This window comes from Streptomyces sp. NPDC001492, assembly GCF_053597275.1.
Genome location: NZ_JBSFHW010000007.1, coordinates 55,829 through 283,974, shown reverse-complemented (window position 1 = coordinate 283,974; position 228,146 = coordinate 55,829). Strand labels below are relative to the sequence as shown.

199 protein-coding genes, 2 tRNA genes and 2 pseudogenes (2 of these 203 running past the window's edge) are annotated in these 228,146 nt (G+C 71.0%); 102 read left to right on the top strand and 101 right to left on the bottom strand.

What is annotated here, in order from left to right; translation table 11 throughout:
• Window positions 1–157, top strand: partial view of a TetR/AcrR family transcriptional regulator gene (locus ACWC1K_RS12475; RefSeq protein WP_450830737.1) — the final stretch only. It extends 380 nt beyond the left edge of the window; only the last 157 of its 537 coding nucleotides appear in the window; its start codon lies off the left edge, out of view; its stop codon occupies window positions 155–157.
• Between the two features lie 9 nt (window positions 158–166).
• Here ACWC1K_RS12475 and ACWC1K_RS12470 read toward each other — a convergent pair whose 3' ends face one another.
• On the bottom strand, window positions 167–421 hold the full coding sequence (locus ACWC1K_RS12470) for a hypothetical protein (protein WP_450830736.1): 255 nt from the start codon (window positions 419–421) through the stop codon (window positions 167–169).
• A gap of 124 nt (window positions 422–545) precedes the next feature.
• On the opposite strand from ACWC1K_RS12470, the gene ACWC1K_RS12465 reads away from it, so the two are divergent.
• The 5 genes from ACWC1K_RS12465 (at window position 546) to ACWC1K_RS12445 (ending at window position 6,179) form a co-directional block, all read left to right on the top strand.
• A complete protein-coding gene (locus ACWC1K_RS12465; protein ID WP_450830734.1) occupies window positions 546–1,445 on the top strand; it encodes a DNA primase family protein in 900 nt (299 codons plus the stop codon).
• A 16-nt stretch (window positions 1,446–1,461) separates the two neighbouring features.
• A complete protein-coding gene (locus ACWC1K_RS12460; protein ID WP_450830733.1) occupies window positions 1,462–1,734 on the top strand; it encodes a helix-turn-helix domain-containing protein in 273 nt (90 codons plus the stop codon).
• A 56-nt stretch (window positions 1,735–1,790) separates the two neighbouring features.
• Window positions 1,791–2,639, top strand: a complete 849-nt coding sequence (locus ACWC1K_RS12455; protein ID WP_450830731.1) for a phage integrase central domain-containing protein — start codon at window positions 1,791–1,793, stop codon at window positions 2,637–2,639.
• A 141-nt stretch (window positions 2,640–2,780) separates the two neighbouring features.
• The gene (locus ACWC1K_RS12450) at window positions 2,781–4,406 is read left to right on the top strand and encodes a penicillin-binding transpeptidase domain-containing protein (protein ID WP_450830730.1); all 1,626 of its coding nucleotides are present in this window, start codon (window positions 2,781–2,783) and stop codon (window positions 4,404–4,406) included.
• Between the two features lie 99 nt (window positions 4,407–4,505).
• Window positions 4,506–6,179, top strand: coding sequence for a penicillin-binding transpeptidase domain-containing protein (locus ACWC1K_RS12445; RefSeq protein WP_450830728.1), 1,674 nt, complete (start codon window positions 4,506–4,508; stop codon window positions 6,177–6,179).
• Between the two features lie 104 nt (window positions 6,180–6,283).
• Here the strand turns inward: ACWC1K_RS12445 and ACWC1K_RS12440 are convergent, their stop codons facing one another.
• On the bottom strand, window positions 6,284–6,631 hold the full coding sequence (locus tag ACWC1K_RS12440; protein WP_450830726.1) for an SsgA family sporulation/cell division regulator: 348 nt from the start codon (window positions 6,629–6,631) through the stop codon (window positions 6,284–6,286).
• Window positions 6,632–6,792: 161 nt separating this feature from the next.
• Here ACWC1K_RS12440 and ACWC1K_RS12435 point away from each other — a divergent pair, with 161 nt between their 5' ends.
• The 6 genes from ACWC1K_RS12435 to ACWC1K_RS12410 all read left to right on the top strand — a co-directional run bounded on the left by ACWC1K_RS12435 (window position 6,793) and on the right by ACWC1K_RS12410 (window position 11,591).
• On the top strand, window positions 6,793–7,839 hold the full coding sequence (locus tag ACWC1K_RS12435) for an energy-coupling factor ABC transporter permease (protein ID WP_450830725.1): 1,047 nt from the start codon (window positions 6,793–6,795) through the stop codon (window positions 7,837–7,839).
• A 1-nt stretch (window position 7,840) separates the two neighbouring features.
• Entirely contained in the window at window positions 7,841–8,602 is a 762-nt protein-coding gene (cbiQ, locus tag ACWC1K_RS12430; RefSeq protein ID WP_450748721.1) for a cobalt ECF transporter T component CbiQ, read from the top strand.
• Window positions 8,590–9,351, top strand: coding sequence for an energy-coupling factor ABC transporter ATP-binding protein (locus ACWC1K_RS12425; protein WP_450830723.1), 762 nt, complete (start codon window positions 8,590–8,592; stop codon window positions 9,349–9,351). The genes cbiQ and ACWC1K_RS12425 overlap by 13 nt, the downstream gene beginning before the upstream one ends.
• Entirely contained in the window at window positions 9,348–9,824 is a 477-nt protein-coding gene (locus tag ACWC1K_RS12420) for a MarR family winged helix-turn-helix transcriptional regulator (RefSeq protein ID WP_450830722.1), read from the top strand. Before ACWC1K_RS12425 ends, ACWC1K_RS12420 begins: the two co-directional genes overlap by 4 nt.
• A 104-nt stretch (window positions 9,825–9,928) precedes the next feature.
• Window positions 9,929–10,393, top strand: coding sequence for an organic hydroperoxide resistance protein (locus tag ACWC1K_RS12415; RefSeq protein WP_450830720.1), 465 nt, complete (start codon window positions 9,929–9,931; stop codon window positions 10,391–10,393).
• Between the two features lie 34 nt (window positions 10,394–10,427).
• Window positions 10,428–11,591, top strand: a complete 1,164-nt coding sequence (locus tag ACWC1K_RS12410) for a serine hydrolase domain-containing protein (RefSeq protein WP_450830718.1) — start codon at window positions 10,428–10,430, stop codon at window positions 11,589–11,591.
• Between the two features lie 134 nt (window positions 11,592–11,725).
• On the opposite strand, the gene ACWC1K_RS12405 is transcribed toward ACWC1K_RS12410, so the two are convergent.
• The 6 genes from ACWC1K_RS12405 to ACWC1K_RS12380 all read right to left on the bottom strand — a co-directional run bounded on the left by ACWC1K_RS12405 (window position 11,726) and on the right by ACWC1K_RS12380 (window position 19,218).
• The gene (locus tag ACWC1K_RS12405; protein WP_099934194.1) at window positions 11,726–12,001 is read right to left on the bottom strand and encodes a dsRBD fold-containing protein; all 276 of its coding nucleotides are present in this window, start codon (window positions 11,999–12,001) and stop codon (window positions 11,726–11,728) included.
• Between the two features lie 110 nt (window positions 12,002–12,111).
• Entirely contained in the window at window positions 12,112–14,868 is a 2,757-nt protein-coding gene (locus ACWC1K_RS12400; RefSeq protein ID WP_450830716.1) for a phosphoesterase, read from the bottom strand.
• A 35-nt stretch (window positions 14,869–14,903) separates the two neighbouring features.
• Entirely contained in the window at window positions 14,904–16,259 is a 1,356-nt protein-coding gene (locus tag ACWC1K_RS12395) for an ABC transporter permease (RefSeq protein WP_450830714.1), read from the bottom strand.
• A complete protein-coding gene (locus ACWC1K_RS12390) occupies window positions 16,256–17,200 on the bottom strand; it encodes an ABC transporter ATP-binding protein (protein ID WP_450830713.1) in 945 nt (314 codons plus the stop codon). Before ACWC1K_RS12390 ends, ACWC1K_RS12395 begins: the two co-directional genes overlap by 4 nt.
• A gap of 666 nt (window positions 17,201–17,866) precedes the next feature.
• The gene (locus ACWC1K_RS12385; RefSeq protein WP_450830712.1) at window positions 17,867–18,712 is read right to left on the bottom strand and encodes an EamA family transporter; all 846 of its coding nucleotides are present in this window, start codon (window positions 18,710–18,712) and stop codon (window positions 17,867–17,869) included.
• Window positions 18,709–19,218 carry a YbaK/EbsC family protein gene (locus ACWC1K_RS12380; protein WP_450830711.1) on the bottom strand — a complete coding sequence of 170 codons (510 nt, stop codon included), beginning with the start codon at window positions 19,216–19,218 and terminating at the stop codon, window positions 18,709–18,711. Before ACWC1K_RS12380 ends, ACWC1K_RS12385 begins: the two co-directional genes overlap by 4 nt.
• 327 nt (window positions 19,219–19,545) lie before the next feature.
• On the opposite strand from ACWC1K_RS12380, the gene ACWC1K_RS12375 reads away from it, so the two are divergent.
• Window positions 19,546–21,324, top strand: coding sequence for an RICIN domain-containing protein (locus tag ACWC1K_RS12375; protein WP_450830710.1), 1,779 nt, complete (start codon window positions 19,546–19,548; stop codon window positions 21,322–21,324).
• Between the two features lie 91 nt (window positions 21,325–21,415).
• Here the strand turns inward: ACWC1K_RS12375 and ACWC1K_RS12370 are convergent.
• Window positions 21,416–22,447 (bottom strand): annotated as a pseudogene (locus ACWC1K_RS12370) (aldo/keto reductase).
• Between the two features lie 60 nt (window positions 22,448–22,507).
• Between ACWC1K_RS12370 and ACWC1K_RS12365 the strand changes: the two are divergent.
• Both ACWC1K_RS12365 and ACWC1K_RS12360 read left to right on the top strand, forming a co-directional pair.
• Window positions 22,508–22,999 (top strand): effector-associated constant component EACC1, encoded by a 492-nt coding sequence (locus tag ACWC1K_RS12365; RefSeq protein ID WP_450830764.1) that lies wholly within the window; start codon window positions 22,508–22,510, stop codon window positions 22,997–22,999.
• The gene (locus ACWC1K_RS12360; protein WP_450830708.1) at window positions 22,996–25,380 is read left to right on the top strand and encodes a caspase, EACC1-associated type; all 2,385 of its coding nucleotides are present in this window, start codon (window positions 22,996–22,998) and stop codon (window positions 25,378–25,380) included. The genes ACWC1K_RS12365 and ACWC1K_RS12360 overlap by 4 nt, the downstream gene beginning before the upstream one ends.
• Before the next feature lie 258 nt (window positions 25,381–25,638).
• On the opposite strand, the gene ACWC1K_RS12355 is transcribed toward ACWC1K_RS12360, so the two are convergent.
• The 3 genes from ACWC1K_RS12355 to ACWC1K_RS12345 form a co-directional block, all read right to left on the bottom strand.
• Window positions 25,639–26,193 carry a cysteine hydrolase family protein gene (locus ACWC1K_RS12355; RefSeq protein WP_450830707.1) on the bottom strand — a complete coding sequence of 185 codons (555 nt, stop codon included), beginning with the start codon at window positions 26,191–26,193 and terminating at the stop codon, window positions 25,639–25,641.
• 216 nt (window positions 26,194–26,409) lie between these two features.
• Window positions 26,410–28,620: an MMPL family transporter gene (locus ACWC1K_RS12350; protein ID WP_450830706.1), complete on the bottom strand. Its 2,211-nt coding sequence runs from the start codon at window positions 28,618–28,620 to the stop codon at window positions 26,410–26,412.
• Between the two features lie 129 nt (window positions 28,621–28,749).
• Entirely contained in the window at window positions 28,750–29,343 is a 594-nt protein-coding gene (locus tag ACWC1K_RS12345) for a TetR/AcrR family transcriptional regulator (protein ID WP_450830704.1), read from the bottom strand.
• A gap of 176 nt (window positions 29,344–29,519) precedes the next feature.
• On the opposite strand from ACWC1K_RS12345, the gene ACWC1K_RS12340 reads away from it, so the two are divergent.
• On the top strand, window positions 29,520–32,849 hold the full coding sequence (locus tag ACWC1K_RS12340) for a S41 family peptidase (RefSeq protein ID WP_450830702.1): 3,330 nt from the start codon (window positions 29,520–29,522) through the stop codon (window positions 32,847–32,849).
• Between the two features lie 54 nt (window positions 32,850–32,903).
• Here the strand turns inward: ACWC1K_RS12340 and ACWC1K_RS12335 are convergent, their stop codons facing one another.
• The 4 genes from ACWC1K_RS12335 to ACWC1K_RS12320 all read right to left on the bottom strand — a co-directional run bounded on the left by ACWC1K_RS12335 (window position 32,904) and on the right by ACWC1K_RS12320 (window position 36,489).
• Window positions 32,904–33,107, bottom strand: coding sequence for a hypothetical protein (locus ACWC1K_RS12335; RefSeq protein WP_099929434.1), 204 nt, complete (start codon window positions 33,105–33,107; stop codon window positions 32,904–32,906).
• An 87-nt stretch (window positions 33,108–33,194) separates the two neighbouring features.
• The gene (locus ACWC1K_RS12330) at window positions 33,195–34,079 is read right to left on the bottom strand and encodes an SDR family oxidoreductase (protein WP_450830701.1); all 885 of its coding nucleotides are present in this window, start codon (window positions 34,077–34,079) and stop codon (window positions 33,195–33,197) included.
• Complete coding sequence (locus ACWC1K_RS12325; protein WP_450830700.1) at window positions 34,076–34,993, bottom strand: alpha/beta fold hydrolase; 918 nt, start codon at window positions 34,991–34,993, stop codon at window positions 34,076–34,078. The genes ACWC1K_RS12330 and ACWC1K_RS12325 overlap by 4 nt, the downstream gene beginning before the upstream one ends.
• Window positions 34,990–36,489 (bottom strand): flavin-containing monooxygenase, encoded by a 1,500-nt coding sequence (locus ACWC1K_RS12320; protein ID WP_450830698.1) that lies wholly within the window; start codon window positions 36,487–36,489, stop codon window positions 34,990–34,992. Before ACWC1K_RS12320 ends, ACWC1K_RS12325 begins: the two co-directional genes overlap by 4 nt.
• A 128-nt stretch (window positions 36,490–36,617) precedes the next feature.
• On the opposite strand from ACWC1K_RS12320, the gene ACWC1K_RS12315 reads away from it, so the two are divergent.
• Both ACWC1K_RS12315 and ACWC1K_RS12310 read left to right on the top strand, forming a co-directional pair.
• Entirely contained in the window at window positions 36,618–37,259 is a 642-nt protein-coding gene (locus ACWC1K_RS12315; RefSeq protein WP_450830696.1) for a MerR family transcriptional regulator, read from the top strand.
• Between the two features lie 76 nt (window positions 37,260–37,335).
• Complete coding sequence (locus ACWC1K_RS12310) at window positions 37,336–37,971, top strand: DUF6518 family protein (protein WP_450830695.1); 636 nt, start codon at window positions 37,336–37,338, stop codon at window positions 37,969–37,971.
• 13 nt (window positions 37,972–37,984) lie between these two features.
• On the opposite strand, the gene ACWC1K_RS12305 is transcribed toward ACWC1K_RS12310, so the two are convergent.
• Window positions 37,985–38,809 carry an exodeoxyribonuclease III gene (locus ACWC1K_RS12305; protein WP_450830693.1) on the bottom strand — a complete coding sequence of 275 codons (825 nt, stop codon included), beginning with the start codon at window positions 38,807–38,809 and terminating at the stop codon, window positions 37,985–37,987.
• A 47-nt stretch (window positions 38,810–38,856) separates the two neighbouring features.
• On the opposite strand from ACWC1K_RS12305, the gene ACWC1K_RS12300 reads away from it, so the two are divergent.
• Window positions 38,857–39,333, top strand: a complete 477-nt coding sequence (locus ACWC1K_RS12300) for a GNAT family N-acetyltransferase (protein WP_450830691.1) — start codon at window positions 38,857–38,859, stop codon at window positions 39,331–39,333.
• 117 nt (window positions 39,334–39,450) lie between these two features.
• Here ACWC1K_RS12300 and ACWC1K_RS12295 read toward each other — a convergent pair.
• From ACWC1K_RS12295 to galU, 7 genes are all read right to left on the bottom strand, one after another.
• A tRNA-Ala gene (locus ACWC1K_RS12295) sits at window positions 39,451–39,524 on the bottom strand.
• An 89-nt stretch (window positions 39,525–39,613) separates the two neighbouring features.
• Window positions 39,614–40,807, bottom strand: a complete 1,194-nt coding sequence (gene sepX / locus ACWC1K_RS12290; protein ID WP_450830689.1) for a divisome protein SepX/GlpR — start codon at window positions 40,805–40,807, stop codon at window positions 39,614–39,616.
• Window positions 40,808–41,023: 216 nt separating this feature from the next.
• Window positions 41,024–41,626, bottom strand: a complete 603-nt coding sequence (locus ACWC1K_RS12285; RefSeq protein ID WP_351473787.1) for a GNAT family N-acetyltransferase — start codon at window positions 41,624–41,626, stop codon at window positions 41,024–41,026.
• 20 nt (window positions 41,627–41,646) lie between these two features.
• Window positions 41,647–42,153 carry a MogA/MoaB family molybdenum cofactor biosynthesis protein gene (locus ACWC1K_RS12280; protein WP_450830687.1) on the bottom strand — a complete coding sequence of 169 codons (507 nt, stop codon included), beginning with the start codon at window positions 42,151–42,153 and terminating at the stop codon, window positions 41,647–41,649.
• A complete protein-coding gene (gene moaC / locus ACWC1K_RS12275) occupies window positions 42,150–42,629 on the bottom strand; it encodes a cyclic pyranopterin monophosphate synthase MoaC (protein WP_030941990.1) in 480 nt (159 codons plus the stop codon). The genes ACWC1K_RS12280 and moaC overlap by 4 nt, the downstream gene beginning before the upstream one ends.
• 85 nt (window positions 42,630–42,714) lie before the next feature.
• Window positions 42,715–44,037: a molybdotransferase-like divisome protein Glp gene (glp, locus tag ACWC1K_RS12270; RefSeq protein WP_450830685.1), complete on the bottom strand. Its 1,323-nt coding sequence runs from the start codon at window positions 44,035–44,037 to the stop codon at window positions 42,715–42,717.
• Between the two features lie 5 nt (window positions 44,038–44,042).
• Entirely contained in the window at window positions 44,043–44,945 is a 903-nt protein-coding gene (gene galU / locus ACWC1K_RS12265; protein ID WP_450830684.1) for a UTP--glucose-1-phosphate uridylyltransferase GalU, read from the bottom strand.
• Window positions 44,946–45,039: 94 nt separating this feature from the next.
• Between galU and ACWC1K_RS12260 the strand changes: the two genes are divergently transcribed.
• A complete protein-coding gene (locus tag ACWC1K_RS12260; RefSeq protein ID WP_450830683.1) occupies window positions 45,040–45,654 on the top strand; it encodes a 5-formyltetrahydrofolate cyclo-ligase in 615 nt (204 codons plus the stop codon).
• Between the two features lie 69 nt (window positions 45,655–45,723).
• Here ACWC1K_RS12260 and ACWC1K_RS12255 read toward each other — a convergent pair whose 3' ends face one another.
• Window positions 45,724–48,507, bottom strand: a complete 2,784-nt coding sequence (locus ACWC1K_RS12255; RefSeq protein ID WP_450830681.1) for a penicillin acylase family protein — start codon at window positions 48,505–48,507, stop codon at window positions 45,724–45,726.
• 240 nt (window positions 48,508–48,747) lie between these two features.
• On the opposite strand from ACWC1K_RS12255, the gene ACWC1K_RS12250 reads away from it, so the two are divergent.
• The 6 genes from ACWC1K_RS12250 to mscL all read left to right on the top strand — a co-directional run bounded on the left by ACWC1K_RS12250 (window position 48,748) and on the right by mscL (window position 54,405).
• Window positions 48,748–50,289, top strand: coding sequence for a potassium/proton antiporter (locus ACWC1K_RS12250; RefSeq protein WP_450830763.1), 1,542 nt, complete (start codon window positions 48,748–48,750; stop codon window positions 50,287–50,289).
• A gap of 278 nt (window positions 50,290–50,567) precedes the next feature.
• On the top strand, window positions 50,568–51,830 hold the full coding sequence (locus ACWC1K_RS12245) for an MFS transporter (protein ID WP_450830679.1): 1,263 nt from the start codon (window positions 50,568–50,570) through the stop codon (window positions 51,828–51,830).
• Between the two features lie 67 nt (window positions 51,831–51,897).
• Window positions 51,898–52,200, top strand: a complete 303-nt coding sequence (locus tag ACWC1K_RS12240; RefSeq protein WP_450830677.1) for an FmdB family zinc ribbon protein — start codon at window positions 51,898–51,900, stop codon at window positions 52,198–52,200.
• 99 nt (window positions 52,201–52,299) lie between these two features.
• Complete coding sequence (locus tag ACWC1K_RS12235) at window positions 52,300–53,133, top strand: S-methyl-5'-thioadenosine phosphorylase (protein ID WP_450830676.1); 834 nt, start codon at window positions 52,300–52,302, stop codon at window positions 53,131–53,133.
• A gap of 174 nt (window positions 53,134–53,307) precedes the next feature.
• Window positions 53,308–53,853, top strand: coding sequence for a hypothetical protein (locus ACWC1K_RS12230; RefSeq protein ID WP_450830674.1), 546 nt, complete (start codon window positions 53,308–53,310; stop codon window positions 53,851–53,853).
• A 93-nt stretch (window positions 53,854–53,946) separates the two neighbouring features.
• Window positions 53,947–54,405 carry a large conductance mechanosensitive channel protein MscL gene (gene mscL, locus ACWC1K_RS12225; RefSeq protein ID WP_450830672.1) on the top strand — a complete coding sequence of 153 codons (459 nt, stop codon included), beginning with the start codon at window positions 53,947–53,949 and terminating at the stop codon, window positions 54,403–54,405.
• 19 nt (window positions 54,406–54,424) lie between these two features.
• On the opposite strand, the gene ACWC1K_RS12220 is transcribed toward mscL, so the two are convergent.
• On the bottom strand, window positions 54,425–54,607 hold the full coding sequence (locus tag ACWC1K_RS12220; protein WP_450830670.1) for a hypothetical protein: 183 nt from the start codon (window positions 54,605–54,607) through the stop codon (window positions 54,425–54,427).
• Between the two features lie 140 nt (window positions 54,608–54,747).
• Between ACWC1K_RS12220 and ACWC1K_RS12215 the strand changes: the two genes are divergently transcribed.
• From ACWC1K_RS12215 to ACWC1K_RS12200, 4 genes are all read left to right on the top strand, one after another.
• Complete coding sequence (locus ACWC1K_RS12215) at window positions 54,748–56,019, top strand: low temperature requirement protein A (RefSeq protein WP_450830669.1); 1,272 nt, start codon at window positions 54,748–54,750, stop codon at window positions 56,017–56,019.
• A 38-nt stretch (window positions 56,020–56,057) separates the two neighbouring features.
• The gene (locus ACWC1K_RS12210) at window positions 56,058–57,086 is read left to right on the top strand and encodes a P1 family peptidase (RefSeq protein WP_450830668.1); all 1,029 of its coding nucleotides are present in this window, start codon (window positions 56,058–56,060) and stop codon (window positions 57,084–57,086) included.
• Between the two features lie 147 nt (window positions 57,087–57,233).
• Complete coding sequence (locus ACWC1K_RS12205; RefSeq protein ID WP_450830666.1) at window positions 57,234–58,472, top strand: Ig-like domain-containing protein; 1,239 nt, start codon at window positions 57,234–57,236, stop codon at window positions 58,470–58,472.
• A gap of 168 nt (window positions 58,473–58,640) precedes the next feature.
• A complete protein-coding gene (locus tag ACWC1K_RS12200) occupies window positions 58,641–59,387 on the top strand; it encodes a DUF6227 family protein (RefSeq protein ID WP_450830665.1) in 747 nt (248 codons plus the stop codon).
• Window positions 59,388–59,402: 15 nt separating this feature from the next.
• On the opposite strand, the gene ACWC1K_RS12195 is transcribed toward ACWC1K_RS12200, so the two are convergent.
• From ACWC1K_RS12195 to ACWC1K_RS12180, 4 genes are all read right to left on the bottom strand, one after another.
• Window positions 59,403–59,687 carry a hypothetical protein gene (locus tag ACWC1K_RS12195; RefSeq protein WP_450830663.1) on the bottom strand — a complete coding sequence of 95 codons (285 nt, stop codon included), beginning with the start codon at window positions 59,685–59,687 and terminating at the stop codon, window positions 59,403–59,405.
• A 137-nt stretch (window positions 59,688–59,824) separates the two neighbouring features.
• Complete coding sequence (locus ACWC1K_RS12190) at window positions 59,825–61,912, bottom strand: PTS fructose transporter subunit IIABC (RefSeq protein WP_450830661.1); 2,088 nt, start codon at window positions 61,910–61,912, stop codon at window positions 59,825–59,827.
• Window positions 61,913–62,144: 232 nt separating this feature from the next.
• Window positions 62,145–63,092, bottom strand: a complete 948-nt coding sequence (gene pfkB, locus ACWC1K_RS12185; RefSeq protein ID WP_450830659.1) for a 1-phosphofructokinase — start codon at window positions 63,090–63,092, stop codon at window positions 62,145–62,147.
• A gap of 13 nt (window positions 63,093–63,105) precedes the next feature.
• Entirely contained in the window at window positions 63,106–63,867 is a 762-nt protein-coding gene (locus ACWC1K_RS12180) for a DeoR/GlpR family DNA-binding transcription regulator (RefSeq protein ID WP_450830657.1), read from the bottom strand.
• Window positions 63,868–64,104: 237 nt separating this feature from the next.
• On the opposite strand from ACWC1K_RS12180, the gene ACWC1K_RS12175 reads away from it, so the two are divergent.
• The 4 genes from ACWC1K_RS12175 (at window position 64,105) to fxsT (ending at window position 71,567) form a co-directional block, all read left to right on the top strand.
• The gene (locus ACWC1K_RS12175; RefSeq protein ID WP_450830654.1) at window positions 64,105–64,950 is read left to right on the top strand and encodes a TIR domain-containing protein; all 846 of its coding nucleotides are present in this window, start codon (window positions 64,105–64,107) and stop codon (window positions 64,948–64,950) included.
• Window positions 64,947–66,491, top strand: a complete 1,545-nt coding sequence (locus ACWC1K_RS12170) for a VMAP-C domain-containing protein (RefSeq protein ID WP_450830653.1) — start codon at window positions 64,947–64,949, stop codon at window positions 66,489–66,491. Before ACWC1K_RS12175 ends, ACWC1K_RS12170 begins: the two co-directional genes overlap by 4 nt.
• A gap of 83 nt (window positions 66,492–66,574) precedes the next feature.
• Window positions 66,575–67,495 carry a MoxR family ATPase gene (locus ACWC1K_RS12165; RefSeq protein ID WP_450830651.1) on the top strand — a complete coding sequence of 307 codons (921 nt, stop codon included), beginning with the start codon at window positions 66,575–66,577 and terminating at the stop codon, window positions 67,493–67,495.
• A 223-nt stretch (window positions 67,496–67,718) separates the two neighbouring features.
• Window positions 67,719–71,567 carry an FxSxx-COOH system tetratricopeptide repeat protein gene (gene fxsT / locus ACWC1K_RS12160; RefSeq protein WP_450830650.1) on the top strand — a complete coding sequence of 1,283 codons (3,849 nt, stop codon included), beginning with the start codon at window positions 67,719–67,721 and terminating at the stop codon, window positions 71,565–71,567.
• Window positions 71,568–71,655: 88 nt separating this feature from the next.
• Here fxsT and ACWC1K_RS12155 read toward each other — a convergent pair whose 3' ends face one another.
• Together ACWC1K_RS12155 and ACWC1K_RS12150 are read right to left on the bottom strand one after the other, a co-directional pair.
• Window positions 71,656–73,470, bottom strand: a complete 1,815-nt coding sequence (locus ACWC1K_RS12155) for an HEXXH motif domain-containing protein (RefSeq protein WP_450830649.1) — start codon at window positions 73,468–73,470, stop codon at window positions 71,656–71,658.
• Between the two features lie 416 nt (window positions 73,471–73,886).
• Window positions 73,887–75,452 (bottom strand): MFS transporter, encoded by a 1,566-nt coding sequence (locus ACWC1K_RS12150; protein ID WP_450830647.1) that lies wholly within the window; start codon window positions 75,450–75,452, stop codon window positions 73,887–73,889.
• 61 nt (window positions 75,453–75,513) lie between these two features.
• Here ACWC1K_RS12150 and ACWC1K_RS12145 point away from each other — a divergent pair, with 61 nt between their 5' ends.
• Complete coding sequence (locus ACWC1K_RS12145) at window positions 75,514–76,479, top strand: helix-turn-helix transcriptional regulator (RefSeq protein WP_450830646.1); 966 nt, start codon at window positions 75,514–75,516, stop codon at window positions 76,477–76,479.
• Window positions 76,480–76,962: 483 nt separating this feature from the next.
• Here the strand turns inward: ACWC1K_RS12145 and ACWC1K_RS12140 are convergent, their stop codons facing one another.
• On the bottom strand, window positions 76,963–77,961 hold the full coding sequence (locus tag ACWC1K_RS12140) for a sigma-70 family RNA polymerase sigma factor (RefSeq protein WP_450830644.1): 999 nt from the start codon (window positions 77,959–77,961) through the stop codon (window positions 76,963–76,965).
• Between the two features lie 195 nt (window positions 77,962–78,156).
• On the opposite strand from ACWC1K_RS12140, the gene ACWC1K_RS12135 reads away from it, so the two are divergent.
• Window positions 78,157–78,675, top strand: a complete 519-nt coding sequence (locus ACWC1K_RS12135) for an N-acetyltransferase family protein (RefSeq protein WP_450830642.1) — start codon at window positions 78,157–78,159, stop codon at window positions 78,673–78,675.
• 21 nt (window positions 78,676–78,696) lie between these two features.
• Here the strand turns inward: ACWC1K_RS12135 and ACWC1K_RS12130 are convergent, their stop codons facing one another.
• Window positions 78,697–79,488 (bottom strand): dioxygenase family protein, encoded by a 792-nt coding sequence (locus ACWC1K_RS12130; RefSeq protein WP_450830641.1) that lies wholly within the window; start codon window positions 79,486–79,488, stop codon window positions 78,697–78,699.
• Window positions 79,489–79,585: 97 nt separating this feature from the next.
• Between ACWC1K_RS12130 and ACWC1K_RS12125 the strand changes: the two genes are divergently transcribed.
• The gene (locus tag ACWC1K_RS12125; protein WP_450830639.1) at window positions 79,586–80,125 is read left to right on the top strand and encodes a MarR family winged helix-turn-helix transcriptional regulator; all 540 of its coding nucleotides are present in this window, start codon (window positions 79,586–79,588) and stop codon (window positions 80,123–80,125) included.
• Window positions 80,126–80,232: 107 nt separating this feature from the next.
• Here the strand turns inward: ACWC1K_RS12125 and ACWC1K_RS12120 are convergent, their stop codons facing one another.
• Entirely contained in the window at window positions 80,233–81,774 is a 1,542-nt protein-coding gene (locus ACWC1K_RS12120) for an MFS transporter (RefSeq protein ID WP_450830638.1), read from the bottom strand.
• Between the two features lie 146 nt (window positions 81,775–81,920).
• On the bottom strand, window positions 81,921–82,580 hold the full coding sequence (locus ACWC1K_RS12115; RefSeq protein ID WP_450830636.1) for a TetR/AcrR family transcriptional regulator: 660 nt from the start codon (window positions 82,578–82,580) through the stop codon (window positions 81,921–81,923).
• Between the two features lie 293 nt (window positions 82,581–82,873).
• Between ACWC1K_RS12115 and ACWC1K_RS12110 the strand changes: the two genes are divergently transcribed.
• The 3 genes from ACWC1K_RS12110 to ACWC1K_RS12100 all read left to right on the top strand — a co-directional run bounded on the left by ACWC1K_RS12110 (window position 82,874) and on the right by ACWC1K_RS12100 (window position 86,139).
• A complete protein-coding gene (locus ACWC1K_RS12110) occupies window positions 82,874–84,160 on the top strand; it encodes a M6 family metalloprotease domain-containing protein (RefSeq protein ID WP_450830634.1) in 1,287 nt (428 codons plus the stop codon).
• 105 nt (window positions 84,161–84,265) lie between these two features.
• The gene (locus ACWC1K_RS12105; RefSeq protein WP_450830632.1) at window positions 84,266–85,999 is read left to right on the top strand and encodes an IclR family transcriptional regulator domain-containing protein; all 1,734 of its coding nucleotides are present in this window, start codon (window positions 84,266–84,268) and stop codon (window positions 85,997–85,999) included.
• Between the two features lie 64 nt (window positions 86,000–86,063).
• Window positions 86,064–86,139, top strand: a tRNA-Arg gene (locus tag ACWC1K_RS12100).
• 225 nt (window positions 86,140–86,364) lie between these two features.
• Here the strand turns inward: ACWC1K_RS12100 and ACWC1K_RS12095 are convergent.
• The 5 genes from ACWC1K_RS12095 to ACWC1K_RS12075 form a co-directional block, all read right to left on the bottom strand.
• Window positions 86,365–87,051 (bottom strand): DsbA family oxidoreductase, encoded by a 687-nt coding sequence (locus ACWC1K_RS12095; protein ID WP_450830630.1) that lies wholly within the window; start codon window positions 87,049–87,051, stop codon window positions 86,365–86,367.
• Between the two features lie 116 nt (window positions 87,052–87,167).
• Window positions 87,168–87,962, bottom strand: a complete 795-nt coding sequence (locus tag ACWC1K_RS12090; RefSeq protein ID WP_450830629.1) for a cupin domain-containing protein — start codon at window positions 87,960–87,962, stop codon at window positions 87,168–87,170.
• Entirely contained in the window at window positions 87,898–88,845 is a 948-nt protein-coding gene (locus tag ACWC1K_RS12085) for an EamA family transporter (RefSeq protein ID WP_450830627.1), read from the bottom strand. Before ACWC1K_RS12085 ends, ACWC1K_RS12090 begins: the two co-directional genes overlap by 65 nt.
• Window positions 88,842–89,579, bottom strand: coding sequence for an HAD family hydrolase (locus tag ACWC1K_RS12080; protein WP_450830625.1), 738 nt, complete (start codon window positions 89,577–89,579; stop codon window positions 88,842–88,844). Before ACWC1K_RS12080 ends, ACWC1K_RS12085 begins: the two co-directional genes overlap by 4 nt.
• Complete coding sequence (locus ACWC1K_RS12075) at window positions 89,576–90,547, bottom strand: pseudouridine-5'-phosphate glycosidase (protein ID WP_450830761.1); 972 nt, start codon at window positions 90,545–90,547, stop codon at window positions 89,576–89,578. The genes ACWC1K_RS12080 and ACWC1K_RS12075 overlap by 4 nt, the downstream gene beginning before the upstream one ends.
• 212 nt (window positions 90,548–90,759) lie before the next feature.
• On the opposite strand from ACWC1K_RS12075, the gene ACWC1K_RS12070 reads away from it, so the two are divergent.
• Both ACWC1K_RS12070 and ACWC1K_RS12065 read left to right on the top strand, forming a co-directional pair.
• Window positions 90,760–91,332 carry an NADPH-dependent FMN reductase gene (locus ACWC1K_RS12070; protein ID WP_450830624.1) on the top strand — a complete coding sequence of 191 codons (573 nt, stop codon included), beginning with the start codon at window positions 90,760–90,762 and terminating at the stop codon, window positions 91,330–91,332.
• A 250-nt stretch (window positions 91,333–91,582) separates the two neighbouring features.
• Window positions 91,583–92,437 (top strand): hypothetical protein, encoded by an 855-nt coding sequence (locus tag ACWC1K_RS12065; RefSeq protein WP_450830622.1) that lies wholly within the window; start codon window positions 91,583–91,585, stop codon window positions 92,435–92,437.
• A gap of 71 nt (window positions 92,438–92,508) precedes the next feature.
• Here ACWC1K_RS12065 and ACWC1K_RS12060 read toward each other — a convergent pair whose 3' ends face one another.
• The 5 genes from ACWC1K_RS12060 to asnB are packed head-to-tail and all read right to left on the bottom strand — an operon-like array spanning window position 92,509 to window position 98,408.
• Window positions 92,509–93,018 (bottom strand): flavin reductase family protein, encoded by a 510-nt coding sequence (locus tag ACWC1K_RS12060; protein WP_450830620.1) that lies wholly within the window; start codon window positions 93,016–93,018, stop codon window positions 92,509–92,511.
• The gene (locus tag ACWC1K_RS12055; RefSeq protein ID WP_450830619.1) at window positions 93,015–94,382 is read right to left on the bottom strand and encodes a dihydroorotase; all 1,368 of its coding nucleotides are present in this window, start codon (window positions 94,380–94,382) and stop codon (window positions 93,015–93,017) included. The genes ACWC1K_RS12060 and ACWC1K_RS12055 overlap by 4 nt, the downstream gene beginning before the upstream one ends.
• Window positions 94,370–95,521: an acyl-CoA dehydrogenase family protein gene (locus tag ACWC1K_RS12050; protein WP_450830618.1), complete on the bottom strand. Its 1,152-nt coding sequence runs from the start codon at window positions 95,519–95,521 to the stop codon at window positions 94,370–94,372. The genes ACWC1K_RS12055 and ACWC1K_RS12050 overlap by 13 nt, the downstream gene beginning before the upstream one ends.
• On the bottom strand, window positions 95,500–96,582 hold the full coding sequence (locus tag ACWC1K_RS12045; protein ID WP_450830617.1) for a PrpF domain-containing protein: 1,083 nt from the start codon (window positions 96,580–96,582) through the stop codon (window positions 95,500–95,502). The genes ACWC1K_RS12050 and ACWC1K_RS12045 overlap by 22 nt, the downstream gene beginning before the upstream one ends.
• Window positions 96,579–98,408 (bottom strand): asparagine synthase (glutamine-hydrolyzing), encoded by a 1,830-nt coding sequence (gene asnB / locus ACWC1K_RS12040; protein ID WP_450830615.1) that lies wholly within the window; start codon window positions 98,406–98,408, stop codon window positions 96,579–96,581. The genes ACWC1K_RS12045 and asnB overlap by 4 nt, the downstream gene beginning before the upstream one ends.
• 74 nt (window positions 98,409–98,482) lie before the next feature.
• Here asnB and ACWC1K_RS12035 point away from each other — a divergent pair, with 74 nt between their 5' ends.
• Window positions 98,483–98,698, top strand: a complete 216-nt coding sequence (locus ACWC1K_RS12035) for a hypothetical protein (protein WP_450830613.1) — start codon at window positions 98,483–98,485, stop codon at window positions 98,696–98,698.
• A gap of 22 nt (window positions 98,699–98,720) precedes the next feature.
• Here ACWC1K_RS12035 and ACWC1K_RS12030 read toward each other — a convergent pair whose 3' ends face one another.
• Window positions 98,721–98,981, bottom strand: a complete 261-nt coding sequence (locus ACWC1K_RS12030) for a hypothetical protein (protein ID WP_450830612.1) — start codon at window positions 98,979–98,981, stop codon at window positions 98,721–98,723.
• A 573-nt stretch (window positions 98,982–99,554) separates the two neighbouring features.
• Here ACWC1K_RS12030 and ACWC1K_RS12025 point away from each other — a divergent pair.
• The 6 genes from ACWC1K_RS12025 (at window position 99,555) to ACWC1K_RS12000 (ending at window position 109,256) form a co-directional block, all read left to right on the top strand.
• The gene (locus ACWC1K_RS12025) at window positions 99,555–101,441 is read left to right on the top strand and encodes a WD40 repeat domain-containing protein (RefSeq protein ID WP_450830611.1); all 1,887 of its coding nucleotides are present in this window, start codon (window positions 99,555–99,557) and stop codon (window positions 101,439–101,441) included.
• Window positions 101,438–102,694 (top strand): MFS transporter, encoded by a 1,257-nt coding sequence (locus ACWC1K_RS12020; protein ID WP_450830609.1) that lies wholly within the window; start codon window positions 101,438–101,440, stop codon window positions 102,692–102,694. Before ACWC1K_RS12025 ends, ACWC1K_RS12020 begins: the two co-directional genes overlap by 4 nt.
• Window positions 102,691–103,377: a GTP cyclohydrolase II gene (locus ACWC1K_RS12015; RefSeq protein WP_450830608.1), complete on the top strand. Its 687-nt coding sequence runs from the start codon at window positions 102,691–102,693 to the stop codon at window positions 103,375–103,377. Before ACWC1K_RS12020 ends, ACWC1K_RS12015 begins: the two co-directional genes overlap by 4 nt.
• A complete protein-coding gene (locus ACWC1K_RS12010) occupies window positions 103,374–105,062 on the top strand; it encodes a WD40 repeat domain-containing protein (protein ID WP_450830607.1) in 1,689 nt (562 codons plus the stop codon). Before ACWC1K_RS12015 ends, ACWC1K_RS12010 begins: the two co-directional genes overlap by 4 nt.
• Window positions 105,059–106,021 carry a formylglycine-generating enzyme family protein gene (locus ACWC1K_RS12005; protein WP_450830605.1) on the top strand — a complete coding sequence of 321 codons (963 nt, stop codon included), beginning with the start codon at window positions 105,059–105,061 and terminating at the stop codon, window positions 106,019–106,021. The genes ACWC1K_RS12010 and ACWC1K_RS12005 overlap by 4 nt, the downstream gene beginning before the upstream one ends.
• 187 nt (window positions 106,022–106,208) lie before the next feature.
• Window positions 106,209–109,256, top strand: a complete 3,048-nt coding sequence (locus ACWC1K_RS12000) for a BTAD domain-containing putative transcriptional regulator (protein ID WP_450830603.1) — start codon at window positions 106,209–106,211, stop codon at window positions 109,254–109,256.
• A gap of 44 nt (window positions 109,257–109,300) precedes the next feature.
• On the opposite strand, the gene ACWC1K_RS11995 is transcribed toward ACWC1K_RS12000, so the two are convergent.
• The 3 genes from ACWC1K_RS11995 to ACWC1K_RS11985 all read right to left on the bottom strand — a co-directional run bounded on the left by ACWC1K_RS11995 (window position 109,301) and on the right by ACWC1K_RS11985 (window position 111,173).
• The gene (locus tag ACWC1K_RS11995) at window positions 109,301–109,561 is read right to left on the bottom strand and encodes a hypothetical protein (protein ID WP_450830602.1); all 261 of its coding nucleotides are present in this window, start codon (window positions 109,559–109,561) and stop codon (window positions 109,301–109,303) included.
• A gap of 233 nt (window positions 109,562–109,794) precedes the next feature.
• The gene (gene chvE, locus ACWC1K_RS11990) at window positions 109,795–110,880 is read right to left on the bottom strand and encodes a multiple monosaccharide ABC transporter substrate-binding protein (RefSeq protein WP_450830600.1); all 1,086 of its coding nucleotides are present in this window, start codon (window positions 110,878–110,880) and stop codon (window positions 109,795–109,797) included.
• 47 nt (window positions 110,881–110,927) lie between these two features.
• Window positions 110,928–111,173, bottom strand: a complete 246-nt coding sequence (locus tag ACWC1K_RS11985; protein ID WP_450830599.1) for a hypothetical protein — start codon at window positions 111,171–111,173, stop codon at window positions 110,928–110,930.
• A 670-nt stretch (window positions 111,174–111,843) separates the two neighbouring features.
• Between ACWC1K_RS11985 and ACWC1K_RS11980 the strand changes: the two genes are divergently transcribed.
• Window positions 111,844–112,410: a Uma2 family endonuclease gene (locus tag ACWC1K_RS11980; RefSeq protein WP_450830598.1), complete on the top strand. Its 567-nt coding sequence runs from the start codon at window positions 111,844–111,846 to the stop codon at window positions 112,408–112,410.
• Between the two features lie 461 nt (window positions 112,411–112,871).
• Here the strand turns inward: ACWC1K_RS11980 and ACWC1K_RS11975 are convergent, their stop codons facing one another.
• Window positions 112,872–113,714: a serine hydrolase domain-containing protein gene (locus ACWC1K_RS11975; RefSeq protein ID WP_450830597.1), complete on the bottom strand. Its 843-nt coding sequence runs from the start codon at window positions 113,712–113,714 to the stop codon at window positions 112,872–112,874.
• A gap of 248 nt (window positions 113,715–113,962) precedes the next feature.
• Between ACWC1K_RS11975 and ACWC1K_RS11970 the strand changes: the two genes are divergently transcribed.
• Window positions 113,963–114,184, top strand: a complete 222-nt coding sequence (locus ACWC1K_RS11970) for a hypothetical protein (RefSeq protein ID WP_450830596.1) — start codon at window positions 113,963–113,965, stop codon at window positions 114,182–114,184.
• A 339-nt stretch (window positions 114,185–114,523) separates the two neighbouring features.
• Here ACWC1K_RS11970 and ACWC1K_RS11965 read toward each other — a convergent pair whose 3' ends face one another.
• The 3 genes from ACWC1K_RS11965 to ACWC1K_RS11955 form a co-directional block, all read right to left on the bottom strand.
• The gene (locus ACWC1K_RS11965; protein WP_351474078.1) at window positions 114,524–114,835 is read right to left on the bottom strand and encodes a hypothetical protein; all 312 of its coding nucleotides are present in this window, start codon (window positions 114,833–114,835) and stop codon (window positions 114,524–114,526) included.
• 261 nt (window positions 114,836–115,096) lie between these two features.
• Window positions 115,097–115,786, bottom strand: a complete 690-nt coding sequence (locus ACWC1K_RS11960; protein ID WP_450830594.1) for an NAD(P)-dependent oxidoreductase — start codon at window positions 115,784–115,786, stop codon at window positions 115,097–115,099.
• Window positions 115,783–116,766 carry an EamA family transporter gene (locus ACWC1K_RS11955; protein WP_450830592.1) on the bottom strand — a complete coding sequence of 328 codons (984 nt, stop codon included), beginning with the start codon at window positions 116,764–116,766 and terminating at the stop codon, window positions 115,783–115,785. The genes ACWC1K_RS11960 and ACWC1K_RS11955 overlap by 4 nt, the downstream gene beginning before the upstream one ends.
• Before the next feature lie 79 nt (window positions 116,767–116,845).
• On the opposite strand from ACWC1K_RS11955, the gene ACWC1K_RS11950 reads away from it, so the two are divergent.
• Both ACWC1K_RS11950 and ACWC1K_RS11945 read left to right on the top strand, forming a co-directional pair.
• Entirely contained in the window at window positions 116,846–117,739 is an 894-nt protein-coding gene (locus ACWC1K_RS11950) for a LysR family transcriptional regulator (RefSeq protein ID WP_450830759.1), read from the top strand.
• A gap of 135 nt (window positions 117,740–117,874) precedes the next feature.
• Window positions 117,875–120,832 (top strand): SpoIIE family protein phosphatase, encoded by a 2,958-nt coding sequence (locus ACWC1K_RS11945; RefSeq protein ID WP_450830591.1) that lies wholly within the window; start codon window positions 117,875–117,877, stop codon window positions 120,830–120,832.
• A gap of 18 nt (window positions 120,833–120,850) precedes the next feature.
• Here ACWC1K_RS11945 and ACWC1K_RS11940 read toward each other — a convergent pair whose 3' ends face one another.
• Together ACWC1K_RS11940 and ACWC1K_RS11935 are read right to left on the bottom strand one after the other, a co-directional pair.
• Window positions 120,851–121,144: a putative quinol monooxygenase gene (locus tag ACWC1K_RS11940; RefSeq protein ID WP_450830589.1), complete on the bottom strand. Its 294-nt coding sequence runs from the start codon at window positions 121,142–121,144 to the stop codon at window positions 120,851–120,853.
• Window positions 121,145–121,188: 44 nt separating this feature from the next.
• Window positions 121,189–122,133: a carbohydrate kinase family protein gene (locus tag ACWC1K_RS11935; protein ID WP_450830587.1), complete on the bottom strand. Its 945-nt coding sequence runs from the start codon at window positions 122,131–122,133 to the stop codon at window positions 121,189–121,191.
• Window positions 122,134–122,384: 251 nt separating this feature from the next.
• Between ACWC1K_RS11935 and ACWC1K_RS11930 the strand changes: the two genes are divergently transcribed.
• The 4 genes from ACWC1K_RS11930 (at window position 122,385) to ACWC1K_RS11915 (ending at window position 126,610) form a co-directional block, all read left to right on the top strand.
• Window positions 122,385–123,401 carry a substrate-binding domain-containing protein gene (locus ACWC1K_RS11930; protein WP_450830585.1) on the top strand — a complete coding sequence of 339 codons (1,017 nt, stop codon included), beginning with the start codon at window positions 122,385–122,387 and terminating at the stop codon, window positions 123,399–123,401.
• 255 nt (window positions 123,402–123,656) lie between these two features.
• Window positions 123,657–124,670, top strand: coding sequence for an ABC transporter permease (locus ACWC1K_RS11925; protein ID WP_450830584.1), 1,014 nt, complete (start codon window positions 123,657–123,659; stop codon window positions 124,668–124,670).
• Entirely contained in the window at window positions 124,667–125,503 is an 837-nt protein-coding gene (locus ACWC1K_RS11920) for an ATP-binding cassette domain-containing protein (RefSeq protein WP_450830582.1), read from the top strand. The genes ACWC1K_RS11925 and ACWC1K_RS11920 overlap by 4 nt, the downstream gene beginning before the upstream one ends.
• Window positions 125,504–125,578: 75 nt before the next feature.
• Window positions 125,579–126,610: a LacI family DNA-binding transcriptional regulator gene (locus ACWC1K_RS11915; protein ID WP_450830580.1), complete on the top strand. Its 1,032-nt coding sequence runs from the start codon at window positions 125,579–125,581 to the stop codon at window positions 126,608–126,610.
• Window positions 126,611–126,635: 25 nt separating this feature from the next.
• On the opposite strand, the gene ACWC1K_RS11910 is transcribed toward ACWC1K_RS11915, so the two are convergent.
• Together ACWC1K_RS11910 and ACWC1K_RS11905 are read right to left on the bottom strand one after the other, a co-directional pair.
• Window positions 126,636–127,325 carry a response regulator gene (locus tag ACWC1K_RS11910; RefSeq protein ID WP_450830579.1) on the bottom strand — a complete coding sequence of 230 codons (690 nt, stop codon included), beginning with the start codon at window positions 127,323–127,325 and terminating at the stop codon, window positions 126,636–126,638.
• Window positions 127,322–128,650 carry a sensor histidine kinase gene (locus ACWC1K_RS11905; protein ID WP_450830577.1) on the bottom strand — a complete coding sequence of 443 codons (1,329 nt, stop codon included), beginning with the start codon at window positions 128,648–128,650 and terminating at the stop codon, window positions 127,322–127,324. Before ACWC1K_RS11905 ends, ACWC1K_RS11910 begins: the two co-directional genes overlap by 4 nt.
• A gap of 205 nt (window positions 128,651–128,855) precedes the next feature.
• Between ACWC1K_RS11905 and ACWC1K_RS11900 the strand changes: the two genes are divergently transcribed.
• Together ACWC1K_RS11900 and ACWC1K_RS11895 are read left to right on the top strand one after the other, a co-directional pair.
• Complete coding sequence (locus ACWC1K_RS11900) at window positions 128,856–129,560, top strand: ABC transporter ATP-binding protein (RefSeq protein ID WP_450830575.1); 705 nt, start codon at window positions 128,856–128,858, stop codon at window positions 129,558–129,560.
• The gene (locus ACWC1K_RS11895) at window positions 129,557–131,959 is read left to right on the top strand and encodes an FtsX-like permease family protein (RefSeq protein ID WP_450830573.1); all 2,403 of its coding nucleotides are present in this window, start codon (window positions 129,557–129,559) and stop codon (window positions 131,957–131,959) included. Before ACWC1K_RS11900 ends, ACWC1K_RS11895 begins: the two co-directional genes overlap by 4 nt.
• Before the next feature lie 89 nt (window positions 131,960–132,048).
• On the opposite strand, the gene ACWC1K_RS11890 is transcribed toward ACWC1K_RS11895, so the two are convergent.
• Window positions 132,049–135,234 carry an amidohydrolase family protein gene (locus ACWC1K_RS11890; RefSeq protein ID WP_450830572.1) on the bottom strand — a complete coding sequence of 1,062 codons (3,186 nt, stop codon included), beginning with the start codon at window positions 135,232–135,234 and terminating at the stop codon, window positions 132,049–132,051.
• Window positions 135,235–135,449: 215 nt separating this feature from the next.
• Here ACWC1K_RS11890 and ACWC1K_RS11885 point away from each other — a divergent pair, with 215 nt between their 5' ends.
• The 5 genes and pseudogenes from ACWC1K_RS11885 to ACWC1K_RS11865 all read left to right on the top strand — a co-directional run bounded on the left by ACWC1K_RS11885 (window position 135,450) and on the right by ACWC1K_RS11865 (window position 141,350).
• Window positions 135,450–138,371 (top strand): M36 family metallopeptidase, encoded by a 2,922-nt coding sequence (locus tag ACWC1K_RS11885; protein ID WP_450830571.1) that lies wholly within the window; start codon window positions 135,450–135,452, stop codon window positions 138,369–138,371.
• A gap of 187 nt (window positions 138,372–138,558) precedes the next feature.
• The gene (locus ACWC1K_RS11880; protein WP_450830569.1) at window positions 138,559–139,395 is read left to right on the top strand and encodes a slipin family protein; all 837 of its coding nucleotides are present in this window, start codon (window positions 138,559–138,561) and stop codon (window positions 139,393–139,395) included.
• Between the two features lie 87 nt (window positions 139,396–139,482).
• Window positions 139,483–139,897 (top strand): annotated as a pseudogene (locus tag ACWC1K_RS11875) (ArsR/SmtB family transcription factor); the annotation flags it as partial.
• 9 nt (window positions 139,898–139,906) lie between these two features.
• Window positions 139,907–140,416: a glutathione peroxidase gene (locus tag ACWC1K_RS11870; RefSeq protein WP_450830568.1), complete on the top strand. Its 510-nt coding sequence runs from the start codon at window positions 139,907–139,909 to the stop codon at window positions 140,414–140,416.
• Window positions 140,417–140,483: 67 nt separating this feature from the next.
• The gene (locus ACWC1K_RS11865) at window positions 140,484–141,350 is read left to right on the top strand and encodes a MerR family transcriptional regulator (RefSeq protein ID WP_450830566.1); all 867 of its coding nucleotides are present in this window, start codon (window positions 140,484–140,486) and stop codon (window positions 141,348–141,350) included.
• 122 nt (window positions 141,351–141,472) lie between these two features.
• On the opposite strand, the gene ACWC1K_RS11860 is transcribed toward ACWC1K_RS11865, so the two are convergent.
• Both ACWC1K_RS11860 and ACWC1K_RS11855 read right to left on the bottom strand, forming a co-directional pair.
• Window positions 141,473–143,386: an MFS transporter gene (locus ACWC1K_RS11860; RefSeq protein WP_450830564.1), complete on the bottom strand. Its 1,914-nt coding sequence runs from the start codon at window positions 143,384–143,386 to the stop codon at window positions 141,473–141,475.
• Between the two features lie 201 nt (window positions 143,387–143,587).
• Window positions 143,588–146,584: a D-alanyl-D-alanine carboxypeptidase gene (locus tag ACWC1K_RS11855; protein WP_450830563.1), complete on the bottom strand. Its 2,997-nt coding sequence runs from the start codon at window positions 146,582–146,584 to the stop codon at window positions 143,588–143,590.
• A 236-nt stretch (window positions 146,585–146,820) separates the two neighbouring features.
• On the opposite strand from ACWC1K_RS11855, the gene ACWC1K_RS11850 reads away from it, so the two are divergent.
• From ACWC1K_RS11850 to ACWC1K_RS11840, 3 genes are all read left to right on the top strand, one after another.
• Complete coding sequence (locus ACWC1K_RS11850) at window positions 146,821–147,579, top strand: GOLPH3/VPS74 family protein (protein ID WP_450830561.1); 759 nt, start codon at window positions 146,821–146,823, stop codon at window positions 147,577–147,579.
• A gap of 368 nt (window positions 147,580–147,947) precedes the next feature.
• Window positions 147,948–148,805 (top strand): helix-turn-helix domain-containing protein, encoded by an 858-nt coding sequence (locus tag ACWC1K_RS11845; protein WP_030940853.1) that lies wholly within the window; start codon window positions 147,948–147,950, stop codon window positions 148,803–148,805.
• A 214-nt stretch (window positions 148,806–149,019) separates the two neighbouring features.
• On the top strand, window positions 149,020–149,211 hold the full coding sequence (locus ACWC1K_RS11840; protein ID WP_450830560.1) for a DUF397 domain-containing protein: 192 nt from the start codon (window positions 149,020–149,022) through the stop codon (window positions 149,209–149,211).
• Window positions 149,212–149,361: 150 nt separating this feature from the next.
• Here ACWC1K_RS11840 and ACWC1K_RS11835 read toward each other — a convergent pair whose 3' ends face one another.
• Window positions 149,362–150,201 carry a hypothetical protein gene (locus tag ACWC1K_RS11835; RefSeq protein ID WP_450830558.1) on the bottom strand — a complete coding sequence of 280 codons (840 nt, stop codon included), beginning with the start codon at window positions 150,199–150,201 and terminating at the stop codon, window positions 149,362–149,364.
• A gap of 79 nt (window positions 150,202–150,280) precedes the next feature.
• On the opposite strand from ACWC1K_RS11835, the gene ACWC1K_RS11830 reads away from it, so the two are divergent.
• Entirely contained in the window at window positions 150,281–151,066 is a 786-nt protein-coding gene (locus ACWC1K_RS11830; protein WP_450830557.1) for an SDR family oxidoreductase, read from the top strand.
• 149 nt (window positions 151,067–151,215) lie between these two features.
• The gene (locus ACWC1K_RS11825) at window positions 151,216–152,790 is read left to right on the top strand and encodes a sodium:solute symporter family protein (RefSeq protein WP_450830556.1); all 1,575 of its coding nucleotides are present in this window, start codon (window positions 151,216–151,218) and stop codon (window positions 152,788–152,790) included.
• 67 nt (window positions 152,791–152,857) lie between these two features.
• Here the strand turns inward: ACWC1K_RS11825 and ACWC1K_RS11820 are convergent, their stop codons facing one another.
• Window positions 152,858–153,973 carry an ADP-ribosylglycohydrolase family protein gene (locus ACWC1K_RS11820; RefSeq protein ID WP_450830554.1) on the bottom strand — a complete coding sequence of 372 codons (1,116 nt, stop codon included), beginning with the start codon at window positions 153,971–153,973 and terminating at the stop codon, window positions 152,858–152,860.
• 490 nt (window positions 153,974–154,463) lie between these two features.
• Between ACWC1K_RS11820 and ACWC1K_RS11815 the strand changes: the two genes are divergently transcribed.
• On the top strand, window positions 154,464–154,970 hold the full coding sequence (locus ACWC1K_RS11815; protein WP_450830552.1) for a DUF2165 domain-containing protein: 507 nt from the start codon (window positions 154,464–154,466) through the stop codon (window positions 154,968–154,970).
• Between the two features lie 15 nt (window positions 154,971–154,985).
• On the opposite strand, the gene ACWC1K_RS11810 is transcribed toward ACWC1K_RS11815, so the two are convergent.
• The 3 genes from ACWC1K_RS11810 to ACWC1K_RS11800 are packed head-to-tail and all read right to left on the bottom strand — an operon-like array spanning window position 154,986 to window position 159,076.
• Complete coding sequence (locus ACWC1K_RS11810; protein ID WP_450830550.1) at window positions 154,986–155,552, bottom strand: hypothetical protein; 567 nt, start codon at window positions 155,550–155,552, stop codon at window positions 154,986–154,988.
• A gap of 54 nt (window positions 155,553–155,606) precedes the next feature.
• Window positions 155,607–158,189 carry a bifunctional FO biosynthesis protein CofGH gene (locus ACWC1K_RS11805; RefSeq protein ID WP_450830548.1) on the bottom strand — a complete coding sequence of 861 codons (2,583 nt, stop codon included), beginning with the start codon at window positions 158,187–158,189 and terminating at the stop codon, window positions 155,607–155,609.
• A gap of 38 nt (window positions 158,190–158,227) precedes the next feature.
• On the bottom strand, window positions 158,228–159,076 hold the full coding sequence (locus ACWC1K_RS11800) for an LLM class F420-dependent oxidoreductase (RefSeq protein ID WP_450830546.1): 849 nt from the start codon (window positions 159,074–159,076) through the stop codon (window positions 158,228–158,230).
• 164 nt (window positions 159,077–159,240) lie between these two features.
• On the opposite strand from ACWC1K_RS11800, the gene ACWC1K_RS11795 reads away from it, so the two are divergent.
• From ACWC1K_RS11795 to ACWC1K_RS11785, 3 genes are all read left to right on the top strand, one after another.
• On the top strand, window positions 159,241–160,620 hold the full coding sequence (locus ACWC1K_RS11795) for a CehA/McbA family metallohydrolase (RefSeq protein WP_450830757.1): 1,380 nt from the start codon (window positions 159,241–159,243) through the stop codon (window positions 160,618–160,620).
• Window positions 160,621–160,874: 254 nt separating this feature from the next.
• Window positions 160,875–161,120: a DUF5302 domain-containing protein gene (locus tag ACWC1K_RS11790; protein ID WP_450830545.1), complete on the top strand. Its 246-nt coding sequence runs from the start codon at window positions 160,875–160,877 to the stop codon at window positions 161,118–161,120.
• Between the two features lie 67 nt (window positions 161,121–161,187).
• Entirely contained in the window at window positions 161,188–161,580 is a 393-nt protein-coding gene (locus tag ACWC1K_RS11785; protein ID WP_450830544.1) for a nitroreductase/quinone reductase family protein, read from the top strand.
• 21 nt (window positions 161,581–161,601) lie between these two features.
• On the opposite strand, the gene ACWC1K_RS11780 is transcribed toward ACWC1K_RS11785, so the two are convergent.
• The 6 genes from ACWC1K_RS11780 to ACWC1K_RS11755 form a co-directional block, all read right to left on the bottom strand.
• Window positions 161,602–163,062, bottom strand: coding sequence for an aldehyde dehydrogenase family protein (locus ACWC1K_RS11780; protein ID WP_450830543.1), 1,461 nt, complete (start codon window positions 163,060–163,062; stop codon window positions 161,602–161,604).
• The gene (locus ACWC1K_RS11775) at window positions 163,059–164,789 is read right to left on the bottom strand and encodes an N-acyl-D-amino-acid deacylase family protein (RefSeq protein WP_450830542.1); all 1,731 of its coding nucleotides are present in this window, start codon (window positions 164,787–164,789) and stop codon (window positions 163,059–163,061) included. Before ACWC1K_RS11775 ends, ACWC1K_RS11780 begins: the two co-directional genes overlap by 4 nt.
• A gap of 108 nt (window positions 164,790–164,897) precedes the next feature.
• Entirely contained in the window at window positions 164,898–166,016 is a 1,119-nt protein-coding gene (locus ACWC1K_RS11770) for an LLM class flavin-dependent oxidoreductase (protein ID WP_450830540.1), read from the bottom strand.
• 99 nt (window positions 166,017–166,115) lie between these two features.
• On the bottom strand, window positions 166,116–166,886 hold the full coding sequence (locus ACWC1K_RS11765; RefSeq protein WP_450830538.1) for an SDR family NAD(P)-dependent oxidoreductase: 771 nt from the start codon (window positions 166,884–166,886) through the stop codon (window positions 166,116–166,118).
• 11 nt (window positions 166,887–166,897) lie between these two features.
• The gene (locus ACWC1K_RS11760) at window positions 166,898–167,800 is read right to left on the bottom strand and encodes an LLM class F420-dependent oxidoreductase (RefSeq protein WP_450830756.1); all 903 of its coding nucleotides are present in this window, start codon (window positions 167,798–167,800) and stop codon (window positions 166,898–166,900) included.
• Between the two features lie 17 nt (window positions 167,801–167,817).
• Entirely contained in the window at window positions 167,818–169,050 is a 1,233-nt protein-coding gene (locus ACWC1K_RS11755) for an amidohydrolase family protein (RefSeq protein ID WP_450830536.1), read from the bottom strand.
• A 196-nt stretch (window positions 169,051–169,246) separates the two neighbouring features.
• Between ACWC1K_RS11755 and ACWC1K_RS11750 the strand changes: the two genes are divergently transcribed.
• Entirely contained in the window at window positions 169,247–172,231 is a 2,985-nt protein-coding gene (locus ACWC1K_RS11750; RefSeq protein WP_450830534.1) for a BTAD domain-containing putative transcriptional regulator, read from the top strand.
• A gap of 205 nt (window positions 172,232–172,436) precedes the next feature.
• Window positions 172,437–172,598: a hypothetical protein gene (locus ACWC1K_RS11745; protein WP_450759388.1), complete on the top strand. Its 162-nt coding sequence runs from the start codon at window positions 172,437–172,439 to the stop codon at window positions 172,596–172,598.
• 70 nt (window positions 172,599–172,668) lie between these two features.
• Here the strand turns inward: ACWC1K_RS11745 and ACWC1K_RS11740 are convergent, their stop codons facing one another.
• Window positions 172,669–174,231, bottom strand: coding sequence for a FadD3 family acyl-CoA ligase (locus ACWC1K_RS11740; RefSeq protein ID WP_450830533.1), 1,563 nt, complete (start codon window positions 174,229–174,231; stop codon window positions 172,669–172,671).
• Between the two features lie 92 nt (window positions 174,232–174,323).
• On the opposite strand from ACWC1K_RS11740, the gene ACWC1K_RS11735 reads away from it, so the two are divergent.
• Genes ACWC1K_RS11735 through ACWC1K_RS11725 form a run of 3 tightly spaced genes read left to right on the top strand, consistent with a single transcriptional unit; the run spans window position 174,324 to window position 176,658 of the window.
• Window positions 174,324–175,472, top strand: a complete 1,149-nt coding sequence (locus ACWC1K_RS11735) for a lipid-transfer protein (RefSeq protein ID WP_450830531.1) — start codon at window positions 174,324–174,326, stop codon at window positions 175,470–175,472.
• Between the two features lie 2 nt (window positions 175,473–175,474).
• Window positions 175,475–175,891 carry a Zn-ribbon domain-containing OB-fold protein gene (locus tag ACWC1K_RS11730; protein WP_450830529.1) on the top strand — a complete coding sequence of 139 codons (417 nt, stop codon included), beginning with the start codon at window positions 175,475–175,477 and terminating at the stop codon, window positions 175,889–175,891.
• Complete coding sequence (locus ACWC1K_RS11725) at window positions 175,888–176,658, top strand: enoyl-CoA hydratase/isomerase family protein (RefSeq protein ID WP_450830527.1); 771 nt, start codon at window positions 175,888–175,890, stop codon at window positions 176,656–176,658. Before ACWC1K_RS11730 ends, ACWC1K_RS11725 begins: the two co-directional genes overlap by 4 nt.
• 133 nt (window positions 176,659–176,791) lie before the next feature.
• On the opposite strand, the gene ACWC1K_RS11720 is transcribed toward ACWC1K_RS11725, so the two are convergent.
• The 3 genes from ACWC1K_RS11720 to ACWC1K_RS11710 form a co-directional block, all read right to left on the bottom strand.
• Window positions 176,792–177,283 (bottom strand): hypothetical protein, encoded by a 492-nt coding sequence (locus ACWC1K_RS11720; protein ID WP_450830525.1) that lies wholly within the window; start codon window positions 177,281–177,283, stop codon window positions 176,792–176,794.
• A 134-nt stretch (window positions 177,284–177,417) separates the two neighbouring features.
• Complete coding sequence (locus tag ACWC1K_RS11715) at window positions 177,418–179,778, bottom strand: outer membrane protein assembly factor BamB family protein (protein ID WP_450830523.1); 2,361 nt, start codon at window positions 179,776–179,778, stop codon at window positions 177,418–177,420.
• Window positions 179,779–179,988: 210 nt separating this feature from the next.
• A complete protein-coding gene (locus ACWC1K_RS11710; RefSeq protein WP_450830521.1) occupies window positions 179,989–180,735 on the bottom strand; it encodes a VOC family protein in 747 nt (248 codons plus the stop codon).
• Window positions 180,736–180,870: 135 nt separating this feature from the next.
• Between ACWC1K_RS11710 and ACWC1K_RS11705 the strand changes: the two genes are divergently transcribed.
• Window positions 180,871–181,506: a TetR family transcriptional regulator gene (locus ACWC1K_RS11705; protein ID WP_123970478.1), complete on the top strand. Its 636-nt coding sequence runs from the start codon at window positions 180,871–180,873 to the stop codon at window positions 181,504–181,506.
• A gap of 96 nt (window positions 181,507–181,602) precedes the next feature.
• On the opposite strand, the gene ACWC1K_RS11700 is transcribed toward ACWC1K_RS11705, so the two are convergent.
• Entirely contained in the window at window positions 181,603–182,055 is a 453-nt protein-coding gene (locus ACWC1K_RS11700; RefSeq protein WP_450830519.1) for an Lrp/AsnC family transcriptional regulator, read from the bottom strand.
• A gap of 82 nt (window positions 182,056–182,137) precedes the next feature.
• Here ACWC1K_RS11700 and ACWC1K_RS11695 point away from each other — a divergent pair, with 82 nt between their 5' ends.
• A complete protein-coding gene (locus ACWC1K_RS11695) occupies window positions 182,138–182,758 on the top strand; it encodes a LysE family translocator (protein ID WP_450830517.1) in 621 nt (206 codons plus the stop codon).
• A gap of 72 nt (window positions 182,759–182,830) precedes the next feature.
• Window positions 182,831–183,109, top strand: coding sequence for a hypothetical protein (locus ACWC1K_RS11690; RefSeq protein WP_450830515.1), 279 nt, complete (start codon window positions 182,831–182,833; stop codon window positions 183,107–183,109).
• A 6-nt stretch (window positions 183,110–183,115) separates the two neighbouring features.
• Here ACWC1K_RS11690 and ACWC1K_RS11685 read toward each other — a convergent pair whose 3' ends face one another.
• A complete protein-coding gene (locus ACWC1K_RS11685; protein WP_450760165.1) occupies window positions 183,116–183,580 on the bottom strand; it encodes a nitroreductase family deazaflavin-dependent oxidoreductase in 465 nt (154 codons plus the stop codon).
• On the bottom strand, window positions 183,577–184,767 hold the full coding sequence (locus ACWC1K_RS11680) for an acyl-CoA dehydrogenase family protein (RefSeq protein WP_450830512.1): 1,191 nt from the start codon (window positions 184,765–184,767) through the stop codon (window positions 183,577–183,579). The genes ACWC1K_RS11685 and ACWC1K_RS11680 overlap by 4 nt, the downstream gene beginning before the upstream one ends.
• A gap of 88 nt (window positions 184,768–184,855) precedes the next feature.
• Here ACWC1K_RS11680 and ACWC1K_RS11675 point away from each other — a divergent pair, with 88 nt between their 5' ends.
• Window positions 184,856–186,049, top strand: coding sequence for a thiolase C-terminal domain-containing protein (locus ACWC1K_RS11675; protein ID WP_450830510.1), 1,194 nt, complete (start codon window positions 184,856–184,858; stop codon window positions 186,047–186,049).
• A 28-nt stretch (window positions 186,050–186,077) separates the two neighbouring features.
• Here the strand turns inward: ACWC1K_RS11675 and ACWC1K_RS11670 are convergent, their stop codons facing one another.
• Complete coding sequence (locus tag ACWC1K_RS11670) at window positions 186,078–186,425, bottom strand: DUF1330 domain-containing protein (RefSeq protein ID WP_450830508.1); 348 nt, start codon at window positions 186,423–186,425, stop codon at window positions 186,078–186,080.
• A 252-nt stretch (window positions 186,426–186,677) separates the two neighbouring features.
• On the opposite strand from ACWC1K_RS11670, the gene ACWC1K_RS11665 reads away from it, so the two are divergent.
• From ACWC1K_RS11665 to ACWC1K_RS11655, 3 genes are read left to right on the top strand one after another with little or no spacing between them, the layout of a single operon-like run.
• The gene (locus ACWC1K_RS11665; RefSeq protein WP_450830506.1) at window positions 186,678–187,010 is read left to right on the top strand and encodes a WXG100 family type VII secretion target; all 333 of its coding nucleotides are present in this window, start codon (window positions 186,678–186,680) and stop codon (window positions 187,008–187,010) included.
• Window positions 187,007–188,143: a WXG100-like domain-containing protein gene (locus ACWC1K_RS11660; RefSeq protein ID WP_450830504.1), complete on the top strand. Its 1,137-nt coding sequence runs from the start codon at window positions 187,007–187,009 to the stop codon at window positions 188,141–188,143. The genes ACWC1K_RS11665 and ACWC1K_RS11660 overlap by 4 nt, the downstream gene beginning before the upstream one ends.
• Before the next feature lie 3 nt (window positions 188,144–188,146).
• Window positions 188,147–188,398 (top strand): hypothetical protein, encoded by a 252-nt coding sequence (locus tag ACWC1K_RS11655; protein ID WP_450830502.1) that lies wholly within the window; start codon window positions 188,147–188,149, stop codon window positions 188,396–188,398.
• Between the two features lie 195 nt (window positions 188,399–188,593).
• Here the strand turns inward: ACWC1K_RS11655 and ACWC1K_RS11650 are convergent, their stop codons facing one another.
• Window positions 188,594–191,872, bottom strand: a complete 3,279-nt coding sequence (locus ACWC1K_RS11650) for a S8 family peptidase (protein ID WP_450830500.1) — start codon at window positions 191,870–191,872, stop codon at window positions 188,594–188,596.
• Between the two features lie 646 nt (window positions 191,873–192,518).
• On the opposite strand from ACWC1K_RS11650, the gene ACWC1K_RS11645 reads away from it, so the two are divergent.
• Window positions 192,519–194,384: a polymorphic toxin-type HINT domain-containing protein gene (locus ACWC1K_RS11645; protein WP_450830498.1), complete on the top strand. Its 1,866-nt coding sequence runs from the start codon at window positions 192,519–192,521 to the stop codon at window positions 194,382–194,384.
• Window positions 194,381–194,713: a hypothetical protein gene (locus ACWC1K_RS11640; protein WP_450830496.1), complete on the top strand. Its 333-nt coding sequence runs from the start codon at window positions 194,381–194,383 to the stop codon at window positions 194,711–194,713. Before ACWC1K_RS11645 ends, ACWC1K_RS11640 begins: the two co-directional genes overlap by 4 nt.
• A gap of 345 nt (window positions 194,714–195,058) precedes the next feature.
• On the opposite strand, the gene ACWC1K_RS11635 is transcribed toward ACWC1K_RS11640, so the two are convergent.
• The gene (locus ACWC1K_RS11635; protein ID WP_450830494.1) at window positions 195,059–195,487 is read right to left on the bottom strand and encodes an ATP-binding protein; all 429 of its coding nucleotides are present in this window, start codon (window positions 195,485–195,487) and stop codon (window positions 195,059–195,061) included.
• Window positions 195,488–195,699: 212 nt separating this feature from the next.
• On the opposite strand from ACWC1K_RS11635, the gene ACWC1K_RS11630 reads away from it, so the two are divergent.
• The 3 genes from ACWC1K_RS11630 to ACWC1K_RS11620 are packed head-to-tail and all read left to right on the top strand — an operon-like array spanning window position 195,700 to window position 197,422.
• The gene (locus tag ACWC1K_RS11630; RefSeq protein WP_450830492.1) at window positions 195,700–196,545 is read left to right on the top strand and encodes a helix-turn-helix domain-containing protein; all 846 of its coding nucleotides are present in this window, start codon (window positions 195,700–195,702) and stop codon (window positions 196,543–196,545) included.
• On the top strand, window positions 196,542–196,721 hold the full coding sequence (locus tag ACWC1K_RS11625; protein WP_450830490.1) for a DUF397 domain-containing protein: 180 nt from the start codon (window positions 196,542–196,544) through the stop codon (window positions 196,719–196,721). The genes ACWC1K_RS11630 and ACWC1K_RS11625 overlap by 4 nt, the downstream gene beginning before the upstream one ends.
• A 35-nt stretch (window positions 196,722–196,756) precedes the next feature.
• Complete coding sequence (locus ACWC1K_RS11620; RefSeq protein WP_450830488.1) at window positions 196,757–197,422, top strand: pyridoxine/pyridoxamine 5'-phosphate oxidase; 666 nt, start codon at window positions 196,757–196,759, stop codon at window positions 197,420–197,422.
• A gap of 21 nt (window positions 197,423–197,443) precedes the next feature.
• On the opposite strand, the gene ACWC1K_RS11615 is transcribed toward ACWC1K_RS11620, so the two are convergent.
• The 6 genes from ACWC1K_RS11615 to ACWC1K_RS11590 all read right to left on the bottom strand — a co-directional run bounded on the left by ACWC1K_RS11615 (window position 197,444) and on the right by ACWC1K_RS11590 (window position 200,611).
• Window positions 197,444–197,764, bottom strand: coding sequence for a type II toxin-antitoxin system VapC family toxin (locus tag ACWC1K_RS11615; protein WP_450830486.1), 321 nt, complete (start codon window positions 197,762–197,764; stop codon window positions 197,444–197,446).
• Between the two features lie 76 nt (window positions 197,765–197,840).
• Window positions 197,841–198,116, bottom strand: coding sequence for a type II toxin-antitoxin system Phd/YefM family antitoxin (locus ACWC1K_RS11610; RefSeq protein ID WP_450830484.1), 276 nt, complete (start codon window positions 198,114–198,116; stop codon window positions 197,841–197,843).
• 51 nt (window positions 198,117–198,167) lie between these two features.
• Window positions 198,168–199,028: a GNAT family N-acetyltransferase gene (locus ACWC1K_RS11605; protein ID WP_450830482.1), complete on the bottom strand. Its 861-nt coding sequence runs from the start codon at window positions 199,026–199,028 to the stop codon at window positions 198,168–198,170.
• A 40-nt stretch (window positions 199,029–199,068) separates the two neighbouring features.
• Window positions 199,069–199,698, bottom strand: coding sequence for a GNAT family N-acetyltransferase (locus ACWC1K_RS11600; RefSeq protein WP_450830480.1), 630 nt, complete (start codon window positions 199,696–199,698; stop codon window positions 199,069–199,071).
• A gap of 23 nt (window positions 199,699–199,721) precedes the next feature.
• Entirely contained in the window at window positions 199,722–200,162 is a 441-nt protein-coding gene (locus tag ACWC1K_RS11595) for a Zn-ribbon domain-containing OB-fold protein (protein WP_450830478.1), read from the bottom strand.
• Entirely contained in the window at window positions 200,162–200,611 is a 450-nt protein-coding gene (locus ACWC1K_RS11590) for a DoxX family protein (RefSeq protein WP_450830476.1), read from the bottom strand. Before ACWC1K_RS11590 ends, ACWC1K_RS11595 begins: the two co-directional genes overlap by 1 nt.
• A 222-nt stretch (window positions 200,612–200,833) precedes the next feature.
• Between ACWC1K_RS11590 and ACWC1K_RS11585 the strand changes: the two genes are divergently transcribed.
• From ACWC1K_RS11585 to ACWC1K_RS11560, 6 genes are all read left to right on the top strand, one after another.
• Window positions 200,834–202,027: a flavin-containing monooxygenase gene (locus tag ACWC1K_RS11585; RefSeq protein WP_450830474.1), complete on the top strand. Its 1,194-nt coding sequence runs from the start codon at window positions 200,834–200,836 to the stop codon at window positions 202,025–202,027.
• Window positions 202,028–202,193: 166 nt separating this feature from the next.
• Entirely contained in the window at window positions 202,194–203,699 is a 1,506-nt protein-coding gene (locus ACWC1K_RS11580) for a flavin monoamine oxidase family protein (protein WP_450830472.1), read from the top strand.
• A gap of 156 nt (window positions 203,700–203,855) precedes the next feature.
• Window positions 203,856–206,081, top strand: coding sequence for an acetate--CoA ligase family protein (locus ACWC1K_RS11575; RefSeq protein ID WP_450830470.1), 2,226 nt, complete (start codon window positions 203,856–203,858; stop codon window positions 206,079–206,081).
• Window positions 206,072–206,863 (top strand): enoyl-CoA hydratase/isomerase family protein, encoded by a 792-nt coding sequence (locus ACWC1K_RS11570; protein WP_450830468.1) that lies wholly within the window; start codon window positions 206,072–206,074, stop codon window positions 206,861–206,863. The genes ACWC1K_RS11575 and ACWC1K_RS11570 overlap by 10 nt, the downstream gene beginning before the upstream one ends.
• A 62-nt stretch (window positions 206,864–206,925) precedes the next feature.
• Window positions 206,926–207,537: a flavin reductase family protein gene (locus ACWC1K_RS11565; protein WP_450830466.1), complete on the top strand. Its 612-nt coding sequence runs from the start codon at window positions 206,926–206,928 to the stop codon at window positions 207,535–207,537.
• Window positions 207,538–207,671: 134 nt separating this feature from the next.
• Window positions 207,672–208,319, top strand: a complete 648-nt coding sequence (locus tag ACWC1K_RS11560; protein WP_450830464.1) for a helix-turn-helix domain-containing protein — start codon at window positions 207,672–207,674, stop codon at window positions 208,317–208,319.
• A 10-nt stretch (window positions 208,320–208,329) separates the two neighbouring features.
• Here ACWC1K_RS11560 and ACWC1K_RS11555 read toward each other — a convergent pair whose 3' ends face one another.
• A complete protein-coding gene (locus ACWC1K_RS11555; protein ID WP_450830463.1) occupies window positions 208,330–209,655 on the bottom strand; it encodes an MFS transporter in 1,326 nt (441 codons plus the stop codon).
• A 59-nt stretch (window positions 209,656–209,714) separates the two neighbouring features.
• Here ACWC1K_RS11555 and ACWC1K_RS11550 point away from each other — a divergent pair, with 59 nt between their 5' ends.
• The gene (locus tag ACWC1K_RS11550) at window positions 209,715–210,779 is read left to right on the top strand and encodes a GlxA family transcriptional regulator (protein WP_450830461.1); all 1,065 of its coding nucleotides are present in this window, start codon (window positions 209,715–209,717) and stop codon (window positions 210,777–210,779) included.
• On the opposite strand, the gene ACWC1K_RS11545 is transcribed toward ACWC1K_RS11550, so the two are convergent.
• From ACWC1K_RS11545 to ACWC1K_RS11535, 3 genes are all read right to left on the bottom strand, one after another.
• Window positions 210,776–211,825, bottom strand: a complete 1,050-nt coding sequence (locus ACWC1K_RS11545; RefSeq protein WP_450830460.1) for a Zn-dependent alcohol dehydrogenase — start codon at window positions 211,823–211,825, stop codon at window positions 210,776–210,778. The two genes, ACWC1K_RS11550 and ACWC1K_RS11545, sit on opposite strands and share 4 nt — an antisense overlap.
• Entirely contained in the window at window positions 211,825–212,973 is a 1,149-nt protein-coding gene (locus tag ACWC1K_RS11540) for an acyl-CoA dehydrogenase family protein (RefSeq protein ID WP_450830458.1), read from the bottom strand. Before ACWC1K_RS11540 ends, ACWC1K_RS11545 begins: the two co-directional genes overlap by 1 nt.
• Before the next feature lie 109 nt (window positions 212,974–213,082).
• Window positions 213,083–213,994: an SDR family NAD(P)-dependent oxidoreductase gene (locus ACWC1K_RS11535; protein WP_450830457.1), complete on the bottom strand. Its 912-nt coding sequence runs from the start codon at window positions 213,992–213,994 to the stop codon at window positions 213,083–213,085.
• An 84-nt stretch (window positions 213,995–214,078) separates the two neighbouring features.
• On the opposite strand from ACWC1K_RS11535, the gene ACWC1K_RS11530 reads away from it, so the two are divergent.
• Window positions 214,079–215,005, top strand: coding sequence for a cyclase family protein (locus tag ACWC1K_RS11530; RefSeq protein ID WP_450830455.1), 927 nt, complete (start codon window positions 214,079–214,081; stop codon window positions 215,003–215,005).
• A 366-nt stretch (window positions 215,006–215,371) separates the two neighbouring features.
• Here the strand turns inward: ACWC1K_RS11530 and ACWC1K_RS11525 are convergent, their stop codons facing one another.
• From ACWC1K_RS11525 to ACWC1K_RS11510, 4 genes are all read right to left on the bottom strand, one after another.
• A complete protein-coding gene (locus tag ACWC1K_RS11525) occupies window positions 215,372–215,833 on the bottom strand; it encodes an ATP-binding protein (protein ID WP_450830755.1) in 462 nt (153 codons plus the stop codon).
• A gap of 486 nt (window positions 215,834–216,319) precedes the next feature.
• Window positions 216,320–217,213, bottom strand: coding sequence for an acyl-CoA dehydrogenase family protein (locus ACWC1K_RS11520; protein WP_450830454.1), 894 nt, complete (start codon window positions 217,211–217,213; stop codon window positions 216,320–216,322).
• A gap of 3 nt (window positions 217,214–217,216) precedes the next feature.
• Window positions 217,217–218,350, bottom strand: a complete 1,134-nt coding sequence (locus ACWC1K_RS11515) for an acyl-CoA dehydrogenase family protein (protein ID WP_450830453.1) — start codon at window positions 218,348–218,350, stop codon at window positions 217,217–217,219.
• Window positions 218,350–219,543, bottom strand: a complete 1,194-nt coding sequence (locus tag ACWC1K_RS11510; RefSeq protein WP_450830451.1) for an amidohydrolase family protein — start codon at window positions 219,541–219,543, stop codon at window positions 218,350–218,352. The genes ACWC1K_RS11515 and ACWC1K_RS11510 overlap by 1 nt, the downstream gene beginning before the upstream one ends.
• 170 nt (window positions 219,544–219,713) lie before the next feature.
• Between ACWC1K_RS11510 and ACWC1K_RS11505 the strand changes: the two genes are divergently transcribed.
• Window positions 219,714–221,231, top strand: a complete 1,518-nt coding sequence (locus ACWC1K_RS11505; protein WP_450830450.1) for a class I adenylate-forming enzyme family protein — start codon at window positions 219,714–219,716, stop codon at window positions 221,229–221,231.
• On the opposite strand, the gene ACWC1K_RS11500 is transcribed toward ACWC1K_RS11505, so the two are convergent.
• The gene (locus ACWC1K_RS11500) at window positions 221,210–221,722 is read right to left on the bottom strand and encodes an EF-hand domain-containing protein (RefSeq protein ID WP_450830449.1); all 513 of its coding nucleotides are present in this window, start codon (window positions 221,720–221,722) and stop codon (window positions 221,210–221,212) included. The two genes, ACWC1K_RS11505 and ACWC1K_RS11500, sit on opposite strands and share 22 nt — an antisense overlap.
• A gap of 169 nt (window positions 221,723–221,891) precedes the next feature.
• Window positions 221,892–222,272, bottom strand: a complete 381-nt coding sequence (locus ACWC1K_RS11495; RefSeq protein WP_450830754.1) for an STAS domain-containing protein — start codon at window positions 222,270–222,272, stop codon at window positions 221,892–221,894.
• 305 nt (window positions 222,273–222,577) lie between these two features.
• Between ACWC1K_RS11495 and ACWC1K_RS11490 the strand changes: the two genes are divergently transcribed.
• Both ACWC1K_RS11490 and ACWC1K_RS11485 read left to right on the top strand, forming a co-directional pair.
• Complete coding sequence (locus tag ACWC1K_RS11490) at window positions 222,578–223,150, top strand: sigma-70 family RNA polymerase sigma factor (RefSeq protein ID WP_450830447.1); 573 nt, start codon at window positions 222,578–222,580, stop codon at window positions 223,148–223,150.
• Window positions 223,147–224,595: a maleylpyruvate isomerase N-terminal domain-containing protein gene (locus tag ACWC1K_RS11485; protein ID WP_450830446.1), complete on the top strand. Its 1,449-nt coding sequence runs from the start codon at window positions 223,147–223,149 to the stop codon at window positions 224,593–224,595. The genes ACWC1K_RS11490 and ACWC1K_RS11485 overlap by 4 nt, the downstream gene beginning before the upstream one ends.
• Before the next feature lie 128 nt (window positions 224,596–224,723).
• On the opposite strand, the gene purU is transcribed toward ACWC1K_RS11485, so the two are convergent.
• Together purU and ACWC1K_RS11475 are read right to left on the bottom strand one after the other, a co-directional pair.
• Window positions 224,724–225,605, bottom strand: a complete 882-nt coding sequence (gene purU / locus ACWC1K_RS11480) for a formyltetrahydrofolate deformylase (RefSeq protein ID WP_450830445.1) — start codon at window positions 225,603–225,605, stop codon at window positions 224,724–224,726.
• Between the two features lie 46 nt (window positions 225,606–225,651).
• The gene (locus ACWC1K_RS11475; RefSeq protein ID WP_115907499.1) at window positions 225,652–226,152 is read right to left on the bottom strand and encodes an SCO4402 family protein; all 501 of its coding nucleotides are present in this window, start codon (window positions 226,150–226,152) and stop codon (window positions 225,652–225,654) included.
• Window positions 226,153–226,269: 117 nt separating this feature from the next.
• Here ACWC1K_RS11475 and ACWC1K_RS11470 point away from each other — a divergent pair, with 117 nt between their 5' ends.
• A complete protein-coding gene (locus ACWC1K_RS11470) occupies window positions 226,270–227,577 on the top strand; it encodes an ABC transporter substrate-binding protein (RefSeq protein ID WP_450830443.1) in 1,308 nt (435 codons plus the stop codon).
• Window positions 227,578–227,600: 23 nt separating this feature from the next.
• On the opposite strand, the gene ACWC1K_RS11465 is transcribed toward ACWC1K_RS11470, so the two are convergent.
• Window positions 227,601–228,146: the final stretch of a hypothetical protein gene (locus ACWC1K_RS11465; RefSeq protein WP_450830442.1), read on the bottom strand. 1,080 nt of this gene lie beyond the right edge of the window; the window shows 546 of its 1,626 coding nt (coding positions 1,081–1,626); its start codon lies off the right edge, out of view; the stop codon is at window positions 227,601–227,603.

Here is a 228,146-nt window from a genome sequence, read left to right as displayed (position 1 = left end):
CGACGCCGGCAAGAAGGACGGAAGCATCCGTGAGGACGCCGCACCTGGGGACTTCCTCCAGCTGACCGGCGCGTTGTGGCGTGCCGCATCCAGCCCCGTGGACCGGGCCCCCCACATGCTCGCGCTCATCCTCGACGGACTCCGTACGCACCGGTAGTGGAGGGCCTCACGGCTGCAGGGGTGCGCTGCCGTGCCGGCAGGCGATATCGCGGAAGGTCGGGATGCCCAGGTCCACGGCGGTGCTGCGGCGGGCTTGTTCGGCATCCAACTGGGCGAGCTTGTCCTGGGCTCCCGCAAGGCTGACTTCAAGTCCTTCCAGCTCGCCAAGCCAGCCCTCGCGTTCGGCCTCGATGATGCGGGCGAGGAGGTTGTCGCGGATCTCGACCAGGCGGCCGCGCTGGTCGGGGTCGGGGCGGAGCATCGAGCAGCGGACGCAGGCGTGTTCGTGGATGCACGCGGTGCCGAACGCGCGGGCGCAAATGCCGATGGAGAGCTTGCGGCGCTCAAAGTGGCCAAGGAAGGCATCCCACTCCTCCGTGGTGGGGGTGCGGGCGCTTCAGCAGTGGTTCGGCTACGTCCTTTCCGGCCGTACCGACCAGCAGAAGATCCTGCTCATGGTCGGCCCGTCCCGTTCCGGCAAGGGCACCATCGCCCGCGTCCTCAAAGAGCTGGTCGGCAAGGAGAACCTCGCTGGTCCGACCCTGGCCGGACTCGGCACGAACTTCGGGCTGTCCACCCTGATCGGCAAGCCGCTCGCGGTCATCTCCGACGCTCGCCTGTCCGGCAACGAAAACAGCCAAGTCGTCGAACGGCTGCTGACCATCTCGGGTGAGGACACCATCGACATCGACCGCAAGTACCGCGAGGTGTGGACCGGCAAGCTACCCACCCGGTTGGTGATTCTGTCCAACGAGCTGCCGCACTTCGGCGACTCCTCCGGCGTCATCGCCAAACGGTTCGTGCTGCTCAACATGCGGGTGTCATGGCTGGGCAAGGACGACCCCACCCTCTTCGACCGGCTCGTGGCAGAGATGCCGGGCATCCTCAACTGGGCCCTGGACGGCCTCGCCCGCCTCCAGCAGACGGGGCGGATCACCGAACCGGCATCCAGCCGCGAAGCGGTCACCACCATGCAGGACACCGCCTCACCCACGTCCGCGTTCGTCCGCGAGCGCTGCACCACCGGACCCACGTGCAGCGTGCCCGTGGATGCGCTGTGGACGGTCTGGCGGGAGTGGGCCGAGGACAACGGCGTGCGCCCCGGCACGAAGCAGGTGTTCGGTCGGAACCTGCTCTCCGTGGTCCCCCAGCTCAGCCGCTCCCGTCCCCGCGACGCGTACGGCCGGCAGGTGGTCACCTACACCGGGGTCACGCTGAACCTGTCCGAACCACATTTGTCTGAGTCGCGACTCATCGCGTCTCAAGGCCCCTCTGAGCGCCGCTGAGTCGCGACTCAGAGCAATGTATTTCCAACTCGCGGAGGACTCAGTGAGCGCGCCCGCCCCCGCCAAGTCCGACCCTCGCGCCGCTCTCCGAGGTGGCCTCCCGGACCGGTACCTCACCCCCGACGACATCGCCGCGATGTTCGAGGTGCCCCTCGAAACCGTCTACCAGTGGCGCACGAAGCGGACCGGCCCGCCCGGCTTCCGCATCGGCAAACACCTTCGCTACGACCCCGCCGACGTGCACGCCTACGTCACGGGCCGCAAGGACGCCGACCGCAACGCGGCCTAGCCGAACACCCAACAAAGACAGCAGGGAGAGCCGCTATCAGCGGCTCTCCCTGCTGCATGTCGAGAGGACCGCCGCCACATGGCAGGCCACATCCAAGACCGCTGGTACAAGACCGAAACGACCGCCGACGGAAAGACCACGCGCACCACATCGACCCACGCACAGCACGGACCACCTTCCGGCAGTACGCGGAACGTTGGGTCAACTCCCACACGGGCGAGATCAACAGTCGTGAGGCTGCTGAGCGTCGGCTTCGGCTGCACGCCTATCCGCCGCACATCGGGACTCGCCCGCTCGACTCGTTCAAGCCCGAGCACATCCGCGCCTGGATCGCGGCCCTCGAAGACACCGTGCCGGCCGAGTCGCACCGCCGCATCATCGTCGGCACCGTCTCAGCCGCGCTGAGTGCGGCTGTCGACGACGGGCTACTCAGCAAGAACCCGTGCCAGGCCCGCACCATGCAGCTCCCGAAACCCGGTAAGCCTCGTGTGGTCCCGTGGACGGCCGCGCATGTCTTCGACGTACGGTCCGCCCTCCAACCGCGCTTTCGCGCCACCGTGGACCCCGGAGCGGGATGCGGCCTGCGACAGGGCGAGATCTTCGGCCTGTCGGTCGACGAACTCAACTGTCGAGTCGTGACGCATTCATGGATGCGTCACGTGATTCACTCACGACGCATGCGTGATGGCCGGCTCAGCATCCACTCTGGACGGCACACGTCCATGATCACGGCCCCTGGACGGCCCGGGCGGTCTGCCGCCCCCACGGCCAGCAGCAAACGCCCTGGTCACTCCCCTGCTGAGCCAGATCACGCAGACTTCATCTACTTCTGGCCGCTGTACACCGGGACCGCCATCCCGATCGACGACTGGCGTTCACGTATGTGGCTGGATACCTGGGTATAGCGGACCTTCTGGGCCCTTTGAGCCCTTTCTGAGTACCTCTGAGTATCCGAACGGACACAACATAGGGAAACTCCCCTCACAGCTCCCCCTTGAGCCACATACAGTGCGAGGGACCAACGGGGAACGGGGAGGGAGCCCTTCATGGGCAAGGGGGTCAAGATCACCGTCATCAGCAGCGTCTTCGCTGTGATGGTGGGCGGCGCCGGATACGGGGCGTACAACATCGTGTCCGCGCTGAACGGAGACGGAGGCTCGGACGGAGCGTCCGTGCAGACCGGTCCGCCGAGCCGCGACGAGATCAAGGAGACCTCGGCGAAGTTCTTCGCGGCCTGGGAGAAGGGCCAGGCGGCCCAGGCGGCGACGTACACCAACAACGACGCCGCGGCCGAACCGCTGCTGACCTCCTACCGCAACGCCGCGCACATCACCGGCGTGAAGATCACGCCGGGTACGGCGCACGGCGCGACGGTCCCTTACACGGTCAGGGCGACGGTGTCCTACGGGGGCAGGTCCAAGCCGCTGGCGTACAAGAGCGAGCTGACCGTCGTGCGCGGGAGGACCACCGGGCGCGCGCTGGTCGACTGGCGGCCGTCCGTGGTCCATCCGCAGCTGCACAAGGGCGACACCCTGTTCACCGGCGAGGCGGCGAACCCGCCGATCGAGGCCGTGGACCGGAACGGGGCCGTACTGACGAAGGAGAAGTACCCCTCGCTCGGCCCGGTCCTGGACACCCTGCGCGAGCGGTACGGCGACAAGGCGGGCGGCACCCCCGGCATCGAGCTGGCGATCAAGCACGAGTCCCCGGACGCGGGCGACACCTCGCTGCTCACCCTCGCCAAGGGCCGGGCGGGCCGGCTGCAGACCACGATCAGCGCGAGCGCGCAGGCCGCGGCCGAAACGGCGGTGAAGAGGTTCGCGCAGTCGTCGGTGGTGGCCGTCAAGCCCAGCACCGGCGAGGTGCTCGCGGTCGCCAACCACCGCAGGGACCAGTTCAACGCGGCCTTCCAGGGCGAGGTGGCACCCGGCTCCACCATGAAGATCATCACCGCGGCGATGCTCATCGACAACGGCGTGACCTCGATGAACGGCCCGGCGCCCTGCCCTCCTGACGCCATCTGGCAGGGCCAGACCTTCAAGAACCTCAAGAACATGAAGCCCAACGAGAACGCCACGCTCGCCAACAGCTTCCTGCGCTCCTGCAACACGGCCTTCATCAAGCTCATCGACGAGAAGCCGCTCGACGACTCCTCCCTCACGACCGAGGCCCAGGACCGGTTCGGGCTCGGCCGGGACAACTGGAAGACCGGCATCGTCTCCTTCGACGGCAAGGTCCCCGCCGTCAGCGGCCCGGACCGGGCGGCGAACGCCATCGGCCAGGGCCAGGTCCAGATGAGCCCGCTGAACATGGCGTCGGTCACCGCGACCGCCATCACCGGCACGTTCCGGCAGCCGTATCTGGTCTCGCCGAAGCTGGACGACCGTCAACTGGCCACCGCGAAGGGCCTGCGCGCGAGCACCGCCGCGCAGCTGAAGCAGATGATGCGGCTCACCGCGACGCAGGGCACCGCGATGCAGGCGATGGCCGGGCTGAGCGGGGACTTCGGCGCGAAGACCGGTTCCGCGGAGGTCGACGGACAGACCGTGTCCAACAGCTGGTTCACGGGCTTCAGGGGCGACCTTGCGGCGGCGGCCATGACCGAGGAGGGCGGCCACGGCGGCACGGCGGCCGGGCCGATTGTCGCAGCTGTGCTACGGACCGGCTCCTGAAGTCACCCGTTGAGGACGGGACTCTAGGCTGTTGCCGTCGTTGGTTGGGATGGATGTGGGCAACGGGGACCCTGGGGATCTCTCGGAGGAACGGGAACAGTGGGTAACAGAAGGCGCGTCGCCGAGCGACGGAAGACCAAACCCGCCGTGGTCGGCGGGATGATCGCCGTGGTGGTCGTCGGCGCCGGCGTCGGCGTCTACGCGCTGACGGGCGGCTCGGCTGCCGACGACCGGACGTCGGCGACTTCCTCGTCCACCGACGACAAGCCCAAGGTCAAGACCGGTCCGCTGTCGGCGACCGAGGTACAGACGACGGCCGAGAAGTTCCTCACGTCCTGGCAGCAGGGCAAGGCGACGCAGGCCGCCGCCGCCACCAACGACCCGGCGGCGGCCACCGCCCTGCTGACCGGCTTCACCAAGGACGCCCACATCACGGGCGCCACCCTCACCGAGGGCACCCGCACCGGCGACAAGGTCCCCTTCACCGTCAAGGGCACGGTCTCCTACAAGGGCACCAAGCTGCCCCTCTCGTACCGGAGTGCGCTGACGGTCGTCCGCAAGAAGGAGGACGGCAAGCCGTACGTCGACTGGCACTCCTCCGTCGTCCACCCCGACCTCAGGGACGGCGACACCCTGGTCACCGGCGAGGCCGGGACGCCGCCGGTCAAGGCGTACGACCGCCACGGCGGTGAGCTGACGACCGCGAAATACCCCTCGCTCGGCCCGGTCCTGGACGGTTTGCGGGAGAAGTACGGCAAGACCGCCGGCGGCAAGGCGGGCGTCGAGCTGGACGTGGTGCGGGGCAAGGCCTCGCAGAAGGCCAAGCTGTCCGACAAGACGCTGCTGACGCTGACCAAGGGCACGCCGGGCAAGGTGAACACGACGCTGAGCCCGGTCTTCCAGGCCGCGGCCGAGAAGCAGGTCGCCGCGAAGGACCGGTCCTCGGTCGTCGTCATGCGCCCGTCGACCGGCGAGATCCTCGCCGTCGCGAACCACAGCCCCAGCTTCAACGTGGCGTTCCAGGGCTCCCTGGCCCCCGGCTCCACGATGAAGATCGTGACCTCGACGATGCTGTTCGAGAAGAACCTCGTCCACCCCGACCAGGCGCACCCCTGCCCCAAGACGTACAAGCTGGCGGGCTGGACCTTCCACAACGACGGCGACTCGGAGATCAAGCAGGGCTCGTTCAAGCTGGCTTTCGGGGCCTCCTGCAACAACGCCTTCATCAACTTCGCGCCGAAGCTGTCCAACAGCGACCTGACGCAGGAGGCCCAGCAGGTCTACGGCCTCGGAATGAACAACTGGTCCATCGGCGTCCCCACCTTCGACGGCTCCGTCCCCGTGATGAGCGGCGCCCAGATGGGCGCCTCGCTGATCGGGCAGGGCGGGGTCCGGATGAACCCGCTGAACATGGCGTCGGTCTCGTCGACGGTGGCGGACGGCACCTTCCACCAGCCGTACCTGGTCGCCCCGTCGGTGGACCACCGCACACTGGCGAAGGCCTCGCGCACGATGTCGTCGAAGACCCAGGCCGAGCTCAAGGAGGTCATGTCCTACACGGCCTCGTACGGTACGGCGGCCAAGGCGATGGCGGGCATGTCCGGCTGCGGCGCCAAGACGGGCTCGGCCGAGGTCGACGGCCAGAAGAAGCCCAACGGCTGGTTCACCGCCTACTGCGGCGACCTCGCGGCCTCAGGCGTGGTCCAGGCGGGCGGCCACGGCGGCGACACGGCGGGCCCGATCGTGGCGGCACTTCTCAAGATGGGCGGCTGAGCTGAGGGGGCGCCCCTCGGGGGCGCCCCGAAGGGGCGCGGGGCTGTGTCGATTTGCGGCTCCGCCGCGTGGGCGCGACGAGCCACAACGGCGCCGCAGACGACTCAGCGGGAAACGGGCGCCGCAGCCATATAGGTGCGGCGCAGAAACCGCAGAAGGGTCTTCGACTCGAACTGCACCACCGAGACACCCTCCGCCGAGTGGAACTCGACGACGGCCTGAACCCGCCCGCAGGGCCACACCCGCACCTCACCGCTGCCGGCAGGCGCCCGCAGCCCCTGTTCCAGCAGGGACCGCGAAAAACTCCACTCATCTGCCCCCGGCAGTCCCATCCGCACCTCACGCGGGTCGACCTCGGGGTCGTAGCGCAGGACCACCGGCACCGTCTCGTCCTCCGGTACCGCCGCATCCGTGACCAGGTGGGCTCGTGCGTACTGCTCGACTACAGACATCGTGACGGCCCTCTCACGCTGCGTGTCCTGTGCGGAAGGTGTGCGTCCACCCCCTCCTAATGTCCCATATTTTCCCGAGGACGCCCCTTGGCGTGCGACGACTCACGCCACGAGCCTCTCGCTCTTGCAAGTTGTTCGCAACAAGGCACTATCATCGAACGGTGCATGTGCCTGACGGATTCATCAACGCCCCCGTCTCCGCCGCGACCGGAGTCGTCGCCGCGGGCGCCATCGCGGTGAGCCTGCGCGGCGCCCGCCGTGAGCTGGACGAGCGGACGGCGCCGCTGGCCGGGCTGGTCGCGGCGTTCATCTTCGCGGTGCAGATGCTGAACTTCCCCGTCGCGGCGGGGACCAGCGGCCATCTGCTCGGCGGTGCGCTCGCCGCGATCCTCGTCGGCCCCTTCACCGGCGTGCTGTGCGTGTCCGTCGTCCTGCTGATGCAGGGCATCCTCTTCGCGGACGGCGGTCTGACCGCGCTCGGCGTGAACATCACGGACATGGCGATCGTCACGACGGTCGTCGGGTACGCCGTCTTCCGCGGCCTGGTGAAGGTGCTCCCGCGGGGACGCCGCTCGGTCACCGTGGCCTCCTTCGCCGCGGCGCTCCTCTCGGTCCCGGCCGCGGCGGTCGCCTTCACGCTGATCTACGCCGTCGGCGGCACCACCGACGTCTCCATCGGCAAGGTCGCCACCGCGATGATCGGCGTACACGTGCTGATCGGGATCGGCGAGGCGGCGATCACGGGGCTGACCGTGGGCGCGGTGATCGCCGTACGCCCGGACCTCGTGTACGGCGCGCGCGGCCTGGAGCAGAAGCTCAAGCTGCGGGTGAACGGCGAACTCGTGGACGCTCCCGCCGCCCGCCCGGCGCCCGTGGCGGCGCGCGCCTCCCGCCGCGCGCTGTGGGCCACCGGCCTGGTCACCTCCCTCGTCCTGGCGGGCTTCGTCAGCTTCTACGCCAACGCGAACCCCGACGGTCTGATGAAGGTCGCCCAGGACCAGGGCATCGACAAGAAGACCCAGAAGCACGCCTCCGCCGACTCCCCGCTCGCCGGCTACGGCGTCAAGGACATCACCGACGGCCGCGTCTCCAAGGGCGTGGCGGGCCTGATCGGCGTCGGTGTCACGGTCGTCGCGGGCAGCACGGTCTTCTGGGCGGTCCGCAGGCGCCGTACGACCGACGCCTCTCCCGTCAGCACGGGCGTCTGACATGGGCGCCGGACACGCACACAGGCTCTACCGGCACGGGCACTCCCCCGTGCACGCCCTGCCGCCGCACACCAAGCTGGCCGCCGCGTTCGCCTTCGTGGTCGTCGTGGTGTCGACGCCGCGGGAGGCGGTGTGGGCCTTCGGTCTGTACGCCGTGCTGCTCGCGGTCGTCGCGCGGCTCGCGCGTGTGCCCGCCGGGTTTCTGCTCAAGCGGCTGCTGATCGAGGTGCCGTTCGTCGCGTTCGCGGTGCTGATGCCGTTCGTGGCCGAGGGCGAGCGGGTGGACGTCCTCGGGCTGTCGCTGAGCGTGAACGGCCTGTGGGGCGCCTGGAACGTCCTCGCCAAGGGCACGCTGGGCGTCGCCGCCTCCGTCCTCCTGGCCTCCACCACCGAACTGCGTGAACTGCTCCTCGGCCTCCAGCGGTTGAAGCTCCCGCCGCTGCTCGTGCAGATCGCGTCCTTCATGATCCGCTACGGCGACGTCATCACGGACGAGATGCGCCGGATGCGGATCGCGCGCGAGTCCCGGGGCTTCGAGGCGCGGGGCGTGCGGCACTGGGGCGTGCTCGCCAAGTCGGCGGGCGCCCTGTTCATCCGCTCCTACGAGCGCGGGGAGCGCGTCCACCTGGCCATGGTCAGCCGCGGATACGCCGGTTCGATGCCGGTGATCGACGAGGTGACCGCGTCCCGGGCGCAGTGGTCGTACGCCCTCACGCTCCCCTTCGCCGCCCTCGTCGTCTGCCTGCTGGGATGGACCCTGTGAGTACTGCTTCCCTGGAGGTCTCCGGCCTCGCCTTCGCCTACCCCGACGGCCACCAGGCCCTGTTCGGCGTGGACTTCTCCCTCGCGCGCGGCGAGCGGGTCGCGCTGCTCGGGCCGAACGGCGCCGGCAAGACGACGCTCGTGCTGCACCTCAACGGCATCCTGACCGGCGGTGCGGGCACCGTCACGGTCGCCGGACTGCCCGTCGGCAAGCAGCACATGGCGGAAATCCGCCGCCGCGTCGGCATCGTCTTCCAGGACCCGGACGACCAGCTGTTCATGCCGACGGTGCGCGAGGACGTGGCGTTCGGTCCCGCGGCGGCCGGACTGAAGGGGCCGGAGCTGGAGGAGCGCGTCGACCGAGCGCTCGCGCGGGTCGGCATGGCGGAGTTCAAGGACCGGCCCCCGCACCACCTCTCCTTCGGGCAGCGGCGCCGGGTGGCCGTGGCGACCGTACTCGCCATGGAGCCGGAGATCCTCGTCCTGGACGAGCCGTCCTCCAACCTCGACCCGGCCTCCCGGCGCGAACTGGCCGACATCCTGCGCTCGTTGGACGTCACCGTCCTCATGGTCACCCACGACCTGCCGTACGCCCTGGAGCTGTGCCCCCGCTCGCTGATCCTCAGCGAGGGCGTGATCGCGGCGGACGGCAAGACGGCCGAGCTGCTGTCGGACGAGGAGCTCATGCGCGCCCACCGCCTGGAGCTGCCCTTCGGTTTCGATCCGCGGTCCGTGACAATGGGCGCGTGACGAACGCGGACGATACGGCGGCCAGGACCGGCTCTGAGGGCTCGCTGCTCCTCGACGACCAGTTGTGCTTCGCGCTGTACGCGGCCCAGCGCGCGGTGACGTCCTCCTACCGCCCGCTCCTGGACGAACTCGGCCTCACCTACCCGCAGTACCTCGTGCTGCTCGTCCTGTGGGAGCGCGGCGAGATCCCGGTCAAGGAACTGGCGACCGCGCTACGGCTCGACTACGGCACGGTCTCGCCGCTGCTGAAGCGGCTGGAGGCGGCAGGGCTGGTGCGCCGGGAGCGCGCGCCGCACGACGAGCGCTCGGTGCTGGTCGCGTGCACCGGGCGCGGGGAGGAACTGCGGGAGCGCGCGGCCTGCGTACCGGGCGCGCTGCTCGCGGCGACGGGGCTCGACGCGCCGGAGGTCGCGCGGCTGCGCGAGGAGCTCTGGCGGCTGGCGGCGCGGGCCGAAGCGGCCGCGCACCCCTGATCTCGGGTTACCCCCGGTTGCCGCCCCCAGGTACCGGCTGCTGACCTACCAGCCAGTATCTTGTGCACGATGTACTTGCGCGCACTTGTTATGGGGGGCCAGCCATGAGCGCCATGAGTGACGATCTCGACCTCAACGACATCGACACCCGACCGACGAAAATCATGTACGTCGCCGAGGCGACCGCGCACGGCGGCCGGGACGGCTACGTCACCAGCCAGGACGGGCAGATCGACGTCAGGGTCGCGATGCCGCCGGAGCTGGGCGGGGACGGCAACGGCACCAATCCCGAGCAGCTGTTCGCGGCCGGCTACAGCTCGTGCTTCCACAACGCGCTGGTGCTGGTGGGCCGCCGGTCCGGCTTCGATCTCACCGGTTCCACGGTCGCCGCGAAGGTCGGCATCGGCCCCAACAAGCAGCGCGGTTACGGTCTCGCGGTCGCCCTCAGCGTTTCGCTGCCGGTCCTTGACCAGGACGTCGCGGCGAAGCTGGTGGACGCGGCGCACGAGGTGTGCCCGTACTCGAACGCGACCCGCGGGAACATCGACGTGACGATTCTGCTTGGGTGAGTGGGGAGTACTCACCGGCAGGAGGAACACGGGCGTGGACGTGAACGGCACAGTGGCGGAGGGCTTCGAGCCGGTCAGGGAAGCGTTCGTACGGAACTTCGAGATGCTCGGCGACCGGGGCGCGGCCGTCGCCGTCTACCGGGACGGGCGCAAGGTCGTCGACCTGTGGGGCGGCACGAAGGACGTCGACGGCACCGAACCGTGGCAGCAGGGCACCGCCCAGGTCGTGCGCTCGGCGACCAAGGGGGTCGCCGCCGCCGTACTCCTGCTGCTGTGGCAGCGCGGGGAACTGGACCTGGACGCGCCGGTCGGCGAGTACTGGCCGGAGTTCAAGGCGCACGGCAAGGAGCGGCTGCTGGTGCAGCACGTGCTGAGCCACCGGGCCGGGCTGCCGGTGCTCGACCACCCGCTCACGCCGTCCGACGCGCTGGACCCGCACCGCGGCCCCGAGGCGGTCGCCGCGCAGGCGCCCGCGTGGGAGCCGGGCACCGACCACGGGTATCACGCGCTGACGTACGGCTGGATGCTCGACGAACTGGTACGGCGCGTCACGGGCCGGTGGGCCGGGGAGTGGCTCGCGGCGGAGGTCACCGGGCCGCGGGGGCTCGACCTGTGGCTGGGCCTGCCGGAGTCGGAGGCGGGCCGGGTGGGCCGCGTCGGCCGCGTGGAGGGGCCCGAGCCAGTCGGCGGTCTGCATCTGCGCCCGAAGCGCTCGGTCACCGAGGCCTACGAGAACCCGGACTCCCTCACCCGCCGGGCCTTCGCCGCAATCAGCCCCTTCCCGGACCAGAACGACCCCTCCTACCGCGCCGCCGCGCTCCCGGCCACCAACGGCATCGCCACGGCGGAGGGCCTCGCCCGTTTCTACGCATCCCTGATCGGCGAAGTCGACGGCGGCACAAGGCTGTTCGCGCCTGAGACCGTGGAGCTGGCCCGCACCGAACGCAGCGCGGGACCGGACCGCGTGCTGGTGGTGGGCACACGGTTCGGCCTCGGCTACATGCTGCACGGAGCGGCCTCCCCGCTCCTGACCCCCACCTCCTTCGGCCACCCGGGCCGCGGCGGCGCCCTGGGCTTCGCCGACCCGGACTCGGGCATAGCTTTCGGCTACGTGACGAACGGCTTCCGCAAGTCAGTGACGGCGGATCCAAGGGCGCAGGCCTTGGTGAGGGCGGTACAGAGCGCCATATCGGCATAACGCGACGGTTCGACAGCGCCCCATAAGGGGCGCGGGGAACTGCGCGACCAGCCCCAACGACCCCGCAGACGACGAACGACCCATCGCAGCCCCCGCGGCGGAGCCGCAAATCGGCACGGCCCGCGGAGGTCCACTCAAACGTTGATCGAGTGCGACGTCCGCCCCGACGCCGAGTCGATCTCCCCATGCGCCTTGGTCAGCAACTGCATGGCAAGCTCGTTCAGCGCCCGCGCCCCGGCGATCTCCTCCCCCACCCTTGGCTGATTCGCGTCGGTGTGGTGGCGGCTCGCGTGACCATGGGCCTTGACCTCGGTCCCGTCGGACAGCCGTACCAGCGCGACCGCCCGCGTGTGCGTCTCGTCCTCCTGGAACTCCAGCTCGACGTGCCATCCCACTGCGGTGTGCATCATGACGATCACCTCCGGAAGACCTGCTTCCAGAGTGCTCCTACCGGCCCGTGGATGCACGCAGACCCCGGGCCGGTGTGACGGCCCGGGGTCCGCGGCGCGCTGGGCGTGTGTCAGCCGTCGTTCTCGGCGGACGGCAGGTAGGCGCCCGGCACGTCGGCGGGCGCGTACACCTTCTTGTCGCCGGGGTACGGCTTGGTCCAGTTGTGGGTCTGGTACCAGGTGTAGCGGTTCATCTGCTCGTTGTTGGCGTAGTCGGGCACGGCGTGCGGGCCGGTCAGCCGCTGGTGCGAGGCCCAGGTCTTCCACTGCGCGGCGAGCTTCCGCTGGGCCTGCGGCACCGCGGCGGAGGTCGGCGCGAGTGCCGCCCCGGTGTCCTGCGGGGCCGGGGTGTCCGAGCCACAGGAGGGCTGCGGGCTCACACCCAGGGTCAGCGAGGTCCGGTTGGGCTCGGCCGTGAACGGGGTGTTGTCCGGCTTCAGGGAGAACGCCCCGTACATCGGGGTGGCCGCGCTGTCGAGCTGGTTCATCGGGTGGATCCCGAGGATCTGCTCGATGGTGCGGACCATCGTGATCTGCGAGTAGTAGTGGCTGTCGACGGTGTCGCGCTTGGCCCAGGGGCTGATGATCTGGACCGGGGCGCGGTGACCGTCGACGTGGTCGAGGCCGTTCTGGGAGTCGTCCTCGACGACGAAGATCGCCGAGTCCTTCCAGTACCTGCTGTGGGAGATCTCGTCGACCATCCGGCCGACCGCGAGGTCGTTGTCGGCGACCTCGGCCGCCGCGTTGGCCGGGCCGCCGGTGTGGTCGTTGGAGAACCAGAACATGTTCAGGTTCGCCGGGCCGTTCTTCTCGAAGTCCTGCTTCCAGATCTGTTCCTTGTAGATGTCCGGGACGTCGAGGTCGAACATCGGGAAGCCCTGCACGGACACCTTGTTGAGCGAGGGGATCGCCGAACCCGTCTGGATCGGGTACTGGGTCTGCGCCCCGGTCGCTTCCATGTTCTTGCTGTCGCAGTACAGGTTCTGCCAGGTCGCCCCGGCCGGCTTGGTCTCCAGCGACTGGAACTCGCCGAAGTCCTTGACCGACCTGCCGGCCGCCTGCGCGCCGCTCCAGATGAAGCCGGTCTTCTGGTGGCCGAGGGCGTCGTTCTCGGTGTCGTAGCTGCGCTGGTACTCGCCGGCGGAGGACTCGGTGTACTCCGGGTTGTCCGACTGCATCAGCCAGTTGTGGCCCTCGGCGGAGTTCGTGCCGACGTCGTAGAAGTTGTCGTAGAGGCCGAACTGCTCGGCCAGGGCGTGCTGGTTGGGCGTCACGTTCTCGCCGAACGTGGTGAGCGACGGGTTTCCGTCGCCCTGCGGCAGGTCGCCGTAGACCTGGTCGTAGGTCCGGTTCTCCTTGACGAGCAGGAAGACGTGCTTGATCGTCGAGGGGTCGCCGAGCCGCAGCGGGACCGGCAGCGCCTTGCCGGAGGTCTTGCGCCCGGCCGTCAGGACCGAACCGGGCGTCCAGCCGTTCTGCCTGAAGACCCTGGCGGTCTCGGCCTTGACCGTCTTGTCGTCCGGCAGCGTGAACTGGGTCAGGCTCGACGTCGTGTCGTGGGTGCCGTGCCCGGAGGCGGCGGTGGGGCGGCGGGCGTCGATGCCGCGGGTGTGGGAGACGACCACGTTCTTGCCGACGGTGGCGATCCCCGAGGGGAAGTAGTCGGTCGGGAGCAGGCCGACGTAGCGGGCCGGTTCCTGCGGGGACTTGTACCGGTAGACGGCGACCGCGTTGGCGCGGCCGAGCGTCACCAGCAGACGGCCGTCGTCGGTGAGCGTCACGGCGTTCGGCTCGTAGCCGACCTTCGCCTCCGGCCAGGGCTGGGTGGCGATGGTCTGTACGACCTTGTCCTTGGCCGTGTCGATGACCGAGACGCTGTTGTCGGCGGTGTTGGTGACGAACACCGCGCCCTTGCTCGCGTACACCGCGGTCGGGTGCAGTCCTACGTCGATGCCGGCGACGGCGGCGGACGGGTCCGCCGTGTCGATGACGCTGACGGTGCCGGTGGTGGCGGCGCCGGTGTCCGGGTCGGCGGGCACCTGGGTGCCGTAGGAGTTGATGGTGGTGTCGCCGTCCTTGGCCGGGCGGCCGCCCTCGTTGCTGACGTACAGCTTGCCGCCGACCAGGGCGATGCCCCGGGGGGCGTTGCCGACGGCCCAGCTCTGCTTGACGGTTCCGGTGGCCGCGTCGAGGGCGACGACCCGGTTCTGGCCGTTGACCGCCGAGTACACGGTGGAGCCGTCGGGCGAGAACACCGCGGCACCCACGAGCGCGCGCTTGGTGCCGTCGGCCGGGATCGGGACGGCCACCGGGCTGGAGAGGGTGCCGTCGGCGCCCACGGTGAACCTGGTGTAGCCGTCGGCCTGGCCCAGCCACAGCTGCGTGCCGTCGGGCGAGTACGTCGGGCCCTCCTGGCCGACGGAGCCGCTCTTGATGCGCAGGTCGTCCGCCACGTTGGTGCCGACCTTCTGGATCACCTGACCGCTCGCGAGGTCCAGGACGACCAGCGAGGCGTCGCCGTCGGCGACCGAGGCCGCGAGCCGGCTGCCGTCCGGGCTGACCGTCGACGACATGATCTTGCCGTCGTTGACGACGGAGCGGGTGCCGTACGGCTTGATGTACTGGTCGCTGGAGATGACCTGGCCGTTCGCGGTCTCCTCGGCGACCTGCTGGGTGCCGAACTGCCACGTCGACGCGACCGCGGTGCCGGTGACGCCGAGGGCGACCGCGATGCCCGCCGTGACCAGCACGGCACGGCGGCCGACGCGTCTGCCGAAGAGGTTGACCTGATTCTTCTCGTTGATCCGGCGCTGGCGTGTTACCTGCACGGGGTGTCCCTTCAGTGGACCCTTCGCTGGAACCTTCAGTGGGGGGTGAGCAGCTCGACGTTGCCGTCGAACTGCCACAGCGGATTCGGGGCGTCTCCGGTCGAAGTCCGCAGCAGGAAGTAGCCGTTGACTTCCTTGGGACCGTCGCCGTCGGCCACGAACCGCCCGTCCGAGGTGATGTCGAGCTGATAGATCGCCGTCCCCGGGACCGGGACCCCGGGCAGATGCCAGGTCACGACGCACCGCCAGTCGTTGCCCGCCCCCTCCTGGGCCGCCTGGCCGTCGCTCTTGGTGCATGCCGCCGAGGCCCGCAGCTGCGCCTCGGTGACGGCGGGACGGTGCAACTCCTGCGTCTGCATGCGGTAGAGGTGGGCGAACGCCGTGGCCACCGACCGCTGGACCTTGTCCTGATCGATGCCGGATCCCATGAAGGGGGCGGGGGTCGCCACGGCGACCACGCCGACGGTGAGAGCGGTCAGCCCGGCCAGCGGCAGCGCGCCGACGGTGAGCGCCCGGCGCCCGGAACCGTCGTAGGCGAGGTCGGTGAAGTCGCGCCGCAGGAACAGGAGATACGCCAGCGCGGTCGCGAGCACGGCCCACAGCAGGCCGACCGCGAGGCCGATCAGGAGCGGGCCGAGCTGGGTGGGGCTGGTGAACAGGCCGTTCCAGGAGATGAAGGCGTAGCCGGGCAGGGCGAGGCGCACGGCGACGGGCAGCGGCAGCATCTGGGCGACCGACATCGCGAGCGCCACGAGCGGGGGCAGCAGCAGCCCCGTCGGGGACCGCCCCAGCGCGACCGACCCGAGCAGTCCGATCGCGGCGAGGGCCAGGGTCGGCGCCAGCGCCGCGGTCCAGGCGAGCAGGACCCGCAGAGCGGCATCCCCCGGTGCCAGCAGATGACCGTCGAGGCCGACCAGCGGCCGATTGCCGACCGACACCAGCCCGCCGGCCGCACTGGACACGGCAAGACCGGCCACCAGCAGCAGGATGACGGTGAGACTGGCGAACGCCTTCGCCACGAAGATCCGCCGCGGCGACCGTACGGCGACCAGCAGATGCCGCCAGGTGCCGAGCCGGTCCTCGGCGGCGAACACGTCACCGGCGACCACCGAGGTCAGCAGCGGAAGCGCCCAGGTCCCCGCGAAACCGAGCATCACCAGAGGTCCGGCCCAGCCCGTGGCGTGCATCCAGCGCCCGAAGAGGGTGTCGGAGGGCAGCGTGCTCTGCCGGCTCACACCGGCGACGAAGAGGGCGGGAGCGATCCAGCAGGCAAGCACCAGCAGCCGGATCCGCCACTGCGAGACCAACTTGACCAGTTCGAAGCGGTAGCCGCGCGAGACGGGGACCCGGCGGGCCCTGACAACCTTGTCGGCGGAGACGGTCGCGGTCATCGGCCGGCCTCCTGCTGCTGCTCGGTGAGGGCGAGGAACGCGGCCTCCAGCGGCGATACGACGGGCGCGAGTTCGCGCACCGCGACGCCCGCCCGCACGAGGCCCGCCACCAGTTCGTCGAGGGCGGGCACCAGGGCGCGCACGACGAGCAGTTCGTCGTCCTGCCGTATCCCGGCGTCGTCGACGATCCGGATCCCGTCCGAGGCGTCGGCCAGCCGGCGCGCGGCCCGCGGGTCGGAGGTCCTTATCCGGTAGTCGAGTTCACGGTTCTCGGCGGTCAGTTTGCCGAGCGGGCCGCAGAACACGACCCGTCCGGTGGCGAGGATGGTGACCTCCGAGCACAGGGCTTCGAGGTCGTCCATACGGTGGCTCGACAGCACCACGCTGGTGCCGTCCGCGGCGAGCCGGGTGAGGACGCGGTGCACGTGCCGTTTCCCGGCCGGGTCGAGGCCGTTGGAGGGTTCGTCGAGCACGAGCAGCCGGGGCCTGGTGAGCAGGGCGGCGGCGAGCCCGAGCCGCTGCCGCATGCCGAGCGAGAAGCCGCGGGCCTTGTCGTCGGCGACGGCGGTGAGGCCGACCTGGTCGAGCACCTCGTCGATGCCCGCGGAGCCGGCGTCGAGCCCACGGAGCCGGGCCAGCGCGGCGAGGTTCTGCCGGGCGGTGAGCGAGGGATAGAGACCGGGGCCGTCGACGAACCCGGCGACACCCTCGGGAGCGTCGAACGCCCGCCCCACCGGCGCCCCCAGGATCTCCAGCCGCCCGCTGTCGGCGACGGCCAGACCCAGCAGCAGACCGAGCAGCGTCGTCTTGCCGGCGCCGTTCGGACCGACCAGACCATGGATCTGACCCTGCGTCACATCCAGGTCGACACCGTCGAGTGCGACGACGTCGCCGAAGCACTTGGTGATCCCGCGAGCCGCAACTGCGTGGAGTGTCCCCATGGGCCCCCCTTCTCCCGATGTCCGCAGGGACCATAGGGACAACACACAACCCAGGCACAGACGCCGAGTTGAACTCCGGGGGAACGTGTCGTCAAGGCGTAGGCAAGTGGCGCGCGTGAACACCGACGCGAATCGGACATGGGCAGCGCCCGGTGCGCGAATGACGCCGCGGCGCGGGCAGCGCCCTGAAGGGGCGCGGGGCTGCGTCGGCATGCGCCTCGCCCACGCCGACGCGACAACACCGCAGACGACCGCCCCACAGTGCAGCACCCGCCCTATGGGGGCGCGGGGAACTGCGCGACCAGCCGCAACGCAGCCGCAGACCACCGCGGCGCGGGCAGCGCCCCAAAAGAGCGCGCGGCTGCGTCGGCATGCGCCTCGCCCACGCCGACGCGACAACACCGCAGACGACCGCCCCACGGTGCAGCACCCGCCCTATGGGAGCGCGGGGAACTACGCGACCAGCCACAACGCAGCCGCAGACCACCGCGGCGCGGCACCGCCCCAAAAGAGCGCAGGGCTGCGTCGGCATGCGCCTCGCCCACGCCGACGCGACAACACCGCAGACGACCGCCCCACGGTGCAGCACCCGCCCTATGGGGACGCGGGGAACTGCGCGACCAGCCACGACGCAGCCGCAGACGATCGACCGCCGAGCCCGGGCGCTCAGCCCGCCCGCAGCATCAGCCCGATCCCCGCCACCAGCAACACCGCCGCCGCGATCCGCGGCGCCCCGAACCGTTCCTTGAAGAACACCGCCCCGATGGCCGCCCCCACGATGATCGACGACTCGCGCAGCGCGGCGATCGGGGCCAGTTCCGCCTTGGTCTGGGCCCACAGGACCAGGCCGTACGCAGCGACGGACATCGCGCCGCCCAGCAGGCCCACGCCCGCGAACGGGCGGAGAACGGCGAGGAATTCACCCCGCCAGCGGGTCAGCGCGTACACCGGGATGGCGAACCCCTCCACCGCCATCAGCCAGGCGATGTACCCGAGGGACGAGCCGGACGCCCGCACCCCCAGCCCGTCCACGACCGTGTAAGCGGCGATGGTCAGCCCGGTGGCGAGGGCCGCGCCGATGGCCGCCCAGTTGGGCCGGCTGCCGCGCAGTCCCCACAGGGCGACACCGGTCAGACCCGCGCAGGACAGGGCGATGCCGGCGGCCGCCCAGCCGTTCGGCACCTCGTGCGCGAAGAGGGCGGCAAGCACCGTGACGACCAGCGGCGCGGTGCCGCGGGCGATCGGGTACGCCTGACCGAAGTCGCCGAGCCGGAAGGACCGCATGAGCAGCACGTAGTACGCGAGGTGGATGACCGCGGAGGCGGCGAGGTACGGCCACGCCCCCGACGCCGGGAGGGGGACGAACGGCACCATCGCCAGCCCGATCAGCATCCCGCCGCCCGCGATCAGCGTGAACCCGACCAGCTTGTCCGTGATGCGGTGGGCGATCGCGTTCCAGCCGGCGTGGGTGACCGCGGCGCACAGGACGGCCGTGGCGACCAGCGGCGTCACGAGCTGTGCTCGCGCACGTCCACCAGGGTGGCTCCGGCGCGGGTGACGAGTTCCTTGGGCTCCATGGGGAACACGGCGTGCGGATTCCCGGCGGCGGCCCACACGACCTCGTGCTCCAGCAGCGAACGGTCGGCCAGCACCCGGGTCTTCGTACGGTGCCCGAAGGGCGGCACACCGCCGATCGCGTACCCGGTGGTCTCCCTTACGACATCCGCCTTGGCCCGCGTCACCTGCTCGGCGCCGAGTTCCTGCCGGACCAGCTCGACGTCGACCCGTGAGGCCCCGTCCATCAGCACCAGCACCGGGACCCCGTCCGCCGCGAAGATCAGCGACTTGCAGATCTCGCTCAGCTCGCACCCGATCGCGGCGGCCGCCTCGGCGGCGGTGCGGGTCGCGTCCGGGAAGCGGCGGATACGGGTGTGCAGGTCGTCGAGCCCCAGTTCGGCGAGGGCGGCGGCGAAACGGGGGTTGGCTCCGGAGCTGTCGGTGGCATCGGGGGTCGTCATGCACGGCACGCTAGCGGCGTGTGTACCGGGCACGCGACCGAGTTGTGCAGCCCCGGCGCGGCGCTGGTGCTCCGCCGTGTGTACGAGCGGGACGGTGAGTGGCGGCTCCCTGCCGGGTCGACCATCGATCGCCTCGTACGCCGCCCTGGTCCGCAGCTGAGCTCCCGGCCGTGCGGCCGGTGCCGCGCCGGGCGACGGGCCGAACGACTCCCGATCCCTGCCCGAAAAACCTCGCGGTCCGGAGCAACCTTTCCGGGGGCGGTGACGACTGCGTAGCGTCCGGACAGGGGGTCTGGTCAGCGGCAACACCCGAAAGAGAGCACCAACATGTTCCCTCACTCATCCTCTTCGCCGGAGGAATCGCCCGGCGGCGGCCGCGGCCGCCGCCGCGTGTCCTTCCGCTCGGCCGTTCTGGGGCGGCGGCACACGCACCGCGGCCGTCGGCTGCACCAGCGCCGGAGTTTCTGGGCGGCCCTCAGCCTGGCGGTCGTGGGCGGCTCCGTGGTCGTGGTCAACACGGCCTCGGCGCAGACCGTGGACACGAACGCCTGGTACACGCTGGTCAACCGCAACACCGGCAAGGCGCTGGAAGACCTCGGCTACGCCACCAGCGACGGTGCTCCGGTGGTGCAGTGGAGCCGTACCGGCGGGGCCAACCAGCAGTGGAAGTTCATCGACTCGGGTGACGGGAACTACCGGTTGCAGAACCGGGCCTCCGGCAAGGTGCTGGACGACTACGGGTGGTCGAAGACCGAGGGCTCCGAGCTGGTGCAGTGGAGCGACAGGAACGGCGCCAACCAGCAGTTCCACATTCAGGAGTCGTCGGACGGCTACGTGCGTCTGATCAACCGTTTCAGCGGCATGGCCGCCGAGGTTCCGCTCAGCGCCAAGGGTGACGGGGGCCACATCGCCCAGTACCACGACTGGAACGGCGCCAACCAGCAGTGGCAGCTCGTCCCGGCCGACAGCGCCGGCGGCACCCAGAACGCGGGGGGCTCCGGCAGCAGCACCACGCTCGGCAGCAACTCGACGAACGGTTTCCTGGGCAGTGACACGGTGCTCGTCGGCGGCTCGATGTCCGACGCCTCGGCGGCCGCCGCGCCGTTCGACGTGCGGTACGCCTATGTGCACAGCCAGCCCGCGCCCTCCTCGGACTACTACACGGCAGCGAAGTGCCACGACGACTGGTCGGGCTGGTGGGGCTGCTGGACGGGCAGCACCACGTCGCCCGGCACGTACGTGACCTATCGGGACACCGTGGCGACCCAGGCGACGTACAAGGGCAGCCCGCGCCCGCAGAAGATGCTCTGGACCTGGTACTCGCTGCGCGACCTCGGGGACGCGGCGGGCGAGGGCGACGGTCCGGGCGAGGTCAAGGCCATCAACAGGACCGACCTGCTCACCCGGTACCTCAACGACTACCGGTTCTTCCTCCAGAAGATCGGAACGTCGCACGACGCGATCGACCTCGAGCCCGACTTCTGGGGCTACGTCCGGTCGCTCGGCAATCCGCACCAGGTTCCCGCACAGGTCACGGCCTCGAATCCGACGGACTGCGGATCGCAGGAGAACAGCGCCACCGGCCTGGCCCAGTGCCTCATAGCGATGGCGCACAAGTACGCGCCGAACACCGCCGTGGGGCTGCACCTTTCCTGCTTCGACTGGCAGACCAACACGCAGGCCTGCGTCAAGGACTACGCGGACCTCGGGGCGAAGAACGCCGACTTCCTCGTCACCGATGTCTCGGACCGCGACGCGGGCTGGTACGCCCAGCCGGCCCACGGCGGCAGTGACCACTTCTGGAACGACCAGAAGGCCGCTGCCGCGCTCGGGTTCTACAAGACGATGTCCGAGTCGGTGGGCAAGCCGGTCGTCCTGTGGCAGATCCCCGTGGGCAACATGGCGCAGAACAACACCTTCCAGCACTACCAGGACGACAAGGTCGACTGGTTCTTCTCGCACATGGACCAGGTGGCGAACGCGCATGTCGACGCTCTCCTGTTCGGCTCGGGGCAGCAGGAACAGACGACGCCCGAGACCGACGGCGGAAACCTGATCAACAAGACGATCGCGTACCACAACTCGGGCGGCACGCCGCTCAAGTAGCCACCGCGGCTCGGGCGCACGAAAAGCAAGCCCCAGGCCTCTGGCCGGGGGCTTGCTTCCCTCTCTGGGCCTTCGGGCCGAAAACGGCCGCTCAGACCGCGGCCACCCGCTCCCCGGCCGGGCGCCTGCGCAGCGCACTCTCGCTGATCGACGGCGGCTGCCAGATCCCGTCGGCGCGGTAGAGGTCGGTGCCGGGCGGCACGATCTCGTCGATACGTCGAGTACCGCGTCGTTGAGCAGCAGGTCCGCCCGCGCGAGCAGCGAGGTGAGCTGGTCCATGGTCCGCGGACCGATGATCACCGACGTGACGGCCGGATGCACCAGCGGGAAGGCCACGGCCAGTTCCGGCAGGGTGCAGCCCAACTCCTCGGCGAGCACGACGAGTTGCTCGACGGCCGCGAACTTCGCCGGGTTGCCCGGGGCCTCGGGGTCGAAGCGGTGCGGGGTGAGCTTGGCGCGGCCGGTGGTCAGATCGACGGCTCGGCCCTCCCGATAGGCGCCAGACAGGAATCCCGACGCCAGGGGCGACCAGGTCAGCACACCCATGCCCAGGCGCTGCGCGGTGGGCAGCACGGCCCGTTCGACACCGCGCGCGACCAGCGAGTACGGCGGCTGCTCCGTACGCGCATCCGCATCAGCCCGCGCCGCTCCGCCACATGATCGGCCTCGACGAGGTCCTCCGCGGGAAGGTGGAGCAACCGAACGCCCGGATCTTGCCCGCCCTCACCAGGTCACTGAGGACGGACAGCGTCTCCTCGATGTCCGTGGTGTGATCCGGCCGGTGCACCTGGTAGAGGCCGATCCAGTCCGTGTCCAGGCGCCGCACGCTGTCCTCGACCGCCTTGAGGATCCAGCGGCGCGAATTGCCGCTGCGGTTGCGCCCCTCCCCCAGCGGAAAGTGCACCTTCGTGGCGAGTACGACGTCGTCACGCCGGCCCTTGAGTGGCTTGCCGACGATCTCCTCGCATTCACCGGCCGAGTACATGTCGGCGGTGTCCACGAAGTTGCGATACCGGTCTTGCCCAGGGGGCGATAGCGCATACCAGTACTCCGTCGCAGGGGGGCCGGATCGGGAGCGCCAGCCCAGGACTTGGAGCGCACTGACGGCAAGCCGTTGGCGCAGCCGCGATCGCGCCCGTCACTCGGCCAGGGCCGAGGCCAAGTCCACTCGAGCGGTGCAACTGTGCGCCTCTTGCCTCCACACCCGCCAGGAGTGACCATCACTTACCGTGCGTACGGACCGTCGGAGAACGGGCCGACCACATGGAGGGGGGAGATCGTGCAGATAACATTCAGGGTCATCGCCTCGGACACATCGGTGGAAGCCGAAACCCGTTCCCTGTGCGATTGGTTACGGCTGGAACCCGGAATCAGGCGTTACGCGAACATTTCCATGGGGTCGTCCACGGCACCTGTTCCCGGAGCGCAGGGCCCCGTCCTCGACCTGGTGTCGCTCCTCGTCAGCAGCGGGTTCAGCGCGGCCTCCCTCGGGGTCTCGATCGACACCTGGCGCAGACAACGCCAGGCACACCCCACGGTGTCCGTCGAGCGCGACGGCACCACGGTGATGATCGAAGGATCCGTACTGGAGGCGCGACGCCTGCTGGAGGATCTGTTGCGTGACCCGGACGAAGATCCCGACGCGGGCGGTGCCGGGGGCGGCGACAGCGAGTGAGCGGTCTTCCGGATCCGCGCAGCACCAGGGTCCTGCTGATCGGCTCGGACACCTTCGAACACCTGGAGAACCTGCCGGCCGCCGGGGCGAACCTGGAGGCGCTCCACGAACTGTTCACCGGCTCAGTGTGGAATCTCTCCCCGGAACACTGCACCGTACTGTCCAATCCCGCCTCCCCGTACGCGGTGGACCGGTCGGTCGAGAAGCTGCTGCAAGAGGCGGACACGGCGCTGCTGTACTACGTGGGCCACGGCGTGCTCGACGAGGAGAACGGCAGCCTGTGCCTGGCCCTTCCGCAGAGTGCGCCGGGTTTCCACCATGCCACGGCAGTGCCGTATCAATGGATTCGGCGCCGAGTTGCCCGCGCGCCCCGCGCCTCTCGTGTCGTCGTCGTTCTGGACTGCTGTTTCAGCGGACGAGCCATGCAAGCGGGCGACACCGCATCGTCGACCGTGGCAGCCCTCGCAGACGGCGACGGAATCGAGGGGGTCTACCTGATGGCGGCCGCTTCGGAGAACGCGGCTGCCGTCGCTCCGCCCGGCGCCCACCACACCGCGTTCACCGGTGCTTGGATCGACGTCATCACCAAAGGGGTGGTGCACGGCCCGAAGTACCTGACCCTTGACATGATCTTCGAAGAGCTGAAGGACTCCCTGACCCGGCGCGATCTACCCGCTCCTGTGTCACTGGACCGCAATCAGCTCGGCAGACTGAGCTTCTGCCTCAACCCCGTCCATGAGCCTGTACGCGCCGACCTGTCCGTTCTGCAGAAGGACCGGGAGAACAGCCCGGTGCGGTCCGAAATCGACCGTCTGACCCGGCAGTTGGGACTCCTGCGTCGGGCTCGGCGCTGGGAGGAGTACCGGCAACTCGTCGACGAACTGGCCGCCGACCGCGTCGATGCCAGGAAACAGGCCGTGCTGCTGCGCACTCTGGAGGAGATCGACCCGGACATCGCTGACGACCTGGCGACGACGATCGGCGAGATGAAGCACTACAAGCTCGTGCCGGATGTTGTGCTGGCACTCGACCGGGAGGGCGCCGTGGCCAGTTGGTCGACGGTGCTGCAGGCGGCCGGACACGCCTGCTACCCCGAGTCCAGGGAGTGGCTCACCAACCATCTGCCCGTCGACATGTACGCCGGTGCGGTCTCCCACCTGTATCGCGGGATGGCACGGAAACGGAGCGGGTGGGTGGGGACCCTCATCTTCCTGCTGACCCGGGATCCCTTGACAGCACGCTTCAGCTTCATGGAGTACACGGCCGCCCAGCAGTCGGTGGACGATCTCGTCCGAACGGTGGTCATACTGCACAACGCCTCGCACAAGGAGGCCCCACACGTGTCCGACCTGCTGGAACCCATCGCGACGACACGCACGGCCGAGGATGTGGTCGCTGTCATGGACGCCCTGCGGCGGAGGGGCGAACCCAGCCTCCGGTACTCGAACAAGCTGCTTCGCCTTGCCGCCACGCTGCGTGGCGCGCGCGAGGCCCAGAAGCTCCTGGCCGTCCTGCGTGCCGCCGGCCGGGACTGGGAGGCGGACCAGGCCCTGCGGTGGATGGCAGTCGACAATCCGACCGAGCTCGACACTGTTCTCGGCAGACGCCGCGAAATGCCCACGGTCGCCAAACGGATCATCGCCTTCCGGGAAACGGGTGGGGACGCCGATGCCGAAGCGATCATGAGCATCTTGGCGCGCAAGGGCTCACCCGACGTCTTCGTCCAGACGCTCCAGCAGCTCGACGACGCCGGGCGCCAGCAGGACCGCAAGGCGCTACTGGGCTCTGTCCGCGCCGGGATTCGACGGGCCCGTCTGGCCTCGGCGATGCGCCACGCCGGTTTCACCGAGTTCCGGGTCAGCGCCTTCATCGCCACAGCTGCGAGGGTCGCGCTCCGGGGCTTCATCGGAGTCGTCGCAGCGCTCTTCGTCTTCACGCTTCTGGCCACGCAATGGCTCGACGACGCAACGAAAGTCGACGACCTGCGCTCCGGGACACGGCCTACACGATGTCTGAGTTCGGACTGCGGCTGGTCCTGGGGACACAGCTACTCACTCGCCGACGGTTCCACCGTCCATTCGACGTTCGCGCTACCCGGCGGGCCCCGGAACTTCACCACGACCCTCAAGGTGCGCCTCCCCGACCACTGCTCGGCCCACGCGTCAGCCGTCTCATACGTCTTCGTCGCAGGCGAGTCCCGGGTGTCGGGGCAGGTGACTGCGAACGACGACAAGGGGATCGCCTTCTCCACCCACGGGGCACACGACCTCGTCGTCGAACTGGCCGCTCCCGGAACACCGTCAGGCTGCGCACCCTGGGTCGGACTCACCAACCCGACCCTGCACCGCTTCAGCTGGCAGTTTTTTCAGGACCGGTCATGAAGGGCCGGGGCCTCGTCCTGCTGGACGCCCTCGCGGACCGGTGGGGCGTGGCGGCGGGACCGTGTCCGCGGAACACGGTGTGGGCGGAGTGCACCTTGTGAGCGCCTGTTCGTCATCCAGCGCCGCCTCCGTCAGGAGTTCGCGGACGCGGTCAAGAGCGGCGAGCTCGACCTGAGTGAGATCGCCGAGAACACCGGCCCCCGCAACGCCGAGGGAACCCTCCAGCGCCCTGCGCAGGACCCCAAGTGACCGGCTGCCTCAGCCGCCGAACACCACGTCCTTGGTCTCCGCGACCGCCGCGGTCCGCCCGGGCGCCGAGTGGTACTGCCAGTACAGGTTCGTGTGGGCGATGACCTGGTCCGGTGGCGGCGCACCCCACTTGCTGTTGTCGTTCGTGGTGTGCGCGTCGGCGACCAGCGTGACGTCGTAGCCCCGTACGAACGCGCCGTGGATCGTGGAGCGTATGCACGCGTCCGTCTCCGCACCCGTCACGACGAGACGGCCGACTCCGGCCGCGGCGAGGACCTGCTCCAGGTCGGTGCCCTCGAAGGAGTCGCCGTAGTTCTTGTGCACCAGTGGTTCGGCCTCGCGGCGGGGCAGTTCGGGGACGTACTGCCAGTCGTCGCTGCCCTTCTTGAGTTCCTCGTCGGAGTGCTGCACCCAGACGACCGGCACGTCCGCGGCGCGAGCCTGCTCGACGAGGGAGGCGATGTTGGCGACGACTGCGTCCCGCTCGTGCGCGGACTCCACGACGCCCCGCTGGACGTCGATCACCAGCAGGGCGGTGTTGGGTCGTGCAGACAGTGTGGTCATGTCCCGCAGGCTAGACCCGGCCACTGACAACCGCCTCCGCCTCCGCCCTCGGCCGGCGCCCGGCGACCAGCCCGCCCGCCGGCCCCCGGGGACACCACGCCCATCATCGCGGCGGCGAGGATGCCTCGCCTCCCGCAACGAGGGAGCGGCCTCCCGAACCCATGGCGTAGCGCACTCCACCATGCAGCTCGGAAGGCCGCCCACCGGCCAGAACCCTCAGACCCGCACCAGCTCCCGGTCCTCGTCCGGGTCGCTGTCCCTCGCGTCGCCGAGGGTCTTCAGGCCCTCGCCCTCGACGTCCACGTTCGGCACCGCCCGGTCCAGCCACTTCGGCAGCCACCAGGCCTTCTTGCCGAGCAGGCCGAGGACCGCCGGGACGATCGCCATCCGCACGACGAACGCGTCGAAGAAGACGGCGATCGCGAGGCCGAAACCGATCATCTTGATCATGGACTCGCTGGAGGTGATGAAGCCTCCGAAGACCGCGATCATGATGGCCGCGGCGGCCGCCACGACCCGCGCGCTGTGCCGGAAGCCGGTCACCACGGCCTGGCCCGGCGTCTCGCCGTGGACGTACGCCTCGCGCATGCGGGTCACGAGGAACACCTCGTAGTCCATGGCGAGACCGAAGACCACGCCCACCATGAAGATCGGCATCATCGACATGATCGGGCCGGTCTGCTCGACGCCCAGCAGGCCGCCGAGCCAACCCCACTGGAAGACCGCGACCACGGCACCGAGCGCGGCGAGCACGCTCAGCAGGAAGCCGAGTGCCGCCTTCAGCGGGACCAGGATGGAGCGGAAGACCGCGATCAGGAGCAGGAACGCGAGGCCGACCACCAGGGCCAGATACGGGATCAGGGCGTCGTTGAGCTTCTGCGAGAAGTCGATGTTCATCGCCGTGGTGCCGGTGACCAGCACCTTCGCACCCGTGTCGGCCTTGATCTCGCTGCCCTGGTCACGGATGGCGTGCACCAGGTCCTCGGTCTGCACCGAGGACGGCTTGGAGCCGGGGATGACGGTGATCGTCGCGGTGTCGCCGGCCTTGTTGAACGCCGCCGGGGTCACCGTGGCGACGTCCCCCAGGCCCTTGATCCCGTCGGCCACCTTGTCGGCCGCCGCCTTCGGCGCGTCGCTGTCCTTGGCGTCGACCACGATCATCAACGGGCCGTTGAAGCCCGGGCCGAAACCCTCCGACAACACGTCGTACGCCCGGCGCTGCGTCGTGGAGGTCGGCTGCGAACCGTCGTCCGGCAGGCCCAGTTCCAGCTGGGTGGCCGGGACGGCGATCGTCCCCAGACCGACCACGCCGAGCAGCAGTACGGCGGCCGGACGGCGGATGACGAAGCTGGCCCAGCGGGCGCCCAGACCGGGCTTTTCGGGGGTGCCGGCCGCGCTCCCCCGGCGCTTCTCGCCCGCGGCCCTGACCTTCCCGCCCGCATATCCGAGCAGTGCCGGGATCATGGTCAGCGCGATGAGGACGGCCACGACGACCGTGCCCGCCGCCGCGAGGCCCATCTTCGTCAGCATCGGGACGTTGACGACCGAGAGGCCCGCCAGTGCGATCACGACCGTGAGGCCCGCGAAGACCACCGCCGAGCCCGCGGTCCCGGCGGCCCGTCCGACGGCCTCCTCGCGGTCGCGGCCCTCGGCCAGTTCGCCGCGGTAGCGGGAGACGATGAACAGCGCGTAGTCGATGCCGACCGCGAGACCGATCATCAGGGCGAGGGTGGAGGTGGTGTCGCCCAGGTCGAGCGCCTTGGCCAGGACGGTGATGGTGGAGACGCCGATGCCGACGCCGATGATCGCCGTCAGCAGCGGCAGTCCTGCCGCGACCAGTGAGCCCAGGGTGATGACGAGGACGACCGCGGCGATGGCGAGGCCCACGACCTCACCGGCCGCTCCCGGCTCGGCTCCGGCCTGCAGTGCGTCACCGCCGATCTCGACGGTCAGCCCGGCGTGGCGCGCGTCCTGCGCGGCCTCCTTCAGGGCGTCCCGGGAGGCGTCCTTGAGCTCCATGCCGGAGACCTTGTACTTCACGGACGCGTAGGCGACCGTGCCGTTCTTGCTGACGGCGTGCGCCTGGTAGGGGTCGGCGACGGAGACCACCTCGGAGCCGTCGGCCAGCTCCTTCACCGTCTTCTCGACGGTCGCCTTGTTGGCGGCGTCGGTCATCTTCTCGCCCGCGGGCGCCTTGAAGACGACGCGTCCGGTCGCGCCGTCGGCACTCATCCCGGGGAAGCGCTGTTCCAGCAGGTCGAAGGCCTTCTGCGCCTCGGTGCCGGGTATCGAGAAGGAGGTGGAGCCCGCGGCGGGGGCGTTGGCGGCGCCGACCCCCGCGAGGGTCAGCAGCGCCACCCAGAACAGCGCGACGAAGTGCCGTCGCCTGAAGGCGAACCGGCCGAGTTTGTAGAGGAACGTGGCCACGGAGGCGTACTCCCGGTCAGGTCGTGGGGTGTTTCGGGGCAGGGGTGATCAGCCCGGCGGGGAGGCAGGGGTGACCGTCCCGACGACTTGAGCGGTGACGTCAGGCAGTGGGGAGGGGGTGGGGAGGTGTCAGGCGCGGAGGGCGGGGAGGACCACCGCGTCGATGTACGAGAGAAGGAAGGCCTGGCTCGGCGGCTGCTCGTCGATGATGCTGCGGGCGGCGAACCCGCCGATCATCATGTGCATCATGTAGTCGAGCGCGGGGTTGTCCGCACGGACCTCACCGCGGTCGATCGCCCGCTGCAGCACTCGGCGGAACCCGGCCATCTCCGGTTCGATCAGGTGCTCCCGGAACGCCTTGAGGAGGTCCGGGTTGCCGTGGATCGCCATGGCCAGACCGCGCATCAGCGCGGAGTTGGCCTCCATCTCGCAGTCGTCCGACCGCAGGGTGAGGGCATGCAGATCCCCCCGGAGCGAGCCCGTGTCGATGTCATCGACCGAGGGTCCCGGCTTGTTGTGCCGCACCGCCTTCGCGACCAGCTCGGCCTTGCCGCCCCACTGGCGGTAGAGCGTCGCCTTGCTGGACTTGGTGCGGGCTGCCACGGCGTCCATGGTGACGGCGTCGTAGCCCACCTCCCGGAGCAGGTCGAGCACGGCCTCGTACAACTCGGCCTCACGCTCGGGCGTGATCCGACTGCGACGCGCCGTTGCGACCTCAGTCATGCCACTCACCTTCCCGCTCGGGATGCGCCGCCTCGGCGCCTGCTTCGTACGGTAACGAAGATACCCTGCCCGCCTTCGAAACGAAACCGTTTCGTACGTGTGTTGGCTCACGCAGGTGAAGGATGCGTAAGTTCCCACGAGTTGCCCGGCCCCATCCGGCGGAAAAGCATGGGGAGGTGAGCTATCTGCGCCTGCCCCATCTCAGCGGTGACCTGTTGTGCTTCGTGGCCGAGGACGACCTCTGGCTCTCCCCCCTGGACGGCCCGGGCCGCGCCTGGCGCCTCACCGTCGACCGCACGAAGCTGGGCCACCCCCGCTTCTCGCCGGACGGGAGCACCATCGCGTACACGAGCTGGCGCAGTCTGGTCCCCGAGATCCACACCGTCCCGGTGGACGGCGGCCCGGGCCGGCAGCTCACCTACTGGGGCTCCGCGGACACCCAGGTCTGCGGATGGACCCCCTCCCAGGGGGACAGCGGGGGCACGATTCTCGCCGTCGCCTCCCATGGGGAGCCCTTCTCGTACTTCACCTGGGCCTACAAGGTCTCCCCCGACGGCGACCCCGGCCGCAAGCTCCCCTGGGGCCCGGTCTCCGACATCCAGGTCGCCGACATCGAAGGGGAGCGCAAGACCCTTCTCCTGACCGGGACCCCGCCCCATGAACCCGCCGCATGGAAGCGCTACCGCGGCGGCGCCATGGGCCGCCTCTGGCTGCACGGCGAACGCCTCCTTGCCGACCTGGAGGGCCATCTGCACTCCCCGATGTTCGTCGGCGGCCGGATCGCCTTCCTCTCCGACCACGAAGGCATCGGCAACCTCTACTCCTGCGCCTACGACGGCTCCGACCTGCGCCGCCACACCGACCACGACGCCTTCTACGCCCGGCACGCGTCGAGCGACGGCACCCGTGTGGTGTACCAGTGCGCCGGCGACCTGTGGATCGTCGACGACCTGGCCGCCGACTCCGGGCCGCGCCGCCTGGACGTACGGCTGAGCGGTCCGCGCGCGGGCCGGCGCACGTACCAGGTCCCGGCCGCCCAGCACCTCGACGGCATCTCGGTCGACGAGACGGGCCGCGCGAGCGCGGTCGTCGTACGCGGCAGCCTGTACTGGCTCACCCACCGGGACGGTCCGGCCCGCACGATCACCGACACCCCGGGCGTGCGGGTCCGCCTCCCGGAGATGCTCGGCTCGACCGGCCGGGTCGCCTATGTGACGGACGCGGAGGGCGAGGACGCGGTCGAGATCGCCCACCTGCCGCGCGCGACCGGCGACCGCGAGCCGCGCCGACTGGCCTCCGGCGCACTGGGGCGCGTACTGGAATTCGTCTCCGACCCGCAGGGCGAGCGCCTGGCCCTCGCCTCGCACGACGGACGGCTGCTGCTCCTTGACGTGACCGAGGACTCCGGGGGCACCTCCCGGACGGAGTCTGAGGGAGGCGAGGTCACCGAACTGATCCACTCGGTCAACGGCCCGGTGCGCGACCTCGCGTTCTCCCCGGACGGCGCCTGGCTGACCTGGTCCCACCCGGGGATCGGCCGCTCCCTGCGGCAGATCAAGATGGCACGTATAAAGGACCATTTGATCGTCGACGTCACCAACGGCCGCTTCGAGGACGAGAACCCGGTGTTCACCAGGGACGGCCGCTATCTCGCCTTCCTGTCCTGGCGCGGTTTCGACCCGGTGTACGACGTCCACACCGGGGACCTGTCCTTCCCGCTCGGCTGCCGCCCCTACCTGGTCCCGCTGTCCTCCGCGACCCCCTCCCCCTTCGCCCTGACCCCGGAGGGCCGGCCGGCCGCCGGAGGCCTGGACCCGGTGGAGGACGAGGAGGAGGGCGGCGACGGCGCGGTCACCGTCGAGATCGAGGGGCTGGAGAACCGGGTCACCCCCTTCCCGGTCACCGCCTCCAAGTACTCGGCGCTGTACCCCGTGGCGGGCGGCGGCCTGGTCTGGCTGCGCTGGCCGATCTCGGGGGCGCTCGGCGAGACCTTCGCCAACCCGGACGACACCACCGGCCGCCCGACCCTCGAACACTTCAACATCAGCAAGGCGAAGAAGTCCGAACTCCTGGAGCACCTGGACTGGTTCGCGCTCAGCGGCGACGGCACCCGTCTGGTCGTGGTCGACGAGGGCGACCTGCGGGCCGTCCCCTCCTCCGAGTCCGGAGACGGCGACACGACGGTCTGGATCGACCTGCGCCGCATCCTGCACGAGGTCGACCCGGCCGCCGAGTGGCGCCAGTCGTACGAGGAGGCCGGGCGCCTCATCCGCGCGTACTTCTGGGACCCGGGGATGTGCGGCATCGACTGGGACGCGGTGCTCGACCAGTACCGTCCGCTGGTCGAACGGGTCGCGTCCCCCGACGAGTTCGCGGACCTCCTGCGCGAGGTGCTCGGCGAACTGGGCACCTCCCACGCCTACGTCACCGCCGCCCGCCGCAACGAGGGCCCGCCCCACTACCAGCGCCTCCAGGGCCTGCTCGGCGCCAACCTCGTCCGCAGACAGGAGGGGTGGGTGGTCAAGCGGATCCTGCCGGGCGAGTCGTCCGACTCCAAGGCCCGCTCACCGCTGGCGGGCACGGGCATCAGGGAGGGCGCCGTACTGACCCATGTCGACGGCCGCCCGGTGGACGCGCTGACCGGGCCGTACCCGCTGCTGGCCGGTGCGGGCGGCACCACGGTCGAGCTCACCTTCGCCCGACCCGTCGCCCACCACCCTTCCAAGGAAGGCCCTTCGGGCCCCTCTGATTCTGCGGAGGGCGAGGCGGGCCGCTCGCGCCGGGTGGCCGTGGTCCCCCTGATCGACGAACGCCCCCTGCGCTACCAGGACTGGGTGGCCAAACGCCGCGCCGTCGTACGGGAGTTGAGCGGCGGCCGCTGCGGCTATCTGCACATCCCGGACATGGGCGGCTCGGGCTGGGCCCAGTTCAACAGGGACCTGCGGATGGAGGTGTCGAGGCCCGCCCTGATCGTCGACGTACGCGGCAACGCGGGCGGCCACATCAGCGAACTGGTCGTCGAGAAGCTGTCCCGCACGATCCTGGGCTGGGACCTCACCCGCAACGCCCAGCCGGTCTCGTACGCCTCCAACGCACCCCGCGGCCCGGTGGTGGCCCTGGCCGACGAGGCGACCTCCTCCGACGGCGACATGATCACGGCCGCCATCAAGCTCCTCAAACTGGGCCCCGTCATCGGCCAGCGCACCTGGGGTGGAGTGGTCGGCATGACCGGCCGCCACCGCCTCGGCGACGGCACGATCATCACCGTCCCGATGAACGCGGCCTGGTTCGACGCCTACGGCTGGACCGTGGAGAACAAGGGTGTCACCCCGGACCTCGAAATCCTCCGCACCCCCCTGGACTGGGCGGAGGGGAGACATGCACAGCTGGACGACGCGGTCCAGTTGGCGGTGGAGTTGCTGGAGACGAACCCTCCGGCCACACCGCCGGATTACTCGAACGTCCCCGACCGGTCACGCCCAAAGCTGCCGCCAAGGACGAAGTGAGAAAGGGTGCCCCTCGTCAGGGGCACCCTTTCCAGTCAGCGCAGGACGTCGGCGTCAGACGTCATAGTCCTGGTCGAAGCGGTCCTGCTCCTCGCGCTGCAACCGCTCCGTCTCCTCGTCACGCATGCGCTCGCCCGGCTTGCCGCGCTGCGGCTGCTGGCCGCGCTGCTGACCGTGCTCGCGGGCCTGCTGGGCCTTCTGCTTGGCCTGCTCCTGCCACTGCTGCGACTGGTCCTGGAACTTGTCCTTCATACCCATGTGGGTTCACTCCCGTAGTGGGTGGGGGGAAGGCCCTTGACCGGGCCTCGACCAGATTCACACGGCCCACCACGGAACGCATTTCGATCAACTACGGTGCGTAGCGCGGGCTTCCTCGTCGGCCGCCCCACCTGCACCGACGAGCCCCGACCGCATGCCATCCAACCGTGACCCGAACCGTCGCATCTCCCGCTGCCCCACCGTCCCGATGAGGCCCGGCAGATACCCCCGCACGCCCTGCATCCCGCGCAGCCACCACTGCCCGTACACATGGCTCGAACGCCGCTCGATCCCGGCGACGATCCGGTCGACGGCCGGCCCCAGCGGATAGGTCTTGTTGGACGGCCACGGCAGCCGCTGCCGCAGCTCCCGCATCACCTCGTCCTGGTCGGCGCCCCGCACCATGTCGGTGTCGGTCCACGACAGATACCCGACCCCGACGCGGACACCCTTGTGGCCGACCTCGGCCCGCAGACTGTGCGCGTACGCCTCCACACCGGACTTGGAGGCGCAGTACGCGGTCATCATCGGTGCCGGAGTGATCGCCGCGAGGGACGCGATCTGCAGCAGATAGCCGCGGCTCTCCATCAGAACCGGCAGGAAGGCACGGGCAGTCACCGCGGACCCGATGAGGTTCACCTCGATCACCCGCCGCCAGGCCTCGGGGTCGGAGTCGACGAAGGGACCGCCGGTGGCGACACCGGCGTTCGCCACGACGATGTCGACCTTCCCGAACCGCTCCTTGACCTCCCCCGCGACCCGCGCCATCGCCTCATGGTCCGTCACATCGGCGTACCAGTGGTCGCTGTCGCTGTGCAGCCGCTCGGAGACCTGCTTGAGGGCGTCCGGCTCAAGGCCGACGAGCGCCACCTTGGCGCCCCGGGCCGACACCTTCCGCGCGAGCAGCTCGCCGACACCGCGCGCGGCGCCCGTGACGACGGCGACCTGTCCTTCGAGGCTGACCTTGCTCATGCGCCCTCCTTGATCGTTGCGTACGTCGTCACAAGCTCCCGGATACGGCCGCTGACCAGCTCCGGTGCCTCCACCGGGGTCATATGGCCGAGCCCCGGCAGCTCGGTGCTGCCCACGCAGTGCGGCAGCGCGGCCACCAGCGCCCGCGCCTGCACGGGCGGGGTGAGCCGGTCCGCGGTCCCGACGACGACGGCGGTCGGCACCTTCAACTCCCGTACGCCGTGGTCGAGATCGAGCAGGGCGAGCACCTGCGACCAGGCGTGACGCACCTTGCGCGGGCACGCGTGCACGATCCGCGCGCACGCCTCCACCATGTGCGGTGCCGAAGCGGGGCCCATCGTCCCGTACTTGAGGATCCGGCGCGCGAGAGGCGTGACCGGTCCGAGCGGTGCCCGCGCACCGAGGATGTGCCTGGTGAGCCAGGTCCGCAGCCGCCCGGGCCCGAGGGGTACGACGGTCGACTCGGCGACCAGCCGCGAGGAGCCGGTGCTGCACAGCAGTACGGCCGCCGCATGCTCGCGGAAGCTCTTCCTCGTGGCCGCCGCCATCACCGTCATACCGCCCATGGAGTGCCCGGCGATCACGGCCTTTTCGCCCGGCGCGAGGGTTGCCTCCAGTACGGCTTCGAGGTCGTCGGCGAGGGCGTCCGGACTGCACGCCGGGCTCGCCGGACTGCGTCCGTGGCCGCGCTGGTCGTAGGCGATGACGCGGTGGTCGGCGGCGAGGTCCCGTATCTGCGCGGCCCAGAAGGCGGTGGAGCAGGTCCAGCCGTGCGCGAGGACGACGGCGGGCGCGTTCTTGGGCCCGTGCACCTCCACGTGCAGCCGGGCGCCGTCGGCGGAGACGGCGACGAGTTCGCGCACGGGGGTGGGCGGGGCGTACGGCCCCGACGTGACGTGCATCAGCCGGCTCACGCGTCCACCTCCGTCTTCTGCAGGGCGGGCGCCCGGAGCAGTTCGTACTCGGCGAGATCCACCTGTCGCGTGGCCCGCCGGAACTCGGTCGTCGTACCCGGCCAGATGGTGGTGTTGCGGCCGCTCGGGTCGAGGTACCAGCTGGTGCAGCCGCCGGTGTTCCACACCGTCCGCTTCATGCGTTCCTGCACCCGGTGGTTCCAGGCGGCGACGGCGCCCGGCCGGGCGTCGAGGGCGGCACGGCCGCCGAGAACGTCCAACTGCCGCAGGAAATCGGCCATGTAGTTGAGCTGCGACTCGATCATGAGGATCATCGACGAGTTCCCGAGGCCGGTGTTGGGCCCGATGATCGTCATCCAGTTGGGGAATCCGGCGGCACAGGCGCCCCGCAGCGACTCCATTCCGCCCTTCCAGGCCTCGGCGAGGGTCTTGCCCTCCGCCCCGACGACCCGCTCGGCGATCGGCATGTCGGTGACGTGGAAGCCCGTGCCGAAGATGATCGCGTCGACCTCGGCCTCGCTGCCGTCGGCGGCGACGACGGTGGAGCCGCGGATCTCGCTCAGCCCACTCGCCACGACGTCGACATTGGGCCGGGTGAGCGCCGGATAGTAGGTGCTGCTCAGCAGGATCCGCTTGCAGCCGATGCGGTAGTCGGGGGTGAGCTTGGCGCGCAGGGCCGGGTCCTTGACGGCCCGCATCATGTTCCGCTTGGCCAACTGCTCCACGAACCCGAGCTCATTGGGGTGCTTGGTGAACGCCTGGACCTGGAGCTCCCGGATCCCCCACAGCAGTCCGCGGCGGGCCTGCGTGGTGAAGGGCAGCGCGCGGTGCAGGGCCCGCTCGGCGCCGCTGATGGCGCGGTCGACACGCGGCATGACCCAGGGCGGGGTGCGCTGGAAGAGGGTGAGCCGGCCGACCTCGGGCTGGATGGCGGGCACGATCTGGATCGCGGAGGCGCCCGTCCCCACCATCGCGACACGCTTGCCGCGCAGGTCGTAGTCGTGGTCCCAGCGGGCGGAGTGGAAGACCTTGCCGGGGAAGGAGTCGAGGCCCGGGATGTCGGGCACCTTCGGGTCGGACAGCGGCCCGGTCGCGGACACGACCACGTCCGCGGACAGCGACCCGCTTGTGGTCTCGATCTCCCACCGCAGCTTCTCGCCGTCCCAGGTCATCATCTTCACTTCGGAGTCGAAGCGGATGTGGGGCCTGAGGTGGAAGACATCCGTGACGTGCTCCAGGTAGGCACGGATGTGCTCCTGCCCGGAGAAGGTGCGCGGCCAGTCGGGGTTGGGCGCGAAGGAGAAGGAGTAGAGGTGGGAGGGCACGTCGCAGGCGCACCCCGGGTAACTGTTGTCGCGCCAGGTGCCGCCCACGCTGCCGGCCCGTTCCAGGACGACGAAGTCGGTGACGCCCTCGCGCCGCAGCCGCACGGCGGCTCCGAGCCCGCCGAACCCGGACCCGATCACCGCCACCCGCACATGCTCCCGCTCAGCCATGCCGACGCCCTTCCTCCCGCGACTCCGCCAGTGAACACTGGCGCAATGGGACTGTAGAGCAGCTCCGTACCGATGGGTAGGGGTGGGAGGACAGGAATGTTACTGGCGGTACACCATAGGCTGCGCTCGTGACCGAGAAGCGCGAGTACCGCATGGAGGAACTGGCCCGCCTGGCCGGCATCACCGTACGCACCCTGCGCTTCTACCGAGAACGCAAGCTGATACCGCCACCCCGCCGCGAGGGCCGTATCGCCTGGTACGACGACCACCACCTGGCCCGTCTGCACACGATCGCGGCGCTGCTGGAGCGCGGCCACACCCTGACCGGCATCGCGGAACTGGCGGAGGCCCTCGACCACGGCCGGGACGTCGCCGACCTCCTGGGCGTCGAGCCGACCGAGGAGGAACCGGTCCGCCTCACGCCCGAGGAACTCGCCGCCCGCTTCGAGGGTCAGGTCACCCCCGAGAACCTCGCCGCCGCCCTCGACCTCGGCTACCTCGGCACCGACGGCGACGAGATCGTCCACATCAGCCGCCGCCTCCTGGACGTCTCCTCCGCCCTGGTCGGCGAGGGCATCCCGCTCGCAGAGGTCCTGGCGGCGGGCAAACAGGTCCGCGAACACGTGGACGACCTGGCGGAGATGTTCGCCGAACTGGTCCTGCGCCACGTCGGCGAGGAGAACCTGCAACGCCTGCGCCCCCTGGCCCGGAGCGTGGTGGAGGCGGAACTCTCGCTGGCGCTGGACCGGCGGCTGCGCAAGCGGGGATAACACCCCCCGGCATCTCTCCCGGCGTTCGACCGCCAGCTATACACATCGCGTATAGATGCCGTGTATAGTCGCGCTCATGACGCTCAGCACAGCCATACGTCCGATCCTCGGGCCGGACCGGTGGTGGATGTCCGCGCCGCTGGCAGGAGTCGGCCTCGGCATGCTCACCAACCTCGCCCAGGGTGTGCTGCCGGGCGCCTCGAACCAGATCGCGAACTCCGGCGCGGTGTGGTGCGTCCCGGCATTCGCCGTCGGCGCGCTGGTGGCGGGCGGGCACCCGGCGCTGCGCAGGCCGGTGCTCGCCGGCCTGTACACGACGATCGGCCTGGTCGTCGGCTACTACGGCTACGCCGAATTCGGCCGCGGCGGCATGGGCAGTCCGTTCTGGCCGCTGGTGTGGCTGGCGATGGCGCTCCTCAGCGGCCCGTTGTTCGGTGCCGCCGGGGCATGGTGGCGGCGCGGGCACACGGCACCCCGTCGTGTCGCCGGACTGGCCTCACTGGCGGCCGTGTTCGGGATGGAGGCCATCCTGTACGTGCGGGTGCTCCATTACGCCGAACAGGCCTGGGCCTGCGCGGCGCTCCTCGTCCTCACCCCGCTGCTGATGGGACGCGGGCCCAAGGAACGCGCACTGGCACTGCTGGTGGCACTGCCGCTGTCGGTGATCGCCTACGCCGTCGTCGAACTGCCGTTGCAGCACCTGTCGGCCTGAGGCCGCCGCGGCCTCACCTCTCGAAGGTCACCGTCACGGGAGCGTGGTCCGACCACCGCTCCTCATGCGAAGCCGCCCGCTCCACCACCGCCTTGACGGCCCGGGCGGCCAGCCCGGGGGTCGTGACGGCGAGGTCGATGCGCCAACCCGAATCGTTATCGAAAGCCCGCCCCCGGTACGACCACCAGGTGTACGGCCCCTCCACATCGGGATGCAGGGCGCGCACGACATCGACGTAACCGCCGTCCTCGGCGTCGAAGACCCGCCCGAGCCACTCCCGCTCCTCCGGCAGGAACCCGGAGTTCTTCTGGTTCCCGCGCCAGTTCTTCAGGTCGGCCGGCCGGTGGGCGATGTTCCAGTCGCCGCAGACGACGACCTCGCGTCCGCCGGCGGCGGCGCGCTCCCGCAGGGCCTTCAGATAGGCGAGGAACTCGCCCATGAAGCGGATCTTCTCGTCCTGGCGCTCGGTGCCGACCTCGCCGGAGGGGAGGTAGAGGGAGGCGACCGTGACACCCGGCAGGTCCACCTCGACATAGCGGCCGCTGGTCTCGAACTCCGCCGCCCCGAAGCCGACCTGGATACGGTCGGGCTCGCGGCGGGTATAGAGGGAGACGCCGGCGCGGCCCTTGGCGGCGGCCGGCGCATGGACGACATGCCAGCCGTCCGGCGTGCGCACGTGCTCCGGCAGCTGCTGCGGCTCGGCGCGCACCTCCTGCAGGCAGAGCACATCGGCACTGGTGCCGGCGAGCCACTCCACGAAGCCCTTCTTCGCGGCGGCGCGCAGTCCATTGACATTGACGGAGGTCACAGTGAGCACGCGGGAACGATACCGGCACACTGGATCGCGACCGGACCCCCTCGATGCATAGGTGTACGATCCCCAACATGATTATTCGTCGCGTCTCCTTCGACCACCCGGACGCCGTCAAGCTGAACGACGAGGTCCAGGCGGAGTACCACGCGCGCTACGGCGACGGCGGCGACGCCACGGCCCTTGACCCGGCGGACTTCGAGCCCCCGTACGGCGTGTACTTCATCGCGTACGACGAGAACGACACCCCCGTGGCCACGGGCGGCTGGCGCGCCCAGGACACCAACGGCGAGGGCAACCTCGACGGGGACGCCGAGGTCAAGCGGATGTACGTGGTGGAGTCGGCGCGCGGCCTCGGACTCGCCCGGCGCATCCTGGCCGCCCTGGAGGAGGACGCCCGCGCGGCCGGCCGGATGCGGATGGTCCTGGAGACGGGCACGAAGCAGCCGGAGGCCATCGCCCTGTACACGTCCAGCGGGTACGAGCCGTGCGAGAAGTTCGGCTACTACCGGCACTACGAGAGCAGCCGGTGCTTCGCGAAGGAGCTGTGACAGGCCTGCCTGACAGGACGTCAGGCACAACGTCGGGCATAACAAAGATCCCGCCCGATCTTCCGATCGGACGGGATCTCATCAACTGCCTCAGGTTTCCCTGACCAGTTGTTGCGGTGGACCTGAGGGGATTTGAACCCCTGGCCCCCTCGATGCGAACGAGGTGCGCTACCGGACTGCGCCACAGGCCCTTGCAACGAGTGAAACTCTAGCACCCCGATCCGCGTGCTTGGAAATCCGTTCCCGCGCCGCCGCCGGGGCAGCGGCACAGGTCGGGGGGCTACTCGTTGGCGGCCCGCGGCCGCTCGCCGTCCTCGTACTGGTCGAACAGCGGCGTACGCCCCCGCTCGCGGGCCCGCCGCGCGGAAGCCGCCCGGCGGGCGTCACTACGCCCGTCGTCGTCCGCCTTGTCCTCCGCGGGGGCGGCCGTGGCCGGCTCCACGGCGTCGGCGGCCGGCGCCTCCTGGCCCCGGGCCACGGAACCCGACCGCGCGGAGCTCCAGGTGTCCGGCGCCCCGAGGTCGACGTCCGCGGTGGCCCGCGGAGCGACCGGCGCGGTCACATACGTCGGCAACGGCACCGGCACCGGGTCCCAGCTGTCCCCGTGGCCGGGCCGCCGCTGCCGCTCGCGCTGCTGGTCCACCCACTCGGCGTGGTCGGTCTGCTCGACGAGGGCGCGCCGGTCGGCGGCGAGCGCGGACAGTCCGGGGTCGGTGCCCTGGGCCGGTCCCTCGTCCGATTCGTCGGCGTCCGCCTCGGTGGCGGCGGCGCGACGGCGCGGCTGGCGGGCGCGCTCACGCAGCCGCTCGGCGGCATCCTCGGCGCGGCGCCGGTCCATCTGGTAGGCGAAACGGCGTCTCTCCTGGGAGCGGAGATACGCGATGTACGCGCTGAGCAGCACGGCGGGCACGCCGGGCGCCCAGAGGAACGCGAGCCCCCCGACCGCGGCGACGATCGCGCCGAGCGTGAACGCGATGAAGAGCATCACGGTGGTGCGCCGGCGCCGCGCGAGTGCCTTCATACGCCGGGCGCGCGCCAGGGCCGCTTCCTCCGACGGGGAGCGCCGCGCCGCGGGCACCCGCTTTCGCACGGGGGCCGGGGCCGGTGCGGGCGCCGGGGCTTCCGCCTGTTCCCGCGCCGGTTGTGCCCGCCCGGGCGCCTGTGCCTGTGCCGGTACCTCCGCGCGCGCCTGGGGGCGGGTCGGAGGCATGGCGAAGGCCCGGACGTCCACCGAGTCGGTGACGACGTCCGGACGACCGGCGCTGGACTCCCCCTCTTCGGTGGAGCGCGCCTGCAGGTCCTTGGCGTACCGGCGCTCCATTCCCGCCCGTCCGGACAGCAGCCGGATGGCGGTGCTGAAGCGTTCCGTCGGACGGGCCTCGTTCAGCTCGTCCTGCCTACGGAGCCACATCGGCACCAAGTAGGCGGCCCAGGCCCCGACAATGACTGCGTAGATGAGGCCGCTGCTGCTCACGCCTCACACGGTAGAGGGGTTTGCGTGAGGCCATCTGCCAATTGAGCCGGTGTGTCGCACGATCTGGCTGATATTTCGAACTTTTTTTGTGACCGATGCGATCAGCACCCCACCGAGGGCGTGAATTTAGCGCCTTGAGGCGGTCACTGCTCGATCAATTTCGAACATATATTCAATTTCGGGCTTCCCGGCTTCCCGGCTTCCTGGGCTTCCGCGCTATGCGGGATTCCCCCGAGTACGTGCCCGCTGCCAGCGCCGCAGCAACCCGTCGGGGACCTCTTCCGCGGTGAGCGCAAAGACGAGGTGGTCGCGCCAGGCTCCGTCGATGTGGAGATAACGCGGTCTGAGGCCCTCCTCGCGGAATCCGAGTTTCTCCACGACCCGGCGGCTCGGCCCGTTCTCCGGGCGAATGCAGACCTCGATGCGGTGCAGTCCGACGGTGCGGAAACAGTGGTCCACGACAAGCGCCACGGCGGTCGGCATCACTCCGCGTCCCGCCACCGACTCGTCCACCCAGTAACCGATGTGGCCCGAGCACATGGAGCCCCAGGTGATTCCGGCGACCGTCAACTGCCCGACCAGACGCCCCTGGTACTCGATGACGAACGGCAGCATCCGGCCGGAGTTCGCCTCGGACCGCAGATGCCGGACCATCTGGCGGTAGGTCGGCCGGTGCGCGATCGGCCCGCTCGGAGTGGGCGGCGGAATGGTCGCCTCCCAGGGGCGCAGCCAGTCCCGGTTGCGCCGGTTGACCTCGCGCCAGGCCCGCTGGTCGCGCAGCTTTATCGGCCTCAGGACGATGTCGCCGTCCGTCAGCACGACGGGCCAGGATGGGCTGTTCAGCTCGCACCCCCACTGGTGGAGCCGGGTCTGGGGTGGTCTCCGCCGCGGATCTGGTCGACGGCGTGGACCAGGACGGGTTCCAGGACGGCGAGGCCGTCCTTCACCCCGCCGGTGGAGCCCGGCAGATTGACGATCAGTGTGCTTCCCGCCACTCCGGCCAGGCCCCGGGAGAGCGCGGCGGTGGGCACCTTGTCCCGCCCGTACGCCCTGATGGCCTCCGCGATGCCCGGCACCTCGTGGTCGATGACCGCGCGCGTGGCCTCGGGCGTGCGGTCGGTGGGCGAAAGGCCCGTGCCGCCAGTGGTGACGATCACGTCGTACCCGGCGTCGACGGCGGCGCGCAGGGCGGCCTGCACCGGATCGCCGTCGGGGACGACCTGCGGCCCGTCGACGGCGAAGCCGAAGCCCTTGAGGCCGTCGGCGATCAGCGGGCCGCCCTTGTCCTCGTAGATCCCGGCGGCGGCCCTGTTGGAGGCCGTGACGACCAGAGCGCGATACGTCATGTCCGGCTCCAGTCGCCCGACTTGCCGCCCGTCTTCTCCTCGACCCGTACGTCCGTGATGACCGCTCCCTTGTCGACCGCCTTGACCATGTCGATCACGGTGAGCGCGGCGACGGAGACGGCGGTGAGGGCCTCCATCTCGACGCCCGTGCGGTCCGTGGTCTTGACGGTGGCCAGGATCTCGACGGCGTCGTCCGCGACCGACAGGTCCAGTTTCACACCGGACACCGACAACGGGTGACAGAGCGGGATCAGGTCCGGGGTGCGCTTGGCGCCCATGATGCCCGCGATGCGCGCGGTGGCGAGGGCGTCGCCCTTGGGGACCCCCTCGCCGCGCAGCAGCTCGACCACTCGGGGCGAGACAAGGACGCGTCCGCTGGCGCGGGCGGTGCGCGCGGTCACGTCCTTGCCGGACACGTCGACCATGCGGGCGGCGCCCGCGTCGTCGATGTGGGTCAGTCGATCGTCCGTACTCATTGGCTGTGTGGCGCTCCCGTCCGGGCCCTCGCGGTGCGGCGCGTGGGTCTGTTGTGCGCGACACGGTATCGCGGGCCGGGAGCACTCAGCCGAGCAGGACGACCTCGACCTCGGAGCCGGGCTCGACGGACTCCACGTCCTCGGGGACGACGATCAGCGCGTCCGCGTGCGCGAGGGCCGCGACCAGGTGGGATCCGGCCCCGCCGACCGGCGTCACCGAGCCCTCGGCGTAGGTCCCGCGCAGGAACTGTCTGCGGCCCTTCGGCGAGGTCAGCGCCTTGGGGGCGGTGAGGGTCGCGCGGGTGCGCGGCCGGTGCACGTCGTCGAGTCCCATCAGGGTGCGGATGGCGGGGCGGACGAAGAGCTCGAAGGAGACGTACGACGACACCGGGTTGCCGGGGAGGGCCAGCAGCGGGGTGTGGTCGGGGCCGATGGAGCCGAAGCCCTGGGGCTTGCCCGGCTGCATGGCCAGCTTGCGGAAGTCGATGCCGCTGCCCGGCTCGTCCTCGTCGCCGACGTACGACAGGGCCTCCTTGACCACGTCGTACGCCCCGACGCTCACGCCCCCCGTGGTGACCATGAGGTCGGCGCGGACGAGCTGGTCCTCGATGGTGGAGCGGAGGGTCTCCGCGTCGTCGGCGACGGCGCCCACGCGGTAGGCGATGGCGCCGGCGTCGCGGGCGGCGGCGGTGAGGGCGAAGCTGTTGGAGTCGTAGATCTGGCCGCTGCCCAGTTTCTCGTCGGGCTGGACGAGTTCGCTGCCGGTGGACATGACGACCACGCGCGGGCGGGGGCGCACGCGCACCGTGCCCCGGCCGATCGCGGCGAGCAGGGCGATCTGCGGCGGCCCGAGGACCGTGCCGGCCTCGAGGGCGCGGTCGCCGGACTTCACGTCGCTGCCCTTCGCGCGGACGTGCGCGCGTGCCTCGGCCGGCCGGTACACGTGCACGTGCCCCTCGGCGCCCTCGGGGGCCAGGGACCGGGCGCGCATACCGGTCGCCGGACCCTCACCGAGGCCGCCGTCGGTCCACTCGACGGGGACGACGGTCTCCGCGCCGGGCGGCAGCGGAGCGCCGGTCATGATGCGGGCGGCCTGGCCGGGGCCCACATGGAGCAGGTCGGCCTGGCCCGCCGCGACGTCCCCGACGACGGTCAGGACGGCGGGGAACTCCGCGCTCGCGCCCGCGACATCCGAGACCCGCACCGCGTACCCGTCCATGGAGCTGTTGTCGAACGGTGGCAGCGAGACGGGCACCGTGACGTCCTCGACCAGCACACAGCCCTGGGCGTCGAGGAGTTGCAGCTCGATGGGTTCCAGGGGGCGGACGGTCGTGAGGATGTCCTCCAGGTGTTCGTCCACCGACCAGAGGTGGTCCTGGCCGGTGGTGCGGGGCGCGGCGCTGCTCAACGTTGCTACATCTCCTCGGCTACGTAACTGCGAAGCCAGGTCCGGAAGTCCGGGCCCAGGTCTTCACGTTCGCATGCGAGTCTGACAATGGCACGCAGGTAGTCGCCGCGGTCGCCGGTGTCATAGCGGCGGCCCTTGAAGACGACGCCGTGCACCGGGCCGCCGACCTTCTCGTCCGCGGCGAGCTGCTGGAGGGCGTCGGTGAGCTGGATCTCGCCGCCGCGGCCGGGCTCGGTCTTGCGCAGTATGTCGAAGATGTGCGGGTCGAGGACGTAGCGGCCGATGATCGCGTAGTTGGACGGGGCGTCGGCGGCGGCCGGCTTCTCGACCAGGTCGTGGACCTTGACCACGTCGGAGTCGTCGGTGGGGTCGACGGCCGCGCAGCCGTAGAGGTGGATCTGCTCGGGTGCGACCTCCATGAGCGCGATGACGCTGCCGCCGCGCTGCTCCTGGACCTCGACCATGCGTGCGAGGAGCGGGTCGCGCGGGTCGATCAGGTCGTCGCCGAGGAGAACGGCGAAGGGCTCGTGGCCGACGTGCGGGGCGGCGCACAGCACCGCGTGGCCGAGGCCCCTGGGGTCGCCCTGCCGCACGTAGTGCATGGTCGCCAGGTCGCTGGACTCCTGGACCTTGGCGAGCCGGCCCGCGTCGCCCTTCTTCTGGAGGGCGGACTCGAGCTCGTAGTTGCGGTCGAAGTGGTCCTCCAGGGGGCGCTTGTTGCGGCCCGTGATCATGAGGACGTCGTCGAGGCCGGCGGACACGGCCTCCTCGACCACGTACTGGATCGCCGGCTTGTCGACGACCGGCAGCATCTCCTTGGGAGTGGCCTTGGTGGCCGGCAGGAACCTGGTACCGAGGCCTGCTGCGGGGATGACAGCCTTGCTGATCCTGGGGTGCGACTGGGTCATGGCGGCAACCTTATCCGGTGCCTTTGCAGGGAATCTGAGGCTCCGGTTAATTGGCTCTCATATGAGCACATATGGAAGGGTACGGGTGCGACCTATGAGTCACATCGGACGTGCGACCGAGGCTGACAAGCGAATGTTGCGGCGAGAGCTCCTCGCGGTGAGAAACAGATTGACGGCCGATGACGTGCGGGAATCCGCGGACGCTCTGGCCGGCCGCGCTCTGGAGCTGCCGGAGCTGGCGCATGCGCGCACGGTGGCGGCGTACGTCTCCGTAGGGAGCGAGCCGGGGACGCTCGCGCTGCTGGACGCGCTGCGCGAGCGGGGCGTGCGCGTCCTGCTTCCCGCCCTCCTGGCGGACAACGATCTCGACTGGGGCGCCTACACCGGGGAGGGCTCCCTCGCGCGCGTCCAACACGGCGGAAAAATGGCCCTTTTCGAGCCCGCCGGCGAACGTCTGGGACCGGACGCCGTGACCGGCGCCGACGTCGTGCTGCTGCCCGGTCTCGCCGTCGACGCCCGCGGGATGCGGCTGGGACGCGGCGGAGGGTCGTACGACCGCGTCCTCACGCGTCTGGAGCGCGCGGACGCCCACCCCGCGCTGGTGGTGCTGCTGTACGACTCGGAGGTCGTCGGGCACGTCCCGGAGGAGGCGCACGACCGGCCGGTGCATGCGGTGGTGACGCCGTCGGGGGTGCGGCGGTTCACATGAGAAGTGCCCTCCACGCGCGCGTGGAGGGCACTGCCCGTGGCCCGTGATCCGTGGCCTGGGGCCGGTGGCTCAGGGCTTCAGGACCAGGGTGTCGCTCGTGTCGTCGTCGACGGCCTTTTCCGAGAAGTTCCAGTCGAGCAGTTCGCCCTTGACCCACTTGCTCGTCTGGTCGGTGTAGTGGGCGCTGTAGGCGTGTCCCGAGGCGCCGGTGAGGTTGATCCACTTCGACTTGTCGAGGTCGTCGAGGTTGACCACCATGCGCATCGACGGCACCCAGACGACGCCGTAGCCGCCCGCCGCGTTCCAGCCGGTGGCGTTGACCGTCGCCTCGCCGCCGCTGAGCTTCCAGGGGCCGCGGTTGAGGATGTACTTCACGAAGGCGGGGCCGTCGGTGCCGAGGGTCTGGTTCTTCAGGAACAGGCGGTGCAGCCGGCCCCAGCTCCAGGTGTCGATGTCCTTGCCCAGCTTGGCCGTCAGCTCCCAACGGGCGTCGATCATGGCGCGCTTGAACAGGTCGTCGCGGTTGTCGCTCGCCCCGGGCCGGGTGAGCGACTTGGGCGTGGACCACCAGTCGCTCTTCTGGTCGTCCAGGAGGTTGCGGACGACCTCGAACCAGCGGTCACCGCCGTCCGGCTGCGCCTGGTCGGCGGCGCGCTCGCCGCACTCGCGCACCTTGTTCGTCTCGTCCGCGGGCCCGGTGCTGTTGACGGGATCGACCCACAGGCACTGGCCCTCGACCCGCAGTTCCTTGGGCAGCTTGTTGCCGAAGGCCAGCTTGAGGATGTTGCGCCAGACCGAGTTGAAGTAGGCGGCCGCCGCCGAGTCGGCGTCCTGGGTGTAGTCCCAGCCCTCCAGGAGGTCCTGCGCCTCACGGACGGCCTTCGCCCCGCGGACGTCCTTGTCCGTGATGTCGATCTTCAGCAGCTTGGGCACGAGCAGCTTGGCGATCTCGCTGCTGTTGTCCAGCTGCATCTGGCGCATGTCGTCGGTGGAGATCTTGCCGCCGCCCCTGATCTTCGACTCGATCAGGTCGGTGATGCGCTGGCTGCGGGTGCCGTAGCCCCAGTCGGTGGTGAGCGTGTAGGGATACTTGTCCGGGTCGATCACGGCCTGGTTGGCGGTGACGATGTAGCCGCGCTTCGGGTTGAACTCGTAGGGCAGTGCGGCCTTGGGGATGTACCCGGTCCACTTGTAGCCGGAGTCCCAGCCCGGCGCCGGGATCGAGCCGTCGTCCTTCTTCGCCCGCGTCGGGATCTTTCCGGGCAGTGTGTAGCCGATGTTGTTCTTGTCCGCGTAGACGAGGTTCTGCGAGGGCACGTCGAACAGGGCGGCCGCGGAGCGGAAGTCGCTCCAGCTCGCCGCCCTGTCCAAGGCGAAGACGGCGTCCATGGAGGTGCCGGGGTCGAGCGCGGTCCAGCGCAGCGCGATGCCGTAGCCGTCGCCGCGGTCGGGTGCGGCGGTGTTGACGCCGGCCTTCTTGCCGACCGTCACGAGCTCGTCGTCGCGGTCGGAGAGCAGGGGCATCCCGTCGGCGGTCTGGCGCACGACGATCGTCTTGGACTTGCCACCGGCGACCTTGATGGTCTCCTCGCGGGTCTTGAACGGCCGCACCGTGCCGTCGTAGAGGTAGCCGTCGCCGGAGACCTTCTCCAGGTACAGGTCGGTGACGTCGACACCGGAGTTGGTCATGCCCCAGGCGATGTTCTGGTTGTGGCCGATGACCACACCGGGCATGCCGGCGAAGGTGTAACCGGTCACGTCGTACTGGCACTTGCTGGAGACGGTGCGGCAGTGCAGGCCCATCTGGTACCAGACGGACGGCAGCGAGGCCGACAGATGCGGGTCGTTGGCCAGCAGCGGCTTGCCGGTGATGGTGTGATCCCCGGCGACCACCCAGGAGTTGGAGCCGATGCCCTGGCCGTTCACGCCGACGGCCGTGGGCACGTTGTCCAGGACCTTGTAGAGACCCGACAGCTGGCTCGTCAGGGCCGAGCCGGTCGCGCTGCTCGTGGAGCTACCGGACGTACCAGAGGTACCGGACGCACCGCTCGTGGAGGAGCTGCCGTTCTGCTGGAACGTCTTGGTGAGCGCGTTGTACTGGCCCTCCTGGACGATCGCCTTGTTGCGGCTGTACGGGTAGTCCGGGTACAGGTCGGCGATCTGCTTGGGGCCGAGGCGGCTGGTCATCAGGGCGCGGTCGATCTCGTCCTGCATGTTGCCGCGCAGGTCCCAGGCCATCGCCTTCAGCCAGGAGATCGAGTCGACCGGGGTCCACTGCGCCGGCTTGTAGTCGTTGACGAAGCCCAGGGCCGCGTACTCCAGGGAGATGTCCTTGCCGTCCTTGCCCTTCAGGTAGGCGTTGACTCCCTTGGCGTACGCCTGGAGGTACTTCTTGGTGGAGTCCGACAGCTTGGTGTCGTACTCCTTCTTCGCCACCCGGTCCCAGCCCAGGGTGCGCAGGAATTCGTCGTCCTTGACCTGGTCCTTGCCGAACATCTCCGACAGCCGGCCGGAGGTCATGTGACGGCGCACGTCCATCTCGTAGAACCGGTCCTGCGCCTGGACGTAGCCCTGCGCCATGAACAGGTCCTCGTCGGAGGAGGCGTAGATCTGCGGGATGCCGTTGCCGTCGCGCTTCACGTCGACGGGTCCTGACAGGCCGTCGAGCGTGATCGATCCCTTGGTCTGCGGGAACGACGCGCGGACGGTGCTGATGGACCAGTACGCCCCGTAGGCGACGCCTCCGATGATGGCCAGGACCAGTACCAGCACGACCAATCGGGCTTTGCGCCCCTTCTTCCTGCCGGACTTGCCGGGCTTGTCACCCGTTGTGGCGGTGATGTTGGGGGGCATCGCTGTCCTTGCTGTCCTAACGCGAGCGGCAGGCGGGGCTGTGACTTTGAATGAGCGCTGGAGCAACCATAGGCGCAGGGCCCCGCACCCCTTGACGCGGAGTCGGGAACGAGACCGGGCGCGCGTTCGATCCTGCCTCGGCGAGCGTCAAGAAATCGTCAAGAGTTAGGTAAGGTAACGAAGTACTTGGGTGCGGAGTTTCTCGGCTTCGTGTCCTATGTACGTGAGCTCCCGCGCGGGATGCGCGTGAGCCAGGGAAGGGAACGGCCGCTGACTGTCCACCACCTCAACCAGCTTCTGCTCGTCTGCTCGCTCGTCCTGCTCGTCGCCGTGGCAGCGGTCCGGATCTCCTCGCGCAGCGGGCTCCCCAGCCTGCTCGTGTACCTGGGGATCGGGGTCCTCATGGGCCAGGACGGGATCGGCAACATCCACTTCAACAATGCCGAACTGACCCAGGTCATCGGATACGCGGCCCTGGTCGTGATCCTGGCCGAGGGCGGTCTGGGCACGAAGTGGAAGGAGATCAAGCCGGCCCTGCCGGCCGCCTCCGCGCTGGCACTGGGCGGGGTCGCGGTGAGCGTCGGGGTCACGGCATCGGCCGCGCACTTCCTGATCGGGCTGGAGTGGCGGCAGGCGCTCATCGTCGGGGCGGTGGTCTCCTCCACGGACGCGGCGGCGGTCTTCTCGGTGCTGCGCAAGATCCCCCTGCCCGCCCGCGTGACGGGCACGCTGGAGGCCGAGTCCGGCTTCAACGACGCCCCGGTGGTCATCCTGGTGGTCGCCTTCTCGACGGCCGGCCCCGTCGACCACTGGTATGTGCTGCTGGGCGAGATAGCCCTGGAACTCGCCATCGGCGCGGCCATCGGTCTCGCGGTGGGCTGGCTCGGCTCCTGGGGTCTTCGGCACGTGGCGCTGCCCGCCTCTGGCCTCTACCCGATCGCGGTGATGGCGATCGCCGTCACCGCGTACGCGGGCGGCGCGCTCGCGCACGGCAGCGGTTTCCTCGGCGTCTATCTCGCCTCGATGATGATGGGCAACGCGAAACTGCCCCACTGGCCCGCCACCCGCGGTTTCGCCGACGGACTCGGCTGGATCGCCCAGATCGGCATGTTCGTGCTGCTCGGCCTGCTGGTCACCCCGCACGAGCTCGGCGACGACGTGGTGCCCGCGCTCGTCATCGGTCTGGTGCTGACCATGGTGGCGCGCCCGCTGAGCGTGGTGCTGTGCCTGACGCCGTTCCGGGTGCCGTGGCAGGAGCAGACCCTGATGTCCTGGGCCGGACTGCGCGGCGCGGTCCCCATCATCCTGGCGACGATCCCGATGGTGCAGGGCGTGGACGCCAGCCGTCGCATCTTCAACATCGTCTTCGTGCTGGTCGTCGTGTACACCCTGGTCCAGGGGCCGACGCTGCCCTGGCTCGCCGGCAAGCTGCGGCTGGGCGAGGACGCCGAGGCCGCCGACCTCGGCATCGAGTCCGCCCCGCTGGAGCGGCTGCGCGGGCATCTGCTGTCCGTCGCGATCCCCGAGGGCTCGAAGATGCACGGCGTCGAGGTGGCCGAGCTGCGCCTGCCGGCCGGGGCCGCCGTCACCCTGGTCGTCCGCGAAGGAAAATCGTTTGTCCCCCTGCCCACGACGGTGCTGCGGCGCGGCGACGAACTGCTCGTCGTCACCACGGACCCGGTGCGGGACGCCACCGAGCGGCGACTGCGCTCGGTCGGCCACGGCGGCAAGCTGGCCGGATGGCTCGGGACGAACGGGACGGGAGCGGGAGCCGGGCGTTAACGGCGTGTTTCGTACGATTCACACCGCGAGTAATCGCAGGTGAACGTCCCCCATGGTGCTCGTATTCACAGGCACAGCGCCCGATGATCCCTGTACGATGAAGGCGCACCCAGATCGAACCAACTCTGCCTGACGCAGTGCTGGCGCGACCGTATGGCGGCCGGAACGTCCCTAGGCAGTGGACCGCCGGTATCTACCGCAGTTCCGCGCAAGAGGACAGCTCTCGGCGCCGCCCGAAAAAAGGGGCCGCGCTACCAGGCGGCAGAAAGGCACGGGCCGTGGCATCCACGGTCACCTCCCGCCCGGGCTACGGCCAGCTGCTGCGCACCCGCGGCGCCTGGACGTTCCTGCTCCCCGGCTTCGCGGCACGCCAGCCGTTCGCGATGCTCACCATCTCCATCGTGCTGCTCGTGCAGCACACCACCGGCTCCTACGGCGCGGCGGGCGCCGCCGCGGCCGTCACCGGGGTCTCCATGGCCCTGTTCGCGCCCTACAGCGGCCGTCTCGCGGACCGCTACGGGCAGCGCGCCGTACTGATCCCCGGCGTACTGCTGCACTCCCTGTCGGGCCTGACCCTCACCGCGCTCGCGCTGGCCCACGCGCCCCTGTGGGCACTGTTCGCGGCGGCCGTGCCGACCGGCGCCTCGGTCCCGCAGGTCGGCCCCATGGTCCGCGCCCGTTGGGGCGTGAAGCTCCAGGGCTCGCCCCTGATGACCACCGCGGCCGCCTTCGAGTCCGTCACGGACGAGCTGACCTTCGTCTTCGGGCCGCTGCTCGCCACCGCCCTGTGCACCGCCGTCACCCCGGCCGCCGGCCTGGTGACCGAGGCCTCGCTGACGCTCGTCGGCGGTCTGCTGTTCGCCGCGCAGAAGAGCACACAGCCCGAGGTCGGCGCGACCGGGCACGCGCGCGTGGAGCACGCCTCCGCGCTGCGCGTTCCCGGTGTGCGCGTTCTGATCGTGGCGTTCCTGGGCATCGGTTCCGTCTTCGGCGGCATACAGGTCTCGCTGGCCGCGTTCACCGAGTCGATCGGCGAGCCAGGCCTGAACGGCGTCCTCTACGGCGTCTTCGCGGCGGGCAACATGCTCTCCGGCATCGTCTGCGGCGCGGTCGCCTGGAAGGTGGCCCCGCAGCGGCGGCTCGTCCTCGGGTACGGCGCCCTCGCCCTGGCGGCCTCCGGCCTGTGGGCCGCCCACTCGGTGCTCCTGCTGGCCGGCCTCGGCCTGCTCGTCGGCATGTGCATCGCGCCCGCGCTGATCACCGGCTACACGCTGGTCGAGGGCCTGGTCCCGGCGGGCGCCCGCACCGAGGCCTTCACCTGGCTGACCGGCGCGGTGGCACTCGGCCAGGCGGCGGCCGTCACGGTCGCCGGACAGCTGGAGGACCGCTTCTGGGGCGGGGCCGGATTCCTGGTGCCGATGGCCGGTACCGTACTGGCGCTGACGACCCTCCTGGCCCTTCGGTCACGGCTCGTGACACGCCCCCGCAGCCTGACCGTCGCACGTGGCGTCGGTCACCGAGTGCCGGTGACAGTGGACTGATCCTCAGGAATACGTCACTATAGACGCTCGTTAGCACTCATTGAGTGAGAGTGCCAGGAGGAAGACAGTGCCCACCTACCAGTACCAGTGCACCGAGTGCGGCGAGGGCCTCGAGGCGGTGCAGAAGTTCACCGACGACGCTCTGACCGAGTGCCCCAACTGCGGTGGCCGCCTGAAGAAGGTGTTCTCCGCGGTCGGCATTGTCTTCAAGGGCTCCGGTTTCTACCGGAACGACAGCCGCGGCTCCTCTTCGAGCAGCTCGCCGGCGTCGAAGTCGTCGACGTCCACCTCGTCGTCGGCTCCGTCCTCGTCGTCCTCGGACTCGAAGCCGTCGAGCACCGGCACCACCTCCAGCAGTTCCGCCGCCTAGGACCCGCTCACGGGACCCTGTCGTCGTCCGACGGCAGGGTTCTCGCCGTCTCCGGATCCCCCTTCTCCGCACGCCGTCCGGGCCCGATACTGTGCGCCCATGGCGAACGCAGAGATCGGTGTAATCGGCGGCTCGGGCTTCTACTCGTTCCTCGACGACGTGACCGAGGTCCAGGTGGACACCCCTTACGGGCCGCCCAGCGACTCCCTCTTCCTCGGCGAGATCGCCGGCCGGCAGGTCGCCTTCCTGCCCCGCCACGGACGCGGCCACCATCTGCCGCCGCACCGGATCAACTACCGGGCCAACCTGTGGGCGCTGCGGTCGCTCGGCGTGCGCCAGGTGCTCGGCCCGTGCGCGGTGGGCGGGCTGCGCCCCGAGTACGGGCCGGGCACGCTGCTCGTGCCGGACCAGCTGGTCGACCGTACGAAGTCCCGGGTGGGGACGTACTTCGACGGTCTGCCGCTGCCCGGCGGCACCATCCCGAACGTGGTGCACGTGTCCCTGGCCGACCCCTACTGCCCCGTCGGACGGGCTGCCGCCCTGAAGGCCGCGCGCGGCCGGGACTGGGAGCCGGTGGACGGCGGCACCCTGGTCGTGGTCGAGGGGCCGCGCTTCTCGACCCGCGCAGAATCGTTGTGGCACCAGGCGCAGGGCTGGTCGGTGGTCGGTATGACGGGCCATCCCGAGGCGGCGCTCGCCCGTGAACTGGAGCTGTGCTACTCGACGATGACGCTGGTCACCGACCTCGACGCGGGCGCCGAGACCGGCGAGGGCGTCTCGCACGACGAGGTGCTGCGGGTGTTCGCGGCCAATGTGGACCGGCTGCGGGGCGTGCTGTTCGACGCGGTGGCCGCGCTGCCCTCGAACGAGGACCGGGACTGCCTGTGCACGAGCGCGCTGGGCGGGATGGATCCGGGGTTCGAGCTGCCGTAACGGGGGCCGGGGGGAGCCTCGGACGGTTCGACATTCCGGAACTTCCCGTTCCGGTGAGGGAGTTGTCCACAACCCGTCGGTAGTCCACCGGCGTCGGCAGAGATCGCCGCGAGGCCTCATCGTGGGCCTGCAAGGCGATCCCTCGATGACTCCTCGATGCAGGTGGTGATTGGCATGTCCCTCCCTCCTCCGCCCTTCTTCCCCTCCCCTTCCGCCCCGCGCCCGCCCGGCGCCGACGCCCCCGCCACCTGCGAGGTCCCGCACTTCGCTCCCGTGCGGGTGCGCGGCGGGCGGTATCGGCTGCAACGGCTCGTACGGCACCGGAGGCGGGCCGTGGCCGCGGGCCTCGCGGTGACCGCGGCCGCGCTGGTGGCGGCGGGGCCACGCACCGCCGGCCCGGCGCGTGGGCATCCGGTGGCGGATCCCGTACGGAAGCACCGCGCCGTCGAGATGGTGGCCGCGCCGGTGCGGATCGCCGACGGGGCCACGGTCCGGCTGCTCAGGCCCGGCGACCGGGTGGACGTCGTCGCCGCGCAGGAGACGGCGACGGGGGGTGCTGCCCGTGTGGTCGCGCGCGGGGCACGGGTGACCAAGGTGCCGGAGCCCGTGGACGACGGGGCTGAGCGCGGGGCGCTGGTCGTGCTCTCGGTTCCCCGTTCCACCGCGGCACACCTCGCCGGCGCGAGCGCGACGGCCCGGCTGGCGGTGACGGTGTGCTGATCCCCCCACCCGGACGGGCAGGGCGATCCCGCCGTGCCGTAGGTTGCGGAACTGTTTGTTCCTCAACCTACGCGTGCGAGAAGAGGACCCGAGGTGAGCGAGAAGAAGGAACCGAGCATCTGGCATGGCTTCAAGGCCTTCCTGATGCGCGGGAACGTCGTCGATCTGGCGGTGGCGGTGGTGATCGGGGCCGCGTTCACCAACATCGTGAACTCGGTGGTGAAGGGGCTCATCAACCCGCTGGTCGGGGCGATCGGCACCACGAACCTCGACAACTACAAGTCGTGCCTGAGCGAGTCGTGCCCGGGCAACCACGGGATCCAGCTCATGTGGGGCTCCGTCCTCGGCGCCACCCTCAGCTTCGTGATCACGGCGGCCGTCGTCTACTTCCTGATGGTGCTGCCCATGGCGAAGTACCTCGCCCGCGTGGAGGCCCGCCGCAAGGCGCGGGAGGGCACCCACGAGGTGATCGAGGTGACCGAGCTGGAAGTGCTGAAGGAGATCCGCGACGAGCTGGTCGCACAGCGCGGGGCCGGGCGCAACGGGCAGTAGCGGCAGCGGCCCGCGCGGTTCAGAGGTGGTGGGGCGGCTTCTCGTCGAGGAAGCGCTTCAGGTCGGCCGCGGAGTCCCCTTCGGAGCGCGGCCGCTCGCCCCAGCCTCGGTCGGTGTCGTCCGAGGACTGCTGGTCCAGCGGATCGTCGAAGATCAGCGCGGGCTTCGGGGCGCGCGGCTCGGGGGCGGGGGCGGAGGTCATGCGTCCAGGGTACGGCCCCGGGGGCGCGCGCCGGCCGGGTCGCGCCGGTGGCCCGGCCGGCCCGCGGGCTGTGCGCGGTGAGGACGGGGCCGTGGCTGCTGCCGAGGAATTCCCGCCGGTTATCTGCTGTGCTTGGTCCCATGACGACCAGCTCGACTCCGCCGCCCGCGTCCTCCGGCACGCCGGCGGACCGCCGACCACTGCGCAGGCTCGCGGCCCGGGGCCGCGGGGAGGCGCACCGCGTCGCCTCACCGCTGGAGCTCTTCTTCGACCTGTGTTTCGTCGTGGCCGTCGCCCAGGCGGGCGTCGAGCTGGTGCACTCCATCGCCGAGGGGCACGCGGGCGAGGGGATCCTCAACTACGCGATGGTCTTCTTCGCCATCTGGTGGGCGTGGATGAACTTCACCTGGTTCGCCTCGGCCTACGACAACGACGACGTGCTCTACCGGGTGGTCACCCTGGTCCAGATCGCCGGGGTGCTGGTGCTGGCGGCCGGGATCTCCCGGGCGTTCGAGAAGCACGAGTTCCTGGTGGTCTGGCTGGGCTATGTGATCATGCGGGCCGCCATGACGGCACAGTGGCTGCGTGCGGCACGGTCGGCCGAGGGCGCCGAGCGGACCATGGGGCTGCGCTATGCCGCGGGTGTGTCGCTGTGCATGGTCGGCTGGCTCGGGCTGGTGGTGCTGCCGGTGGGCGCCCGGGGGTGGGTCTTCGTGGTGATGGCGGTCCTGGAGATGTGCGTGCCTCCGTACGCGGAGAAGGACCACCCCACGTCCTGGCATCCGCACCACATCTCCGAGCGGTACGGGCTCTTCACGATCATCGTGCTCGGCGAGACCATCGCGGCGGCCACCGTCGCGGTGAAGTCGGGCATCGACGAGAACGACGCCCTGGGCGATCTGCTGCCCATCGCGGCGGGCGGGCTGCTGATCATCTTCGCCGCCTGGTGGATCTACTTCGCGGTGCCGATCCACGGTCATCTGCGCACCAACGGGCAGGCGTTCCTGTGGGGGTACGGCCACTACCTGATCTTCGCCTCGGCGGCCGCGGTCGGGGCGGGCCTGGAGGTGGCGGTGGAGCAGGCGGTCGGCAAGGCGCACATCTCCACGCTGGAGGCGTCGGCGGCGGTGACCCTGCCGACGGCGCTGTATCTGCTCACCGTGTGGGCGCTGCACTCCCGTTACTACAAGGTGGGCATCGCCCAGCAACTGGTCCTGCCGAGCACGGCGTTGCTCGTGATCGTCTGCACCTTCCTGGGGCACTGGGCGGTGCTCGCGGCGGGCCTGGTGTCGGCGCTGGCGGTGGCGTGCGGGGTGGCGCTGGCGGTGCGCAGGGACCGGGGCCCAGGAGAGGCCGGGGCGAGCGGATCGAGCGGATCGGGCGGGGAGCACGCGACGAGTCCGGTCGGCTGACGGGGCGCTGTCGTGCCGGGCCGGGCGAGACTGGCTCCATGACAGTTGACGCATTGACGGACGTCACCGGAGTGCGGGTGGGACACGCGACGCGCACCGGCGGCGGCTGGCTCACCGGCACGACGGTCGTCCTCGCCCCGGAAGGCGGCGCCGTCGCCGCCGTGGACGTGCGCGGCGGCGGTCCCGGCACCAAGGAGACCGACGCGCTCGACCCGCGCAATCTCGTGCAGAAGGTCGAGGCGATCGTGCTGACCGGGGGCAGCGCGTACGGGCTCGACGCGGCGTCAGGGGTGATGGCCTGGCTGGAGGAGCAGGGGCGCGGGGTGCGTGTGGGGGTGGATCCCGCGCACGTGGTGCCGGTGGTCCCCGCCGCCTGCGTCTTCGACCTCGGGCGGGGCGGCGACTTCCGCGCCAGGCCCGATGCCGCCACCGGCCGGGCGGCGGTCGAGGCGGCCGCGGCGAGCGAGGCCGGGGCACGGGTGCGGGAAGGGTGCGTGGGCGCCGGCACCGGGGCGGCCGTGGGGCCGCTGAAGGGCGGGGTCGGCACCGCGAGCACGGTGCTCGGCTCGGGGATCACGGTGGCCGCCCTGGTGGTGGCCAACGCGGCCGGATCGGCGATGGATCCGGAGACGGGGGTTCTGTACGGGGAGTTGTTCCAGGGGCGCGTGAGCTGTCCCGAGCCGCATGTCCACGAGGCCGCGCGCGGCCGTCTCGCCGAGAGCACCGCGAAGAACGCCCTCCCTCCGCTGAACACCACGCTCGCCGTGGTCGCCACCGACGCGGACCTGTCGAAGGCGCAGGCGCAGAAGCTCGCCGGTACGGCGCACGACGGCATCGCGCGCGCCGTGCGGCCGGTGCACCTGCTCAACGACGGCGACACGGTGTTCGCCCTGGCGACCGGAGCGCGCCCGCTCGACGCCGGGCACCCCCTCGCGCTGAACGAGATCCTCGCGGCGGGCGCGGATGTGGTGACCCGGGCGATCGTGCGGGCCGTGCGCTGCGCCGAGCCGGTGGACGGGCCCGGCGGGACGTGGCCCTCGTACGAGGAGTTGTACGGGAGTCGGTAACAACAGGGCTGCGTTCGCACGCGATTGTCCCGGTTCTGTCACGTGATCGCGTTCATCGCGGACGGAGGGAACCCCACCGTCCGCCGATTCCCTCCTTTCCCACGCACTGGAACGGACAACGCACATCACACGAAACTGGAGCAGCCCGTGAGAACGCCGGACATTGCAGCGCGGCGCGTACGCGTACTGGGAGCCTGTGCCGCCCTGATGGTCGGCGCCCTCACCCTGACCGCCTGCGGTGGCGACGCCAACGCCAACTCCTCGGGCTCCTCGGGCGACGCCAAGGGCGGCGAGAGCACGTCCAGGACGTCGACGGCGAAGATCGTCATCTCGGCGAAGGACGGCTCGACCGACGCGTCGATCAACACGACCGGCGTGAAGGTCAGCGGCGGCAGGCTGACCGACGTGAAGATGACGGTGGCCGGGTCGGGGCAGGCGGTTGCGGGGTCGATATCCGCGGACGGCGGGGTCTGGAAGCCCAAGGAGCAGCTGGAGCGCGGGACGAAGTACCAGATCTCGGCGACCGCGAAGGACGGCAGCGGCCGTACGGCGGCCGCCAACTCGATCTTCACCACCGTCACTTCGGCCAACAGCTTCATCGGGACGTACACCCCGGACAACGGGACGACGGTCGGCGTGGGCATGCCGGTGTCCTTCACCTTCGACAAGGTGATCAGTGACAAGAAGGCCGTGCAGTCGCACATCACGGTCACGTCGACGAGCGGGCAGAAGGTGGTCGGGCACTGGTTCGGGGCGCAGCGGCTCGACTTCCGGCCCGAGGAGTACTGGAAGGCCGGCTCCAAGGTCACGATGAAGATCGACCTCGACGGCGTCCAGGGCGCGAACGGCGTCTACGGGGTGCAGAAGAAGACCGTCACCTTCACGATCGGGCGCTCCCAGGTCTCCACGGTGGACGTGAACACGCAGACCATGACGGTCGTGCGGGACGGCACGACCCTCAAGTCGGTGCCGATCTCGTCCGGCAGCCCGGAGCACACGACGTACAACGGGCAGATGGTCATCTCCGAGAAGTTCGTGCAGACGCGCATGAACAGCGAGTCGGTGGACCTGGGCAGCGAGTACGACATCCCGGATGTGCCGCACGCGATGCGCCTGACCCGGTCCGGCACCTTCATCCACGGCAACTACTGGTACAACAGGGGCAATCCGCCCTTCGGCCGCCAGGGCACCAGCCATGGCTGCGTCGGGCTCGCGGACGTGCAAGGTGCTCAGGGCGCCACGAACGCCAAGTGGTTCTACGACAACTCGCTGATCGGGGACGTCGTGATCGTCAAGAACTCCCCCGACAAGACGGTCGCCCCCGACAACGGGCTCAACGGCTGGAACATGCCGTGGAGCGAGTGGGTGGCGGGGAGCGCTGGCTAACCGCCGCCTGAGCAGCACTTTCTGACAGATCGTCGGGCCGTGTGGGAACTTCTCACACGGCCCGCGCGTTTTCTGTGCGTACGTTTTCTCGGTTCCCGGACATGATGTCCGACCGAGGGGCTACGGTATGCACCCACAAGGTGACATGCAGCAACGCCGGGAGAAACCTTGAGCGTTCCGTACGAGACGACAGCGTACGAACCCGCCGAGTCGCCCGAGTCTCCGGAGGAGCATCTCGAGCGACTCCTCGGCCGTGCCCTGAACTCCTTCGAGCTGCCGGACGAGACGATACGGCAGCTGGACTGCGCGCTGGCGCACGACAGTTCACTGCACTCCGCGCACCACAGCTCGGGGCTGCACCGCGAGACGTACCGGCACACCTGGCTGCTGGTCGACGGCTCGGCGCTCACGCTGTGGGAGCTCGTGCACAACACCGCGCCGGGCAGCCTCGCGCAGCACGAGGTGTATGTCGACGAGGAGGAGCTGCGTGCGGCCACCGCGCGGCTGCCGCTGCCTGCGGACGCACCGGACTTCGAGCTGCCGGTGACGGTACAGCTGTCGCCGGTCCCGGCCTCGCGGCACGCGTATGTGCCGGACGATTCCGCGGACCATGCGCGCCGGCTGCTGCGCCGCGCGGAGAACCCGGACCGGCCGGGCACGGAGACGGCCGCGCTGCTCGCGACGGCGTTCGCGCACCAGATCACGCAGGCCTTCGGACGCCCGTGCCGCGCGGGGCGGGCCGGGCTGTGCTTCTCGCTCTACGAGCACGCGTTCCTGCTGCGTGACGGCGTGGAGGTCTCCCTCTGGGAGGTCGAGCACACGGCGACGCCCGACGGACGGCACATGTGCGAGGTGTACGTCAGCGAGGACGCGGCCCGGGATGCGATGGAGCGGCGGGCGGCGCAGCTCTCCTGACCCGCCGGCCGCGGGTCAGCGGCCGTCGCTGAGCTGCCGTACCAGGCCCGCGAAGGCGGCCCGCTCCGTCGGCGTCAGTTCGACGTACTCCAGATGCGGAGGGAACTGCCGCTGGTGCGGGAGGGAGCGCAGGGGGGTGCGGCCGGTGTACCAGAGGGTGCGCAAGGTGAGCCGTAGGCTGCCGGCACCGGAGCGGCCGCGGCGCACCAGGCCGATCAGGCCGAGCGTCCAGACGACGGCCGCGAAGGCGAGGACGGCCACGCCCAGCGACTGGAGGATCGAGACGTGCTCATCGGGCATGCGCCCCAGTAGACACCACGGTCCGGGGCTTTGACCCCGGACCGTGACGTATCTCGCAGTCTTCGCAGGTAAGGCACATGCCCCTCAGCTGTACTGATCGACTCACAGTGCACCAAAGGGGCATGCGGGCCTCGATGTCAGGCGGCCACCGGCTGCTTCGCCTGGGCCGTCGCCGTCGACGTGTCGTCCGCCGTGCCGGGGCTCACGGCCCCCGGGGCCGGCTTGCGCATGCCCTTCAGGAAGACCACCAGACCGGTGGTGACGCACACGCCGACCGCGATGGCGATCAGGTAGAGGAAGGCGTTGCCGATCAGCGGGACCACGAAGATGCCGCCGTGCGGGGCGCGCAGGGTGGCGCCGAAGGCCATCGACAGAGCTCCGGTGATCGCGCCGCCCACCATCGAGGAGGGGATGACGCGCAGCGGGTCGGCCGCGGCGAACGGGATCGCGCCCTCGGAGATGAAGGAGGCGCCCAGCACCCAGGCGGCCTTGCCGTTCTCACGCTCGGTCTCGGTGAAGAGCTTCCCGCGGACCGTGGTGGCCAGCGCCATCGCGAGCGGCGGGACCATGCCGGCGGCCATGACCGCGGCCATGATCTTCATCGCGGAGTCGCTCGGGTTGGAGACCGCGATGCCGGCGGTGGCGAAGGTGTACGCGACCTTGTTGACGGGGCCGCCGAGGTCGAAGCACATCATCAGGCCGAGCAGGGCGCCGAGCAGGATGGCGTTGGAGCCGGAGAGGCCGTTCAGCCAGTCGGTCATGCCCTTCTGGGCGGAGGCGATGGGCTTGCCGACCACGACGAACATCAGGAACCCGACGATCGCCGAGGAGATCAGCGGGATCACCACCACCGGCATGATGCCGCGCAGCACCGCCGGGATGTTGATCTTCTGGATCGCCATCACCACACCACCGGCGAGCAGACCGGCGACCAGACCGCCGAGGAAGCCCGCGTTGATCGTGGAGGCGATCATGCCGCCGACGAAGCCGGGGACCAGGCCCGGCCGGTCCGCCATGCCGTACGCGATGTAGCCGGCCAGGACCGGGACCAGGAAGCCGAAGGCCACGGCGCCGATCTGGAACATCAGCGCGGCCCAGCTGTCGGTCTGCGTCCACACGAAGTGGTCCATCACCGACGGCGCCGACTTGATCTCGTAGCCGCCGATCGCGAAGCCGAGGGCGATCAGCAGACCGCCGGCCGCGACGAACGGGACCATGTAGCTCACGCCGGACATCAGCCACTTGCGCAGCTTGGTGCCATAGCCCTCGCCGGACTCGCCGGCGCGCTCGACCGGGGTGCCGGGCGCGGCCCCCGCGGTCACCTCACCGCGCTCGGCCTTGCCGCGCACCTCGGTGATCAGCTCCCCGGGGCGGTTGATGCCGGCCTTCACGCCGACGTCGACGGTGGGCTTGCCGGCGAAGCGTTCCTTCTCCCGTACGGGGACGTCGTGGGCGAAGATCACGGCGTCCGCCGCGGCGATGACGGCCGGGTCGAGCCGGGTGAAGCCCGCCGAGCCCTGGGGCTCGACGGTGACCTCGACGCCCGCCTCGCGGCCCGCGTTCTCCAGCGACTCGGCCGCCATGTACGTGTGCGCGATGCCGGTCGGACAGGACGTGACGGCGACGATACGGAAGGGACGCTCGTCCGCCGAGGGGGCGCCCGGTGCCGGGGCGGACGCGTCCTCGACGCTCGCACCCGGCGCCGGGGCCGTGCTGCCCGCTGCGGCGTCGGCGGAGGCCGCCCCCGACGCCGCAGCGGAGTCTTCGGAGCCGGCCGCTGCCGGCTCGTCCCCGCGGATCAGTGCGGCCGCGGCCGCCGCGTCGCCCGCCGACCGCAGTGCGTCGGTGAACTCGGCGTTCATCAGCTGCCGGGCCAGCGACGAGAGGATCGTCAGGTGGGCGTCGTCGGCGCCGGCGGGGGCCGCGATCAGGAAGATCAGGTCGGCGGGCCCGTCCGCCGCGCCGAAGTCGATGCCGGCGGCGCTGCGTCCGAAGGCCAGCGTCGGCTCGGTGACGTGTTCGCTGCGGCAGTGCGGGATGCCGATGCCGCCGTCGAGGCCGGTGGGCATCTGCGCTTCGCGCGCGGCCACGTCGGCGAGGAAGCCGTCCAGGTCGGTCACCCGGCCCAGGGCCACCATGCGCTCGGCGAGGGCACGCGCCGCCGCTTCCTTCGTATCGGCGGACAGGTCGAGGTCGACCAGATCCGCGGTGATCATCTCGCTCATCGCGGGCTCCTTCGCACGCGTATCGCCCGGGGGGTGGGGTGGGCGGGGGTGGGGACGGGGGTGCTGCGGGGGGTGGGATCGGTGGGGGTGGAGGCGGGGCCGGGGAAACCCCGCCTCCACGGGGCGGCAGAGCGGCTCAGGTGGCTCTGCCGCCCGTGGGCCGCGGCGAGTAAGGGGGAGCCTCGCCGCTTCGGAGCCGGTCCGCAGGGCCTGGGTCCGTACAGGGGACACGTCATGACACCGGCTCCTTGAGGACACGATCCACCGGTACGTCGGCCGTCACCGTCACCGCCGCCGGATCCAGGTCACGCGGGGTCGGCATCACGCTGCCCGGCAGCTGGACGGCCGCCGCGCCGTGTGCGACCGCCGAGGCGAGGGCCTCCGGGCCGCTGCCGCCTGCGATCAGGAAACCTGCCAGCGAGGCATCACCGGCTCCCACATTGCTGCGTACGGCGCGCGCGTGGGCGCTGCCGAACCAGGCGCCCGAGACGTCCACGAGCAGTTGTCCGTCGGCGCCCAGGCTGGCGAGGACGGCGCGCGCGCCCATCTCGCGCAGCTCCTCGGCCGCCTTCACCGCGTCGCCCACGGTGAACAGGGGGCGCCCGACGGCCTCCGCGAGCTCCTCGGCGTTCGGCTTCACCACGTCGGGCCGCTCGGGCAGCGCCTGGAGCAGGGCGGGCCCGGAGGTGTCCAGGGCGATCCGCGCGCCCCCGGCGTGCGCCCGGGCGACGACATCGGCGTACCACGCGGGTGCGAGCCCCCGCGGCAGGCTCCCGCAGCAGGCGATCCAGTCCGCGTCGGGCGACTGCCGGTGCACGGTGTTCAGCAGCAGCTCCTGCTCCTGGGCCGAGAGCTCGGGACCGGGCGCGTTGATCTTCGTGAGCACCCCGTCCGCCTCGGCGAGCGCGATGTTCGAGCGGGTGGCCCCGGCGACCGGGACCGGCGCGACCTCGATGCCCTGCGCGTCGAGCAGCTCGGCGACGAGCGCGCCCGGCGCACCGCCGAGGGGCAGCACCGCGACCGTGCGCCGCCCGGCGGCCGCGACCGCACGTGAGACGTTCACACCCTTGCCGCCCGGGTCCATGCGCTCACCGGTGGCGCGGATGACCTCGCCACGGTCGAGCGAGGGGACCTCGTACGTACGGTCCAGGGACGGGTTCGGGGTGACGGTGAGGATCATGCGCACTCGTTTTCTAGACACACAGCACTTCCGTGCCGCCGCGCTCGATGGCGGTGGCGTCTTCCGGGCTCAGCCCGCTGTCGGTGATCAGCAGGTCCACGTCGCTCAGGTCGCCGAAGCGGGCGAAGTGCTCCTGGCCGTGCTTGGACGAGTCGGCGAGCAGCACCACCCGGCGGGCCGCGGCCACCGCCGCGCGCTTGACCGCGGCCTCGGCGAGGTCGGGGGTGGTCAGACCGTGGTCGGCGGAAAAGCCGTTCGCCGCCACAAAAAGTACATCAGCCCGGATTTCGCTGTAGGCCCGCAGCGCCCAGGCGTCCACGGCGGCGCGCGTACGGTTCCGCACCCGCCCCCCGACGAGGTGGAGCTGGATGCCGGGGTGGTCCGCGAGGCGGGCCGCGATCGGCAGGCTGTGCGTGACGACGGTGAGCGACGACTCCAGGGGCAGCGCGGCGGCGAGCCTCGCCACCGTCGTACCGGCGTCGAGGATCATCGTGCCCTCGCCGGGCAGCTCCGTGAGGGCCGCCTTGGCGATGCGGTCCTTCTCGTCGGTGGAGGTGCCCTCGCGCTCGGCGAGGTCGGGCTCGAAGTCGAGCCGCCCGGCCGGTATGGCACCGCCGTGCACCCGCCGGACGAGCCCCGCGCGGTCGAGGGCCTTCAGGTCCCGGCGGATCGTCTCCGCCGTCACCTTGAACTCCTCGGCCAGCGACACCACGTCCACCCGCCCGCCGTCCCGGGCAAGCCGGAGGATCTCCTGCTGCCGCTCCGGTGCGTACATGTCCGTTCACCTCCGACCCATGCCCGAACTTGTGGTTTCACTCGGAGGCTACGCCCGGATTTCTGGAAAGTAAACAGGTTCGGGCGCCACTCGGACACAAACGGGCATCGATGGCGGATACACGAGATCGACGCCGGGATCCGTGCCGAGAAGTGAGCAGACGGCTGCGGAAGCCCTGACGGGCAGTCACCCCGTCCGTATCCTGGACTCCTGGACGCAACTTCTTCGGGGGGTGTTGTGGACACGGACGACCCCAACCCGCGCGCCCGGGCGGACGGCGGTCGCAACTGGCCCATCAATGTGGTCCAGGCGCTGCTCGCCTCGCCCAAGCTGGCGGACGGTCTGACCCGGGCACTGCTGTTCGAGCTGGTCGGGGCGGAGCTGGCGCAGCCGCTGGAGGCTGCGGACCAGCCGAGCCTGATGCGCGAGTTCCTGGACCTGGTGCGGTACTGCGAGGAGCAGCAGGGTGGTCTGATGGCGTTGGCGCACGCGGTGGAGCGGATCGAGGGCCCGAGCTGGACCTCCCATGTGGTGGGCGAGCTGGTGCGGCAGCGGCTGGCCCGGGCGCCGTCGGCCGGGGTCAACGGGGCCGCGGTCGCGGCGTACCGGCGGATCGACGACCGCCGGGACTTCTTCGTCTCGTACACCGCCGCGGACCGCAGATGGGCCGTGTGGATCTCGTGGCAGCTGGAGAAGGCGGGCTACAGCGTCCTGGTGCAGGAATGGGACTTCGTTCCGGGCAGCAACTGGCTGTTCGGCATGGACGGGGGCGTGACACAGTGCGAACGCACCATCGCGGTCCTCTCCCCGGCGTATCTGGACTCCGTCTACGGCCGGCTGGAGTGGCAGGCGGTCCAGCACGGCGACCCGACCGGCCTGCTGCGCAATCTCGTGCCGGTGATGGTGGACCGGTGCGCCCCGCAGGGCCTGCTGGGCTCGGTCGTGTACATCGATCTGTCCTCTCCGGAACTGGACGTCGAGGCAGCCCAGGAAGCTCTGCTGGCGGGCGTCGGCGGCGCGCGCACCGGCCGCTCCAAACCCACCGTGGCTCCCCCCTTCCCCCGCTCGGAGGGGCCGCGTTGACGGAGGCGGGCGGCGAGGACCGCAACGCCTCCCGGATACGCGCCCGGATCGGTGCGCGCACGGCGCGCACGCTGCTCGACATGCGGGCGCTGGACACGGCCGAGGGGCGCGCCGAACTGGTCGCCGCGGTGGGCCGGGAGACCGGGCGTCCGCTCGCCACACGGGACGAGGACACCGCGGCCGGGCAGTTCCTGGACGTCTTCCGGCACTGCTGCGTGGACCCGGGCGGGCTGTCGGTGCTGGCGGACGTGGTGCACGGCCTGGATCCGTACTGTCCGCAGGTGTTCGCCGTGCGGCGGCTGGCCGACGAGTGGACCGCGGTGGGCTCGCTGGAGGGGTTGGCGGTCCTCGGGTCCTGGCGGTTTCTCGCCGAGGCGCTGCGCCCGCTGCAGCCGCTGCCGTACCCGTACAAGATGCGGTCCGCCCTGATGTGGCTCGCCACCGGGAAGCGGCTGACCGAACCGCCGCCGCACGCCGAGAACCCGTGGCACGACTTCCTCTATCTCGCCGGGCAGAACACGGCACCCGGTGAGCTGCCCCCGTGGATGCTCCACCTGGATGTGTGCGCCCCGTACATGAGCGGAGAGCTCAGCGAGGAGGTGATGGCCCGCAACCGGCACTGGTCGCTGGGCCTCGGCCTGTCCGAGCTGCTGGACGAGGAGCGGAACAGGGCGCGCGGGTCGTCGGTGTCCGGGGTCGCCCGGCAGCTGAGACGGTATCTGGCGATCCGTATCGAGACGGACCCCCTGAACAACACCCAGTACAACGTGTTCCCTTCGCACATGTCGGACGGGCCGGGCCGCGGCTGGGTGCAGGGGCAGCCGCGGCACCAGGTGCCGGTGGAGCAGCTGGAGGACGTGGTCGGCTCGATCGTCCGGCAGAACGAGCGGCACCGTCCCGCGGGGCCGGCCGGTACGGCCGAACCGGCCCCGCTCTTCCTGGAGTTCGTGCTGCCGTTCGAGCTGCTGAACCTGCCCGTGGAGTGGTGGCCGCACGACTGGGACTGGGCCGCGCAGGTGACGTCGGCGAGCGAGTTCTCGGTGGTCATCCGCAGCCTGGACCGCCTGCAGACCCGGGAGTGGCACGAGTTCTGGAACACCCGCTGGCGGCAGCTCGGCGCGGACGAACCGCCGTCGCGCTCGGTCTGCTACGCGGCCGACACCCGGGTACGTTCCGGTGCGCACGCCCTGGAGCAGCGCCTCGACGAGGACGAGCACCTGGTGGCCCTGGTGCTGAGCGAACCGCCGCTGACCGGCACCGGGCAGGGCAGCCAGGAGCTGCAGACCGCCTTGCGCATGGGGTTGCCCGTGGTGATCTGGAACCGGGCGGACCGGGCCACATCGGGGTTGCGGGAGGTCCTGGACGAGTTGCTCCGCGGCGGCCTGAAGCGGTTCCCGGCCAGGGTCGACGCGTATCGCCGGGAGGCCGCCGGCCAGAACGGCGAAGCCGCCACCGCCGGCCGCACCGGCCACATCGGCCGCCATCTGACGGTCCTGTGGGACGACGCCGAACGCAACCCGATGGATCCGGACCCGGCCTGACGGGTCTTCGGGGGGTCGGGGCACGTGCACAGCCGTACGACCGGACCGCGCAGTGCGGCCGGCAACCGGAGAGGACACCGCTGATGTCGCCGACCGCCGAGCCCTGGGGCGTCTACCGAGGAACCGGCCTGCCCGGCTCAGCGGCCGCCGGCCCCTGGCCGGAGCCGCCGCCCTGGCGCCGGTACCCCGCCGTCCCCTGCCTGCCCCCGCCGCCCGACGACCCGTACGCGTCGTCCGTGCTCGGCGAGCCGGCGAAGCCGCTGCCGGCCGCCCCCGGCGAGGTCGAGCGGGTCAACGCGGCGCTGGCGCTGTGCCGTCCCCTGCTGGTGACCGGCGAGCCCGGCACCGGCAGGTCGGCGCTCGCGTACCGGATCAGCCGCGAGCTGGGCCTCGGCCGGGTGCTGCGCTGGCGCCTCACCAGCGTGTCCACCCTCCAGGAGGGCCTCTACGACGGGGCCGGCCGGCTCGGCCCGCTGGGCACCGCCTTCCTGCCGTACCGCAGACCGCGGGTCCTGCTCCTCGACCGGCTGGACCGGGCGGAGATCGCGCTGCCGGAGGACCTGTGCACGGTGCTGGAGGCGGGCGGGTTCACGGTGCCGGGGGCTCCCGCGCACATGGCGACCGACGACGACGCGGAGGCCGCGGTGGCGCTGCGCGGCGGCGCCGTACGGTGTCACGCCTTCCCTCTCGTGGTGATCACCACCGGCGGCGACCGCGACGTGTCGCCTGCGCTGGCCGAGCAGTGCGTGCCGTTGCCGCTGGCGCCGCCGACCCGGGCGGTGCTGGAGGCCATCGCGACGGCGCACTTCCCGCAGGGCCTGGCGGAGGACGTCCTGACCGCGTTCCTGGACCGCGCCGAGGCGGCCCAGGGGTCGGTGGTGCGCAGGCTCCTCGATGCACTGCACCTGACGGCCCAGGGCGCACTGACCTCCCTGGCCGAAGGGCGCAGCTGGCAGGAGGCACTGGACACGGTGTGGGCGTGGACGGAGGCGGAGCAGCCATGAGCAGCGCTCCGCCGGAGACAGCGCGATATGCCGTCTGTCATCTGCGGTGCCGTTGTGGCTGGTCGCTCCCCCGCTCTCGGCTTCGCTCGAGCGGGGGGACCCCCATCGCGGCGCAGCCGCACATCGATACAGCCCCGCGCCCCTTCAGGGCGCGGCCTGCGTCACCCCACGCACTACGACCCGTCGGCCCCGCCCCCACCACCGGAACGGAGGCCGACACCCCATGACCCCACCCTCCACCTGGCCCCCGCTGCCTCCCGAACTACCCGAAGCGTTACGCCGCACCGGCACCGCCCTGCGGCGGCCCGCCGGGCACCCCGCAGGCACCCGCTGGGACGTCGCCGTGGTCACCGACTCCGGGCCCACCATGGGGATCTGGGAGCCGACGGTGCGGGCGTTCGCGCGCGAACTGCACCGCACCGGCTGCTTCGGCAGGATCACCACGCACCGGCTCCCGTACGGGCGCGGAAGGGCCCCGGCGACCCTGCCGCGGCATGGTGCGGCGGGCAGGCTGACCCTGCTGCTCACCGACGGTGCCGGGCCGCACTGGCGTGACCACGGGGTGGAGCCCTTGCTGCGGCGCTGGGCGCAGGCCGGGCCGGTCTGTCTGGTCCATCTCCTGCCGCACCCGGTGTGGCCGGTGACGGGTCTGCGCGGCTGGCAGGTGCAGCTGCGCTCCCCCGCTCCGGGAGCGCCCAACAACCGGCTGCGCCGGCGGGCCCGGGGGCTGGGCCCCGACCCGTACGACCTGGCGTCGGCGCCCGGGCGGCCGGACGTACCGGTCCCCGTCCTCGAGCTGTCCGCCCGCTGGCTGGACGCCTGGGCGAGCCTGCTGGGCGGGGCGCCCCCGCGCTGGCTGCCGCTCACGGTGACCTTCCCCCGCGCCCATGTGCCCGCCCCTCCCGAACCGGACCCGCTGCCGCAGGACGCCCCCGCGCTGGTGGCCCGGCTGCGGTCGGCCGCGCCCCAGCAGGTGTTCACGCTGGCCACCATGCTCGCCGCGATCCCCCTCACCGACCCGCTGGTCCGGCAGGTGCAGGACACGCTGCTGCCGGGCAGCTCGCTCACGGACTTCGCGCTGCTGCTCGCCCAGGGGATCGTCCGCCCGGCCGACCGCGCGTTTCCCGCCTACGAGTTCGCGCCCGGCGTGCGCGAGGAGCTGCTGGCCGCCGGACGCCGTACCGACCTGGTCCGGGTTGTCGAACTGGTGGGGGATCGCCGGGGACCCGGCGGGGAACACTTGTGGCGACTGCCCCGGCTGCTGCGCGGCGAGTCCGTGTCCCAGGTCCCTTCCGTGGACGCGGAGTCCGGTCCGTGGCTGCTGGCGGAAAGCGCCGTGCTCCACGCCCTGTCCGGGCCGTTCCTGAAACCGGCCGGAGAGGTGGACGAGGCGGTCGCGGGCCTCCGTGAGGAGCCTGCGCACCGGCACTCGTCCCGCACCAGCACCACCGCACCGTTCACACTCAGCGACCCCGTCGCCCGCACCCCGGGCGACTCCGACCACCCGACGCATCAGGGGAACAGGAGGCCGGTGATGCCAGAGCAGGTCCCGGCGCACACGGCGGGTACCGAGCGCACCAGGAACACCCCCACGGTCTGGGGGAACATCCCGCCGCGCAACCCGAACTTCACGGGCCGCAAGGATCTCCTGGAGGCCCTCCACCAGCGGCTGCTGCAGGAGAAGACGACAGCCGTCCTGCCCCACGCCCTGCACGGCATGGGCGGTGTCGGCAAGAGCCTGCTGGCGGTGGAGTACCTGTATCGCCGGATGTCCGAGTACGACGTGGTGTGGTGGATCTCCGCCGAGCGCACCGCGCAGATCTCCCTGTCCCTGGTGGAGCTCGCCCCGCGCCTCGGCATCACCGCCGGCAGCGACGCCTCCTCGACGGTCGCGGCCGTCCTGGAGGCGCTGCGCATCGGACGGCCGTACGCCAACTGGCTGTTGGTGTTCGACAACGCCGAGAGCCCGGAGGCGGTAAGGGCGTTCTTCCCGGCGGGCGGCCCCGGCAACATCCTCATCACCTCCCGCAACCCCCAATGGGCGTCCATCGCCCGCCCGTTGGAGGTCGACGTCTTCCTCCGCGAGGAGAGCAAGCAGCTGCTGCGGCTGCGCGGTCCTGAGATCAGCGACGAGGACGCCGACCGGCTGGCCCAGGCGCTGGGCGACCTGCCGCTGGCCATCGAGCAGGCGGCCGCCTGGCACGCGGAGACCGGCATGCTGGTCGACGAATACCTGCGCCTGCTCACCGAGAAACGCGTGGACCTGCTGCGCGGCACCGCACCGCTGGACAACCAGCACCCGGTCATCGCCGCCTGGAACATCTCCCTGGACCAGCTGGAGACCAAGAACCCGGCCGCCTACCAGCTCCTCCAGGTCTGCTCCTTCTACGCCCCCGAGCCCATCGCCCGCTCCCTCTTCGCCCGTATGCCGCGCGGCTCGATCGCACCGGAACTGGACCTGGCCCTGGAGGACCCGATCCGCCTCGGCCAGGTCATCCGGGAGATCGGCCGCTACTCACTGGCCCGCTTCAACCACCGCAACAACTCCCTCCAGATGCACCGCCTGGTCCAGGCCGCCCTGTTGTACCGGATGACGGAGGAGGACCGGTCGACGATGCGGCGGGGAGCGCATCTGCTGCTGGCCGCGAGCGATCCCAACGACCCGGACAACGTGCTGCGCTGGGACCGGTACGGCGCGCTCTACCCGCATGTGCTGGTCTCCGAGGCGGCCCAGTCCGACGAGGGCTGGGTGCGCAACCTCGTCGTCAACGAGGTCATCTACCTGCTGCGGTTCGGCGACTACCAGCCCTGTCTGGAACTCGCCCGCACCGCGCACGAGACGTGGTCCGGAAAACTCGGCCAGGACCACCCCCAGACCCTCCAGGTGGCCCGATGGCTGGGCTTCCTGCTCTTCAGCCTGGGCCGCTACCGGGAGGCCGCCGAGCTCAACTCCGCCACCCTGGAGGCCTATCGGCGCACCGTCGGCCCCGACGCCCAGGACACCGCCGACGCGCTGGGCAACGTCGCCATCGACCACCGGGTACGCGGCGCCTTCAGCGAGGCCCTCGCCCTCTCGGAATCCGTCCACCAGCAGTACTTACGGCTGCTGGGCCCCGACGACCCCGAAACCCTGCGCGCCGCCCACAACCTCGGCGTCAGCCTCCGCCTCGTCGGCGACTTCGCCCGTGCCCGCGACCTCGACCAGCAGACCTGGAACGGCTACACCGAGATCTACGGCCAGGACCATGTGCTCTCGCTGCTGAGCTGGCTCGGCTTCATCCTCGACACCCGGGAACTGGGCGAGTACGCCGTCGCGCTGACGTACCACCGAGAGCTGGTCGACCGGTCCAGTTCCCTGCTGGGCAGCACCAATCCCCTCAGCCTCTCCTGCTACCGGCACCTCGCGGTGGCCCTGCGCAAGGCGGGCGAGCACCGGGAGGCGATGGAGACGGCCGAGCAGGCCCGCACCGACCTCATCCACCGGTACGGCACCGACAACCCCGAATCCATGGCCGCCACCCTGGAGTTGTCGGTGCATCTGCGGCACAGCGGCGACCTTCCGGAAGCGCTGCGGCTGGGCACCGACATCTGCGAGCAGTACGAGAAGACGTACGGCAAACACCATCCGCACGCCCTGTCGGCCGCGCTGAACCTGGCGATCACCTACCGGCTGCTGGGCAACGCGTCGGCCTCCCAGTACATCAACTCACTGGTGCTGGAGGAGTTCACGGCGACCCTGGGCGAGATGCACCCGTCGACCCTGGTGTGCCGCACCAACCTCGCCAGCGACCACTACGCCCTGGGCGATCCGGCCACCGCCCACGAACTGGACACCGAGACCCTGCGCCGCTCCCGCGAGGTCTTCGACGACGATCACCCCTCCACCCTCGCCTGCGCCGCCAACCTCGCCATGGACCTGCGCGCCCTCGGCCACACCGAGGAGGCGGCCACGCTCCACACCGACACCCATGAACGTCTCAGCCGCAAGCTGGGCAGCAGCCACCCCGCGGTGCGGATGTCTGCCGACTGGGAACACCGGGCCGATTGCGACATCGACCCCATGCCGTTGTAACAGGGGTTTGGCCGTCGGTTGTCTGCGGCTGCGTGGGGGCTGGTCGCGCCCACGCGGCGGAGCCGCACATCGATACAGCCCCGCGCCCCTAAAGGGGCGCCAGCCACTGCGCCAGTGCTACCGGATCCGGTGGTTCCGGCAACAAACGGCTTACTGCTACGGCCAGTTCGGGGCTGTTGGTCAGGGCGGCACCGGCAGCCTGCTCGCCCGTCTCGGTGAGCGCCAGGCCCAGGCCTGCCCAGGCCGCTGGTCTGGCTCCGGGGACCGCCAGTTCCTCGGCGTAGAGCTCCACCGCGGTCTTCGCGTCGCCTGCCACCAGGGCCAGGTCGGCCGCGGCGGCGCCGGGGACCTGGGCGGCGGGATCGTCGTCGGCGAGCAGTCTCGCGTACTCCGCGGGGTCGACGAGGCTGAGGCGGGACAGCAGCGCCAGGGTGTCCAGCCGGCAGGCGCCGGGGTCCGTGTGCAGTTCGGGCTGCGGCGCCGGCCCCAGCGGGGTGCCCGCGACGTCGACGGCCTCCCGGTGGCCGTGCTGCCATGCCTGCGCCAGCGCCTGCGCATAGGCCTTGGGGGTGTGCAGGTGGTGGGCCCGCCAGGTCGCGTGGTGGTGGGCGGACGCCAGCCGGGCAAGGTTCCGCTCGTGCTCACCCACCGGCTCCGCGCGCCAGGGCTCGGTCTGCTCCGTGAGCGCCTCGCAGAGCCGGCGCCCGAGCGGGGTCAGCAAGGGGTGGTCCCGCAGGGTGGCGAGCACCTGGTCCAGGGCGTCCCGCAACAGCGCGAACTCGAAGCCCGCGAGGCCCTCCTCCCCGCGCGCACGCCAGTACCGCGCCACCCCCGAAAAGGCGTACGCCCCGTGCACCAGCCCGCCCAGTGGACGCGGATCGTCCCGCCAGGGGGCGTAGAACAGGTCGCCGCAGTCCTCGAAGAGCGGGGCGAGGAAGATGAGGCCGTTGAGCAGGGTGTGCCGGAACTCATGGATGAGGGCCACACCGAGCTGGGCCGGCAGCACCGCCGTGTCCTCGTCGGGTTCCGTCAGCAGTACGCAGCCGAAGGCGTCGCTGGACGAGGCCGTGCGCCCGCGCAGGCGTTCCCGGTGGGGCAGCGGGACGAGGGACAGCAGCCCGGCGGAGAGCGCGCGGGCGTCGGCCCGGTGGTCGGCCACGAGAAGGGGCCACATGGCGGAGATCCAGCGCTGCCAGTCGGCGAACTGCTCGGGTGCCAGCCGCCGGGAGGCGGCCAGCCCGGTGACCGCCGGGTACGGGCCGAGGTCGTCGATGGCGAGCGTGAGGGTCAGGCCCTCGGCCGTGGCGCGCAGCCGGCGCAGCCCCTGCCAGCCGGGGACCTCGCGTTCGGGATCCTCCGGCAGCGTCACCGCCGTACCGTCCCCGGCGATGCTGACCACGCCGTCCCGCGCCCGGACCTCGGCCGTCCCCCAGCGCTCGGCGGTGTCCAGGCGCGCACGCCCCAGGCACGGCAGGAAGACAGTTCCCTCCCGCACCGGGACCCGCATCCGGAAGGGGGCGCCCGCCATGATCGACACGGTGGCCGCGAACTGGGCGAGGAAACCCAGCTCCACCCAGAGCGGCACGTCCTGCGCGCTCTCGTCCCGGTCGGTCCGTGACAGCCGCCGGAACAGGGCGGCCGCCCACAGGCCGACCTGCGGATCGAGCAGTACGGCGCGAACGGCCTCGGGGGCCCGCTTCTCGACGCTCTCCAGCAGCCGCCAGGCCTCCCCGACCCCGGCGGCCTCGGCCTCGGGGGTACCGGCGCAGGAGTCCAGGATTCCCCGCATGAGGAGCAGCCGGCGGCTGTACTCCACGTCCAGGAGCACGGCGACCGCGGTGTCGTCCTCGGTGGTGGCCAGCAGGGACCGCAGGACGGACACGGAGAGCTGGTGATGGTGCATGGGCACGACTTCCTCGTTCCCGGCCGGGGGTGACGTGCCGTGAAATTTAACCGGTCGGGTCCTGCACGGAGACCGTGTTGCCCATTATTTCGGGGACTCCTGCAGGACGGGGCGGCAACTAGCTACCGCTGCTGCCACCGATGGTGGAAAGCGGTTGGTTGACGCAGCGCCTCAGATGCCTGACGGAGGATTCCAGAACCATGCTGTCCAGGCTGCTGAGCTCTCCCAGAGAAAGCCCCGAGAGGTCGGGAAGCCAGCTGGACATGGCCGTCTCCGACGCTGCCGCCTCGGATGGAGTGGCCTGATTCCTCGATGCCATGACGTCCCGTCGCTTCCCGGATGAACACGTGTCGAGGACACCCTCCTACACAACACCCTGCCCCTGCAAAGACTCTAGGGACAGGGTGTCAGGTGCGCTACCTGACAGGAGCGAGATTCTCCTGCGGGGCGGCCTCCGGTGCGCTCCCGACGTGCGGTTCGGCCGTCTCGGCCTGCTCCGCCGGCTCCCCCGCCTCCCCGGCCCGCTTCGGCAGGGCGAACATCAATACGAAGATGGCCCCCATCACCGCGGCGACCCACCCCAGCGCATGCTGGAAGGCGTTCACGAACGCCGGGCCCACCTCGGACCGCGTCAGCCGGTCGCCGATCTCCCCGAAGAACACCACCGAGACCAGCCCGAGCCCCAGCGCGTTCCCCATCTGCTGCACGGTGTTGATGAGCCCCGACGCCGAGCCGGCGTGCTCGCGCGGCACGTCCGAGAGCACCGCGTCGGTCAGCGGGGCGACGATCAGGCCCATGCCGACGCCCATCACGATCAGGGGCAGCGCCATCTGCCAGGAGGCGATGGCGAGGCCGTAGCGGCCGGACTCCCAGATGTAGAGCAGGACGCCCGCGGCCATGAGCAGCGCGCCCGCTTGGAGCACCTTGCGGCCGAAGCGCGGCACCAGCTTCTGCACGGACAGGCCGGCCGCGGTGGAGACGGAGATCGAGAACGGCACCCCGGTCAGCCCCGCCCGCAGCGGGCTCCAGCCCAGGCCGGTCTGCATGTACAGCGTCCACACCAGGAAGAACACCCCGAGCGCGATCCCGAAGACGGTCTGCACGGCGATACCGGCTGCGAAGCTCTTCACCCGGAACAGCGACAGCTCCACCAGCGGAGACCCGTCCCGTACGGCCTTGCGCCTCTCGTACGCCACCAGCACCGCGAAGACCACCAGCGCACCGGCCATGGAGGCGTACCCCCACAGCGGCCAGTGCAGCTCACGGCCGCGGGTCAGCGGGTAGAGCAGCATCGTCAGACCGAGGGTGACGAGCGCTACTCCGACCAGGTCCAGCTTCAGCGCCCGCGGTGCCTTCGACTCGGTGATGAAGCGGCTGCCGAGGAGCAGGCCCGCGATGCCGACCGGGAGGTTGATGAGGAAGATCGGCCGCCATTCCAGACCCCACAGGTTCCACTCGGTCAGCAGCGCGCCGAGCAGCGGGCCCGAGACGGCCCCGAGCCCCACGATCGCGCCGAACAGACCGAACACCTTGCCCCGCTCGTGCGCCGGGAAGGTGGCGTGCACGATCGACAGGACCTGCGGCACCATCATCGCCGCCATGGCGCCCTGGAGGATCCGGGAGGCGACCAGCATCTCCGGGTTCGCGGCGAAGCCGCACAGCGCGGAGGCGAGGGTGAACCCGCCGATGCCGACGAGGAACAGCCGCTTGCGGCCGTGGATGTCGCCGAGCCGTCCGCCGGTGATCAGCCCCGCGGCGAAGGCGAGGGCGTAGCCCGCGGTGATCCACTGGATCTGGCTGACGGAGGCGCCGGCGTCCCGCTGGATCGACGGGATGGCGATGTTGACGATCGTGACGTCGACGAGGTCCATGAAGGCCGCGGTCATCACGATGGCGAGGGCGAGCCAGCGCCTGCGGTCGCCCGCGGCGGGCGGGGCACCCAGGGTGCCCGTGGAGACGGGAGGGATCTCGGTGGAGGTCATACCCCGAAGCTAGACCCCCATTAGGTCAGATCGTGTCCTACTTCTGCGGCATGCTCTCACCATGACGACGGACACCCCGGCCCGACTCCTCCAACTCCTCTCCCTCCTCCAGACTCCCCGGGAATGGCCCGGCGGCGAGCTCGCCGAGCGGCTGGGCGTGTCGCGGCGCACGGTGCGGCGGGACATCGACCGGCTGCGCGAGCTCGGCTATCCGGTGCAGGCGACCCTGGGTGCCGAGGGCGGCTACCGCCTGGTCGCGGGGAAGGCGATGCCGCCGCTGGTGCTCGACGACGAGGAGGCCGTGGCGATCGCGGTCGGGCTGCGGGCGGGCGCCGGGCACGCCCTGGAGGGCGTGGACGAGGCCTCCGTACGGGCCCTCGCGAAGCTGGAACAGGTGCTGCCCTCCCGCCTGCGCCACCGTGTCTCCACGCTCCAGGCCGCCACCACGCCGCTGACCAGCGGGGACGGGGCGAGCATCGCACCCGAGACGCTGACCGTCATGGCGTCCACGGTGGCCGGGCACGAGCGCCTGCGCTTCGCCTACCGCGCCGGCGACGGCACCGAGTCACGACGCCTGACGGAGCCGTACCGCCTCGTCTCGACCGGCCGCCGCTGGTACCTCGTCGCCTACGACCTCGACCGCGCCGACTGGCGGACGTTCCGCGTCGACCGCGTGAGCGACCCCTTCGCAACCGGCGCCCGGTTCGCCCCGCGGGAGCTGCCGACGGGAAACGCGGCGGAATACCTGCGCCGCTCGATGCAACGACACCAGGAGTCGTACGACTTCGAGGTCACCTTCGCGGCCCCCGCGGAAACCGTCGCGACCCGCATCCCGTCCTGGCTGGGCACACCGGAACCGATCGACGCCCACACCTGCCGTCTGCGGGCCCGGACCGGCGACGCGGCGGACTGGCTCGCGGTCCGACTGGCCCTGGTGGGCTACGAGTTCACGGTCCGGGAACCGACCGAACTGGTGGAGAGCGTACGGGAGTTGGGCGGACGGCTGGTGCGGGCCGGGGGTGGGTGACGCAGGGGCACGTTAGCGAAACGTGACGATCCTATGGCAGAGTGTCACGCGCAATCGGGTCGCACGGCCCGTTTGACCAGCGTCCGGAGGACGTTGGGCACACGTGACGGCGGGCCACCCCAGTGTTCAGGTCTGGGGTGACCCGCCGTCATGTGTGTTCCGGCGAGATCCCGGCCCGCCCGAAAGAGAGCCGGGCCCCGGCGCCCGGGGGGAGGGGCGCCGAAGCCCGGCTCAGGAAAGTCCCGCCGCCGGGGGGGATGTGCGTCGGGACGTGGTCCGGTGGTTGCCGTGGTCCGGTCGTTCAGGGGGCGGGATGATGCCGCCGAACTCCTGTGCCCTGAAGTCTTGTTCCCTGCGTTCTGACGGTTGAAGCGGCGTTGAACCGCCATGTTTGCGCGGTCTTTCGCCACCCGGCGTGCGCGGCCACCGGCGCGTACGCCACCCGGCGCTCACCGGGTGCCGTACGCGCCCTGTGACCGAGCCTCAGGCCGCCGCCTCGAAGCCCGTGTCGCGTGCCAGCTTCTTCAGCTCCAGCAGGGCGTGCTTCTCGATCTGCCGGATCCGCTCGCGGGTCAGACCGTGCTCCTTGCCGACCTCCGTCAGCGTGCGCTCGCGGCCGTCCTCGATGCCGTAGCGCATCTTGATGATGGACGCCGTGCGCGGGTCGAGGCGGCCGATGAGGTGGTCGAGTTCCTCGCTGCGCAGCAGGGTGAGGACGGACTGCTCGGGGGAGACCGCGGAGGTGTCCTCGAGCAGGTCGCCGAACTGCGTGTCGCCGTCGTCGTCCACCGACATGTTCAGCGAGACCGGGTCGCGGGCCCAGTCCAGGACGTCGATCACACGGTCCGCGTTCGAGCCGAGCTCGGCGGCGATCTCCGCGGGCTCCGGGTCGCGGCCGTGCTCGCGGTTGAACTCGCGCTGCACACGGCGGATCCGGCCCAGCTCCTCCACCAGGTGGACGGGCAGGCGGATGGTGCGCGACTGGTCCGCTATCGAGCGGGTGATCGCCTGGCGGATCCACCAGGTCGCATACGTCGAGAACTTGAAGCCCTTGCGGTAGTCGAACTTCTCGACCGCGCGCACCAGACCGGCGTTGCCCTCCTGGATCAGGTCGAGCAGGGGCAGGCCGCTACGGGGGTAACGGCGCGCCACGGCCACGACCAGGCGGAGGTTGGAGCGGATGAAGATGTCCTTGGCGCGCTCGGCCTCGGCCACCAGGGCCTCGAGCTCCTCGCGCGTGGCCTCGGCCTTGGACTCCTCGTACCCGTCGAGAACCTGTCGCGCGAACACACCCGCCTCGATGATCTGGGACAGCTCGACCTCCTTGGCGGCGTCGAGCAGCGGTGTGCGCGCGATCTCGTCGAGGTACATGCCGACCAGGTCACGGTCGGCGATCTCGCCGGCGTGGGCGCGAACACTGCTTGCCCTGTCGGCCGTCTCGCCAGAGGCGGACTTACGACGGGCGACGGCACGGGTTGCCATGCGTGCTCCCTTGCGATGGTGGGCTGGCGGGTGGTCTCTCAGACGCCGGGCACTCGCCTTCGAGTGCCGCTGAGCACTTTGGTCGGGTGCCCTGCATCCGATGGAAACAACGACTGGAATCCGGACAGAATTCCCAACCCGCCCCCCGATTTTTCTGATCATGCAGTACCCTGTCCGGCCACAGAGGGAGGCCAGATGGCGTCGGAGCGTACAGAGGTGCAGGTCAGGCCGGGAGCCGAGGAGGACCTCGACGCTCTCACCGACATCTACAACCACTATGTACGTGAGACGCCCATCACATTCGATACCACCGTCTTCACTCCGGAGGAGCGGCGTCCTTGGCTGCTCTCCCACCCTGTAGACGGGCCGCACCGGCTGATGGTTGCCATGGATGCGGACACACAGGAAATTCTGGGCTACGCCACATCCAGCCCTTACCGCATGAAACCAGCCTACGAGACGTCGGTCGAGGTCACGGTGTACGTGGCCCCGCACGCGGGCCGCCGCGGCATCGGCACGCTCCTGTACAAGGCGCTCTTCGAGGCCCTCGCGGACGAGGACCTGCACCGCGCCTACGCGGGCATCGCACAGCCCAACGAAGCGTCCACGCGACTGCATGAACGCTTCGGGTTCCGCTACGTCGGCACCTACCGGGAGGTGGGCCGGAAGTTCGGCAGGTACTGGGACGTCGCCTGGTACGAGAAGGAGCTGTAGGCCCGCAGGGGCCCTGAGGCCTCAGCCGAACTGCACCGACCGCTTCGCCATCCCCATCCAGAAGCCGTCGATCACGGACTTCTGCGCGTCCAGCTCGCCGGTGACGTCCGCCGCGCCCATGGTCACGAACAGCGGGGCGAAGTGCTCGGTGCGCGGGTGCGCGTAGCGGCCGGCCGGGGCCTTGTGGAGGAAGTCCAGCAGGCCGTCCCAGTCCCGCGCTTCCAGCGCCTTGCGGCCCCAGTCGTCGAACTCCGAGGACCAGGTCGGCACTCCCCCGCCCGTGTGGCGCAGCGCGGCCAGGTTGTGGGTGAAGAAGCCGGAGCCGACGATCAGGACGCCCTCGTCGCGCAGCGGCGCCAGTTTGCGGCCGATCTCCATCAGCTTCACCGGGTCGAGCGTGGGCATCGAGATCTGCAGGACCGGGATGTCGGCGGCCGGGAACATCTCGACGAGCGGGACATAGGCACCGTGGTCGAGGCCGCGGTCGGGGATGTCCTGCACGGGTATGCCGGGGGCGCGCAGCAACTTCCGTACGGACTCGGCGAGTTCGGGAGCGCCGGGGGCCTCGTACGTCACCTGGTAGTAGTGCTCGGGGAAGCCCCAGAAGTCGTAGACGAGCGGGATCGTCCGCACCGCGCCCAGCGCGAGCGGGGCCTCCTCCCAGTGGGCGGAGACCATGAGGATCGCCTTGGGGCGCGGCAGGTCGGCGGACCAGGCGGCGAGTTCGCCGGGCCAGATCGGGTCGTCCGCGAGCGGCGGCGCACCGTGGCTGAGATAGAGGGCGGGCATGCGCTCCTGCGTGGCGGCGGACATGGCGGCGACTCCCAATGCTTGAACTCTCAAACTCCCTGCTTCCGAGCATACGCCCCAATTGTTTAAGATTCAAGGAGCGCTCTCGTACGATGGATACATGAATACGGCACCCACATCCGCTGACGAAGCATCCGCAGCGGCGAAACCCGCCGAGCAGACTCGCTGGCTCACCGCCGACGAGCAGCGCATCTGGCGCTCCTACCTGCATGCCACCATGCTTCTCGAGGATCACCTCGACCGCCAGTTGCAGCGGGACGCGGGTATGCCGCACATCTATTACGGGCTGCTGGTCGGCCTCGCCGAGGCCCCGCTCCGGCGGCTGCGGATGACCGAACTGGCCATGAAGTCGAAGATCACCCGCTCCCGTCTCTCGCACGCGATCGCGCGGCTGGAGAAGAACGGCTGGGTGCGGCGCGAGGACTGCCCCTCCGACAAGCGCGGGCAGTTCGCGGTGCTGACGGACGCGGGCGCCGAGGTACTGGAGCGGACCGCGCCGGGCCATGTGACGGCCGTACGGCAGGCCGTGTTCGAGCGGCTCACCCCGCAGCAGCAGGAGGCCCTCGGCGAGATCATGGAGATCGTCGCCGAGGGCCTCCAGCCCGGCGATGCGGGCGCGGACCTGCCCTGGCTCCGCTGAGCCGCTCACTCAGCAGACCAGGGCAGGTGCCGGGGTCGTACGCGAGAGGCGTCCCCTTCCTCTCGCGTACGGATGGTTCCGAAGGGGGTACCGCCGGACGGCCGCCGTCAGTGGGCGACCACCGGGACGGTCAGCTCGTCCTCGACGCCGTCCTCGGAGGACGACACCGTCGTCGAACCCGGGCGGCCGGCGTTCACGAAGGTCACGACGATCGCGGCGGCGAGCACCAGCATGCCGACGGCGAACCAGATCGCGTTGGTGTAGCCGTGCACCGCACCCTGCATCTGGACCAGCTGCGCCTGCGACTTGGAGGTCGCACCGGCGATGTGGTCCTTGATGTACGAGGTCGTCGCGGAGGCGGCGATCGTGTTCAGCAGGGCCGTACCGATCGCGCCGCCCACCTGCTGCGAGGTGTTGACCATCGCGGAGGCGACACCGGCGTCACGGGGCTCGACGCCCAGGGTGGCCAGGGACATGGCGGGCATGAACGCCGTACCCATGCCGAGACCGAGCAGCAGCATCGACGGCAGCACCACCGAGGCGTACGACGAGCCGATCTCCAGCTGGGTCAGGAAGAGCATGCCGCCGGCCGCGACCAGGAAGCCGGGGCCCATCAGCGCCCGGGCCGGGACCCGGGTCATCAGACGGGTGCCGATCTGGGTCGAGCCGACCATCATGCCCGCGATCATCGGCAGGAAGGCGAAGCCCGTCTTGATGGGCGAGTAGCCCTTGATGACCTGCAGGTAGTAGGTCAGGAACAGGAACGTGCCGAACATCGCGATGATGGCGATGCCGAGCGAGAGGTAGATGCCGCCGCGGTTGCGGTCGGTGACCACGCGCAGGGGCAGCAGCGGGGCCTTGACCCTGGCCTCGGTGACGACGAACGCGATCAGCAGGACGGCCGACGCGACGAACAGGGAGACGGTCGTGGTGTCGCCCCAGCCGTCGGACTCGGCGCGGGTGAAGCCGTAGACCAGCGACACCAGGCCGGCGGTGGAGAGCAGCACGCCCGGGATGTCGAGCGGGTTGCGGTTGCGGCCGCCCTCCGGCTCACGGATGACGAAGTACGCGCCCAGCGCGGCCACGATGGCGAACGGGATGTTCACGAAGAACGTCCAGCGCCAGTCCATGTACTCGGTGAGCACGCCACCGAGGATGAAGCCGACGGCGCCACCACCACCGGCGATCGCACCGTAGATGCCGAACGCCTTGGCGCGCTCCTTGGCGTCCGTGAACATCACGGCGAGCAGGGAGAGCGCGGCGGGCGCGAGCAGGGCGCCGAAGACTCCCTGGAGGGCGCGGGCGCCGAACATCATGGCGCCGGTGGTCGCCGCACCGCCGAGCGCGGAGGCGGCGGCGAAGCCGACCAGACCGACGACGAAGGCGCGCTTGCGGCCCCACAGGTCGGCGATCCGGCCGCCGAACAGGAGCAGACCGCCGAAGGCGAGGGCGTAGGCCGTGACGACCCACTGCCGGTTGCCGTCCGAGATGCCCAGGTCGGTCTGGGCGGAGGGCAGGGCGATGTTCACGATGGTCGCGTCGAGCACGACCATCAGCTGGGCGAGCGCTATGAAGACGAGCGCTTTCCAGCGGTTGGCGTCGCCGGTGTTCTCGACGGCGCCTGGAGCCTTTGAGGCTGTTGCAGACATGGGGGTACCCACTTCGGGACTTCGTGACGGAAAAAGGCGTCTTACGGGGACGGCTCGTCTACGGGCTTCCGGCGACGGCCGGTGATTCGGTAAGTCGGTAACTCGGTGTCGGATGTTCGGTGTAGTGACTGGCTTGCGGTGCGGAACTAATCGCAGGGCCGGCGCAGATCCTCCACGGTCACGGGTGTGCCCGGCAGGACCGAGCGGGCCGGGGCCCGCAGTCCGTCCAGGAACAGCCGCAGATGGCGGTGTACGAAGCGGTCGTTGACGAAGCAGTCGGTGCCGGCCGGGGGCCGGCTGAGCTGCGCCACCACGATCATGAGGTCCCCGACGGCAACGTCGGGGCGGAGCTGGCCGGCCTCCTTGGCGCGGTCCATCAGCTCGTTGACGGTCTGCTCGACCCGCCGACGGGCCGCTTCGAGATCGGGATGGTTCTGGTCGAAGGTGCTCTGGACCATCGGGCACAGCGCGCTGATCCGCTCGTCGGCGGCGGTGTGCACAAAGCGCTCGAGTGCCTCGAAGGCGTCCCCGGTCTCGGCGAGCGCGAGCTCGGCCGCTTCCGACGTCCGGTCCATGACGGAGCAGACGACCTCGCGGACGAGTGCGTCGCGGTCGGGGAAGTTGCGGTACACCGTGGCATTGCCCACGCCGGCCCGGCGGGCGATCTCGTCGAGCGGCACCTCGGGGCCGAACTCGGTGAACATCTCGCGGGCGGCGGCGACGATCCGCTCCCGGTTGCGCAGGGCGTCGGCGCGCGGCCGGGTCACCTTGCGCTGCGGGGCCTTCGCGGTCGTCGTGGCGGTCACGGTGTGCTCCTCGGTGAGTGGTGCTGCGAGCAGTAGGTGCTACTGCGGGCGGCCGGTGGCGCTGCGATCCGGGGAAGCACTCCCCGTTTCGCTCGGACACCTGACTAAACGGGGAGACGCTCCCCGCTTATTTCAGGTTGACGGAGAGATTTAATGTGACCTGAGTCACACCACTCTCTCGGTGAAACCCCACGTTCGGGCTCCTCCAGCGCGCGCCCGCGCAGCCCCCCGATCAGGGTGATCGAAAGGGCGCAGTCCGATGCCGCCGGCTGCCATGGACGAAGGACGCGTGCATGCAGCTCTGCCGTCGGATACGTCCACGCCGTGCGGCCGCCCTCGCCTGTGTGACCGCCCTGACCTTCGCGGTCAGCACCTCGGCCGGCACCGGACATCCGACGGCGCCCTCCACGACGGCCGGGGCGGGCCCGATCGCGCCTGCCCGCAGCGCCGTACTGAGCCCCTGCATGATCAGAGGCGGTCACGCCATCCAGCTGTCGGAGGGCGTCCCCACCGGCACCGGCTACTCCCGCTCCACGGGCACCGTCCACGCCCTGACCCTGATGGTCGACTTCTCCGACGCACCCGGCACCGGAAACGCCCTCGACCGCTTCCGCGAGTTCTTCCCGAAGACCCGCCAGTGGTTCCGCACCGCCTCCTACGGCCGGCTGGACTACCGCCCCGAGACCCCGATCCCGCACTGGCTGCGCATGCCGAAGCCGTTCAAGGCCTACGGCATAGAGCGCGGCGCCCCCTTCGACTCCGGCTACCGCGAGCTCGTCCAGGACATCGTCAGCGCCGCCGACCCCAAGGTGAACTTCCAGGAGTACGACTTCCTGAACGTGCTGGTGACGCCGAACGCCGGCCCGTCCGCCCTGGACACGGTCCTGTCCGTGACCTTCGCCGGCAACACCGAGGCCCCGGTCGCCGACGGCGTCCCCGTCGCCAACGCCTCCTTCGTCTACTCCCGCCAGGACGACGGCTCCGGCTCCTACGGCAGGACCGGCTACCGGGTGCTGCCGCACGAGAACGGCCATGTCTTCGGCCTGCCCGACCTGTACACCCAGGCGGGCGGCGGCGCCGTCGGCCACTGGGACATCATGAGCGAGGACTGGGGGGCCAACAACGACCTGCTCGGCTGGCACAAGTGGAAGCTGGGCTGGCTGGACCCGTCCCAGGTCAGCTGCGCCTCCCGGCACGGCACCACGGAGCACACGCTGACGCCGCTGGAGCGCGCGGGCGGCCCGAAGCTGGTCTTCGTGCCGCTCAGCAGTCGCACCGGGTACGCCTTGGAGGTACGCGTCCGCGCGGGCAACGACGAGGCCGTGTGCCGCCCGGGCGTATTGATCTACAAGGTCGACGCGGACGTCGACACCGGCATGGGACCGGTGAAGGTCTACGACGCCCGGCGCGACAGCGGCGGCTGCACGCGCAGCCCCAACGTCCACGCGGAACTCTCGGACGCGCCCTTCACCCCCGGCGAGGTCTTCAAGGACCCGAAGCGCGGGATCCGGATCACGGTGGCGGGAGCGGACGGCTCCGCAAGCGCGCGCAGCTACCGGGTGCTGGTGACCCGGCGGTGAGCGGCCCGCACCGGACCGGTGGGACGCCGGGGGGGACGGCCGCCGTCAAGGTGCCGGGTCTCCGCATTACGGTAGGCATGCCCCGACCGCCGTACCGGAGACCCGATGCCCGCGAAGCCCACGATGGACGCCGACGCCGCTTCTCCCGCCGTACGGGCCGCGTCGTCCGCCGTACCGGCCGCTGCTGCCGCCGTGTCGGACGGCTCGTCCGGCGTACCGGCCGAGGCGGTCGCGCCGCTCGTCCGCGGGGTCGCCGTGCTGAGGCGGCTGACCGAGGCCGGCGGAACGCTGAGCCCGAGCGCCCTGGAACGGGCCACGGGCCTCGCCCGCTCCACGGTCGACCGGATCACCGCCACCCTCGCCCGGATGGGATACGTCCGCCTCGACGGCCGGGACGTGATCCTGACCCCCCGCCTGATGGAACTGGGCAACGCCTACCTCTCCGCCCTGCGCCTGCCCGCCCTGCTGGACGCACGCGCCGACGCCCTCGCCGACGAACTGGACGAGTCCGTGTCCCTGGCGGTCGCCGACCGCGACGGCATCCGCTTCATCCACCAGGCCACCCGCCGCCGCGCGATGTCCCTGAGCTTCCGCATCGGCGACCTGCTGCCGGCGGAACGCACCGCGCCGGGTCCCCTGTTCGCGACGGAGTGGACGCAGAGCGACTGGCGGGAATGGCGGCAGCGCAGGGCAGCGGACCGGGACGGGACGCTCTTCCCGGCCGTACCCCCACCCCAGCACCCGACCACCGGCGAGGACTTCGAGCAACGGGTGGCCGAATCGGCCGCGAACGGCTGGGCCTTGGACGACCAGTTGATCGAACCGGGCCTGGTCGCGGTGTCCGTCCCCGTACGGGACCCGCACACCGGCCGGATCGCCTGCGCGGCCAACGTGGTGAGCCACACCAGCCGGCACACCGCCGCGGACCTGCGCGACACGCTGCTCCCCCGGCTGCGGGCGGCAGTACGGGCGATGGAGGACGACCTGCGCGAGGTACCACCGCCCCAGCCGTCCGCCGCGCCCTCCGGCCTCGCGACCTGGACCGGCGCCTCGAAACAGGAACTCGGCCGGGAGTTCGTCGAGTCCCTGGCCCGCGGCCTGACGGTCCTGACGGCCTTCGGCGAGGGCCGCGCCGCCCTGACCCTGACGGAGGTGGCCAAGGCAACGGGCCTGGCCCGCGCCACGGCCCGCCGGGCCCTGATCACCTACGAACACCTGGGCCTGGTCCAGGCACAGGCCCGCACCTTCACCCTGACCCCGCGCGTCCTGTCCCTCGGCTTCCCGCCCCTCTCCCGCACGTCCCTCCCCGAGATCGCGGCCCCGCACATGGCCGAACTCGCCCAGAGGGTCCACGAGTCGACGTCCCTGGCCGTGCTGTCGGGCGACGACATCCAGTACACGGCCCGCGTCGCCACGAGCCGCATCATGAGCGTGAACATCACGGTGGGCACCCGACTACCGGCCTACGCCACGTCCATGGGCCGCGTCCTCCTCGCGGACCTCCCCCCGTCCGACCGCCCTCTCCCCCTCCCTCTCCGCCCCCTGACCCCCCGCACCCTGACCGACCCGGAGGCCCTGACCCGCCTCCTCACCGAGATCCGCGCCCAGGGCCACGCCCTGGTGGACGAGGAACTGGAAGAAGGCCTCCGCTCCATCGCGGTCCCGGTCCGCGACCGCACGGGCCGAGCGGTCGCCGCCCTGAACGTGGCCATGCACGCGGCCCGCCACACGCCCGAGGAGTGCGAGCGCGACATCCTGCCCCACCTCCGCGCCACGGCGGCCCGCATCGAGCAGGACCTCCACGTGGCAGGCCGCTTCACCCGGGTCCCGACGACCTGACCCCCACACCCCGCCCGAACAGATCCGGTACGCTGACGCCAGTGGCCTCCACGGCCACGACTCCGCCTTCGTAGCTCAGGGGATAGAGCACCGCTCTCCTAAAGCGGGTGTCGCAGGTTCGAATCCTGCCGGGGGCACCATGCATTGCCGCTCCGACCTGGGGTTTGTCCCCCAGGGAGGGCTCCTGCTCGGCCTCGGACTTCTCGTCCGGGGCCGTTTGCGTGAGCGGGCGGATCGCCACGTCCCAGTCCCTGCCCACCCGCAACCCGGGGATGAACCCTCGCCCTCCAGGAGGGCCGCGCGGCCGTCACCACAACCCCGTCCCGGCGGGCACCACCGGAGCCGGCCCGGGGCCCGAACCCTGGTCAGTGCGGCGTGGTCGTGTGGGCGGGCAGGGACCGGACCAGGGATCTCCAGAAGGCGGGGCGGTAGTCCTTGATCAGCGGTCGACGGGCGTCCTTCGGCCAGCTGAAGACGATGCCCGGGTTGTGCAGGCCGGTGCCGTCGGGAAGGAAGAAGTGCGGGCTGCCGGTCACCTCGGGGGCCTTCGATTCCTCCCACTGGTCGAAAAGGGCGATGCGGCACGTTCCGCGGCGCAGCGCCGTGTCGAGGTGGCCGGTGTCGACCAGGGGGCAGTCGTCGGCGATCGCGAGTATCTCGGAGTGGACGCTGATACAACGCGACTCGGCGTAGAAGGCGTGACGGAGGGCCGCGTCGAGCTGGTCGGAGGCGGCCAGGCCCGCCTCGGGGGGTCCGGGCTGGGCCTTCACCGCCTGGACCGCCTCCATGGCCGGCAGCATGGTCACCGGGTATCCGGACTCCGGCCCCTGCCATCCCGTCCAGCCGAGAGCAGGTTCGCGTTCGGCCACGGCGGCGATCTCCGGGTCGAGGATCCACTTGGGCGTGGGACGGGAGTTGAAGAGTTCCAGGGGGAACGCCCGGTGGTCGACGGTGAGCCGGACGCCTTCCTCGGCGGCTGCCCGCCGCAGGTTGAACAGCCCCAGGGAGGCCCACGGGCAGCCGATGTCGGAGTACACGATCACGGTGTTCATGGCAGGTTTTCCTCGTCGGGCCGTGCGGTGGTGACGGACGTGCGGCTCTCGGCCCACGAGAGCGCGGGGCGCGGCCGGGCTGCCGACGTCGCAGATGTGCTGCGCGTGCCGGAAGATCACCGGACCTCCGGCGAGACACCGGCGCGCTGGTAGAGCACCGGGTCGAACGGGGTGGGACCACCGCAGGTGGCGAAGCGGGGTGCGGTGGGATCCTCGTCGGGGTGGCGGGTGCCGTGCGGCACACCGGGCGGGGCGAACAGCACGTCGCCGGGTTCGGCGTCGTACCACTGACCGTCCAGGTGAAGCTGGCCCTTGCCCTCGAAGGCGATGAAGGCCTCCTCGCTGTCGGGGTGGACGTGGACGTTGAAGTACTCGCCGGGCTCCATGAAGCCGCAGTGCAGACACAGTTGGGGCGAACCGGTGCCCGGCCAGAACAGGAAGTTCATGGTGGCGGTCCTGGCCGAGGCTTCGCTCTGCCCGGTGCCGGTGAAGCCCTTCAGCTGGGTCTCCTCGTTCCACAGGCGCGAGAACCGGCGGGGATCGGTGCCGGGAGCACGGTCCGGGCGCAGCGTGGTGTTCCACACGTACACCGTGAGGTCCACGCCGGCGTCGGCGCTCAGCTCGTACGGGTCACCGGTCGGCGCGTACACCGTGTCGGCACGGCCGAGGCGTCCGCGGGCGGTGCCGGAGGCGCCGGAGCCGGAGCCCTCGAAGACGACCACGACGTTCTCCTCGTGTGCCGAGGACCGGGGCCGCCACACCGCTGCGGCGGGGATCTTCACCACGTCGAGCCGGACGATCCGCGCACCGAGGTGGGGGCCGACCGCAGTGGCGACCCGGCATCCGTCAAGCAGACGGAACTCCATCTCGTCCGCCTTGATGACACAGCCCTGGGCGGTCTTGGTGCTCATATTCTCCCTTTCGGTGGAGTCGTGCGGTGGCAGAGGGGGGCAACTGGGCGAAGACGATTCCGGCCAGCACGGCGGCGGCTCCGACCACTTGGAGCGGGGTCATGTGCTGTCCGAGCACGATCAGGCCGAGCAGGGCGGCGACGACCGGGCTGAACAGGCCCAGGAAGGACACCGCCACGGCGGGCAGTCGTTCGACGCCGCGGAACCAGACGGCGTAGGCGAAGACGGCGCCGACCAGGCACAGGTAGCCGTACCCCATGAGGTTCGTGGTCGTGACGCGACCGGGAAGCCCCTCGACCAGCAGGGTGAGCGGCAGCAGGAACAGCCCGCCCATGGTGAGCTGCCAGCCGGTGAAGGCCATCAGGCCGACCCGTGGCGGGCGGCCCCAGCGTTTGGTGAGGACGATGCCCAGGGCCATGCAGCAGGCCCCGCCCAGCGCGGCGGCGACCCCCACGGGGTCGAGGGTGGTGGCGGACGCCGAGACCAGCAGGCCCACGCCCGCCGTGCCGAGCAGGCAGGCCACCAGGTGCCGGCCCTGGACCCGGTCGCGCAGCAGCACGGCGGCGAGCCCCAGGACGATCAGCGGCTGGAGCGAGCCGATCAGCGCGGCGATACCGCCGGGGAGGTGGTACGCGGCGACGAAGAGCAGAGCGAAGAACGCGCCGATGTTGCACACGCCCAGCACGGCGGACCGCCAGATCCACGTCCCCCGCGGCAGGCGGCGGGCCGCGAGGACCAGCAGCAGCCCGGACGGCAGGGCGCGGATCGTGGCAGCGAGCAACGGGCGGTCCGCGGGCAGGAATTCGGTGGTGACCAGATAGGTGCTCCCCCAGACCAACGGTGCGAGCGCGGCCAGCGCGGCGTCTGTGATGTACGTCTTCACCGGGCACCGCCCGGCAGGAGCACGGCGGGCGCCCGGGTGGAGCCGTCCTCGGGTGCGGGGCGCGTCGGCACGGCCTCCAGCAGGTGCGTCACCACGTCCGGGAACGTGTCGCACACCGTCGTCCCCGGGACCGCCGCCAACGCGTCCCCGCTGCCGACGCCGTAGGTGACCGCCACCGGGCGCATGCCGGCCGCTACGGCCATCCGCATGTCGCCCACGGTGTCGCCGACGTACGCGCAGCCGTCCGGCGGGATGCCGAGGGCGTGCGCCGCGGCCAGACCCGACTCCGGGTGGGGTTTGCCCCGGCTCACCATGTCGTGGCCGATGACCACGGGGAAGTGCGCACCGATGTGCAGGGCGTCCAGGAGCGCGTGGGCGCTGCGGGACACCTTGGCGGTGGCGACGGCCAGCGCGATGCCCGCCTCCCGCAGCCGGGCCAGGCCCTCGGGGACTCCGGCGTGGAGCAGGCGCGTACCCGTTCCGAGCACCTCGGCGTCGAACAGCTCCCGGTACCGCGCCACGGCGCGGCCGGTCCGCGGGTCGCCGGGTGCCGTGCCGAGCAGCCGGCCGAACGCCTGCTCCAGCGGGATGCCCACGGTGGGCGCGGCCTCCTCGGGTGCCACCGTCCGGCCCTGCTCGGCGCAGACCCGGACGAGCAGCCGGCGGATGGCCGCCGGGGTGTCGGCAAGGGTGCCGTCCAGGTCGAACACGACGGCCCGCAGTGGCCCGTTCACCGGTCCGCCCTCACGACCTCGCCGCGTGACGAACCCGTCAGCACGCTCGACAGCGTCCCCGGGCCACCGGCGCGGCGCGCGTCGGCGAGAGCGACGGCGAGTTCGCCGGCCCGTCGGGCGGTGCTGATCAGCACCGCGCGGTTGGCCTCGGCGGTACGGCTCCCGGTGGCCCGGGAGAGCGCCTTCATCAGGTACGGGGTGGTCCTCGGCCCGCTCACCCCCTCGCGTTCGGCGTCCGCGAGCGCCTGGTGCAGCACCCGCTCGATCTCGTCGGGGTCGAGCGCGTGTTCCTCGTCGATCGGCGTGGTGACCAGGGCTCCGCCCGGCAGCCCGAGGCTCCAGTGCGCCTCCAGGGCCCGGGCGACGGCGGCCATGTCGTCGAGGCGCTGCGGGTTGCGCAGGCCGCTCGAACGGCAGTAGAAGGCCGGGAAGTCGTCGCAGCGGTAGCCGATGACGGGGACGCCCAGGGTCTCCAGATACTCCAGGGTCAGCTTCAGGCACAGGATGCTCTTCGCCCCGGCGCAGACGACCGCCACCTTGCTGCGGGTGAACTGGACCAGGTCCGCGGAGATGTCGAAGGTCTCGGGGGCACCGCGGTGCACGCCGCCGATTCCCGCGGTGGAGAAGACGGGGATGCCGGCGAGGTCGGCGGCGGCCAGGGCGGAGGCGACGGTGGTCGCGCCGTAGCCGCCGCCGGCGATCACAGGCCCGATGTCCCGGCTGCTCACCTTCGCGACCTGACGCTCCGTCGCGAAGCGTTCGATCTCCTCGCGGTCCATTCCGACCGAGAAGCGGCCGCCCGCGATCCCGATGGTGGCGGGAACGGCGCCCGCCTCGCGCACGGCCTTCTCGATGGCGAGGGCGGTCTCGACATTGCCGGGGTAGGGAAGGCCGTGTGCGATGACGGCGGACTCGAGGGCGACCACCGGCAGCCCTTCGTGCAGGGCTTCACGTACCTCGCTGTGCATATCGACCAGGGGATGCACCTGGTCCCTCCTCTCGTCGCGGTGTCGGTGACGAGGATGCGCGGACCTGCTCCCGTGTCCGTCCCGATCGGATCCCGCACGGTGGGAACGCCCGGGCCGGGACGGTGTTCCGGCAGGTACGGCACCGGGAACGGATCGGGAACGGGCGCTCCTAGCCTGGCCGGGAAACCTCAGGTGAAGGAGAAGTCACTGCCATGACCGAGATCGTCCTCATGTCCGGCAGCATTCGCGACGGCTCGTACAACTCCGCGGTTGTCGCCACGCTGCGCCGTCTCGTCGACGCGCGCTTCGACGGGGTCCGTACCACCGTCGTACATCCGGCGGAACTGCCCTTCTACGACCAGGACATGGACGCGGCCAACGGTTCCGAGGCCGTGCTGCGGATGCGCAACCGCGTGGCCGCCGCGGACGTCCTGGTGATCAGCACCCCGTCGTACAACGGCGCCGCGCCGGGCGTTCTCAAGAACGCGCTGGACTGGCTGTCGCGGCCGTACGGCGAGAGCTGCCTGGACGGGCGGATCGTGGCCGTCACCAGTGCCTCGCCCGGTCCGCGCGGGGCAGTGGACGCGCAGCCGGGGCTCGTGGAGGTCCTGGGGCACACCGGAGCGCTGGTCGTGGAGCACCCGCCCGTCGCGGTGGCCAACGCCGGGGAACTGCTCACCGAGGGCGGGGAGTTCGAGGACCCCGCGACCCTCGACGCGCTGGAAGGCCTGCTGAGGGCCGCGCTGGCCGCCGCCCGTGAGGCCGAGCCCTCCGTCGCCGCCTGACCCTCCACGTGCCCTCGGCGCCACCTCCGCACCCCCGCAGGAGCCATGGGTCCAGCCCTGGGCGGCCACCCTCCGCATTGCTCGTACCGCACCCTCTGGGACACGATCGTGGTAGCGGTTCACGGCCGGGCCCGGACGGCGAATCCGTCGTCCGGGCCCGGCCGTTCCGTCGTTGCCGCCGCTCTTGTCGTTTCCCTGCTCCGCCCGACACCCTTCCGCCGAAAGCCCTCCTCCGAAGGCCCTGACCGCCATGAACACTCCTCCAAGTCACTGCCGGATCCTGATCACCGGCCCGTCCGTCCCGCTCGTGCGGGCGGCCGCATCGGCCGGATTCCGGGTCTGGTCCCTGTGGGACGTCCGCCGATGTCCCCCCGAGGAACTCACCGCCCTCTCCGAGCGGTTGCTGGTCGTCGACTTCCGCGACGAGGCCGCGCTCAAGGACGCCCTCGACACGGCCGCCCAGGCCGGCCTGTACGTCAACCCGACCATCGCCGTACGGCAGTTGGCAGATCCGGACGCCCTCCGGCGACTGGTGCGCGACAACGGGCTGTGCCCGCCGGGGGCCGCCGAGGACCCGGCCGGGGACCGGTACCTGGTCGACACGATCAGCGTGCACGGCATGCACCACACGGTCGGCATCACCGCCGAGACGCCGTACGGCCTGCTGCATCCGGCGCCGTTGGCCGGGGACACCGCCGCCACGCTGCGGTCGGTCGTCACCTCGCTGCTCGACCTGGCCGACTACCAGTACGGGCCCGCGCACACCCTCGTCGTCCTCACCCCGCGCGGGCCGGTGACCACCGGCTGCTGGGCCGTCGTCGCCGAGGAACCGGTTCCACGCCTGGTGCTGACGGCCACGGAACGCGACCTCGTGGCCGACACCTTCGAGGTGCTCGCCGGGCGGGATGTCGCGGCGGTACGGGCACTGCGGTTCGCGGCGTCCGTCGGGCTCCCGGACCCCGGGCGGGAAAAGGTGCGCACGTTGCCGTATGTACGTCACGTCGTCGCGGGCGAGGGCGGGCGGGGCGGTCATGTGGTCCTGGACGCCGACTCACCGCAGGAAGCCCACGAACGCGCCCGCCACATCCAGCGGTTGGCCGGCTGATCCGCCGCGAGGACGCCGAAGGCCCCGGTGACCGGTCACCGGGGCCTTCGGCGTACGGCGGGCGAGGAGGGTCAGGACGCGAAGGCGCGCTGGTGCCACACGAGGCCGCCACGGGACCCCTCGGAGGCGTCGACCTCGACGACCCTGCCGATGAGGATGGAGTGGTCGCCACCGTCACGGACCGCGTACCGCTCGCAGGTCAGGCGCACTCCGGCCGCCAGCGCGGGCGCCGGAGCCGGGTCCGGCAGCAGGGGCGTGTGCGTGAACCGGCGGTCCGCCGGGCCCGCGAACCGCATCGCGAGGTCCTCGTCACCGGGGCCCAGGACGTGCACGCAGAAGAACGGCGCGGACACCAGGGCGTCGTGCGAGCCGGCGCGGCGGTCCAGGCAGACGAGGAACAGCGGCGGGTCCAGGGACAGCGAGCAGGCCGCGCTGACGGTCATCCCGCGCGGGACGCCGAGGTCGTCGTAGCAGGTCACCACTGTTACCGGGGCGGCCAGCGCTGCCATCGCGGAGCGGAAGACCGCCGGGTCGACGGACTCCCGGACAGCCGGGCGCGGTGTCAGCAGACGCGTGCTCATCGAAGCGCCTCCAGGCGTCGGGCGGTCGGCAGCCAGCGGCCGTCCGCAGGGGTGTGCAGACCGGTGCGGACGTCCCAGGCGATCCGGCCCGCCCGTACCGTCGTGATCACCCGGCCGGTGAAGGTCCAGCCCTCGTACGCGGACCAGCCGCATTTGGAGCGCACGTCGGCGGCGGACATCTGCCACCGCTCGGCCGGGTCGAGGACCACCAGGTCGGCGTCCGCGCCGGGCTCCAGGCGGCCCTTGCCGGGCAGCTCGAAGAGGGCCGCCGGACCGCTGCCCATGAGTCGCGCGAGATGGCGGGCCGCCTCGTCGGCGGGTACGCCGCGGGCGCACAGCCCCGTCCAGATCGCCACCGCCAGCTCCTGCACGCCGGGCAGTCCGGGCGGGGCGTCGGCCGGCGGACGGTTCTTCTCCTCGATCGTGTGCGGGGCGTGGTCGCTTCCGGCGGTGGCCGCCTCGCCGCTCAGGACGGCCTGCCACAGGCGTTCCCGGTCGCTCTCGCCCCGGATCGCGGGCGACAGCCGGGTGCGCGGGCCCCGGCGGCAGGTGTCGGCATGGGTGAAGGAGAGGTGATGGCCGGTGACCTCGAAGGTGACCGGCAGTCCTTCGCGGGCGGCGGCCACCAGCAGGTCGATCTCCTCCGCCGACGAGGTGTGCAGCACATGGGCGGCGGTGCCGTGGCGGCGGACCAGCTCCACGACCTGGGCCACCGCCACGATGGCGCCCGAGCGGGGCCGGTGCGGCTCGTACTCGGCGTAGGAGTGCGGGTCACCGCGCCAGGAGTCGAGCAGGTCGAAGACGTGCTGGTCCTCTGCGTGCAGGACCAGCCGCACGCCGCCGCGGGCAGCGGCCGCGAAGGCGGCGTCCAGCTGCGCGCGGTCCCGGAAGACGACCGGGGCCGTGTGGTGGCCCGCCATGAACACCTTGGCGGACGTGGCCACTTCGGGATCCAGGGTGGCCAGCAGGCCCGGGTTGGCCGGGTCGGCGCCGATGTGGAAGCGATGGTCCACCCCCGCGTGGCCCGCCACCAGCTCCGCCTTGGCCCGCAGGGCGTCCTCGTCCAGGCCTGGCGGGCGCGTGTTCGGCATGTCCATCACCGTCGTGACGCCCCCCGCCAGCGCCGCGGCGCTCCCGTACTCCCAGTCCTCCTTGTACTCCAGGCCCGGCGTGCGGAAGTGCACGTGGGAGTCGATCAGGCCCGGCAGGACGTACCGGCCCGTGGCGTCCAGGCGCGGTCCTTCGGGCAGCGGCGCGTTGGGCCCGAGCAGGGCGGCGACCCTGCCGTCGCGGACCACGACCGTGCCCTCGCGTACGCCTTCAGGGGTGACCAGGCGGCCGCCCTCGACGATCAGTTGTTCCATGACATGCTCACCAGTTCCCTGCACAGATCGTTGGTCGGTCCCATGAGGGCCACGGCACGGGCGTCCCGGCCGTGGCGGTTGACGGGGTGGGTCTCGACGAAGCCGGCGGAGCCCAGCATCCGCGCGGCCTCCGCGCACACCTCCTCGGCGCAGACCGAGGCGAAGAGCTTGGAGTGCAGCGTCGCCATGCCGGGGTCGGGCGCGTCCCGGCGCCCGGCGCGCTCCACCACCGCACGGGCCGCCTCGACCCGGGTGGCGAGGTCGACCAGCCGGTGCCGTACCGACTGCTGGGCCAGCAGCCCGCGGCGGGCGGCCTGGTCACCGGCGGCGTCCAGGGCCGCCTGGGCGAGGCCGACCGCGACCGCGCCGAGCGTGGCACCGCTCTCCCGCACCCGCGCGATGATCGAGGCGGCGGCGCCGACCGGGCCGAGCCGGTCGGTGTCCGGCACCCGGCAGTCGTGCAGCGAGACGAACCCGGTGGCCGAGCCGCGCATCCCGGTCAGCCGCAGCGAGGTGTCCGGCCTGATGCCCGGGTTGCCGGCGCGGACGAGGTAGAAGGTCTGGCCTGCCGCGCCGTATCCGGTGTCGGCGGTGGCGGGGTCCTCGGGGTCGCCGGTCTGGGCGAGGACGAGGTACACGTCGGCGATGCCGGCGCTGGTGGTGAAGGACTTCGCGCCGTCCAGCAGCCAGTCGCCGTCGGGCAGACGGCGGGCCCTGGTGGACAGGTTCTTCTTGTTGGCGCCGGCACCGGTCTCGCTCCACGCGGACGCGGCCAGCCACTCGCCGGAGGCCAGCTTCGGAAGCAGCTCGCCGTGCTGGGACTCGGTGCCCTGCTCCACGATGCGGCTGGTGACGGCGTAGTGCTGGAACAGCATGATCGAGGCGGAGGCGTTGACCTCGGCCACCTGGGCCACCCGCCGGTTGAGTTCCACCGCGTCGGCGCCCGCCCCGCCGAACCGGCGGGGTACGGCAAGGCCGAGCAGCCCGGTGCGGCGCAGCACCGCCACCGCGGCGCGATCGGGCTCGCCGGTGCGGTCGGCCTCCTCGGCGGAGCGCGCCAGTTCGGCGAGGCTGTCGGTGAGGTCGGCGGAGAGCGGCCGGGCGGCCGCGGCCGGATCTACAGGGGCAGTGACAGGCATGACGTGTCCTTGGAGGGTGAAGGGGCGGGGGTGCTGAGGGAGTCGAGAGGGGACGCCACGGTGCTCTCGTAGCTGACGTACTTGTCGGCGACCGAGACCCAGCCGAGGCGGGGCGTGTCGGCCGGGCCGGTGATCCTGGCCCGTACGCGCAGCGGGCCGCCCGGGGTGCGCAGCCGGACCAGTCCGGCCTCGTGTCCGGCGGCCCGGGCCAGCTGCCAGGGCAGGGTGCCCTCGATGCCCACCGCGGTGCCGAGGCAGATCGCGCCGGTCAGGGCGAGGGTGGGGTGCCAGGAGGGCACGGACACCGCGCGGACCGCGAGTTCGCCGTCCGGGGCGGGCAGCAGGGCGGCGATCTTGGGGAACGCGCCCGAGGGGTCCCAGCCCATGCGGTCGCACACCGCCATCCGGACCCTGCCCAGCAGGCCGAACAGTTCGTCCCCGGCGGCGAACAGCTCCCGCACATCGCGCACGCCGAGGTCGCCGGCGCCGACGAAGACGTACGGATTTCCCATGTCGACCAGCGACACCGGGACCTGCCTCCCGTCGACCGGGGCGGTGGTCACCGGATCGCCGGTGATCAGCAGGTCACCGACCGGGCGGGCCGGGGTGCACAGGAAGTGGGCGGTGAACCGGGTGCGGCCCGGGGCGGTCTCGTCGACCTCGCAGACCACGTGGTCACCGTTGTTGAGCACGTTGACCCGGATGCGCCGGCCGGGCTCCAGGGGCGGGATCATCCCGTCCCGGGCAGCGGCCTCGACGGCGGCGAGGATCGAGTGGCCGCAGGATCCGCGGGTGTCGAAGCGCTCGGGGGAGCCGGGGAGCGTCTGTACGAAGTAGTAGTCGAGGTCGAACAGCGGGTGGGCGGAGGGACGGACGACGGCGTTCTTCAGTACGGTCCGCCGGGTCTCGGTGTCGAGTCCGCCGCGGGTGCGCGCCAGGCCCTCCAGCAACCCGTCCTCGCTGTCCGGGAGTCGTCCGGCGTCGACGACCAGCGTGGGGCACGGCGCGCCCTCGGCGCGCACCAGGTGGGCCGTGCGGGCTCGGGTGATCGTGGCGTTCACCGTGCCTCCTGCGGTGCCGGTGCGGATATGGGGGAGCCGCCGAAGAACTGGTTCCGCCACATCTGGTGGGTCATCAGGGACCACAGGGCGAGGGAGGCCTGGTCGGACGGGCGGGCCGCCTGCTCGGCGAACAGGCCCTCGACCGCTTCCGGCCGCAGCCGGCCGTCGGCGCGCAGCCCGGCGGACGCGAGGGTGTCGCGGGCCAGGTCCCACAGGGCGGATCCGGGCTGGAGCATGGCGGTGATCGGCAGGGTGAACGGCTGCTTGGGCCGGTTCAGCACGCTGTCGGGAACCAGGCCACCGGCCGCCGCGTACAGGGCGCGCTTGACTCCGCCGCGGGTGATGCGGTGCTCGTCGGCCAGGGTGGTGGCGTAGCGCACGACCGAGGGCTGGCAGAACGGCAGCCGTACCTCCACCGAGCTGGCCATGCTGAGGTGGTCGACCCGGCGCAGGTGGTAGGCGGGCAGCCGGTAGCGCTGCTCGACCGCGCACAGCCGCTGCAGCCGGGTGCCGGGGCCGTGCCGGAGGGTGGTGAGCAGGTCGTCCGGGAGCGCGGGGCCCCGGTCGGCGACGGCGGTGGCATAGGCGTCGGTGTAGAGCCGGGCACGCAGCGCGGCGGGCACAGCGGCGAGGTGGTCGAGGTAGGTGCCGACCCAGTCGGGGCCGCAGGGCGCGGTGACCGCCTGGGTCATACGGGCGTAGCCGCCGAAGAGTTCGTCGGCCGCGTCGCCGGTCAGGGCCACCTTGAAGCCCGCGTCGCGCACGGCGCGGAACAGGGAGAAGGTGCTCAGCGTGATCGGGTCGGCGTTGGGCTGGCCGAGGTGCCAGACGACGTCCGACAGCAGCTCCGGGAATCTTGCCGGGTCGATCTCGACCTGGTGGTGGATGGTCCCCGCGGCGCGGGCGACCTCGGCGGCGTAGGCCCGCTCGTCGAAGGGCCAGTCGCCGGCGTAGGCGATGTTGAAGCTGTGCAGTCCGGTGTGGGCGCGGGCGGCCAGGGCGGTGACCAGGCTGGAGTCCAGGCCGCCGGAGGTGATCGCGGCCACCGGGGCGTCGGCGACCAGCAGCCGGGAGACCTCGCGGGTGAGCAGGGCACGGAGTTCGGCACCGGTCTCGTCGAGGGTGCGGTCGTGCGGTTCGGCGGGCCGGGAGGCGGTACGGACGTGCAGCCGGGGTCCCTGCTCGCGGGTGACGACGAGCGTCGCGGCGGGCGGCAGCACGTCGATGCCCTCGAACATGGTCCGCTCGCCGAACGGCGTCTTCAGCGCCAGGTAGGCGTCCAGGCCGAACGGGTCCTCGTGGGCGGTGACGTCGGCGAAGGCGAGCAGTGCGGGGATCTCGGAGGCGAACCGGAAGCGCCCGGTGGCCGCGTCCCAGGTGTGGTACAGCGGCTTCATGCCCGACTCGTCGGTGGCGATGACCAGTCTGGGCTCGTCGCGCAGGTCCATGACGGCGACGGAGTACATGCCGTCCAGGTGCTCGGGGAAGCGGTCGCCGTAGAGGTGGTAGAGGGCGGGCAGGACGGAGCCGTCGCAGCGGTCGGTGAAGGTGAACCCGTGCCGGGTGAGACGGTCGCGTAGTTCGTCGTGGTTGTACAGCTCGCCGTTGAACACGACGGTGACGCCGTCGAGGTGGTACGGCTGGTCGCCGCCCTCGGGGTCCATGATGGACAGCCGGTTGTTCCCGAGGGCCCACTCTGGGTGGGCGGCCCGGGTGCCGGCCCTGAACGACTGGGCGTCGGGGCCGCCATGGTGCAGCAGGGCGGCCACCGTGCGCAGTTCACGGTGCACGGTACGGGCGTTGAAGGTTCCGTAGATACGGCACATGACGTCAGATCACCTCTCTGGGGACGCCTGCGGCGTCGTAAGGGGCGGGATCGAAGGGAGTGGGGCCACCGCAGGTGACGAACCGGCGGGCCGCGGGGCCGGTGTGCGGGTTGCGGGCGCCGCACGTCGCCGGCGGCGACGTCGGCCCGGCGGTCGACGCGGTACGTCCGGCCGACGCCCTCGAAGGCGGTGAAGGTGAACGCCTCGTCGGAGTCCGGGTGCGGACGAACGTGGAACGTCTCGCCGGGCTGCTGGACGCCGCCGTGCGGGCACAGTCGGCAACCGCCTGAGCCGGGCCGGATACGACGAGGTTCAACGTGACCCGGCGGCCCTCGGGGGGCGACCTGTCCGCTGCCGGCGAAGCCCTGCGGTCGGGTTGCCTCGTCGGTCGTGCCCGCCGCGTCGGCGGTGCGGGCCGGGCGGGCGGCTCACGCCGTCCACGATGAGCCCGCCCGAGCCCGCGAAGACGACCGCGGTGCTCTCCTCCTGCACGGTGTGGGGCGGGCTCCAGGTCTCGCCGGAGCGGACGATCCGGGCGCCGCCCGGGTACGTCGCCGTCCGCGTTGTTGTCATGGGTGGCTCCTGGCTCGTCCTCACATGCGGTGCGCATGTCGTGTTCGTGGCGAGCGTTGTGGGAGTCCGTACCGGTGATGTCCCAACCCGCTCCCGCGACAGGGCGGTCGGCCGGTACCGGCCGGGAACCCACTGGGACCGGTTCGGGAAGACGGGGCGGCACCTTCGGGGTGTCGCCGGAAGACGGCGGCAGGGACGAACCCGCGAGAGGAGGAACAGCCATGATCCGCAAGCCGGTTCGCCGGGGCGTCAGCTCCCGCAAGGCCGTGTCCGCCTGACGGCCCCGGTCCCCCGCCGCGACAACCCCCGGAAGGGAGGAACAGCCATGATCCGCAAGCCGGTTCGCCGGGGCGTCAGCTCCCGCAAGGCCGTGTCCGCCTGACGGCCCCAGTTCCCCGCCGCGACAACCCCCGGAAGGGAGGAACAGCCATGATCCGCAAGCCGGTTCGCCGGGGCGTCAGCTCCCGCAAGGCCGTGCTCTCGTAAGCGAGGCCCCTTCTCTGTGGCGGGCACAGCCTCTGCGCGGTGCCCGCCACCGCCCTTTTCCGCACACCTCCCTCTCAGGAGCCTGAAATGGAGTTGACCGACCGCGTCGTACGCATCGTGCACGTACCGGAAGCCGGGCTGCTGGCCGCCGACGTCACGGGCCGCATCCACCTGCTCGACGAGGACCTGCACGTCATCAGGTCCTCCGCCGCCCCGACGGGCAGTGTCGCCGCGGGCCACGCCCCGGTGTACACGGTGACCGCGGCCGGCGACTGGGTGGTGGGCCGCGACAAGCGCGGCACCCTGCTGCGCTGGCGTCTGGACACCCTCGAACTGGTCGACGTGCTGGACGCCGACCACACCGCGAACCGCGCCGAACTGCTCGAGGGCGAGGAGCCCTCACCGGTGATGAGCCGCGGCATCACCGTGCACAAGGGCAAGGTCTACGTGAACAACGGCTACCGCCAGATGGCCGTCCTGGACCTCGAGACCTTCGCCGTCGAGCGGATCGAGCCGAACTTCGCGGGGCACGTCCCGCTGGAGTGGTTCTGCCAGGACCACCCGGAGGTCGACGCGGCCTCCGACAAGGCCGGCCGGGTCTTCCTCGGCGACCTGGAGACGCTGGACTTCCCGACCGTCGTCCAGGCCGACGGCGGCAACATCCACCGCATCCTCTACGACCCGCTGCACGACCGGTTCTGGGCCACCCAGGACGACGGCGTCGACGAGAACAACAACATCGCCAACGGCGTGCTGACGCTGGACGCCCGCGGCAATGTCACCGGCCAGCTGCTGCTCGCCCGCGACGACGTGGAGTTCCTGGCCTTCTCCCCGGACCACCGCACCGTGTACGTCGGCGGCTTCGACGGCGTGCTGCACCTGCTGGACAACAGCACCCCGGAGCTGAAGGTGGCGTCCACCGTAAGCGGCTTCTCCCACCAGCTGACCGACTTCGCCGTCGGCGACGACGGCACGATCTACACCCTCACCCAGGACGGCGACATCCGCCGGCTGACCGCCGACGGCACCCGGACCCTGGCCCGCGCCCCCTTCCGGCGCCAGTGCGTGTGGGACATCCAGCCCTCCGTGGACGACCCGGACGAGCTGTACGCGGCCACCGACGACGGTGTCGCGGTCCTCTCCGTCGTCGCCGACGGCCTCGGCGAGCCGCGCCTCGACGTGCGCGCCCACCACACCCACGGCATGGGCTTCACGCGACGCGTGGTGCCGCTGCCGGGCGGCTGGGCCGGTGTCACCCGCGACCAGTGGGTGTTCCGCGCCGACCGGGACGGCACGGTGCTGTGGCGCCACCGCCTCGACGCCCTGGCGCACACCGTCGCCGGCTCCCCCGACCACACCCGCCTGCTCGCCTGCCACAACGACGGCGTCGACGAACTCGACGCGGACACCGGCGAGTTGATCGCGCGTCTGGACATCGGCCGGGCCTCCGCCTGGGCGGGCTGCTACCTGCCCACCGGCGAGCGCGTCATCGCCTCCAGCACCGGACTGGTCAGGGTCTACGCGGCCGAGGGCGACGAGGTGCTGAGGGAGTTCGACACCGAGGAGTACCCCAAGCGGATGTGGGCCGACGGCCCCGGCACCCTGGTCATCAGCGGTGAGAACGGCGTCAAGCGCCTCACCGTGACCGACGGCGAGGTCACCCACCGCTGGACCGAACTCCTCGACAACACCGTGGAGAACGGCGTCCTGCTGGCCGACACCGTCTACGCGGTCTCCTACGGCGCCCAACTGGCCGCGTACGACCGTGAGTCCACCGAGATCACCGCTCTCGTCGAGGACCTGCCCGACTTCGCCAAGGCGCTCGCCGCCGTGCCCTTCGGCGACGAGTACGTGCTGCTCGTCGGCGGCCGGGGCGGCTGGATCCGACTCTTCCGTCCGGCCGGCGAGGACCGCAAGGCGACGCTGACCCGGGTACGCGACCTGCTCCTGCCCCGGCAGAGGAGCACGTCGTGAGCACCGCCGCCGCCGCGCAGTCCGAGCCGCCGCCCTGGCGGGACCGGAGGTTCCGGATCTTCGCCGCCGGCAATGTCGTCAACAACATCGGCGAGGCCGTCTACACCGTCGCGCTCCCGCTGTTCGTCTACGAACGCACCGGTTCGCTCACCGTCATGTCACTGCTGGCCGTCCTCACCCCGGCCACGCTGCTGCTGGCACCGGTGCTCGGGGCGATCGTCGACCGGCACGGCGCGCGAGTCCTGGTGGTACCGGGGCTGTTCGTGCAGGCCGCGGCGGCGATCGCGCTGAACCTGACCGGACTCGCCGCCCACGCCCCGGTGTGGCCGCTCTTCGTCTTCGGCGCCCTGGTGCAGATCGGTGGCGCCGGCTACCGGATGGGCTGGATGACCGGGGTGGCCCACATGTTCCCGGACAACCCGGTGCGCTCCCGGGCCAGCCTCGGCAGCCTCTACACCGTCACCAACGTGGTCGGCCCGCTGCTCGTCAGCTCCGCGCTGCTGTGGGTCGGTTACACCGGGCTGCTGTGGTTCAACGTCGTCACCTTCTTCGCTCCGATCGCCGTGTGGCTGATGGGCATCCACCCGCCCCGGCAGCAGCCCGCCGAGGCCGGCGGCGGGATGGTGCGGGGACTGGCGGAGGGTCTGCGGGTGGTGTGGGCGACGCCCGTGCTGCTGCACGCCATGCTGGTCTTCGTGCCGATGCTGCTGGTCGGCACGACCGGCACGATGACCCTGTCGCTGTTCCGGCTCCAGCACGACTGGGACCTCTCGCCGCGCACGGTGGGCCTGGTCCTGGTGGCCGTACGGATCGCCGGCGTCCTCGGCACCGTCCTGGTCTCCGAGCGCAGGACCTTCCCGTTCCGCGCGATCGTCCTCACCGGCACCGTCGGCATGGGCGTGGCGCTGCTGACGATGGCGTCCGGCTCGGTGCAGGTGTTCGTGACCGCGATGGTCGTGATGTTCGGCTTCCAGTCCGCGCTGGGTGTGGCGAGCGACCTGATGGTCTTCAAGTTCGTGCCCGCCGACGCACTGGGGCGGGTCGGCGGCATCGTCGACCTGGCCCTCGGCCTGCCGATCCTCGCCGGGCCGCTCGTCGTCCCCGCCCTCGCCGACGTGCTCGGCGCGGCCGCCACCTTCCTCGCCTTCGGCTGCCTCCAGCTCGCCGGCCTGCTGTGGCTGTGGCGGACCTGGCAGCAGTGGGCGCCTTCCGCACCGCACACCTCGTCCCGAGAGGAGACCGTCTCGGCATGAACGACGGCAGCAACGACAGCAACGACCTGGCCCGGACGGCCGTCCGTGCCCGCGTCCCGGTCACCTTGCAGCGGGCCGGGCACCGCTGCGCCGACCTGGTCACCTTCACCGGTCTGCCGGACCGCGAGGAGCACATGGCCGTGGTCGTCCCCGTCCCCCGCGGCGCGGTGCCCCTGGTCCGGCTGCACAGCGAGTGCCTGACCGGCGACGTGTTCGGCTCCGCGCGCTGCGACTGCGGCCCCCAGCTGGAAGAGGCGCTCCAGCGGATCGCCCGCGAGGGCGGGGCCGTGCTGTACCTGCGCCAGGAGGGGCGCGGCATCGGTCTGTACAACAAGCTCGACGCGTACGTCCTGCAGGACCGCGGCAGCGACACCTTCGAGGCCAACCGGCTGCTGGGCCGCGGCGAGGACGAGCGCGACTACACCGCGGCCGCCGAGATGCTGCGCGCCCTCGGCCTGACCCGTATCCGACTGCTGACCAACAACCCCGAGAAGGCCGCGCAGTTGGCGAGCCTCGGCATCGAGGTCGCCGCGATGGTGCCGACAGGGGTCTACCTGACCGATGAGAACGGCCGCTACCTCGACGCGAAGGTCCGGCACGGCGGCCACACCCTGCTCGTCCCGGACGCCCTGTCCACCGCGTCCGCACCCCGTACCGACGACCTGGAGGTGTCTGTCCTGTGATCCGCCACAACGGTCCCATCAGCGGAGTCGCGGCCCACGACGGCAGGTTCGTGGCCACCGCCGGCTACGACAACCAGCTCGTCCTGTGGGACGTACGCACCCGCCGGGCGCTCGCCCGAGCCGTCCACGACCATCTCGCCAACCAGGTCTCCTTCAGCCCCGACGGCCGCCATCTGGTCTCCTCGTCCAGCGACTACACCGCCCGCCTGTGGTCGGTGCCCGACCTCAAGCTGCTGGCCGTGCTGTCCGACCAGGACGACGACGTGGAGATGTCGGCCTTCCACCCGTCCAAGCCCCTCATCGCCACCGCCTCCCGTGACCACCGGGTACGGGTGTACGACTTCTCCGGCACGCTGCTGCACACCTTCAGCGGTCACACCGCCGACGTCATCTCCGTCGAGTGGGCCGCGGACAGCGACGAGTTGGTCTCCTCCAGCGACGACGGCACCATCAAGCGCTGGTCCGTCCTCACCGGCGGCCTGGTCTCGGACACCGACCTCGGCGGCGTCGAGACCGACACCATCGCCGTCACCCCCGAGGGCACGGTGTACGCGGGCAACGACGAGGGCGAGATCGTCGTCCTCGCCGCCGAGGGCACCTCCGTCCACCGCGCGCACGAGGCGGGCATCAAGCGGCTGGTCCTGGACTCCGCCCAGGGCAGGCTGGTGAGCCTCAGCTATGACCGCACGCTGCGGGTGTGGGACGTGACCGACGGGCTGCGGCCGGTCGCCTCGTCCACCTTCCCGGCCGATGTGTGGCCTCGCTCGTGCGCCTTCCTCGACGGCGACACCCTGGTGTTCGCCACGTTCGGGTCGTCGTACGCGATCCACCGCATCGCCGACGGCACCTGGGACCTGGACCACGTCGAGCCCACGTTCGGCGTGAACGCCGTCGCCGTGCACGAGGGGCGGCGGTTGACCATCGGCGACGCCGGGATCCTGTGGGCCGACGGCGTGCCGTCCGCGGAGACCGGCAGCCTGTGCAACTTCCTCACCCCGGCCGGCGGGCGGGTCTTCAGCGGCGGCCAGATGGGCACCGTCTTCGACGCGCTCACCGGCGAGGTGCTGTACCAGCACCGCTCGCCGCTCAACTGCGGTGCCGCCTTCGAGCGTGCCGGTGTGCCGCACGTGGTGGTCGGCGCCTACACCGGTGAGGGCCTGGTCTTCTCCGTCCAGCCCGACGGCGCCGTCAAGCACGAGGCGACGCTGCCGCTGCACACCGGCGCGGTCAAGGGCGTGGCGGTCTCCGACGGCCTGGTCTTCGCGGTGTGCGCGGACGCGGCGGCCTCCTGGTTCTCCACCGAGGACTTCACCGAGGTGGCGCGGGTCGACGCCGCCCACGACCGGATCGCCAACGGCTGCGCGGCGCTGCCCGGCGGGCGTTTCGCGAGCGTCAGCCGGGACCGGGTGCTGCGCCTGTGGGACGGCTCCACGGCAAGCGCCCACGCCACCCCGCACGACCACTCCGTGAAGTGCGTCGCCGCCTCACCGGACGGCCGGTACATCGCCACCGGCTCCTACAGCGGCCTGGTCGCCGTCTTCGACACCGTGTCCGGGACCTGGCCGGTGGTGATGCGCCCGACCACGGCCGGCATCTCCTCGCTGTGCCACGACCCGCGGCACGACGTCTTCCTCGCCGGGTCCTACGACGGGCAGGTGTACGAGATCCCGGGGGGCGGCCGGTGAACCCGAACCTGGTCGGCGACCGCGCGGCGATGGGGCTGCCCGAATCCTTCGTGCAGCGCAGCTCCGGCGAGGTCATAGGTCCGCACCGCGACCTGCTGACCGCTTCCCCCGAAACCCTGGTCGCGGTCGCGACCGCGCCGCACGAGCCGTGCCGGCGGCGGCACGCGGCCGGCAGCGTGCTGGGCCTGATCGGTGACCCGCGTATCCGCGTCCTCGACCCCGAGATGGTCGACGTGCCGGCCGCCCGGGTCGGCGTGGGCCTGCCGCCGGAGCGGGTGGCCGAGGTCACCGACCGGTGGCGGCACGTCGGCGTGGTGGAGGAGTGGATCGCGAAGGAGTGCCCGGTCCACGAGGTCGACATCGCCGCCTTCCGCATCGCCCGCTACCCGGTGACGAACAGCGAGTACCGCGCGTTCCTGGAGGACACGCACGAGACATGGCTGCCGAAGTCGTGGCCGTTCGGCGTCTACCCCCGGGAGCAGGCCAACCACCCGGTGTGGGGTGTCCCGGCCGAGGCCGCCGACGCGTACGCGGCCTGGCTGTCACGGCGCACCGGCCGCCGCTTCCGGCTGCCGTCGGAGGCCGAGTGGGAGTACGCGGCCTCCGGCGGCGACGGCCGGGAGTACCCGTGGGGCGAGTCGTTCCGGCCCGAGTGCGCGAACACGGTGGAGGCCGGCCCGCTCACCACCACTCCGGTCGGCGTCTATCCCGCCGGGCGCAGCCCGTTCGGCCTGGACGACGTCGCCGGGAACGTCGAGGAGTTCGTCGCCGACGACTACCGGCCCTACCCCGGCGGTGACCCCGAGCCCGACGACCTGCTGCTGACGCAGGGGTCGTACCGGGTGGCGCGGGGCGGGAGCTTCACCCGCTACGGCGATCTCACCCGATGCCGCAGGCGGCACGGCTGGTACGACAAACCCATCTACGCGATCGGCTTCCGACTGGCCGAGACCCCGTGAGCCCGCACCGCGAAGGCCGGCGCCGGACCGTCGCCGGCCTTCCGCCACGTCTTCGGCGTCCGTCCGCCGCCGGTTGTGCGGACCCTGTGTGTTCTGTTTCACACCCCGGACACGTCACCGCTCCCTGACCTAGGATGACTCCGATCTTCTCCAATCAGGGCGGACTACGGGGGAGGGAGAAGGGTCCGTGACGACGGGGGAGCCGAATCGTTCCGTCAGGTTCAACATCCTGGGATCGCTGGAGGGTTGGCACGGGGAGCAGCGCCTGAAACTGGGCAGCCCCACGCAGGAGCGTGTGCTGGTCACCCTGCTGCTGGAACCGGGCCGGATGGTCCCGGTGTCCCGGCTGGTGACCGCCGCCTGGGACGACGAGCCACCGCAGACCGCCGCACACCAGGTCCGCAAGGCGGTGGCGACACTGCGCAACCGGATCCCCCGAGGCTCCGAGCTGATCGTCACCGACGGCAGCGGCTACCGGATCGTCCTGGACGAGGACCAGCTCGACCTGCACCTGTTCAACCTGCACGCGCGGCTCGCCCGGGAGGCGGTGGCCGCCGGGCGGATCGCCGAAGCGGCCGATGAACTGCGCGCCGCCCTCGACCTGTGGCGCGGGCCGATCCTCGCGGGCGCCGGCGGCTCGTTGATAGCCGCTGCCTCCGCCGCCCTGGAGGAGCGGCACATGGCGGTCGCCGAGCAGTACTACGGGCTGCATCTCGAACTCGGCGAGGCAGCCGAACTCGTGGGCCCGTTACGCGAGTTGGTCACCTCGCACCCTCTGCGCGAGACCCTGCGGGGCCAGCTGATGCTCGCCTTGTACCGCTCGGGCCGGCAGGCGGAGGCCCTCGAGGAGTTCGGCCGGGTCCGTGACCTGCTCGTCGAGGAACTCGGCATCGATCCGGGCGCCGAACTCACCCGGCTGTACGAGGCGATTCTGCGCGACAGCCCGGAAGTCGCCCCCCGGCCACCGCAGTCGGTGACCCCCCGCGGGATCCCCGCGCCCGCCGCCCAGGACGACCTGCTGCCCAAGCTGGAGCAGCCGCCCCGCACCCTGCCGTACGACCTGCCGGACTTCACCGGGCGGGAGGCGGAACTGCAGCGGATCGTCGCCGCCGGCCGGACTCCGGCACGGGGGGCCGCCCGCATCATCGGCATCGACGGCATGGGGGGCAGCGGCAAGACCGCGCTCGCCGTGCACGCCGCACACCGGCTGGCCGAGGACTACCCGGACGGGCAGCTCTTCGTCGATCTGCGGGGATTCAGCCCCGGGGAGAAGCCGCAGGAGGCCGGCACGGTGATCGACTCCCTGCTGCGCAACCTCGGTGTGCCCGACGACCGGATGCCCGACGGGCTGGAGCGCCGGATCACCCTCTGGCTCAACATCTGCGCACAGCGCAGCCTGCTGCTGGTCTTCGACAACGCGGTGGACGCCGCGCAGGTCCGGCCGCTGCTGCCGGCCTCCGAGAGCTGTCTGGTGCTGATCACCAGCCGGATCCGCATGCTCGACCTCGACGGCGCCGAGTGGCTCTCCCTGGAGCTGCTCTCCGGGGACGACAGCGCCGCGCTGCTGTCCCGCACGCTCGGGCCGGAACGCACCGCCTCCGAGCCCGAAGCCGCGGGCCAGCTGGTCCAGCTCTGCGGAGGACTGCCGCTGGCCCTGCGGATCACCGCCGCTCGGCTGCGCAACAGGCCTCGCTGGACCATCCAGTACCTCGTGGACCGGCTCGCCGACGAGACCCGCCGCCTGCACGAGCTCAGCGCGGGAGAACGCAGCGTGGAGGCCACGCTGCGGCTGTCGTACCAGGCGATGGAGGAGGACCGGCGCGCCGCCTTCCGGCTGCTGGCCGAGCATCCCGGCGGCACCCTCGACGTGCACTCCGCAGCCGCGCTGCTCGGCGAGGGGGTGCGTGAGGCCGAGGACGCCCTGGAACACCTCCTCGACATCCATTTGCTGGAACAGCCGGAGATGGGCCTCTACAGCTTCCACGACCTGGTGCGCACCTACGCGATGGCGCTGGGCGGCGACGAGGACGCGTGCCGGCAGGCCGTTCAGCGCCTGGTGTCGTACTACGTCACGGCCAGCGAGGCCGCCTGTGACGTGCTCTTCCCGGGACGGGCCCGCTACGACGCCGGTGCCGGCCACCGGCCGTGGCAGCTGCCGTGGATGGGCACCAACGAGCAGGCGCTGCGCTGGTTCGGCCGTGAGTACGACGCGCTGCGCGCCGTGGTGGAGCGGGCGGGCGCCTATGGGCTGCACCGCGACGCGGTCGTCCTCACCCGCAACTTCATGTTCTACCTCAACCTGCGGGGCCATCACGAGGAGTTCCGGGCGAGCAGCCAGCTGGCGGTCGCCTCCGCGCGGGTGCTCGGCGATCCGCTGCTGCTGCCGGTGAGCCTCGGCAACCTGGGGATAGCCCACTGGTGGCTCGGCGCCTTCCAGGACGGCATCGAGGTGACCGAGGAGGCGTTGCGCCTGGCCTCGACTGCCGAGCACCGGCCCACGGAGGCCTTCTGCCTCGATGTGCTGGGCCTCCTGCACAGCGCCCTGGGCAACTTCGAGCGGGCCTGCGCCTATCTCGAACAGGGCATCGCCCTGCACCGCAAGATCGGCGTCGCGCGCATGGAGGCGGAGGCGCTGGCCAACCTCAGTTCGGTGCTGACCTGGACCGGCCGGTACGCCGACGCCGTCCGGCACGCCGCCCGGGCGACCGAACTCAACCGGCGGCTCGGCGAGCGCGGCAATGAGATCACCTCGCTCACCTGGCTCGCGCTCGCCCACCGCGGACTCGGCGAGGACGAGCGGGCACGCGCCTGCCTGGCTCAGGCCCTCGAACTGTGCGACGAGACCCTCCAGCCCGGCAACGTGGCCTTCGTCCACGCGCACTGGGCGCAGCTGTGCCAGCGAGTCGGGCAGGACCAGACCGCCGTCGAGTACGCGGACCACGCCATGGAACTGGTCGCGGCCCGGGGCACGCCCCTGCGCCAGGCGGCGGTCGCCAATGTCGTGGCGTTGGTCCATCTGCGCCGGGGCGACCCGGGCCGGGCCATGGAACTGCACCGTCACGCCCACCGCCTGGCCTCGACCCTGGGCTACCGCATCGAGACGGCGCGGGCGCTGCACGGAATGTCCGAGGCGGCCGAGGCCCTGGGCCATGACGAGGAGGCCCGGGCGCACCGCCGGGAGGCCGAGGAACTGTACGACGCGATGGGCGTGACGGAGGCGGGCCGCACCATGTGACGGCCCGCCGTGCCGGGCTTGCGGAAGCCGGTGCAACCGGGTTGTCAGATCCCCGTGTTGCCCGGGCCGCGGTCGTCGGCCGGGCCCGCCACGACGACGACCCCCGGGCCGCGGCCCTCCGCCATGACCGTCCGGGCCAGGATTCCGGGGTCGCTGCCCTCCGCCACGATCGTCCTGGGCACGATTCCGGGGCCGCGGTCGTCCGCCTGGGCATGCCGGGTGATGTGGTCCGAGGCGGTCGCGCCGAGGGTGAGGACCACCAGGCCCGTCACCGTCACCGCAGCCGCCCGCGTCCGCAGCATCATCGTGCGCATTGTCATCCCCCTGTGTCTTCGGTGATGTCCCGGCCCTCGGGACGTCACCGATGCTCGTGGGGAGCGTTCCCCGCGCCTTCCCGAGTCGTTCCCACGGGAGGGAAGGCGACGGGTAACGACTCGGTCGGTGAAAGCCGAACCGAGCGGCGGTGCCCGCCTCGACGGAGAAGAGTGGCAGTGCCGTGGCGGGCGTCGTGCCGGCGTATCACGCAGGGGCCGTACTGCTACTTGAGCTCGTCGGCGGTGAAGTAGCCGTCGGTGAGCAGAAGTTCGTAGTTGGTCCTGTCGATGTCGACCGGCTGCAGCAAGCGGGCGGGCACGTCCTTGACGCCGTTGTTGTAATCACTTCTGTTGTCCACCCACGGCGCCCTGTCGCTGAGTATGTCGTCGGCCATGTCCGCGGCGGCTCTGGCGAGGTCGCGGACGTCCTTGAAGACGGTCTGGGACTGCTGGCCCGCGATGATGGACTTCACCGAGGGCAGTTCGGCGTCCTGACCGGTGATGACCGGGAGGGGCTTGCCGGCGGAGCCGTAGCCGTCCTGCTTCAGTGCGGACAGGACGCCCCTGGAGATGCCGTCGTACGGCGAGAGGACCGCGTCGACCTTCTTGCTGCCGTACCACTTGGTGAGGAGGGCGCTCATGCGCTTTTGCGCGGTGGGCCCGTCCCAGCGCAGGGTGGTGATCTTGCTGAGTTCGGTCTGGCCGGACGGGACGACCAACTGCTTGCTGTCCAGGAACGGCTGCAGGAGCGTCATCGAACCGTTGAAGAAGTACTTGGTGTTGTTGTCGTCGGGGGAGCCGGCGAACAGCTCGATGGTGAACGGACCCTTGCCGTCCTCCAGGCCGAGCTTCTTGATGATGTGGTGGGCCTGCATCAGGCCGACCATCTCGTTGTCGAAGCTGACGTAGTAGTCGACGTTCTTGGTGCCGAGGATGAGCCGGTCGTAGCAGATCACCGGAATGTGCGCATCGGCGGCCTGTTGAAGCACGCTGTTCAGCGACCTGGCGTCGATGGCCGCGATGATCAGTGCGTCGACGCCCTGCTTGATCAGGTTCTCGACCTGTGAGACCTGGGCCTTCGGGTCGTCGTCGCCGTAGACCAGCCTGGTCTTGTACCCACTGCCCTTCAGGTCCTCGACGAGGCTCTTGCCGTCGGTGAGCCAGCGCTCGGAGGCCCGCGTCGGCATGGCGAGGCCGACGGTACCGCGCCGGGACCCGCGCACGGAGCTGCTCTCGCTGTTCTGGTCACAGGCGGACAAGGCGAGGGCGAGGCCGGCGGCTCCAGCGAGGGCGGATCTTCGGTTGAGCATGGTGATCGTTCCTTGTTCTTCTCGTCGTTGAGGAGGATGACGGCGTATCAGGCGTCGACGGGGGCGGCGGAGCCGGCGGGCGGTAGGCAGGCGAGTCGCGAGCGGGTCGCACGCGCCGAACCCGCTCCCGGGGTTCCAGAGCCGGGTCCCGCAGAGGGGTGCCGTACGGGTGGATCCCCGGGCGCCCTGGACGGACCGAACTTCAGACAGCGCGGTGCGCTGGGGCAGACCGCCTCGGCGCCCTCGTGGATCCGCAGCTGGCCGCCGATGCCGTCCGGGGTCTTGGTGCACAAGTTTCAAGGCGAGTGAACAACCGGCGGGCTCGCGCCTCGATGTCCCGCAGATCACCGATCCCGTCGCCAGTGTGTTCCTGTACGTACACCGGGCTTCGCCACGGCGTTCCGGCCACGTGCGTGCTGATTCCGGGGATGCACAGGACAATCGCCTTTCGAATGTTCGAAATCTCGTCACATGTTCGGAATGCTGGCGTGACGTTAGGGGCGGGTGTGCAGGGTGTCAACGGGGCGAACTGGAACGGTTACAGAAAGAGGTGGGTGGGTGGATCGAGGCGGGCCAGGTCGGCCACCCGCAGCGGCCTGTCGCACAGGTACAGCGCGCCGCCGCCGGGATCAGCGAGGCCCTGCCCGGCGTGGCAGGCGAAGTGGAGGCAGGCACTCCGTTTCGGCGTCCGTTCGTCCTGCGGCCCAGGGTTCCGCGACGGTTCACGCTGCCGGGTGGTGCGGCGCTCAGAGGTGCGGCCATCAGGTCAGTGGCGCCGCCCGTCTGCTCCGATCTCCTGGTGCCGAGTCCACCGCGTCGTTCACTCACTTGTCGTGGGCTCGCCGCTCGGATGCCGACCGACGGGAAGGGAGCGTGAGCGAGATCAGCGTGCCGGGCGGATGGCGGACAGTACGCTGAATCCAGCGGGATCGGGCCCGCAGCACAGTGTCCGGGAGGTGCTTCATGACGGCCGAGATGGTGGCCCCGGCATGGATGCATGAGCAGATCACGGCGGAGGAGTACGAGTCCTGGTCCGAGGAGCAGTGCGCGGGCATCGAGATCGTGGACGGGATGGTCGTCGTGAGTCCGAGTGCGTCCAAGCGGCACAACCGGCTGGCCCGCATTCTGGCCAACGCTCTGGATGCCGCCGCGGGCACGGAGTGGAACGCGGACACGGACTTCGACGTCCGGCTTCAGGACGTCCCGCTCACCAATCGCCGCCCGGACGTCGTCGTGTACCGCGCGGACACGATCGACGTCACCCCCACCCGCCCTGAGCACGTGCTGCTGGTCGCGGAGGTGGTGTCGCCGGGCTCGGAGACCACCGACCGGATCGTGAAGGTCGACCAGTACGCCAAGGCAGGCATCGGGTTCTACTGGCGGATCGAGCAGGCCGCGACAGGCGTTCCTCTCGTGTACACCTACGTTCTCGACCCCGCGACCAAGGCCTACCGGGACGGAGACGTGTTCACCGGCGTCCTCAAGGTTGTGGCCCCTTTCCCGGTGGAGATCGACCTGGGGCAGGTCTGACCTGGCGCTGCTCAGCAGCGGGCGGCGCGTGAGCGATGCGTGAGCGGACGGTCCGATGCAGGGCGGCAGGAGCCGGGCGTCTCTGTCCATGGTGATGCTGATCTGTGACGGCCGGTGCGGGTGGCGAAGACGTAGTCGGGCTTCCTGCCACCTCTCCCCCGCCTTGGCACGAGCAGCTGTCTGTCGCAGGCGATACCGCTGCGGCGCCCTCGCCCTCGCCCTCGCGCGGATGCGGGGAGCGCGGTTGTCCTTGGGGGCGACGGTCCTCGGGGGCAGCCCCTCCACTCAAGTCACGTGTCACTTAGGTGTGTTCAGGTGATCGCCTCGAGCACGCGCAACCGCAACGAGGCGGCCGCGGAGTTGCCGACGGCAGGGTGCCGACGGCCAGGACGGCCTGTGAGCAGCAGGACCGCGGACCCCGGTGACGGACGCCCGCCGCGCAGGATCGCGGCGGCCTCCCCTCACCTCTGGTGGGACGCGCCGTCGACGAAGCGTCTGAATGTTTCCAGGGCCAGCCGGTCCGTCGCCGCACTCCGGCCCGACAGACGGTGGACGAGGATCCAGCCCTGGGGTGCGGCGCCCGCGAAGACCGAGGCGCTGCCCGTGGCGCCGTTGTGCCACACCAGGCGTCCCGCTTTCTGCCAGGCCGGCGCGGGTTCGCCCAGCCTGCGGTCGACGAGCAGGCCCGTGACGAGGCGCGCGGTGGCTTCGGGTGTGGCCCACAGGCCGCCGGCGGGGAGGATCGCGCCGGTCATCGTCCAGGGCCGCTCCGGTTGTCCGAAGAGCCCCCGGCGGCACAGCCGCCTGCCGGGCGGCGGGTCGGCGGCGACATCGGTGACGCCGAGGGGGGCGAGGACATGCCGGTGGAGGAGTTCCTCGTACGGGGTGTCGGTGGCCGCCACCAGAGCGGCGCCCAGCAGGGCGTATCCGAGGTTCGAGTATTCCTCGGTGGTGCCGGCGGGAGCCGTGACCAGGGTGTCCAGCTGCCGTACGACCGCGTCCAGGGCTTGGGCGTCGAAGGCCGCGTAGGGGTCGCGGCCGCCGATGCCCGGGGGCAGCCGCGGCAGGCCCGAGGTGTGCTCGGCGAGATGGCGCAGGGTGATGGCGGTGCCCTCGGGCGCGGGCAGGAACGAGTCCAGCCGGTCGTCGAGGCTCAGGGCGCCGCGGCCGGCCAAGGCGGTCAGGACGGTTGCGGTGAGCGTTTTGGTCAGGGACCCGATCTGCACGAACAGGTCGAGGCTGTGGCCGCCCCGTAACCGGGGCGGCTCGAAGCTGCTGAGTACGCAGGTGGGAACTCTGATCATGTCGGGCTTCCGTCGTGCGTTCGGGGCAGCGGACATGTCACCCTACCCGCGGGCATGCGGTGGCGGGTGGGTCGCTGCCGGGCGACGGACGCGCCGGGCGACCTGTTTGACGACGGGCGCGTGGAGGAGTTGTCGTTATGCCTCCTCCAGACTCGAAACACCAGGTCAGCGACTTGGGGCGGAGGTCCCGGCGCGAATGTGTGCCGACGGCCACAGCGGGCGGGGGAAACTTGGGCTCATACTGAGCCATGACCAAGCCTGCGGCATCGAAGCGCCATCTGCCCACCAGCCCCTTCAAGGCCCCGGTCGCACCGGCCCCCAAGCACTTCGCCACGGGCGACCAAGTGACCCACGACGTGTACGGCCTCGGCCGCGTGGTCGGTGTCGAGGACGGGATCGCGGCGCTCGTCGATTTCGGCTCGGCGCAGATGCGGATCTTGAGCCCGTACGCCAAGATGACCAAGCTGTAGCGCCGCCGTGCCCGGCCGCGGCACGCCAGGCCCCCTCAGGGACCTGTAACGAAAGGCAGACCTCTCATCGACCCGACGTCGCTGTTCTCCGCCCCGCTCGAAGGGCAACCCCGCCGTTCCACGGCACCGTCGCCGCCTCCGACGACGACCCCCTTCCAGGCCCCGGACTTCGGAGAAGACGAGATCTTCCGGCCCGAGGATGCGCAGGAGCCCGCCCCGGAACCGCGTGCGGCGCGGCCCAGGGCTGCCTGAGAAAGGCCAGGTCAAAACCTGCATACGCAGGAGGAAGGCCCTCCGTGGAGATCACGGAGGGCCTTCCTTGTGTGCGCCGCGTCCGGGCTACTTGCCGAAACTGACGGTGTTGTTGCAGCCCAGGCTCGAGCCGACGTTGGTGTTCTGCGTGGCGGGCTTGCCGTACGGGCCGAACGAGGCGGTCTCGCCCTGTACGTCGCTGTTCTCTTCGGTCACCGTGCACGTGGTGCTCTGGTTGACGCGGATCGTCTGGCTCTCACGGCCGTGGTGCTCGCGCGAGTGACCCTGTCCGTGTTTGCTCCCGTGCCCGTCCCCGTGGGCGTAAGCGGTGCCGGCGCCGAGGAAGCCGACGGTGCCGAGAAGGACTGCCACGACAACGGTCTTGCGAGGCTTGCGCATTTCTTCTCCGGGTGTTGAAGCGGACGCGAACGAGATCCGCCACGTCTTAAGGTGACTGGAGGTTAATGCGCAAATGTCCTATATCCGCTCGTCGGCACGCCGGATCGTCCGATCAACGAGGACGGGCGTGGAACCCGGCTGCCGGCTCAAGTCCCCTGTGCCGTCAGGGGATCCCGGCGCGGAGGCGGTCGTGCCCGCTCCGCGCGGAACCACCCGTGCGGCGGTGCCGCGAGCGTGGGGCGGCCTGGGCCGTTCGGCGCCTTACGGCGAGGGGTGTTCGCGGTGGTGGACGACCGTGACGAGGGGGTCGGGACCAGGGGTCTCGAGTTCGTCGACCACCGCGACCGCCAGGTCCTCCGCGCTGATCCAGGACCGGCCGTCGGCGCCGATGAGGAGGGTGTCGGTGCCGCGTCGGTAGCGGCCGGTGCGTACGCCCGGTTCGAGCAGGGCCGGTGGGCTCAGATAGACGCAATCGGCCTCGGTGTGGGACCGGCAGGTGCGCAGTTGGGAGACTCCGGCGGTGGCGACGGCCCTGATCTCCGCAGGCACGTACGCCTCGTTGTCGGCCACGAGCAGGTTGCGGTCCTCGGGGCTGCGCAAGGCTCCGGCGCCGCCGATCACGAGGACGCGGATGCCGAGGCGTGCGGCGGTGTCCAGCACCCTACGGGTGGTGCCGACCAGGAACTCCTCGTCGACCGGCATGGTCCGCACGGTCAGCACCATGGCGTCCACGGCCCCGGGGGAGGCCGAGCCTGCGAGCGCCTCCCGTAAGGCGTGCGGGTCGTTCGCGTCGACCGCCACCGGGGTCACGTTCGGGGTCGCCGGGTTCTCTTCGGCGGGTTTGCGGGACATGGCCAGCACCCGGTGTCCGCGTGCACCGGCCTCGTCGGTCACCCGGCTGCCGACCATCCCGGTGGCTCCCAGTACGGCGATCGTCAGGCCGTTCTTCATCGGCTCAGTCCTTCTTGTGCGGAGTCAAGCGGTGTGTGGTCGCCGCGCGTCGTCCGGCTGGGAAAACTCGGGGCATTGAGCTGCGCCGCCAGCATTGCGGCCAGTGCGAGGGCGAAGCCGAAGGTCTGCAGGGGGCTCAGCGACTCGCCCAGGGCGACGCCGATGACGGCCGCGACCAGCGGGGACAGCAGCACCAGTGGTGCGGACGCGCCGACCGGCAGCTTTCCGATGCCGCGGAACCACAGCGTGGACGCGATCAGCCCGCCCACGCTGCCGAGCCACAGATATCCGGCGGCGGCTCCGGCATCGATGCGCGGTGGTGGCCCCTCGATCGCGAGGGTGAGGGGGAGCAACAGCAGGCCGCCCGCCGTCAGTTGCCAACCGGTCAGGGTGAGCGGGCCGACCCCGGCGGGCAGGCCCCAGCGCTTGGTGAGGACGATCCCGGTGGCCATGGTGGCCGTACCGCCCAGGCCGGCGAGGACGCCGACGAGATCCAGCCGGGCCTGCGGCCCCAGGACGACCAGTCCGACGCCGGCCACGCCGAGCACGCCCCAGGTCAACCGCCAGGCCGTCGGCCGGACGTGGAGGAGCGCGACGGCCAGCCCGGCGACCATCAGCGGCTGGGTGGCGCTGAGGGTGGCGGCGACACCGCCGGGGAGCCGCTGGGCCGCGACGAACAACAGGGGGTACAGGGCACCGATGTTGAGCGCCCCGAGGACGGTGGCCTTCCACCACCAGTGCCCGCGCGGGAGCACCCGGGTGATCGCCAGCGCGAGCAGGCCGCCGGGCAGGGCGCGCAGCATCCCGGCGAACAACGGATGCCCGGGCGGGAGCAGTTGAGTGGTGACGACGTAGGTGGTGCCCCAGGCCGCGGGGGCCAGTGCGGTCAGTGCGGCGGTGGCCGCCTGTTGCGCGTACGGGATCCGCGGCGGGCCGGGTGCCCCCTGGGCCGAGGCACGCGAGGTGTTGGACGTATGCATGTGATGAAGTCTCAGATCCGGCCGCCGATGAGTCCAACACATGCTTGCCATCGCAGCCATGAACCAGAACCATGGGTGGGTGGATCTCCAGCAGATGCGCTACGTCGTAGCCGTCGCCGAAACCCGCAACTTCACGCGCGCCGCCGAGCGCTGTTTCGTGGTGCAGTCGTCACTGAGTCACCGGATCGCCGGCCTGGAACGGGAACTCGGGGTCAAGCTGTTCGCCCGGTCCAGCCGCCGGGTGGAAGTCACGCCCGCGGGGGCGGCGTTCGTTGCCGGTGCACGCGAGTGTCTGGCCGCCGCCGACCGGGCCGCCGCCGATGCCGCCGCCGCGACCGGTGTGGTGCGCGGCCGGCTCGCCGTCGGCGTGATCGTGACGACGGCTGCCGTCGACGTACCGGAGTTGCTGCAGCGGTACCGTGCCCGGCATCCGGACGTCCGCGTCGCCCTGCGTTCCGGACGCAGCGACGAACTGGCGGCGGCGGTCCGCGGCGGCGACCTGGACATCGCCTTCCTCGGCGTGCCGGAGAACGAAACGCCCCTCGGCGTGGAGGCGGTCGTTCTCGGTCACGACGAGCATGTGCTGGTGGTGGCGGCCGGACACCGGCTGGCGGGCGCCCCGGGGGTCACGCTGCGGGAGATCGCCGAGGAGACGTTCGTGGACTTCGTGAGCGGGACCCTCGCTCGGGCCCAGTCCGACCAGGCGTTCGCGGCCGCGGGCCTGGTGCGCGACGTCGCCTACGAGGCCGGTGTCGTGGAGCTGATCACCCGACTGATCGCGCGCGGGCTCGGCATCGCGCTGCTGCCGTCGGCGTTCATCCGGCCGCGGGCCGCCGACGATCCCGGGCTGGCGCTGGTCCCGGTGGTCGACGGACCGCATCGGACCGAGTACCTGGTGTGGAACCGGTTCAACCCCAGTCCGGCGACCCGGGCGATGCTCGGCGTCCTCGGGGTGCCGTCGACGGCGTCCTGACCCCCGGTGTACTGGGCGGCTACGGCCGGTGAGGTTTACCGATCGGCTGCCAAAACCTCCCCAAGGTCGATGAAATCGCCTAAATTGCTCGGGGCGGATGGATCCCCGAGCGGTGAGCGGAGGCGACAGTCGGGCGTGGTGAATGCCAGAGGCGCCGTGCGGCCCTTGGAACGGCAGCGGATGCGGATGCGGCTGCTCGGCGCCGTGGACGAGGACCGGCGCGATGTCGAGGTGCTGCTGACCGCGCTGCAGCAGGCGGTCGCCGAGGTGCACGGCCTGGGCGGCATGGTGCATCTGCCGGGCGGCGGAATGAGCGGCGTTCTCTACCTGGTCGCCGACAGCGGGCTGCCGGAGTCGATGACCCGGCCCTGGGTGATCATCCCGGCCCGGGGCAAGGCGCCGCCCAGCAGGGCCGCCCGCAGTGACACCATCGCCTGGCAGCCCGACCTGGCCCCGCCCGACCCCGTGCCCGGCCGGGACCCCGCCGCGCTGTGGCCTTCCGGGCTCCCCGCCGGCATCGGGCACCTGGCCGTTCCCGTTCCGGGCCGCGGCGGGCGGCGCGGCGCGCTCTCCGTGCTCTTCGCTCCGGGCTCCGAGCCCGGCCCGGCGGAGCACGGGTTTCTGACCGAGGTGGCTGCCTGGATGTCCGGGAGGCTCAGGTCGTCCGGGATCCTCAATCCGCCCTGCACCCTGCTGCGGGCCCTGCAACAGGGTCCGGGGCCGCGGGACGCTCAGGCCGAGGAGGGGGAAGGGGCGCCGGCCCTCACGTACACCTGGGACCTGCGCACGGGCGAGCTGACCGCCGGCGGGCCCGTCGACGAGGTGCTGCCCGGCATCGATCCGGAGATCATGACCGGCGGTATCGAGGCATGGGCGGCGCTGATCCACCCGGACGACCTGCCGGCGGCGGTGGCCGGCTTCGACACGGGTATCCAGGAGCGCGGCGGCTTCCAGCACGAGTACCGGATCCGACGCCAGGACGGCACATACGTCTGGATCGAGGCCCGGGCCCGGACGATCACGGACGAGGCGGGGGCGCCGGAGAAGGTGATCGGCACCATCCGGGACAGCAGCGAGACGCACACGGCCGCCGAGTCGGTGGGGCGGGCGCTGCGGCACATGAGCGACGGCTTCGTCTCCCTGGACACGGACTGGCGCATCGACTTCCTCAACCAGGCCGCCGAGCGGCTCTTCGGCCCCGCGGGAGAGGTGGCCGGGACACTGCTCTGGGACGTTCCCGCGGTGTGTGCCGTGCCGGGTCTCGAGCAGCGCTGCCGGGCCATCGCGGCCGAGGGCCGCCCGGCCGGCTTCGACGTGCCGTGGCCGGACGGGACGTCCTGGTACCACCTGCGGCTGGTGCCGGTGCCGGAAGGTCTCACGCTCTACATCACCGACACCACCGAGCGGCATCTGCGGGAGGTCGAGCGGGCCGCCGCGGAACGCGCGGCCGCGGAACGGGCGGCCCTGGTGCAGCGGATCACGCGGGAGCTGGCCGAGGCCGTCACCGCCCAGGATGTGATCGCGGCGGTGGCCGACTGTGTGATGACCCCCCTCGGTGCCACCGGACTGATCATGCTCGGCGTGGTCGACGACCGGCTGGCCGTGCTCGGCTCCCTGGGATACCCGCAGCACTTCACCCGGGCACTCGAAGGACAGTGGACGGTACAGGACACCACGAACCCGGTGGGGGACGCCCTGCGTACCCGCAGCCCCCTCCACATCGCCTCCCCGGAGGAGTTCCGCAAGCGCTATCCGGGGGCCGAGGCCCTGATCCGGGAGGGCTGCGAGCAGGCCTGGGCCTTTCTGCCGCTCACGGTGTCGGGGCGCGGGATCGGCGCGGCGGTGATCTGCTTCGACCGGCCGCGGGCGCTGGACGACGACGAACGGACGATGCTGACCGCGCTCAGCGGACTGATCGCGCAGGCCCTGGAACGGGCGGGGCTCTACGACGAGGCGACGACCCGGGCCCGTACCCTCCAGCGCAGCCTGTTGCCGCAGGCACTGCCCGAGCTGCCCGAGGTGACGGTGGCGGCGCGCTACCAGCCGGCCAAGCAGGGGGCCGACGTCGGCGGCGACTGGTACGACGTGATCCCGCTCTCCGCTGCCCGGGTGGCGCTCGTGATCGGCGACGTCATGGGCCACGGCATGGCCGAGGCCGCCACCATGGGCGGGCTGCGCACAGCGGTCCGCACCCTCTCGGAGCTGGAGCTGCCGCCCGACGAGATCCTCGGGCACCTCAACGACATCGTCGGTGAGCCCGGCACCGACGCCTTCGCCACCTGCCTGTACGGCATCTACGACCCGGTGACCCGGCAGCTGTCGTACGCCAGCGCCGGTCAGCCGCCCCCGGCGGTGGCCCGGCCCGACGGCACGGTCACCTTCCTGCCCATGACCCCGGACCCGCCGCTGGGGGTGGCCACTCCCCCGTTCGAGACGCTCGAGACCGAGCTGCCCGCCGAGAGCCTGCTCGCCCTCTACAGCGACGGCCTGGTGGAGAGCAAGGACAGGGATGTCACCACCGGCATGAACCGCCTCGCCGAGCTGCTCTTCGAGTCCGTGGACGCCGGGACGGGCGCACCGGCGGACGGGTCCGACCTGGACGGCCTGTGTGCGGCCATCACCTCGGCTCTGCTCCCCGCCCACCGTGCGCTGACCGACGACGCCGCCCTGCTGCTGGCCCGCACCCACCCGCTGGGCGCGGAGAACGTCGCCGAGTGGCCGCTGCCGGAGGACCCGGTGGCGGCGGGCCGGGCCCGCGAGCTGGTCCGCGCCCAGCTCACCGACTGGGACCTGGCCGACGAGGACCTGGTCATGACCACCGAGCTCCTGGTCAGTGAGCTGGTCGGGAACGTGATCCGGCACGCGTACGGTCCCATCCGGCTGCGCATGCTCCGCAGCCGCGCGCTGATCTGCGAGGTCTCCGACGCCAGCCTGACCACACCGCACATCCGGCACACCTCGGCGACCGACGAGGACGGCCGCGGCCTGCAGCTCGTCTCCGCCCTCTGCCGGCGCTGGGGCACCCGCCACACCCGTACCGGAAAGTCCATCTGGACCGAACAGCCCCTGCCCGCCGGCTCGGTCGACACCTGACGCCGTGTGTCGGTGAGGTCAGGTCAGCGGGTCGAGGAACGTCAGGACGGAGGCGTCCTCCTCGATCAGCGGGGCGAGTGCGGCGTTGAAGGGGGCGCCGTACGGCTGCTTCAGATGCGCCTGGAAGGCGTCCTCGTCGCGGTACACCTCGAAGATCCAGAAGGCGCGCGGGCCGGCAGCCTTGGTGTAGGCGTCGAAGGCGAGGTTGCCTTCCTCCTCACGGACCTTCTCGGCGTACTCCCGCAGCAGACGGGCGACTTCGCCCTCCGCTCCCTCGCGGGCGGTGAACTCGGCGAACAGGGTCTTGGTCACAGCGATCCCTCTCCTTGCGTTGTCGTGGAATGTCAGGCGGGTGTTCAGGGCTGGGCCAGCTCGCTCTGCCACGGCGGGTTGGGGCCCGCGACCGCGCAGGTCAGGGCCGCGACCCGGGTGGCGAACGCACAGGCCTCGGCCACGGCGGCCAGGTCCAGCTCCCCGAGCCGGCCGCCGAGGAGGCCGCGGGCGCCGAGGTGGTGCAGCAGACCGGCCGTGAAGGAGTCCCCCGCCCCGACCGTGTCGACCACCCGCGTGGCGACCGCGGGGACCTGGATCCGTTCGCCGTCGAGGGAGGCCAGGGCCCCCTCGGCGCCGCGCGTGATCACGACGAGCCGCGCGCCGGCGGTGTGCCAGATGTCGCAGGCCTTCTCGGGGGGTGTGTCCGGCAGCAGGAGCGCCAGGTCGTCCTCGCTCAGCCGCAGGACGTCCGCGAGGGCGCACCAGTGCTCCAGCCGGGAGCGGTAGACCTCGGGGCGCACCAGCAGCGGCCGTACGTTGGGGTCGATGCTGATGGTGGTGCGGGGAGCGGCGGCCGCCAGGAAGTCCTCCACCACGGCGGCGCCGGGCTCGCGTACCAGCGCGAGGGAACCGGTGTGCAGACAGGCCGTTTCGGACAGGTCCACCCTTGCCAGTTCCGGTGGGGTCCACTGCCAGTCGGCCGTGTTCTGGGCGTGGAAGGAGAACGCGGCCTGCCCCAGGGCGTCCAGTTCCGCGACCGCCAGGGTGCTGGGCTCGGCGGCCTCGACGGCGTGGGACAGGTCCACTCCGGAGGCTTCCAGACGCTCCCGGAAGAGCCGGCCGAACACGTCACCGGAGAGCCGGGCGAGGAAGCGGGCCGGGGTGCCCAGCCGGGCCAGCGCCACGGCCGTGTTCGCAGGTCCGCCGCCGGGCAGCACGCGCAGCGCGAGCTCGTGCGGGGCGCTCGCCGGTTCGGTGAAGGCGTCCGCGACGCACTCTCCCAGGACGGTGATCTGACGCGGGCTCATGGGCTGGCCTTCTTTCCGGCTGCTTTCCGGCTGGATTCCTGCTGCGTTCCGGCTGCGGACCTGCAGCGGAGGGGACGTTGCCGATTTGTGACGAGTGCAAGGCATTGACGTTGCCGCGAGCCGGAGTCCATCATCCTCGCCATGCGGTGTCAACGTTGACATAAGTCAACGATGACACTGGGCAACACCGGGCAACATGCGCACACGCTCTGATGCCGACCCCGCCGCTCGCTATCCCGCAGGAGTCGTTCATGTTTCGCACCACTCGTCTGTCACCCACCCTCGTCAGAGCCGCTGCGGTCACGGGCATCGCGGCCCTCACCCTGACGGCCTGCGGTTCCGGCTCCGGGTCGAGTTCCACCAGCGCCGGTTCCGGCAAGGTCAAGGTCGGTCTGATCACCAAGACCGACACCAACCCGTTCTTCGTGAAGATGAAGGAGGGCGCGGAGAAGGCCGCCAAGCAGGACGGCGTCCAGCTGATGACCGCCGCGGGCAAGTTCGACGGGGACAACGCCGGACAGGTCACCGCCATCGAGAACATGGTCGCCGCCGGGGTGAAGGGCATCCTGATCACCCCGAGCGACTCCAAGGCGATCGTGCCCGCGGTCCAGAAGGCCCGCGCCAAGGGCGTCCTGGTCATCGCCCTGGACACCCCGACCGAGCCGCAGAGCGCGGTCGACGCCCTCTTCGCCACCAACAACTTCAACGCCGGCAAGCTGATCGGCGAGTACGCCAAGGCCGCCATGAAGGGCAAGACGGCCAAGATAGCCACCCTCGACCTGGCGCCCGGCGTCTCCGTCGGCGTGCTGCGGCACAACGGCTTCCTCAAGGGCTTCGGCGCCACCGACAAGGACGTCGTCTGCGCCCAGGACACCGGTGGCGACCAGGCCAAGGGCCAGACCGCCATGGAGAACTGTCTGCAGAAGTCGCCCGGCATCAACCTCGTCTACACGATCAACGAGCCGGCGGCGCTGGGCGCTTACACCGCGCTGAAGGCCAAGGGGCGGGAGAAGGACGTACTGATCGTCTCCGTCGACGGTGGCTGCACCGGCACCCAGGCGGTCAAGGACGGCAAGATCGCCGCCACTTCGCAGCAGTACCCGCTGAAGATGGCGTCGCAGGGTGTCCAGGCCGTCGTGGACTACGCCAAGAACGGCAAGAAGGCGTCCGGTTACACCGACACCGGCGTCAACCTGATCACCGACAAGGCGCAGGCGGGGGTCACGTCCAAGGACACCGGGTTCGGTCTGCAGAACTGCTGGGGGTAAGCGCTGCGGGGTTGTGCCGCGATGCGCCGTCTTTCGTCTGCGGCGACGTCGTGGCTGGTCGCGCAGTTCCCGGCGCCCCTTTAGGGGCGCTGTCGAGCCGCAGCGGTCGACGCCCGCCCCGCTGGACGCGCTCCCAAGACCGTACGACACAACTCTTTTCTCAGCGGGGCGGCCGCCCCACCCCCCTCCCCGACCCGGGGCGGCCGCCCCCTCGGTCCTCCCACAAGGACTTCTGTCTTCCGACAAGGACTTCGCATGACTGCCACGACCACGCCCCCGGGCACGTCCTCGCCGTATGCCGAACTCAAGGCGCCGACCACGCTGCGCAGGCTGCTCACGGCACCGACCACCGGCCCTCTGGTCGCCCTCCTCCTGGCCTGCGCCTTCTTCTCGATCTCGACCGACCAGTTCCTCACCGGCGGGAACTTCTCGCTGATCGTCCAGCAGGTCATGGTCGTCGGCACCCTCGCCATCGGCCAGACCCTGATCATCCTCACCGCGGGCATCGACCTGTCGTGCGGTGCCGTGATGGCCTTCGGCAGCATCGTGATCGCCAAGATGGCCGCGGCCGGCACCCTGCCGCCGCTTGTCGCCATCGCCCTGGGCATCGCCGTATGCGCCGGATTCGGCCTGCTCAACGGACTGTTGGTGCAGAAGATCCCGCTGCCGCCGTTCATCGTCACGCTCGGCATGCTCAACGTGGCGTTCGCGCTGACCCACATCTACTCCAACGAACAGACCATCACCAACCTGCCCGGCCCGCTGACCGCTCTCGGCCAGACCTTCCCGCTCGGCCACACCGACATCACGTACGGCTCGCTGGTCACCATCGCCCTGTTCCTGCTGCTCGCCTACGCGCTGAGCAACACCAGCTGGGGCCGGCACGTCTACGCCCTGGGCAACAGCCAGGAAGCCGCCCGCCTCAACGGCATCCGTACCTCCCGCCTGACCATCGGCATCTACGCCGTCGCGGGCCTGCTCTACGGCATCGCCGCCCTGCTGCTCATCTCCCGCACCGGAGTCGGCGACCCGCAGGCGGGCCAGACCGACAACCTCGACAGCATCACCGCCGTCGTCCTCGGCGGCACCAGCCTCTTCGGCGGACGCGGCTCGGTCCTGGGCACCTTCATCGGCGTCCTGATCGTCGGTGTGTTCCGCAACGGCCTGCAGCTGATGGGCGTCGCCTCCATCTACCAGACCCTGATCACCGGCGTGCTGGTGATCCTCGCGGTGACCGTCGACCAGATCTCCCGGAAGAAGGCACGATGACCGCCACCTCCTCCCCCACTCCCGTGCTGCAGGCCCGCGGTCTGGTCAAGCGCTACGGCCATGTCACCGCCATCGACGGCGCCGACTTCGACCTGCTGCCCGGCGAGGTGCTCGCCGTCATCGGCGACAACGGCGCCGGCAAGACCAGCCTCATCAAGGCGCTCACCGGCGCGCTGGTCCCCGACGCGGGCGAGATACGGCTCAACGGCAAGCCCATCACCTTCTCCGGCCCGCAGAGCGCCCGCGCCCACGGCATCGAGACCGTCTACCAGGATCTCGCCGTGGCCGCCTCCATGGACATCGCCTCGAACATGTTCCTCGGCCGCGAACTGCGCCGTCCCGGTGTCCTCGGCAGTGTCTTCCGCATGCTCGACAAGAAGCGCATGCGTGAGGAGGCCTCCGAGCACATGGCCGACCTGAAGATCGGCCTGCGCTCACTGACCCAGGCCGTCGAGACGCTCTCCGGCGGGCAGCGGCAGGCCGTCGCGGTCGCCCGTTCCGTCGCCTGGGCCGGCAGCGTCGTCGTCATGGACGAACCGACCGCCGCGCTCGGCGTCAAGGAGTCCGGCCAGGTCCTCGACCTGATCCGGCGCGTCCGCGACAAGGGCATGCCGGTGGTCCTGATCAGCCACAACATGCCGCATGTCTTCGAGATCGCCGACCGGATCCATGTCCACCGGCTCGGCAAGCGTGCCGCTGTGATCAAGCCCTCCGACTACTCCATGGCGGAGGTCGTCGCCATCATGACCGGCGCGCTCACCGTCGATTCGGCCGGAGGTACCGTCGTAGCGGACTCCGAGGCCGCGAAGGCTGCCGGGGTCCAGGCCACCTGACAACACGACCCAGCTCCCGCATGTTCCGGCCGAGGCCGCGGCCGGAAACCGGGAGCTGACAGGAGACGTTCCTCCATGGCTGCGAGCCGCCGTCCCACCCTGGCCGACGTCGCCCGGGAAGTAGGTGTCAGTGCCAAGACGGTTTCCCGGGTCCTCAACGAGGACGGTCCCGTGTCGCCCCGGACCAGGGAGCAGGTCCTCGCCGCGGTCGCCGAACTCGGCTTCCAGCCGAACCTCATGGCCCGCAACATCCGCGTCGGCGGCCCGGACACCACCATCGGCCTGGTCATCCCCGACCTCGCCAACCCCTTCTTCGGAGCCGTGGCCCGCGCCATAGAGGACACGGTCGGCGAACGCGGACTGACGCTGCTCATGGGCTCCTCCGCGGACGACCCCGGCCGGGAACGGGCCCTGACGGACAAGTTCCTGGCCCGGCGCGTCAGCATCCTGATGATCGTGCCGTCCGTGGGTGCCGACCACTCCCACCTCAAGAGCCACCGCGCGGCGGGGCTGCCCGTGGTCTTCCTCGACCGTCCGGGAGTGGGCCTGTCCACGGACAGCATCGTCAGCTCCAACCGTGCGGGCACCCGTGACGGCGTCGCCCATCTGATCGCCCACGGCCACCGCCGGATCGGTTTCATCGGCGACCTGCCCCTGAAGCTGTACACCCGCCGCGAGCGACTGGCCGGATACCGTACGGCCCTTCAGGATGCCGGTCTCGTCTACGACCGCTCGCTGGTCACCAACGCCCACGACCAGCCGGCGGCCGCGGCCGCGACCGCCCAGCTGCTCGCCCTGCCCGATCCGCCCACGGCCCTGTTCGCCGGCAACAACATGGTCGCGCTCGGCATGGTCGCCGAACTCGCCCGCAGCGGGCGGAAGAACGTCGCCGTGGTCGCCTTCGACGACGTACCGCTCGCCGAGGCGCTCGAACCGGCCCTGACCGTGGTGGCCCAGGATCCCGAGGAGATCGGCAGATCGGCCGCGGGTATAGCGCTGGCGCGTCTCGACGGTGACCGCTCCCGTGCGCGCACCGTCACCGTCCCGACCCGGCTGATCGTCCGCGGGTCGGGCGAACGCCCTGCCCCCGCGCTGCGAGAAGCCTGACACCGACGGGAGTCGATCCCCCTGTCTACGGCTCCGTCACCGGGGCGCCCGCTCCCGGAGTGATCAGTCCCGTCTCATAGGCCACGACGACGGCTTGGGCGCGGTCACGCAGACGGAGTTTGGCCAGGATCCGGGACACGTGGGTCTTCACGGTGGTTTCGCTCAGGTGGAAGCGTGCGGCGAGTTCGGCGTTGCTCCGGCCGCTGCCGAGTGCATGGAGGACCTCCAGCTCACGGGGGGTGAGGACGGACAGGTCCCGGTGCAGGGCGGCGGTCTCGGCGGCGCGGGAGACGAAGCGTTCGACGAGACGTCGGGTGATGGCCGGAGCGAGCAGCGCGTCACCGGAGCGGGCCAGGCGGACGGCGGCGACCAGGTGTTCGGGGGTGACGTCCTTGAGGAGGAAGCCGCTCGCCCCCGCGGTGAGTGCGGCATAGACGTAGCGGTCGAGGTCGAACGTGGTCAGGATCAGGACACGCGGCGGATCGGGCACGAGCCCCGAGAGGATGCGGCGCGTCGCTTCCAGGCCGTCGGTACCGGGCATCCGGACGTCCATGAGGACCAGGTCGGGGCGGGTGCGGTGGACCGCCTCGATCGCCTCGTCCCCGTCGGAGGCCTCGGCGACGACGTCGATGCCGTCCGCCGCCAGGATCAGGCCGAAGCCGGTGCGGACCAGCGCCTGATCGTCGGCGATCACCACGCGCGGCGGCTGGGTCACAAGGGCTCCTCGACCGGTATGACGGCGTGCACCCGGAAGCCGCCGGTGGGGTGTTCGCCCGCCTTGAGGGTGCCTCCGTAGACGGCGAGCCGTTCGCGCAGGCCGATCAGTCCGCGGCCGGCGCCGGGACCGGCCAGTGCCTCGGAGGTGCCGCCGGTGTCGGACACGTCGATGTGCACGGCGCCGTCGGCATGGTCGACGGCGATGCGCACCCGGGCGCCGGCAGCGTGTTTGACGGTGTTGGTCAGCGCCTCCTGCACCACGCGGTACGCGGCCAGGTCGGCACCGGCGGGAAGGGGCAACGGGGTTCCGGTGACGGCCAGTTCGACGGGGACACCGGTTTCGCGCAGGCGGTCGATGAGGGCAGGGACCTGGCCGAGGCCCGGTTGCGGCGCCAGGTCGGCCTCGGTGGCATGGTCGGGGCCGTCGTCGGCCATGGTGAGCAGGCCCATGACGTGCCGCAGTTCGGCCATGGCGGTGCGCCCGCCGGCCTCCACGGCCAGCAGTGCCTCGCGGGCCCGGTCGGGCGCGGAGTCCATCACCTTGCGTGCCGCCCCCGCCTGGATCACCATCACGCTCACATTGTGGGTGACGACGTCGTGCAACTCACGTGCGATCCGGGAGCGTTCGCGGTCGACCGCAAGCCTCGTGGCGGTCTCGTGCTCCTCCTGCAGGACGCGCAGGCGCTGCTTCCAGGTGTGGATCGCGTTGGCTCCGAGCCCTACGCCGAGCAGCACGAGGAACGGCACCAGACCGGGGGCGAAGGACGGGAAGTTCTCGTCGTGGAACACGGCGAGCAGGCCGGCGCCGACCACCAGGCTCGTGAGCGCGCGGGCGCGGTGGGGGCTGTACACGGCGGCGCTGTAGGCGGCGACCGCACAGGACAGGAACGTGTACACGGTCGTGTTGTTGCTGCCCAGGCTGTGGTTGAACATCAGGCTCGTGCCGATCACGGCCCAGAACGCGGCCAGCGGATACCTGCGGCGCACCATCAGCGGCACAGCGGTCAGCGCGCCCAGCACCAACTGCCAGGCATGGACGGCCTCAAGGTGCTGCAGCACACCCGGCGGCGGAAGGGGAGCGACCGGCGGGGTGGCCGGCGTCGGCACCGGCGGCGTCGTGGGCACCACGACCGGCGGCACCGGCACGGCGCCGTTGCCCTGCCCGAGGGCGGCGCCCAGCGTGCAGCCGGCCAGGACACAGGCGAGGATCGCGTCGGCGGCCCACATCCAGCGGGTCGGACGGGGCAGCGGGCTGCGGTGCCGCAGCGCCGCGACAGCCGTCCGCCACCGCTTGACGATCTCCGCCCGATCAGCCCCACCCATGCGATCAGTGTGGCAAGCCCCGGACCCGGCCACATCCCTCCTGCTGCGGACGGGTGCTACATCCCGCGCGTACATCTCAGGGATGACGCGACCGGCGGGGTCGTCCAGGAACGGCAGACCGTCTCGCCATCGCAGGCGACGCCCCGGGCACGGCCCGGCCCCTACCTTCGGGCCGAACCGTCAACCACCGGCCCATGGAGGCATCGTGGCAGCGACCGCGCCCGTCATCGACATCCGCGAGGTGACCCGGACGTACGGGGAGGGGCCGCCGGCTCTCGCCGACGTGACACTGAGCGTGCGTGCCGGAGAGGCACTCGCCGTGCTGGGGCCGTCCGGCAGCGGCAAGTCGACGCTGCTGAATCTGATCGCCGGACTCGACCGGCCGAGCGCGGGCGGCGTCACGGTCGGCGGACTGCGGGTGGACGGGCTGAGCGAGGCCGCGTCGGCGCGGTACCGGCGGGCGAAGATCGGCATGGTCTTCCAGTTCTTCAACCTCCTGGACGACCTGACGGTCACCGACAATGTGCTGCTGCCCGCCCAGTTGGCGGGCCTGCCCCGGGCCGAAGCCCGCCGGCGTGCCGCCGGGCTGCTGGAGTACCTCCGTATCGACGGGTTCGCCGGCGCGTACCCCGGCAGGCTGTCCGGCGGGGAGCGTCAACGGGTCGCGGTCGCCCGGGCCCTGATGAACCGTCCGGCCCTGCTGCTGGCCGACGAGCCCACCGGCGCCCTGGACACCGCCTCCGGCGAGGACGTCCGGGAACTGCTGGCCGAACTCAACGCGGAAGGCCAGACGATCATCCTGGTCACCCACGACCTGGGCCTTGCCGAGTCATGCGCGACCCGGACCGTGGAACTGGTCGACGGCCGGATCGTACGGGACACCGAGCACGCTGTGACGGTGGCCCGATGAGCGCCCTCGGCGGGGTGAGCGCTCTTGGCCGCGTGGTGCGCGCCGGAGTCGCACGGCGGCGCGTGCAGACCGTGGTGATGGTCCTGACCACACTCATGGCCGTCACGGCGTCGGTGCTCGCCGCCGGACTGCTCGTCGCGGCCCGGGCGCCCTTCGACCACGCCTTCGCCAAGCAGCGGGGCGCCCATCTGACCGCGCAGTTCGACGGGACGAAGGTGACGGCCCCCCAGCTCGCGGCAAGCGCCCGCGCCTCGGGTGTGATCGCCGCCGCGGGCCCGTTCCGGACCCTTTCGCTACGGCCGCGCACGGCGTCGCGCTCGGACGTGCTTCCGGCCGGTGTCGATCTGCCGCCGCTCACCGTTGTCGGCCGGACGGATGCCGCGGGCCGCGTCGACGGGCTCAGCCTTGTCACGGGCACCTGGGCCACCCGGCCCGGCCAGATCGTGGTGGCCTACGGCGGACTGCCCGTGGAACCGGGCGCACGCCTGACGTTCCGCGCCGCGCCGGGCAGTCCCACGCTGACCGTGGTCGGCCTCGCCCGCTCGGTGACCGGCACCGCGGATGCCTGGGTGGCTCCCGCGCAGGCCGAGGCACTGACCACGAAGGGCAGCCCACCCACGTACGAGATGCTCTATCGCTTCCGCCACGCGGGTACGGACGGGCAGGTGTCCGCCGACCGTGCCGCGATCGCCGCGGCGATGCCGAAGGGCGCGCTGACCGGGTCCGCCTCCTATCTGACCGTCAGGCAGCACCAGACCGCCAACACCATGGCGTTCGTGCCCTTCCTGGCCGCTTTCAGTGTCCTCGGACTGATCCTGTCCGTCCTGGTCATCGGCATCGTGGTCAGCGGCGCCGTCGGCGCGGCGACCCGGCGCATCGGCATCCTCAAGTCCCTCGGCTTCACCCCGGCGCAGGTCGTACGGGCCTACGTCGGACAGGCCCTGATCCCGGCGACCGTCGGCTGCGCGCTCGGGCTGGTGCTGGGCAATCTGCTGGCCATTCCTGTGCTCGGTGACGTCGGCAGGGCCTTCGACGGCCCTTCGGCGTCCATTCCCTTGTGGATCGACGCCGTTGTGCCTGTCGCAGCCCTCGCCCTGGTAGCCGGTGCCGCTCTGGTGCCCGCGCTGCGGGCCGGCAGGCTGCGCACCGTGGAGGCGATCATCGTGGGGCGGACACCGGGCGCAGGCCGGGGGCACCTGGCCCGCCGGCTGACGGGACGGCTGCCGTTGCCGCGCGCGGTCGGCCTCGGGCTGGCGAACCCCTTTGCCCGCCCGGCGCGTTCCGCGACGACGGCTGCCGCGGTCGCCTTCGGCGCCGCCACCGTCACCTTCGGGGTGGGGCTCGCCCTGACGCTCGGGGCCGTCCAGTCGGGCCGCATGCTCGATTCGGCCGGTTCGGTCGTGGTGGAGGCCGGCGGCGGACAGGCCCCGCCCGGAGCCCAGGCGGTCCCCGCCGGCGGCGGCCCCGGCACCCGGCGGGCCGACCCGGCAGCGGTCGCCGCCGCGCTCCGCGCACAGCACGGCACCCGCCGCTTCTACGGCACGGCCCAGGCGGAGGTCGACGTGCCCGGGATCACCGGCGCCACCACCGTGGTGGCCTACCAGGGCGACGCGGTGTGGGCCGCTCCCCAGATGGTCTCGGGCCACTGGCTCGACGGCCCGGGCCAGGCGGTGGTCACCACCCGGTTTCTGAAGGCCGCCGGAATCCGGGTCGGAGACACAGTGACCTTGACGGAGCAGGGGCGGAAGACCTCGGTACGGATCGTCGGCGAGGCGTTCTTCACCGTGGGCCAGGGCATGGAACTCCTCACCCGGACCTCGACCCTCGCGGCACTGGGACTCGACGCGCAACCGGGCCGGTACGCCGTGCAGACGCAACCCGGCACGGATCTGACGCACTACCTCACCTCGCTGAACGCCGCACTGGACCCGATCGGTGCCATGGCGCAGGCCAACACCGGCCAGGCATCCGATGTCATCGTGACCATGGACGCCCTGGTCGGGATGCTCACCCTGATGCTGGTCGCGGTCGCGGGCCTGGGCGTACTCAACACGGTCGTCCTCGACACCCGCGACCGCGTCCACGACCTCGGCGTTCTCAAGGCCCTGGGCATGACCCCGCGCCAGACCGTGACCATGGTCATCACCTCGGTCGCCGCAATCGGTCTGCCGGCCGGCGCGACGGCGGTCCCGGTGGGGGTGGCCCTGCACCGGTACGTCACACCGCTCATGGGCCGGGCCGTCGGTATGACCCTGCCGACGTCGGACATCGCGGTCTACCACGCGCCGCAGCTGGCCCTGCTCGCGCTCGGCGGGCTGGTCATCGCGGTGGCAGGGGCCTTGCTGCCGGCGGGCTGGGCCGCGCGGAAGGACACGGCCGGCGCATTGCGGAGCGAGTGAGGCGAGCCGAGCCGCCAAGATGGCGAACTGCAGGGTCGGGCCGGGTATGAACCGTCGGGTCCCGACGTGGCCCCCGCAGCCCAAGGACGCTAGACGCTGTGCCCGTCACAGCACCCGTCCCGCCGCATCAGACGCCCCATCCCCAACCAGTCCTCCTCCGCCGCCTTCGCGTCCCCGGCGGTCGGCTCGAAGGCTGCGACCAACTCCTCAGTCGTATACGGCACTCCGCCCCTGAGTACCGAGACCGTACGCACCAGCGTGGCGAAGTCCGTGAAGGGGTCGCCGTCGATCACCGTAAGGTCGGCGAGCTTGCCCTCCTCCACCGTGCCGAGGTCGCCGTCCACGCCGAAGAGGCGGGCGGGCAGGGCGGTGGCGGTGCGCAGGGCCTGGGCCGGGGTGAGGCCGCCGCGGTGCAGGGCGCGCAGTCCGAGGTGGAGGGAGAGGCCGACCGGGACGAGCGGCTGGTCCGTGCCGAGGGCGACCAGGCCGCCGGCGGCGAGGATGCGCCGGTAGATGTCGGTCTCCGTGCGGAGGGTGGCGAGTTGGGCCGGGGTGGGCGGGGCGCCCGCCGACTGGCGGACGGCGGCCGTGTCCCACGGGGGCATCACCACCGTGACCCGCGGGTCGTCGGCGAGCGTGGGGTCCGCGCCGAGGAGGGGGGCGGAGGTGAAGGGGGTGGCGATCATGGAGAAGTGCACGGCCTGTGCGGTGTAGATCTCCACCACGTCCTCGTACGCACGACCCTTGGCCGTGATCGCGTGCCCGAACTCCGCGCGCTGCGTGGCTTGCAGATGGGTCGTCAGGTCCTGGCCGAGCTGTACGCCCGGCGAGAGCAGATGGCCTCCGGTGCGTACGCCGAGGCGTTCGTGGGCGAAGCGGGCCGCCTCCTCCATGACCCAACCGGGCGCCCTGACATACGTCTTGACGAAGTCCCAGTCCAGGTCGGCGCCCCGTTCCAGGGAGCGGCGCAGACCTTCCCGGGTGCGGTGGGCGCGGCCCATGCTGTAGGCGACGCGGGCCCCGTCGAGGAGTTCGCCGGTGGTCAGCAGCCGCGGCCCGGCGAGCTGTCCGGTGGCCACCGCCTCGCGGATGCGGGCCTGCTCGTAGGCGAAGCCGCCGAGGGAGACGGCCGTGGTGATGCCGTAGGTGAGCTGGCCGGCGGTCTGGCGGCCGCCGTAGGTGGTCTGCCAGGGGTGGGTGTGGGTGTCCCACAGGCCGGGGATCACGGTGCGGTCCGAGGCGTCGATACGGCGGAGGGCCGACCGGCGTGTTGAGCGGTGGGGCTCGACTGCCTTGATACGTCCGCCGCTTACGACGACGTCGATGTCATCGCGGGTCGTCTCGCCCGTGCCGTCCCAGAAGCGTCCGGCGTGCACCACCACATCGGCGGGTGTGGGCCTGGGGGCGTCGAGGGGGACGCGGACGGTGCGGGCGGGACCGCCGTCGACGGCGACGAGCCGCAGCCGGCCGCCGGAGAGGTACAGCAGCGTCGTCGAGTCGCCGGACCAGGACGGGTGGTCGGCCGGTTCGGCGGTGAGGGTGCGCAGGTCGCCGGCCGGGGTGCCGTCGGGGTCGACGGGCAGCAGACAGAGCGCCGACTCGACGATCACCGCCATCCAGCGGCCGTCGGGCGACCAGACGGGCCCGGAGTCGTACCGGTCGGAGATCGAGGTGTGGGGCGCGACGGCGTGCAGCCGGTCGGCGCCCGTGGTGGTGTCGACGATCCGGATGAGGTTGTAGCCCTCCCGGAAGCGGGAGTTGAGGCGGCCCCGGTCGCAGAGGGCGAGGTGGCGGCCGTCCGGCGACCAGCTGGGGCGGCCGGGCAGACCGCCGCCGCCGAGGGGCGCGGCGAGGACGCGTTCCTCGCCGGAGGCCAGGTCCCGGACGAGGAGCCGGCCGGTCAGGTCGAGGCAGGCGAGCCGCTGCCCGTCCGGCGAGAGCGCGGGGTGAACCCGGCCGCCGGTCGCGAGCGCGGTCTCCGCGCCGGTGGCGAGATCGTGACGGTACGCACCGAGGAGGCCGTCGCGGTCGTCGGCGTAGAGGAGCGAGCGGCCGTCGGGGGCCCAGGCGGGCGCGAGCAGATAACGGGTGCGGGACACGGTGTGCAGCCGCCGGGGCGGGCGGCCGCCCGAACTGCCCGTCAGCCACAGCGAGTTGAGGGCCGCGAACGCGATCTGCCGCCCGTCGGGTGACAGCGCGGGCAGATGGACACCGCGCACCGGCCGGGCCCGGCCCGGCTCCCCCAGGTCGTACTCCTTGGTCCGGTACCGCGGCCGCCGCACGGGGAGCACGCCCTCGAAGGGAATGGTCCGCGGCTGCTCGGGGCTTTCCGGTCGTACGAGGGTGAAGGCGCCGTCGAGTGTCAGCAGCAGCTCTCCCGCCGCCGTCCAGCGCGGGGGCACCGGACCGATGTCCCCGGTCACGGGGACGGGGTGACCGTCCACGACCAGGGTGCAGGAGCCGTTCGGGGCGGCCGTGGTGCGCAGATACGCCAGCCGGCCGTCGGGGGCCGGGGCCGGGGTCATCACCTGCGCGGCCTCGGTCTCGGTGTGGCGCACGACGACCGGTCCGGTGCCGTCGGCGGGGACGGCGGCGATCGTACGGGCCTCCAGGCCGGTGCCCAGCGGTGTGGCGACGGGCTTCGCGCGGACGAAGAGGATGCGGGTGCCGTCCGGTGACCAGGCGGGGTCGAAGTCCTCCCACGGGCCGTCCTGGAGGGGGCCGTCCTGGCCGGTCAGGCCGGTGACGCGGGTGATACGGCCGGTGCGCAGCTCAAGGACGTGGATGCGGTACGGACTGCCGGCGACGGGGTCGCCGCCGCGCTCGGAGGCGAAGGCGAGCCGGGTGCCGTCGGGCGACCAGGCCGGGCCACGGTCGTCCCAGGGGCCGTCGGTGCGGCGACGCAGATCGGATCCGTCGGGGCGCATGGTCCACAGATGGAAGCCGCCGCCCCGGTAGGCGCAGAAGGCGACGAGGGTGCCGTCCGGGGAGTGGGTGGGCCGGCCCGGTTCGAGGTCGGCCGGGGTCAGGGGCTTGGCCTTGCCGCCCGAGCGGGGCAGGGACCAGAGGGTGCCCTGCACCTCGGCGATCAGACGGTCACCGGCCGGGGCGAGGGTGGCCGAGCCGTTGGTGGCCCGGGTGAAGGACAGGGAGGGGGTGGCGGTGCGGGGTCGCACCGGCGGCGCGCTCGTGCCGATGAGCGGCAACGCACCTGTGGCGGCCAGGAGTTGGCGGCGGGTCGGACGGAAGGCGTGGGGGGTCCGGTCACGGTCCATGGCAGTACACACTGGTGCACCGGGCGCCTCGGGCTCAACGGTGTCACCGGCCATCACTCGTGTGAGTGCGCGTCACTAATGGGTACCTGTGTGACTTCTGTGACACCTGACCTTCGAGGCTATCTGCCGCGCAGGTCGCCCTGAAAGGGTTCGGGCGTACAACTCGGCCGCCGACCACGGCCGTTGGATCCCTCACCCCCCACGAGGCGTTGAACATGACGAGAGCCTCCTCGCGCGCAAGACGCGCGACCATACTCACCGCGACGGCCGGCCTCACGCTGGCCGTCGCTTTTGTGCCCGGCGCCGCGAACGCGGTCCCGGGTGGCCCGGCGGCCGACGGTCCGTCGCCCACACCGTCCGCCACGCAGCCCGTACCGTCGCAGCAGACGCTGGTGCGCCGCGACGCCCGGCTCGCGAAGGCCGAAAATCGGCCCGGCGTACGGCAGTTGCGCGAACAACTCGGGGTTCAGGGCGTGCTCGAGCTGGACCCGGCCACCGGCACGGCGCGGCAGGTGGCCAAGCTGGACGGGTATCTGACGCCCCGCAGCGACAAGGGCCCGCAGGACATCGTCCGGCAGTATCTGCGCGACCATCCCGATGTCTTCGGTCTCTCGGCGGGTCAGGTCCGCGAGCTGACCCTGCGCAAGGAGTACACCGACGTCGCCGGGGTCCGTCATCTGTCGTTCGTCCAGTCGGTCGACGGCGTCCCGGTGTTCGGCAACGGCGTCAAGGCGAACGTCTCCCGGGACGGGCGGCTGATCAGCGTGCTCGGCTCCCCGGTGCCGAAACTGCCCGCTCAGCTGGCCCCCGGCCGTCTTACCTCGACGCAGGCCAGGCACACCGCCGTTCGTGACATCGCCGGTGCCGGGGCCGACGGCGTCGGCAAGCAGGACACCGCCAAGCAGGTCGTCTACACGGGGCCGGGAGGCGCCGCCCGGCGCGCTTGGCAGACGGTCACCGTGCCGGACGGCCACGGCATGTGGCTGCACGTCGTCGACGCGGCGACCGGCCGGGTGCTGTACCGGCAGAACCTCTCCTCCGACCTGTCCGCGGCGACCGGGACGGCACCCTCCTCCGGGCAGCCCCTGCCCCCCTCGCCGGCCAGGCTGCTGCGGGGCGGCAAGGTCCTCGTCTGGGACCGGTACCCCGGCGCCCCCGCGGGCGGCAAGCAGCACACCCGCCATCTGACGGCCCGGGGCTGGCTGCCCGTCGGCGCCAAGACCCTCGACGGCCGTATCGCGCACGTCTTCAGCGATGTCGACGACAACAACAAGGTCGACGCGGGCGAGGAGATCACCCCGGCGGCCGACGGGACGTTCGCCTTCCCGTTCAAGCCCGTCACCGGTCCCGGCTGCGACGTACCGCTGCCCTGCTCCTGGGACCAGAAGACGCCGTACTCCTGGAAGACCAACCGTGAGCAGAACGCCGCGCAGGTCTACTACTACCTCGGCACCTACCACGACCACCTGGAGGCCGGACCGATCGGCTTCACCCGGGCCGCGGGCAACTTCGACGGCCGGGACGGCGACGCCGTGGACGCGCAGACCGACGACGGCGCGGCGGTCGACCGCGGGCTGCCCGACGAGAACCACCTGAACAACGCCAACATGGGGACGCCGCCCGACGGCCAGGCGCCCACGATGCAGATGTACCTGACCGGGTCCGGGCCCGGCTACACGGTGCTGCAGGGCAACTGGGGCGACGACGCGGCCACCGTCTACCACGAGTACACGCACGGTCTGTCCAACCGGCTCGTCGTCGGCGCCGACGGGGTCTCGGCCCTCACCGGCCAGCAGGGCGGGGCGATGGGCGAGGCGTGGAGCGACTGGTACGCGCTGGACTTCCTCAACGACCAGGGACTGCTGAAGGACAGCCGGCGCACCGACGGCGAGGTGGCCCTCGACCCGCCGCACTGGACCGATGAACTGCCCTCCCGCTCCCAGCCGTTGGACTGCCCGGTCGGCTCCACCTCCGCGAAGTGCCCCGGCACGTCGGCGGCGGGCAAGGGCGGGTACACCTACGGCGACTACGGCAAGATCTCGCGCCGCGGCGCCGAGGTGCACGCCGACGGCGAGATCTGGAGCGAGACGCTCTGGGACCTGCGCAACCGGCTCGGCAGCAGGCTCACCGAGTCGCTGCTGACCCGCGCGATGGAGCTGTCACCCGCGAACCCCACCTTCCTCGACCAGCGCAACGCCGTCCTGCAGGCCGACACCGTGGTCAACCGCGGCCGGGCCCACGACCGCATCTGGAAGGTGTTCGCGCACCGCGGCATGGGCTACTTCGCCGCCGCGCTCACCGCCGACGACACCAAGCCCGACGAGGACTTCTCGCTGCCGCCGGGCCCGCACACCCCGGTGACCACCCTCACCGGCAAGGTCACCGACGACGCGTCCGGAGCCCCCGTCGGCGGGGTCGGCGTCAGCATCAGCGGCCATGCCTCCGGCTTCCCCGGTGCCGACTTCTCCGCCGTGACCAGGGCGGACGGCACGTACACGATCCACAACGTCCCCAAGGGCACGTACCGGAAGGTGTACGCGAGCGGCAACGGCTACGAGCCGCAGATCCGCACGGTCTCCGTCGGCTCCGGGAGCAGCGCCGACTGGGCACTGCGCCGCGACTGGGCCGCCGCCTCCGGCGGCGCCACGGTCACGGAGTTCACCGGGCCCGACAACACCGACTTCGGCTGCGGACCGAACGGCCTGATCGACATGTCGGGCACCGTCTGGGGTTCGGACGCCAAGGGCGGCAGCAACGGCACCGGGGTCGACCCGGTGCACAACACGGTCAAGCTGCCCTCGGCCGTCGATGTCGCCGAGCTGCGCATCGACCCGACGGCGGGCTGCGGGGACGACAAGACGGCGTCCCTCGGCGACTACCGGGTCGAGACCTCGACGGATGGCACCACCTGGGTCACCGCCGCCGAGGGCCACTTCAAGCCCGCCGACACCGGCCGGGAGAACGCCGTGTCCCTCAAGGCCGGCACCGGGCAGAACGTGCGCTACGTCCGCCTGACCATGCTCGGCAACCAGGCCGCCGACAACGGCGCCAAGTGCGCGACGGACCCGAGCCCCTCGGGCTGCAGCTACATGGACGTGACCGAGCTCGTGGTCCACGGCTCCACACACCGGAGCTGACCGGACCGGCACGACAACCGAGGGCGGCGTACCGGGGACGGGACGCCGCCCTCGGGCGTCAGGGCCGCGTGCAGGATCGTTTTCTTGACGATCTCCTGACGCGTGCGGGCGCATCCGGCCAACTCCGTCCGGTGTCTACTTCCTTGTCTCAATCCTTACGGGGAATCCTTTCGAGGAATGGAGTGCCATGGAAGGCACTGTGGTCGCGGTCGTGCTGGTGGCCGTGGCGGTCCTGCTCGTGCTGCGCAGCGGTATGCGGGTGGTCAACCAGGTCGAGCGCGGGGTCGTGTTCCGGATGGGCAAGGCACTGCCGTCGTACCGGCAGCCGGGCGTGACGTTCCTGATCCCGTTCGTCGACCGGATGCGGAAGGTGAACACCCAGGTGGTCACCATGCCGGTGCCGACCCAGGAGGGCATCACCAAGGACAACGTCTCGGTGAAGGTCGACGCGGTCGTCTACTTCCGGGTGACGGATCCGCTCCAAGCCGCCATCGAGGTCCAGGACTACGTCTTCGCCGTCGGCCAGGTCGCCCAGTCCAGCTTGCGTTCCATCATCGGCAAGAGCGATCTGGACGACCTGCTGTCGGACCGTGAGCGGCTGCACGAGGGGCTCGCCCTGATGATCGACAGCCCGGCCGCGGGCTGGGGCGTCCACATCGACCGCGTGGAGATCAAGGACGTACAGCTGCCGGAGTCGCTGAAGCGGTCCATGTCCCGGCAGGCCGAGGCGGAGCGCGAGCGGCGCGCCCGCGTCATCACCGCGGACGGCGAGTTCCAGGCCGCCCAACAGCTCGCCAACGCCTCCCGCATCATGTCGGACACCCCGGAAGCGATGCAGCTGCGTCTCCTCCAGACGGTCGTGGAGGTCGCGGCCGAGAAGAACTCGACGCTGGTGATGCCGTTCCCGGTGGAGCTGCTCAGGTACTTCGACAAGGCGGCCCAGCACTTCGGGTCCGGGGCCGCTCCTACGGCTTCTACGGCACCGGTGCCGGCTCCGGCGCCCGCTGTCGAGCAGCAGCCGTAGCCAGCGTCAGCGTCACCGCGAGCGACGCGAGCGCCATCACGGCCATCGCCGTGGCGGGCGAGGTGAGCTGGGCCACCGAACCCGCGCGGCCCGCTGCCCGCCGCCCTGGACCGCGACGACCTGCCCGAGCGTGCCGCCGGCCTCTTCTGCCACGTCTGGACCGAGACCGTACGGCCGGACTGGGCAGCGGTACGCGATCGTCTACCCGTGCAGCGGCGCCCTCGCCGGCGACCGCCCGTCCGGCGTCCCCGCGAGCCTGGCCGCCCTGCTCGGCCCCGCCCGCGCCGGAGTCCTGGCCCTTCTCGCCTCCCCCATGAGCACCAGCCGGCTGACCGCCGTCACCGGCCAGGGCCTCGGCTCGGTCGGCCGGCATCTGAAGGTGCTGCTGGACGCGGGGCTGATCGAGCGGCGGCGCGCGGGCCGCTCGGTGCTGTACTCACGGACGGCGGCCGGTGGGGTTCTGGTGGAGGCCCAGAGCCGGGACGCCACGTACCGGAGTTAGCATCCGCTTATGACGACTGCAGACAGCAACGGCGCCGGTCCCCTCGACGTGGAGATCGGCGCTCTCAAGGGTGGCTCCGCCGACCTGTCCCAGTACACGGGCAAGGCGGTCCTCATCGTGAACGTGGCCTCCAAGTGCGGGCTGACCCCGCAGTACACCGGGCTCGAGCGCCTCCACGCGCGCTACGCCGAGCAGGGCTTCACCGTCCTCGGCGTGCCCTGCAACCAGTTCCTCGGGCAGGAGCCGGGCAGCGCCGAGGAGATCGCCGAGTTCTGCTCGGCGACGTACGGCGTGACCTTCCCGCTGACCGAGAAGGTCGAGGTGAACGGCGAGAACCGGCACCCCCTCTACGACCGTCTGACCGGCTTCGCCGACGCCGAGGGCCACAGCGGCGACATCCGCTGGAACTTCGAGAAGTTCCTGATCGGCCGGGACGGCAAGGTCGTGGCCCGCTTCTCGCCGCGGACCGAGCCGGAGGCGGCGGAGGTCGTGGCGGCGGTGGAGGGCGCCCTCGCGTAGCGGGCGTTGACCTTGCCCCTGGGGCAAGGACGAGCGTTCTCGGCACCGGGCGGAAAGGACCCGTCCGGTGACGGAGGATGCTCAGGTGAACGACGAACTGCTCACCATCGGCGCGTTCGCGACCCGGGCGCGCCTGTCGGCCAAGGCACTGCGGCTCTACGACCGCCTCGGCCTGCTCGCGCCCGCGCATGTCGACGAGCTCAACGGCTACCGCTACTACCGCGCCGACCAGGTGGAACGCGCCCGCCTTGTGGCGTTGCTGCGGCGGCTCGACATGCCGCTCGCCCGGATCGCCGAGGTGGTGGGGGCGGACGGCACCGAGGCCGCCGACCGGCTCGCCGCCTACTGGGCGGACGTCGAGACGCGCATGGCGGGGCAGCGGACGCTCGTCGAGTACCTCCGTGGACGACTGTCGGGGAGGAGCTCCGAGATGTACGGCAAGTTTGTGGTCGAGACGGTGGACGTGCCCGAGCAGGTGGTGATCACACAGTCCCGGCACACACTGCAGGACGAGTTGCCGGCGTGGATCGGGGCGTCGCTGGACCGCCTCGAGGAGGCGGCGGGCGCCAGCGGAGGTGTCGTGGGAGCGCCCTTCGTCGTCTACCACTCGGAGGTGTCCATGGAGAGCGACGGGCCGGCCGAGTCCTGCGTGCCGGTCGCGGACGAGGCGGCGGCCCGGGTGTGGGCCGAGCAGCACGGGCGGGCCTGGGAGACCCGGGTGCGCGTCGAGCCGGCGGCTCGGCTGGCGTACGCCCGGATCACCAAGGCGCAGGTGGCCGCTCCGCAGATCGGAGCCGCCTTCGAGGCCGTGGAACAGTGGATCGCGGCGCAGGGGCTGGAGCAGGCGGGGCCGTGCCGGGAGATCTACTTCGCCGACTGGGAGGCGGCGGGGCCGGAGGACGCGGTGTGTGATGTGGCGTTTCCGGTGAAGTAAGCGGTGTCGGGGCGGCGTGGGGTTTCCTCGCCCCCGCCGCCCCTTCCCTTCCCGTCCCTGGGGGCTGCGCCCCCAGACCCCCCTTCGGCCTGAACGGCCTCGTCCTCAAACGCCGGACGGGCTTATTTCAGCTCGTCCGGGCAGGGGGTGCCGCGTGGTAGCTGGTACGGCGCTCCCAAGCGGTACGTTCCCGCCTTCGGGGCCAGCAGGATCGTCCACTTGTCGCCCTTGTCGTCCTCCTGCGTCTGCATCAGACAGCCGTTGACGTTGTCGTACGACTTGGGCGTGCCGTCCGCGCGGTGCTTGGAGGCGTACGTCTCCTGCGGGGGCTCGACGCCCTTGCCCTTGGTGTCGACTAGGCCGAGCCACGGGGAGTAGGGGACGCGGATCAGGACGCGGCCGGGCTTCTTGACCTCGATGGTCAGCTCGCCCTGGGCCGCGCGGTCGACGGTGGCGGGCGGGTCGGCGAGCGGGGTGGGGTCGGTGACGCGGAACAGCTGCCAGGTGGCATCGCCCCAGATCTGCTTCAGATACGGCATGCCCCGCTGCACGAGCTCCCGCTCGCGCTCCCCGCCGTCGCCGTCCAGCTCGCCCTTGGGCAGGACCACGAAGTGGACGGCCCAGCGCTGCAGCCACTCGTGGTAGTTCGCCGAGTTGAGGGTGTCGTCGTAGAAGAGGGGGTTGCGCTCCATGTCGGCCTGGCGGTTCCAGCCGCGGGCCAGGTTGACGTAGGGGGCGAGGGCGGAGGCCTCGCGGTGGGAGCGGGCGGGGACGACCTCCACGCGGCCCTTCTCGGCACCGACGCCCTGGAGCTCGTTCACCAGGGGTGCCAGTTCGCGCGCCCAGGACGCGGCGGGCGAGGTGTGGATGATGTCGTCGACGGACTTGAAGCCGATCCAGACGACGAAGCCGGCGAAGGCGAGCACGGTGACGTACCACTTGCGCGAGCGCGGGACCGTGAACGGAAGCGCCGCGACCAGGGTCACGCCGGCGAACAGCATCGCCAGCCGGGTGATGTTGGAGCCGATCTGCGAGCTGACCAGCCAGACCGCGAGGACCGAGAGGCCGTACACCGCGGACGTCAGCCGGACCGTCGTCCACTCCTTCGGGACCAGCACGAAGGCGAGGGCGGCGTACAGGAACGGCAGGATCACCGACCAGATCGTCATCGGCTGGGTGCCGGAGAAGGGGAACAGCCAGGCCGACACGGCCACCACCGCGGCCGGGGTGAGCCCCAGCGCCCATGCGCCGGGACGGCGTTTCTGCAGGAACAGGGCGACGGCGACCAGCCCCACGAACAGGCCCGCGACCGGTGACGACATCGTCGCCAGCGCGGCCAGCGGTGCCGTGCACAGGGCCTTCGCCCACCGCTTGTAGCGCCACTTGTACGGCCAGCAGAAGACGGTGGCGACCGCGCCCAGCGCGAACATCGTGCCCAGGCCGAAGGTCACCCGGCCGGAGACCGCGTTGCACAGGAACGCGAAGAGTCCCGCCAGGGACGCCCACAGCGGGTTCTTCACGCTCCGGCTGCGGATGAGGATCATCGTCAGCAGACCGGCCGAGACCGTGCCCGCGATCATCATCGTCGTACGGACACCGAGCACCGACATCAGATACGGCGACACGACGCTGTACGACACCGGGTGCATACCGCCGTACCAGGCGAGGTTGTACGCCGAGTCCGGGTGCCGGCCGACGAACTCGGCCCATGCGTCCTGCGCCGCGAGATCGCCGCCACTGTTCGCGAAGGTGAAGAACCAGACGATGTGGAGTACGCCGGACAGGGCGGTGAGGGAGAGCACCGGGTGGCGCAGCAGCCGCTCACGCAGGGCGAGGAAGGCGGCCTGCGCGCGTGCGGTCCTGTCGCTCCGCGCCCGCTGGCCGGCCTGCGCCCGCTCGCCGGTCTGCGCGCGGTCGGTGTCACTTCCGTACATGCCGCGCATGTCCTCCGTGCGCGGAGCGGGCACGCGTATTCGCGGGCCGGTTCCCGGGCCCGGATCGGCGTCGTCGGCGCGTGTCGGCTCCGCAGTGGCCACCTGAAGGCACTCCCCGTGGTGTCCCGTCTTCTGTTCTGGGACGCGTCCCGTTCTCCGCTGGTTCGCGGCTGCGTCCCCGGGGATTTCCCGGTCGCGTCCCGTGAGCGGCGGCCTGCCCCGTTTCGTGACGCTAGCACGCACCCCGCCGGAGGGCTCCCTGGTGGGCCCGCCGACGGGGTGCGAGGGCGTCCGCGGCCGCTGTCAGCCGAGGCGCTTGAGCTTGGCCGTGAAGCCGGGTTCCGTGAGGTCCTTCTGCAGCGCCACCGGGACCTTGACCGCGCCGCTCGTGCCGTCGCCCACGGTGAGGGTGCCCACCGTGGTGCCGGCCTTCGCGGTGTGCGGTACGTCGTCGGCGTCGAAGGACAGCTTCACCTTCAGGCCCGCCCAGCCGACGGCGGCGACGTCCTTGGTGAGCACGATCGGGGTGTGGCCTCCGAGCTGGTCGTCCACGTACCCGACGACGTCGCCCTTCTTCAGTATCTTCGTCGAGGTCAGCGCGTCCTGGGCGGCGAGCATCGCCGTCCTGCTGGCGTGGTTGACGACGTCGATGATCGGCGCCGTCTGCTGGTCGAGGATCGCTCCGACCACGGTGACCGTCCCGCCGCCGACCTCCTTGGTGGCGGCGAAGAGGAGATTGCCGCCGGCCTTGGTGGTCGTGCCCGTCTTGATGCCGATGGCGCCGTCGAAGGGGACCAGGGTGTTGTAGTTCTTCCACTTCTTGCCGGACGGGTCGAACCAGTAGGGCAGCTTCGTGATGTCCATCAGCGCCGGGATCTTCACGAGCTCGTTGCCGAGCTTCACCTGGTCCTCGGCGGTGGAGACGGTGCTCTCCTTGAGGCCGGAGGCGTCGGTGTAGGTCGTGTTCTTCATGCCGAGTTGCTTGGCGGTGTCGTTCATCTTCTTGATGAACGTCGCCTCGGAGCCCATGTCCCAACGGGCCAGCAGACGGGCGATGTTGTTGGCCGACGGGATCATGATGGCCGACAGCGCCTGCTTCTCGGTGAGGACGTCGCCCTCCTTGACGGTGTTGAGGGTGGACTCGTGCTGCTTGTCGTAGCCGCCCTCCTTCTCCGCCAGCGCGTCGATCGTGATCTTCTTGCCCTCCTCGCCCCGCTTGAGCGGGTGGTCCTTGAGGACGATGTACGCGGTCATGGCCTTGGCCACGGAGCCGATCGGGACGGGGGTCTGCTTGCCGAAGCTCCCCATCGTGCCGATGCCGTTGACGTCCATCCAGCCCTGGCCTTCGTTCGGCCAGGGGAGGCCGGCCTTGTTGCCGTCGAAGGTGTACGACTCGTCGGCGGTGAGCGCGAGGGTGGGGGTGGGCAGCGGGCGCACGGACTGCACGATCGCAAAGATGATCGCGAGGAGCAGGACCAGCGGGGTCCAGATCTTGACCCTGCGGATGATCGTGCGGACCGGGGTCTGCGGCGGTGGCGGGGTGTTGGTCAGCTCGGCCAGCAGGTCCAGCGGCGGCTTCGGGGGCAGCGGCTGCTGGGCCGTGCGCTCGGGGCCGACCTGGGGGACGGGGGCGGTCGCGTCCGCGGGCCTGCGGGGTGTGCGGGGTTCGTCCAGGGGCTTGAGCGCTACGAACTTGCTGGTGCGCTCGGCTTCGGACGGCTCGGGGGTCTTGGCGCCGCCCAGTTTGAGCATGGTGGTGGGCTGGTCGACCTGGGGCCTGGTGGGGCGCTTGAAGATGGCGGTCGGCTGGTCGACGGGCTTGTCCTCGACCTCGGCTTCGCCTTCGGTCTCGGCGTTCCCACCCGCACCACCCGTACCACTTTCGTCGTCGACTGCGGGTGGCCCCTTCGGGGCGTCCTCGCCGTCGGCGACCGCGGGTCCACGGTCAGCAACGGATTCACCATCGGCTTCAGCTGCACCGCCGGTCCCGGATTCACCACCGGCATCGGCTGCACCGCCGGTCCCGGGTTCGCCGCGGGTCTCGGAGGCGCCAGGCGCGTCCGAGGCGTCGCCTGTCTTGGGTCCGGCGCCCGTCCCGGAGGTGCCACGCGTCTCGGAGGCACCGCCGGTCTCGGATTCGGCGCCTGCCTCGGGGGCGTCGCCCGTCCCAGAGGCACCGCCGGTCTCGGATTCGCCGCGCGCGTCCGAGGCATCGCCTGTCTTGGATTCGGCGCCTGCCTCGGAGGCGCCCCCCGTCTTGGGTTCGCCGCCCGTCGCGGATGCACCACCCGTCTCGGAGGCGCCGCGGGTCTCGGAGGCGCCACGCAGGTCCGAGGCGTCGCCCGTCTTGGGTTCGGCACCCGTCTTGGAGGCGCCGCCCGCCCCGGAGCCGTCTCCAGCCCCGGGCTCGTCGCCCGTTGCAGCGTCGGCGGCCGCTTGGGAATCACCGTCCGGTTCAGCGGCGGCGCCCGTTGCGGCACGGGCGTCCGCGGCGGAGGCGGTGTCCGCCTCGGGCTCGGGGGCAGCGTCCTCCGGTCCCTCCGCCGCCTCGGCGGAGTCGGCGGCAGCCTCCTCCTCGGCATCGCTGTCGGCGTCGGGGCCCGCCTGAGTCTCCGCGGCACCGTCCTCGTCGGCCTCAGCGGCGCTCTCCGCGTTCTCGGGCTCCTCGGAGCCCTGGGAGTCCTTGGAGTCCCCGGAGCGGACCCAGGCCGCCACAGCGGCCCGGAGCCGGGCGTCACCGCCCTCGTCGCCGGCGGGCGCAGCGGCGTCGGCCGCCGCATCCTCGTCCTCGGCCACAGCGCCGTCACCGACAGCCGCCGCACCCTCGTCCTCGGAGTCCTCGGCCTCGCCGTCCTTCGCCTCCGCAGCCCCAGGCTCCTCGACCGCGCTCTCCCCCGTCACGGTCGCCTCAGCCTCAGGCGTCTCAGCCTCAGACCGCCCGGCTTCGGTCTCCCCAGCCGCGCTCTCCCCGGCCTCAGACCGCTCGGCCGCGCTCTCCCCCGTCACGGTCCCCTCGGCCTCGGACCGCTCGGCCGGCGTCCCCTCGGACTCCGGCCGCTCGCCCGAAGTCCCCCCGGCCTCCTCGACCGCCGTCTTCAGATCCCGTACCGAGAAGACCCGCGTCGCCGTGTCCACGCCGCCGTGTGCTTCTGACGTGTCGGTCTCGCGGGCCACCGAGAGACGGGGATCGCGGGCCGGGCGATCCTGGGGGGCGGGCTCGGGAACCGGGCCCTTGGTCCCCGACGTCGGTTCTGCCGACGACTCGCGCTGCTTCGACCTGTCGGGGGACTCGCCCGCCACCGATGCCTCCTCCATGCCGCACGCCGTCCGTGCGACCTACCGAACCGTGAACCGCCGCCCGAAACACCGCTCAAACGCGCTGTCCGAACCATGTACCAGTGTCCTGTGTGTGGGCTTAACCCCTGCGGTAGACGAGAACGACATACCTACTGGTTCCCTCACAAACAGGTCACGCACCCTCGACAGACCAATGTGAGAGGGGTCACCCTGTCTTTCATCCACGCGGGGAGGCATGGATGGGCAGGAGCCGCAGAACACTTCCGGAGGAGCTTCTGCTGCTGGCGTTGGACCCGGCCACGGGTACCACTGCACAGCCGCAGTCGCTCGACCTCGGTCTGGCCGGAGCACAGCTAGTGGAGCTGGCGCTGGCCGGACGGATAGCCCCAGACGGGGATCGTATCGCCGTGGTAGCCCCACGGCCGACTGGAGATCCAACATTGGACTGTGCGTTGGAGCTGCTGCGCAGGCGTGGCGCTCCGGTACGCGCAGTGAACTGGATTGGCGGGCCCCGACTGGGACTGCGCCAGACCTATCTCTCGCATCTGGAGCGGTGCGGCATGGTGCATGCCGTGGCGGGCCAGATGTGCGGAGTGCTCCCGACGACGCGCTACCAGGCGACGGACACCGAGATCAGCCGGGAGATCAGGGCCCGGCTCGACTCCGCGATCCGCACCGGCGTGCCGCCGGACCCGCGGACCGCCGCACTCGCCGCACTGGCGCATGCGGTCGGCCTCGGCAAGCACCTGTACCCGGGGAACGAGGGGCGGTCCTCTCGGTCCCGGTTGCGGGATCTCATCAGGCACGACCCCATGGGCGGTCTCGTCGCGCACGCCGTGATGGACGTCCAGAACGGCGTGGGCGCACAACCACGCCGCAACCCGGCCCCGGCCGGCCGTCAGGCCACCGCCGGACCGGCCAGGTCAGCGCCGGAACCCGCTCGTGGCGTTCCGATGCAGCCGCGCCGCGGTTCCATGGCGCGCGTCGTGGCCCACTGAGCCGCAGTTCCACGACGCTCCGCACGAACCGCACCACCAGCACGACATCGCACCGCAACGCACCGCAGCACCACGCACCGCCGAGCGCCGCACCGAGCCTGCGAAGGCGCAGTCCCCGAGACCCGGTACGGGAGCCGCTGGTCCGCGCGGGGCAGCGGGGCCGTACGCCATCCGTCCCTACGGATGCCGTAACGGTTCCGCTGCCCCGCGCGGCCGTTTTTCCCTGAACTCGGGAACGGTCGTCCGCGCAGCGCATATACGCCGTTTCCCAGCGGTACCAAGTCCCTTGGTGGCAGTCTGCTCAACAGCAGATACGCAAAGTGGCAAAGTACAGCTAGCGCAGGCACGCAGCCGGAGGTGCACGTCTCGTGGCGTCCAATGTCAATCCCACCGTCAGGCGACGCCGGCTGGGCCAGGAGCTGCGCCGGCTCCGCGAGCTCAAGGGCATGACGGCCGAAGAGGTCGCCGAGCGGCTGCTGGTGTCGCAGTCGAAGATCAGCCGGCTGGAGAACGGGCGGCGCAGCATCAGCCAGCGCGACGTCCGCGACCTGTGCGGGGTGTACGAGGTGGAGGACCACCGGATCGTCGACTCGCTGATGCAGATGGCCAAGGACAGCCGCCAGCAAGGATGGTGGCATTCCTTCGGGGACATTCCGTACAGCGTCTACATCGGCCTGGAGACGGATGCGGCGAGTCTGCGGGTCTACGACCCCCAGGTCGTCCCGGGGCTGTTGCAGACCCGGCAGTACGCGGAGGCGCTGATCGCGGGTGCGCTGCCGGAGACGGCCGCCACCGACGTCGAGAAGCGCGTACAGGTGCGCCTGCGACGGCAGGAACGAATCACCGCCCCGGAGAACCCGCTCCGGCTGTGGACGGTGATGGACGAGGCGGCCGTGCGCCGGGTGGTGGGCAATCGTTCCCTCATGCGCGACCAGCTGGAGTACCTCGTCGAGCAGTCCCAACTGCCGCACGTCACCGTGCAGGTGATCCCCTTCGACATGGGGGCCCACCCCGGGTTGAACGGCCAGTACGCGATCCTCGAGTTCCCCGACGCGGCGGACTCCAGTGTGGTCTACATCGAGGGCGTCACCAGCGACCTGTACCTGGAGAAGGCCAACGACGTGCAGAAATACAGCGTGATGTACGAGCACCTGCGCGCCCAGGCCCTGAATCCGGACCAGTCACGGCAGTTCATCGCGGACATCGCGAAGGAGTACGCGCGCTGAAGCGCCGTAAGGTACACCTTCCCCGGGTCGGACTGGAAGACTCATCTGGAATATGCCACCCGGTCGAGTGAATGGTCACTTCGTACGTCGAGGTTGGCGAGTAGCGTCGATCACGCCACCACACACCAAGGGTTGGCGCAAACCGCGCTGTGGGTTCGGAGTCGGATCCGTCGTGCGGTGACAGCAACTCAACAACTGGCATTCCGGAGCAAAAATGGCAATTCGTCAGGGCACCACGGACACGTGGACCAAGTCCTCGTACTCCACGGGCAACGGCGCGTGCGTCGAGATCAAGTCCCCGGTCCGCGCGGCCATGGCCGTCCGGGACTCCAAGGTCCCCGAGGGTCCCGTACTGGCCTTCCCGGCCGACGCGTGGAACACCTTCGTCGGCTCGATCAAGGCGTAGAGGGGAGGATCTGCTGATCCTCGACCGCGTTCGCCTTCCACAATTTCACAAGCAGCACGTGAAGAGCCCTCTCGACCAGCCCGCCGTCCTTGCCGAGGGGGCTCGGCGTGTGTCCACCACCTGAGCCTGTCGCCACCTGGGAACGTGACGCTACCTGAGCCTGTCGACGTACTTGTCCGTCCCCGGCACCGTGGGGACGAACGGCGCCACCAGTTCCACCCTCCCCAGCCCCGCCTCCCGCACCGGCGCCTCCAGATCCGCGAAGTACGCCTCCCAGCAGTCCCGGGGATCCGCCTCCAGGAACCACAGCAGGGTCAGCCGGGTCTCCACGCCCTCGACCTGCTTGACGTACGTCATGCGGTCGCCGGGCAGGGGGGTCGGGCGGAAGACGGTCACCATCGCGGCCGGTGAGCCCGCCACCCGCTTGGGCAGCTGCCGGGAGCGCAGCCACTCCAGCAACTCGGCCCGCTCCCCGGCCGATTCGGTGTCGATCACCTCGACGACCAGGCCGGCGTACGGGTGGTCGAGCGCATGGAAGTCGCGGGGCCCGGCGGCCCCGTCCCGGTAGACCGTCGCCTCGTGGTCCTGGAACGCCGTGAAGACGTGCGTACGGTCCTGGTAGACGCGGGCATCGCGGTTGAGGCGCTTGTTGATCGCGACGGTCCAGCGCATGTGGTCGTCGTAGCGGCCGTCCGTGATCCAGTACGTCGAGAGGTAGCAGCCGGCGGTGACCGGCTGGGCGATCGCCGACTTCTCGGGGTAGCGCAGGAGTTGGAGGTCGCGGGTCGCCACCCAGCGGCGCCCGGCGTACATCCAGGGCATGGCCATCGCGCCGGCGTAGTAGTGGTCGTCCTCGTACCAGCGGTTGTACGCGTACTCGTGGCCGGGGTGGGGCTCGACCATGGTGATGAGGGCGTGGCCGGGCCGGACTCCGTACGGCCCCACGGCGGCCAGCTCGGCGTACACGTCACTGCGGGTTTCCTCGCTCATGTCGCTCCCCTTCCGTCCTCCGCCGGTCGCCCATACTCTGACGCCCCGTCAGATAATTCGCCATACCCGGGAGGCTCCGATGTCACTGCTCACGGGCAAGACCGTCGTCGTGTCGGGGGTCGGCGCCGGGCTCGGTCATCAGGTCGCGGCGGCGGTCGTGCGCGACGGCGGCAACGCGGTGCTCGGGGCGCGCACGGAGGCCAACCTCGCCAAGAGCGCCGGTGAGATCGATCCGGACGGGGCGCACACGGCGTACCGGGCGACCGACATCAGGGACGAAGCGCAGTGCGAGGCGCTGGCGGCGCTCGCGCGGGAGCGGTTCGGACGGATCGACGCGGTCGTCCATGTGGCCGCGATGGACGGCTACTTCGGAGGCCTTCAGGACGCGGACTTCGTGAGCTGGCAGCAGGTGATCGACGTGAACCTGCTGGGCTCGCTCCGCATGACCCGGGCCTGTCTGCCGGCGCTGAAGGCGTGCGGGGGCTCGGTGGTGTTCATCGGGACGCAGTCTTCGGTGGCGGCGCCCACCCAGGTGAAGCAGGCGGCGTACGCGGCCTCCAAGGGGGCGCTGACGAGCGCGATGTACTCCCTGGCCCGGGAGCTCGGGCCGCATCGTATACGCGTCAACACCGTACTGCCGGGCTGGATGTGGGGGCCGCCGGTGCAGGCGTACGTCCAGTTCACCGCGCAGACGGAGGGGGTGCCCGAGGCCGACGTACTGCGGCGGCTGACCGGGCGGATGGCGCTGCCGGAGCTGGCGACGGACGGGGATGTGGCGGACGCCGCGGTGTTCCTGGCCTCGGACCGGGCGCGGGCCATCACGGGGCAGTCGCTGCTGGTCAACGCGGGGGAGCTGATGCGCTGACCACCTCAGGAACTGGTTCATGTGCATGAACGCAGGTCAACACAAGGAACATTTTTGCCGTCCTTTGACCTGACGCTTGCTTGTCGTGCCCATGTGGGCGCGCCCAGGATGAGCGAGCCGTTCACAAGGCGGACCCTGGGAGGGCGCACATGAACAGTCTCGACTGGGCCGTGCTCATCGGCTACTTCGGTGTGATGGTCGCGATCGGCGTCTGGTCGCACAAGCGCGTGGACGACGTCAGCGACTTCTTCACGGCCGGCGGGAAGATGCCGTGGTGGCTGTCCGGCATCTCGCACCACATGTCGGGCTACAGCGCGGTGATGTTCACGGGCTACGCGGGCATCGCCTACACCTACGGCGTGACCTCCTTCGTCACCTGGTCCTTCCCGATCGCACTGGGCATCGCCATCGGCTCGAAACTGTTCGCGCCGCGCATCAACCGGCTGCGCTCACGGCTCCATGTGGCCTCACCGCTGGAATACCTGAAGAACCGTTACGACCTGAAGACCCAGCAGGCGCTGGCCTGGTCGGGCATGCTGCTGAAGATCGTGGACGTGGGCGCCAAGTGGGCGGCGATCGCGACGCTGCTGTCCGTCTTCACCGGCATCACCCTCAACCAGGGCATCCTCATCACCGGAGCGATCACCGCCGTCTACTGCACCATCGGCGGTCTGTGGGCGGACGCGCTCACCGAACTCGGCCAGTTCGTCATCCAGTTGCTCGCGGGCATCTCGATGTTCGTCGCCGTCGTACTGAAGCTGAACGACAAGGGCATCGGCTTCCTCGGCGCCTGGGACGAGCCGGCCCTGCACGGCCACGGAAAGCCGCTGGTGGGCCCATACGGAACGGTGTTCCTGCTGGCCTTCCTCTTCATCAAGCTCTTCGAGTACAACGGCGGCATGCTCAACCAGGCCCAGCGCTACATGGCGACGGGCAGCGCCCGCGAGGCGGAGCGCTCGGCGCGGCTGTCGGCGGCGCTGTGGCTGGTCTGGCCGGTGGTCCTCTTCTTCCCCATGTGGATGTCGCCGCTCCTGGTCCACGCCCAGAAGCCGGACGGCTCCGACTCCTACGGCCTGATGACCGAACAGCTGCTGCCGCACGGCCTGTTGGGCCTGGTGATCGTCGGCTTCTTCTCCCACACCATGGCCATGTGCTCCTCGGACGCCAACGCGATCGCGGCCGTCTTCACCCGGGACGCGGCGCCGGTGCTGTCCAAGCGGGCCCGGGAGTGGGGTCAGCGCTCCGGGCTGATCGCGGCGCGGGTGACCACAGTCGTCTTCCTCGCCCTGTCGATGGCGGTGGCGACCCAGGTCAACTCCCCCGCCTTCAAGGACATCATCACGGTGGTCATCAAGTGGGTCGCCGGGCTGATGGGCCCGATCGCCATCCCGATGATGCTGGGCCTGCTCCGCCCGTTCCGCCGCTCCGGCCCCACGGCGGCGCTGACCAGCTGGTCCATGGGCCTGCTCGCCTTCTGGCTGGTCAACTACCCCATCAACTGGAACGTCGACGGCGGTGTCCCGCTCCAGTACCAGGTCTCGATCCCGCTGGCGGTCTCCCTGGTCCTCTACGTCCTCATCGGCTACCTCAGGCCCGAGGACACCCCGGAGCGCCTCGCCGTCATCGAACGCATCAACACGGACGACGACGGCGCGGCCGCGGCGGCGATCCCCACTCCGGCGGGTCCCGCGGAGGACGCCGTAGGGACGGCGGTGAAGGAGTAGCGCCGAGGGTGCTCGTGCTGACGGGGTTGCGGCCGGGGGGCTGCAACCCCGTCCCCCGTCATGAGCCCTACGCCCGCGGATAGCGGGCGAGCCACCCGGGGGACGACCCCGCCGGGCCGTGCAGCGCAGGCCCCTGGGTCATCTCCATGGCGAAGTCGTCGGCCAGTTCCAGAAGCGTCGGACGGCCTTCCAGTTCGGCCAGCCAGGCCGGCGGGAGGGCCGTTTCGCCGTGCAGGGCGCCGAGGAGGCCGCCGGTCAGTGCGGCCGTCGCGCCCGAGGGGCCGTCCTGGTTCACGGCGAGGCACAGCCCGTGCCGGAAGTCCTCCCCCACCAGCGCGCAGTACACGGCGGCAGCGAGCACGCCCTCCGCCGACCCGTCCCCCGCCAGCTCCTCGACCCGCACCGGCGTGGGCATGCCCTGCCGTACAGCGCCCAGCGCATGTTGCAGCGCGTCCGCCACCGGCTGGTGCCCCGGCCGCGCGGCGAGCAGCGCGAGCGCCCGCTGCACGGCCCCGTCGAGGGTCTCGCCCCGGGCCAGGCCGTGCACGATCACGGCGTACGCGCCCGCCGACAGATAGGCCACCGGATGCCCGTGGGTCTGCGCCGCGCACTCCACCGCCAGCTGGGCCACCAGCTGGGGCTCCCAGCCGACCAGCAGCCCGAAGGGCGCGGACCGCGCGGTCGCCTCCGGCCCGGTCTCACCGGGGCTCTTGGGCGCGTCCAGGGTCCCCATGTGCTCGTCCCCGAACCCGAGCAGCAGCGAACGCGTCGGGTCCCGCCGGGCGTACAGCCACTCCTCCCGCGCCAGCCAGCCGTCCTCCTTGCGGCGCTCGTCCGGCCCCCAGTCGCGCTGGGTGGCCGCCCAGCGCAGATACGCCCGGTGCAGATCGGTCGGCGGATGCCAGGCACCGGTGTCTCGGCGCACCTGCGCCCGTATCAGCCCGTCCACGGTGAACAGGGTCAGCTGTGTGATGTGGGTGACGGCACCGCGCCTGCCGTACGCAAAGGCGAAGTCCGCGACGCCCTCGGCCCCGTACGCCTCCCGGATCCCGTCGAGATCCAGCCCGTCGACGGGCGCCCCCAGCGCGTCTCCCACGGCGGCCCCGAGCAGCGTCCCCCGCACCCGGCTCCGAAAGTCCTGCTGCTCGACACGGCCCCATATGGCCCCGGCCGGCACACTCACCAAGACCTCCTCGATGGCTCCGCCCGACGCATGACAGTTCAGCACTGTAATCGAACGTGAACGGTCGGTTCAGAGGGCGTAGTGGTATGCGAGATATGACAGGCTGGTCGTGAGTGGTCAGTTATCGGCTGATGCGGGGAGGGTCCTGGAGATCGGCTGCGGGCCCGGTGCCGCAGCCCGGGAGGTCGCCCGCGATCGCCCGGGCCGTTGCAGGTTCCGCTGCGGAAATCGCGTCCGGCCGTCTGACGTTCCGGCGGGTGGCCGGTGGGGCCCTGGACGGGCGCCATCCGGAGGCGGGGCGAGGCTGATGAATCCGCGCCCCCCGAGGATGCCGCATTCACGCCGCCCGCCCTCCCTGAGAACAGGGACGGCGCGCGGCGCGCGTTCGCGGACGCCTCGTGGGCCGGCTTCGTGGCGTGCGCAGCGGGAAGTTGAGTGCCGCGCGGGGCAGTTGGGCATCCACGCAGTCCCGTGAGGGAAGATGGCCGTCATGGCATCGACACCCCCACGAAGCGCACTCCACCTCAGCGCCACCCTGCTCACCGCGAGTGTCGCCCTCTACATCGCCCTCGTGGCCTTCGGCAACATCACCGACTTCGGCACCAATCAGGCGTTCGTGCAGCATGTGCTGGCCATGGACACGACGTTCAAGGACGACGACCTGATGTGGAGAGCCATCACCAACAAGGGACTTCAGAACACGGCGTACGTCGCGATCATCGTCTGGGAGACCCTCGCCGCACTCGTCCTCATATACGGCACCTGGCTGTGGGCCCGGCGTGACTACGCCCGCGCGCGCAGCATCTCCACCTACGGTCTGCTGATGCTCCTGCTGCTCTTCGGCGCCGGGTTCATCGCGATCGGCGGTGAGTGGTTCTCCATGTGGCAGTCGAAGACCTGGAACGGCCTGGAGGCGGCGACCCGCGTGATCGTGTTCACCGGGGTCGCGCTGCTCGTCGTACAGCTGACCGACCGGCGGACCGACTCGGCCGCCTGACCAGGACCGCCCCGACTACTTGACCACCGCCACCTTCGTCCCCGCCGAAGCGAACGTCCACAGCGCCGTCCCGTCCGCCGCCCGCATCCGGATACCGCCGGTCTGGGTGCCGGACGCGGCCGGCGGTGGGGATGCGCCGTCGACGGCGTTGGAGAAGGCGATATTGACGCCGGATTTGACCGAGAAGTACACGATGTGTTCGATCTTCACGCCGTCGGAGCCGGTGATGGCGCCCCGGGTGCGGGCGCCCACCGTGTAGGTGCCCGGTTCCGGGCTCACCGTCCCCGGCCACACCGCGAACGTACGGCGGGCCGCATCGCTCGCGTCGACCAGCCACACCGTCTTCTTCCCGAGGGAGTAGACGACGCGCCGCCCGGCCCCGGAGCCGTCGGGCACCCTGGCCGGTGCTGCGGACTTCGTGGGCGCGGGATGCGCGCCCGCCGACGCCGACGCGCTCGGCCGGGCGGCGACCGCATGGGGCTTCGGCCCCTTGTCGGCCTGTACGGCCAGAACGACGACAGCGGCGATCGCTCCCACCGTCAGACCGGTCACCCAGACCTTCGGGGCTGGCACGGCACGCATCTCCTCAGCTCCACATCCCCATGTCCTCGTGGAACAGGGGTCGGATCATCGTACTCAGTCCAGGACCGGCAAAAGTTCCGGCAAGTGTCCGTCCGAGACCGCCGCCGCCTGTTGCCGTTCCTCCGGTACGTCCCCGTACAGCGTCGTCCGTGGTTTCGCCGGGCGGCCGGCCGCGTCCGCCACCGCGATCAGGTCCTTGACCGACTTGTACGAACCGTAGGAGGAGCCCGCCATGCGGGAGATCGTCTCCTCCATGAGGGTGCCGCCCAGGTCGTTGGCGCCGGAGCGGAGCATCTCGGCCGCGCCCTCCGTGCCCAGCTTCACCCAGCTGGTCTGGATGTTCGGGATGTGGGGGTGCAGCAAGAGCCTCGCCATCGCCGTCACCGCGCGGTTGTCCCTCGTCGTCGGGCCGGGGCGGGCGATGCCCGCCAGGTACACGGGTGCGTTGGTGTGGATGAAGGGGAGCGTCACGAACTCCGTGAAGCCGCCCGTCTGCTGCTGGATGCGGGCCAGGGTCCGCAGATGGCCGAGCCAGTGCCGCGGCTGGTCCACATGGCCGTACATCATCGTCGACGAGGACCGGATGCCCAGCTCGTGCGCGGTCGTGACGACCTCCATCCAGGTCGCCGTCGGCAGCTTGCCCTTGGTCAGGACCCAGCGGACCTCGTCGTCGAGGATCTCGGCGGCCGTGCCGGGGATGGTGTCCAGACCGGCTTCCTTGGCGGCCGTGAGCCACTCGCGGATGGACATCCCCGTTCGCGTCGCGCCGTTCACGACCTCCATGGGCGAGAAGGCGTGGACGTGCATTCCGGGGACGCGGGACTTCACCGCCTTCGCGATGTCGAAGTACGCCGTACCCGGCAGGTCGGGGTGGATGCCGCCCTGCATGCAGACCTCCACCGCGCCCACGTCCCAGGCCTGCTGGGCGCGGTCCGCGACCTGCTCCAGGGAGAGCGTGTAGGCGTCCGCGTCCGTCCTGCGCTGCGCGAACGCGCAGAAGCGGCAGCCCGTGTAGCAGACGTTGGTGAAGTTGATGTTGCGGGTGACGATGTAGGTCACGTCGTCGCCGACGGCCGACCTCCGTACGTCGTCCGCGATGCGCGTGAGGGCGTCCAGTGCGGGGCCGTCGGCGTGCAGCAGGGCGAGGGCCTCCGCGTCCGTGAGACGCGTCGGGTCGTCCGCCGCCGTCGCCAGCGCCGCGCGTACGTCCGTGTCGATGCGCTCCGGCAGCATGCCGGGGGCGGCGGCCTCGCGCAGGGCCGCCCAGTCGCCGTACACCTCGTCGAAGTCGTCGCGACGGTCGGACGTACGGCCCTCGGTGTCGATGGAGGAGTGCAGGTCGGTGCGGCCGGAGGCGACGAATGCCTCCTCGGGCTCCTGCCACGGGTGGCCCTCGACGGTCGCCTCCGGTCGCGCGAGGCCGGTCTCCGGGTCGGCGAGGGCGCGGACGTGCGGGCGCAGCCGCGGGTCCAGCCAGGGCTCGCCGCGCTGCACGAACTCCGGGTAGACGCAGAGGCGTTCCCGCAGTTCGAAGCCGGCGGCGCGGGAGCGCTCGGTGAGTTCCTCGATCTGCGGCCAGGGGCGTTCCGGGTTCACATGGTCGATGGTCAGGGGGGACACCCCGCCCCAGTCGTCGATGCCCGCGCCCATCAGCCGCTCGTACTCGGAGTCGACGAGGTTGGGCGGGGCCTGGAGGTTGGCGGACGGGCCCATGATGTGCCGGGCCACGGCCACCGTGGCGACCAGTTCGTCCAGCTCCGCGTCCGGCATGCCGCGCATCGCGGTGTCCGGCTTGGCGCGGAAGTTCTGGATGATCAGCTCCTGGATGCCGTGGTAGGCGCGGGAGATCTTCCGCAGCGCGAAGAGGGACTCCGCGCGCTCCTCGTACGTCTCGCCGATGCCGATCAGGAGGCCGGACGTGAAGGGGACCGAGGAGCGGCCCGCGTCCTCCAGGACCCGCAGCCGTACGGCGGGTTCCTTGTCCGGGGAGCCGTAGTGCGGCCCGCCCGGTTCGGACCACAGCCGGGTGGCCGTGGTCTCCAGCATCATGCCCATGCTGGGCGCGACGGGCTTGAGCCGCTGGAAGTCCGTCCAGGACATCACGCCGGGGTTGAGGTGGGGCAGCAGGCCCGTCTCCTCCAGGATGCGGATGGAGATGGCGCGGACGTAGGCGATGGTGTCGTCGTAGCCGTGCGCGTCGAGCCACTCACGCGCCTCGGGCCAGCGGTCCTCGGGCTTGTCGCCCAGGGTGATCAGGGCTTCCTTGCAGCCGAGCGCCGCGCCCTTGCGGGCGATGTCGAGGACCTCGTCCGGGGACATGAACATCCCGTGGCCCGCGCGGCGCAGCTTGCCGGGGACGGTGACGAAGGTGCAGTAGTGGCACTTGTCCCGGCACAGCCGGGTGAGGGGGATGAAGACGCTCTTCGAGTACGTGATGACGCCGGGGCGGCCGGCCGCGTCGAGGCCTGCGTCGCGGACGCGGGCGGCGGACGCGGCGAGGTCGGTGAGGGCCTCGCCGCGGGCCTGGAGGAGGACGGCGGTCTCGGTGACGTCCAGGGCGACGCCGTCACGGGCGCGTTTGAGGGCGCGACGCATGGAGTTGTCGGTGGGGCCGGTTCCGGTCGCGGAAGTCGTCATCCTTCGAGCATACGGTCGAGCTGATCAGTGCCCAGGGGTCAGCCCAGCAGGGCCCCGTACTGGTCCAGCACCCGCAGCACCTCCGCCTCCCCCGCCGGCGGCAGCTGTACGACGACCTCCTCGACGCCGAGGTCCGCGTAGTGCGCCAGCTTGCCCGGAGTGGGGAACACCGCGTACGGGACCACCTGCAGCGCCGCCGGGTCGCGGCCCGCGTCCGCCCACGCGGCGCGCAGCACCGGCAGCGACTCCGTCAGTCCGCGCCCGCCGATCGGCAGCCAGCCGTCGGCGTACTCGCAGACGTGGGAGAAGAGCTTGGGGCCGGCGGCCCCGCCGACGAGGGTGCGCGGGCCGACGACCGGGCCGCGCGGCTTCTGGGCGGGCTTCGGGTGGGCGTACGAGGCCCGCACGCCCCCGAACTCCCCCTCGTACGCGACGGGTTCGTCACTCCACAGCGCACGCATCAGCGCCATCCGGTCCCGCACCAGCTCCCGCCGGGTACGCCACTCCACCCCGTGGTCCGCGGCTTCCTCGACGTTCCAGCCGAAGCCGAGGCCGAGGGTGAAGCGGCCGCCGGAGAGGTGGTCGAGGGTCGCGATCTGCTTGGCGAGGTCGATCGGATCGTGCTGGGCCACCAGTGTGATGCCGGTGCCGAGGCCGAGCCGCTCGGTCACCGCGGCCGCCTGGCCGAGCGCGACGAAGGGGTCGAGGGTGCGGCCGTACTCGGGCGGCAGCGCGCCGCCCGCGGGGTACGGGGTCACGCGCTCCACCGGGATGTGCGTGTGCTCGGGGAGGTACAGACCGGCGAAGCCGCGCGCTTCCAGCTCCCGCGCGAGCCGGGTGGGGGTGACGGTCTCGTCGGTGAGGAAGATTGTTACGGCGATTCGCATGGGTCATCTGTACCGGGGCGAGGGCGAGATGTCCATACCGACTGGTCGGTTGTTCGCAGTTCGTGGGGGCTGGTTGATCGTTGTCGGCGAGTGCGGGTGAGTGGGGGCTGGTCGCGCAGTTCCCCGCGCCCCTTTAGGGCGCTTACGGTGAGGGTGTGGTGACAATGCGCGGGACGCTGCCGCCAGGCTCCCCGGACTACGTCTACGTACCCGTCGAAGTACCGCCTGGTGTAAGCGAGTTGAAGGTCTCCTACACCTACGACCGCCCCGCCGTCCCGCCCGGCACCCCCGGCAACGCGCTCGACATCGGCCTCTTCGACGAGCGCGGCACCGAGCTGGGCGGGGAGGGGTTCCGGGGGTGGTCGGGCGGGGCGCGTACGGAGTTCTTCGTGCGGGCGGACGAGGCGACGCCCGGGTACCTCGCCGGTCCGATCCGCCCCGGCACCTGGCACATCGTGCTGGGCCCGTACACGGTGGCGCCGCAGGGCCTGTCGTACGAGCTCACCGTCACGCTCGCGCACGGGGAGCCGGGCGAGACACCCGAGCCGGCGTATCCGCCGACGCGGGCGAAGGGCCGGGGCCGCGCCTGGTACCGCGGCGACTGCCACCTCCACACCTGGTACTCCGACGGCCGCCGCACCCCGGCCGAGGTCGCCGCGCTCGCGCGGGCGGCGGGCCTGGACTTCATCAACTCCTCGGACCACAACACCCACTCCTCGCACCCGCACTGGGCCCCGGAGGCGGGCGAGGACCTGCTGATCATGCTCGGCGAGGAGGTGACGACGAGGAACGGCCACGTCCTCGCCCTCGGCACCGATCCCGGCACCTTCGTCGACTGGCGCTACCGGGCCCGGGACCGTCGCTTCGGCCGCTTCGCCCACCGGATCCGCGAGGCGGGCGGCCTGGTGGTTCCCGCCCACCCGCACGGCACCTGCGTCGGCTGCGGCTGGAAGTTCGGCTTCGGCGAGGCGGACGCGGTCGAGGTGTGGAACGGGCCGTGGACACCGGACGACGAGGTGACGCTCGCCGAGTGGGACAACCAGCTGGCCGCGTCCGTGCGCGAGGGGCGCGGGTGGCTCCCGGCCATGGGCAACAGCGACGCGCACCGCGATCCGGACACGGTGGGGCTGCCCCAGACGGTCGTCCTCGCCGAGGATCTGACCCGGGAGGCGATCCAGGAGGGCATCCGGGCGGGGCGGTCGTACGTCGCCGAGTCCCGCAACGTCTCGCTGGCCTTCACGGCCACCGCCCACGACCAGGTCGCCGGTCCCGGTGAGCGGTTGGCGGTCGACCGCGAGACGCCGGTGACCGTACGCCTGGAAGCGGCCGGCGTCCCGCGCTGCACGATCCGCTTCGTGACCGACCAGGGCGCGCTGTTCACGAGCGAACCGCTGCCGGTGGCGGGCTCCGGGGTGGCCCAGTGGCGTACGACTGCGTCGTACACGGCGTATGTGCGGGCGGAGGTCCGGCATGAGACGGCGGTGGGGCCGGTACCGGGGGTGATGGCGGCGTTCACGAACCCGGTGTTCCTGGGGAGCGCGTGACGGCGTCAGAGGTGGCGGGCGATGAGCCGCTCGCCGTCCCGGCCCGAGAGGCTGCGGCGCCGGCGAAGTCGTTGGTGGGGGCGGCTTCCATGACTGCTGCCGGCTCCGTCTCGAACCGCTCCCGGTAGCCCGGAAAGCCGCCGGCTGAGCGGACTGCGCAAGTCTCGCCCACCCGCCTCCGCCCGACGCGGGCTCCCGGTGCTGGACCCGGCATGACAAGCTGTGCTCACACTGCCCGAGCCCAGGAGGTCACCATGACTACAGACTCTGCATGGCAAGAAGGTTCGGAGCCGGCTGAGGCCGAGAGTCCTGCCCTGGCGCCCGACGAGGACGGCCAGTACGACCTGAAGGGCAAGTTCCGCGAGGCCCTGGCGCGCAAGCGGGGCAAGCAGGAGGACGCCGCGGCGGCTCTGGCCGCGAACGCCGACGCGTCGAAGATCCGAGGCGCGCACGGCCCGGCCGCGAGTCAGCGGTCGTTCAGGCGCAAGAGCGGCGGCTGAGTCCGCTCCTCGGCTCCTCCCTCGTCAACGGGAGGAGCGCCTTCGCACAACAGGAGATCCGGAAACTTTGTCCCGCCGCGCCGAGAGCAAGTACCGAGCCGTCACGGCCTTCCAGCGCAAGCTCAACGCGGTCATGCGCCGCCTGCCGCTCCAGACCCTCCTGGAGACCACGGGCCGCACCTCCGGTCTGCCCCGCCGCACGCCGGTCGGCGGGCGCCGGGTCGGCGACTCGTTCTGGCTGGTGTCCGAGTTCGGCGAGCGCTCGCAATACGTCCGCAATATCAAGGCCGATCCGCGGGTACGGGTCCGCATCCGGGGCCGCTGGCACACCGGCACGGCCCAGCTCCTGCCCGACGACGACACCGCGGCCCGGCTGCGCGCCCTGCCCCGCTTCAACAGCGCGGCGGTACGGGTGATCGGCGTGGGACAGCTGACGGTGCGGGTGGATCTGGAGGGGTGAGTCGGCGCCCGTCGGGCCGGATCACCCCGGCCACACGATCGCCTGCACCTCGCTGTACGCGTGCAGGGCGTACACACCGACGTCCCGCCCCACCCCGCTCTTCTTGAACCCCCCGAACGGCGCCTCCATGTTGCGGCCCACCGTGTTGACACCCACCCCGCCCGCCCGCAGCTGCCGGGCCGCACGGAAGGCCCGTGCCACATCCCCCGACCAGACGTAGTCGATGAGCCCGTAGTCGCTGTCGTTCGCCAGTGCGATGCCCTCTTCCTCCTCCTCGAAGGGGATGACGGACACCACCGGGCCGAAGATCTCCTCCCGGGCCACGCGCATGTCGTTCGTGCAGTCCGCGAGGAGGGTCGGCGTGACGTAGAAGCCCCGGTCGGACGACGGGCGTTCACCACCCGTCACGACCACCGCGCCCTCCTTCCGGCCCAGTTCGACGTACGACTCCACCCGGTCCCGATGGGCGGCCGAGATCACCGGCCCGACCACCGTTTTCGGGGCACGCGGGTCGCCGACGGTCAACCGGCCCGCGTACGCGGCCAGTTGCTCGACCAGACGGTCGTACACGCCCCGCTGCGCCAGCACCCGTGTCGGTGCCGTGCAGATCTGGCCGCTGTAGAAGGAGAAGGTGGTGCCGATCCCCGCCACCGCCGAGCCGAGGTCCGCGTCGTCGAAGACGACCGCGGCGCCCTTCCCGCCCAGCTCCATCAGCTGCCGTTTCATGGACCGCCCGCAGACCTCGCCGATCCGCTGCCCGACCGCCGTCGACCCGGTGAAGCTCACCATGTCGACGTCGGGTGACGCGACGGCCGCCTCCCCGACCTCCACCGACTGGCCGGACACGACGTTCACCACGCCCGGCGGCGCTCCCGCCGCCTCCAGTGCCTCCGCCATCCGGTAGACCGACAACGGATCCTGCGGGGCGGGCTTCACCACCACCGTGTTGCCCATGGCGAGGGCCGGGGCGATCTTGCCGGCCGGGTTCGCCCACGGGTTGTTGTACGAGGTGACGCACGTGACGACGCCGACCGGCTGGCGGACGGCCAGCGCGCCCATCACGCCCGCCTTCCCCATCGGCCCGGCCTCGTTGATCTGCGGCGGGACCGCCCACTCGGCGGGCTCCACGCGCGCGTACCGCCGGAAGCGGGCCACGCCCACCCCGACCTGCATCGCCCGCGCCGTCCCCGTGGTCGCGCCGGTCTCCGCCTGCGCCAGCTCGGCGTACGGCACGAACCGGCTCGCGATGATGTCCGCCGCGCGGCCGAGCACCGCCGCCCTTTCCTCCGCCGCCGTACGGGACCACGGCCCGAAGGCCTCGCGGGCCGCGGCACAGGCCGCGTGCACCTGATCCCGCGAGGCCTCCGGAGCCCACCCGATGGTCTCCTCGGTCGCCGGGTCGACGACCTCGTAGTGGCCGCCGTCCGGCTCGACCCATCGGCCGCCGACGAACAGCCGCTGCCCGTCCGCCCCCTGGTTCACCTGGTGCTCACCGTCCGGGTGTCCCGCCCCGACCGCAGCACCTTCCCGGGTACGGCGCCGCTCACCACGTCGTCCCGGATCGCCTCGACCCCGTTGACCCACACGGCCCGCACCCCGATCGCCTTGGCGTCCAGCCGCGGACTGTCACCCGGCAGGTCGTGCACCAGGGTGGCCGTACCCGCGTCGATCCGCTCCGGGTCGAAGAGGACCAGATCCGCATGGAAGCCCTCCTCCACCCGCCCCCGCTCGCGCAGCCCGAACAGCCGCGCCGGGTCGTCGGTCAGCATCTTCACCGCCTGCTCCAGACCTACCAGCTTCCGCCGGCGCAGACAGTCGCCCAGGAAGCGCGTCGTGTACGGGGCTCCGCACATGCGGTCCAGGTGCGCACCGGCGTCGGATCCGCCGAGCAGCACGTCCTCGTGCTGCCAGGTCTCGGCGCGCAGCGCCCAGGACGCGGGATCGTTGTCGGTGGGCATGGGCCACAGCACCGTACGCAGCTCGTCGGCGGCGCAGATCTCGACCAGGCACTGGAACGGGTCCTGCCCCCGCTCCTGCGCGATCTCCTCGACGACCCTGCCCGTCAGCCCCTCGTTCGCCTCGCTGTACGTGTCCCCGATGACGTACCGCCCGAAGTTCGTGAGCCGCCGGAAGACACCGGCCTCCTTGGACGTGGCGTGCTCCAGCATCCGCGCGCGTACGTCCGGGTCGCGCAACCGGGCGATCCGCTCCGGCACCGGCAGCCCGAGGACCGGGCCCCAGCCCGGTATCAGGTTCAGCGCGCAGAAGGTGCCCAGGGACATGTTCATCGGCGTCAGGATGGGCATGGTCAGCGCGACCACCCGGCCGCCCGCCTTCCGCGCCTGCTCGCTCGCGTACAGCTGCCGGGGCACGCGTTCGGGTACGGAGGCGTCGATGGTGAGGACGTTCCAGTTCAGGGGGCGTCCGGCCGTCGCGCTCATCTCCGCGAACAGATCGATCTCCGCGTCGCTGAACTGGTCGAGGCAGCCGGCGACGATCGCCTCGATCTGCGTCCCCTCGTGCTCCCCGACGGCACGGGAGAGGGCCAGCAGCTCGGCCGGCTTCGCGTGCCGGGAGGCGACCGGCTTCCCGTCGCCGTCCGAGTGGGTGGACGACTGGGTGGTCGAGAACCCCCAGGCTCCGGCGTCCATGGCCGCATGCAGCAACCGCACGATCTCCGCCAGCTGCTCCTCACTGGGCTGCCCACCGACCGCATCCGGCCCCATCACATACCGGCGAAGCGCACAGTGCCCGACCATGAACCCCGCATTGACGGCGATCCGCCCTTCGAGGGCGTCCAGATACTCCCCGAAGGAGTGCCAGCTCCAGGGCGCCCCCTCCTCCAGCGCAACCAGCGACATGCCCTCGACCTTGGACATCATGCGGCGCGTGTAGTCGGCGTCCTCGGGCCGGGAGGGGTTCAAAGGCGCAAGCGTGAAACCACAGTTCCCGGCCGCGACAGTCGTCACTCCATGATTCAACGAGGGCGTCGCATACGGGTCCCAGAACAACTGGGCGTCGTAGTGCGTGTGCGGATCGACGAAGCCGGGGGCGAGGACGAGACCTTTGGCGTCCTCGGTCGTCCTGGCCTCCTCCGTGATGATTCCAAGGGCAGCGATACGCCCGTCCCGGATCCCGACGTCGGCGGTGTAGGCAGGAGCGCCCGTCCCATCGACAACGGTGGCGCCTTTGATGAGATGATCAAGCATGCGGCAACTCCTCAAGATGCGTGCGGCATACCCCCCTAGGGGCGCGGGGAACTGCGCGACCAGCCACAGACAACCGGCACCCGCGAACGGTCCGCACCCCTGCGGCGGCTAGGCGGACTGCCGGAACCGGGAAGTCCGATGCACAGGATCGGTATCGATCTTCGGAATGACGTGCTCCCCGATCAACCGAATCGTCTGCAGCGTCTCCTCCTTCGGCACCCCCACCGGCAGCCCGAAGCTCAGCTGGTCCGCCCCCGCCTGCTCCCACCGCTTGCACTGCGTGAGCACCTCATCGGGGTCCCCGCAGATCAGCAGCTCCTCCTCGATGAGGACTTCGACGAACTCGGGCGTGTACGCCGGCAGCGTCTCGGGCCACACCGGGAAGCCCTCGGGCCGCGGGAAGGTGTCGTGGTAGCGGAACACCAGCGACGGCAGATAGTGCAGCCCGCCGTTGGTGGCGATCCGTATCGCCTCGTCGTGCGTCGGCGCGCAGATGGCCGTCGTCGTGACCATCACGTTGTCGTTCACGAAGTCCCCGACCGGCTCGGCGTTCACGATCGCCGTCTTGTACTGCTCCAGCACCCACTCCATGTCGGAGACCTTCTGGATGCTGAACCCGAGCACACCGAGACCCTTGCGGGCGGCCATGGCGTACGAGGGCGGCGACCCGGCGGCGTACCACATCGCCGGATGCGACTTCCCGTACGGCTTCGGCAGGACCTTGCGCGGGGGCAGCTGCCAGTGCTTGCCCTGGAAGCCGGCGTACTCGTCCTGGAGCCACATCTTCGGGAACTCGGCGATCGTCTCCTCCCAGATCTCCTTGGTGTAGTTCATGTCGGTCACGCCAGGGATGAACCCGAGGATCTCGTGCGACCCGGCTCCGCGCCCGCTGCCGAACTCGAACCGGTTCCCGGTCAGGTGGTCGAGCATCGCGACCTTCTCGGCCACCTTCACCGGGTGGTTGACCTGGGCGAGGGGGTTGAAGATCCCCGACCCCAGATGAATCCGCTCCGTGGCGTGCGCCAGATACCCCAGGAACACATCGTTGGCGGAGAGGTGCGAGTACTCCTCCAGGAAGTGGTGCTCGGACGCCCACGCGTACTTGAAGCCTGACTTGTCCGCCTGGATGACGTACTCGGTCTCCTCCATCAGCGCCTTGTGCTCCGCGAGCGGATCGGTCTCGGCGCGTTTGCCCACGTATCCCTGTACAAAGAGCCCGAATTCCAAGGCGGTTCACCGTCCCCGGTTCCGAAGTTTTTCTGACACACCGTCAGTTTTGATGCACTGTGGCACCACCCTCATGGAGGGTCAATACCTGATGGACAGTCAGATGACACTGACCCCGGCCAGCCAGCCCCCGTCGATCACGAACGGCTGCCCGGTGATGTACGAGGAGTCGTCGGAGGTCAGGAACAGGGCCAGCCGCGCGACCTCCTCCGGCTTACCGATCCGGCCGAGCGGCACCAGCTTGCGGTACAGCTCGTCCAGCGCCCGGCCGGTCTCCGCCGCGTCCGCCGTCGGGTCCAGCCGGGCCGGGTTGGACATGGCGGTGTCGATGGCGCCGGGGCACATGGCGTTGACGCGGATGCGCCGGTCGGCGAGTTCCAGGGCGGCGACGCGGGTGAGACCGAGGACGGCGTGCTTGGTGGCGGCATACGTGCCGACGGCCGCCATGCCGGTCACGGCCGTGTAGGAGGCGGTGTTGACGATCGTGCCGCCGTCCTCCATCACCGGCGCGACGGTCTTGATCCCGAGGAAGCAGCCGACCTGGTTGACCTGTACGACCTGCATGAACTCGTCGAGTGGGGTGTCGAGGAGGGAGTTGAAGCGCAGGATGCCGGCGTTGTTGACCAGGCCGTCCACCCGCCCGAGGGAGTTCTTCACGGCGCTCACGGCCGACCGCCACTGGTCCTCCTGGCTCACGTCCAGGTGGACGTAGCGCGCGCCCAGTTCCTCCGCGAGGGCGCCGCCCTGGTCGTCGAGGACGTCGGCGATCACGACCTCGGCCCCCTCCGCTCTGAACAGGCGGGCCTCCTGCTCCCCCTGTCCGCGCGCCGCCCCGGTGACGATCACGACGCGTCCGTCCAGCTTGCCCATGCCATGACTCCTCAGAGAAGGGGCGCCACTTCGGCGCCGAAGGCCGCCATCTGGTCGGTGAGTTCGGTGCGGCCGCGGCTGCGGAACCGCACCTGGATCTGGTGCACGCCCATCGCGCGGTAGGCCCGCAGGGACTCGGCGAGCGCGTCCGGGGGGCCGGTGAGGGTGCGGCGGCCGACGTCCCAGGTGGGCGTGCCGAGGTGGAGCGGCTCGGTGATGGCGCCCATGGTGAACGGCCCGTCGAGGCCCGCCTCGTCCCGCAGCCGCCGTATCCGCTCGATCTGCGCGGGCAGCCGGTCCCGCGGGTCGCCCTGCGGCAGCCAGCCGTCGCTCTTGAGGGCGGCCCGGCGTACGGCGGCGGGGGACGAGCCGCCGACCCACAGCGGCACGCGCTCCTGGGCCGGCCGCGGCTGCTGACCGAGCCCCTCGAAGTCGTAGAGCTTGCCGTGGTGTTCGGGGAACTCGTCCGGGCCCAGGGCGGCGCGCAGGGCGTCGATCGACTCGTCGAGGACGGCCCCGCGCCGGTCGAAGTCGACGCCGAGCACCTCGAACTCCTCCCGGACGTGCCCGGCACCGACGCCCAGGATCAGGCGGCCGCCCGACAGATGGTCGAGGGTGGCGTACTGCTTGGCCGTCAGCAGCGGATGCCGCAGACCCACGACGGCGACATGGCTGAGCAGCCGCACCCGCTCGGTCACGCCCGCCAGGAAGCCGAGGGTGGCCACGGGGTCGTACCAGACCGTGCTCATGGCGGGGGCCAGTCGGCGCGGGATCGCGACGTGGTCGCAGCTCGCGAGGTAGCCGAAGCCGGCGCGGTCGGCGCTGCGGGCGATCTCCACCAGGTCCCCGGGACCGGCGCCGGCCTCCCAGCCCTCGGCGTAGATCGTGCTCTGGGACTGGACGGGAAGCTGCATCCCGTACGAGAAGGTGCTCACCGCCAGAGTCCCTCAGGGGTGAGGCCCAGCAGCTCGATGGCGTTCCCGCGCACGATCCGCTCCACCACCTCCGGGTCCAGGTGGCCCATCTGCGCCTCGCCGACCTGCCGGGACTTCGGCCAGGTGGAGTCGGAGTGGGGGTAGTCGGTCTCGTAGAGGACGTTGCCGACGCCGATCGCGTCGAGGTTCTTCAGCCCGAAGGCGTCGTCGAAGAAGCAGCCGTAGATGTGCTCGGCGAAGAGTTCGGACGGCGGGCGGTGGACCTTGTCGGCGACGCCGCCCCAGCCGCGGTTCTCCTCCCAGACGACGTCGGCCCGCTCCAGGATGTACGGGATCCAGCCGATCTGGCCCTCCGCGTACATGATCCTGAGGTTCGGGAAGCGTTCGAACTTGCCGCTCATCAGCCAGTCCACCATCGAGAAGCAGCAGTTGGCGAAGGTGATGGTGGAACCCACGGCGGGCGGGGCGTCCTTGGAGGTCGAGGGCATACGGCTGCTGGAGCCGATGTGCATGGCGATGACCGTGCCGGTCTCGTCGCAGGCGGCGAGGAAGGGGTCCCAGTCCTCGGAGTGGACGGACGGGAGGCCCAGGTGCGGGGGTATCTCGGAGAAGGCGACGGCACGGACCCCGCGGGCGGCGTTGCGCCGGACCTCCGCCGCCGCGAGTTCGGCGTCCCAGAGGGGGATGAGGGTGAGGGGTATGAGCCGGCCCTGAGCCTGCGGGCCGCACCACTCCTCCACCATCCAGTCGTTGTAGGCCCGGACGCAGAGCAGGGCCAGCTCCTTGTTCTCGGCCTCGGAGAAGGTCTGGCCGCAGAAGCGGGGGAAGCTGGGGAAGCAGACGGAGGACTGGACGTGGTTGACGTCCATGTCGGCGAGGCGCTGCGGGACGTCGTACGACCCCGGGCGCATCTGCTCGTAGGTGATGATCTCCAGCTTGATCTCGTCCCTGCTGTAGCCGACGGCGGTGTCCAGGCGGGTGAGGGGCCGCTGGAGGCCCTCGTACAGCCACCAGTCGCCGAGCGGGCCGTCGTCGCCGGGGGCGCCCATCACCGGGCGGAAGCGGCCGCCGAGGAAGGAGATCTCCTTCAGCGGCGCGCGGACTATGCGGGGGCCGGTGTCGAGGTACTTCTTCGGCAGGCGGCTCTGCCAGACGTCGGCGGGCTCCACGGTGTGGTCGTCGACGGAGATGATCAGCGGGAAGTCCGGGAAGTCCTTCGTGGTCTCCATGGCGGTCACGGTAGCGCCGATCTGACGGTCCGTCAGCTATGCGGGACCATCAGCGGTTCCGCCGCGGGTGCGAAGAGCAGGTGAGGGCCTTGTGATATCCCGCGCGTCTGCCCGTACAAGCGCTCTCCACAGCTGACGCATCCGCCATGAACAAGGCAAACTGACGTAGTTGCCCACTGTGTCTAGGGAGACGGCGATGGACGGTGTACCGCGAGTGCCGGAACAGAGGCGGGCCGGCTCCTGCGCGGAGCCTGCCCCGCTGAGCTTCGGCGTGCTCGGTCCGGTACGAGCCCGGCGCGGACCGGAGCAGCTGAGCACCGGCTCCCCGCAGCAACGTGCCCTGCTCGCCGCCCTGCTGCTGCGCGAGGGCCGCACGGCCACCGCGAGCGAGCTGATCGACGCCGTGTGGGGCGAGGAGCCGCCGTCGCAGGCCCTCGCGGCACTGCGGACGTACGCCTCCCGGCTGCGGAAGGTGCTGGGCCCCGGGGTCCTGGTGAGCGAGTCCGGCGGGTACGCGGTGCGCGGGCTGCCGGAGGGCGCCCTCGACCTGGCCGTGGCCCAGGACCTGGCCGCCGAGGCGGAGAAGGCGAAGAGCGCCGGGGACCTGTCCCACGCCCGTGGGGTGCTCGGCCGCGCGCTGGCGCTGTGGGACGGGGAGGTGCTGGCCGGCGTACCCGGCCCGTACGCGGAGGCACAGCGGGTCCGCCTGGAGGAATGGCGGCTGCAACTCCTGGAGTCCCGGCTCGACATGGACCTGGAGCAGGGCTGCCACGCGGAGGCGGTGTCGGAGCTGACCGCCCTCACCGCCGCCCACCCGCTGCGCGAGCGGCTGCGCGAACTGCTGATGCTGGCCCTGTACCGCAGCGGCCGCCAGGCGGAGGCGCTGGCGGTGTACGCGGACACCCGGCGGCTGCTGGCGGACGAGCTGGGGGTGGACCCGCGGCCGGGGCTGCGGGAGCTGCAGCAGCGGATCCTGCGGGCGGACCCGGGGCTCGCGGAGCCGGCGTCCCCGCAGGCCGAGCCGGCCGCCGCCCCGGTCCGCCCGGCCCAACTGCCCGCCACCGTCCCGGACTTCACGGGCCGTGCGGCCTTCGTCCACGAGCTCGGCGAGGTGCTGTCCTCGGCCGAGGGCCGGGTGATGGCGGTGTCGGCGGTGGCCGGCATCGGCGGCGTCGGCAAGACCACGCTGGCCGTGCACGTCGCCCACCAGGCGCGGACGGCCTTCCCGGACGGCCAGTTGTACGTCGATCTGCAGGGCGCGGGGGCCCGCGCGGCGGAACCGGAGACCGTCCTGGGGTCCTTCCTGCGGGCCCTGGGCACCGCTGACTCGGCGATCCCGGACTCACTGGAGGAGCGGGCGGCGCTGTACCGGTCCGTCCTGGACGGCCGCCGGGTGCTGGTCCTGCTCGACAACGCCCGGGACGCGGCGCAGGTACGGCCGCTGCTGCCCGGCACGGAGGGCTGCGCGGCGCTGGTGACCTCGCGGGTGCGGATGGTCGATCTCGCCGGGGCCCATCTGGTGGACCTGGACGTGATGTCCCCCGACGAGGCGCTGTCGCTGTTCACGAAGATCGTGGGCGAGGAACGGGTGGCGAGCGAGCGCGAGGCCGCCCTGGACGTGGTGGCGGCCTGCGGCTTCCTGCCGCTGGCGATCCGTATCGCGGCCTCCCGGCTGGCGGCCCGCCGCACCTGGACGGTCTCGGTGCTGGCCGCGAAGCTGGCGGACGAGCGCAGGCGCCTGGACGAGCTGCAGGCGGGCGACCTGGCGGTCAAGGCCACCTTCGAACTCGGCTACGGCGCGCTGGAGCCGGCCCAGGCACGGGCGTTCAGGCTGCTGGGCCTCGCGGACGGCCCGGACATCTCGCTGGCGGCGGCCGCGGCGGTCCTCGACCTGCCGGCGGAGGAGACGGAGGACCTGCTGGAGGCCCTCGTCGACACCTCACTGCTGGAATCGGCGGCCCCCGGCCGCTACCGGTACCACGATCTCGTACGCCTCTACGCGCGTGCATGCGCGGAGCGGGACGAATGGCCGCCGAGCGTGGGGGCACCTCCCACGCCTTTCGGGCAGTGGGGGAGGGACGCGGCGATGTCCCGGCTGCTGGACTTCTATCTGGCCACCGCCGCGGCGGTCTACCTCATCGAACGGCCGGGAGACCGGCTGGTGGACCACCTCGCGACCCCGGAGCATCCCGGGCTGACGTTCGACGACCGGCACGCGGCGCAGGACTGGCTCTACTCCGAGGCGGTCTCACTGCTGGCGTGCGTGCGGCAGTCCGCTCATCCCGGGATGCTCCGGCGCGCCGTCGACGTCCTGTGGGCGGCGATCGACCTGGCGGAGTCCGGGACCAACTCCCGGGAGTACGAGACGGTCGCGGTGGCGCTGTGCACGGCGGCGCGGGCGGCCGAGGACCCGTACGCGGAGGCCCGGGCACTGATCACGCTGGCCTACGCGCACAGCCTCATCGGCCGTTTCGACCTCGCCGACGAGGAGGCCGGCCGGGCCCGTGAGCTGACCGACTCCTCCCACGACGCGCTGGCCGGCTGCTGGTCGTCCAATGTCGGCGGCGCGATCGCGGCGTACCAGAACCGGCACGAGGACGCGGAGGCGCACTTCACCCGCGCCATCGAGCACTTCCGCGTGCTCGGCGACCGCCCGGGCGAGGCGAGCGCCCTGTGCAATCTGTCGCGCGTGTATCTGGCCACCGGCCGGGCGGAGAGCGCGGTGACCCTGGCCCGGCAGGGCACGGCCATGTACGACGCCATGGGACATGACCTCAAGGGTGCCAACGGGCGGTACGCGCTGGGCCTCGCGCTGGCACAGAGCGGGAAGCTGGCCCAGGCGACCGAATGCCTTCAGCAGGCTCTCGAGGTGTTCCAGGACAGCCGGCAGCGGCTGTGGGAGGGCATGACGGTCTTCCGCCTCGCCGAACTCGACCTCAAGGACCGGCGCCCCGCGCAGGCGGCGTCGAACGCGGAGACGGCGCTGACCCTGCTGCGGGGCATCGGCGGGGAGTGGCGGCGTGGCAACGTCCTCACCGTCCTCGGCCGCGCCCTCAACGGCATCGGCCAGCTGGACCGGGCCCAGGTGTGCTGGCGCGAGGCCCTCGACATCTTCGAGTCGCTCGGCGCACCCGAGGCGGCCGAGGCCCGCAGCCTGCTGACGCCGACGCAGGCGGCCTGAGCGGGCGCGACGGAGGCGTTCATCGTTCGTTTATCGCGGTCGGGCAGTCTCGCCTGTGTCGGGCCGTCGCGTCGGGGGGCAGGCGGAACGGCGTCGAGCTGGGCCTCTATGGTGAACCGGCTCCAGGATCCGTCCGGCAGTCCTCGGGGGAGTTGCCGGACGGATCCTGTCCATCCAAACGTCCAACACGTCAGGGGAGTACGCGATGAGCGCCGAGAACACCACGGACAACATCCACATCACCGACGAGCCGGCCGGCGACTCGACGGACAACATCCACATCACCGACGAGCCGCTCACGGTGACCGCGAAGGACACCGCCAAGGTGACCACGGACAACATCCACATCACCGACGAGAAGGCCTGACGGCCGCGCCTTCTCCGCACGGGGATCGGCCGCGGCGGTCGGAGGGGGACCGCCGCGGCCGAGGCGCGCGTCAGGATCTGCGCAGCTCCCCTTTGACCACCTTCCCGCTCGCGTTCCGCGGAAGCTCCCCCACGAACTCCACCCACCTGGGCACCTTGTAGTTGGCCATCTCCCGCCGGGCCCAGGCGATCAGGTCGTCCGAGGTCATCGAGGAGTCCGGACGGCGCACCACGTACGCCTTGCCGACCTCGCCCAGCCGCGGGTCCGGTACACCGATCACGGCGACGTCGGCCACATCCGGGTGGAGGCCCAGGAGTTGCTCTATCTCCGCCGGGTAGGCGTTGAAGCCGCCGACGATGAACATGTCCTTGATCCGGTCGGTGATCCGCAGGTTCCCGTAGGCGTCGAGGACGCCCACGTCCCCGGTGCGCAGCCAGCCGTCCTCCGTCAGGACCTCCGCCGTGCCCGCCTCGTCCTCGTAGTAGCCGCGCATGACGTTGAAGCCGCGCACCAGGACCTCGCCGGGCTCGCCGGTGAGGGCCTCGACCCGTACCTCCGTGCCGGGGATCGCGCGTCCTGACGTCGAGGCGATCACCGTGGGGTCGTCGCCGCGCCGGCACATCGTCACGATGCCGCTGGCCTCCGAGAGGCCGTAGGCCGTCAGGACCGTCTCCACGCCCAGTTCCCCGCGCAGCCGCTCCACCAGTTGCAGCGGCACCACCGCCGCGCCCGTCACCACCAGCCGCAGCGCCGAGAGGTCGTGGGCGTCACGGGCCGGGTGGTCCAGCAGGGACTGGTGGAGGGTCGGCGGCCCCGGCAGTACCGACACCCGCTCGGCCGCGATGTTCGCGAGGGCCGTGTCGATGTTGAACACCGGCTGGGGGATCATCGTCGCACCGCGCATCAGACAGGCCAGGACCCCCGCCTTGTAACCGAAGGTGTGGAAGAACGGGTTCACGATCAGATAGCGGTCGCCCTGCCTCAGCCCCGCCAGATCGCACCAGATCTCGTACGCCCGCAGCGTCTGCGCATGGGTGATCACCGCACCCTTGGGACGGCCCGTCGTACCGGACGTGAAGACGATGTCCGACGGCCAGGATCCGTCCACCGCCGCCGAGCGCGCCCGCACCTCGGCCGGTCCGACCCCGTCCCCGCCCGCCAGGAAGTCCTTCCAGGTACGGAAGTCCTCGGGCGCGTCGTCCGACAGCACCACCACCTGGTCGAGATCCGGCAGCCCGGGCCCCCGGTCGACCGCCCGCCGCAGCGAGGCCACGTACGAGGTGCCCAGGAACGTGCCCGTGATGAACAGCAGCCGCGCCCCGCTCCTGCGCAGGACGTCCGCCGCCTCCGCCCCCTTGAAGCGCGTGTTGATGGGCACGAGCACCGCTCCGGCCGACACCGCGCCCAGCGCCGCCACGATCCAGTCCGACGAGTTCGGGGCCCAGATCGCGACCCGGTCGCCCGGGGAGATGCCCGCCGCCATACAGGCCGCCGTCGACCGTTCGACGCGGGCGCCCAGTTCGGCGTACGAGATCCGGGTACGGCCCTCCACCACCGCCTCGGCGTCCGCGTACCGTTCGGCCGCCGACCGGACGAGTCCCGGAATGCTGCCCCACTCCACGTCACCGCGCACAACAGCCCCCTACTACTAGCTGACTACCCGTCAGATTAGCTGTAGCCTGACGCCCTGTCAGCTGAGGGGACAGCATGCGGAGGTGCACCAGCATGGCCGGAATCAAGGACGCCACCGCGATCGTCGGCATCGGGCAGACCCCCTTCGCCAAACGCCTCGACGAGGACGAGCGGACCCTCGCCTGCCGTGCCGTCCTCGCCGCCCTGGACGACGCGGGTATCGCACCCGGCGAGGTCGACGCGCTCGCCTCCTACACCATGGAGGAGACCGACGAGGTGGAGCTGGCGAAGGCCGTCGGCTTCGGTGACCTCACCTTCTTCAGCAAGGTCGGGTACGGGGGCGGCGGTTCCTGCGCCACCGTCGCCCATCTCTCCGCCGCCATAACCTCCTGCCAGGCCACCGTCGGCGTCGCCTGGCGGTCCCGCAAACGCGGCAGCGGCCCCCGCCCGTGGAAGAACACCGCCGTCCAGCTGCCCACCCCCGCCCAGTGGACCCGCCCCTTCGGCCTGCTGCGCCCCGCGGACGAGATCGCCATGCTGACGCGCCGCTACATGCACGAGTACGGCGCGACCCGCGACCACCTCTTCAACGTCGCCCTCGCCTGCCGGAACAGGGCCAACCAGAACCCCGCCGCGGTGATGTACGAGCGGCCCCTGACCCGCGAGATGTACATGACCTCCCGCTGGATCAGCGAACCGCTCTGCCTCTTCGACAACTGCCTGGAGACGGATGGCGCGTTGGCGTGCGTGGTCGTGTCGGCCGAGCGGGCGCGGGACTGCCGACACCGGCCCGTCTACGTCCACTCCGCCGCCCAGGGCCTGCCCGCACAGCACCACGGCATGGTCAACTACTGGAACGACGACCCCCTCACCGGCCCCGCCTGGACCGCCGCCCGGCACCTGTGGAAGCACGCCGACTTCACACCCCAGGACGTCGATGTCGCCGAGATCTACGACGCGTTCACCGCGCTCATACCGCTCTCCCTGGAGGGCTACGGCTTCTGCGGCCGCGGCGAGGGCGGCGCCTTCACCGAGCAGGGCGCCCTGGAGATCGGCGGGCGGCTGCCCCTCAACACCAGCGGCGGCGGGCTCAGCGAGGCCTACGTCCACGGGTTCAACCTCATCAACGAAGGCGTACGGCAGCTCCGCGGCACCAGCACCGCCCAGGTCCCGGACGCGGCCACCTGCCTCGTCACGGCAGGGGAAGGTGTGCCCACCTCCGCTCTCCTCCTGAGGAGCTGACCATGCTCGATCCCGTCATCGACTCCGACGGCGCCCCCTTCTGGGGCTATGCCCGCCAGGGCGAACTCCGCGTCCAGGCCTGCGCCGACTGCGGAGAGCCCCGCTTCCCGCCCCGGCCCTGCTGCCCGCACTGCCAGTCCTTCGCGAGCGAATGGCGGGCGGTCGCCGGGCACGGCCGTATCTGGTCGTACGTCGTGCCCCACCCGCCGCTCCTGCCCGACTACGCGGACCAGGCCCCGTACAACGTGATCGTCGTCGAGCTCACCGACGCCCCGCGGATCCGGCTCGTCGGCAACCTCGTCGCCGAGGCCGGAGCGCGACTCGACTCGGTGCCGGCCGGGCGCATCCGGATCGGGGCCCGGGTGCAGGTGGTGTTCAGCGGCGAGGGTCTTCCTCAGTGGGTTCCGGAGCGCTCATGAGCGTGAAGGTGCTGACCGACAAGGACACCGGCGTCGCGGTCGTCACCCTCGACCGGCCCGAGCGGCTCAACGCCGTCGACCTGGCCATGCGGGACGAACTTCAGGCGGTCTGGCGGGGGTTGCGGTTCGACGACTCGGTGCGCGCGGTCGTCCTCACCGGCGCCGGTGAGCGCGCCTTCTGCACGGGCCTCGACCGGAGCGCCGTCGTCCCCCAGCCCGATTCCCCCTACATGGCCGACGATCCGCTCCTGCGCGTCGGCCCCAAGGCGAACGACCTGTGGAAGCCGGTCGTCGCCGCCGTGCAGGGCATGGCCTGCGGGGGCGCCTTCTATCTGCTCGGGGAGTCGGACTTCGTCGTCGCCGACGCCACCGCCGCCTTCTTCGACCCGCACACCACGTACGGCATGGTCAGCGCCTACGAGTCCGTGCTCATGGCACAGCGGATGCCGCACGGGGAGGTCGCGCGGATGATGCTGATGGGGACGGCGGAGCGGATCTCCGCGCAACGGGCCTTCGACATCGGGCTCGTCTCCGAACTCACCGAACCCGGTGGGGCGTTGGCGGCCGCGACGGACTGCGCCACGGTGATCGCCGGGTATCCGTCGGACGGCGTACAGGGGACGGTGCGGGCCCTGTGGGCGGCGAAGGAGAACTCCGTCGCCGCCGGGTTCGCACAGGCGGCCCACCTGATCGCACTCGGGAACCTGCCGGAGGAACGGCAGGCGGAGCTGTTCGCCGGGCGCAGGAGGTCGTTCCGAACGCGTTGATTCGCCCCCGCCGCCCCTGATCCTTTCAGCCCGTCCGGCGTTTGAGGACGAGGCCGTTCAGGCCGAAGCGGGGGTCTGGGGGCGGCAGCCCCCAGGGACGGGAACGGGTAGGGGCGGCGGGGGCGATGGGACGTCAGCTCGCGGCCGGCGCCCGGTCTGCCACCTCGCAGTGCTTGATCCGGGCGACAAGGTCGTTGCTTCCGCCCACGTTCACCCTCACCGTCGCCGTCCCTCTCGCAGGCACGTTCGCGAGGTCGACCCGGCTTCCGGCGGCACCGCCCTCGGCGTCCCGGAAGGTGACGGTGACCTCGAAGGTGCCCGCGGTGCTGTTCGGGTTGCTGACCTCGACGGTCGCGTACGGCTGCTTCACGGTCGCGCACTTCAGCAGGACCGCCATGGCGGGCGACAGCGAAGCGGCCGTGGACGGGGACGAGTACGAGCCGCTGCCCCCGGTCGTGGTCGTCGTGCGCGTCGACGTGTCGTGGTCCTGTGACGAGCTGCTGCACCCGCCGCTGCTGTGATGGTGCTTGCCGATGCCGTGGTGCCGTCCCGAGAAGCCCGTCAGCGACAGGATCACGAACCCGATGACGGCCGTGTACTTGAGTGTGCGCCCCCGTGTGTTCACGCCGTCACTGTAGCGAACCACTGTCACGGCCATGTCACCGCGTGGCGCCCCCCGCGCACCCGGCGTAGCGTCTAGGGGGACGGCCGCCGTCCACACCCTTCCGTGACACCGGTACGACGGCCGTCACCAGCGGCTCATGCGGGCCGTGCGGTCCCCGTCCCCTTCTCCGCGTCCAGCGCGTACACACAGCGGTCCTTGCTGCACGCGTACACCACGCCGTCCTGCACGACCGGGGAGCCGGTGATCTCGCCGCCGGTCGCGAGTTTCCAGCGCAGCCGGCCGTCGTCGGCCTTCAGGGTGTAGAGCAGGTGGTCCGTGGAACCGAAGTGGATGCGGCCCTCCGCCACCGCGGGGGCGCCGACGATGTCGCCGCCCGCCTGGAAGCGCCACTTGGGTGTGCCGGTGACCGCGTCCAGGGTGTACAGGCCCTTGCCGCTGCCGACGTGGACGTGCCCGGCCGCCACCAGAACGGGGTCGATCGACGCCCGGGACTCGGTGGCGATGCGCCAGCGGTCGCGACCGTCGGTGGCGTCGAGGGCGTAGACCGTGCCGAGGTAGTCGACCAGGTAGATGCCGCCGCCGGTGACCGCGGGGCCGGGCGCGAAGGTGGGCGGGCAGAGGAAGACCGCGGGGGCCTCGAAGTGCCACCTCACATGGCCGCTCGCCACGTCGATCGCCAGGACCCGGGTGCCTGCGGAGACGTACACGTATCCGTCCGGGGCGTGCGTCACCCGTACCGGCACGCCGCCGCAGGAGGCCGCGTCGCCGATCGGGTAGGACCAGCGCTCCTTGCCGGTGCGGGCGTCCAGGGCGCGCAGCCGGGCGTCCTGCCAGACGTAGGCCGTGCCCTCGTGGACGGTGGGCCCGGCCTCCGGGGACTCGAAGTCGGTCTGCGCCCCGGTGAGTTCCCACAGCTTCTGGCCGTTCGAGGCCTCCCAGGCCTGGACGCCGCCGCCGCGTGTGCCGGTGACGACCGTGCCCCGGTCGGCCTTGAGGGAGTACACCCAGGCCTCCGTGGACAGCCGCCACAGGTCGGCGCCCTCACGGCAGTCCAGGGCGAACAGCGTCGGCCCGTCGGAGGCGTGGATACGGCCGTCGGCGACCGCCATCGACCAGGCCACGTCCCGCGTCTTGAAGCGCCGGCGGCCGGTCGCCACGTCCAGGGCGTGCACCTCGAAGGAGGTGACGTAGACGAGGTCGCCGGAGACCGACGGGGTGCCCCACACATCGTTCGACATGCGGAAACGCCAGGGACGCCAGCCTGGCGCGGCCTCCGGGGGCGCGGGCAGCGACGTGGGTACGACAGGGCCTACGGCAGGATCGGCGCCGTTGACGCCGGGGCGCGGCTTGGACCAGGAGGCAGCCAGGGCGGCCTCTGGAGGAGGTGCCTTCACGGCGGCGGCGCGGACGTCGGAGACCCGCGGCCCCGGCCCGATGGGCACCTGGGCGCCGGCCAGCCGGACGGGGCCGGTGTCGGGGGCGCCGACGGATACGGGGGACGGCGGTACGACGGGGTCGTGCGGGGGCGGGGGCGGCACGGGGGCGGGGCGCGCGCCGCCGCCGCTGCGGCCGCCGCCCTGGCCCGGCTTGGCCGCCGGACGGCCGTTGCGGCGCGCCTCGATCAGGCTCACCGCCCGCTCGGGCAGCCAGGCCGAGGCCGTACCGCTGTCGTCGGTGCCGGAGCCGAAGAGGTGCGGGGCCAGCTGGGCCTGGAGGTCGGCCGGGTTGGGGCGGGCGGTGGCCTCCATCTGCATGCAGGACTCGATGAGCGGGCGCAGCTCGTCCGGGAGGCCCTCCAGGTCCGGGCCCTCCCGCAGCAGCATGAAGACCGTCTCGACCGGGTTGGCGCCATGGAAGGGCGGGTGTCCGGTGGCCGCGAAGACGAGCATGGAGCCGAGCGAGAACACGTCGCTCGCACCGGTCACGGACCGGGAGTCCTTCGCCTGCTCCGGCGACATATAGGCGGGCGTACCCACCGCCACGTTCGTCATCGTCAAACGGGTGTTCGAGACTCCGGAGGCGATACCGAAGTCGATCACCCGGGGGCCGTCCTCGACGACCAGGACGTTCGAGGGCTTCAGGTCCCGGTGCACCAGACCGGCGCCGTGGATCGACTGGAGCGCCTCGGCCACACCCGCCGCCAGCCAGCGCACCGCCTGGGCCGGGAGCGGCCCGCACTCGTTCACTATCTCTTCGAGGGAGGGCGCGGGCACGTACGCGGTGGCCAGCCACGGCACGGCGGCGCGTGCGTCGGCGTCGACCACGGCCGCCGTGTAGAAGCCGGAGACGGCCCGGGCGGCCTCCACCTCGCGCGAGAAGCGGACGCGGAACAGCTGGTCCTCGGCGAGCTCCGTACGGACCGTCTTGATCGCCACACGCCGGCCGGACGCCGAGCGTGCGAGATAGACCAGCCCCATGCCGCCGGCACCGAGCCGCCCCAGCACCTCGAACGGACCGATACGCCGCGGATCGTGCTGTGTCAGCTGATCCACCACTTGCCTGCCACCTCCCCGTACGGGCCGCGCCGGTCACATCTCTACGCGACCCCGTGCAGCGTCTCACCACCGCACCGCCATGGCGGCACGCACCCTGATTCTTCCTGTCCCGGGCACCGGTTGCGAACCCGGGACCGAGTCGGGATGCCTCACCCCAAAACGGGATGTTTCACCGCACGATCTGTTTCAGTCGGTCTATTTCAGCAGTTTTTAGTCGGTCTGCTTCCGTCGTTCCAGCACCGCGAACGACGCCCCCTGATTGTCGGTGACGACGGCCGTCCTTCCGTACGACGTCTCGAATACTGGCGCCCAGATCCGACCCCCGAGACGGCTCACCGTCCCGAGTGCGGCGTCACAGTCTTCTACGCCGAAGTGGACCAGGAAGTGGGGCGGCATCTCGGCCGGGAAGACCTCCGAGACGGCCGCCCGCCCGAAGTCGGGCCTGGCCTCCGGCCCGAACAGGGCGTCGTGGAAGAGATCGCCGTAGAAGGTGTTGGCGACCTCCACGTCCCGGGCGTACAGCTCGGCCCATGCGAAGGTGCCGGGCTCGTGCCGCCGACCGAAGCCGGGGTGGCTGCCCGGCTCCCAGAGCCCGAAGACGGCGCCCTCGGGGTCGGTGACCAGCGCGGCCGTGCCCAGCTCCGCGACCGGCGTGGGCGCCGTGACGACCTGCCCGCCGGCCGCCCAGATCCGGTCGGCCAGCGCCTCGGCGTCCGGCGTCGCGAAGTACACGGTCCACACGGTGGGCAGCCGACCGTCCGTCTTGCGTGCGAGCGCGGCGACCGGCTCCCCCTCCTTACGGGCCCACACGAAGCCGCCGGGCACCTCCGGCCGGTCCTCGAAGGTCCACCCGAAGAGCTCGCCGTAGAACCGCTTGCCCGCCTCCACATCGGGAAGCTGCGCGTCCACCCAGCACGGGACGCCCTCTCCGTACGCGGATGCCCTGTTTTCGGCCATACCGCCAAACTAACGGCGACTCACGCACCCCGCAGGACCAGGCACACCAGCCTCCGCCCTCTCGTGCACCCCATTTGCAGTCGGCCGAATCGCGCTCCCATCACCCCTCGGTAAGCTGACGACATGACAGGACAAGTGCGTACCGTCGACGGCCGCGTGGCCGGCCGGCGTGGGCAGGCGACCCGGCAGAAGCTGCTCGACTGCCTCAGCGAGATGCTCAGCTCCTCCCCTTACCGGGACGTCAAAGTCATCGATGTCGCCCGGAAAGCGGGGACTTCGCCCGCGACCTTCTACCAGTACTTCCCGGACGTCGAGGGCGCCGTCCTGGAAATCGCGGAGCAAATGGCCACCGAGGGCGGTCAGTTGACCGCGCTCCTGGAGGGCCGCTCCTGGGTCGGCAAGGCCGGCTGGCAGACCGCGCAGGAACTCGTGGACGGCTTCCTCGAGTTCTGGCGCAAGAACGACGCGATCCTGCGCGTCGTCGACCTCGGTGCGGCCGAGGGCGACAAACGGTTCTACAAGATCCGCATGAAGATCCTGAACTCGGTGAACAACTCCCTCACCGACTCGATCACCGAACTGCAGTCGAAGGGAAGGGTCGACAAGGACGTGAACCCGGCGGCGGTCGCCGGTTCACTGGTCGCGATGCTCGCGGCGGTCGCCTCGCACCAGAAGGGATTCCAGACGTGGGGCGTCAAGCAGGCTGAACTCAAGCCGAATCTGGCGCTGTTGGTGCACCTGGGCGTGACCGGCAAGAAGCCGACGAAATAGATCTCGCCGAGGATCTCTTTTCGCGTCTCTTTCCCGAGGCCCAAGTCCTGTCTGGCAGGCGGTGGTTCACCCGACGGTGAGCCGCCGCCTGCTGCGCTATGCGGGCAGCGGACGGTCCCGCACCACGTGCTTCATCACCAGCGTCGAGGTCAGCCGCTGCACTCCCGGCAGCGTCGCCAGCCGCTCGTCGTACAGCCGCTGGAAGGCGGCGAGGTCGGCGGTGGCCACCCGCAGCAGATAGTCGGGCTCCCCGAACAGCCGCTGCGCGTCCAGGACATGGGGGATGTCCACGAGGGCCCGCTCGAACCCGGCGACCGTGTCCCGGTCCTCCTGCCGCATGGACACGAAGACCAGCGCCTCGAAGGTCAGCCCCACCGCGGCCGGGTCCACCACCGCCCGGTACCCGCTGATCGCCCCCGACCGCTCCAGCTCCCGCAGCCGCCGGTGACAGGGCGAGACACTCAGCCGCACCCGCCCGGCCAGCTCGGTCACGGTCAGCCGCCCGTCCTGCTGCAGCTCGGAAAGGATTTTGCGATCAACGTCGTCCATGAGGCAGATCTTTCCACAGGCAGCCCGACATCGAGCAAAATCCAGAAACACATTCGGGCCCATCGCGCCTAATGTCCCTCACATGGACACCCGACTACTGCTTTCCTTCCTCGCCCTCGATCTCCTGCTGGTGTGCGTGCCGGGTGCCGACTGGGCGTACGCGATCTCGGCCGGACTCCGGGGCCGCTCCGTCGGGTGGGCGGTGGGCGGTCTGGTCGCCGGGTACGCGGTGCACACGATGCTGGCGGTGGCGGGACTGGCGGTACTGGTGGCGGGCGAGCCACGGCTGCTGACCGCGCTGACCGTCGCGGGGGCCGGGTATCTGGTGTGGCTGGGCTGGGGAGTGCTGCGCCGCCCGGGCACCCCCGGCGCGACGGACGAGCCCGCCGGAGCCTCCCGGGCCCGCGTCTTCCTGCGCGGCGCGACGATCAGCGGTCTGAACCCGAAGGGGCTACTGCTGTACCTGTCGGTCCTGCCGCAGTTCCTGACCACCCACGGGAGCCTGCCGGTCCCCGTCCAGACCGCCACCCTCGGCCTGCTCCACATGGCGTGCTGTGCGGCCGTCTACCTCACGGTGGGGCTGGGCGCCCGAGCGGTCCTGGGCACCCGCCCGTCAGCGGCCCGCGCGGTGACGCGGACCTCGGGGGCGGCGATGCTGGGGATCGGGGCGTTTTTGCTGGTGCAGCGGTTGGCGACGTTGTAGCTCAGCTCATTGAACACTCCGCGCCCGGTTTGCGTACGTATGGGTACGTACTCCGCGAAAGGAGAGGCGATCATGAACCTCCTGAAGCGTGCGGCCGTCGGTGTGGCCTCGGTGGCTCTGATGGCCGGAGGCGCGGGCGTCGCCTTCGCCGGCCAGCCCAACGCGTCCTGCGAGGACATCCACCCCGCCACCCCTCCTGGAAACTCCGCCAGCGCCCCCGGCTCAGCCTTCTCCGGCGGCACTGCCGACCTCCACTACGCCGGTTCCGGCCCAGGCTCCGCCCACGCCGGTAGCGACAACGCAGTCTCTCAGTACGACGTGGCCTGCACCCACAACCAGTCGTCCCGCTGACACCGACTACCTCCGCACCACCCTGAACACCCGTATCTCCCGCTCCACCCGAGCCTGATACGTCGCATACGGCGGCCAGAAGGCCAACAACGCCTTCCAGGCCGCCGCCCTCTCCTCACCCTCCAGCAGCCGGGCCGTGACCGGGATGTCCTGGCCCTTCCAGCTGATCTCGGCGTCGGGACGGGCGAGGAGGTTGTGGGTCCAGGCGGGGTGGTCGGTGCGGCCGAAGTTGGAGCCGATGAGGAGCCAGCCGCCCTCCTCGGGCATGCAGGCGAGGGGCGTACGACGTGGGAGGCCGCTGCGCGCACCCGTGGTCGTCAGGATCACTCCGGGCAGCATCTGCGCACTGAGCAGGTACTTTCCGCGCGTCAGCCGGTGTACGGCCCTGTCGAGCCTCGGCACCACGTGCGGCGCCACCTTCGCGAAGCCCCTCGTCGAGGACACCTTCTGCACCAGCCGTTCGCCGATCACACCGCCACCCCCCGGCCCTGTTCGAAAAGGTGCGCCCCGTCGGCGGCGTGCGCCCGCAGCCGGTGTACCGGCCCGAACAGCAGCTCGTCGCCCGCGGCGCGCTTGAAGTACAGATGCGCCTCGTGCTCCCAGGTGAAACCGATGCCGCCGTGCAACTGGATCCCCTCGGCTGCGGCGGCGCGCAGCGCCTCAAGGGCCTGCGCGAGGGCGAGCCCTCCCACGCGCTCACCGTGAGCGGCGGCCCAGGCGGCGTAGTAGGCGGCCGAGCGCGCCGCCTGGACCTGGACGTACACGTCGGCCAGCCGGTGTTTCACCGCCTGGAAGGAGCCGATCGCCCTGCCGAACTGCTCGCGCTGTTTCGCGTATGCGACGGTCCGCTCCAGCGCGTGGTCCGCGGCCCCGACGGCTTCGCAGGCCAGCACGGCGGCGGCCGTGTCACCCACCGCGGACAGGGCCGTGAGAACCTCATCCCCGTCTTCCGCGCCCAGCAACTCTGCTTCCACGTCCCGTAGTTGGACCCGCGCCTGCGGGCGGGTCGCGTCGAGCGCGGTCTGCCGTACGCGGACGAGTCCGGCCGCGTCCCCCGTCACGAGGAAGAGGAGGGTGCGCGAGCGGGCGAAGCCGCCGGTGTGGGCGGCGACCAGCAGGAGCTGCGCGCTGTGGCCGTCCAGTACCTGGTCGACCTGTCCGTACAGCCGCCAGCCGTCGCCCGCCCGCCTGGCCTGCACGCCTCCCGCGCGCCCCCCGCCCGCCCAGTCGCCGGCGCCCGTGCCGGTGAGGGCGAGGGCGGTGGCGAGGGCGGCGCCCGGGACGGCGAGGGCGGCCGTCAGGGTGCCGTCGGCGATGCGGGGCAGCAGGGCGGCGCGCTGGGTGTCGGTGCCGAGGGCGAGGATCAGGGGTGCGGCGAGCACACAGGTCGCCAGCAGCGGGGAGGGGGCGAGGGCCCTGCCCGGCTCCTCTGCCGCCAGGGCGAGTTCGGCCGCCGAGCAGCCGATTCCGCCGTACGCCTCCGGGAGGGCGAGTCCGGGCAGGCCGAGCCGGTCGGCGAGCGCGGTCCACAGGGTCGGGTCGTGTCCGGCGGGGGTGTCGAGGGCGGCGCGCAGCTCCTCGGGGCCGCAGCGTTTGCGGAGCAGTTCGCGCAGGGTGCGGCGGATCCCGTCCTGCTCGGCCGTGAAGCCGGCGTCCATGGCTCTCCCCCACTCTCTTCCCTCGGTATCTGACGGTCCGTCATATTAGGAGCGGAGCAGCGATATGCACAGAGGCAGGAGGCCGCTCATGACTCCCCCGACGACACACCGGTCGACGCCCCGGAGCCGGAAGGTCGCCGTGGTCGGCGTCGCCCTCTCCGACTGCGGCCGCGTGGACGACGCGACCCCGTACACCCTGCACGCCCAGGCGGCCCGCCGCGCACTGGCCGACGCGGGGCTGGCCCGTGAGGTGGTGGACGGCTTCGCGTCGGCGGGCACGGGCACCCTCGCTCCCGTCGAGGTGGCCGAGTACCTGGGTCTGCGCCCCACCTGGGTCGACTCCACGGCGGTCGGGGGTTCGACCTGGGAGGTGATGGCGGCCCACGCGGCGGACGCGATCGCGGCGGGGCACGCGAACGCGGTCCTGCTGGCGTACGGCTCGACGGCCCGCGCGGACATCAAGGCGGGCCGCCGCACCGGCGACCTCTCCTTCGGCGCGCGGGGCCCGCTCCAGTTCGAGGTGCCGTACGGCCACACGCTGATCGCCAAGTACGCGATGGCGGCCCGCCGTCACATGATCGAACACGGCACGACCATCGAGCAGTTGGCGTCCGTCGCCGTCCAGGCGAGGGCGAATGCCGCGCTGAACCCGGAGGCGATGTTCCGCACGCCGGTCACCGTGGACGAGGTGCTGTCCGGCCCGATGATCGCGGATCCCTTCACCAAGCTGCACTGCTGCATACGTTCCGACGGCGGGGCGGCGGTGCTGCTGGCCGCCGAGGAGTACGTACGCGACTGCCGTACCGCTCCGGTCTGGGTGCTCGGCACCGGGGAGCACGTCTCGCACGCCGCCATGTCCGAGTGGCCCGACTTCACGGTGTCGCCGGCGGCGGTGAGCGGGCGGCTGGCGTTCGAGCGGGCCGGGGTGGGGCCTTCGGAAATGGACTTCGCGCAGATCTACGACGCGTTCACCTACATGACGCTGGTGACGCTCGAGGATCTCGGGTTCTGCGGGAAGGGGGAGGGCGGGGCGTTCGTGGAGAAGGGGCGGCTGAGGGTCGAGGGCGGGGAGCTGCCCGTGAACACCGACGGCGGCGGGCTGTCGGCCCAACACCCGGGGATGCGGGGGTTGTTCCTCCTGGTGGAGGCGGTACGACAACTGCGGGGAGAGGCGGGCGCGCGGCAAGTTCGGGCGTCCGACGGGGAGTTGCCGCGGCTGGGGGTGGCCTCGGGCACCGGGGGCTGGTTCTGCTCCTCCGGGACGGTGGTCCTCGGCAGGTGATCGGCCGACCTGATCCAAACGACAGGGCCTACTGGGCAGGCAGGGCCTCCCGCATCGCACGTGCGGTGGAGGCGGGGTCGTAGTCCCCGGGAACGCCGTCGACCAGGATGATGTCGCCGGCGATGTGTCGCGAGCGCAACGGCGCGATCTCCTGGTACGCGGGCGAGTCCCACCAGGCCCGCGCCTCGGCGATCCCGGGAAAACCGATCACCACCACGTGCCCGGGCCAGCCGCCCTCCTTCACCTCGTGCTGCGTGGCGTGCACCAGGAAACGGCCGCCGTAGGGCTCGAAGGTGCCGGAGATCCGCTCGATGTACTCGGCGATCTCCGGGTGCGGGGCGGCTTCCTGCAGGTGGGCTATGGCGTAGGCCGTCATGGCGTGTTGCCGTCCTTCCGGTCGGTCGGGGTCCGTATGCAGACGATCGTGGCAGGACGAGATCTCGGGGTCGATGACCTCACAGGTAAGCGGCCCGGCTGCGCCCCGCAGGAAGCCGGCCAAAGGGCGCGTCATCGTCGCGTCTTGATCCCGCAAACAGTCCTTTTGAACCCGCAAACAGCCCTTCCCGGCGGATCACCGCCTCCGGTACTGCTGGTCTCTGCTCAGGTACTCAACAACGGGGGAGCGAGAATGAGCCAGTTCGGTGTCGACCCGGACACGCTGGACCAGCTTGCCGGGAAGTTCGACAGGGAAGCGAAGGACCTGGCGAAGCCGATCGACGCCTTCGCGGCGACCGCGTCCCAGATCGGAGAGGCCTTCGGCCTGCTCGGTGCCTGCGACGGTGCGTCGCAGAAGTACCAGACGCTGCTGACCGGCACCCTCAAGGCGCTCGGGCAACTGCCCGGGGTGCTCACCAGCGACGCCGACCGCCTGCGTCTCAACGCCACCAACTACAAGAACTCGGACCAGACCGCCATCGACCACCTCCGCGCCGCGACCCGGCCCACGGGAGGCCCGGCGTGAGCATCAACAGCTGGATCGACGGCAAGGTTCTGGACATCCTCCAGGCTTGCGGAGTGGAGCTCCCCGGCGGCAACGGCGACACGCTCCGCACGATCGCCGGCGCCTGGGACACCATGGGCAACGAGCTGACAGAGGTCGCCCACGCCCTCGACGTGCAGATCCAGGGCGTCGACAAGCAGGGCTGGCACGGCGAGGCCCGCGACGCCTTCGAGAAGCACTGGGCGGAGCAGAAGCGCGTCATCGACGACGTCGCCCACAACTTCCACCAGGTGGCCGACGGGCTGCGGGCGTACGCCGACGAGATCGACAAGATCAACGAGGAGATCATCGACATCTGCGTCGAGATCGCCGAGATGGAGATCGCCGGCGCCGCGCTCTCCTTCTTCACCGGCTTCCTCTCCGACCTCGTCGCGAACACGGCCGTGGCCACCCGGGTCGCCAAGATCGTCGACCTGGTGAAGCTGTTCACATCGGCTGCGGAGAAGGTGGCGGCGCTGCTGGAGCGGTTCGGTGCGCTCAGCGAGGCGGGGGCGGCGAGGCTGGCGAAGGTGGCCGAGTTCGCCGCGAAGTTCCTCAAGAAGGGCGCCGAGAGCTTCGTCACGAACTTCGTGGCGGACTCGGGCAGCGCGATGCTCAACCAGGCACTCACGGGGCAGCCGATCACGGTGGGCAAGGATTTCTCCACCGGCGGCAAGGAGGCCCTGGGCACGGCCGCATTCACCGCGGGCGGCGGGGCGCTGGCCGAGGGCGCCAACCTGACGGGCGCGGTCGGCAAGGTCCTCAGCGGCGAGGGCAGGGCCGGCAGCGCGGTCAACGGCTCACTGGGCAACATCAGCGGTGGCCTCACGGCCGACGTGTGGAACCGCCAGGACGGCGCGACGATCGGATGGGACGCGGCGACGAACGCGCTGACCGGAGCGACCGGAAACGCCGCCAACGACGCCCGCTTCCACCACATGGAGGAAAACGGCAGCCTCGGCGGCGAACACCTCAGCGACCGGGGCAGGCTCGCCGACGCCGCGTACAAGAACTCCGCAGGCACCGGCCTCAACACGGCGGTCTACGCGGCGGGCTCCGGCATCGAGTCGGATGCCCAGGAGCTGGTCAAGGACGCCGAGAAAGCGAGCGAGTGATTCGTGCACGGTGAGCTGGAGGGCGTGATCCTTGCCGGGGTCGCACACAACAACCCGAACTACGACCCCGGCTGGCTCCCCTTCTTTGCGGCGCTCGTCGTGCTCGCGGGGTTCGTGATCGTCCTTGTCGGTGGAGCCTTGTCCATCGGTGTGCGGGACCTCGTAGGCCGAAGGAAGTGGGCCGGTTACGCGATCGGGCCGGTGACCATCACGATCGGCCTTGCTGTCGTCGCCCTTGGCGTGTGGCTGTGGTGACCGCGTGACACCGCGCGACCTTCGCCTCGGACCGCTCCCGTAGCGGACGGGTGAAGTGTGGGCGACGTGAGGCTTGCGGCCACCTGGACCCCGAACCCCAGAACATCGCGGCCGGCCTCCGCGACAACGCCCGCGACCAAGACCGTCGGCCGACCCTCAGGGGCCGGCCGACGGTCGTGTCGGTGGACGGCTGGGTCAGCCGACGGTGTACGTGTACGGGATGCCGGTGATCTCTGAGCCCTGCCCGCTGCCCATGGCCGTGTCGTTGTCCACGTAGAGGATCCCGTGAACGACCGTGCCGACGGGGGCCGTCGGGGTGAGGGTGAGGGTCATCGTGCCCGTCTTGCCCGCCGCGACGGAGAGCGGGGTGTAGTCCCCGGTGAAGTCCCAGAACGATCCCGTCGAGGCATGGGCCGCGGTATCGATGGGCTGGGTGGTGGCGGTCACGGTCACCTTGGCGGTGCCCGTGGGCGCGGTGGAGTCCGTGAACGGGCCGGGCGCCGAGACGCCCACGTACCAGACTCCCGATGCCAGTTGGTCGGCGGTGGCCGTGGCCACCCCCGATCCGTCGGGCCCCGGTGCGCCCAGGACCTCGGGTTCGCCGTTCCAGGGACGGAGCGACGTGTCCACGGGAATGTCCGCGGTGACCGTGGCCCTCAGGGCCGTGGTGTGCGTGGGAACCCACCAGTAGGTGCTGTAGCCGCCCACGGGGACCGTGGTCTTGCCGTCCGGCTCCCGGAGGACGACGTCGGCCGAGGCGGCGAGGCGCGGGTCGAGGAAGTAGGACCGCTCCGCCGGTCCCGGGTTGGGCATCCGCACCGTGACCTTGAGCTTGCTGCCCTGCTTGATGACGCGGGCCGGGCTGTTCGGCAGGCCCGGGGCGCTCACGGTGACGGGGGCGTCGAGGCGGACGCGGCCGGTGACCTGTTCGCTGAACTCGTTGCCGCTGACAGGGTTGGGGAGGGCGACGATCAGCGTCCAGCGGCCCGCGGCGGGCCGGTTGACGGTGAGGCTCGCGTACTTGGTGGGGGCCGGCGTCCTCCCGTAGGTGCGGTTGGCGTCGCGGGCGATGATCTGCTGCTGGGGGCTGATCAGGTAGTAGTTGAGCTCGGTGTCCGCGTCCTGCGCGGTGAGGTCGACCGTCAGGTTGCGGTGGCCGGCCGGGACATCGAGGTAGTAGCCGTTGGCCTGGCCCGCGTCGCGGCCCACACCGCCGGTGATCCGGGTGGTGAACGTGGTGCTGCGGCCGGGTGCGGGGTCGACCGCGAGCAGGGTCCGCCGCGCCACCGGCAGCGACAGGTGCGTACCGGTGTCCGAGGCGAACTGGAGGGAGAACGGCGTGTCACCCGCCGGGCGCGGAATCGGCACGTTCACGGGGAAGGTGGCCGTGCCGCCCGCCGGGACGGTCCTGGTCCGCGCGGTCACGCCCGCCGAGGTCCAGCGGTGGCCGGTGACCTGGATGTGCAGGGGGCCGCGGTAGGTGCCGGGCTTGTCATTCGCGTACTGGAGACCGTTCGCGCTGTAGTTCCAGACCATCTTGACGGTCCAGACGCCAGGCACCGGGTCGTGCACGTCGACGTACTGGTGGTTGCTGTGGCCGCTGCCGCCGTAGTCGTAGCCGAGCTGTACCAGCCGGCCCTTGGGGTCGGACAGGACCGGGATGAGGTAACCCTGCCCGTCCTTGCCCGGCCAGGCCGTGGTCAGGCTCAGATAGGGAGTGCCCTTCGGGACCCGGACGGTGAACGGCTTGACCGCGAGCCGGCCGAGGGGGGTGTCGCCCAGCGGTGCGCCGACGGTGACGGTGCGTTCGGAACGGAACGTCGTCGAGCCGAGGGTACGGGAGGTCATGGTGACCTTCTGGGGCCGGTTCGCGGTGTTGGTCAGCGTCACCGTGGTGTGCCGGGTGGTGCCCGGACGGCCGCTGAGGTCCAGCTGCCCGGCCGAGGGGACCAGGGCAGCGCTGTCTGCGCTGCCCCCGGTGACGCGGGCCGCACGGACGGCGGCGTCGGTGTTCAGCAGCCCGGCGCCCTGCTCGTCGGCGGGGACGCGCAGGTCGGTGGTGGTACCGGTCAGCAGCCGCTTGACCAGGCCGGGTGCGGGGCGGGCACCGTCGTGCGTGGCCTCGTACACCTGGATGACGTCGGCCGCCGCGCCCGCCACGAAGGGGGCCGACTGGCTCGTACCGCCGAACATCAGGGTCGGCTGCGAGCAGGCCGTCCAGCGCGGGCCGGGGGTGCAGGCGGCCATGCCGCTGACGCCCGGCGCGACCAGGTCGACCAGCTTGTTGCCGAGCGTGGTGCCGCCGGAGGACAGGGCGGCGATGTTGTCGCTGGTCCAGCCGGGGTAGCCGTAGCCGCGGGCCGCCAGCCGCAACGCGGTGGTGCCCCCGACGCTGATCACGTCCGGGTCGCCGGCCGGGGAGCCGATGGTGCCGGAGGGGCCGGAGTCACCGGTGGCGGCGACGACCGTGACACCTGCGGCGACGGCGGCACGGTCGGCCAGCCGGACCGGGTCGGTGGCCGGGTCCGGGTAGTAATTCCAGCCGAAGGACTGGTTGATGACGTCGGCGTGGTGCTCGACGGCGTACTGGACGGCCTGGACGAAACCGGACATGAGGGCGGCGGCCTTCCCGCCGTAGACCTGAAGGCTCATCAGCTCCGCGTCCGGCGCGAAGCCGCGGATACGGAAGGTGCAGCCCTTGGGCACCTTGGTGGAGTAGGGCAGTTGTTCCGCCAGGTCGTACGTCCGGCTGCCCTGTGCGGCGAGGGAACTGGCGTCACCGAACCCCTCTCCGCCGCTGGTGCTCCCGTGCGTGCCCTCGCCGGTGAAGTCCTCGTAGTCGGTGATCACATGGCTGCCGTCGGGGCGGATGAACTCCGGGTTGTCGACGTCGATGCCGTCGGCCATGAAGGCGACCTTCACGCCCTTGCCGGTGGCCCGCTTCTGGGCGGCGTCGGTCTTCGTCAGCGACAGGGCCTCCGGCTCGACGATGGGGTGCTTCGGATCCTTGGGACAGGCCGCGGAGGTCGTGCCGGACGAGGAGCCCGCCGCGGGGGTGTTGGCGGCGGCGGTGTGCTGTCGAGGCCGTGGCAGTGGCAGGTCGGGTACGACGGCGGCCACCCGCCGGTCGGCGCGTATCCGGGATATCTCCGAGGGCTTCAGTGTCGCGGCGACGGCGTTGACCAGGCTCAGCTGCCTGACGCGCGTCGCACCGCCGTTCCTGAGCAGCGACAGGATCGGTGCCTGGTCCTGGGCCACCGCCTTGTCACGGCGGACGGCGTTCGTCCGGGCGGACAGATCCGGGTGCTGATCACGCATCAGCACGATGACACGCTGCGTGCCGCCGCCGGTGGCGGCAGAGGCGGGAGCGGGGGCGGCCGTCGCGGGAACGGCACCCAGGGCGAGAACGCTCAGCAGGAGCGATCCGGTGAGGGCAACTCGCCCAATGGCTCCGCCCGTTCTTCTGTTGTGCATGTACTTCTCCGCTGGGAGTGGGGGGTTGGGGCCGCCCGAGGACGGCCGCGCGTCGATCTTGTCCCCTACAGCAGGCGGAAGAATTTAGCGCGATTAAAGATTCAGGAATGTTCTGGAAAGGCGAACAAGGCTCGCTCCCAGGCGCCGAATTGACGGCGAAGTAACTTGTGCAAGGAGCGTGAAAGTAAAATGAACGCAGGGGGTGGCAGTTCCGCTTTGGGGGGATCTGTACGTTTCCCGCACCACGCTACCGACCCCTTGCACTCCTCGACCTCGGACGACCACGAACCGGACGTCATACGACTACGCCGAAGCCCTGACCCCGGCCCGCGTCGGAGACGGCAGAGCGAGGCGGAGGTTCGGTCGCCATTCCGGACGCAATGTCAAATACGCCAAGCGAAGATTCGCGCTGACTTTTTCTCGATGAAATCTCCTGAAGTGACGTGAGGGCGCCCGAGTGCTCGGCGGGCCTCCGTGGGTCACGCGTACGCCCCGCCGCGCCAGGGGGGCGGCGGGGCGCACACGAAATCCCTGTTACACTCCTCACGACCATCTGACTACTGGTCAGTAGCTAAGTTGCCTTTCCGGCACGGGGAATCAAAGCCGGTGCGCCGACCGATATCCGCGCGCGCCGGTCAAGGAATGCATGCACAACAATTTCAGATCAAAGATCGCGGCGTTTTTCGTCGCCTTGGCCATCGCCTTCACGGGTTGCGTGGGTTCCGCGGCCAGTGCCCAAGCTGCGGAGCAGGGGCGGGTGGAAAGGCTCGCGGAGATTGTCCGCAAGGTGGCCCAGTACGCGAACTGCGACCGTCTGCCGCTGCTGGAGCGGCCGGCGTGCCTGAAGCAGTTCGCGGGCAAGGCCATCGCGCTGGGGGTCGGTGTAGGGGTGTTCCTCTACACCGCGCAGGACGCCATGAAGGACCACGGAGCGAGCTTCAAGGACCTCGACAAGAACATCAAGGCCATCGAGGCCCTCAAGCCGCTGGATCTCATGGATCCCGGCAAGTCGCCGGATCCCGCACAGCAGTTGAAACTTCTGGAAAAGGCCGTTCAGACCTTCAAGAGCGCCCAGCCGCACCTGGACAAGCTCGGGGAGAACCTGGCCAAGGCGGACTCCCTGCTCGGAGACCAGAACGACTCCCTGCTCGCCCTCACCTTCCTGACCGTCGCGCTCGGCGAGTACTTCCCTGAGCAGAAGAAGTACCCGGAGGCGAAACCGGTCTTCGACTTCGAGAAAGAGCTGAACGAGCTCAACGAAACGCTCGACCAGATCAACGCGGGTTTCGCCAAGATGAACCGCGGCCTGGACACGATGAACTCGGGCGTCCGCGATGTCAACAAGGGCCTGGCCGAGGCCAACAAGGGCATCGACAAGGCCAACAAGGGCATGAAGGAGCTCAACGAGGGAATCCGCCAGGCCAACCAGGGAGTCGACGAGGCGAACAAGCACGTACCCGGCATCAAGAAGGGCGCGGAGAAACTCCGCGACATGTCGGGGCTCGACTTCGACTTCTCCGGCCTCGGGGACACCTGGGCCTCCGGAAAGTCCCTCCTGGACGACACCGAGCAGCAGCGCAGGATGTCACTGCTGCTGGACCTGCTGCCCGGGGTCGGCGACGGCAAGGGCATCGTCGAGGCGCTCGTCGGCAAGGACCTGGCCACCGGCCAGAAGCTGACCACCCAAGAACGCCTGCTCGGTGGCGTGTCCGTGCTGAGCTGGCTGCGGACCGGCGACCGGCTGCTCACGGCGGACGAGATACGCAAGGCCCGCAAGGGCGAACAGGTCGTCACCTGCAACAGCTTCCCCGACGGCACCAGGGTGCTGATGGCGGACGGTTCCCAGGTGCCCATCGAACAGGTCCGGGAAGGGGATCGCGTCCTGGCCGCCGATCCCGGCACCGGCCGCCGGCAGCCCGAGCCGGTCACGGCTCTGTTCACCGGTCAGGGCGAGAAGAACCTCGTCGACGTCACTGTGCGGACCGACCAGGGGCCCGCCACGGTCACGGCCACGGACGAGCACCCGTTCTGGGTGGACGACCTCGAAGCCTGGGCGACCGCGGACCAGCTGCGACCGGGAGCCTGGCTCCGGACCAGCGCGGGCACCCGGGTACAGGTCGGCGCGGTGAGAGCCTGGACCGCTTCCGACCAGAAGGTCCGCAACCTCTCCGTCGATGATCTGCACACCTTCTACGTCATGGCCGGCAGCACACCGCTGCTGGTTCACAACACCAGCGGCTGCGGAAAGTGGAAGGCCGAGTTCGACGCCCTCCCCAACGGCAAGCAGAGCCATGTGAAGGAGATCTCGACCGCCGCGGAGCTTCGCAAGACCTTCGAGCGGTGGACCAAGGACGCCAAGCGGCTGCCGGCCCGCGGACCGAAGATCCCGGATGTGTACCAGCTCCCCGACGGCACGATCATCCAGTGGCGTGCGTCATCCGCCTCAGGTGGCGAGACCATCGATATCTTCCCCGTCACAGGCAAGGGAAAGAAGGTGCACCTGCCGTCATGAACAATGAGTTCATCATCAGCGAGCTGCTCGAAGAAGCGCTGGACGACTGGGTGCCCGTCGACCGCCTGATCGGGCTCGCCCAGGAGACGGCCGAACAGTCCGGCCGCGATTTCCGGGTCGTGGCCACGGAAGCACTCACCGAGTTGCTGGGCGGCCGCCTGATGGCCGTGGGAGACCTTGGCGTCAACGGTTTCGAGGCGTGGACCGGCAGTCCCGAGGCTCTGGTGCGCCGGGTCGTCGCCCTCCTCGACCGGTTCGACTGGCGCCCCCAGGGCGGTGCCTGCTGGCTCGCCGACACCAGACACGACACCAGCGAGGGGTCCCGCTAGCGAGCGTCTCTTTGTTCGCGTGCGGCGGTGTGCCGACCACCGCCGCACGCCGGCTACAAGAGCGGCCCTGCGTCCACTACGTACGGCCGGACCACTTTGTCGGCGGCTTCCCAGAGGGGTGTGCCGGGGCGTGTGGGGCTGTGCCAGCCCTCTTCATCGCACGGAAATGGCAGGCGGTGACCGACCGCGCGGGACCGCCTGGCCCAGCGGCGCCACCGGGCGTCGTGCGGATTCGGGAGCCGCCAGACGTACGGGTCCGCCGCCGGTGGCTCATGTGCGCGGTTCCAGTCGTCCGGCAGGGGATGGCTGTTGGCGCGTGGCCCGGTGAGCAGGCGGACGGCGTATTCATAAAGCAGCCGGAACATGGCCCGTCCTCTCCGGCCGCTCCGGGAGCATGAACCGCGCCCACACGCATTTCGTGTACGGCAGCTGCCCGTGGCCCCAGCCGTGGGCCAGCAGCCCCACCAGGGCGAGCCCGCGCCCGCCCTCGGCCTCCGGTCCGGCGTCGTGCGGCTCGGGAAGCCGGTCCCGGTCGGGGTCGTGGACCTCCAGGAAGAGGTACGGCTCCCGAAGCGTGAGGGTGACCCTGATCTGGGCGCAGGAGACCCGGCAGTGGGTCACGGCGTTGGTCACGAGCTCGTTCGCCGAAAGGGTCACGTCGTCGGCGAGTTCGCCCGTGATCCCCCAGTCCGCGAGGACCTTGCCGACGCGCTGACGTGCGGCGGGGACGTGCCTTCTGTGCTTGGGGATGCGGAAGGTTTCGGTTTCGGGCATGGGGGTGCCGACCTCCTGACGTGCCGTCAGATGCGCTCCGTAGCGGCGTCGTCACGAAGCTAGGCGTGGATTCGACACCGAGGCAACCTCAATCGATGAATACATGCATAGATGTCACTCGATCGCGTGATGCACTCCCGGGGTTGATGGTGGGTGTGGCATCGTGACCGAAGGAGAGGGGAGGCCCCATGCCCGCAGGTGGACGACCGACTGTGCGCAGCAGGCGATTGGGTACGGCACTCAGGCAGTACCGGCAGGCCGCCAAGCTCGACCAGCCGCAGGCCGCCGAGGTCATCGCGTCAAGTCAGGCCAGGATCAGTCGCATTGAGAGCGGCCATGCGACCCCGCGCGTCATCGAGGTACGGCTGCTGCTGGACGCCTACGGCATCGCTGATCCAGAAGTGCGGGGCAGACTGGAGGAGTTGGCCAAACACCCCAAGAAGCGGGGCTGGTGGCTTGAGTATGCGGCTCACCTGCGTCCGGACTACGTCGATCACATCGCGTTGGAGGACGACGCGTGCCATATCCGCCAGTGGCAGCCAGTTCTGGTCCCGGGACTGATTCAAACCGCGGCATATGCGGAGGCGATCATTACAGGTGGGCCCGCCTCTCTCAGCGCCGAGTACATCGATCAGTTGAAGACCGTCAGGAAACGCCGACAGGAGAGGATTGCGGAGGGCGGCGCCACGTACACCGCCGTCATCTGGGAAGCGGTCATCGAGCATCCCCTGGCGAGTATCGCAATTCACCGGGGGCAGCTGTCGGCGCTTCTTGAGGTCGGGGAGCGCGAGAACGTCACCGTGCAGGTTCTTCCCTTCAGCGCAGGCACATTGGCGGCTGCCCAGAGCGCGTTCTCTGCCTTCTGCTTCGATTTTGAGTCGGGCATCGAAGCTGTCGCCACGGACGACTTCACCGGTACATCTGTCCTTGAGTCAGCGAGCGATCTGGCGGTGTACGCCGCTGCGTTCGACCAGCTATGTTCTTCGGCTCTGACGCCGGAGGCGAGCGCCAAGCTCATCCGGAGCAAGCTGGAAACCATTGGGGGAGTCACGCCATGACCGACGTCGTGGGCCCGTTCTGCAAGTCCTCTTACTCGCAGCCGGAAAGTGACTGCGTAGAGGTCGCCGACACAGCCCCCGGCGGCCGAGCCGTCCGCGACAGCAAGCGTCCGCACGGCCCCCTCCTCACCGTCTCCCGCGACAGCTGGCAGGCCTTCATCCGGCAGTTCGGCTAGACGTATGCACGGATCCGACGGGTGATACTCGACCCATGGGAACGGATCTTCATGAACTGCTGAGGTCGCTGCGGGTCTGGGACCCGGAGGTCACGGAGCTGCGCCCCTTCGACCCGGGGAACGCCCCCGCCGAACCGCTGCCCCTCTTCACGGCGTGGTTCGCGGAGGCGGTGGCCGCCGGGCAGAAGGAGCCGCACACCATGTCGCTGGCCACGGCGGACGCGGACGGCCATCCGGACGTACGGATCGTGATGCTGCACGGCGCGGACGCCGACGGCTGGGCCTTCGCGACGCATGCGACGAGCCGCAAGGGCGGGCAGCTGGCGGCACGGCCGTACGCGGCACTCGGCTTCTACTGGCCGGCGCTGGGCCGCCAGGTGCGGGTACGCGGGCCGGTCACCGCCGCTCCGGCCCGGGATTCCCAGGGCGACCTGCACGCCCGCTCGACCGGCGCCCTCGCCGCCGCCCTCACCGGACGTCAGAGTGAAGTCCTGGGTTCCGTGGAGGAGTTGGCGCGCGCTTCCGAGGCCGCCTGGGAACGGGCCCAGCAGGAGCCCGACGCCCCGGTGCCCTCCTGGACCCTGTACCGGCTCCGGCCGGACGAGGTGGAGTTCTTCCAGGGGGACGAGCGTCGGCGGCATGTACGGCTGAACTACCGCCGGAAGGACGGGGCTTGGGCCAAGGAACTGCTGTGGCCGTAAAGCCGGAGCAAGGCGTCCGGGTCAGACGGGGACAATGAGGACCGCGCTCTCAAGCCCCTTGAAGTCCCCGGCATTCCGGGTGAAGAGCGGCAAGCCTCTCGCCGAGGCGATCGCAGCGATCATCAGGTCCATGCGGCGCGGACGAGGGTCCCTGTTCGCCGCGATGGTCAGCGCCACCAAGGTGCCGTACCTGGCAGCGGCATCCCCGTCGAAGGGCAGCGGCTCGAAGTCGGCGACCGCGGCTCCCAGTTTTTCCATTCGCGCCGCCCGCACCGCAGGATCCTTGGCCATGGCCACCCCCTGCTGCAACTCCGCGAACGTCACGGCGGTCAGTTCCGGCATGAGGGGGAGACTCTGCGGGCTGAGCACATCGAGATCGATGTAGGTGCAGGTGTCCAGGACACCCCCTTGGTGCCGCTCAGCCACGTTTGCGCTCCCATGGATCCTCGTCCACTCGTTCCTCGCTCCCGAAGAACTCGTCCGCCTCGGCACGCATCTGCGCATAGTCCACTCCCGGAAGCCTCCGGTGCTTGGCCACGAGTTCGTCGGCGCTCAGCCTGCGTCGACGCGCCAGCGGGCGCAGTTCGGCGACCTCTATGCCGTTGCGGGTGATGTGGTACGTCTCCCCGGCCTCGACCGCGTCCATGACGGCGGCGGAGTTGTTCCGGAACTCGCGCTGCGTGATGGTCTTCATTCGGCCAGTGTAGCTCGACGTGTCTCACCGCGCTACAGTCTCGGTCGCGGCTCAGGCCGTGAAGTCGTACGCCGCGAAGTCCGCCACCGCCCGGTACCCGATCCGCTGGTACAGCGCGTTGCTGGTCGGGTTGGCGAGGTCGGTGAACAGCAGCACCTCGTCCGCGCCGGAGGCGAGTGCCGCACGGCTCACCTCCGCCGTGACCGCCCCGGCGTATCCGCGGCCGCGCAGGTGGGCCGGGGTGTAGACGTGGGCGACCCGGATCTGACCGGCAACCATCGGTGTCACCGCCGCCATGGCCACGGGGGTCCCGTCAGCACCCTCCCAGAACGTCGCCCCGCCGTCGGAGATGCGCACGTCGGCCCAGCCCTCCGCCCGCTCCGCGCCGCTCTCGCCGATGGCGTCCATGAACTCGCCGTACCACTGCACCAGTTGCTCCCGGTCCGCCGCGCCGGCGATCCTCGGCCGCCCCTCCGGTATCGGCTGCGGGACGGTCAGCGTGTCCAGCCGGTACAGCCGCTGCCGCTGCCGCAGCGTGGCCGTCACCCCGGTGCGGCCCTCCCAGGACCGTGCCAGGGCGTCGACGGTGGAGCGCTCACCCAGGACTCCGGGGACCGCGCGGCCCAGACCGGCCAGGTGGGCGGCAAGGGAGTCGGCCTCCTCGGCGGTGAGGGGCGTGACGTTCAGCGGATAGGGAGGGGTGCGGAAGTACGCGGCCCGGACCGCGCCCTCCGACTCCAGTACGCCGAAGTAGGGCGCCTCGGCGCCGTAGTACTGCGAGCCGCGCGTCCGCAGTCCCTCGGTCACCGTCAGCGGGACGGTGTGCAGGGCCGGGCGTGAGCGGAGGAAACCGCCGGCGCGGGTCAGGAAGGTGTCCAGGTCGTCGGTGAGGTGCCAGTCATCAGGACGCATGCCCCATGATCCCGCGCACCCCCCGCCCGACGCCTTCGCATTACGGCAGCCGCGGCTCCGGGTCCGTGGCGATCCGCCCGTGCAGATGCACGTCCCGGAAGGCGTCCTGCCGCCCCGACTCCCACATCGCTCCCCGCAACGTCCCCTCGTAGCGGAACCCGCACCGCTCGGCTATACGACACGAGGCCTCATGCCCCAGGGCATGGCCGAGCTCCAGCCGATGCACGCCCAGTTCGGTGAGCGCCCAGTGGGAGGCCACGGCCAGAGCGCGGGTGGCGACACCCTTCCCCCTGGCCTCGGGCAGCACCCAGTACCCGACCCGGGCAACGCTCGTGACGAGGTCGATCATGTTGACGCCTATGTGTCCCAGCACCGCCCCGCTCACCGCGTCGGTCACGCAGTACGACGCCGTCGAACCGTCCGCCCAGCCCAACGCCTTGGCCCGCAGCGACTCACGCGCGTCGGCGAGGTCGTCGACCTGCTTGAGCGGCGTGTTCCAGCGCCGGAACTCCGGGTCCGTGAGGCCTCGGAGCCAGGCCTCGACATCGGCGTCCGAGTCCACGTTCCACAGGCGCAGGTGGATGCCGTGGCCGTACAGATCAGGAAAGGAGGGGGAGGAAGCACCAGAACGAGACGTCGGGTCGGTGTGCTGCGCATCCACAGAGCTCATCGGTCCATTCAAACCCGTACGCCTCACTCACGCGGCCGAAATACCGGTGTCCCCTCCCGGAACGCCACCTCCAGCTCGGCCCCCGCCCGGAGCGCCCCCGCCCCGCACCCCACCAGCTCCGTCATCATCCGCGGCCCCTCCGCCAGGTCGACGACCGCGGCCACGTACGGCGTCCGCTCCCCGAAGGGCGGCAGGTCGTTCCGGTGGACGACGGACCAGGTGTAGAGCACCGCCCGGCCGCTCGCCCGCTCCCACGCCACGTCCTCGCTCCAGCAGTGCGGACAGAACTCGCGCGGGTAGTGGTGGGCCCGCCCGCACTCCCCGCAGCGGCGGATCAGCAGCCTGCCCTCGGCGGCCGCGTCCCAGTAGGTCCGCGTGAAGGCGTCGGCCTCCGGCACGTCGAACCGGGGACCGCCCGCACCGGAACCGGTCACGTCGGGACCGCTCGCACCACGGCCGGCCATCAGAACAGCCCCAGCGCGCTGTCCAGCGACCACGTCTGCCACGACATCCCGAACAGCGCGACCACCGACATCAGCGCCATCATCGAGTTCTGCCCCTGCTCGGCCACGTCGTGGATCATGAGCGTGAAGTAGAGGACGTTCAGCAGCAGCGCCCCGGCCAGCGCGACCGGGCTCAGGAACCCGACGACCAGCCCCAGTCCGATCGCCAGCTCCGCGTACACCACGACGTACGCCATCGTCCGCGGGCGCGGCGCCACCATGACCTCGAAGCCGGACCGGACCGCGTCCCAGCGGTGCTTCGCCGCGATGCCCGCCGCCCACGCGATCCCGGTCCCGCGCTCGAACCAGGCCTTGCGGTCCTTGTGCCGCCAGCTCTCCAGCCACCACAGCCCGAGTCCTATGCGCAGCACGGCCAGCCATTCCGCGCCCGTGAGCCAGATCGCATCCATGAATCTGACGGTACGTCAGATGGCGCGATCCGGGAAGCGCCCTGCACCTCCCGCGAAAGGGAGCGGGCCCGCCTCAGGGCGGGCCGTCGCTCGCCGAATGATCACAACCGGGTGACCTACGCCACGAATCCCACCCACCCCTCCTACAGGCGTGATCAATCCGCAACCAATTCCGGGCTTGACCGAGACCCATCAACCCGGTGCGTGATTACGCTCGCGCTCATGGCCGACTCCTCCCCGTCCGCAAGCGCACCGGACCGCCGGCGCCCCGTCTACGTCATCGGCGGCGGCCCGGCCGGGCTCTCCGTCGCGTACGCGCTGCGGGCCCGGGGGATACGCGCCGTGGTCCTGGAGAAGTCCGGCCAGGTGGGTGCGGCCTGGCGGCGGCACTACGACCGGCTCCACCTGCACACCACCCGCCGCCTCTCCGCCCTCCCGGGACTGCCGATACCGCGCCGGTTCGGGCGGTGGGTGGCCCGGGACGACGTGGTGCGGTACCTGGAGAAGTACGCCGAGGTGCACGCACTGGAGATCGTCACCGGCGTCGAGGTCTCCCGCGTCGAGCGCACATCCGACGGCGAGGGCTGGCTGCTGCACGCCACGGGCGGCCGCGAACTGACCGGCGCCGCGGTCGTCGTCGCCACCGGCTACAACCACACGCCGTACGTCCCCGACTGGACCGGCCTCGACACCTACACCGGCGAGTTCCTGCACGCCGGCTCGTACCGCAGCCCCGCCCCCTACGCCGGCCGTGACGTCCTCGTCGTCGGCGTCGGCAACACCGGCGCCGAGATCGCCGTGGACCTGGTGGAGGGCGGCGCCTCACGGGTGCGCCTGTCGGTGCGGACGGCCCCGCACATCGTGCGGCGCTCGACCGCCGGATGGGCCGCCCAGTACACGGGCGTGCTGGTGCGGCGGCTGCCGACCGGGCTCGTCGACCGGCTCGCGCGGCCGATGGCGAAGCTGAGCGTCCCCGACCTCTCCGCGCAGGGGCTGCCCCGCCCCGACACCGGCCTGTACAGCCGGGCCAAGGAGGGCGCCATCCCGGTGCAGGACGTCGGCCTCATCGACGCCGTCCGCAAGGGGCGGGTCGAGGTCGTCGCCGCCGTCGACGGCTTCGAGGACGGCAAGGTCGTCCTCGCCGACGGCACCCGCGTCTCCCCGGAGGCCGTCGTCGCCGCCACCGGATACGTCCGCGCCCTGGAAGGCCTGGTCGGCCATCTCGACGTGCTCGACGCGCGGGGCAGACCCGTGGCGCACGGCGCCCGTACCCCGCAGAACGCCCCCGGTCTGTACTTCACCGGCTTCACCACCCCCATCAGCGGCACCCTGCGCGAGGTGGCGATGGACTCCGAGAAGATCGCGAGGACCATCGTGAAGAACGGCGGGGACGCGCTGTCCCGTCTGCCCGGATGACGTAGAAGCCCGCAACCCCTTTCAAAACCCTCAACTCCCTTCCCTGGAACTCTTGTTACGTCTGAGTCAGATGTGACGGGAGCGTTGAAGCGTGCCGCCGCGCGGGGCCAGAATGTGAACACTGCTCACTTTCTGGCTCCACACTCTCTCCACACGGAGGACGCACGTGGCACGCGAAAGACAGCACCACCCGCAAGGCCTCTCCCGACGCTCCCTGCTCGGCGGTGCCGCCGCCGCTGCCGGAGCCGTCACCCTCACCACCACGGCCGCCGGTACGGCCTCCGCCGCGACCACCCGGGACGTGGACGTCGCCGTCGTCGGCGGCGGTCTCGCCGGGCTCACCGCGGCCCGCGACCTGGTGGCCGGCGGCAGGACCGTCGCCGTCCTGGAGGCCCGCGACCGCGTGGGCGGCCGGGTCGTCAACCTGTCGCTGGCGAACGGCGGTTTCACCGAGGGCGGCGGCGAGTTCATCGGCCCCACCCAGGACCGCATCAAGGCCCTCGCCGACTCCCTGGGCGTGGCGACCTTCACCACCTACAACACCGGCAAGAACCTCCTCTACAAGGACGGCACCCGAACCCCGTACGCCACCGACGGCATCCTCGGGTCCGTCCCGCCCGTCGACGCGGCCGGGCTCGCCAACGCCGCGATCGTGCAGGCCTCGCTGGACGACATGGCCAAGAAGGTCCCGGTCGACGCACCCTGGACGGCCGCGAAGGCCGCCGAGTGGGACAAGCAGACCTTCGAGAGCTGGCTGAACGCCAACGCGGTCATCCCGTCCGCCAAGTTCCTGCTGGACGTGGCGTGCACGTCGATCTTCTCGGCGCAGCCCCGCGAACTCTCCCTCCTCTTCGTGCTCTTCTACATCGCCGCCGCCGGCAACGAGTCCAACGCCGGGACCCTGGAACGCCTCACCGACACCGCGAACGGCGCCCAGGAGTCCCGCTTCGTCGGCGGCTCCCAGCAGGTGCCGATCAAGCTGGCCGCCACCCTCGGCGACCGGGTGGTGCTGAGCGCGCCGGTGCGGTCGGTCGCGCAGTCGGGCGGCAAGTACGTGGTGACCGCGGACGGGGTGACGGTCACCGCCAAGAAGGTCGTCGTCGCCGTACCGCCGCCGCTGGCCGCGCGCATCGCCTTCGACCCGCTGCTGCCGGCCTCGCGCGACCAGTTGAGCCAGCGGCTGCCGATGGGCTCGATCGGCAAGGCGATCGCCGTCTACGACACCCCCTTCTGGCGGGCCGACGGCCTCAACGGCCAGGTCGTCAGCGACTCCGGCGTGGTCCGCTCGACGTTCGACAACTCACCGCCCGACGCCTCCTACGGCGCTCTGATGGGTTTCATCGAGGCCGACGAGATGCGCGCGTACGACGGGTCGAGCGTCGCCGAGGTCAAGGCCGCCGTGCTCAAGGACTACGTCAACTACTTCGGCGACAAGGCCAAGTCGCCCACCTCCTTCGTGCTGCAGCGCTGGAACAACGAGGGCTTCTCCCGCGGCGGCCCGGTCGCCTACGCCCCGCCCGGCGTCCTGACCGCGTACGGGGCCGCGCTGCGCAAGCCGGTCGGCGGCATCCACTGGGCGGGCACCGAGACCTCCACCTACTGGAACGGGTACATGGACGGGGCCGTGCGGTCGGGGGAACGGGTGGCCAAGGAGGTGCTCGCGGAGCTGTGAGGAGCCCCGCCGGGCGGGGTCGGCTTCCCCTTCGGCCTTGAGTGCCCGTTCAACTTTGCGTGCACGCCCGTTCCTGACATGGCGTCAGTTCAGTAATCTGACAGAGCGTCAGTTATTGGCGCTCTCATGAGCTGTCTCAGAGGAGCGGGCGGACCGATGCTTGGATCAACCCACGGCACCCTCACCACCGACTCCCGCCGGGCCCGGGTCATCGCCTGTGGCGAGCAACCCGGGCCCGCCGTCCACGGCAGGCCCGCGGAAGTCGACGACCTCGACGTCAGCGGCCTGCCCCTATACGCCGACGTACTCGATCTGGACCGGTTCTTCCGGCCCGAGACCGTCGCCGTGATCGGCGCCTCGGACAGCGAGGGGCGGCCCAACACCGGTATCACCCGGCAGCTGGTGGCCTGGGCGGGGCGGGTCGGGGCGCGGCTGCACCCCGTCCACCCGAGCCGCCCGTCCGTCTTCGGCATACCCTGCTCCGCTTCCGTCGCCGACCTGCCCGAGCAGGTCGATCTCGCCGTACTGCTGATCGCCGATCCCCTTCCGGTGCTCGAGGAGCTGGCCGAGGCCAAGGTGAAGTTCGCGGTGGTCTTCGCCTCCGGGTTCGCGGAGACCGGGGCGGAGGGCGCGGCCGCGCAGGAGCGTCTGGCGGGGGCCGTACGGCGCTCCGGGATGCGGCTGCTCGGCCCCAACACCAACCTCAACGCCTTCGAGCGGTTCCGGGACGACCTCGACGGACCGGCCATCGCGCTCATCACCCAGTCCGGCCACCAGGGCCGGCCCGTCTTCTCCCTCCAGGACCTGGGCATCCGGCTCTCCCACTGGGCGCCCACCGGCAACGAGGCAGACCTGGAGACCGCCGACTTCATCTCCTACTTCGCCGAGCAGCCCGAGGTCGGTGCCATCGCCTGCTACGTCGAGGGGCTGAAGGACGGCCGGTCCTTCCTGCTCGCCGCCGACCGGGCGGCCCGGCGCGGGGTGCCGGTCGTCGCCGTCAAGGTGGGCCGCACCGAGACGGGCGCCCGCACCGCCGCCTCCCACACCGGCAAGCTGACCGGCGCGGACACGGTGGTGGACGCGGCGATGCGGCAGTTCGGCGTGATCCGGGTGGACGGGCTCGACGAACTCCAGGACACCGCGGCCCTGCTCGCCCGCGCCCGGCCGCCGCGCTCGGACGGCGTCGTCGTGTACTCGATCTCGGGCGGCACGGGCGCGCACTTCGCCGACCTGGCGACCGAGGCGGGGCTGCGGCTGCCGGTCCTCTCGCAGGCCAAGCAGGCCGAGCTGCACGAGTGGATACCGGACTACCTGAGCGTGGCCAACCCGGTCGACAACGGCGGGCATCCGGTCGGCGACTGGCGCGGCCGGAAGATCATCGACGCGATCCTGGACGACCCGGACGTAGGGGTCCTGATCTGCCCGATCACCGGGCCCTTCCCTCCCCTCAGCGACAAGCTGGTCCAGGACCTGGTGGACGCGGCCGAGCACACGGACAAGCTGGTCTGCGTGGTCTGGGGATCCCCGGTCGGCACCGAACCGGCGTACCGCGACGTCCTGTTGGGCTCCTCACGGGTGGCCACCTTCCGCACCGTCGCGAACTGCATCACCGCGGTCCGCGCCTACCTCGACCATCACCGCTTCACCACCGGCTACCGCTCCCCCTTCGACGAGGCCCCCCGCACCACCTCGCCCTCCTTCCGCAAGGCGCAGGCGCTGATGCGCCCGGGCAAGCAGCTCAGCGAGCACGCGGCGAAGCAGCTGCTGCGGGCGTACGGAATCCGCGTACCGCGCGAGCAGCTGGTGACCAGCGCGGCAGCGGCCGTACGCGCGGCGGGCCTGGTGGGCTACCCGGTGGTGATGAAGGCGTCCGGCGCGCAGATCGCCCACAAGACCGAGCTGGGGCTGGTCAAGGTCGGGCTGACCTCAGCCAGCCAGGTCCGGGACGCCTACCGGGAGTTGACCGACATCGCGCGCTACGAGGGCGTGTCCCTGGACGGCGTCCTGGTGTGCCAGATGGTCGAGCGGGGTGTGGAGATGGTCGTCGGCGTCACGCACGACGAGCTGTTCGGCCCGACCGTGACCGTCGGGCTCGGCGGGGTGCTGGTCGAGGTGCTGCACGACGTCGCCGTGCGCGTGCCGCCCTTCGGCGAGGAGCAGGCCCGGGACATGCTCTGCGACCTGCGCGGGAGGGCGCTGCTCGACGGGGTACGGGGGCGGCCCCCGGCCGACCTCGACGCGCTCGTCGAAGTCGTCCTGCGGGTGCAGCGCATGGCGCTGGAACTCGGGGACGAGCTCGCGGAGCTCGACATCAACCCGCTGATGGTGCTGCCCACGGGGCAGGGAGCCGTGGCGCTGGACGCGCTGGCGGTGTGCCGGTGACCGAGGTGCTGCACACGGCCGACGGCCAGGTCTCGTACCTCACCCTCAACCGGCCCGAAGCACTCAACGCCATCACGCCCGAGCAGCGGGAAACCGTCATCGGGCTTCTTGCCGAGGCATCCGCGGACCCCGACGTGAGGGCCGTCGTCCTCACCGGAACGGGGCGCGGTTTCTGTGCGGGAGCCGATCTGCGGGGCGGTTCGGGCGGCGGCGAGCGGGTGGCCGGCGATGTGGCCCGCATGCTCCGCCTGGGCGCCCAGCGCCTGATCGCCGCCGTCCTGGACTGCGAGAAACCGGTGATCGCGGCGGTGAACGGCACGGCGGCGGGCCTCGGCGCGCATCTGGCCCTGGCCTGCGATCTCGTACTCGCTGCCGAGTCGGCGAGGTTCATCGAGGTGTTCGTACGGCGAGGTCTGGTCCCGGACGGCGGTGGGGCGTATCTCCTCCCCCGTCTGATCGGCCCGCAGCGCGCCAAGGAGCTGATGTTCTTCGGCGACGCCCTCTCCGCGACCGAGGCCGAGCGCCTGGGCCTGGTCAACCGGGTCGTCCCGGACGCCGAGCTGGACAAGACGGCCCGCGAGTGGGCGGCCCGCCTGGCCGCGGGTCCGACCCGCGCCCTCGCCCTGACCAAACAGCTGGTCAACGCCTCCCTGGACACCGACCGAGCGACGGCCTTCGCCGCCGAGGCAGCCGCCCAGGAGATCAATATGACGACCGAGGACGCCCAGGAAGGCGTACGGAGCTTCGTGGAGCGCAGAACCGCGGAGTACAAGGGCCGTTGACCTGAGACAAGGGATGGCGAGCCCTTCCTATCTGACGAGTCGTCAGCTTCAATGGAGGGGTGATGGGACACGCAGGAGCGGCAGCCGCCGCCGTCCGCTACCTCAGGGCGGCCGGGACCCCGGCGCCCGTAGAAGCGCTGCCGCGCCCGGAGCTGCGGTGCGTGGGCGAGGACGAGCGGGCGCCGGTCGACCCGGCCGAGTTCCGCAGCGTCCTGGGCAACTTCGCGACGGGCGTCACCGTCGTCACCGCACCCGCCGTCGACGGCGAGTCCACTCCCGCCGGCTTCGCCTGCCAGTCCTTCTCCTCCCTCTCCCTCGACCCGCCGCTGATCGCCTTCATGGTCGGCCGCACGTCGACGACCTGGCCGCGCATCGCCCGCGCGGGCGTTTTTTGCGTCAACGTCCTGGGCGCCCACCAGGAAGCCCTGTGCCGCGCCTTCGCCGTGAGCGGCGCGGACAAGTTCAGGGGGGTCGCGTACGACGCGGCACCGGTCTCGGGCTCACCGCGGCTGACGGGCGCAGCCGCCTGGATCGACTGCACGATCCACGCGGTGCACACCGGGGGCGACCATCTGATCGTGGTGGGGCGGGTGGGCGCCCTCGGCACGGGCGAGGCTCCCCACGGTCCGCTGATCTTCCATCGGGGGCGGTTCGGTCGGCTCGACGGCTCTTGAGACGACGGCCGATCGCCGCACTGACGTGACGCCGTACGCCGCCCCAGGCGCACACCTTGGCCCGCATCACTCGATTGGGCGCACTCCGAGTGATCTACGGCCACACCGGCTAGGGTGTTCATAACGTCGCTGTTATGACGTGGGGTGAAGTAGAGCTGGAGCCGGAGGTGGCGCAGTGGTTTCTCGCATTGACCGCCGGCCACCGCGGTACAGCCGCGTTCTATGTGGATCTGCTGGCCGCACGCGGTCCGCTGCTCGGCGAACCGTACTCGCGGCAACTGCACGGGAAGCTGCGCGAGCTGCGCTTCCACCTCGATACCGACGCGGTGCGCATCACCTACTGGATCGCCTCGGGCCGACGGATCATCTTACTGACGGTGTTCCGCAAGCAGCGGATGCGCGAGACCGCGCAGGTCGACCGCGCCCGGCGGGCAATGGTGCGCTGCATCGAGGAACAGCACACTGTGGACGAGGTGGAGGACATGAGTGAGCGCTGGAGCTGGAACGAGCTGCGAGACGACGCCCTCGCCTCACCGGAAGCCAGGGAGGCGTACGACGCCGCGCGGATCCGCTTCGAGCTGGGCCACGCCGTACGCGAGCGGCGCGAGGCGCTGGGTATGACACAGGCCCAGCTCGCGCAGGCCACGGGTATGCGGCAGCCGGCCGTGGCACGGTTCGAGGCGGGCGGGACCATGCCCACCCTGCCTCTGCTCGAACGGCTCGCCGTCGCTCTCGGCATGCGTCTCCACGTCGGATTCGAGCCCCTCGACCGCGCGAGCTGAGGCACGGCCCTCAAGCTGAAACCGCCACAGGGACGACCGGCCTCCGCCGGATCACCAACGCCATCAGCGCCGCCACCGCGCACAGCGCCCCGGAGGCGTACCAGACCATGTCGTACGAGCCGAAGACGTCCCGCGCGACGCCCCCGAGGAAGGCCACGAGTGCGGCGCCGACCTGGTGGGAGGCGAGGACCCAGCCGAAGACGATCGCGCTGTCGTCGCCGTACTGCTCCCGGCACAGGGCGACGGTCGGCGGGACGGTGGCGACCCAGTCGAGGCCGTAGAAGACGATGAAGAACAGCATCGGGGGGTGGACCGACGGAGCCAGGAGCATCGGCAGGAAGAGCAGGCTGATGCCGCGCAGGGCGTAGTAGACCGCCAGCAGCCGGCGCGGTTCGAAGCGGTCGGTGAACCAGCCGGAGGCGATCGTGCCGGCCACGTCGAAGACGCCGATGACCGCGAGCAGCGAGGCCGCCGCCGTGACGGGCATGCCGTGGTCGTGGGCGGCGGGCACGAAGTGGGTCTGGATGAGGCCGTTGGTGGAGGCGCCGCAGATCGCGAAGGTACCGGCCAGCAGCCAGAAGGTGCCGGTGCGGGACGCCGAGAAGAGGACCTTGACCGCGCGGCGGGCGGCCCCGACCGCGGGCTCCGGCTTCGGCACGAACTCCGTGGCGCCGTACGGCTTCAGGCCCAGGTCCGCCGGGTGGTCGCGCAGCAGCAGCCAGACGAAGGGGACGACCGCGAGGGCGGCGAGGGCCACCGTGACGGCCGCCGGACGCCAGTCGTGCTCCTCGACGATCCAGGACAGCAGCGGCAGGAAGATCAGCTGGCCGGAGGCCGAGGCCGCGGTGAGGATGCCGGTGACCAGGCCGCGGCGCTCGGTGAACCAGCGGTTGGTGACCGTCGCGGCGAAGGCGAGGGCCATCGAGCCGGACCCCAGGCCGACCAGCAGACCCCAGCACAGCAGCAGCTGCCAGGCGGCCGTCATCCACACCGTCAGGCCCGAGCCGAGTGCGATCACGGTCAATGCGACGGCCACGACCTTGCGGATGCCGAAGCGGTCCATCAGCGCCGCCGCGAACGGGGCGGTGAGGCCGTACAGCGCGAGGTTGACGGAGACCGCGGCCCCGATCGTGCCGTGCGACCAGCCGAACTCCTGGTGCAGCGGATCGATGAGCAGGCCGGGAAGTGAGCGGAAGGCGGCCGCGCCGATGATCGTCACGAAGGTGACGGCGGCGACGAACCACGCCCGGTGGACACGGGTGCGGGGGGATCGTCCGGGTTCGGGGGCCGTTTCCACTGCTGCGGGTTCGGTTGTCTGGGTCACGACATAGAGCATCCAGGCCGGAACCGCGCACATCCACTGGCCCGAAGGACAGCATTCGCTAGGATCGGGCCATGAGCAGTGAGCCGGCTGACCCGGAGTTCCGCCCGCACCGCGTGGTCGTCCTCGCCCTGGACGGCCTGCTCCCCTTCGAGCTGGGCATCCCGCACCGCATCTTCGGGCGCCCCAAGGACGCCCGGGGACGGCATCTGTACGAGGTCGTGACCTGCTCGATCCGGCCACCGGGCCCGGTGGAGACCGACGCCGACTTCGCCCTCCAGATCGAGAACGGCCCGGAGGTCCTGGCCACCGCCGACACGGTCATCGTCCCGGCCTCGTACGAACTCGGCCCGGTCTTCGAGGAGGGCGTCCTCACCGAGGAGCTGGCCGCCGCCCTCGCCCACATCCGGCCCGGCACCCGGCTCGCCTCCATCTGCACCGGTGTGTTCGTGCTCGCCGCGGCCGGCTATCTCGACGGCCGCCCCGCGACCACCCACTGGGCGGAGACCGACCAGTTGCAACGCCTCTTCCCGAAGATCGACGTCGACCCGAACGTGCTGTTCATCGACGACGGCGACATCCTGACCTCGGCCGGCGTCGCGGCCGGCATCGACCTGTGCCTGCACATGGTGCGCCGTGACCACGGCACCGCCGTCGCCAACGAGATCGCCCGCCGCACCGTCGTACCCCCGCACCGCGACGGCGGCCAGGCGCAGTACATCCAACGCCCGGTCCCCGAGCCCCAGTTGGCGACCACGATGGGTGCCCGCGCCTGGGCCCTGGGCCGCCTCCACGAGCCGATCCAGCTCCGCGACATGGCCGCGCAGGAGTCCATGTCGGTACGCACCTTCACCCGCCGCTTCCGCGAGGAGGTCGGCGTCAGCCCCGGCCAGTGGCTCACCCAGCAGCGCGTGGAGCGGGCCCGACATCTGCTGGAGTCGACCGACCTGTCCGTCGACCAGGTGGCCCAGGAGGCGGGCTTCGGTACGGCCCAGTCGATGCGGCAGCACCTGCTGACGGCCCTCGGGGTCACGCCCACCGCGTATCGCCGTACGTTCCGCGCCGGGGCGCTGACCGGCGAGAAGGTGAGCAGCCAAAACCCGAAGGTGAGCACCCGGAACCAGAAGGTGAGCAGCTAGAAGGTGAGCACCCCCCTGGCCACCCGCCCCGCCTCCGCATCCGCCTTCGCCTTCTCGAAATCCTCGATCGGGTAGGTCTCGGTCACCAGCTCGTCCAGCAGCAGCCGTCCTTCGCGGTACAGGTCGGCGTAGAGCGCGATGTCACGCTGGGGCCGCGAAGAGCCGTAGCGGCAGCCCAGGATGGACTTGTCGAGGTACATGGAGGAGACCAGGAAGGAGGCCTCCGCGGTCGCCGCGGGCACACCCAGCAGCACCGCCTGGCCGTGCCGGTCGAGCAGGTCGATGGCCTGCCGGATCAGCTCCACCCGCCCGACGCACTCGAAGGCGTGGTCGGCCCCGGTGGGCAGGATCTCCTTCACCCCGTCCGTCGACGTCAGGAAGTGCGTCGCCCCGAACTGCCGGGCGACGGCCTCCTTCGCCGGGTTCGCGTCCACGGCGACGATCCGCAGGGCACCCGCGATCCGCGCGCCCTGGATGACGTTGAGCCCGATGCCGCCGGTGCCGATGACCAGCACGCTGTCCCCGCGGTCCACCCTCGCCCGGTTGAGCACGGCGCCCACCCCGGTCAGCACCCCGCACCCGATCAGCGCGGCGGCCGGCAGGGGAATGTCCTCGGGGATCCGGACCGCCTGCACCGCCTTCACCACGGTCCGCTCCGCGAACGCCGAGTTGGAGGCGAACTGGTAAACCGGCCGCCCGCCTTGCACGAACGGCTGCCCGGGACGCCCGATCGCCTGCCGGCACATCGTCGGCCGCCCCCGGTCGCACTCCGCGCACGTGCCGCAGTTGGCCAGCGTGGAGAGCGCGACATGATCACCCGCCCTCACATGCGTGACCCCGGCGCCGACGGCCTCCACCACCCCCGCCCCTTCATGCCCCAGCACCACAGGTACGGGGAAGGGTATGGTCCCGTCCACCACGGACAGATCGCTGTGGCACAACCCGGCTGCCGAGATGGCGACCTGCACCTCCCCCGGCCCCGGCTCCCGCACCTCCAGGTCGTCCACGACCTCGACCTGCTTGCCGTCGAACACCACACCGCGCATCAGAAGACCCCCTTGGGCTCCCTGGGCAGGCCGAGCACCCGCTCGGCGATGATCGTGCGCTGGACCTGGTCCGAACCGCCGTAGATCGTGTCGGCCCGGGAGAACAGGAACAGCTGCTGCAACGAGTCGAGCTCGTACGGCGCCGTCGGCGACCAGTCCACCGGCCCGACCCCCGCCACGGCCCCGCGCACCAGCATCGCCAGCTCCCCGAGCCGCTGATGCCAGCCGCCCCACAACAACTTGGCCACGCTGGCCGCCCCGGCGTCTGCGGAGCCCCCCAGCGTCCGCAGGGCGTTCCACCGCATGGTCCGCAGCTCGGCCCACTGCCGTACCAGCCGCTCCCGTACGACGGGATCGGCGACCGCCCCCGTCTCCACGGCGGCCCGCACCACCCGCCCCAACTCCTCGGCGAACCCGATCTGCTGGGCCAGCGTGGAAACCCCCCGCTCGAACCCGAGCAGACTCATCGCGACCTTCCACCCGCCCCCTTCGTCCCCGACGACGTGCTCCACGCGCGCGCGTGCCCCGTCGAAGAAGACCTCGTTGAAGTCGCTGGTCCCGGTCAGCTGCCGAATGGGCCGCACCTCGATCCGCCCCGGCTGGTCCATGGGGACGAGGAGGAAGGTCAGCCCGTGGTGGCGACGGGACCCGGATTCGGTCCGGGCCAGCACAAAGCACCAGTCGGCCTCGTGCGCCAGCGAGGTCCAGATCTTCTGCCCGGTGATCCGATACCCCGCCCCGTCCCGCACGGCCGCGGTCCGAACCCCGGCCAGATCCGATCCCGCACCGGGTTCGCTGTACCCCTGACACCACAGCTCGTCACCGGCGGCGATCGGAGGAAGGAACCGGCTCTTCTGATCCGGTGTTCCATGGGCGAGCAGGGTGGGCGCAAGCAGCTTCTCCCCGATGTGCCCCGACCGCGGCGGAGCCCCGGAGCGGGCGTACTCCTCGGCCCAGACGACCTGTTGGGTGAGCGTGGCAGTCCGATTGCCGTACCCGGCCTCCGACCACCCGAGCCCGATCCATCCGGCTTTCCCGAGAGTGCGCTCCCAGACCCGCCGGTCCTGCCCGGCGTCGGCGTGCTCCGACAGCCACGCCTTCGCCTCCGAACGAAACGCCTCGTCATCGGCACTGAACCCAAAGTCCACTGGGGTCTCCTCTTGCCACCGGTCAGGTTGAGCTCCCTAGGGGCGCGGGGAACTGCGCGACAAGCCACAGACAACCCGCACCCGCCAAACCACAAGGCCCCCCGAGCTCTCAGGCGTTCGGCCTGTCGCCCCGCGCAGCGGCCTTCTCCATCGCCGCCAACCGCTCAAGCATCGGCATCGGATCCACCCCCACCGCCCCCGGCAAAACCTCCGCGATCATCTCCGCCGTCCAACCGCCGGAGGCATACGCCGAGCGAAGCTCCCGCGGCTGCGCCCAAACCGCCAGCTTCGGCCCGGCGATCGTGTACACCTGCCCGGTGATCCCCTGCTCCTTCGCCCGGTCGGACAGCAGATACACCACCAGGGCAGCCACATCCTCCGGCTCCCCGATCTCCGTCAGCTCCATGGGAACGTTCGCCGACATCCGCGTACGCGCAACGGGCGCCACCGCATTGGCACTCACCCCGTACTTGTGCAGGCCCAGCGCGGCGCTCCGTACCAGCGAGATGATCCCGCCCTTCGCGGCGCTGTAATTGGCCTGCGAAACCGACCCCTGATGGTTCCCACTGGTGAACCCGATCAACGTCCCCGCCCGCTGCTGCCGCATCACCGCGGAAGCCGCCCGGAACACAGTGAACGTGCCCTTCAAGTGAGTGGCGACCACCGGGTCCCACTCCTCCTCGGACATGTTGAACAGCATCCGCTCACGCAGGATCCCGGCCACGCACACCACACCGTCGAGCCGCCCGTACGACGACAGAGCGACGTCGACCACCCGCTGCCCGCCGGCCATCGTGGACACGTCGTCGGCCACCGCGACGGCCTCCCCGCCCGCCGCCTCGATCTCCTTGACGACGCTCTCGGCGACCTCGCTGGTGGGCGAGGCCCCGTCGACGGCGACCCCGTAGTCGTTGACGACGACCTTCGCCCCCTCGGCCGCCGCGGCCAGCGCCACCGCACGGCCGATACCCCGTCCGGCGCCCGTCACGGCGACGACCTTGCCTGCCAAGAAGTTCCCCACGTCCGGCCCCTTCCCGCGGTTTCTGACGGACCGTTAGATTTTATGACCCGTCAGATACCTGGAGACAAGCCCCGGGGAGAGCCGATGTCGATGCCCGCGGAGTTCGCCGAGATCGCAGGGCGCGTGAACAACTGGGGCCGTTGGGGCGCCGACGACGAGATCGGCACCCTCAACCTGATCACCGACGAGGTCGTCCGCGAGGCCGCCGCGAGCGTCCGCACGGGCCGTCGCGTTCCCCTCGCGCTGCCCCTTCAGCAGGACGGCGTGCAGACCGGGATGATCCCGGGGCGGGTCAATCCGCTGCACGCGATGGTGCAGATCAACCAGGAGCTGTTCGGCCCGGGGTCGGTGGCGTGCAGCGACGACGCCGTGACCATGGGCCTGCAGGCCGCCACCCACTGGGACGCGCTGCCCCATGTCTCGCACTCGGGCAGGCTCTACAACGGCCGACCGGCCGGCACCGTCACCGCACATGGCGGCGCCGAGTTCAGCGGCATCGACAAGGCGCGGCACGTCGTCTCTCGCGGGGTGCTGCTGGACGTGGCACGCGCGCGTGGCGTCGACCGGCTGGAGGGCGGGCACGCGGTCACCCCCGAAGACCTGGAGGCCGCCGAGGAAATGGCGGGTACGCGCGTGCGTGCCGGCGACATAGTGCTCGTACGCACCGGGCAGATCCAGGTCTGTCTCGCCGGGGACAGGCACGCGTACGGCTATCCCTCGCCCGGCCTGTCGATCCGCGCCCCGGAGTGGTTCCACGCGCGCGACGTGGCCGCCGTCGCGAACGACACCCTCACCTTCGAGATCTTCCCGCCCGAGATCGAGGACCTGTGGCTGCCCGTGCACGCGCTCGACCTGGTGGAGATGGGGATGCTGCAGGGCCAGAACTGGAATCTCGAAGAGTTGTCCACAGCCTGTGGAGAAGAGGGCAGGTACACGTTCCTGCTCTCGGCGATGCCCGAGCCCTTCGTCGGCGCGACGGGGACTCCGGTGGCGCCCGTCGCCATCCTGTGAGGTTCGTCGACCGGCGGCGCGGTGCTCCCGCCCCGAGCACGGCACCACGCGCCGCCGACCGACTCCGGCGCACCCGCCCCGACTCCTTGGGCCCTGAGGGAGCCGACGCCGAATCACGATCCGCACTCGTCGAGGGCTCCCGTCACCGAAGCCCTCGTCGTCCCCTCACGGCGAATCGCTGACCACAAGCGTGATCAAACGGACACGATGCGTCAACACCCGTACGGGGATTTATTACTTAAGCCCAATTTGTCGCGGGCGCGCACAGAAGCACATCCCGGCGCATCGCCTCAGCAGGCCGGGGAATGAGAGCGTTCTCTGCGACCGTGCACCGGGGCTGACGGATCTTCGGTACGCGTGCGCCGGTCACACCGCCTCGAACGCCAGGCCCTCGTACGCCGTCGCGCCGCCCACACAGGCCTGTGCGCTCTGCCGGGTCTGCGCGCAGCGGTCGAGTTCGCACCAGATGCGTTTGCCCGCGCCTTCGGGGCTCCAGCCCCAGCGGTCGGCGAGACCGTCGACGAGGGCGAGGCCGCGGCCGCCGGTCGCGTCACCGTCGGGGCACCGGGGCACGGGGGCCCGGTCGCTGGTGTCGGCCACCTCAAGGCGGACGGTGGCCGATTCGGCGGCCACACCGGGCAGGGAGAGTCTCAGCACGGCCGGACAGCCGGTGTGCACAACGGCGTTGGTGACCAGTTCGGAGACGAGCAGGATCAGCGTCTCGGCGAGCGGCTCGTCGGCCTCTATCCCGGACCCGGCGAGGCGGGAACGCGCCCACCGTCGGGCTCGCCCCACCTCAGCGGGGTCGGGCCGGACTTCCAGCTGCACCTGAAGCACCTGCACCGCTCACACCATCCGAACCGGCGGACACATGACCTCGCGCCACGCGCGCGCCGCAACGAGGGCCACGATCGTAGCCATTTTCTGCATGACCAGAACAATGGCCAGTGCAGAGCCCAGAGCAAGGGTCACGGAACGTGAATCCCTTAAGAGACAGCATGGTTGACGTACAGTCACGCCAACAAGCGCTTCGGGCATATTCCAGCGCGAAGGAGTACCCGTGCGGCATACTGTGCGACGCTCACTGCGGGGACTCGAACAGGCCAGTTCCGGCATCACCCCGGGGGCAACACCGGTACGGCTCATGCTCGTAGCCTCTCGCATCCCACAGAAGGTACCGGAGCGGGACGCCGACTCCAGGACGTGACGGGTCACGCATAGGACACAACCCGATATCAACGCTCCGTGATTCCGGTATGCCACAATCCGCGACACCGCGGCGGCGGCTTCCGTGACATCCCAGGCCGGGGCCGTTCAGGCCACCAGATCGGCCGCGAGCAGTTCCTCACTCTCCGTGACGCCGCCGCCACGCTGCGCCCGCACCCACGCCCGCTTCAGATGCAGATGCACCTCGGAGTCCCAGGTGAAGCCCATGCCGCCGTGCACCTGGAGGCAGTCACGGGCACCGCGCACGGCTGCCTCGTCGGCGAGCAGCCGGGCCGCGGCGATGTCGGTGCGGTCGGCGGTGACGGCGGCCCCGTAGACCGCGGCGCGTGCCACCTCGGCGCGCACCAGCATCTGCGCGCACAGGTGCTTGACCGCCTGGAAGGCCCCGATCGGCTGCCCGAACTGCTCCCGAGTCCGGGCGTGTTGCGCGGCCAGCTCGCACACACGCGTGGCCGTACCGAGCTGCTCGGCGGCGGTGAGGAGGTCTGCGACGGGATCGGAGGGTGCCGGCGCGGGCACCCGGTGCAGGGGGGTCAGCGGGTCCACGGACCGCATGGGTACGGCTCCCTCGGCACCGCGCCGCACGACATCGGCCTCGTCCAGCCACTCCACGAGCCGCCCGTCGGCAGCGGCGACAACGACCTCCCCGGTGGCGGCCCCGGGCAATTCACCGGCCGCGAGATGGGTGGCCACGAGCGGCCCGGGAACCAGAGCCCGGCCCGCTTCCTCAAAGGCCAACACGGCTTCCGGCAACCCAAGTCCGGCCCCACCTTCGGCCTCGGACAACCGCAGGGAGAAGAACCCAAGCTCTCCAAGGGCCCGCCACCGGGCACGGTCAAGCCTGGGCTGGGTATCGCCGCCCTTAAGGGGCGCGGGGAACTGCGCGACCAGCCCCCACCGACCCGCAGCCGGTCCACGACCGATCACACCCCGCACGGCATCCTGCAAGGCCCGCTGCTCAACAGTCAGTTGAAACCGCACCGCTCACCTCCCCTTCGGCAGCCCAAGAATCCGCTCAGCCACGATGTTCTGCTGAATCTGCGAGGTACCGGCCGCGATGGTGTACGCCAGCGACGACAACCGGTCGAGCATCCAGGGCCGGTCCAGGTCCAGGGAGTCCGCCCCCAGCACCTCGGCCGCCACGTCGTACAACTCCTGCCGCGCATGCGAATACCGCAGTTTGAAAACCGACCCCCCCACCCCCGGCACACCGCCGGAGGCCTCCGCCTCGCTCACGTTCCACTGGATCAGCCGCCACAGCCCCCGGAACTCCGCATTCAGCCTCCCCAGGCGGCGCCGGAGCGCCGGATCGTCCCAGCGCCCGCGCCGGCGTGCCTCGGCGGCGAGTTCGCCCAGCACCCGCCGGCAGGCCACCACCTCGCCCACGAACGCCGTACCGCGCTCGAACGACAGCGTCACCATGGTCACGCGCCAGCCGTCGTTCTCCTCCCCGATCCGGTTCGCCACCGGCACCCGCACGTCGTCGAGGAACACCTCCGCGAACTCGGCCGACCCGGCGAGGGTCCGCAGCGGCCGTACGGTGACGCCCGGCAAGGACATGGGCATGGCCAGCCAGGTGATCCCGCGATGCTTCGGCGCCGCCGGATCCGTACGGACCAACAGCTCGCACCAGTCGGCCACTTCGGCGTGCGAGGTCCAGATCTTGGACCCGCTCACCACGTACTCGTCGCCGTCCCTGCACGCGCGCGTGCGCAGTGCCGCGAGGTCGGAGCCGGCGTCCGGTTCGCTGAAGCCCTGGCACCAGACCTCCTCGCCGCGCAGGATCGGCGGCAGCCAGCGCTCCCGCTGCCCGGGCGTCCCCTCGGCGGCGATCGTCGGCCCGGCGTGCAGCAGTCCGACGAAGTTCGCGCCCACATAGGGCGCGCCCGCCTTCTCGGTCTCCTCCAGGAAGATCAGCCGGGTGGTCGGGGAGGCGTCCCAGTGGACGTCGGCGTATCCCGCGTCGTACAGCATCCGCTGCCACCCGAGGTCGTACGTCCTGCGCCCGGGCCAGTCCTCCGGGGAGGGCTTCGCCGGCAGCGTCGGCAGCACCTTGCCGAGCCACTCCCGCAACCGCGCCCGGAACTCCTCCTCCTCGGGCGTGTACGACAGGTCCATCAGCGGTCGAGGTCCAGGTCGAGCATGCGGATCGCGTTGCCCCGCATCAGCTTGTAGACCGTCTCGTCGTCGAGGCCCTTCACATGGTCGAGGGCGACCTCCTTGGTGTGCGGGAAGGTCGAGTCGACGTGCGGATAGTCGGTCTCGAAGGTGGCGTTGTCCCGGCCCACCACGTCCAGCGAGGCCACCCCGTGCTTGTCGCGGAAGAAGCAGCAGAACATCTGCCGGTAGTAGTACGTCGACGGGGGCTCCGGGATCAGGTCGCGCACCCCGCCCCAGGCGCGGTGCTCCTCCCAGACGTCGTCGGCGCGTTCCAGGGCGTACGGGATCCAGCCCATCTGGCCCTCGGAGTAGGCGAGTCTGAGGGTCGGGAACTTCACCAGCACCCCGCTGAACAGGTAGTCCATCATCGAGGCCATGGCGTTGTTGAAGCTCAGCGAGGCCTGCACGGCGGGCGGCGCGTCGGGCGAGGCGGCCGGCATCTGGGAGCTGCTGCCGATGTGCATGTTGACGACCGTCCCGGTCTCCTGGCAGACCGCGAAGAAGGGGTCCCAGTAGCCGGAGTGGATGGAGGGCAGGCCGAGGTAGGTGGGGATCTCGGAGAAGGTGACCGCCTTCACCCCGCGCGCGGCGTTGCGCCGGATCTCCGCGACCGCCAGGTCGACGTCCCACAGCGGGATCAGGCAGAGCGGGATGAGCCGGCCGCCGCTGTCGCCGCACCACTCCTCGACCATCCAGTCGTTGTAGGCGCGCACACAGGCCAGCGCGACCTCCTTGTCGTGCGCCTCGGCGAAGGTCTGCCCGCAGAAGCGGGGGAAGGACGGGAAGCAGAGGCTGGCCTCGACGTGGTTGAGGTCCATGTCCTCGAGGCGGGCCTTCGGGTCCCAGCACCCGCGCCGCATCTCCTCCCGGGTGATGCCCTCCAGGGTCATCTCGTCGCGGTCGAAGCCGACGGCGGCGATATTGCGCTTGTACGGGAACTTCAGGTCCTCGTAGATCCACCAGTCGGTCGGCTGGCCCTCCGGGTCCATCGTGATCCGGTACTTCCCGCCGACGTAGGCGAGCTCGCCGATCCCGGCGGTGAGGGGCTGCGGGCCCCGGTCGCGGTACTTCTGCGGCAGCCAGGTCTCGAAGAGGTGTGCGGGCTCGATCACATGGTCGTCGACGCTGATGATGCGGGGCAGTTCGGTCATGGATCCCCCACTGGGCACTCAGTTATCTGATGGACCGTCAGATTCGCTTCATCCAGCAGGCTAGTCGCGCACCTCTGGACCGACAAGGCGCCGAGCCCTACGCTCTGCGCACGATCTGACTGCCCGTCAGTTCGGTATCAGCTCCGTGTCCGCTCCACGAGGGGGCCGCCGTGAACGACACCGCCCACGCACTGAGCGCATCCCGCACCCTCTGGGACCTGGTCGCCCGCCGCGCCGGCCTCACCCCCGACCGGCCCGTCCTCCTCCAGGACGACCGCTCGCTGAGTTTCGGCGAGCTGCGCGCGCGTGCCGAGCGCGTCGCGGCCGGCCTGTACGACATGGGCGTCCGTCCCGGCACGGTGGTCGCCTGGCAGCTGCCCACCCGGATCGAGACCGCCCTGCTGTCCTTCGCGCTGGCCCGCCTGGGCGCCGTGCAGACTCCGGTCATCCCGTTCTACCGGGACCGCGAGGTCGGCTTCGCGCTGCGGGAGTCGAAGGCCGAGTTCTTCGCCGTACCCGGTGAGTGGCGGGGCTTCGACCACACCGGGATGGCGCGGCGGCTCGGTGCGAAGGAGGTGTTCGAGGCGTACGACGTGCTGCCGGACGGAGATCCGGGGGTGCTGCCGCCACCGCCCTCCGAGGGCACCTCCGTGCGCTGGATCTACTGGACCTCGGGGACGACCTCCGACCCGAAGGGCGTGCTGCACACGGACCGTTCGCTGATCGCGGGCGGCTCGTGTCTCGCGCACGCGCTGCGGCTGTCGGCGGACGACGTGGGCTCGATGGCCTTCCCGTACGCCCATATCGCCGGGCCCGACTACACGGTGATGCTGCTGCTGTACGGCTTCCCGGCGGTGATGTTCGAGCAGTTCGCGCTGCCGGACGCGCTGGAGGGGTACCGCAAGCACGGGGTGACGGTGGCGGGCGGGTCGACGGCGTTCTACTCGATGTTCCTCGCCGAGCAGCGCAAGCAGCCCGGACGGAAGGTCATTCCCTCGCTACGGCTGCTCGCGGGCGGTGGGGCGCCGAAGCCGCCGGAGGTCTACCACGCCGTCGTACGGGAGATGGGGGTGCAGCTCACCCACGGGTACGGCATGACCGAGGTGCCGATGATCACCATGGGGGCGCCGGACGACACCGTGGAGAACCTGGCGACGACCGAGGGACGGCCGCCGGAGGGGATGGAGATACGGATCGTGGACGGGGAGGTGCGGCTGCGCGGGGAGGCGGTGTGCCAGGGCTACCTGGATCCGGCGCAGACGGCGGAGGCCTTCGACGAGGAGGGGTTTCTGCGCACCGGCGACCTGGGGTTCGTGACGGACAGCGGGCATCTCGTCCTCACCGGGCGGCTCAAGGACGTGATCATCCGCAAGGGGGAGAACATCTCGGCGAAGGAGATCGAGGACCTGCTGGCCGCCCATCCGGCCGTCGGGGACGTCGCGGTGATCGGGCTGCCGGACGCCGAGCGCGGGGAGCGGGTGTGCGCAGTGATCGAGGTGGGGGCACAGCCGGAAGACGCCGGGGAGTTGACCCTGGACGAGGTCACCGCGTACCTGCGCGCGGAAGGGCTGTCGGTGCACAAGCTGCCGGAGCAGCTGGAGGTGGTGGATGCCCTTCCGCGTAACGAGACCCTGCGGAAGGTACTCAAGTACAAGCTGCGGGAGCGCTACTCGGGGACGGTGAAGTAGCGGGCGAACGCCGGGACGATCTCCGCCTCGCCGACCTTGCCGTCGCCGTCGGTGTCGAGCGCCGCGGCGGCGGTCCGGGCGAGGTCCTCGGCCACGCCCAGGATGCGCAGCACGCGCGCGGTGTCCTCGACGGTGGCGGCCCCGTCGCCGTCGGTGTCGGCGAGGTCGAGGGCCGCGTGCAGGAAGGGGCGGGCGATCTCGGCGAACCGCTCGGGGTTGTCGCGCAGCCGCTTGACCGCGCCGTACACGAACTCCTCGCGGTCGATGCGCTGGTCGCCGTCCCGGTCCGCTATCCCGGCCATGCCCTGCCAGAACGCCTCGGCTCCGCCGTACAGTGCCTGGCCCTTGTCGGAGCGGGCCGCTACGGCGAACTCGGCGAGCAGCGCCTTGGCCGCTGAGCTGAAGTCCTCGCGGTCGATGTAGCCGTTGCCGTCCTGGTCGAAGGTGGCGAACCGGGCGGCGATCCTGCGCTCGTACTCGCTGCTGACCATGTCTTTCAGGCCGCCTTACGTCATCTCGGGTGCGTCTCGTCGGAGCGTACGACGCGGGAGACCGTCCGGGCGCGGGAAAGCGGCGCTTGTGCCAAGACCGGGGGAATTTCGGGACAACTGTGTGGCACACCGAGGTGAGCCGTGCCGGCTCGCACAGCTTCCGCCCAGGTCAGGCCGAAAGCGGATCGGCCTCTTCCGCGACCGCCGATGCCACGTCGGCGTACACGTCGAACAGTCGGCGTACGCCCAGGGCGCCCAGGACGCGGTTGACGTGTGAGCCCTCGACCGCGCCCTGCGCCGGGAGTATCAGGCGCAGCGTTCCCTGGCAGGAGCGGATGAGGCGACGGGCGGCGATGAGCACGCCGACGCCGCTGGAGTCGCAGAAGAAGACCTCGGAGAGGTCGAGGACGAGGCCGTGGCGGCCGTCGGCCACCACGTCGTGCACCCGCTGACGCAGCACCGGCGACGTCACCAGATCCAGCTCGCCCGACACACGGAGCACGGTCCACTCGCCCTGCTCGCCGCCGGTCACATAGAACGCCACCACCATGCCCTTCGCTCGCCGGAGTCCCCGCAAAACGGAAGCCATCCCTACGCTTCCTTGCAGCGCGGCTGCCCAGCGGCCGTTCCCTGAAACACGAGGCGAGAAACGGAAACTGATCGGAAGAGGCTTGTTTTAGTCGACTTCGATCCTGTTCGATCAGGTCTGATCGAAGGTCGAGCGGGTAGGCAGGCACAGAACGCAGGCTGCACACATTGCGACAAAGCGACGTGCACTGTCGTAGGTGCCGACTACATTCGAGGAGACGATGGACGCAGGCCGGGCCGACGGACAGGCAGGGGCGAGGGGGCCGTATGACGAAGAAGGACGCACCGCCCCGCTGGGACCGCAAGATGCAGCAGCGACTCGCACGCGGTGAGGCGGCCGCCCTCGGCGAGCTCTACGACCGGTTCGCCTCCCTCGTGCACGGCCTGGCCCACCGCGTCCTCGGGGACGAGCGCGCGGCCGACGGCATCACGCGTGACGTCTTCGCCCAGGTCTGGGAACACCCCGAGGCGTACGACCCCAAGCAGGGCCCCCTGCGCACCTGGGTCGCCTCGCTGACCCACCGCCTCGCCGTGCAGCGGCTGCGCGCCACCGAGACCGCCGCGCTGGCCCAGGGCTCCGGCGGCTCCGCCGAGGAGCTGGAGCGCAAGGTGCGCCGCGCCTCGGTCGCCGCCCGCGCCGACTACATCGTCACGTCCATGCCCGCCCCGCTGCGCGCAGCCCTGGACCTGGCCTACTTCCAGCGCCGCGACTACCGCCAGACCGCCGCCGACCTCGGCGTCACCGAGGACGAGGCCCGCCGCCGGCTCCGCCTGGGCCTGCAGCTCCTGTCCACCGCCCACGACGCCGGCGCACCACCCGGTCACGGGGGTGCCGTGTGAACGACGCAGGCAGCGCGGACCGCTTCGACCACGAGGGATTCGACGGCGAGGACGACCGCAGCCGCAGGAGCAGCCCTGCGGGCGAGGGCGGCTTCGGAGACAACAGCGGCTTGGGTGACAAGAGCGACCAGTACGACGAGCAGGACAAGGACGAGCAGCAGGAGGGGTACGGCATCCCGGGCGGACCCACGCACGACAACGGCGACGACAGCCCCCAGGACCCCGGCCGGCCGCCCCGCATTCCGATGCCCCGCGCCTCCGTCGAGGACGGCGGGCGGCCGCTGCCCGCCCTGGAGGACCTGGGCGAGGCCGCGCCACGGCCCGCCCCGCTGGTCCTGGAGCACCGCGTTCTGAAGTCGCTCCTCGGTGCCTGGGCGCTGGCCGCCTGCTCGCCGGAGGAGACGGCGGCCGTCGAGGAGCACCTGGGCGACTGCGGCTCGTGCGCCGACGAGGCGCGGCGGCTGCGTGAGGCGGTCGGTCTGCTGCACCAGCCGGAGAGCCTCGACCTGGACCCGGGCCTGCGCACCCGCGTCCTCGACAGCTGCCTCGACCGGCGCCCGCCCCGCATCCCGGTACCCGGCTGGGCGGCTCCGTACGACGCGGAGGCCGCCCGGCTCGACGCCCTGCTCCAGGACATCGGGGACGCCGAGTGGCACAGGCCCGTGCGGCTGCGCTGGTTCGAGGCCGAGGGCCCGATGACCCGTCGCACGACGGTCGCGGGGGTCATCGCCCATCTGCTGTCGGTCGACGGACTGGTCGCGGTCGCCCTCGGCCTCGACGACCCGCTGGGTGACATCGCCGCGGCGGGCCCCACACCCCGGGCCCGCACCGAGGCGTACTGGCGCACCTCGCACTTTCCGCCGGGCCGTTCCGTACGGGCCCCCTGGCGCGAGCAGACCCACGACCTCGTCCGCACGGTGTCCTTCGCCCACGACTCGGGGCCGGCCCGCCCGGCCGTCTCCTACGGCGACTTCGAGCTGCCGCTGCGGGACGCGATGCTGGACCGGGCCTTCGAGTGCTGGGTGCACGCCGAGGACATCGCGGAGGCCGTCGACTACCCGTACGAGCCGCCCGCCCCACGCCATATGCACGGCATGATCGACCTCGCGGCGCGGGTCCTGCCGGACGTGCTCGCGACCCGCCGCCGGGCCGGCCTGGCCTCGCCTCCCCACCACCGGCACCTGGTCCCGGCGGGCGAGCCGGGCCGCAGCCTGCGGCTGGAGATCGAGGGGCTGGGCGGCGGCGAGTGGCTGATCCCCCTCGACTCCCCCGCGGCGGTCGGCTCCGCCGCACACGAGGTGGCCCATGTGGCCCTGGACGGCGCGGAGTTCTGCCGCCTGGCAGCGGGGCATGTGCCTCCGGCGGAGGCGGCGGTGGGGCAGGTCGGTGACCGTGAGGCGATCAGGGATGTGCTGTTCGCTGCGGCCAGCTTGAGCCGGATGTAGGGGGCGGTGCGGATTCGTCGGCGGCTGCGGGTGAGTGGGGGTTTCTCGCGCCCCTTCAGGGGCGCGGGGAACTGCGCGATCGGCCACGACGATCCCGCCCTCGCCCGACGGCAGAAGCCCCCGAGCTGTTAGGCGAACACGACCGTCCGGCGCCCGTTGAGCAGAATGCGCCGCTCGGCATGCCACTTCACCGCCCGCGCCAGCGCCTGGCACTCCACGTCCCGCCCGACGGCAACGAGCTGGTCCGGCGTGACGTCATGCCCCACCCGCTCGACCTCCTGCTCGATGATCGGCCCCTCGTCAAGATCGGCGGTGACGTAGTGCGCCGTCGCACCGATCAGCTTCACGCCCCTGGCATGCGCCTGGTGATACGGCTTCGCACCCTTGAAGCTCGGCAGGAAGGAGTGGTGGATATTGATGATCCGCCCGCTGAGCTGCTTGCACAGATCGTCGGAGAGGACCTGCATATAGCGGGCGAGCACCACCAGCTCGACCTCTTCCTCACGGACGATCTCCAGCAGCCGGGCCTCGGCCTCCGCCTTGGTGTCCTTCGTCACCGGAATGTGGTGGAAAGGAATGTTGTACGAGCCGACCAGCTCGGCGAACTCCGTGTGGTTCGACACCACCGCCGCGATCTCCACCGGCAGCGCCCCGATCCGCGCCCGGAACAGCAGGTCGTTCAGGCAGTGCCCGAACTTGCTGACCATGAGGACGATGCGCATCTTCTCGTCGGCCCGGTTGATCTGCCAGTCCATGTGGAAGGAGTCACCGATCGCCGCGAAGCTGGCCCGCAGCTTGTCCACCGTCACGGGTGCCTCGGCGGAGAAGTGGACGCGCATGAAGAACAGACCCGTGTCGTGGTCGCCGAACTGCTGGCTGTCCTCGATGTTGCAGCCGGTCATGAAGAGATAGCTCGACACGGCGTGCACGATGCCCTGCTTGTCGGGGCAGGAGAGCGTGAGGACGTACTGGTCGTCGGGCGCCGCGGCTCGGGTGGACTGCTCGTTCATGCAGGACAGGGTCCCATAACTGAGCCCCGGTCCGGACCTGAGTCCGCTACGCGGACCTCGTCATGATCCGCAGCACCTCGAGCGTGCGCGGCGGCGCGTCCGGGTCCTCCCCGTCGGCTGTCGCCATCCGCACGTGCGCGTCCCGGGCCGCCCGGACCGCCTCCGGCCAGGCCTGGTTCTCGACGTACGCGGAGACCGGGGCGTCGGGCCCGACCTGGTGCATGATCCGCAGCACCCTCAGCACGGCGGTGTCCACGAGGGCCGCCTCCTGGGAGTCCCGGAATATCGTGCCCACGTACTTCTCGGCGGACCAGTTGTCCAGCCAGGTGTCCTCGACCAGGCGGTACACGGCGTCGGTCACGTCCCCGTATCCGTCGACGCCGGCGAGCCAGACGTTCTGCTGGAACGCCGGGTCGGAGAGCATGTGCAGCGCGGAGCGCACGTTGCTGCGCCAGCGCCACCACGGCATGTCGTTCAGTGGCATGCCGCCCATGGTGGAGGAGCGACGGCCGCGACGGGAAGAGTTCTCCGAACCTTGCACGGTCATCGATCGTACGTTCTCCCGCTCAGGCGTCCTACCGACCCCTGCAATTCACCTTTACGTCACCGGTCGATAACCGAAGGTCACCCCCGGGTTGGCGATGTGGCGGAAGCGTGTGTGCCCATGACCGGCAGGCGACGCAATCGCAGCACCTTCCTCCCCACACGCACCCGGCCGCGCAGAGCCACCGTCCTCTCGGCGGGGGCACTGGTCGCATGTGCCTCGCTCGCCGCCGGTTGCGGGGTCATCCCCGGTACCACGGGGGGTTCCGGGGATGCCCCGATCACCGTCATGACCTGGGCACCTTCGGACACCAACGCGACCAACAAGCCCGGCATGCCGGCCTTCGCGCAGGCCTACGCCCGCTGGATCAACGCCCAGGGGGGCATCAACGGCCGCAAGCTGAAGGTCCTGACCTGCAACGAGCACAACGACAGCGTGGCCGCCGCGAAGTGCGCCCGCCTCGCCGTCAAGGAGAACGTCGTCGCGGTCGTCGGCTCCTACAGCCAGTACGGCGACTCCTACCTCCCCGAGCTGGAGGGCGCCGGCATCCCCTACATCGGCGGCTACGGCGTCACGACCGCCGAGTTCACCAGCCCCATGTCCTACCCGGTCAACGGCGGCCAGCCCGCCCTGCTGGCCGGCCTCGGCAAGGAGCTCGCCGGCGGCTGCGGCCCGGTGGCGCTCGTGCGGCCCGACAGCATCGCGGGCGACGAACTGCACGCCATGCTCGACTCCGGCCTGAAGGCGGGCGGGCACCGTCCCGCGATCGACCAGCGGGCGGCGGACGACACCACCGAGTACTCGGGGCCCTCACGGCAGGCGCTGACGGCCACGACCGGCAACCCGGCGAAGCGGGGGTGCGTGATCCCCGCGCTCGGGGACCGCACCGACACCTTCATGGACTCCTTCCGGCGCGACCGCGAGGCCTATCCCGCTGTGAAGACCGCCGCCACGCTCGACAGCGTCGACCAGACGGTGATCAACGAGTCCGGCGGGCAGTCGGGCCCGTACGAGGGCTCGTACGTCACCGGCTGGTACCCGGTGTCGAGCGATGCGCGCTGGGACGCCATGAAGAAGGTGATCCAGCAGCAGGCCTTCGGCGACAACCGCATCGACGCCTCGGACACCGGGGTGCAGACGACATGGATCGCGTACACGGTGTTCAGGTCCGTCGTGGCGTCGCTGGGCAGCGGCGACGTGTCGTCCGACACGGTGCGCAGGGCCCTCGACGACGGGCTGAAGGTCGACACGGCCGGGCTGACGCCGACCCTGCAGTGGTCCTCCGAGGGCCCGCTGGCCACCATCGGCTTCTCCCGCATGGTCAACGCCGATGTGACGCTGCAGGTCGTGCGTCAGGGCCAACTCGTCGCGGCGGACAAGCGGTTCGTGGACGTGACCAAGACGCTGCAGAGCGCGGACGTGAACTGAGGGCGCACGTCCGCGCGTTCACGTCACAGCTGGGTCGGCTGGCGCGGGGTCAGGCCGTACGTCCTCGCGATGGCGTTCCACAACTGGGCCGCCTTGACCTTCTGCTGGCTGGCGGTGCCGCTCTCGCGGTTGCCGGCCGCGGTCTGGCCGGTGGGGCGGGCCTGGCCCTTCTTGCAGCCCTTCTTGCCGCCGACCTGGTCGGCCCAGGCCGCGTAGTGGTTGTCGGCCGCCGCGGACGCCTGCCAGGCCCTGGTGAGCGCGGCGGTCAGCGCGGCATGGCCCGGGAGCTTGTCGACGGACAGGCCGGACAGCCGGGTGACCAGCTCGGTGCGCTGCTTGGCCGCTTCGCGCAGGTCGGAGGCGGCCTGGCCGAGGTTCTGGCACCCCTTCACCCCGGCCACCGCCCGGATCACCGAGGCCCGGCTGTCACCGCTGTCGGCGAGCAGCTTGTCCAGGGCGACGGCCTGCTGCTTCGCCGGATCGGCGGCCGACGAGGCGGAACCGCCGGTGGCCGGGGCCGTGGCGGAGACCGTTTGGTTCTTGTCCTTGCCGCCGTCCCCGCCGTTGAG

Coding starts and splice junctions, on each gene's coding strand:
- ACWC1K_RS12470 (WP_450830736.1), bottom strand. CDS start 421: ATGCTCCGCCCCGACCCCGACCAGCGCGGCCGCCTGGTCGAGATCCGC.
- ACWC1K_RS12460 (WP_450830733.1), top strand. CDS start 1,462: ATGTATTTCCAACTCGCGGAGGACTCAGTGAGCGCGCCCGCCCCCGCC.
- ACWC1K_RS12455 (WP_450830731.1), top strand. CDS start 1,791: ATGTCGAGAGGACCGCCGCCACATGGCAGGCCACATCCAAGACCGCTG.
- ACWC1K_RS12450 (WP_450830730.1), top strand. CDS start 2,781: ATGGGCAAGGGGGTCAAGATCACCGTCATCAGCAGCGTCTTCGCTGTG.
- ACWC1K_RS12440 (WP_450830726.1), bottom strand. CDS start 6,631: ATGTCTGTAGTCGAGCAGTACGCACGAGCCCACCTGGTCACGGATGCG.
- cbiQ (WP_450748721.1), top strand. CDS start 7,841: ATGGGCGCCGGACACGCACACAGGCTCTACCGGCACGGGCACTCCCCC.
- ACWC1K_RS12425 (WP_450830723.1), top strand. CDS start 8,590: ATGGACCCTGTGAGTACTGCTTCCCTGGAGGTCTCCGGCCTCGCCTTC.
- ACWC1K_RS12415 (WP_450830720.1), top strand. CDS start 9,929: ATGAGCGCCATGAGTGACGATCTCGACCTCAACGACATCGACACCCGA.
- ACWC1K_RS12405 (WP_099934194.1), bottom strand. CDS start 12,001: ATGATGCACACCGCAGTGGGATGGCACGTCGAGCTGGAGTTCCAGGAG.
- ACWC1K_RS12395 (WP_450830714.1), bottom strand. CDS start 16,259: ATGACCGCGACCGTCTCCGCCGACAAGGTTGTCAGGGCCCGCCGGGTC.
- ACWC1K_RS12390 (WP_450830713.1), bottom strand. CDS start 17,200: ATGGGGACACTCCACGCAGTTGCGGCTCGCGGGATCACCAAGTGCTTC.
- ACWC1K_RS12380 (WP_450830711.1), bottom strand. CDS start 19,218: ATGACGACCCCCGATGCCACCGACAGCTCCGGAGCCAACCCCCGTTTC.
- ACWC1K_RS12375 (WP_450830710.1), top strand. CDS start 19,546: ATGTTCCCTCACTCATCCTCTTCGCCGGAGGAATCGCCCGGCGGCGGC.
- ACWC1K_RS12355 (WP_450830707.1), bottom strand. CDS start 26,193: ATGACCACACTGTCTGCACGACCCAACACCGCCCTGCTGGTGATCGAC.
- ACWC1K_RS12345 (WP_450830704.1), bottom strand. CDS start 29,343: ATGACTGAGGTCGCAACGGCGCGTCGCAGTCGGATCACGCCCGAGCGT.
- ACWC1K_RS12335 (WP_099929434.1), bottom strand. CDS start 33,107: ATGGGTATGAAGGACAAGTTCCAGGACCAGTCGCAGCAGTGGCAGGAG.
- ACWC1K_RS12330 (WP_450830701.1), bottom strand. CDS start 34,079: ATGAGCAAGGTCAGCCTCGAAGGACAGGTCGCCGTCGTCACGGGCGCC.
- ACWC1K_RS12320 (WP_450830698.1), bottom strand. CDS start 36,489: ATGGCTGAGCGGGAGCATGTGCGGGTGGCGGTGATCGGGTCCGGGTTC.
- ACWC1K_RS12310 (WP_450830695.1), top strand. CDS start 37,336: ATGACGCTCAGCACAGCCATACGTCCGATCCTCGGGCCGGACCGGTGG.
- ACWC1K_RS12300 (WP_450830691.1), top strand. CDS start 38,857: ATGATTATTCGTCGCGTCTCCTTCGACCACCCGGACGCCGTCAAGCTG.
- ACWC1K_RS12280 (WP_450830687.1), bottom strand. CDS start 42,153: ATGACGTATCGCGCTCTGGTCGTCACGGCCTCCAACAGGGCCGCCGCC.
- moaC (WP_030941990.1), bottom strand. CDS start 42,629: ATGAGTACGGACGATCGACTGACCCACATCGACGACGCGGGCGCCGCC.
- galU (WP_450830684.1), bottom strand. CDS start 44,945: ATGACCCAGTCGCACCCCAGGATCAGCAAGGCTGTCATCCCCGCAGCA.
- ACWC1K_RS12260 (WP_450830683.1), top strand. CDS start 45,040: ATGAGTCACATCGGACGTGCGACCGAGGCTGACAAGCGAATGTTGCGG.
- ACWC1K_RS12255 (WP_450830681.1), bottom strand. CDS start 48,507: ATGCCCCCCAACATCACCGCCACAACGGGTGACAAGCCCGGCAAGTCC.
- ACWC1K_RS12250 (WP_450830763.1), top strand. CDS start 48,748: ATGCGCGTGAGCCAGGGAAGGGAACGGCCGCTGACTGTCCACCACCTC.
- ACWC1K_RS12235 (WP_450830676.1), top strand. CDS start 52,300: ATGGCGAACGCAGAGATCGGTGTAATCGGCGGCTCGGGCTTCTACTCG.
- ACWC1K_RS12230 (WP_450830674.1), top strand. CDS start 53,308: ATGTCCCTCCCTCCTCCGCCCTTCTTCCCCTCCCCTTCCGCCCCGCGC.
- ACWC1K_RS12220 (WP_450830670.1), bottom strand. CDS start 54,607: ATGACCTCCGCCCCCGCCCCCGAGCCGCGCGCCCCGAAGCCCGCGCTG.
- ACWC1K_RS12215 (WP_450830669.1), top strand. CDS start 54,748: ATGACGACCAGCTCGACTCCGCCGCCCGCGTCCTCCGGCACGCCGGCG.
- ACWC1K_RS12210 (WP_450830668.1), top strand. CDS start 56,058: ATGACAGTTGACGCATTGACGGACGTCACCGGAGTGCGGGTGGGACAC.
- ACWC1K_RS12195 (WP_450830663.1), bottom strand. CDS start 59,687: ATGCCCGATGAGCACGTCTCGATCCTCCAGTCGCTGGGCGTGGCCGTC.
- ACWC1K_RS12190 (WP_450830661.1), bottom strand. CDS start 61,912: ATGAGCGAGATGATCACCGCGGATCTGGTCGACCTCGACCTGTCCGCC.
- pfkB (WP_450830659.1), bottom strand. CDS start 63,092: ATGATCCTCACCGTCACCCCGAACCCGTCCCTGGACCGTACGTACGAG.
- ACWC1K_RS12180 (WP_450830657.1), bottom strand. CDS start 63,867: ATGTACGCACCGGAGCGGCAGCAGGAGATCCTCCGGCTTGCCCGGGAC.
- ACWC1K_RS12165 (WP_450830651.1), top strand. CDS start 66,575: ATGTCGCCGACCGCCGAGCCCTGGGGCGTCTACCGAGGAACCGGCCTG.
- fxsT (WP_450830650.1), top strand. CDS start 67,719: ATGACCCCACCCTCCACCTGGCCCCCGCTGCCTCCCGAACTACCCGAA.
- ACWC1K_RS12155 (WP_450830649.1), bottom strand. CDS start 73,470: ATGCACCATCACCAGCTCTCCGTGTCCGTCCTGCGGTCCCTGCTGGCC.
- ACWC1K_RS12150 (WP_450830647.1), bottom strand. CDS start 75,452: ATGACCTCCACCGAGATCCCTCCCGTCTCCACGGGCACCCTGGGTGCC.
- ACWC1K_RS12145 (WP_450830646.1), top strand. CDS start 75,514: ATGACGACGGACACCCCGGCCCGACTCCTCCAACTCCTCTCCCTCCTC.
- ACWC1K_RS12140 (WP_450830644.1), bottom strand. CDS start 77,961: ATGGCAACCCGTGCCGTCGCCCGTCGTAAGTCCGCCTCTGGCGAGACG.
- ACWC1K_RS12135 (WP_450830642.1), top strand. CDS start 78,157: ATGGCGTCGGAGCGTACAGAGGTGCAGGTCAGGCCGGGAGCCGAGGAG.
- ACWC1K_RS12130 (WP_450830641.1), bottom strand. CDS start 79,488: ATGTCCGCCGCCACGCAGGAGCGCATGCCCGCCCTCTATCTCAGCCAC.
- ACWC1K_RS12125 (WP_450830639.1), top strand. CDS start 79,586: ATGAATACGGCACCCACATCCGCTGACGAAGCATCCGCAGCGGCGAAA.
- ACWC1K_RS12120 (WP_450830638.1), bottom strand. CDS start 81,774: ATGTCTGCAACAGCCTCAAAGGCTCCAGGCGCCGTCGAGAACACCGGC.
- ACWC1K_RS12110 (WP_450830634.1), top strand. CDS start 82,874: ATGCAGCTCTGCCGTCGGATACGTCCACGCCGTGCGGCCGCCCTCGCC.
- ACWC1K_RS12105 (WP_450830632.1), top strand. CDS start 84,266: ATGCCCGCGAAGCCCACGATGGACGCCGACGCCGCTTCTCCCGCCGTA.
- ACWC1K_RS12095 (WP_450830630.1), bottom strand. CDS start 87,051: ATGAACACCGTGATCGTGTACTCCGACATCGGCTGCCCGTGGGCCTCC.
- ACWC1K_RS12090 (WP_450830629.1), bottom strand. CDS start 87,962: ATGAGCACCAAGACCGCCCAGGGCTGTGTCATCAAGGCGGACGAGATG.
- ACWC1K_RS12075 (WP_450830761.1), bottom strand. CDS start 90,547: ATGCACAGCGAGGTACGTGAAGCCCTGCACGAAGGGCTGCCGGTGGTC.
- ACWC1K_RS12070 (WP_450830624.1), top strand. CDS start 90,760: ATGACCGAGATCGTCCTCATGTCCGGCAGCATTCGCGACGGCTCGTAC.
- ACWC1K_RS12065 (WP_450830622.1), top strand. CDS start 91,583: ATGAACACTCCTCCAAGTCACTGCCGGATCCTGATCACCGGCCCGTCC.
- ACWC1K_RS12060 (WP_450830620.1), bottom strand. CDS start 93,018: ATGAGCACGCGTCTGCTGACACCGCGCCCGGCTGTCCGGGAGTCCGTC.
- ACWC1K_RS12055 (WP_450830619.1), bottom strand. CDS start 94,382: ATGGAACAACTGATCGTCGAGGGCGGCCGCCTGGTCACCCCTGAAGGC.
- ACWC1K_RS12050 (WP_450830618.1), bottom strand. CDS start 95,521: ATGCCTGTCACTGCCCCTGTAGATCCGGCCGCGGCCGCCCGGCCGCTC.
- asnB (WP_450830615.1), bottom strand. CDS start 98,408: ATGTGCCGTATCTACGGAACCTTCAACGCCCGTACCGTGCACCGTGAA.
- ACWC1K_RS12030 (WP_450830612.1), bottom strand. CDS start 98,981: ATGACAACAACGCGGACGGCGACGTACCCGGGCGGCGCCCGGATCGTC.
- ACWC1K_RS12025 (WP_450830611.1), top strand. CDS start 99,555: ATGGAGTTGACCGACCGCGTCGTACGCATCGTGCACGTACCGGAAGCC.
- ACWC1K_RS12015 (WP_450830608.1), top strand. CDS start 102,691: ATGAACGACGGCAGCAACGACAGCAACGACCTGGCCCGGACGGCCGTC.
- ACWC1K_RS11995 (WP_450830602.1), bottom strand. CDS start 109,561: ATGATGCTGCGGACGCGGGCGGCTGCGGTGACGGTGACGGGCCTGGTG.
- chvE (WP_450830600.1), bottom strand. CDS start 110,880: ATGCTCAACCGAAGATCCGCCCTCGCTGGAGCCGCCGGCCTCGCCCTC.
- ACWC1K_RS11980 (WP_450830598.1), top strand. CDS start 111,844: ATGACGGCCGAGATGGTGGCCCCGGCATGGATGCATGAGCAGATCACG.
- ACWC1K_RS11975 (WP_450830597.1), bottom strand. CDS start 113,714: ATGATCAGAGTTCCCACCTGCGTACTCAGCAGCTTCGAGCCGCCCCGG.
- ACWC1K_RS11970 (WP_450830596.1), top strand. CDS start 113,963: ATGACCAAGCCTGCGGCATCGAAGCGCCATCTGCCCACCAGCCCCTTC.
- ACWC1K_RS11965 (WP_351474078.1), bottom strand. CDS start 114,835: ATGCGCAAGCCTCGCAAGACCGTTGTCGTGGCAGTCCTTCTCGGCACC.
- ACWC1K_RS11960 (WP_450830594.1), bottom strand. CDS start 115,786: ATGAAGAACGGCCTGACGATCGCCGTACTGGGAGCCACCGGGATGGTC.
- ACWC1K_RS11955 (WP_450830592.1), bottom strand. CDS start 116,766: ATGCATACGTCCAACACCTCGCGTGCCTCGGCCCAGGGGGCACCCGGC.
- ACWC1K_RS11935 (WP_450830587.1), bottom strand. CDS start 122,133: ATGAGCCCGCGTCAGATCACCGTCCTGGGAGAGTGCGTCGCGGACGCC.
- ACWC1K_RS11930 (WP_450830585.1), top strand. CDS start 122,385: ATGTTTCGCACCACTCGTCTGTCACCCACCCTCGTCAGAGCCGCTGCG.
- ACWC1K_RS11925 (WP_450830584.1), top strand. CDS start 123,657: ATGACTGCCACGACCACGCCCCCGGGCACGTCCTCGCCGTATGCCGAA.
- ACWC1K_RS11920 (WP_450830582.1), top strand. CDS start 124,667: ATGACCGCCACCTCCTCCCCCACTCCCGTGCTGCAGGCCCGCGGTCTG.
- ACWC1K_RS11915 (WP_450830580.1), top strand. CDS start 125,579: ATGGCTGCGAGCCGCCGTCCCACCCTGGCCGACGTCGCCCGGGAAGTA.
- ACWC1K_RS11905 (WP_450830577.1), bottom strand. CDS start 128,650: ATGGGTGGGGCTGATCGGGCGGAGATCGTCAAGCGGTGGCGGACGGCT.
- ACWC1K_RS11895 (WP_450830573.1), top strand. CDS start 129,557: ATGAGCGCCCTCGGCGGGGTGAGCGCTCTTGGCCGCGTGGTGCGCGCC.
- ACWC1K_RS11890 (WP_450830572.1), bottom strand. CDS start 135,234: ATGGACCGTGACCGGACCCCCCACGCCTTCCGTCCGACCCGCCGCCAA.
- ACWC1K_RS11885 (WP_450830571.1), top strand. CDS start 135,450: ATGACGAGAGCCTCCTCGCGCGCAAGACGCGCGACCATACTCACCGCG.
- ACWC1K_RS11880 (WP_450830569.1), top strand. CDS start 138,559: ATGGAAGGCACTGTGGTCGCGGTCGTGCTGGTGGCCGTGGCGGTCCTG.
- ACWC1K_RS11870 (WP_450830568.1), top strand. CDS start 139,907: ATGACGACTGCAGACAGCAACGGCGCCGGTCCCCTCGACGTGGAGATC.
- ACWC1K_RS11850 (WP_450830561.1), top strand. CDS start 146,821: ATGGGCAGGAGCCGCAGAACACTTCCGGAGGAGCTTCTGCTGCTGGCG.
- ACWC1K_RS11840 (WP_450830560.1), top strand. CDS start 149,020: ATGGCAATTCGTCAGGGCACCACGGACACGTGGACCAAGTCCTCGTAC.
- ACWC1K_RS11835 (WP_450830558.1), bottom strand. CDS start 150,201: ATGAGCGAGGAAACCCGCAGTGACGTGTACGCCGAGCTGGCCGCCGTG.
- ACWC1K_RS11830 (WP_450830557.1), top strand. CDS start 150,281: ATGTCACTGCTCACGGGCAAGACCGTCGTCGTGTCGGGGGTCGGCGCC.
- ACWC1K_RS11825 (WP_450830556.1), top strand. CDS start 151,216: ATGAACAGTCTCGACTGGGCCGTGCTCATCGGCTACTTCGGTGTGATG.
- ACWC1K_RS11815 (WP_450830552.1), top strand. CDS start 154,464: ATGGCATCGACACCCCCACGAAGCGCACTCCACCTCAGCGCCACCCTG.
- ACWC1K_RS11810 (WP_450830550.1), bottom strand. CDS start 155,552: ATGCGTGCCGTGCCAGCCCCGAAGGTCTGGGTGACCGGTCTGACGGTG.
- ACWC1K_RS11805 (WP_450830548.1), bottom strand. CDS start 158,189: ATGACGACTTCCGCGACCGGAACCGGCCCCACCGACAACTCCATGCGT.
- ACWC1K_RS11800 (WP_450830546.1), bottom strand. CDS start 159,076: ATGCGAATCGCCGTAACAATCTTCCTCACCGACGAGACCGTCACCCCC.
- ACWC1K_RS11795 (WP_450830757.1), top strand. CDS start 159,241: ATGCGCGGGACGCTGCCGCCAGGCTCCCCGGACTACGTCTACGTACCC.
- ACWC1K_RS11790 (WP_450830545.1), top strand. CDS start 160,875: ATGACTACAGACTCTGCATGGCAAGAAGGTTCGGAGCCGGCTGAGGCC.
- ACWC1K_RS11775 (WP_450830542.1), bottom strand. CDS start 164,789: ATGCTTGATCATCTCATCAAAGGCGCCACCGTTGTCGATGGGACGGGC.
- ACWC1K_RS11765 (WP_450830538.1), bottom strand. CDS start 166,886: ATGGGCAAGCTGGACGGACGCGTCGTGATCGTCACCGGGGCGGCGCGC.
- ACWC1K_RS11760 (WP_450830756.1), bottom strand. CDS start 167,800: ATGCAGCTTCCCGTCCAGTCCCAGAGCACGATCTACGCCGAGGGCTGG.
- ACWC1K_RS11755 (WP_450830536.1), bottom strand. CDS start 169,050: ATGGAGACCACGAAGGACTTCCCGGACTTCCCGCTGATCATCTCCGTC.
- ACWC1K_RS11750 (WP_450830534.1), top strand. CDS start 169,247: ATGGACGGTGTACCGCGAGTGCCGGAACAGAGGCGGGCCGGCTCCTGC.
- ACWC1K_RS11745 (WP_450759388.1), top strand. CDS start 172,437: ATGAGCGCCGAGAACACCACGGACAACATCCACATCACCGACGAGCCG.
- ACWC1K_RS11735 (WP_450830531.1), top strand. CDS start 174,324: ATGGCCGGAATCAAGGACGCCACCGCGATCGTCGGCATCGGGCAGACC.
- ACWC1K_RS11730 (WP_450830529.1), top strand. CDS start 175,475: ATGCTCGATCCCGTCATCGACTCCGACGGCGCCCCCTTCTGGGGCTAT.
- ACWC1K_RS11725 (WP_450830527.1), top strand. CDS start 175,888: ATGAGCGTGAAGGTGCTGACCGACAAGGACACCGGCGTCGCGGTCGTC.
- ACWC1K_RS11710 (WP_450830521.1), bottom strand. CDS start 180,735: ATGGCCGAAAACAGGGCATCCGCGTACGGAGAGGGCGTCCCGTGCTGG.
- ACWC1K_RS11700 (WP_450830519.1), bottom strand. CDS start 182,055: ATGGACGACGTTGATCGCAAAATCCTTTCCGAGCTGCAGCAGGACGGG.
- ACWC1K_RS11695 (WP_450830517.1), top strand. CDS start 182,138: ATGGACACCCGACTACTGCTTTCCTTCCTCGCCCTCGATCTCCTGCTG.
- ACWC1K_RS11690 (WP_450830515.1), top strand. CDS start 182,831: ATGAACCTCCTGAAGCGTGCGGCCGTCGGTGTGGCCTCGGTGGCTCTG.
- ACWC1K_RS11680 (WP_450830512.1), bottom strand. CDS start 184,767: ATGGACGCCGGCTTCACGGCCGAGCAGGACGGGATCCGCCGCACCCTG.
- ACWC1K_RS11675 (WP_450830510.1), top strand. CDS start 184,856: ATGACTCCCCCGACGACACACCGGTCGACGCCCCGGAGCCGGAAGGTC.
- ACWC1K_RS11670 (WP_450830508.1), bottom strand. CDS start 186,425: ATGACGGCCTACGCCATAGCCCACCTGCAGGAAGCCGCCCCGCACCCG.
- ACWC1K_RS11665 (WP_450830506.1), top strand. CDS start 186,678: ATGAGCCAGTTCGGTGTCGACCCGGACACGCTGGACCAGCTTGCCGGG.
- ACWC1K_RS11650 (WP_450830500.1), bottom strand. CDS start 191,872: ATGCACAACAGAAGAACGGGCGGAGCCATTGGGCGAGTTGCCCTCACC.
- ACWC1K_RS11645 (WP_450830498.1), top strand. CDS start 192,519: ATGCACAACAATTTCAGATCAAAGATCGCGGCGTTTTTCGTCGCCTTG.
- ACWC1K_RS11640 (WP_450830496.1), top strand. CDS start 194,381: ATGAACAATGAGTTCATCATCAGCGAGCTGCTCGAAGAAGCGCTGGAC.
- ACWC1K_RS11635 (WP_450830494.1), bottom strand. CDS start 195,487: ATGCCCGAAACCGAAACCTTCCGCATCCCCAAGCACAGAAGGCACGTC.
- ACWC1K_RS11625 (WP_450830490.1), top strand. CDS start 196,542: ATGACCGACGTCGTGGGCCCGTTCTGCAAGTCCTCTTACTCGCAGCCG.
- ACWC1K_RS11620 (WP_450830488.1), top strand. CDS start 196,757: ATGGGAACGGATCTTCATGAACTGCTGAGGTCGCTGCGGGTCTGGGAC.
- ACWC1K_RS11615 (WP_450830486.1), bottom strand. CDS start 197,764: ATGCCGGAACTGACCGCCGTGACGTTCGCGGAGTTGCAGCAGGGGGTG.
- ACWC1K_RS11610 (WP_450830484.1), bottom strand. CDS start 198,116: ATGAAGACCATCACGCAGCGCGAGTTCCGGAACAACTCCGCCGCCGTC.
- ACWC1K_RS11605 (WP_450830482.1), bottom strand. CDS start 199,028: ATGCGTCCTGATGACTGGCACCTCACCGACGACCTGGACACCTTCCTG.
- ACWC1K_RS11600 (WP_450830480.1), bottom strand. CDS start 199,698: ATGAGCTCTGTGGATGCGCAGCACACCGACCCGACGTCTCGTTCTGGT.
- ACWC1K_RS11595 (WP_450830478.1), bottom strand. CDS start 200,162: ATGGCCGGCCGTGGTGCGAGCGGTCCCGACGTGACCGGTTCCGGTGCG.
- ACWC1K_RS11590 (WP_450830476.1), bottom strand. CDS start 200,611: ATGGATGCGATCTGGCTCACGGGCGCGGAATGGCTGGCCGTGCTGCGC.
- ACWC1K_RS11585 (WP_450830474.1), top strand. CDS start 200,834: ATGGCCGACTCCTCCCCGTCCGCAAGCGCACCGGACCGCCGGCGCCCC.
- ACWC1K_RS11575 (WP_450830470.1), top strand. CDS start 203,856: ATGCTTGGATCAACCCACGGCACCCTCACCACCGACTCCCGCCGGGCC.
- ACWC1K_RS11565 (WP_450830466.1), top strand. CDS start 206,926: ATGGGACACGCAGGAGCGGCAGCCGCCGCCGTCCGCTACCTCAGGGCG.
- ACWC1K_RS11560 (WP_450830464.1), top strand. CDS start 207,672: ATGACGTGGGGTGAAGTAGAGCTGGAGCCGGAGGTGGCGCAGTGGTTT.
- ACWC1K_RS11555 (WP_450830463.1), bottom strand. CDS start 209,655: ATGCTCTATGTCGTGACCCAGACAACCGAACCCGCAGCAGTGGAAACG.
- ACWC1K_RS11550 (WP_450830461.1), top strand. CDS start 209,715: ATGAGCAGTGAGCCGGCTGACCCGGAGTTCCGCCCGCACCGCGTGGTC.
- ACWC1K_RS11545 (WP_450830460.1), bottom strand. CDS start 211,825: ATGCGCGGTGTGGTGTTCGACGGCAAGCAGGTCGAGGTCGTGGACGAC.
- ACWC1K_RS11530 (WP_450830455.1), top strand. CDS start 214,079: ATGTCGATGCCCGCGGAGTTCGCCGAGATCGCAGGGCGCGTGAACAAC.
- ACWC1K_RS11515 (WP_450830453.1), bottom strand. CDS start 218,350: ATGGACCTGTCGTACACGCCCGAGGAGGAGGAGTTCCGGGCGCGGTTG.
- ACWC1K_RS11510 (WP_450830451.1), bottom strand. CDS start 219,543: ATGACCGAACTGCCCCGCATCATCAGCGTCGACGACCATGTGATCGAG.
- ACWC1K_RS11500 (WP_450830449.1), bottom strand. CDS start 221,722: ATGGTCAGCAGCGAGTACGAGCGCAGGATCGCCGCCCGGTTCGCCACC.
- ACWC1K_RS11495 (WP_450830754.1), bottom strand. CDS start 222,272: ATGGTGGTGGCGTTCTATGTGACCGGCGGCGAGCAGGGCGAGTGGACC.
- ACWC1K_RS11490 (WP_450830447.1), top strand. CDS start 222,578: ATGACGAAGAAGGACGCACCGCCCCGCTGGGACCGCAAGATGCAGCAG.
- purU (WP_450830445.1), bottom strand. CDS start 225,605: ATGAACGAGCAGTCCACCCGAGCCGCGGCGCCCGACGACCAGTACGTC.
- ACWC1K_RS11475 (WP_115907499.1), bottom strand. CDS start 226,152: ATGACCGTGCAAGGTTCGGAGAACTCTTCCCGTCGCGGCCGTCGCTCC.
- ACWC1K_RS11470 (WP_450830443.1), top strand. CDS start 226,270: ATGACCGGCAGGCGACGCAATCGCAGCACCTTCCTCCCCACACGCACC.